General features: G+C 58.0%; 148 protein-coding genes, 2 pseudogenes, 1 riboswitch and 1 other annotated feature (1 of these 152 running past the window's edge). Of the genes and pseudogenes, 94 read left to right on the top strand and 56 right to left on the bottom strand.

What is annotated here, in order from left to right:
• Together Q7F15_RS04600 and Q7F15_RS04605 are read right to left on the bottom strand one after the other, a co-directional pair.
• Positions 1-979: the start of a U32 family peptidase gene (locus Q7F15_RS04600; protein ID WP_304415175.1), read on the bottom strand. The gene continues 1,514 nt to the left of window position 1, outside the view; only the first 979 of its 2,493 coding nucleotides appear in the window; it begins with the start codon at positions 977-979; its stop codon lies beyond the left edge, outside the window.
• A gap of 158 nt (positions 980-1,137) precedes the next feature.
• Positions 1,138-1,728: a TetR/AcrR family transcriptional regulator gene (locus Q7F15_RS04605; RefSeq protein ID WP_029098589.1), complete on the bottom strand. Its 591-nt coding sequence runs from the start codon at positions 1,726-1,728 to the stop codon at positions 1,138-1,140.
• 195 nt (positions 1,729-1,923) lie between these two features.
• Here Q7F15_RS04605 and Q7F15_RS04610 point away from each other — a divergent pair, with 195 nt between their 5' ends.
• The 5 genes from Q7F15_RS04610 (at position 1,924) to Q7F15_RS04630 (ending at position 8,542) form a co-directional block, all read left to right on the top strand.
• Positions 1,924-2,403: an N-acetyltransferase gene (locus Q7F15_RS04610; protein WP_171565994.1), complete on the top strand. Its 480-nt coding sequence runs from the start codon at positions 1,924-1,926 to the stop codon at positions 2,401-2,403.
• A 206-nt stretch (positions 2,404-2,609) separates the two neighbouring features.
• Positions 2,610-4,694 carry a methyl-accepting chemotaxis protein gene (locus Q7F15_RS04615; RefSeq protein WP_230077307.1) on the top strand — a complete coding sequence of 695 codons (2,085 nt, stop codon included), beginning with the start codon at positions 2,610-2,612 and terminating at the stop codon, positions 4,692-4,694.
• Positions 4,695-4,875: 181 nt separating this feature from the next.
• Positions 4,876-5,616 (top strand): GTP pyrophosphokinase, encoded by a 741-nt coding sequence (locus tag Q7F15_RS04620; protein ID WP_230077306.1) that lies wholly within the window; start codon positions 4,876-4,878, stop codon positions 5,614-5,616.
• Positions 5,603-7,039, top strand: coding sequence for a dipeptidase PepV (gene pepV, locus Q7F15_RS04625; RefSeq protein ID WP_304415176.1), 1,437 nt, complete (start codon positions 5,603-5,605; stop codon positions 7,037-7,039). The genes Q7F15_RS04620 and pepV overlap by 14 nt, the downstream gene beginning before the upstream one ends.
• Before the next feature lie 102 nt (positions 7,040-7,141).
• The gene (locus Q7F15_RS04630; protein ID WP_304415177.1) at positions 7,142-8,542 is read left to right on the top strand and encodes a DEAD/DEAH box helicase; all 1,401 of its coding nucleotides are present in this window, start codon (positions 7,142-7,144) and stop codon (positions 8,540-8,542) included.
• 205 nt (positions 8,543-8,747) lie between these two features.
• On the opposite strand, the gene Q7F15_RS04635 is transcribed toward Q7F15_RS04630, so the two are convergent.
• Positions 8,748-10,154: an RsmB/NOP family class I SAM-dependent RNA methyltransferase gene (locus tag Q7F15_RS04635; protein ID WP_171566002.1), complete on the bottom strand. Its 1,407-nt coding sequence runs from the start codon at positions 10,152-10,154 to the stop codon at positions 8,748-8,750.
• Positions 10,155-10,244: 90 nt separating this feature from the next.
• Between Q7F15_RS04635 and Q7F15_RS04640 the strand changes: the two genes are divergently transcribed.
• Positions 10,245-11,009, top strand: a complete 765-nt coding sequence (locus tag Q7F15_RS04640; protein WP_171566003.1) for a hypothetical protein — start codon at positions 10,245-10,247, stop codon at positions 11,007-11,009.
• Positions 11,010-11,345: 336 nt separating this feature from the next.
• Positions 11,346-12,770, top strand: a complete 1,425-nt coding sequence (locus tag Q7F15_RS04645) for a hypothetical protein (protein WP_304415178.1) — start codon at positions 11,346-11,348, stop codon at positions 12,768-12,770.
• A gap of 42 nt (positions 12,771-12,812) precedes the next feature.
• On the opposite strand, the gene Q7F15_RS04650 is transcribed toward Q7F15_RS04645, so the two are convergent.
• Complete coding sequence (locus Q7F15_RS04650; protein ID WP_171566006.1) at positions 12,813-13,502, bottom strand: class I SAM-dependent methyltransferase; 690 nt, start codon at positions 13,500-13,502, stop codon at positions 12,813-12,815.
• Between the two features lie 268 nt (positions 13,503-13,770).
• Here Q7F15_RS04650 and hppD point away from each other — a divergent pair, with 268 nt between their 5' ends.
• The 6 genes from hppD (at position 13,771) to Q7F15_RS04680 (ending at position 21,247) form a co-directional block, all read left to right on the top strand.
• On the top strand, positions 13,771-14,862 hold the full coding sequence (gene hppD, locus Q7F15_RS04655; RefSeq protein ID WP_171566007.1) for a 4-hydroxyphenylpyruvate dioxygenase: 1,092 nt from the start codon (positions 13,771-13,773) through the stop codon (positions 14,860-14,862).
• A gap of 446 nt (positions 14,863-15,308) precedes the next feature.
• Positions 15,309-17,030, top strand: a complete 1,722-nt coding sequence (locus Q7F15_RS04660) for a sensor histidine kinase (RefSeq protein WP_212132054.1) — start codon at positions 15,309-15,311, stop codon at positions 17,028-17,030.
• Positions 17,005-17,787 (top strand): LytR/AlgR family response regulator transcription factor, encoded by a 783-nt coding sequence (locus tag Q7F15_RS04665; protein ID WP_212132053.1) that lies wholly within the window; start codon positions 17,005-17,007, stop codon positions 17,785-17,787. Before Q7F15_RS04660 ends, Q7F15_RS04665 begins: the two co-directional genes overlap by 26 nt.
• A 148-nt stretch (positions 17,788-17,935) precedes the next feature.
• Positions 17,936-20,029: a carbon starvation CstA family protein gene (locus Q7F15_RS04670; protein WP_212132052.1), complete on the top strand. Its 2,094-nt coding sequence runs from the start codon at positions 17,936-17,938 to the stop codon at positions 20,027-20,029.
• The gene (locus Q7F15_RS04675) at positions 20,026-20,238 is read left to right on the top strand and encodes a CstA-like transporter-associated (seleno)protein (protein WP_171566012.1); all 213 of its coding nucleotides are present in this window, start codon (positions 20,026-20,028) and stop codon (positions 20,236-20,238) included. Before Q7F15_RS04670 ends, Q7F15_RS04675 begins: the two co-directional genes overlap by 4 nt.
• A gap of 178 nt (positions 20,239-20,416) precedes the next feature.
• A complete protein-coding gene (locus Q7F15_RS04680) occupies positions 20,417-21,247 on the top strand; it encodes an inositol monophosphatase family protein (protein WP_171566014.1) in 831 nt (276 codons plus the stop codon).
• A 46-nt stretch (positions 21,248-21,293) separates the two neighbouring features.
• Here Q7F15_RS04680 and Q7F15_RS04685 read toward each other — a convergent pair whose 3' ends face one another.
• Positions 21,294-23,249, bottom strand: coding sequence for a glycoside hydrolase family 15 protein (locus tag Q7F15_RS04685; protein WP_230077302.1), 1,956 nt, complete (start codon positions 23,247-23,249; stop codon positions 21,294-21,296).
• A 34-nt stretch (positions 23,250-23,283) separates the two neighbouring features.
• Positions 23,284-24,303, bottom strand: coding sequence for a LacI family DNA-binding transcriptional regulator (locus Q7F15_RS04690; protein ID WP_171566015.1), 1,020 nt, complete (start codon positions 24,301-24,303; stop codon positions 23,284-23,286).
• 455 nt (positions 24,304-24,758) lie between these two features.
• On the opposite strand from Q7F15_RS04690, the gene Q7F15_RS04695 reads away from it, so the two are divergent.
• The 4 genes from Q7F15_RS04695 to Q7F15_RS04710 all read left to right on the top strand — a co-directional run bounded on the left by Q7F15_RS04695 (position 24,759) and on the right by Q7F15_RS04710 (position 29,004).
• Positions 24,759-26,036, top strand: coding sequence for an extracellular solute-binding protein (locus Q7F15_RS04695; protein ID WP_171566016.1), 1,278 nt, complete (start codon positions 24,759-24,761; stop codon positions 26,034-26,036).
• 104 nt (positions 26,037-26,140) lie between these two features.
• Positions 26,141-27,061 (top strand): carbohydrate ABC transporter permease, encoded by a 921-nt coding sequence (locus Q7F15_RS04700; protein WP_230077300.1) that lies wholly within the window; start codon positions 26,141-26,143, stop codon positions 27,059-27,061.
• Position 27,062: 1 nt separating this feature from the next.
• Entirely contained in the window at positions 27,063-27,890 is an 828-nt protein-coding gene (locus Q7F15_RS04705) for a carbohydrate ABC transporter permease (RefSeq protein WP_171566018.1), read from the top strand.
• A 19-nt stretch (positions 27,891-27,909) separates the two neighbouring features.
• Positions 27,910-29,004, top strand: a complete 1,095-nt coding sequence (locus Q7F15_RS04710) for a glycoside hydrolase family 15 protein (RefSeq protein ID WP_304415179.1) — start codon at positions 27,910-27,912, stop codon at positions 29,002-29,004.
• A 54-nt stretch (positions 29,005-29,058) separates the two neighbouring features.
• On the opposite strand, the gene Q7F15_RS04715 is transcribed toward Q7F15_RS04710, so the two are convergent.
• Positions 29,059-29,424 (bottom strand): hypothetical protein, encoded by a 366-nt coding sequence (locus tag Q7F15_RS04715; RefSeq protein WP_171566021.1) that lies wholly within the window; start codon positions 29,422-29,424, stop codon positions 29,059-29,061.
• Positions 29,425-29,633: 209 nt separating this feature from the next.
• Between Q7F15_RS04715 and Q7F15_RS04720 the strand changes: the two genes are divergently transcribed.
• Positions 29,634-31,007 carry a peptide MFS transporter gene (locus tag Q7F15_RS04720; protein ID WP_304415180.1) on the top strand — a complete coding sequence of 458 codons (1,374 nt, stop codon included), beginning with the start codon at positions 29,634-29,636 and terminating at the stop codon, positions 31,005-31,007.
• A gap of 297 nt (positions 31,008-31,304) precedes the next feature.
• Here the strand turns inward: Q7F15_RS04720 and Q7F15_RS04725 are convergent, their stop codons facing one another.
• From Q7F15_RS04725 to Q7F15_RS04740, 4 genes are all read right to left on the bottom strand, one after another.
• Positions 31,305-32,045: an amino acid ABC transporter ATP-binding protein gene (locus Q7F15_RS04725; RefSeq protein WP_171566024.1), complete on the bottom strand. Its 741-nt coding sequence runs from the start codon at positions 32,043-32,045 to the stop codon at positions 31,305-31,307.
• Between the two features lie 16 nt (positions 32,046-32,061).
• Positions 32,062-32,760: an amino acid ABC transporter permease gene (locus Q7F15_RS04730; protein WP_304415181.1), complete on the bottom strand. Its 699-nt coding sequence runs from the start codon at positions 32,758-32,760 to the stop codon at positions 32,062-32,064.
• Positions 32,747-33,574 (bottom strand): amino acid ABC transporter substrate-binding protein, encoded by an 828-nt coding sequence (locus Q7F15_RS04735; protein WP_171566026.1) that lies wholly within the window; start codon positions 33,572-33,574, stop codon positions 32,747-32,749. The genes Q7F15_RS04730 and Q7F15_RS04735 overlap by 14 nt, the downstream gene beginning before the upstream one ends.
• 223 nt (positions 33,575-33,797) lie before the next feature.
• Positions 33,798-34,625 carry an amino acid ABC transporter substrate-binding protein gene (locus Q7F15_RS04740; RefSeq protein ID WP_171566027.1) on the bottom strand — a complete coding sequence of 276 codons (828 nt, stop codon included), beginning with the start codon at positions 34,623-34,625 and terminating at the stop codon, positions 33,798-33,800.
• A 350-nt stretch (positions 34,626-34,975) separates the two neighbouring features.
• On the opposite strand from Q7F15_RS04740, the gene Q7F15_RS04745 reads away from it, so the two are divergent.
• The 4 genes from Q7F15_RS04745 (at position 34,976) to abc-f (ending at position 39,620) form a co-directional block, all read left to right on the top strand.
• Positions 34,976-35,377, top strand: coding sequence for an Imm1 family immunity protein (locus tag Q7F15_RS04745; protein ID WP_171566028.1), 402 nt, complete (start codon positions 34,976-34,978; stop codon positions 35,375-35,377).
• Between the two features lie 31 nt (positions 35,378-35,408).
• Positions 35,409-36,347 (top strand): AEC family transporter, encoded by a 939-nt coding sequence (locus Q7F15_RS04750; protein WP_212133550.1) that lies wholly within the window; start codon positions 35,409-35,411, stop codon positions 36,345-36,347.
• Between the two features lie 104 nt (positions 36,348-36,451).
• Positions 36,452-37,237: a stalk domain-containing protein gene (locus tag Q7F15_RS04755; protein WP_171566030.1), complete on the top strand. Its 786-nt coding sequence runs from the start codon at positions 36,452-36,454 to the stop codon at positions 37,235-37,237.
• Positions 37,238-37,667: 430 nt separating this feature from the next.
• Positions 37,668-39,620, top strand: a complete 1,953-nt coding sequence (gene abc-f, locus Q7F15_RS04760; RefSeq protein ID WP_304415182.1) for a ribosomal protection-like ABC-F family protein — start codon at positions 37,668-37,670, stop codon at positions 39,618-39,620.
• A 115-nt stretch (positions 39,621-39,735) separates the two neighbouring features.
• Here abc-f and Q7F15_RS04765 read toward each other — a convergent pair whose 3' ends face one another.
• On the bottom strand, positions 39,736-40,905 hold the full coding sequence (locus Q7F15_RS04765) for an MFS transporter (RefSeq protein WP_171566033.1): 1,170 nt from the start codon (positions 40,903-40,905) through the stop codon (positions 39,736-39,738).
• Positions 40,906-41,079: 174 nt separating this feature from the next.
• Between Q7F15_RS04765 and Q7F15_RS04770 the strand changes: the two genes are divergently transcribed.
• From Q7F15_RS04770 to Q7F15_RS04795, 6 genes are all read left to right on the top strand, one after another.
• Positions 41,080-41,478: a hypothetical protein gene (locus tag Q7F15_RS04770; RefSeq protein WP_171566034.1), complete on the top strand. Its 399-nt coding sequence runs from the start codon at positions 41,080-41,082 to the stop codon at positions 41,476-41,478.
• The gene (locus Q7F15_RS04775; protein ID WP_171566035.1) at positions 41,475-41,669 is read left to right on the top strand and encodes a YqgQ family protein; all 195 of its coding nucleotides are present in this window, start codon (positions 41,475-41,477) and stop codon (positions 41,667-41,669) included. The genes Q7F15_RS04770 and Q7F15_RS04775 overlap by 4 nt, the downstream gene beginning before the upstream one ends.
• 152 nt (positions 41,670-41,821) lie before the next feature.
• On the top strand, positions 41,822-42,445 hold the full coding sequence (locus tag Q7F15_RS04780) for a class I SAM-dependent methyltransferase (RefSeq protein WP_368509251.1): 624 nt from the start codon (positions 41,822-41,824) through the stop codon (positions 42,443-42,445).
• Positions 42,435-43,094, top strand: a complete 660-nt coding sequence (locus Q7F15_RS04785; protein ID WP_171566037.1) for a DedA family protein — start codon at positions 42,435-42,437, stop codon at positions 43,092-43,094. The genes Q7F15_RS04780 and Q7F15_RS04785 overlap by 11 nt, the downstream gene beginning before the upstream one ends.
• Positions 43,057-43,764, top strand: coding sequence for a response regulator transcription factor (locus Q7F15_RS04790; protein ID WP_216369423.1), 708 nt, complete (start codon positions 43,057-43,059; stop codon positions 43,762-43,764). Before Q7F15_RS04785 ends, Q7F15_RS04790 begins: the two co-directional genes overlap by 38 nt.
• On the top strand, positions 43,748-45,247 hold the full coding sequence (locus Q7F15_RS04795) for a sensor histidine kinase (RefSeq protein WP_171566039.1): 1,500 nt from the start codon (positions 43,748-43,750) through the stop codon (positions 45,245-45,247). Before Q7F15_RS04790 ends, Q7F15_RS04795 begins: the two co-directional genes overlap by 17 nt.
• A 27-nt stretch (positions 45,248-45,274) precedes the next feature.
• Here Q7F15_RS04795 and Q7F15_RS04800 read toward each other — a convergent pair whose 3' ends face one another.
• Both Q7F15_RS04800 and Q7F15_RS04805 read right to left on the bottom strand, forming a co-directional pair.
• Complete coding sequence (locus tag Q7F15_RS04800; RefSeq protein ID WP_304415183.1) at positions 45,275-45,721, bottom strand: NUDIX hydrolase; 447 nt, start codon at positions 45,719-45,721, stop codon at positions 45,275-45,277.
• A 143-nt stretch (positions 45,722-45,864) separates the two neighbouring features.
• Complete coding sequence (locus tag Q7F15_RS04805) at positions 45,865-46,032, bottom strand: hypothetical protein (RefSeq protein WP_171567610.1); 168 nt, start codon at positions 46,030-46,032, stop codon at positions 45,865-45,867.
• 104 nt (positions 46,033-46,136) lie between these two features.
• On the opposite strand from Q7F15_RS04805, the gene tkt reads away from it, so the two are divergent.
• The 3 genes from tkt to Q7F15_RS04820 all read left to right on the top strand — a co-directional run bounded on the left by tkt (position 46,137) and on the right by Q7F15_RS04820 (position 51,281).
• On the top strand, positions 46,137-48,143 hold the full coding sequence (gene tkt / locus Q7F15_RS04810) for a transketolase (RefSeq protein WP_171567611.1): 2,007 nt from the start codon (positions 46,137-46,139) through the stop codon (positions 48,141-48,143).
• 179 nt (positions 48,144-48,322) lie between these two features.
• Entirely contained in the window at positions 48,323-50,833 is a 2,511-nt protein-coding gene (locus tag Q7F15_RS04815) for a transglycosylase domain-containing protein (RefSeq protein WP_212133541.1), read from the top strand.
• Positions 50,834-50,933: 100 nt separating this feature from the next.
• Positions 50,934-51,281 carry a hypothetical protein gene (locus Q7F15_RS04820; protein WP_171567613.1) on the top strand — a complete coding sequence of 116 codons (348 nt, stop codon included), beginning with the start codon at positions 50,934-50,936 and terminating at the stop codon, positions 51,279-51,281.
• 125 nt (positions 51,282-51,406) lie between these two features.
• Here the strand turns inward: Q7F15_RS04820 and Q7F15_RS04825 are convergent, their stop codons facing one another.
• Entirely contained in the window at positions 51,407-52,834 is a 1,428-nt protein-coding gene (locus tag Q7F15_RS04825) for a L,D-transpeptidase family protein (RefSeq protein ID WP_304415184.1), read from the bottom strand.
• A 66-nt stretch (positions 52,835-52,900) separates the two neighbouring features.
• On the opposite strand from Q7F15_RS04825, the gene Q7F15_RS04830 reads away from it, so the two are divergent.
• Complete coding sequence (locus tag Q7F15_RS04830) at positions 52,901-53,614, top strand: AAA family ATPase (protein WP_212133537.1); 714 nt, start codon at positions 52,901-52,903, stop codon at positions 53,612-53,614.
• An 87-nt stretch (positions 53,615-53,701) separates the two neighbouring features.
• On the opposite strand, the gene Q7F15_RS04835 is transcribed toward Q7F15_RS04830, so the two are convergent.
• Together Q7F15_RS04835 and Q7F15_RS04840 are read right to left on the bottom strand one after the other, a co-directional pair.
• Complete coding sequence (locus Q7F15_RS04835) at positions 53,702-54,577, bottom strand: YwqG family protein (RefSeq protein WP_304415185.1); 876 nt, start codon at positions 54,575-54,577, stop codon at positions 53,702-53,704.
• Positions 54,574-54,813 carry a hypothetical protein gene (locus tag Q7F15_RS04840; RefSeq protein WP_371808920.1) on the bottom strand — a complete coding sequence of 80 codons (240 nt, stop codon included), beginning with the start codon at positions 54,811-54,813 and terminating at the stop codon, positions 54,574-54,576. The genes Q7F15_RS04835 and Q7F15_RS04840 overlap by 4 nt, the downstream gene beginning before the upstream one ends.
• 268 nt (positions 54,814-55,081) lie before the next feature.
• Between Q7F15_RS04840 and Q7F15_RS04845 the strand changes: the two genes are divergently transcribed.
• Positions 55,082-56,656 carry an FAD-dependent oxidoreductase gene (locus Q7F15_RS04845; protein WP_230077290.1) on the top strand — a complete coding sequence of 525 codons (1,575 nt, stop codon included), beginning with the start codon at positions 55,082-55,084 and terminating at the stop codon, positions 56,654-56,656.
• Between the two features lie 87 nt (positions 56,657-56,743).
• Here the strand turns inward: Q7F15_RS04845 and trmB are convergent, their stop codons facing one another.
• Entirely contained in the window at positions 56,744-57,388 is a 645-nt protein-coding gene (trmB, locus tag Q7F15_RS04850; RefSeq protein ID WP_230077289.1) for a tRNA (guanosine(46)-N7)-methyltransferase TrmB, read from the bottom strand.
• A 463-nt stretch (positions 57,389-57,851) separates the two neighbouring features.
• Here trmB and Q7F15_RS04855 point away from each other — a divergent pair, with 463 nt between their 5' ends.
• Together Q7F15_RS04855 and menC are read left to right on the top strand one after the other, a co-directional pair.
• A complete protein-coding gene (locus tag Q7F15_RS04855; protein ID WP_171567495.1) occupies positions 57,852-58,355 on the top strand; it encodes a C40 family peptidase in 504 nt (167 codons plus the stop codon).
• A gap of 160 nt (positions 58,356-58,515) precedes the next feature.
• The gene (menC, locus tag Q7F15_RS04860) at positions 58,516-59,631 is read left to right on the top strand and encodes an o-succinylbenzoate synthase (protein WP_171567496.1); all 1,116 of its coding nucleotides are present in this window, start codon (positions 58,516-58,518) and stop codon (positions 59,629-59,631) included.
• A 52-nt stretch (positions 59,632-59,683) separates the two neighbouring features.
• Here the strand turns inward: menC and ilvD are convergent, their stop codons facing one another.
• Entirely contained in the window at positions 59,684-61,360 is a 1,677-nt protein-coding gene (gene ilvD / locus Q7F15_RS04865; protein WP_268255200.1) for a dihydroxy-acid dehydratase, read from the bottom strand.
• Between the two features lie 204 nt (positions 61,361-61,564).
• On the opposite strand from ilvD, the gene Q7F15_RS04870 reads away from it, so the two are divergent.
• On the top strand, positions 61,565-62,035 hold the full coding sequence (locus Q7F15_RS04870) for a PaaI family thioesterase (protein WP_212133579.1): 471 nt from the start codon (positions 61,565-61,567) through the stop codon (positions 62,033-62,035).
• A 76-nt stretch (positions 62,036-62,111) separates the two neighbouring features.
• On the opposite strand, the gene Q7F15_RS04875 is transcribed toward Q7F15_RS04870, so the two are convergent.
• Entirely contained in the window at positions 62,112-62,489 is a 378-nt protein-coding gene (locus Q7F15_RS04875) for a hypothetical protein (protein WP_171567498.1), read from the bottom strand.
• A gap of 204 nt (positions 62,490-62,693) precedes the next feature.
• Here Q7F15_RS04875 and Q7F15_RS04880 point away from each other — a divergent pair, with 204 nt between their 5' ends.
• The 8 genes from Q7F15_RS04880 to cysC all read left to right on the top strand — a co-directional run bounded on the left by Q7F15_RS04880 (position 62,694) and on the right by cysC (position 70,507).
• The gene (locus Q7F15_RS04880) at positions 62,694-63,470 is read left to right on the top strand and encodes an inositol monophosphatase family protein (RefSeq protein ID WP_171567499.1); all 777 of its coding nucleotides are present in this window, start codon (positions 62,694-62,696) and stop codon (positions 63,468-63,470) included.
• A 273-nt stretch (positions 63,471-63,743) separates the two neighbouring features.
• Positions 63,744-64,535: a sirohydrochlorin chelatase gene (locus Q7F15_RS04885; protein ID WP_230077288.1), complete on the top strand. Its 792-nt coding sequence runs from the start codon at positions 63,744-63,746 to the stop codon at positions 64,533-64,535.
• Positions 64,519-66,135 carry a nitrite/sulfite reductase gene (locus Q7F15_RS04890; RefSeq protein ID WP_171567501.1) on the top strand — a complete coding sequence of 539 codons (1,617 nt, stop codon included), beginning with the start codon at positions 64,519-64,521 and terminating at the stop codon, positions 66,133-66,135. Before Q7F15_RS04885 ends, Q7F15_RS04890 begins: the two co-directional genes overlap by 17 nt.
• Positions 66,136-66,157: 22 nt before the next feature.
• Positions 66,158-66,391, top strand: coding sequence for a DUF3906 family protein (locus Q7F15_RS04895; protein WP_171567502.1), 234 nt, complete (start codon positions 66,158-66,160; stop codon positions 66,389-66,391).
• A 107-nt stretch (positions 66,392-66,498) separates the two neighbouring features.
• Positions 66,499-67,998 (top strand): uroporphyrinogen-III C-methyltransferase, encoded by a 1,500-nt coding sequence (cobA, locus tag Q7F15_RS04900; protein WP_304415186.1) that lies wholly within the window; start codon positions 66,499-66,501, stop codon positions 67,996-67,998.
• Positions 67,982-68,725, top strand: coding sequence for a phosphoadenylyl-sulfate reductase (locus Q7F15_RS04905; protein ID WP_171567504.1), 744 nt, complete (start codon positions 67,982-67,984; stop codon positions 68,723-68,725). Before cobA ends, Q7F15_RS04905 begins: the two co-directional genes overlap by 17 nt.
• Before the next feature lie 6 nt (positions 68,726-68,731).
• On the top strand, positions 68,732-69,874 hold the full coding sequence (sat, locus tag Q7F15_RS04910; protein ID WP_171567505.1) for a sulfate adenylyltransferase: 1,143 nt from the start codon (positions 68,732-68,734) through the stop codon (positions 69,872-69,874).
• A gap of 18 nt (positions 69,875-69,892) precedes the next feature.
• Positions 69,893-70,507: an adenylyl-sulfate kinase gene (gene cysC, locus Q7F15_RS04915; RefSeq protein ID WP_304415187.1), complete on the top strand. Its 615-nt coding sequence runs from the start codon at positions 69,893-69,895 to the stop codon at positions 70,505-70,507.
• Between the two features lie 70 nt (positions 70,508-70,577).
• Here cysC and Q7F15_RS04920 read toward each other — a convergent pair whose 3' ends face one another.
• Positions 70,578-71,831, bottom strand: a complete 1,254-nt coding sequence (locus Q7F15_RS04920; protein ID WP_171567507.1) for a hypothetical protein — start codon at positions 71,829-71,831, stop codon at positions 70,578-70,580.
• 183 nt (positions 71,832-72,014) lie between these two features.
• Between Q7F15_RS04920 and Q7F15_RS04925 the strand changes: the two genes are divergently transcribed.
• From Q7F15_RS04925 to Q7F15_RS04945, 5 genes are all read left to right on the top strand, one after another.
• On the top strand, positions 72,015-74,882 hold the full coding sequence (locus Q7F15_RS04925; RefSeq protein ID WP_304415188.1) for a DNA translocase FtsK: 2,868 nt from the start codon (positions 72,015-72,017) through the stop codon (positions 74,880-74,882).
• 518 nt (positions 74,883-75,400) lie between these two features.
• Positions 75,401-75,796, top strand: coding sequence for a hypothetical protein (locus tag Q7F15_RS04930; RefSeq protein ID WP_212133567.1), 396 nt, complete (start codon positions 75,401-75,403; stop codon positions 75,794-75,796).
• Positions 75,797-75,934: 138 nt separating this feature from the next.
• Positions 75,935-76,492 carry a signal peptidase I gene (lepB, locus tag Q7F15_RS04935; RefSeq protein WP_438286233.1) on the top strand — a complete coding sequence of 186 codons (558 nt, stop codon included), beginning with the start codon at positions 75,935-75,937 and terminating at the stop codon, positions 76,490-76,492.
• Between the two features lie 247 nt (positions 76,493-76,739).
• The gene (locus tag Q7F15_RS04940; RefSeq protein ID WP_304415189.1) at positions 76,740-77,363 is read left to right on the top strand and encodes a matrixin family metalloprotease; all 624 of its coding nucleotides are present in this window, start codon (positions 76,740-76,742) and stop codon (positions 77,361-77,363) included.
• Positions 77,364-77,506: 143 nt separating this feature from the next.
• Positions 77,507-78,226: a hypothetical protein gene (locus Q7F15_RS04945; protein WP_171567510.1), complete on the top strand. Its 720-nt coding sequence runs from the start codon at positions 77,507-77,509 to the stop codon at positions 78,224-78,226.
• Between the two features lie 84 nt (positions 78,227-78,310).
• On the opposite strand, the gene Q7F15_RS04950 is transcribed toward Q7F15_RS04945, so the two are convergent.
• The gene (locus tag Q7F15_RS04950; RefSeq protein WP_171567518.1) at positions 78,311-79,264 is read right to left on the bottom strand and encodes a DMT family transporter; all 954 of its coding nucleotides are present in this window, start codon (positions 79,262-79,264) and stop codon (positions 78,311-78,313) included.
• Positions 79,265-79,416: 152 nt separating this feature from the next.
• Here Q7F15_RS04950 and Q7F15_RS04955 point away from each other — a divergent pair, with 152 nt between their 5' ends.
• The 5 genes from Q7F15_RS04955 to Q7F15_RS04975 all read left to right on the top strand — a co-directional run bounded on the left by Q7F15_RS04955 (position 79,417) and on the right by Q7F15_RS04975 (position 84,505).
• Positions 79,417-80,322 (top strand): LysR family transcriptional regulator, encoded by a 906-nt coding sequence (locus Q7F15_RS04955; protein ID WP_171567511.1) that lies wholly within the window; start codon positions 79,417-79,419, stop codon positions 80,320-80,322.
• Between the two features lie 68 nt (positions 80,323-80,390).
• Entirely contained in the window at positions 80,391-81,371 is a 981-nt protein-coding gene (locus tag Q7F15_RS04960; protein ID WP_212133565.1) for a quinone oxidoreductase family protein, read from the top strand.
• A 172-nt stretch (positions 81,372-81,543) separates the two neighbouring features.
• Positions 81,544-82,191, top strand: a complete 648-nt coding sequence (locus Q7F15_RS04965; protein ID WP_212133563.1) for a pyridoxamine 5'-phosphate oxidase family protein — start codon at positions 81,544-81,546, stop codon at positions 82,189-82,191.
• Between the two features lie 137 nt (positions 82,192-82,328).
• Positions 82,329-83,156: an aldo/keto reductase gene (locus Q7F15_RS04970; protein WP_171567513.1), complete on the top strand. Its 828-nt coding sequence runs from the start codon at positions 82,329-82,331 to the stop codon at positions 83,154-83,156.
• Between the two features lie 605 nt (positions 83,157-83,761).
• Positions 83,762-84,505: an IclR family transcriptional regulator gene (locus Q7F15_RS04975; RefSeq protein WP_212133561.1), complete on the top strand. Its 744-nt coding sequence runs from the start codon at positions 83,762-83,764 to the stop codon at positions 84,503-84,505.
• Positions 84,506-85,016: 511 nt separating this feature from the next.
• Here the strand turns inward: Q7F15_RS04975 and Q7F15_RS04980 are convergent.
• The 8 genes and pseudogenes from Q7F15_RS04980 to Q7F15_RS05015 form a co-directional block, all read right to left on the bottom strand.
• A complete protein-coding gene (locus Q7F15_RS04980; protein ID WP_304415190.1) occupies positions 85,017-85,277 on the bottom strand; it encodes a hypothetical protein in 261 nt (86 codons plus the stop codon).
• 116 nt (positions 85,278-85,393) lie between these two features.
• On the bottom strand, positions 85,394-86,161 hold the full coding sequence (gene istB, locus Q7F15_RS04985; protein WP_008409491.1) for an IS21-like element helper ATPase IstB: 768 nt from the start codon (positions 86,159-86,161) through the stop codon (positions 85,394-85,396).
• Positions 86,158-87,380: pseudogene (istA, locus tag Q7F15_RS04990) on the bottom strand (IS21 family transposase). The gene istB and the pseudogene istA overlap by 4 nt, the downstream one beginning before the upstream one ends.
• Before the next feature lie 89 nt (positions 87,381-87,469).
• The gene (locus tag Q7F15_RS04995; RefSeq protein ID WP_304415191.1) at positions 87,470-87,787 is read right to left on the bottom strand and encodes a hypothetical protein; all 318 of its coding nucleotides are present in this window, start codon (positions 87,785-87,787) and stop codon (positions 87,470-87,472) included.
• 20 nt (positions 87,788-87,807) lie between these two features.
• The gene (locus tag Q7F15_RS05000) at positions 87,808-88,383 is read right to left on the bottom strand and encodes a zinc metalloprotease (RefSeq protein WP_171567353.1); all 576 of its coding nucleotides are present in this window, start codon (positions 88,381-88,383) and stop codon (positions 87,808-87,810) included.
• Positions 88,384-88,953: 570 nt separating this feature from the next.
• The gene (gene acnA, locus Q7F15_RS05005) at positions 88,954-91,683 is read right to left on the bottom strand and encodes an aconitate hydratase AcnA (RefSeq protein WP_212133110.1); all 2,730 of its coding nucleotides are present in this window, start codon (positions 91,681-91,683) and stop codon (positions 88,954-88,956) included.
• A 441-nt stretch (positions 91,684-92,124) separates the two neighbouring features.
• On the bottom strand, positions 92,125-93,150 hold the full coding sequence (locus Q7F15_RS05010; protein ID WP_304415192.1) for a ThiF family adenylyltransferase: 1,026 nt from the start codon (positions 93,148-93,150) through the stop codon (positions 92,125-92,127).
• A 4-nt stretch (positions 93,151-93,154) separates the two neighbouring features.
• On the bottom strand, positions 93,155-93,862 hold the full coding sequence (locus Q7F15_RS05015; protein WP_171567351.1) for a molybdenum cofactor biosynthesis protein: 708 nt from the start codon (positions 93,860-93,862) through the stop codon (positions 93,155-93,157).
• Between the two features lie 307 nt (positions 93,863-94,169).
• Here Q7F15_RS05015 and moaC point away from each other — a divergent pair, with 307 nt between their 5' ends.
• From moaC to Q7F15_RS05055, 8 genes are all read left to right on the top strand, one after another.
• Positions 94,170-94,652 carry a cyclic pyranopterin monophosphate synthase MoaC gene (moaC, locus tag Q7F15_RS05020; RefSeq protein ID WP_171567350.1) on the top strand — a complete coding sequence of 161 codons (483 nt, stop codon included), beginning with the start codon at positions 94,170-94,172 and terminating at the stop codon, positions 94,650-94,652.
• Positions 94,653-94,658: 6 nt separating this feature from the next.
• Positions 94,659-95,906, top strand: a complete 1,248-nt coding sequence (locus tag Q7F15_RS05025; protein WP_304415193.1) for an MDR family MFS transporter — start codon at positions 94,659-94,661, stop codon at positions 95,904-95,906.
• A 311-nt stretch (positions 95,907-96,217) separates the two neighbouring features.
• Complete coding sequence (locus tag Q7F15_RS05030) at positions 96,218-96,679, top strand: MarR family winged helix-turn-helix transcriptional regulator (protein WP_171567348.1); 462 nt, start codon at positions 96,218-96,220, stop codon at positions 96,677-96,679.
• Positions 96,676-99,816, top strand: coding sequence for an efflux RND transporter permease subunit (locus tag Q7F15_RS05035; protein WP_304415194.1), 3,141 nt, complete (start codon positions 96,676-96,678; stop codon positions 99,814-99,816). The genes Q7F15_RS05030 and Q7F15_RS05035 overlap by 4 nt, the downstream gene beginning before the upstream one ends.
• A 13-nt stretch (positions 99,817-99,829) precedes the next feature.
• Positions 99,830-101,062, top strand: coding sequence for an efflux RND transporter periplasmic adaptor subunit (locus Q7F15_RS05040; RefSeq protein ID WP_171567346.1), 1,233 nt, complete (start codon positions 99,830-99,832; stop codon positions 101,060-101,062).
• A gap of 166 nt (positions 101,063-101,228) precedes the next feature.
• A riboswitch (SAM riboswitch) is annotated at positions 101,229-101,334 on the top strand.
• A 103-nt stretch (positions 101,335-101,437) separates the two neighbouring features.
• Positions 101,438-102,619, top strand: coding sequence for a pyridoxal phosphate-dependent aminotransferase (locus Q7F15_RS05045; protein ID WP_304415195.1), 1,182 nt, complete (start codon positions 101,438-101,440; stop codon positions 102,617-102,619).
• A gap of 334 nt (positions 102,620-102,953) precedes the next feature.
• Positions 102,954-103,424, top strand: a complete 471-nt coding sequence (locus Q7F15_RS05050) for a hypothetical protein (protein WP_171567344.1) — start codon at positions 102,954-102,956, stop codon at positions 103,422-103,424.
• Between the two features lie 200 nt (positions 103,425-103,624).
• Complete coding sequence (locus Q7F15_RS05055; RefSeq protein WP_171567343.1) at positions 103,625-104,827, top strand: aminotransferase-like domain-containing protein; 1,203 nt, start codon at positions 103,625-103,627, stop codon at positions 104,825-104,827.
• A 106-nt stretch (positions 104,828-104,933) separates the two neighbouring features.
• On the opposite strand, the gene Q7F15_RS05060 is transcribed toward Q7F15_RS05055, so the two are convergent.
• A complete protein-coding gene (locus tag Q7F15_RS05060) occupies positions 104,934-105,782 on the bottom strand; it encodes a family 1 encapsulin nanocompartment shell protein (protein WP_171567342.1) in 849 nt (282 codons plus the stop codon).
• A 48-nt stretch (positions 105,783-105,830) separates the two neighbouring features.
• Positions 105,831-106,445 carry an IMEF encapsulin system ferritin-like cargo protein gene (locus Q7F15_RS05065; RefSeq protein ID WP_171567341.1) on the bottom strand — a complete coding sequence of 205 codons (615 nt, stop codon included), beginning with the start codon at positions 106,443-106,445 and terminating at the stop codon, positions 105,831-105,833.
• Between the two features lie 252 nt (positions 106,446-106,697).
• Here Q7F15_RS05065 and Q7F15_RS05070 point away from each other — a divergent pair, with 252 nt between their 5' ends.
• The gene (locus Q7F15_RS05070; protein ID WP_171567340.1) at positions 106,698-106,979 is read left to right on the top strand and encodes a DUF2325 domain-containing protein; all 282 of its coding nucleotides are present in this window, start codon (positions 106,698-106,700) and stop codon (positions 106,977-106,979) included.
• Positions 106,980-107,042: 63 nt separating this feature from the next.
• Positions 107,043-107,189 (top strand): hypothetical protein, encoded by a 147-nt coding sequence (locus tag Q7F15_RS05075; protein WP_171567339.1) that lies wholly within the window; start codon positions 107,043-107,045, stop codon positions 107,187-107,189.
• A 72-nt stretch (positions 107,190-107,261) separates the two neighbouring features.
• Here the strand turns inward: Q7F15_RS05075 and Q7F15_RS05080 are convergent, their stop codons facing one another.
• The 4 genes from Q7F15_RS05080 to Q7F15_RS05095 form a co-directional block, all read right to left on the bottom strand.
• Positions 107,262-107,615, bottom strand: coding sequence for a S1C family serine protease (locus tag Q7F15_RS05080; RefSeq protein ID WP_304415196.1), 354 nt, complete (start codon positions 107,613-107,615; stop codon positions 107,262-107,264).
• On the bottom strand, positions 107,555-109,009 hold the full coding sequence (locus tag Q7F15_RS05085) for a recombinase family protein (RefSeq protein WP_304415197.1): 1,455 nt from the start codon (positions 109,007-109,009) through the stop codon (positions 107,555-107,557). Before Q7F15_RS05085 ends, Q7F15_RS05080 begins: the two co-directional genes overlap by 61 nt.
• A 132-nt stretch (positions 109,010-109,141) precedes the next feature.
• Positions 109,142-109,462, bottom strand: a complete 321-nt coding sequence (locus Q7F15_RS05090) for a winged helix-turn-helix transcriptional regulator (RefSeq protein ID WP_304415198.1) — start codon at positions 109,460-109,462, stop codon at positions 109,142-109,144.
• 25 nt (positions 109,463-109,487) lie between these two features.
• Positions 109,488-110,054 (bottom strand): S1C family serine protease, encoded by a 567-nt coding sequence (locus Q7F15_RS05095; RefSeq protein WP_212133101.1) that lies wholly within the window; start codon positions 110,052-110,054, stop codon positions 109,488-109,490.
• 224 nt (positions 110,055-110,278) lie between these two features.
• On the opposite strand from Q7F15_RS05095, the gene Q7F15_RS05100 reads away from it, so the two are divergent.
• The gene (locus tag Q7F15_RS05100) at positions 110,279-110,815 is read left to right on the top strand and encodes a PadR family transcriptional regulator (protein ID WP_171567336.1); all 537 of its coding nucleotides are present in this window, start codon (positions 110,279-110,281) and stop codon (positions 110,813-110,815) included.
• A 100-nt stretch (positions 110,816-110,915) separates the two neighbouring features.
• Here Q7F15_RS05100 and Q7F15_RS05105 read toward each other — a convergent pair whose 3' ends face one another.
• Positions 110,916-112,028, bottom strand: a complete 1,113-nt coding sequence (locus Q7F15_RS05105; RefSeq protein ID WP_171567335.1) for an aminopeptidase — start codon at positions 112,026-112,028, stop codon at positions 110,916-110,918.
• Between the two features lie 169 nt (positions 112,029-112,197).
• Positions 112,198-112,293 (bottom strand): YjcZ family sporulation protein, encoded by a 96-nt coding sequence (locus tag Q7F15_RS05110; protein WP_029098693.1) that lies wholly within the window; start codon positions 112,291-112,293, stop codon positions 112,198-112,200.
• A gap of 173 nt (positions 112,294-112,466) precedes the next feature.
• Here Q7F15_RS05110 and Q7F15_RS05115 point away from each other — a divergent pair, with 173 nt between their 5' ends.
• From Q7F15_RS05115 to ytxJ, 3 genes are all read left to right on the top strand, one after another.
• Entirely contained in the window at positions 112,467-112,691 is a 225-nt protein-coding gene (locus Q7F15_RS05115) for a hypothetical protein (protein WP_171567334.1), read from the top strand.
• 223 nt (positions 112,692-112,914) lie between these two features.
• Positions 112,915-113,313 (top strand): hypothetical protein, encoded by a 399-nt coding sequence (locus tag Q7F15_RS05120; RefSeq protein ID WP_171567333.1) that lies wholly within the window; start codon positions 112,915-112,917, stop codon positions 113,311-113,313.
• Between the two features lie 185 nt (positions 113,314-113,498).
• A complete protein-coding gene (ytxJ, locus tag Q7F15_RS05125; RefSeq protein WP_212133100.1) occupies positions 113,499-113,825 on the top strand; it encodes a bacillithiol system redox-active protein YtxJ in 327 nt (108 codons plus the stop codon).
• A gap of 155 nt (positions 113,826-113,980) precedes the next feature.
• On the opposite strand, the gene Q7F15_RS05130 is transcribed toward ytxJ, so the two are convergent.
• Positions 113,981-116,158 carry a cell division protein FtsA gene (locus Q7F15_RS05130; protein WP_171567331.1) on the bottom strand — a complete coding sequence of 726 codons (2,178 nt, stop codon included), beginning with the start codon at positions 116,156-116,158 and terminating at the stop codon, positions 113,981-113,983.
• A 254-nt stretch (positions 116,159-116,412) separates the two neighbouring features.
• On the opposite strand from Q7F15_RS05130, the gene Q7F15_RS05135 reads away from it, so the two are divergent.
• The 4 genes from Q7F15_RS05135 (at position 116,413) to Q7F15_RS05150 (ending at position 120,055) form a co-directional block, all read left to right on the top strand.
• Positions 116,413-117,510: a bifunctional 3-deoxy-7-phosphoheptulonate synthase/chorismate mutase gene (locus Q7F15_RS05135; RefSeq protein ID WP_171567330.1), complete on the top strand. Its 1,098-nt coding sequence runs from the start codon at positions 116,413-116,415 to the stop codon at positions 117,508-117,510.
• A gap of 130 nt (positions 117,511-117,640) precedes the next feature.
• Positions 117,641-117,949 carry a metal-sensitive transcriptional regulator gene (locus Q7F15_RS05140; RefSeq protein WP_171567329.1) on the top strand — a complete coding sequence of 103 codons (309 nt, stop codon included), beginning with the start codon at positions 117,641-117,643 and terminating at the stop codon, positions 117,947-117,949.
• A 114-nt stretch (positions 117,950-118,063) separates the two neighbouring features.
• Positions 118,064-119,074 (top strand): catabolite control protein A, encoded by a 1,011-nt coding sequence (ccpA, locus tag Q7F15_RS05145; protein ID WP_171567328.1) that lies wholly within the window; start codon positions 118,064-118,066, stop codon positions 119,072-119,074.
• Positions 119,075-119,128: 54 nt separating this feature from the next.
• Positions 119,129-120,055: a 5'-methylthioadenosine/adenosylhomocysteine nucleosidase gene (locus tag Q7F15_RS05150; protein WP_171567327.1), complete on the top strand. Its 927-nt coding sequence runs from the start codon at positions 119,129-119,131 to the stop codon at positions 120,053-120,055.
• Between the two features lie 97 nt (positions 120,056-120,152).
• Here Q7F15_RS05150 and Q7F15_RS05155 read toward each other — a convergent pair whose 3' ends face one another.
• The 4 genes and pseudogenes from Q7F15_RS05155 to Q7F15_RS05170 all read right to left on the bottom strand — a co-directional run bounded on the left by Q7F15_RS05155 (position 120,153) and on the right by Q7F15_RS05170 (position 125,774).
• On the bottom strand, positions 120,153-121,310 hold the full coding sequence (locus Q7F15_RS05155; RefSeq protein WP_212133097.1) for an acetoin utilization protein AcuC: 1,158 nt from the start codon (positions 121,308-121,310) through the stop codon (positions 120,153-120,155).
• Between the two features lie 54 nt (positions 121,311-121,364).
• Positions 121,365-121,949 (bottom strand): annotated as a pseudogene (locus Q7F15_RS05160) (CBS and ACT domain-containing protein); the annotation flags it as partial.
• A 39-nt stretch (positions 121,950-121,988) separates the two neighbouring features.
• Positions 121,989-122,621 carry an N-acetyltransferase gene (locus tag Q7F15_RS05165; protein WP_171567324.1) on the bottom strand — a complete coding sequence of 211 codons (633 nt, stop codon included), beginning with the start codon at positions 122,619-122,621 and terminating at the stop codon, positions 121,989-121,991.
• A gap of 81 nt (positions 122,622-122,702) precedes the next feature.
• Entirely contained in the window at positions 122,703-125,774 is a 3,072-nt protein-coding gene (locus Q7F15_RS05170; RefSeq protein ID WP_212133096.1) for a transglycosylase domain-containing protein, read from the bottom strand.
• Between the two features lie 120 nt (positions 125,775-125,894).
• Positions 125,895-126,112, top strand: a binding site (T-box leader).
• Positions 126,113-126,171: 59 nt separating this feature from the next.
• On the opposite strand from Q7F15_RS05170, the gene tyrS reads away from it, so the two are divergent.
• Positions 126,172-127,443, top strand: coding sequence for a tyrosine--tRNA ligase (gene tyrS / locus Q7F15_RS05175; RefSeq protein WP_171567322.1), 1,272 nt, complete (start codon positions 126,172-126,174; stop codon positions 127,441-127,443).
• A gap of 200 nt (positions 127,444-127,643) precedes the next feature.
• Positions 127,644-128,102, top strand: coding sequence for a DinB family protein (locus Q7F15_RS05180; RefSeq protein WP_212133094.1), 459 nt, complete (start codon positions 127,644-127,646; stop codon positions 128,100-128,102).
• 93 nt (positions 128,103-128,195) lie between these two features.
• Here the strand turns inward: Q7F15_RS05180 and rpsD are convergent, their stop codons facing one another.
• Both rpsD and Q7F15_RS05190 read right to left on the bottom strand, forming a co-directional pair.
• Entirely contained in the window at positions 128,196-128,792 is a 597-nt protein-coding gene (gene rpsD / locus Q7F15_RS05185; protein ID WP_171567320.1) for a 30S ribosomal protein S4, read from the bottom strand.
• Positions 128,793-129,109: 317 nt separating this feature from the next.
• Positions 129,110-131,380 carry an S-layer homology domain-containing protein gene (locus Q7F15_RS05190; RefSeq protein WP_304415199.1) on the bottom strand — a complete coding sequence of 757 codons (2,271 nt, stop codon included), beginning with the start codon at positions 131,378-131,380 and terminating at the stop codon, positions 129,110-129,112.
• Between the two features lie 207 nt (positions 131,381-131,587).
• On the opposite strand from Q7F15_RS05190, the gene Q7F15_RS05195 reads away from it, so the two are divergent.
• The 8 genes from Q7F15_RS05195 to ltrA all read left to right on the top strand — a co-directional run bounded on the left by Q7F15_RS05195 (position 131,588) and on the right by ltrA (position 142,271).
• Positions 131,588-132,169, top strand: a complete 582-nt coding sequence (locus Q7F15_RS05195; RefSeq protein ID WP_304415200.1) for a histidine phosphatase family protein — start codon at positions 131,588-131,590, stop codon at positions 132,167-132,169.
• Positions 132,170-132,195: 26 nt separating this feature from the next.
• A complete protein-coding gene (locus Q7F15_RS05200) occupies positions 132,196-134,451 on the top strand; it encodes a GGDEF domain-containing protein (protein WP_230077265.1) in 2,256 nt (751 codons plus the stop codon).
• Positions 134,452-134,560: 109 nt separating this feature from the next.
• The gene (locus tag Q7F15_RS05205; RefSeq protein ID WP_212133092.1) at positions 134,561-135,556 is read left to right on the top strand and encodes an MBL fold metallo-hydrolase; all 996 of its coding nucleotides are present in this window, start codon (positions 134,561-134,563) and stop codon (positions 135,554-135,556) included.
• 65 nt (positions 135,557-135,621) lie between these two features.
• A complete protein-coding gene (locus tag Q7F15_RS05210) occupies positions 135,622-136,497 on the top strand; it encodes a hypothetical protein (protein ID WP_304415201.1) in 876 nt (291 codons plus the stop codon).
• A 266-nt stretch (positions 136,498-136,763) separates the two neighbouring features.
• Positions 136,764-137,372 (top strand): forespore capture DNA-binding protein RefZ, encoded by a 609-nt coding sequence (gene refZ, locus Q7F15_RS05215; protein WP_171567315.1) that lies wholly within the window; start codon positions 136,764-136,766, stop codon positions 137,370-137,372.
• 43 nt (positions 137,373-137,415) lie between these two features.
• On the top strand, positions 137,416-140,001 hold the full coding sequence (locus tag Q7F15_RS05220) for a septation ring formation regulator EzrA (RefSeq protein ID WP_304415202.1): 2,586 nt from the start codon (positions 137,416-137,418) through the stop codon (positions 139,999-140,001).
• A 7-nt stretch (positions 140,002-140,008) separates the two neighbouring features.
• Entirely contained in the window at positions 140,009-140,206 is a 198-nt protein-coding gene (locus tag Q7F15_RS05225; protein WP_171567313.1) for a hypothetical protein, read from the top strand.
• An 805-nt stretch (positions 140,207-141,011) separates the two neighbouring features.
• Entirely contained in the window at positions 141,012-142,271 is a 1,260-nt protein-coding gene (gene ltrA, locus Q7F15_RS05230) for a group II intron reverse transcriptase/maturase (RefSeq protein ID WP_304415203.1), read from the top strand.
• A 70-nt stretch (positions 142,272-142,341) separates the two neighbouring features.
• Here the strand turns inward: ltrA and Q7F15_RS05235 are convergent, their stop codons facing one another.
• Together Q7F15_RS05235 and Q7F15_RS05240 are read right to left on the bottom strand one after the other, a co-directional pair.
• Complete coding sequence (locus Q7F15_RS05235; protein ID WP_212133091.1) at positions 142,342-143,622, bottom strand: BaiN/RdsA family NAD(P)/FAD-dependent oxidoreductase; 1,281 nt, start codon at positions 143,620-143,622, stop codon at positions 142,342-142,344.
• Between the two features lie 76 nt (positions 143,623-143,698).
• Positions 143,699-144,523, bottom strand: coding sequence for a GNAT family N-acetyltransferase (locus tag Q7F15_RS05240; RefSeq protein ID WP_171567520.1), 825 nt, complete (start codon positions 144,521-144,523; stop codon positions 143,699-143,701).
• Between the two features lie 149 nt (positions 144,524-144,672).
• Here Q7F15_RS05240 and Q7F15_RS05245 point away from each other — a divergent pair, with 149 nt between their 5' ends.
• On the top strand, positions 144,673-145,749 hold the full coding sequence (locus Q7F15_RS05245; protein ID WP_171567521.1) for a M42 family metallopeptidase: 1,077 nt from the start codon (positions 144,673-144,675) through the stop codon (positions 145,747-145,749).
• A 12-nt stretch (positions 145,750-145,761) separates the two neighbouring features.
• Positions 145,762-146,277 (top strand): hypothetical protein, encoded by a 516-nt coding sequence (locus tag Q7F15_RS05250; RefSeq protein ID WP_171567522.1) that lies wholly within the window; start codon positions 145,762-145,764, stop codon positions 146,275-146,277.
• A gap of 47 nt (positions 146,278-146,324) precedes the next feature.
• Here the strand turns inward: Q7F15_RS05250 and Q7F15_RS05255 are convergent, their stop codons facing one another.
• The 3 genes from Q7F15_RS05255 to Q7F15_RS05265 all read right to left on the bottom strand — a co-directional run bounded on the left by Q7F15_RS05255 (position 146,325) and on the right by Q7F15_RS05265 (position 149,254).
• Positions 146,325-147,596: an HD domain-containing phosphohydrolase gene (locus Q7F15_RS05255; RefSeq protein WP_171567523.1), complete on the bottom strand. Its 1,272-nt coding sequence runs from the start codon at positions 147,594-147,596 to the stop codon at positions 146,325-146,327.
• Between the two features lie 261 nt (positions 147,597-147,857).
• Positions 147,858-147,995, bottom strand: a complete 138-nt coding sequence (locus tag Q7F15_RS05260; protein WP_171567524.1) for a hypothetical protein — start codon at positions 147,993-147,995, stop codon at positions 147,858-147,860.
• Positions 147,992-149,254: an MFS transporter gene (locus Q7F15_RS05265; protein WP_304415204.1), complete on the bottom strand. Its 1,263-nt coding sequence runs from the start codon at positions 149,252-149,254 to the stop codon at positions 147,992-147,994. Before Q7F15_RS05265 ends, Q7F15_RS05260 begins: the two co-directional genes overlap by 4 nt.
• Before the next feature lie 318 nt (positions 149,255-149,572).
• Here Q7F15_RS05265 and Q7F15_RS05270 point away from each other — a divergent pair, with 318 nt between their 5' ends.
• From Q7F15_RS05270 to codY, 5 genes are all read left to right on the top strand, one after another.
• Positions 149,573-149,914, top strand: coding sequence for a hypothetical protein (locus Q7F15_RS05270; RefSeq protein WP_304415205.1), 342 nt, complete (start codon positions 149,573-149,575; stop codon positions 149,912-149,914).
• Between the two features lie 78 nt (positions 149,915-149,992).
• Complete coding sequence (locus Q7F15_RS05275; protein WP_029098722.1) at positions 149,993-150,307, top strand: YtrH family sporulation protein; 315 nt, start codon at positions 149,993-149,995, stop codon at positions 150,305-150,307.
• Positions 150,304-150,789, top strand: coding sequence for a sporulation membrane protein YtrI (locus Q7F15_RS05280; protein WP_171567527.1), 486 nt, complete (start codon positions 150,304-150,306; stop codon positions 150,787-150,789). Before Q7F15_RS05275 ends, Q7F15_RS05280 begins: the two co-directional genes overlap by 4 nt.
• A 137-nt stretch (positions 150,790-150,926) precedes the next feature.
• Positions 150,927-151,703 (top strand): sporulation protein, encoded by a 777-nt coding sequence (locus Q7F15_RS05285; protein ID WP_171567528.1) that lies wholly within the window; start codon positions 150,927-150,929, stop codon positions 151,701-151,703.
• A 154-nt stretch (positions 151,704-151,857) separates the two neighbouring features.
• Complete coding sequence (codY, locus tag Q7F15_RS05290; protein WP_171567529.1) at positions 151,858-152,628, top strand: GTP-sensing pleiotropic transcriptional regulator CodY; 771 nt, start codon at positions 151,858-151,860, stop codon at positions 152,626-152,628.
• Between the two features lie 84 nt (positions 152,629-152,712).
• Here the strand turns inward: codY and Q7F15_RS05295 are convergent, their stop codons facing one another.
• Together Q7F15_RS05295 and Q7F15_RS05300 are read right to left on the bottom strand one after the other, a co-directional pair.
• Positions 152,713-154,068 (bottom strand): MFS transporter, encoded by a 1,356-nt coding sequence (locus tag Q7F15_RS05295; protein ID WP_212133087.1) that lies wholly within the window; start codon positions 154,066-154,068, stop codon positions 152,713-152,715.
• On the bottom strand, positions 154,052-154,759 hold the full coding sequence (locus tag Q7F15_RS05300; protein WP_304415206.1) for an ArsR/SmtB family transcription factor: 708 nt from the start codon (positions 154,757-154,759) through the stop codon (positions 154,052-154,054). Before Q7F15_RS05300 ends, Q7F15_RS05295 begins: the two co-directional genes overlap by 17 nt.
• Positions 154,760-154,968: 209 nt before the next feature.
• Here Q7F15_RS05300 and Q7F15_RS05305 point away from each other — a divergent pair, with 209 nt between their 5' ends.
• Entirely contained in the window at positions 154,969-156,324 is a 1,356-nt protein-coding gene (locus Q7F15_RS05305; protein ID WP_304415207.1) for an MFS transporter, read from the top strand.
• Here the strand turns inward: Q7F15_RS05305 and Q7F15_RS05310 are convergent.
• On the bottom strand, positions 156,256-157,035 hold the full coding sequence (locus Q7F15_RS05310) for an SDR family NAD(P)-dependent oxidoreductase (RefSeq protein ID WP_230077261.1): 780 nt from the start codon (positions 157,033-157,035) through the stop codon (positions 156,256-156,258). The genes Q7F15_RS05305 and Q7F15_RS05310 overlap by 69 nt on opposite strands.
• 142 nt (positions 157,036-157,177) lie before the next feature.
• Here Q7F15_RS05310 and Q7F15_RS05315 point away from each other — a divergent pair, with 142 nt between their 5' ends.
• Complete coding sequence (locus tag Q7F15_RS05315; RefSeq protein WP_171567534.1) at positions 157,178-157,402, top strand: DUF1540 domain-containing protein; 225 nt, start codon at positions 157,178-157,180, stop codon at positions 157,400-157,402.
• Between the two features lie 121 nt (positions 157,403-157,523).
• Here Q7F15_RS05315 and Q7F15_RS05320 read toward each other — a convergent pair whose 3' ends face one another.
• The gene (locus Q7F15_RS05320) at positions 157,524-158,114 is read right to left on the bottom strand and encodes a 5' nucleotidase, NT5C type (RefSeq protein WP_304415208.1); all 591 of its coding nucleotides are present in this window, start codon (positions 158,112-158,114) and stop codon (positions 157,524-157,526) included.
• A 93-nt stretch (positions 158,115-158,207) separates the two neighbouring features.
• On the opposite strand from Q7F15_RS05320, the gene Q7F15_RS05325 reads away from it, so the two are divergent.
• The gene (locus Q7F15_RS05325; protein WP_212133084.1) at positions 158,208-158,807 is read left to right on the top strand and encodes a DUF456 domain-containing protein; all 600 of its coding nucleotides are present in this window, start codon (positions 158,208-158,210) and stop codon (positions 158,805-158,807) included.
• 78 nt (positions 158,808-158,885) lie between these two features.
• Here Q7F15_RS05325 and Q7F15_RS05330 read toward each other — a convergent pair whose 3' ends face one another.
• The gene (locus Q7F15_RS05330) at positions 158,886-159,416 is read right to left on the bottom strand and encodes a DUF84 family protein (protein ID WP_304415209.1); all 531 of its coding nucleotides are present in this window, start codon (positions 159,414-159,416) and stop codon (positions 158,886-158,888) included.
• Between the two features lie 118 nt (positions 159,417-159,534).
• Here Q7F15_RS05330 and dapF point away from each other — a divergent pair, with 118 nt between their 5' ends.
• A complete protein-coding gene (dapF, locus tag Q7F15_RS05335; protein ID WP_304415210.1) occupies positions 159,535-160,398 on the top strand; it encodes a diaminopimelate epimerase in 864 nt (287 codons plus the stop codon).
• 315 nt (positions 160,399-160,713) lie between these two features.
• Here dapF and Q7F15_RS05340 read toward each other — a convergent pair whose 3' ends face one another.
• Complete coding sequence (locus Q7F15_RS05340) at positions 160,714-160,860, bottom strand: hypothetical protein (RefSeq protein ID WP_171567539.1); 147 nt, start codon at positions 160,858-160,860, stop codon at positions 160,714-160,716.
• Positions 160,861-161,134: 274 nt separating this feature from the next.
• On the opposite strand from Q7F15_RS05340, the gene Q7F15_RS05345 reads away from it, so the two are divergent.
• The gene (locus Q7F15_RS05345; RefSeq protein ID WP_171567540.1) at positions 161,135-162,286 is read left to right on the top strand and encodes a cysteine desulfurase family protein; all 1,152 of its coding nucleotides are present in this window, start codon (positions 161,135-161,137) and stop codon (positions 162,284-162,286) included.
• Positions 162,287-162,296: the final 10 nt, after the last annotated feature.

Consider the following 162,296-nt stretch of genomic DNA (forward strand, 5'->3'; position numbering starts at 1 on the left):
TTTTCACCGTGCCGAGATAGACGCCGCGGCTTTTCGGGAAGGTGCCGTCCAGCAGCGTCTTGTTGTTGGTGCCTTTCAGGAACCCGTGTGTAAAGCCGCGGGAAAAGCTCTGCTGCAGCTCGCGGATGTCCTGTTCGCTCGGCGCTGCCTCCTCGCCGGCGAAGTAGCGGTCGATCGCCGCACGGTATTTGCTGACCACATTGGCCACGTACTCCGGCGATTTCAGCCGGCCTTCGATCTTGAAGGAGGTGACGCCCGCCTCGATCAGTTCCGGCACCAGGTCGATTGCCGCCAGGTCTTTGGGCGACAGCAGGTAGGCGACGTTGCCCATCTCCTTTTGCATCCCGTCCACGATCAGGTCGTAGGGGAGGCGGCAGGCTTGGGCGCATTCGCCGCGGTTGGCCGAGCGGCCGCCCCACATTTCCGAAGTAAGGCACTGGCCGGAGTAGGAGACGCACAATGCGCCGTGCACGAACACTTCCATCGGCAGCTTGGCCTTTTCGCCGATCACCTTGATTTCCTTCAGCGAGTTTTCACGCCCGAGTACCACACGCTCCAGGCCAAACGGCTTGGTAAACTCCACCGCTTCCGGAGAGGTGATCGTCATCTGGGTTGAGCCGTGGATGGGAAAGTCGGGGGAAATCTCGCGGATCAGCTTGACGAGGCCGAGGTCCTGCACGATCACTGCATCCACTCCGGCGTCGATACAGGCTTCGATCAGCTCCTGAGCTTCCTTCATCTCATCTTCAAAGACGAGGATATTAAAGGTAAGAAAACCTTTGACTCCGTACATGTGCAAAAACGACATGATCTCAGGCAGTTCGGACATGTGGAAGTTCTCGGCGCGGGCCCGGGCATTGAATTTTTCCACGCCGAAGTAGACGGCGTTTGCCCCGTTGGCGACGGCCGCGCGCAGACACTCCCAGTTGCCGGCGGGAGCCAAAAGCTCAATATCTTCACGCTTGATCCCGTTTCGCATGTGTATGTGAATACCTCCAACGTGTTGAACAGCTTTTCTTCATCATCATAGGGAAATGTCCCCGACTCCGCAAGGAAAAGATGGGCCGCAGGCGGGCAGGCATTTCTTCCAGCGGTCAGCGCATCCAACATGCCAGAAGGGCCGGGCACATGATGAGCTCATGCGTCCAGCCCTTCAAACACGATGGAGACCTTCTCTTCCATGATTTCCTCCAGAGCCCAGGCTCCTTCGCTGCGCACCCAGTCGTACAGGGCGTTGTAATAGATGTTTTCCAGCATGTTTGCCGCGACGAGCGGATTGAACTTCGCCTTCAGCCGCCCTTTTTCCTGCGCTTCTTCGATCAGGTCCGCAAACAGCTGCCGAAGTTCGTAGTAGACGTTCTTTTCGTTTTCCAGAATCTTGCGGTGTTTCATCGAGGACTCGATCAGCACCTTGATAAAATCGTAATTCTGGATGTTGACCTCGTTCATGATTTTATAAATCCGCAAGACCTTCTGCTTGCAACTGTCTCCGTAGTCCCACTCTTCCCGCCGTTCTTCGATTTCCTGCAGCCGTTCGTATCCCCAGTTGGCGAGGATCGCTTCCTTTGATGTGAAGTGAAGAAAGATGGTGCCGCGGGCGACGTCCGCTTCTTCGGAAATCATGTCAATGGTTGTGTTTTCAAAGCCGTACTGCTTGAACAGCTTGATCGCGGCGTTGAAAATCTTGTCGCGCGTTTCCCGCTTTTTTCGCTCCCTGCGTGTCGTCAAAGGGAAACACCTCCGTTCTGTTATTGTGATTATAGCACAATTGTTCCATTTAAAAGAAATGCGTTTGTCCGCCCAATAGCAAAATGACGGAAAAAAGGATAGACTTCTCTTTCGACTGGATGTATATTTATATATCATAATGAATAATTATTATGTGGATTGAGGCGTTGAGGAGATGGAGTGGGGGAGTGCAGAATGAGTGTCACAAAGACGTTGACCGTGCGTCAGGCAACCATGAGGGACGTCGACCAGATGCTTGAGATTATTAATCAATATGCACAACAGGGGCTGATGCTGCCGCGGACGAAACTCTCCGTCTGCGAACACCTGCAGTCGTTCGTCGTCGCCCACGACGGGGAAAGCGTCATCGGCGTGGCCGGCCTGCATATTCTTTGGGAGGATTTGGCGGAAATCCGTTCGCTTGCCATCGCCGAGAAAGCCAAAGGCATGGGCGTCGGCAAACAGTTGGTGCTGCATCTCGTGGAGCAGTGCCGTCTGCTGGGAATCAACCGGGTGCTGGCGCTTACCTATCAGAAGGCATTCTTTGAAAAGTGCGGATTCCGCGTGGTAGCCAAGGAGACGTTGCCGCAAAAGGTATGGAAGGACTGCATCAACTGCTCCAAGCTGCCGATGTGCGACGAGATTGCGATGATCGTGGAGACGGCGACAGCGTAGGCGTCACCGTTCCCCGCCGGCAGGACGCGTGTGTGCGGCAGGCTGTATCAGCCGTCGTGCGGGCGCGTTTTTTTTTTTTTTTGCCAATTTTTCTGACACGCACGGACAAAACTGGATATTTTTTTCTAGGTCTATGGTAATATATTTGTACCATTCATAGAATTTAGAATTTAGAAAACACAGGTCGTTTCAAGGGGGCTCATGTCATGAAATTGGGGGCGCGGGTATTGATCGCTTTGCTGCTGACCGGCGTTGTGCCGCTGACGGCAGCGGGGGTGTTTGCCTACACGGAGACCAAGCGGGGCCTGCTGGAGGGCAGTGCGGCGACGCTGGAGGCACTCCGCAACAGCAACAAGGAGCAGGTGGAAAACTACTTCCGCGAACGCTCCAAAAACCTGGAGACGCTGGCGGCGTCCGGTTCGGTGGTGCAGTCGCTGGCCGCCTTTGATGGCGTGTGGAAGCTGGGACGGGAGGCACCTGCCTACCAGGAAGCGGAGCAAATCTGGGGCAAGGAACTGAAGATGGAGGTGTCCCGCTACGGGTTTGCCAACGCGTACCTGCTCAACGCGAATGGCGACGTGGTGTACCAGACGAATCCGCAGGCCGACTTCGGCACCAACTTGTACGACGGTCCGTACAGCGGCACCCCTTTGGGGCAGACGGTAAAACAAGCGGCCAAGGGATACAGTCTGGAACTGTCGGACGTCAGCCGTTACGAACCGTCCGGCGGCGTGCCCGCCGTTTTCATGGCCGTGCCGATCTTTGATCACGGGACGGTGATCGGACAGCTCGCCGCGGAGGTTTCCCTGGACTATGTCTCCCGCCAGTTGAACCGGCGCGAGGGGTTGGGTGAAACGGGGAAAATCTACCTGATCGGGGCGGACAAGCTGATGCGGACCGAATTGGGGAACGGGCAGGAGACGATGCTTAGGCAGAAAGTGGAGACGCCGATTGCCGAACAGGCGCTGTCTTCCGGCAGCAACGCGGGCACAGCCCAAGCCGTCGACTATCGCGGGGAGGAGGTGCTGGTCGCCTACGACCGGGTACAGGTGGGCAAGCTCAACTGGGCCATCCTGGCGGAGATGAACATGACGGAGATCATGACCGGGCCTAATCAGATTCGAAATGCGATTATACTGTTTAACGGCATTGTGCTTGTGCTGGTGATGGCCATCGCCTGGGGGGCGTCTGCCGGTCTGCGCCGCTCGTTCGCTGGCCTTCTGTCCATCGCCGGGCAGATCGGCCGGGGAGATTTTACCGCGCCCTTTCCCGCGAGGTTGCTGAAACGCTCGGACGAGCTGGGCGAGCTGGCCCGTTCCCTGCTTGCCATGCGGGAACAGCTCCATGAGATTTTGCGGCAGGTGCGGCAGGCGGCTGCGTCGGTGACGGAATCGGTTCGCGAGATTCACGGCAATACCGCGGAGATTGCCTCTTCCGGCGAGCAGATCACCCGGGTCGTCGAGGACGTGTCAGCGTCGGCCGACAGGCAGGTAGACAAAATGGGGCACACGCTGCATTTGGCGGAGGAACTGACCGCCAGCGTCCACAGCGTTACCAGCCACGTGGAGCAGGTCACGCTTTCGTCGCGCGAGATGAAGGACGACGCTGAAGCGGGACGGCAGGCGGTGGAGGCGGTCATCGCCAGCATGGAGGAGATCGACCGGGCGGTGACGGCGACGACGCAGACGGTACAACAGCTGGAGCAGCGATCGCGTGACATATCACAGATCATCGCTGTCATCACGGAGATCGCCCGGCAGACCAACCTGCTCGCGCTCAACGCAGGCATCGAGGCGGCACGCGCCGGCGAGCACGGCAAAGGATTTGCAGTCGTGGCGGAGGAAGTGCGCAAACTGGCCGAGGGGACGAACGCGGCGGCGCAGCAGATCGTATCGATGATCAGCGAGATCCAGAAAAGCACGGCCGCCATCGTGGAGCAGATGGACGACGGCACGCGCACGGTGGCGGAAGGAAGGCGGACCGCCGGACAGTCGGATGAGATGTTTCGCCGGATTGAACACAATATCCGCCGCGTCTCTGCGGAAATGGAAGGTGTCAGCCAGGCGTTTGCCCGGATGGCTCCAGACGCGCAGCAGGTGGTGGCGGTCGCCCAGGAAGTATCGGCTGCTTCCCGGGAGGCGGCAGCCGGCGTGCAGGGCATTTCCGCCGCTGTCGAAGAGCAGAACGCGGCGATGGAGCTGATCGCCGCTTCCGCGGACCAACTGGCCGTGCTGGCGGAGCGGCTCACTAGCTCGCTGACGGCGTTCCGGCTGGACGACAGAAAAGAATAGCAGGAGCGGTTGGCAAAGGGACGGCCAAGGTTTTCTTGCCGCATTCCCCAAACCGGGCCGAGCCCTGCGATCCCTGTAAAAAAGACCCGGGAAGCGGGTCTTCTTTCTTTTTATGGGAGGATATCTCATTCAAAATGTTGAATCATAAGGACGATGGAGTTTCGGGCCGGAGGGGACCAGTGTGCACAAACTAGATTGGGAACTATATCTGCTACCGTTCGAACAAGCCGTGGAAGAAATCAAGGTCAAGCTGAAAAACATCCGCAACGAGCTGCGTAAGCGCAAGGAACACTCCCCCATCGAGTTCGTCACGGGACGAGTCAAGTCCATCCCGAGCATTTACAGCAAGGCGAACCGCCTGCAGTTTCCCATCGACGAGAACATCTGCTGGGAGCTCAGGGACATCGCGGGAATCCGGATCATCTGCCAGTTTATCGATGACATTCCGGCCGTCGTGGAAATGATACGACAGCGCAATGACATGCGCGTTTACCTGGAGAAAGACTACGTTTCCAAACCCAAGGAAAGCGGGTACAGAGGGTACCACCTGGCTGTGGAATACCCGTTGATGACGGCGCGCGGACAGGTCACCATCCCGGTGGAAATCCAGGTCCGCACGCTGGGCATGAACTTTTGGGCGACCATAGAACACTCTCTCAACTACAAATACGAAGGAATTATCCCGTCCGCCATCCGGCAGCGCCTGATCGAGGCGGCCAAAGCGTCCTACAAGCTGGACAGCGAAATGAACAACATCCGCGAAGAAATCAAGGAAGCGCAGGTGGAGTTCACCGCGCAGGAGGTGCCGATGGAGTCGCTTATTTCGCTGGTGGAGCTGGATTTGGATCTGGATGCGGCACAGGCGGCAAAAGACGACAGTACGACGACGGAAGGGACGAAATCAAACGATGACAAGGGTTGATTGGCAACAAGAGGCGGAAAAGCGAAAAGACGAACTGCTTGCCGCCGTGCGGGAATTTCTGCAAATCAAAAGCGTGCTCGATCCGACGACTGCCCGGGACGGCGCGCCGTTTGGAGAAGGCATCCGCCAAGCGCTTGACTACGTGCTTACGGTGTGCAAAGAGGCTGGCATGACAGTCAAGGATGTCGGGGGATACGCTGCCCATGCGGAGTTGGGCGAGGGTGAGGAGCTGATCGGCATCCTCAGTCACGTTGACGTTGTGCCGGAAGGGGACGGCTGGAGCTCGCCGCCGTATGCGGCCGAAATCGTGGACGGCAAAATCGTGGCTCGCGGCGCAATTGACGACAAGGGGCCGACCATGGCCGCCATCTTTGCCGCCAAAATTGTCAAGGAACTGGGGCTGCCGCTGTCCAAACGGGTGCGGCTCATCTTTGGCACGGACGAGGAGTCCAACTGGCGGTGTGTGAGAACCTATTTCCAAACCGAAGAAATGCCGACGATGGGCTTTTCGCCGGACGCTGACTTTCCACTGATCTACGCGGAAAAAGGACTGACCGACCTGATGCTGACGCAGACTGCGGCTGCGTATGCGGCGCAGCAGATTACGCCTGTTGACCGGCCTGACGCCAGACTGCTGACGCTGTCTGCAGGCCTGCGCATGAACATGGTGCCGGACAAGGCGGAGGCCGTGCTCGAGCCGCTCTCCATGACCGGCCAGGAACTGGCCGAGCGCTTTGGCGCGTATGTGCGGGAGATGGGGCTGAGCGGAGCGGCGGACGTGCGCGGCGGTCAGGTGCATGTGCAGATGGAGGGCGTTTCCGTTCACGCCATGAATCCGAGTTTGGGCGTAAACGCGGGTACGGAACTGCTGCACTTTTTGGCCGGGCTGACACTGGACGAACGGGGCCAGCAGTTCGCCCGCTTTGCGGATCGTTATTTCCATCGGCAGCACGACGGAAAGGCAATCGGCATCGCTTGCGACGACAAGGAAATGGGACCGCTCACCCTCAACACCGGCATCATTCGCTATGAGGCGGACGGGGATGCCGTGTTTGGCGTCAATATTCGCTATCCGCATTCCCAGCCGTTTGAGCGATGGAAGGCGATTCTGGAACAGCGGCTGGCGGAAGCGGCATTTTCGTTGGCAGTGGTGGAGCACCTGGAGCCCCATCGGGTTGACCCGCAGCACCCGCTGATCACCACGCTGCAGCGGGTGTACACGGAGCAGACCGGACAGGAGGCCGAGATCATCGCCATCGGCGGAGCCACGTACGGCCGTTCGCTGGACGTGGGGGTGGCGTTTGGACCGCTGTTTCCAGGCCGGCCGGACAGCGCTCACCAGCGGGACGAGCACATTTTGGTGGACGATCTGATCAAGGCGACAGCGATCTACGCCCAGGCCATTTACGAACTGGCGAAATGATTGTGCAGGCGGCGCGTTGCGGAATTTCTGCAGCCGGCCGCCTTTTGTTGTTTTTTTGGCAAGACTGTCATACTATTAAAGGATGTGAAAGGAAGTGACACCATGGCGAAATCGTTTGCGATGTTTGGCTTTCGACCGGAGTTGATGCAGGGCATTCACGACCTGTTTTATAAAGAGCCGACGCCGATTCAGGCGGAGGCGATCCCGCTAATTCTCGAAGGGAAGGACGTGATCGGCCAGGCGCAAACGGGGACGGGCAAGACCGCCGCGTTTGTGCTGCCGATCCTGGAGCGGCTGCAGCCGGGCAAACGGGACATTCAGGCGCTGATCCTGACGCCCACCCGTGAGCTGTCGATCCAGATCGCCGAAGAAGTGGAGAAGCTGGGCAAATACCTGAACGTCAACGTACTCTCTTTGCACGGCGGGACGGATATTGAACGGCAGTTGAGCAAGCTCAAGCATGTTGTCCACATCGTCGTCGGCACCCCGGGAAGGGTGCTGGACCACATGAGGCGGGGCTCGCTTCACTTCGGCCGCATTTCCACGCTGGTGTTGGACGAGGCTGACAAGATGATGGAGATGGGCTTTCTTGAGGAGGTCCATGAAATTATCGAGGGGACGCCGCAGCACCGGCAAACGCTGCTGTTCTCCGCCACCATGCCGGATTCGGTGAAAAAGCTGGCTCAGTACTACATGAAGCAGCCGCCCCACATCCGAATCGAGGCAAAGCAGAAGACGGTGGAGAGCATTGAACAAATCTACTACGTGGTCAATCAGAGCGACAAGATGGATGCGCTGGTGGACCTGTTGGAAAATGAGAATCCGTATCTCTGCATCATCTTTGCCAACACCCAGGCGCGCGTCCAGCAGTTGACGGCCCGCCTGCAGGAAAACGGCTTTTCGGCGGAAGCGCTGTACGGCGATCTGTCGCAAAACAAGCGGGAACAGCTGATGAAGCAGTTCCGCGACATCAAGTTTCAGTACCTGGTGGCAACCGACATCGCTGCCCGCGGTCTGGACGTCGAAGGGGTGACACACGTCGTCAACTACGATGTCCCCAATGACGTGGAAAGCTACATCCACCGCGTCGGCCGCACCGGACGGGCGGGGCAGAAGGGAATCGCCATCTCTCTTGTCTCTCCCCGCCAAAAAAGCATCATGACCCGCTTCGCCAAGGCGACCAAGGCGCCGATTGAGGAAAAACTGCTGGTGGTAGGCCGCCATCTGGACGCCGGCCGCCGCAAGCGGGCAGAGGAGCGGGAAGCGTACTTTGCCCAACTGCGCGAGCAAAAGGCCAAAGAACAGTTGAAGGAAAAGGAAAAGCAGTACGCCCCCATCCGCGAGGCGCTGAAAAAGAAGATCAAGGTGAAGCCGGGCTACAAGAAAAAGCTGGCACGGGAACTGGAATCACTCAAGACCTTGTACGAGAAAAACCGCCGTCGCCAAGAGGCAATGGCGGCCCGCAAAGCGGCAAAGGGCAAAAAACCGCGCGGCAGGGGCTAACATCGGGCGGCAAACCGCCACGCGAAAGGCAGTCCATGTGGTATGGGCTGCTTTTTTGCATGGCCGGCAAACAGACAACGACGAGGCCGTCCAGGCGTAAAAAAGCGGAAAAAACGCAGCAGCCCACCGCGTGAGTGCCTGCTCTCCTGCGGTGGGCCGTTTTCGTTTTGCGGGCCGCGTAGGCTTCCCGACGGGTACTATATGATCACAGCCAGCGCAGCCCTTTGGGATAATGGTTTTTCAACTGGCCGTCCGCCTGCTTGCCCCAGCCGAGCGGAAATCCGTCCACGGTGACCAGCGTCCAGCCGTTTTCGCCGTCACGTGCCAACGCTTCTCCCTTCAAGTAGCGCACGAGCTCGGGGTCATCTGCCGCAAATGCAGCTGTGCGTGCGGCGGCGGCTTGGGGGACGGCCAGCGCCAGGGCGTGGGCAGGTTCCAGCCGATTCTTTTTCACGGTGCCGAGGTGGAGGCCAGCCCGCACCACTTTCAGACCGTCCAGATCAAGGTCAGGCGCCGGGGTGACATACAACTGGTCGCCAAACAGCAGGAAGGCCGCGTCGTCGATAAATTGTTCCGCGATACCGGGCAGGGACTGGGCCGCAAACGTGCGCCACGCCCCGATCGCTTCCTTCCGTCCGGCTGCCGCCGTTTTCCCGCGCTTCTCCCTGCGCCGTCTGGAAGGGGCGTTCCCTTCGTCGTCCGCCTGCTTGCACAGTTTGGCCAGGTAGTGGCCTTCCCCGTCGAGGCGGTGCGGCCAGAGCCGCGCTGAATGCGTGAGTTCCGGCAGCGGCGGCTCGGCCCACTCGGGGACGCCGGGCGCGAACCACTCGGGATGGGGCAGGGGAGTCAGGGCAAACTCCGGATGGCGAGCGAGGAAGGACGCAATCGACTGTTCGTTTTCCAGCGGCGCAAAGGTGCACGTGGAGTAGACCAGTGTCCCACCCGGTTTCAACATGGCCGCCGCGGCGTCCAGTATCTCCTGCTGGATGCGGTGACACTCCGCCACCTTTTCCGGCGACCAGTCGTCAATCGCTTCCGGCAGTTTGCGGAACATTCCTTCGCCGGAGCAGGGAGCGTCCACCAGGATGCGGTCAAAGAAGCGGGGAAACCGCTCGGCCAACCGTTCCGGCGTCTCGTTGGTGACGATGGCGTTGGCGATGCCGAGCCGCTCCACGTTTTCCGAGAGCGCCTTGGCCCGTACGGGATGAATTTCATTGGCGATCAAAAGCCCCTGACCGCGCAGTGCGGCGGCAAGTTGGGTCGTTTTTCCGCCCGGTGCGGCGCACAGGTCGAGCACGGTCTCGCCCGGCTGCACCTGCAGCGCTTCGGCCGGCGACATGGCGCTGGGCTCCTGCAGATAGTACAGGCCGGCAGCGTGGTACGGGTGTTTGCCGGGGCGTTCCCCTTCGGCATAGCGAAAGCCCTCCGGACACCAGGGAACTGGTTCGAGGGCAAACGGGGAGAGCTGAACAAAGCGCTCCCTGTCGATTTTCAGCGGATTGATCCGCAGCCCCTGGCTGGGCGGCCGGTCAAAACCGGCGGCAAAAGCGGCGTACTCGTCTTTCAACAATGTTTTCATCCGCTCGACAAAAGCGGTGGGCAGTGATCTCATGGTCAGCCTCCGATGTCAGATTTCGACGGGCCCCGAGAGGAATAAGGGAGAATCGTGGCGAATCATAAACAGGATGTGAGGTGAGAACAATTGAGAGAATCCCGCGCAGAACGGCACCGCTCGCGCCGTCGCAACGACTCGGAAGTGAGCCGGTTCTGGATCATGGGCCTGCTCTTCTCACTGCTGGTGCTCGCCTTTGAGTTTCTGATCGAAATTCCCGCCAATGCAGCCTGGCTGCAGGATATGGAGATGGCGCTGTTCAGCGCCAGTTTTACGCTGCTCGCCTTTTACCTGCTGGGCCTGACGTTCGTCTTTTCCCGCCAGCAGGAAGCGGGCAAGGTGAATCATCAGGTCATCATTTACGCGTGGCTGGGAGCGATTTTGTTTCATCTGTTCCTGCTGATCAGCAACATGACCAACCAACACGTCTACAAAGCGGGGATCATTTTATTTTTGGGGCCTTTATTTTTAACTGTGTACCATTTTATCACGTACTTGTCCGCTTTGCGCGCGGCTCGTCGGGAGGAGGAACTGGCCACTGCGACTTCCCGCGAACGGGCGGCATACCAGATCATTCTGGAGGGGACCAAGGTGCACGGGGAGATCACCCGCCTAAAGTCCGCCTATCCTGAGGTGGAGCAGATGCTGAGGGCAAACGACTTCGCCGAAAAGATGGAGCGCTGCGTTCTGGAGATGCAGCAGTATCTGCAGGCCAAAACGATTACCCGCAAGGACGTGGAGCTGCTGGAAAGCCACTACTACTACCTGGAAAACCTGCTCGTCCTGGCCAAACAGCATCCCGGTGTGATGGAGTCCCGCGTGTTTGCGCACCGCGACGACGCTCATACGCTGTAGCGGCCAAAAGCAACAAATGTGAGAAACCAGCATAGAGAGCAAACGAGCACGCGCTCTTCCATACAGGAAGAGCGTTTTTTCGCATGGGTTGTCGCTTGGCAAACGGCGTCTTTGTTTTGCGCAGCACTGCTGTCTGCTTGGTTGAACCGTCCCATTTTTAAGGACAATGAAACAGGGAAGCGATGTGCTGCGTCATACAGAGGAGTGCGTGATCCCGTGGAGTGCGGCTGTTCCGGGGCGTGTATCAAAGGCCAGATGCACTTGTCTCAGCTGCCGTCCAGCGGTGATTGAAGTATGAAAACAGGTGACATGGACTGCTGGCGAAAGGAGGATTCGATGACCAGGTCCCGTATGTTGTTCGCGATCGTGTTGGCGACTTTTCTGTTCACCTTCCTGCTTCCCCCTGATGTCTCCACTCCTCAGACGGGGACTCCAGCGGTGACGGAGGCGAATCTGGTCCGGACATGGGGGACGATGCGCGAAAAAACTTACGATTTTCCCAATGGCGACCGCTACTGGGCCAAACGGTTGGAAGCGGGCGCAAACGACCAGCCGTACACGTTTTCCCTGTTCCTGCCGGGGCGGACGGGAACGTTTCGGTATGTCCGGTACGTCGACGACGACCCGCAAAAACCGGTCTGGAACGTCATCAACCTGGAGGAGACGGCCCCACTGCCCAACGCGCCCGGCTTTCTGGAAACGACCGATCGTCACGTCTGGATAGGGGCGCCAATTGTCTACAAGCCGTTGGGCAGGGGAACGATCGAAGCAAAGCAGGAGCATGTGCTGCCGATAGCCGTGCACAAACAGTGGGGCGGTTTTGCGCTGGAGATCAGGATGCCGGTCCAGGCCGGATTGGTCAGCGAGGTGTGGGCGCTGGAATCCAGTCATCCGCTGGTTCCCTGGGACAGGGAGCAGTTCGCCTCCGTTTGGCTGGCGCTTGATTTGCAGCGCAAGGCAAAGTGGCTGTACGACGGGTACTACTATCAATCTCCGAGCACCTATGTTCCCACTTCTCCAGCCGCGTACTGGCGCATCCCTGAAAACTACGTGCTGCGCTCCCTGCTGTTTACCGGGCAAAGCCGGGTGGCTGAGGATATGGCGTACGTCATGCTGGATGCGTCGGTGCAGAACCAGGAGGCGGAGGGGTACTGGAAGACACTGCCTCGTTCGGAATGGCTGTGGCAGGATTACGGCATCCCGGACGGGTATTATGACACCCGGTTTAACACGGGCGCGGCCGAACTGATGCTGAAGGGCTGCCAGCAGTACAGGGAGGAACGCTTTTGTCAGTCAGTGAAAAAGTACGCGGCATTTTTCCGCGATTATGCGGCCCGCCACCACTTTGTCGTCGACGGCGTCAATGTCGGGTGGCTGGTAGCCGACTACGCCCACCCCGGCGGTAACAAAAAGACCCACGTATCACTCAATCACCAGTTGGCGGAGATCAACTTCCTGCTGAACTTGTACCTGCAGGAAGGCAATCCGACCGACAGGGAACTGGCGGAGATCATGCTCAACGGCGTCGTCAATCTGGGCGCCAAGTGGGTGGCGCCAAACGGCGATCTCCACTATGCCCGATTCCCCGACGGATCGTTTGGCCGTACCGACTATCCCTATCTGACTTACAACGACCTCAGGGAGACGCAGAGATTGTATCGGGCCGTGTACGGCCGGGATGAGCCGGTGCTCGACCAGCTGATACGCAGCAAGCGGGCGTGGATGAACGCCAACGGAGTGGTCAATCCGTTTCCGGAGTAGGTGAGCAACACAGAGGTGCCACGAGGGCACCTCTGTTTTTTCTTAGCCAGGCACTTTCTCCAGCGCAAACAGGGTCAAGAAACTGAGAGCTTCCCGCAGTTCTGCCGAAAGACGGCCGGCCAGCTCGGCGGGTACGCCCTCCTTGTAGACCGGCTCTTCTTCCAGAAGCCGAAAACCGTTTTCCGCGGCCAACTGCTTGGCTTCCCACGGCATCATCGTGTTCTGGATCGTCTCTTCGCCGTACAGTCGCCGATAGCTGTGGGCCCGCGGGCCGGCCGTGGGGCCGAGTATGCCCAAAAGCAGCACGCCGCCGGGGATGAGCAGACGGTGCAGCTCGCGCAGGGCGGTCAGCGGCGATGGCGTAAACTCGGTTACATTGATGCAGAGAATGCCGCCAAAGCTGGCGTCGGCAAACGGTAGAGCCGAGACGTCACCGGTCTGAAACCGGACGGACAAATCCGTTCCGCGCACCCGTTCGTGTGCCAACCGAATCATTTCCTCGGCAATGTCCACGCCTTCCACCCGATAGCCGTTTGCGGCCAGTTTGCAGCTTGCGTAGCCGTCGCCGCAGCCGGCATCCAGTACCGGTCCCGCATCCGGCTGGACATGCCGCATAAACATCGGCAAAACGGTGCGTCGGCTGCCCGTTTCCCACATGGCTGTGCTGCGCGCATGCCAGTCAGCGGCAAATTGATTCCACTGTTTTGCTGCCTCCACGCTCCAGTGACTCATGACTTAACGACAACTCCTTTCACACGCAACGTTACTCCCCTTTGGAATTCGGAAAATTTCCCTACGGTCAAACGCTCTTCTTCTGGCAAATGCTCTTCTTCATTGTATCAAGAGCGGCTGCAATCGCGAACTTTATTGGATGAAAGCGTTTGCGCGTCTGCGCGTTATCCGGTGTTCTTGCGGGAGTAAACGCTTTCCATGTACGCTCAAGATAACGACAAAATCATCTCAATCGCTACAAAATTTTGAAAAATGGAGGGCGAAAGTGATGAGCAGCACCGATTTCTTTCCGATTCAAGACTGGGACTACGTGGAGTTTTACGTCGGCAACGCCAAGCAGGCCATGCACTACCTGACCAAGGCATTCGGGTTTCGGGCCGTCGCGTATGCCGGACTGGAGACGGGTTCGCGCGACAAGGTGTCCTACGTGCTGAAGCAAAACCACATCACCTTTGTCGTTACGGGAGCCCTCACCCCTGACGGACCGATCAGCGAGTTTGTGAAATTGCACGGCGACGGAGTGAAGGACGTGGCGCTGCGCGTCGATGACTGTGAGCAGGCGTTTCGCGAAGCCGTCTCCCGCGGGGCTGTGCCGGTGATGGAGCCGACGGAGTTCCGCGATGAGCACGGCACGATCAAAAAAGCGGTCATCGCCACCTACGGGGACAACGTCCATTCCTTTATCGAGCGAAAACAGTACAGCGGGCCGTTCTTGCCCGGCTACGTCGCCTACGAATCCCCGGTGGAGGCGGAAGGCACCGGCCTGATCGGTATCGACCACATCGTCGGCAACGTGGAAGTAATGGACGAGTGGGTGCAGTACTACCAGAAAGTGATGGGCTTCACCGCCGTGCAAAACTTCAGTGACGAAGACATCTCCACCGAGTACTCCGCGCTGATGTCCAAAGTGATGCAGAACGGCACCGGACGGATCAAGTTTCCCATCAACGAGCCGGCGGAAGGGCGCCGCAAGTCGCAGATTCAGGAATTCCTGGACTTTTACCGGGGCCCGGGCGTGCAGCACATCGCCCTGTTGACCAACGATATCATCGACACGGTTTCCAGGCTGCGTGCCAACGGCGTCGACTTCCTCCACGTGCCCGACACGTATTACGAAGAGCTGAAAGACCGGGTCGGGGAAATCGACGAGGATATTGATGCGCTGCGCCGGCTCCACATCCTGGTGGACCGCGACGACGAAGGCTACCTGCTGCAGCTCTTCAGCAAACCGATCGTCGACCGGCCGACGCTGTTTGTGGAAATCATCCAGCGCAAAGGAGCGCGCGGCTTCGGCAACGGCAACTTCAAGGCGCTGTTTGAGGCGCTGGAGCGCGAGCAGGCACGGCGCGGCAACCTGTAAGCCGCATGAACCTGATACCATGCCCCCGAATCTTTCGGGGGCTTCAGTTTGTAGAAAAAGACCGTGGCGACATGTATGATGGTGCCCGCTCGCTCTCTTGACGACCAGCAAAGAAGCGGATCGCGTCCGCTCCAAAACGCGACGCGGGCAGGGGGCAAACATCTGGGTATTTCGAAGAAGTGAGACTTGTGCCCCCTGATTTTCCCCGCGTCTTTCGTTTTTCCGCTGAGCAGGTCGTCAAAGGAGCTCGCCTTGGCCCCATCACTCCATGCCACATCCTTTTTCTCCAACTTCGGTAGATTAATGTGCAGGCCTCCGGCCTGGAATACAAAAAAGCAGTTTGGGGGCTTTCAATATTTTCAGTCTAGCGTGACGATTCTATTGACCGGGCGGCTGCCGCTGGCGATAATGTAAGCAACAGTTTGACCGAAAAAGGAGGGACGCCGATGAACTTGTCCCTGATGGTGACACTGGCGGAGCGGACCGCCGTGCTGGTGGTGGCAACGCTGCTGTTTACCCGCGTCAAGGCGTTTCGCAGTTTGCTGAACCAACGGGCCACTGTTAAGGATAAAGCGGTGATGGTGCTGATCTTTTCCGCCATCTCCATATTTGGAACCTACAACGGCATCTGGTACCAGGACGCGATTGCCAACTCGCGCGTGATCGGCACGGTGGTGGCGGGCCTATTGGCCGGGCCCTGGGTGGGGCTGCTGACCGGTCTGGTGGCCGGCATCCACCGCTACACGCTCGGCGGTTTTACCGATCTCGCCTGCGCGATCTCCACGATTAGCGAAGGGCTGCTGGCCGGTCTTATCTACCAGTTCCGCCGCTCCCGGGAGATTCGCTGGACGATGGCGCTGGCCGTCGGGTTCATCGCCGAATGGATGCAGATGGGCATCATTCTGCTGCTGGCCAGACCGTACGAGGCTGCGTTGGCACTGATCAAGGCGATCAGTGTGCCGATGTCGGTGGTCAATGCGCTGGGCATCGCGATCCTGATCATCATCATCGACCTGGTCAAGACGGAAGAAGACCGGATCGGCGCCCTGCAGGCCCAGCGGACGCTGCAGGTGGCGGACAAGACGCTGTCTTACCTGCGGCAGGGCCTGACCTACGAGTCGGCGAGAAAGGTGGCGGAAGAAATTTTGCGCACGACCCGGGTGGCGGCAGTGGCGATCACCGATACGAAAAAGGTGCTGGCCCACGTCGGTGCGAGTTCGTCGCATCACGTCGTCGGCGAGGAGATTTCGACCAAGGCGACCCGCGAGGTGCTGGCAACCAAAGAGGTGAAGATTGCCCGCACCAAGGAGGAAATAGGCTGCCGCGAGCCCAACTGTTCGCTGCGCTGTGCCATTCTCGTGCCGCTGATGCGGAAGCAAGGGGAAATTGCCGGCGTGCTGAAGCTTTACCAGGACCGCTCCCGCAAGCTGTCGGCGGTCGACCTGGAACTGGTCCGGGGGCTGGGAAACCTGATCTCCACCCAACTGGAGCTGGCCGATCTGGAGAAGCAGGCGCGCCTTTTGGCCGATGCGGAGATCAAGGCCCTGCACGCGCAGATCAACCCGCACTTTTTGTTTAACGCGCTCAACACGATCGTGTCGTTTATCCGCTTTCGCCCGGAGCAGGCGCGGGAGCTTTTGATCCATTTGGGCGAGTACTTCCGCCGCAACTTGCACGACTCCGGCGGCTTTGTGACGCTGGCGGAAGAGTTGGAGCACATCGAGGCCTACCTGGCGATCGAGCGGGCCCGCTTCGGGGAAAAGCTGCGGGTGGAGTACGACATCGAACCGGGTGTGGACCGCTATCTGGTGCCCGGTCTGGTGCTGCAGCCGTTGGTGGAAAACGCCGTCAAGCACGGGCTGCTGCCCAAACGGGAAGGGGGCGTCGTGCGGATCGCTGCCCGCCTCCAGGACCGGCAGACGCTGGAGCTGTCGGTGGCGGACAACGGCGTCGGGATTGAGGGCGACCCGTTCGAGCCGCCGCCGCCGTCAGACGGCAAGCGCCGCCTCTCCGGGATCGGGCTGTCCAACGTCCGCAGCCGGCTGCAGTCGATCTACGGCGAGCCGTACGGCATCGTGATTGAGAGCGAAAAGGGGAAGGGAACGACCTGCGTCATACATCTGCCGATAGGAGTGAAAGCGCATGCTGAAAGCGTTCATCGTGGATGACGAAGCACCAGCCCGCGCCGAACTGCGCTATCTGCTGGAACAATTTCCGGACGTGACGGTGATCGGGGAAGCGGCGAGCGGTGAGGAAGCGATTGAATCCATCACCGGGGCGGAACCGGACGCCGTCTTTCTGGATATCCACCTGCACGATCGTGACGGCGTGGATGTCGGCCAGGAGCTGTACGAGACGATGCAAAAGCCGCCCATCATCATCTTTGCCAGCGCGTACGAAATTCACGCCGTGCGCGCCTTCGAGACGGACGCGGTGGACTACATCGTCAAGCCATTTAGTGAACACCGCCTGGAAAAGACGATCAACCGGGTTCGCCGGCTGCGCCGACAAAACGAAGCGGTTCAAAGCCACGCTCCCCAGCTGGAGGAGCAGTTGAACACCCTGCTGAAGTCCGTTCTGGCCCACCAGCAGCCGCGCCGCATCCCTGTGGAGAAAAACGGCAAGATCATGCTGATCGATCCGAACGACATCGTCTACGCCACGCTGGACAGTCGGTACGCCACCATTTACACCGAAGCGGACCAGTACGCCACTTCGTTCTCCCTGCAAGAATTGGAGAGCAGGCTGTCCCCGCATCAGTTTTTCCGCACCCACCGGGCCTACATCGTCAATCTGGCGAAGACGGCAGAACTGGTGCCCTGGTTCAAGGGAGCCGTCCACCTGGTCATGCAGGACGCGCGCCGGACGGAAGTGCCGGTCAGCCGAAACGTGGTGAAGGAACTGAAAAAGCGGCTGGGGTTCTGATGGAAGTACGTCTCGTTCATGCGCCATAATCGCCGTTCATGTCTTTATTTGTACTGTTCAGACAATTTTCGTTCTGCGTCCTCCCTCTTCCGTGATACGGTATGGTTAGGTTTTATGTATCTACATGATAGGCAAGGGGGAAGGACTGATGAAAAAATGGCTGCTCTCCGTCCTGATCTGGGGCGGGATTGCCGTGTTGGGCGCGGTCGGGTTTGGCTTTTTGGCGCTCTCCCGGGGCGAACAAGTCAACTCGTTCTGGCTGCTGACCGCCGCGTTCTGTACGTATGCCGTCGCGTACCGGTTCTACAGCCGCTTCATCGCGAAAAAAATCATGGGCCTGGACGACAACCGGGCCACGCCGGCGGAAGTGAACAACGACGGCAAGGACTTTGTGCCGACCAACAAGTGGGTGCTGTTTGGCCACCACTTTGCGGCGATTGCCGGTGCAGGTCCGCTCGTCGGACCGACGCTGGCCGCGCAGATGGGCTACCTGCCGGGGACCATCTGGATTATCGTCGGGGTAGTGCTGGGCGGTGCCGTTCAGGACTTTGTCATCCTGTTCGGGTCGATGCGCCGCAACGGCAAGTCGCTCGGCCAGATCGCCAAAGAAGAGATCGGGCCCGTCGGCGGGGCGCTGGCACTGGTGGGCATCCTGGCGATCATGGTCATCCTGATTGCTGTTTTGGCAATGGTCGTTGTAAACGCTCTCGCGGAATCGCCGTGGGCGACGTTTACCATTTTCATGACGCTGCCGATTGCCCTGTTCATGGGCCTGTACATGCGCTACATCCGTCCGGGACGAGTGCTGGAAGGCTCGTTGATCGGTCTGGCGCTCTTGTTCCTGTCGCTGTGGTGGGGGCAGGAGGTGGCCGCTTCGCCCACCTGGGGGCCGGTCTTTACATTTAGCAAGGCGCAGCTGGCCTGGATGATCATCATCTACGGGTTCATCGCCTCCGTCCTGCCGGTCTGGCTGCTGCTGGCGCCGCGCGACTACCTGAGCTCGTTTTTGAAAATCGGCACGATCGCCGTGCTGGCGGTCGGCATCCTGCTGACACTGCCGCCGCTGCAAATGCCGGCGCTGACCAAGTTTATCGACGGTACAGGCCCCGTGTTTGCGGGCAATTTGTTCCCGTTCCTGTTTATCACCATTGCCTGCGGTGCGGTCTCCGGTTTCCACGCGCTGGTGTCATCGGGGACGACGCCGAAGATGATCGCCAAGGAATCGCACGCGCCGCTGATCGGCTACGGCGGGATGCTGATGGAATCGGCCGTCGCCATTATGGCGATGATCGCCGCCTGCGTGCTGACGCCGGGCATGTACTTTGCCATCAACTCGCCGGCTGCCGTGATCGGCGTGGACGTCGCCGCAGCAGCCCAGGTGATCAACAGTTGGGGCTTTACCATTACCCCGGAACAGATTACCGCGATGGCGAACGACATCCAAGAGAACACGATTTTGTCCCGGACGGGCGGTGCGCCGTCGTTGGCGATCGGGATGGCGACCATTTTCTCCGGCATCCTTGGCGGCAAGGCGTTGATGGCCTTCTGGTACCACTTTGCAATCCTGTTTGAAGCCGTTTTCATTCTGACCACGATTGACGCCGGCACCCGCGTCGGCCGCTTCATGGTGCAGGATCTGTTGGGCAACGTGTTTCCGAAAATGAAGCAGGTGGATTGGCTGCCCGGCAACCTGATCGGTTCCGCCCTGATTTCTGCCGGATGGGGGTACTTCCTGCTGCAGGGCGTGATGGACCCGCTGGGCGGCATCTATACGCTGTGGCCGCTGTTCGGCATCGCCAACCAGATGCTGGCCGCAATCGCCTTTGTCGTCGGGACGACGCTCATCTTCAAGATGGGCAAGGCCAAGTACTCCTGGGTCACGCTGGTGCCGATGGCCTGGCTGACAGCTGCGACGCTGACAGCCGGCTGGCAAAAGCTGTTCCACAGCGATCCGAAAATCGGCTTCCTCGCTCATGCCGAAGCGTTCCAGAAAGCGCTTGATGCCGGCACCCTGCCAAGCGGCGTCAAGTCAGTGGAAGCCGCGCAAAAAATGATTTTCAACGACCAGATTGACGCCGTTGTCTGCGCCATCTTCATGGCCATCACCATCGGCATTATTCTGGACGGCCTGCGCCTGTGGATCAACATCTTGCGCGGCAAGCAGTATCCGCTGTACGAGTCGCCGTACGTCCAGTCCAAAGGGGACAATTACTACGACGGGAAAGGAAATCACGTGGCATGAGACGCAAGTGGAGAGCGATTCGCCAATCGCTGCGCAAGGTACGTTCGACGATCAAGACCATTTTTGGCATGCCGGACTACGACCGTTATCTGCAGCATTGGTACGCGACCCACGCCAAACCGGGCTTGTTCCCGATGACGGAGCGGGAGTACTACATGTACGCGCTGCGGGAACGGTATGAAAAAGGCGGAGTATCGCGCTGCTGTTAGCTTCGCGCGGCCGCTGGCATACAAGAGAAATCGGGAGGTCCGTCTGACGGGCCTCCCGCCGCTTTCCGGCTGTCCGGCGGCAGACAGGCGCATCGACAACCGGGACAGACGAAACGGTGTATCCGCAGGCAAAGTATGGTACACTAAAGGCAAAGTCAAGATGTGGGTGGCGATACGTGTGCAAGCATCAACTCTGACGGCGTTGAAAGAGCTGGCCCTTCACTGCGCCCGAGGCGCGGGTCAGCTGAGCCTCGAGCGAATGAAGCAGCCGTTTACCGTCGAATACAAGACGTCCGCCTCCGACCTGGTCACCGCCGTGGACAAGGAAGTGGAAAAACACGTGGTCGAAACGATTTTGCGCCATTTTCCCGACCACGGCATTCTCGGGGAAGAGAGCACGTTTGCTGGCGATCCTCGCCAGTTTGATACGCTGTGGGTGATCGATCCGATTGACGGCACCACCAACTTTGTCCATCAGCAGATCAATTTTTCCGTCTCCATTGCCGTCTACCACAAGGGGGAAGGACTGGTCGGCGTGGTGTACGATCCTTCCCGCGACGAGATGTTTTACGCGGTAAAAGGAGAAGGCGCTTACCTCAACGACAGGCCGCTGCGCCTGGAGCGGCAGGTGAAGCTGGAGGAAGCGCTGCTGTGTACGAGCGTCTTCTGGAACAAGCGGGCGGAGCAGATGGGCATCGACCTGATCGTGAAAAAACTGGCCGGCAAGGTGCGGGGGATGCGCCTCTTGGGCAGCGCGGCACTGGAAATGGCCTACGTGGCCGCGGGAAGGCTGGACGGTTACGTCAGCCTGTCGCTCAACGCGTGGGATTTTGGAGCCGGCAGGATCATCGTGGAGGAAGCGGGCGGACGTGTGACGACGATGACCGGCAGCCCGCTGCCGTTCGACCGGAAAAGCAGCGTGATGGCTTGCAATCCCGCATTTTACGAAGAACTGCAGCATTACCTTACGCTCACGGAAAACGATATGGCGGACAAAGGCGCGACATGACAAAAACCACTGGAACCCCAGTGGTTTTTTTGTATGGTGAAAATATCTACAACTGTCCGTTCTCCATCAGCAGGTGCACGGTCAGCACAAACATCGCGTGAGACCAGGTGAGCGGCACGACCCAAGCGGGTTCGCCGGTCTGCCTGTCGACCTGCTCCGGCAGCAGACCGAGCGGGTTGGCATGGGCAGCGGCCCACTCCAGATGGCGTTTGGCCTCGTCAAACCGGCCCTGGGCGATCCGAAACTGGGCGAGCCACAGGGTGGTGAGAATCCACGGATTGCCGCCGATGTAGCGGTCGTCCTCGTAGCGGCGGATGCCGCCGACGCCGGGGACGGCGCAGGTGCGTTCAATTGCGTCGGCGGTGCGGGCCATGCGCGGATCGGTTGCGTCCAGCAGGCCAAATGGCACGCTGAGACCGAGCAGACTGATGTCGTAGACCGGATCGTGCTGGACGTAATAGGTGACGTATCCCTTCTCGTCCGTCTCTGTGAATGTACAGAGGCCGGACTCGACGGCGCGCTGGTAGGTGGAGCGGTCCACCTGCAGTTTGAGCGCGCGGTAGAACGTTCCCCGCTGTTCGTCATAAGCCCGCGTCAAAATGGCTTCTTTCAGGGCATTGGCGGATTGTTCCCAGCGGTCGGCCAGGTCGGCTTTCCCCAGTTCCCGAGCCATTGCCGCTGCGGCGCTTATGCCGGCGTGCACGGCGGCGGCAGAATACGTGTGCTCCGCATTGCGCTCCTCCCACAGGTCGCGGCTGGGCAGCGGCAGTCCGGTGTCGCGGTCCAGATAGGAGAGCAGAAACGACGTCCCTTTTTCCACGGCCGGCCACACCTCTTCGAGAAAAGCCCGATCCTGTGTCGCCAGATAGTGCTGGTGCATCCCCCAGAGGATGGAACCGCCCTCGTCGATCTGCAGTCCCCAGGAAGGGGCAAGCCGTCCGTCGTGATAATGGCGCTGCTGAAACGAGCCGTCCGGGTCCTGCGCTGTCAGCGTCCAGCGGTAGAACATCCGGGTTAGATTGCTCAGACCGGCCCGGTCAAAGGCGGTCGTGATGTACGCTGCGTCCCGCCCCCAGCAGTAGGCGTAGCCGCCGCAGCGGGTAAAGGTCTCGTCAAACTCCGGCGCGGCGATCACGCAGCCTGTCTGCTCGTCGGCCATCAGCCGGAAGACGAGCAGGGAACGCTCGTAGACGCGGCGAATCCGCTCGTCGCAGCCGGCAGGGAGAGTGGGCTGTGCGTTCAGGAAGTCGTGCCAGTACTGCTCGGTCTGCTCCAGATGCCGCTCAACCGAGACAGCAAATGCCCGGCACATTGCGTTTACAGCCTCGTCCACCCGACTTCCCGCTGTGAGATAGACAGGAATGGCGGCTGTCTCCCCCGGTTCCAGCGACAACGTCCAGCCGAGTGCTCCGTCCGGCGCCATGGCCACTTTGTTGCCCGGCAAATACCCTTGGGACGCGTGCTTCCAGGCGTCGGCGCAGGTGTACTGGGCGCACCCAAGCGGACTGGCCAGCGCAAACGCGTATTGATGACGAAAGTACACCAGGCCGTCGATCCGGGGGTCATAGGTTACGCAGTTGTACAGGCGGTTTTCCCCGATGGTGAGCGAAGCGGCGCAGAAAAAGCGGAGCCGGATCGGTTTGCGGCCTGTGTTGGTCCATTTGTACAAGCGAACCAACAGCGGCTCGCCAGGCACGGCGAAATCGACGGTTTCCCAGCGCAGAGGCAGACGGCGGGCCGTCCCCGCCGTGCGCAGCACGTTGGTCCGCGGCAGGTAAGCCTGCTCCCATTGCCACTCAGCCGGGTCGTCTGTCCAAACGGTCTCCTCGCTTTCCTCCTCCACAAAGACGCCGGCGCGCATCCGCTCCACGTGCTGCGGGAAGTCAACATGCGGCCACCAGAGGCGGTACAGCTCTCCGTTGTGGCCCAGAGCGGCCAGCATTGACGCGTTGCCGATGACAGCGTCGTTGAGATACGGTTTTCCAGTGACAGGATTCATCATGTGGATTCTCCTTCCCATGAAGCGTCTTCCCCGGTTACGCATCCGGCTGTCGGGCCGATGAGCCGCGGACGATCAGCCGGTGGGGCAGCACGATCTGTGGCTGTGTGATCGTCTCGCCGGCCAGCTTGCGAATCAGCAGTTGGACGGTCGTGTAGCCGAGATGGTAAATGCCGATATCCACGGTGCTGATCGGCGGATTGCTCAGTTCGGACAGCATGATGTTGTTGAAGCTGACCACCGAGACATCGTCGGGGACGCGCAGTCCCGCTTCGTACAGTTGGCGGATAAACCCGAATGCGATCACGTCGTCGATCACGACGAAAGCGGTCGGCCGTTCCGGCTGGCTCATCATCAGGGACGTGGCGTGGAAGCCTGCCTGAAGCATCTCCGCCGTCATTACCCACTCCTGGCGAAACGGGAGCCCCGCTTCGGCGAGCGCCCGCTTGTAGCCTTCCAGCCGATCCTCCGAGACGACCATGTCCGGCGGCCCGCTGACAAAACCGATATGCACGTGCCCCTGGGCGATCAGGTGGCGGGTGGCGTCAAACGCGGCCTGCACGTTGTTGTTGTTGACGCACAATAGATCGTCCCGCTCCAGCGAGCGGCCCAGCAGGACGAAGGGAAAGTCGTGCTCCAGCAACAGATCTACCAGCGGATCCGCCTTGCGGGGGGCCATCAGGATGATGCCGTCCACGCGGCGGCCGAGGATCATCCGGTTGACCGACTCCAGCTCTTCCGGACGGCTGTTGGCCGATGACATCAGCACGTCGTATCCGGCTGTTTGGGCGCAGGCCAGCATGCCGCGCAGCACCTCGGAAAAAAATGGATTGACAAACTCTTCGACGGAACGGGGCAGAACAAGCCCGATCGTTTGCGTGCTTTTGGAGACGAGGCTTTTGGCCATGATGTTGGGGTGGTAGCCAAGCGCCTCCATGGCCTCCCGGACTTTTCGCACCGTCGCGGGACTGATTTTCGGATGATGGGACAGGACCCGGGACACGGTGGAAGGAGAGACTCCCGCCGCGCGGGCCACATCCTTGATCGTAACGGACATACAATCCTCCCAGTTCTGTGCAAACGTTTGTTTTTCAACATCGTACCGGAAAAGCATCCGCTTGTAAACTGTTAATGCGCAAAAATAGGGAATGAATGAAATTTACAGAAAAAAGGCGCGTGCGAGAAAAATTGGCAGAATTATGGCGGAATTCTAGCATAAAAAGGAAAATCGGACAAATTCGGCTGTTTGCAAGCGTTTTCTCGGCTGGAATGTTTCGTGTAGGATGGTAGTACATGCAAGGCGGTTTTGCCGCGCGTTCCATTTGGGGCAGTTTCTGACACAATTTAGTGCAATCGTTTGCATTGAACTTGTGCGCTGACCGGCAACACTTGCCAAAACAGCTTCAGTTTGCCCCAAGCAGCCGCCCTCTCGACGGGGGCACCGCCAGAATGGGCCGCGGCGACACGTCCGGCAGATTAACCTGTATGTCAGGAAGAAAGAGGGGTACATGGATGAAACGCTTTTTCAGCATTTTTACCGCGATGGCGTTGGCTGGTTCGCTGTTGGCCGGCTGCGGCGGCTCCAGCGAGACAGGCGGTCAGCAGGGAGGGCCGGCGCAGCAAACGAATGGGCCGGTCACGCTTACATTCTGGACGACGATGCGCGAATCAGAGACGGTGGCGCTGAAGGAACTGATCAGCCAGTTTGAACAGGAAAACAAAGAGATCAAGGTAAACCTGGAGCTGATCCCGTTCGGCGAGGCGCAGAATAAGTTTCGCACCGCGGCGCAGGCTGGCAACGGACCGGACGTGATCCGCTCCGAAGTGGCCTGGACGCCGGAGTTTGCCAAAATGGGGCTGCTGGAGCCGCTGGACAGCTACTTTACGGATCAGGACGACTTCCTGGAGGCGCCGCTTTCCTACAGCAAGTGGAACGGACACGTCTGGAGCGTTCCGGAGGTGACCGACGCGCTGGCTCTCTTGTACAACAAGCGGATGCTGAAAGAGGCCGGGTTCAACGAGCCGCCCCGGACGATGGACGAATTTGCCGCAGCCGCCAAGGCGCTGTCCAACGGCAAAGACAGGTGGGGCTTCTACCACCGCCAGACGGAAGCGTACTTCTCGCTGCCGTTTATCTGGGCGTTTGGCGGGGGGCTGATCGACGACAACCTGCAGGTGCTGATCAACACGCCGGGCGCGGTGAAGGGCATCGAGTTTGCCTTGAAACTGCGCGATCAGGATCACGCGTACCCGAAGGATCTGGACGCGGCCAACAGCTACCAGACCATGAATGAAGCCTTTAAAAAAGGGAGCGCGGCGATGATTTTCAACGGCCCCTGGGCGACATCCGACATCCTCGCCGGGGAAGAGTTCCGCGATCCGAACAACCTGGGGATCGCTCCGATTCCGGCCGGACCGGACGGGCATACCGGCTCTCCCGTGGGCGGGCACAGCCTGGCCATCTACGCCGGTTCCAAATCAAAAGAGGCCGCCTACAAGCTGATCGCTTTCCTCACCAGCAAGGAGAGCCAGGCCAAATTGGCGAGCAAAAACGGCACACTGCCGACGCGTAAATCAGCGTATGAGATGCCGGAGATCAAGGAAAACCGGCTGATCTCCGACTTTAAGGCGGTAATGGAAAGCGCCAAGAACCGGCCGGTCATTCCGGAAGGGGGACAGATTTTCGCCTCGTTCGACCCCGAGATCCAGGCGATCTACAAGGGCGAGAAAAAGCCGCAGGAAGGACTGGACGCGGTTGCCGGCGCGTGGAAAGCGCTGCTGGGACAATAGCGAATGAAAACGAAAACCGTATGAAGGCGCGAGGGAGAATGGCCAATGGGCTTTTCTTCCCTTCGCGCTGTCGAAGGACGTTGTTGGAAAAGGGGGCGTGATGGTTGACAATACGCAGCAACAAGTGGATCGCCTGGCTGTTTCTCACGCCTGTGCTTGTGGTGATGGCGCTATTGGTGTTTTATCCGCTGGTGCAGGGAATCATCTACAGCTTTACTGACATGAACCAGTACAACATGGGCAGTAAATTTGCCCCGCCCAGTTGGACGTTTGTCGGACTGGACAACTACGTCGATTTGTTTGCCTCGTTTTTCAAGCCCGATTCGGTGTTTCGCGACGTGATTGTGCAGACGCTGGTCTGGACGTTTGTCAATGTCTTTTTCCATTTCGTCATCGGGTTGGGGCTGGCGCTTCTGCTGAACCGCAACATCAAAGGACGCGGCATCTACCGCATGCTGCTGATGGTTCCGTGGGCGGTGCCGTCGTTTGTCTCCGCCTTTTCCTGGACGTGGATGTACAACCAAACGTACGGCTTGTTCAACATCATCCTGCAAAAGCTGGGATTCTCACCGATTCCCTGGCTGGGCGACAGTTTTTGGGCGATGGTCTCGGTGATCATGGTCAACGTCTGGGTGGGCGTACCGTTCATGATGATCACGCTGCTGGGCGGTCTGCAAAGCATCCCGCCATCCCTCTACGAAGCGGCCCGCGTGGATGGTGCTTCGCCGTGGAGCCAATTCTGGAACATCACGCTGCCGCTGTTGAGGCCGGTGGCGGCAACGGCGACGGTGCTCGGCGTGATCTGGACGTTTAACATGTTTACGATTATTTTCCTGGTGACGCGCGGCGGTCCGGTCCGCTCCACGGAAATTCTCGTCACCTACGCCTACCGGGAGGCGTTCTTGAACTGGAACTTTGGCATGGCCGCCACCTACGGCGTGGTGATTCTCAGTTTTCTGCTCGCCTTTACGGTGCTGTACCGGCGGCTGATCAAAGCCAACAGCAACGAGGGGGTGTACTACTGAGATGCGCACGTCCAACTGGTGGGTGCACCTGCTCTTGATCGCTGCATCCGCAATTGCCGTCTTTCCTGTGTTGTGGATTCTTTCTACCAGTTTCAAGCCGCGTTCGGAAGTGTTTTCGACCGAGCTGGCCATCGTTCCGCAGACGTTTACCTGGGAGAATTACGTTCACGTGCTGACCCGTGCTGACGGCGTCTTTTTGCAGTGGATGGCCAACAGCTTCCTCGTCGCGTTATTGACTGCGCTCGTGGCGCTGTCATTGTCCGCCACCGCAGCCTACGCCTTGTCTCGCTTCCGTTTTTCCGGCAAACGGGTCATCTCCTTCAGCTTTTTTCTCACCCAGATGTTCCCGGGGGCGCTGTTGATCGTGCCGCTGTACCGGATTGTCAACGCGCTGGGACTGTTGAACAGCTACCTCGGCCTGGTGCTCGCATATGCTACGGTAGCGGTTCCGTTTTGCGTGATGATGCTGAAAAACTTCTTTGACACGATACCCTACGAGTTGGAGGAAGCGGCACGGGTGGACGGCTTGTCCCCATTCGGCACGTTTTATCGGATTGTGCTGCCGCTGTCGCTGCCGGGTATTGCCGTGACCGGCTTTTTCGCCTTCATCACGGCGTGGAACGAATTTTTGATCGCGCTTACCTTCATGTCCGAACAGCGCATGTACACGCTGCCGATCGGTTTGCAGCAGTTTGTCAACCAGTTCAATTCCGACTGGCACTACATGGCGGCCGGGGCGATCATCGTCACGCTGCCTGTGCTGATCGTCTTTTTGCTGGCGCAGCGTTATCTGATTGCCGGCTTGTCCGCCGGCGGGACAAAAGGGTGAGCGACGGGAGGAGAGTGCCGTGACGACGAGGTCGCTGATCGACGACAGCATCGACATCATCCTGCGCCATCAGGCCAGGACGGGCGCCTATCTGGCATCGCCGGCGTTTGTTCATTACCGGTACGCCTGGCTGCGGGACGGGGCGTTTGTCGCCTATGCGCTGGACCGCTTTGGCCGCCATGAGAGTTCCCGCCGTTTTTACACCTGGTGTGATGCCGTTGTAAACAAACACGCCGACAAGGCCAAAGAAGCTATCGCCGCCGTTCGCGCGGGGTGGGCAGGCAGCGCGGAGGAGGCCAACAGACGCTTTTTGCACGCCCGCTTCACCGTTGACGGAGACGAGGTGGAGGGCGAGTGGGGAAGCTTTCAATTGGACGGGTACGGGACGTGGCTCTGGGGGCTGTCGGAGCATGTCCGCCGCAGCGGAGAGCGGAGCCTGATCGAGCAGTTTCGTACCTCTGTCGACCTGACGCTTGATTACCTCGGGGCGTGCTGGCAGCTGACCAACTTTGACTGCTGGGAGGAGCACGGCGACCGCATCCACCCGGCGACACTGGCGGCCGTATACGGCGGTGTGCGGGCGATGGCGGATTATCTGCCGGAGCGGGCAGAGGAGCTGAACAGCTTGGCTGATGCTGTCCGCCGCTTCGTGCTGGAGCGGGGGACGGAGGATGGCGCGTTTGTGAAGTCGCTGGGCGATCCGTCCGCAGATGCCAGTCTGTTGTGGCTGTCCCTGCCGTTCGGGCTGGTGGACGCAGATGACCCGTTGATGGTCCGGACCGTGACGCGGATCGAGCGGGAGCTTCTGGCCGGCTTTGGCGTTCACCGGTACCGGGGTGATACCTATTACGGCGGCGGGCAGTGGCCGCTCTTGTCTGCCTGGCTGGGCTGGTATTACGTACGAAACGGCCGACACGACGAGGCTGCGGCAATCTGCCGCTGGATCGAGTCAACCTGGACGACGGACGGCCTGCCGGAGCAGGTGCAGGAACATCTGCTGGCGCCAGACCACTACCAGCTGTGGGTGGATCGGGCCGGGATGCCGGCGGTGCCGCTTCTCTGGTCGCACGCGATGTATCTGGTGCTGGCGGATGAACTGCAGGCGGCGAGGTAGGAAAAACAGTAAACGCGGGTACCTTAAAGGGGCCCGCGTTTACTGTTTCAGGGGCTAAGTAAACAGGATCAGAAAGACGGCAATAAACAGCGCCAGGACGATTCCGATCATGGTCACGGAGGCAAAGCCGATGAAGAGGGACTTGAGGGGTTCGATGATCCACTCGACGACACAGCGCGCCAGCGGATCTTTTTTGTCCATCTGCCTGTAGGCCATCTGCAGATACGCGACGAGGACGCAAACGGCGGTAAACATCAACGCGTAACGAAAGACCATGTAAAAATAGTCGGGGTAACTCAAAACCGTGCTGACATCGCCCAGCCAGCCGATCCGCTCCTGGCCAATGGGCACGAAAATGACCGTCAAGGCAAAGCCGATCAGAAAACTGTAAATGGCCGTCTTGAGCAGCCGTTTCTCCATGTGCGAAACCTCCACTTTTTTACAGAAAGTATAGCAGGTATATGTTTGTTTGCACATAAGAAATGTTGATGTGATGCGGATTTTGTCTGTTTTAACTAAAATATTTTCATTCATATAATACAAATTCAAATATTTTTAATTTGGGGAGATTCCCAAAAACTGTGATATGATACAAAACGTTAGACGTCAGACATCTAGGAGGGACTTATATGGAGGCAGCTGTGAACACGCGGCAAGGCAAACCAAAACATCCTCCTGGCTTGTACTTGCTGTTTTTCACGGAACTGTGGGAGCGCTTTAGTTACTACGGCATGCGGGCGCTGTTGACCCTGTATCTCACCACCGCGCTTATCAGCGGGGGGCTTGGGTTTGAAAAAGGCGTCGCCATGAGCATCTACGGATTTTTTACCGGCGCGGTTTACTTTACGCCGCTGATCGGCGGATACCTCTCCGACCGATATCTGGGCAGAAGACTGGCCATTACCATCGGCGGGATCACGATGGCGGCCGGCAACTTCGTCCTGTTTGCGGAACACAGTCTGTTGGGCTTGTATCTCGGTCTGGCACTGTTGATTATCGGGAACGGATTTTTCAAGCCGAACATTTCCACACTGGTCGGCGAACTGTATCCGGAAAACGACAACAGACGTGACTCGGCGTTCACCATTTTCTACATGGGGATCAATATCGGGGCCTTCTTCGCACCGCTCGTCTGCGGATATCTGGCGGAAGACCTCTTCAAGACCACGGTAAACGGCGTGGTTCAATACGGCTTCAAATACGGCTTCCTGGCCGCTTCGATCGGCATGATGATCGGCCAGCTCATTTTCAATCTATTGGGTAATCGCTATCTCGGCGACATCGGCAAAAAGCCTGTGGGGAAATCGGAGGATAAGGCCAAGGCTGCTGCGGCCAACGCTCCGCTGACCAAAAAGGAAAAACAGCGCACCGCAGTGATTATTATCATCACCTGTTTTGTGGTCTTCTTCTGGGCCGGCTTTGAACAGGCAGGCAGCTCGCTTACGCTGTACACGGACAAGTTTGTGGACAAGCAGGTGTTTGGCTACGAGGTGCCGACTTCCTGGTTTCAGTCGCTGAACCCGCTGTTCATCGTGCTGCTGGCGCCGATCCTGTCCGGTTTGTGGGTGAAGCTGGCGTCCAGCAAACGGGGTGATCTGAAGATCCCGACCAAAATGGGGATCGGCATGATCATGCTCGGCATGGGGTACATGGTGCTGCTCCTGGCGGTTCTGCACACCGGGAGCGACGAAAACCACATTTTGAACAAAGCCAACGTCATGTTCATCGTGATGACGTACTTCCTGCACACGCTGGGGGAACTGTTCCTCTCGCCGGTGGGACTGTCGATGGTGAGCAAGATCGCTCCCGTCAAGCTGGCGTCCCTGCTGATGGGCGTCTGGCTGGCCAGCACGGGCGTAGCCAACATTCTGGCGGGTGAACTGGCTTCTTATACGCAATCGCTCGGTTATCTGGAAGTGTTTGGCTTGATCGGTTTGCTGGCAATCGTGATGGGGCTCTTGCTCCTGCTGGTCTCCCGCAAGCTGGTGCAGATGATGGGATAGCATGGCGTGAGCATAACGCACAAAAAAAACCGCCCGGCTTCAGCGGGGGCTGCGGGCGGAAACATGGAGGACGTTATGTCCTTCGGTAGGGTCTGACATTTCCAATGGTAAGCCACAGATGTTGCGGCAAGATGGAGAAATGATGAAGAATGTGTAAACGTTCCAAAAGCCGCAAGCAAGGCTGCTTCCATGTTACAGCCTGCCGGCTTTCCGGGCCCTGCAACCAAAAAAGGCTCTGTGTTTTGCATAAAACACAGAGCCTTTTTGATTGCTGAACGAAAGCGAAGGGGTAATCGCTCAGCTCAGGAGCTGCAAGAATTGACGCGTGCGCTCTTCCTGCGGGCGGGTGAAAAGCTGCTCCGGCGTGCCGCGTTCCACAATCAGTCCCTGGTCCATGAAGATCACCTCGTCGGCCACGTCCCGGGCAAACGCCATTTCATGTGTGACGATGACCATCGTCATGCCTTCCAGGGCCAGTTCCTTCATGACCTTCAGCACTTCGCCGACGAGCTCCGGGTCAAGAGCGGAGGTCGGTTCGTCAAACAGCATCACCTGCGGGTCCATCGCCAGCGCGCGGGCGATGCCGACACGCTGCTGCTGCCCGCCGGAGAGCTGGGCGGGGTAGTGGTCCAGTTTGTCCGCCAGCCCCACCTTGGTCAGCAGGGAGACCGCCTTGGCCCTGGCCTTGTCCGGTGATTCCTTCTTTACCGTGACGGGCCCTTCCATCACGTTTTGCAGGGCGGTCATGTGCGGGAACAGGTTGTAGCCTTGAAACACCATGCCGGTCTGTCGGCGCAGCCGGGCGATCTCCGCCTTGTCCACTTTGCCGCGGGCGGAGAAGTCCAGCTTTACCTCGCCGATTTGGACGCTGCCTTCGGTCGGCAGTTCCAGCGCGTTGAGGCAGCGCAGCAGGGTGGTTTTGCCCGAGCCGGACGGTCCGATGATGACGACCACCTTGCCTTTTTCCACCGTCAGCGAGACCCCTTTCAACACATGCAGGTCTCCAAAGCGTTTGTGAAGATTTGAAATGACGATCATCCAACATTCTTCCCTTCTAGGCGACGTAACGGTCCAGCCTGCTTTCGATCCGGTCCTGGATGAAGGAGAGGATCAGGCAGATCAGCCAGTAGATGAACGCAGCCTCTGAATAGACCAGCAGCGGTTCGTAGGTGGTGGCGGTAATCTCCTGCGCCTTGCGGAACATCTCCGGCACCAAAATGGTGGCGGCCAGCGACGTGTCTTTCACCAGGCTGATGTACGAGTTGGACAGCGGCGGCACCGAGACACGGGCTGCCTGCGGCAGGATGACGCGCTGCAGCGCCTGCCGGTAGGTCATCCCCAGCGAATAGGCGGCTTCCCACTGTCCCTTGGGAATGGACAGAATCGCGGCCCGCACCACTTCCGACGCGTACGCCCCGACGTTGAGGGAAAAGCCGATCACTGCGGACGGAAACGGATCGATGGTCAGACCGACGCTGGGCAGGCCGTAAAAGAGAATGAAGAGCTGCACCAATAGCGGCGTGCCGCGAATGATGGAGACGTAGACGCGGGCGATGGCCACCAGCGGCTTGCTGCCGGAGATGCGGGCAAGCGCCGTCAGGACGGCGATCACCAGGCCGATGGCAAACGAAATGATGGACAGCGACAGCGAGTACGTCAGTGCTCCTTTCAACAGGGGAAGAAACGAGCTCTGTGCGATCTCAATCCATCGCTCCAGGCGTTCAGGGTTGTCGAACAAGCTATTTGGAAACATCTGCACCAAACCATTTCTCGGAGATTTTTAGATACGTGCCGTCTTGCATCATGTCGTCCAGCGCCTTGTTGAAGGCGTCTACCAGTTCCTTGCTGCCTTTGCGGAACATGAAGCCGTTTTTGGCGCTGTCCGGATGCTTGGCGACGACTTTGATCGGCGTGTCCGGCTTCTGCTTTTGATAGTCCAGGAAGGACAGGCCGTCGTTGATGGTGACGTCCACCCGCTTGGAGACGAGCAGGCCGATCGCCTGGTTAAATCCTTCCACGGCGACGATTTCCGCGCCGTTTTCTCTGGCGATGTCGGTCAGGTTGCTGGTCAGCGTCTGCGCCGCTTTCAATCCCTTGATGTCCGAAAAGCTGGTGACGGTGTTGTTGTCCTTGTGGGTCACCAGCACGGCGGTGGATACGGTGTACGGCTTGGAAAAGTCGTACGTTTTCAGGCGGTCCGGCCGGATGCCCACCTGGTTGGCGATCACGTCAAAGCGCTTGGCATCAAGACCGGCAAACAGCGCGTCCCACTGTGTCTCTTGAAAGACAGGCTCGACGCCGATGCGTCTGGCGATCTCCGACACCACTTCCACGTCAAAGCCGGTCAGCTTGCCCGACGAATCGTGGAACGTAAAGGGAGGATAGGTGCCTTCCGTGCCGATCACCAGTTTCCCTTCCGCTTTTACTTTTTCCAACAGGTTCTGCTCGGCCTTTTGCTCGGCAGGGGCGGAGGCAGTGTCGGCGGATGGAGATGGACTGGCGGAGCTGCAGCCGGCCGCTCCCAAAAGCAAGGTGGAGATGAGTGCGAAAACCAATCGTGTTTTCATGGAAAAATCCCCCTGAAACGATATGACTGGTTGGAATATTGAGACCATACTAAAAGGGTTGATCCGTTTTGTCAATGCGCCAGATTTCACTCCGTCACAAACGGGATGGAGGCCGGTCAAGCCTCCGTTTTTTGGCTGTAATTTCTTGGCTGTAAGAAGAAAAGTGGCCGACCTCCACTCCGACCGGAATCAGAGGCCATGCCACTTGGCAAGCCAACCTGGGTTATTGGCTGATGTCTTTGCCAAACCATTTTTGGGAAATTTGCTTCAGCGTGCCGTCCTGCTTCATGCTCTCCAGCACCTTGTCGATCTCTTGCACCAGTTCGTCGCTGCCTTTGCGGAACATGAAAGCGCACGGGACGCCTTCCTGGTTCTCCTTGACGATCTTGATCGGCGTGTTCGGCTTCTGTTTCAGGAAGTCGAGGACGGACAGGTTGTCGTTGATCACGACGTCAACGCGCTTGGTGGAAATCAGATCGATGGCGTTGTTGAAATTGTCGACGGCGACGATTTCGGCGCCCAGTTCACGTGCCATGTCAGCGTAGTTGCTGGTCATCGACTGGCCGGCTTTCAGGCCTTTGATGTCCGAGAAGTCCTTCACTGTGTTGTTGTCCTTGTGCGTCACCAAGACAGCGCGGGATACGGAGTACGGCTGGGAAAAATCGTATTTTTCCTGGCGGTCCGGCTTGATGCCTACCTGGTTGGCGATCACGTCAAAGCGTTTGGCGTCGAGACCGGCGAACATCGCGTCCCACTGTGTCTCCTGGAAGACTGGCTCCACGCCGAGCCGTTTTGCCACTTCGGTAATGACGTCCACGTCGTAGCCGGTCAGTTTTCCCGATTGATCGTGGAACGTAAACGGGGCATAGGTGCCTTCCGTGCCGATGACCAGTTTGCCTTCTGCCTTTACTTTCTCCAGCAGGTTTTGCGTGGAGGCCTCACCGTTGGAAGCACCAGATTGTTCAGGCTGGGCAGGCGTTGTAGACGTGCCGCAGCCGGTAATACCGAGTAACAAACTTGTAATTAAAGCTGCACAAACCCATTTTTTCATCGAGAAACCCCCACTAAGTTGATATGAATTTCATGGGATCATACTAAAAGGCTTTGCCGTATTTGTCAATGACCAGAAACAACCGGCCTCCCATTTTTTTAGGATACCCAAAATATGCGGAACATGATGGCTGTGGACCAGATTGGCAGATTGGCTTTGCCTGTACCGTTACGGCAGTGAAGTTCGTGGTTGAGTCTGCATACGAAGAGGCGTACAATAGGAACGAAGTGAAAGAGCCCCCCTTTCCCGGAAAGCGGGGGCTGCTGCTTCTGGCATCATCACACCAATGAATCACGGACTCCGGCGGCATTCGTAGCGATTCGGCCGGAGAGAAAAAAGGAGATTTTACGATGTTAAACGACTGGCGCATGTATACAGACGAAACCGGCACGGAGCAAAACCATACAGCCTGGCACGAGGTGCTGAAGGCGATCGCCCAACTGGACGGCACGACCAGGACACTGGTGCACGCCGCGTACGGCGACCACGTGGATTTGGTGGTGGCCGGCGGAAATCAGGGACTCGTCCTGGTGCAGTGGAAAGAACACGAGCCAGTCGAGCGCCATTACGTGCTGGCGCAGGACAAGCCGGCAGCCGTCATGACTACCCTGACGATCGAAGGCAGCGAGGTGGCTTTTCCCGCCGCTTGGTGTGTACCGCTGGAGCAGGCAATTCCCGTCTGCGGCGACATTTTGCGCACCTGCGAAAAAGGAGAACCGAACGGCCTCACCTGGCAGCCGGTAGAGATGTAGCACAGGGACGAGGCACCGGAGGTCGTCGACGATGGAAATGAACACGCTTATTCAATCGATCCTGGTGATGGCGGCGATCATCGGCATCGGTGCGGTGATCGGCATCCGCCAGCCGCTCGCGGCCGATTCCCGCCAGCTCCTGATCACGATTATTGTCAATGTGGCGATGCCCTGCATCATATTAGACGGGGTATTTCAAACGCCGATTGACGATCGTCTCATGCTGCAAATCTTCGGAATATTCGTTGTTTCTGTACTATTAAACTGCCTGGGCATTCTCATCGGCTGGCTGGGGGCGCGAACGCTGCCGCTGTCTGCCAAAAAGCGGCGCGAACTGGCTATTCTCTCCGGTTTGGGCAATACTGGATTTATCGGCCTTCCCCTGTGCGCTGCCCTGTTTGGGCCGAAAGGGGCGGTGCTCGCCGCCGTCTTTGACGCCGGACTTGATTTTGTCATGTGGACCGTGGCGGTGATGATGCTGCAGGAGAAAGCGAGGTTCTCGCTGAAGGGACTGAAAGCGATGGTCAACATTCCGATGATCGCCATCGTTGCCGGTCTCGGCTTTGCGATGTCCGGCCTGACGCCGCCGGAACCGGTGAAGCAGTTGGCTGCAGCGCTGGCCCGGCTGGCTTCTCCTCTGGCGATGCTCTACATCGGCATGCTGCTGCCGCTCCTCCTGCGCAACAAGCGGCAGGTGTCCCTGCCGTTGTTGGGCGTGCCGCTTATGTTCAAGCTGTTTGTGTTTCCGCTCTCGGCAGCGCTGCTGTTGTCCCAACTGCACGTGGACGCGGAGATTACCCGCGTCGCGATTGTTCAGGTGGCCATGCCGACGGTGGCGATGGCGTCCATCCTGTTCGCCCGGTACGCGGCCGATGAGGAGATGGGGGCGATGACGACGGTCTTTTCCACGCTGCTCGCACTCTTGACGATTCCCGCCGTGCTGATGGTGGGCAGTATGTTGATCCGCTGACTATGGTCGAAGCGGTTTTGGATGTTCATGAAACATTTCCCATCTCCAAGCAGTCATACAAGGTAAACAGCAACACATGATGTAACAGATTGGAGGAATTGCGCATGAAATGGAAGAAGGCTGTGGCCTGCGCCGTCGGGCTGCAACTGCTCCTCACCGTTCCGGCTGTGGCTGATGTAACCGCCAAGATCACAGTAAACGGTCACGCCGTGCAATGGAAGCACGAGGCGATTACAGTCAACCAGCGAACCTATGCGGCTGCGGCGGATGTGAGCGAGTTTCTGCAAGCCGCCTGGAAGGTGGAGGGCAATACAGGGGTGCTGTCGCTGCCATCAAACAGGACTCTTGCTTTCAAGCTGAACACCGGCGAGGTGGCCGTCGACGGGAAGTGGACCACGATCGAGCACGGAGCCCGGGAGTACAACGGCACTGTCTATCTGCCGCTTCGCTGGGTAATCGAACAGGCGGGGCTTTCGATTCAATGGAACCCAACCACGAAGGAGGTGGATATCGTGAAGCCAAAAGGAGACGATGATGCGTTCAAAGTGCTTGAGAACGGGCAATTGAGCGCAGAGGAGAAAGCATTTGTCCAGAAGGTGAAGGAGCAGCGGGGCGTGCACAACCTGGGTGACTTGTACGTGATCGCCCTCGGTCAGGCGCCCAATCCCGGTTACGGTTTGAAGGTGACCGGTACGGAGTGGAGCTTGGAGCAGCTCAAGGTGTACGTCAAGCAGACCAAGCCGGAACCGGGCAGGCTCTACGCCCAGGTGATCACCTATCCGTATCTGGTCGCCCGGGTGAAACTGCCGCCGAACACGACCATCCAGTTTTACGATGCCGATACGAAACAGCCGTTGTTTGAACAGCAGAAGATCCAGCCGGGCCGATGAGGGTCCGGTTTTTTGTTGCCTTTTCCAAACCGGATGCTGTAAAGTAGAATGTATAGAAACGATTGGTGCGATTATCTTGGGTAAGGAGGTGCAGGTACGTGTTTGGGGCTGTTCAAGCGTGGTTTGTGGTAGAAGTTACCAGCATGACGCATGAGGAATTCCGCCAAGGGGGTAGTCTGCCCTTTTTTAGCCATACAATTGAGCGGAATCAACCAAGGCGTACCATGCATCGATAACCCATCGTCTGTCCGATTGTGCAACGATGCCGCAGGTGTAGGCCTGCGGCTTTTTTGCGTCCAAAAACGGCCGACGGCGCCTGTGTGGCCCGGAGGAGGAGGCGATATTCACGTTTCCTGAGCGGGAGCGGGCCCGCTTGGCCGGACCTGTTTGTCGGGCAGGGCGGTGGCACAACCCAAGGAGGCGTATTTTCATGATCATCATCGCAACCCAACACGTGCAAAAGTCGTTCGGAATCGACCCCGTTCTGCGGGATGTCACGCTGGAAATCAAGGCGGGGGAGCGGATCGGCATCGTCGGACCGAACGGCGCCGGCAAAACCACGCTGTTCAAGCTGTTGGCCGGCCTGGAGCAGCCCGACGCGGGAGAGGTATTTCGGGCGAAGGGCATCCGCTGGGCCTACCTGCCGCAGTCGCCGCAGTATCCGCCGGAATGGACGGCGCGGGACGTGATCGCCAGCGCCTTTGGCGACGTCCTGGCGATACAGGAAGAGATGCGTTTTCTGGAGCAGGAGATGAGCCGCGTCAGTGAAGCGGATCGTGAGTTGGAGCGGCTGATCGGGCGCTACCAGACGCTGCAGTCCGAGTTTGAGCGGCTGGACGGCTATCAGTGGGAAGCCCGAATGGCACAGGTGACGGACGGCCTGGGTCTCTCCGAGGCATTTTTGTCCACGCCTTTTTCGCGGTTGAGCGGAGGGGAACAGACCAAGACCGGGATGGCCAAACTGCTCTGCCAACAGAGCGACGTACTGCTCCTGGATGAGCCGACCAACCATCTCGACCTGGAGGCGATGGAGTGGCTGGAGGGATTTTTGCGCGACTATCCGGGAACGGTGCTGATTATCTCGCACGACCGCAGCTTTCTGGACGCTGTGGTCAGTTCCATCTACCACCTCGACGGAGGCGTGGTGGAACACTACACCGGCAACTACAGCGCCTTCGTCAAAGAGCGGGAGGAGCGGCTGCTGCACCAGTTTGCCGAGTACCAGGAGCAGCAGAAAAAGATCAAAAAGATGCAGGAAGCGATCAAACGGCTGAAGGAGTGGGGCAACCGCTCCAATCCGCCCAACGAGGCGTTTCACCGCAGGGCGAAAAGCATGGAAAAGGCGCTGAACCGGCTGGAGCGGATCGAACGGCCCCGTCTGGAAGCGAAGCGGATGGGCCTGGAGTTTCACAAGGCGGAGCGGAGCGGCGAAGAGGTGTTGGTCGCGGAGGGTGTGAGCAAGTCGTTCGGGGGAAAGCAGCTGTTTGACGGCGCCTCTCTTCTGCTGCGGTACGGCGAACGAAAAGCGATCCTCGGGCCCAACGGCTGCGGCAAGTCGACGTGGATCAGGATGATGGTGGGCGAGCTTCCGCCCGACGCGGGTACGGTACGGATCGGAAGCAGTGTAAAGCTCGGCTATCTCTCCCAGCGGGCGCTGGAGGGGGACCAGGAGCGGCGGGTGATCGACGTGTTTCGCGAGACGGCGGCCGTCTCCGAGGCGGAAGCGCGTCACCGGCTGGCGGCGTTTATGTTTTACGGCGAACAGGTGTTCAAAAAGATCAGCCAGTTAAGCGGCGGGGAGCGGATGCGCCTGCGGCTGGCGCAGTTGATGCACCAGGACATCAACCTGCTGGTGCTGGACGAGCCGACCAACCACCTGGACATCGAGGCGCGCGAAACGCTGGAGGAGGCGCTGGCCGACTTTCAGGGATCACTGCTCATCGTCTCCCACGACCGGTACTTTTTGCAAAAGATGGTGGACGGCGTTTACTGGGTGGAAAACGGCCGGCTGGTCCACTACGAGGGCACCTTTGAAGAAGCGCGGGAAAAACGAAGACAGCGGCTCAGCGGGGCAGCCAGCCGGACAGCGGAGAACAAGCGGAAAGCGGTGGAGCCGCTGCAGCGTGAACAGAGCCCGCATTCTGAAACAATGCCGCACACGATGAAACCGGCCAGTTCCCGCAAGCGGCCCAACCTGTACAAGCTGGCGGAATTGGAACGGGCGATTGCCGAGCGGGAAGCCCGGCGGGATGAGGTGACGGCCCTGCTGTCCGGCGGCGAGACGGACTACCGGAAACTGATCGACTACCAGCAGGAACTGGAGCACTTGACGGAGGAGATCGACGCTCTGTACCGCGAGTGGATGGAGCGGCAGGAGGGCTAGACGGGAGAGCAGGCAAACGCTGCTCATTGTAAAAACAACAGCGGGGAAGGCACGGACTTGACCAGGCCTTCCCCGTTTTCACAGGGTATTCGATTACAAAAGGATGGTAGTCATCCTACGCTTGGGCGCTGGGCTCCGGCAGCCGGTGGTAGCGGGCGCGGAACAAGATCAGCATGACGACCATCAAGATGCCGCCGAGGAGAAACGGACCGCTTTGGTACCATTCGTAGACGGCACCGCCGGCCAGCGGACCGAGGATGCGTCCCAGGCTGTCGATGGAGCTGATCGTTCCACTGGTGACACCCTGGCCCTGGGTGGTCCGCTGCGTGATCATTGCCGTACCGGTAGCGCGAATCATGCCCTGCCCCGCTCCGAACAGGGAGAGCGTGAGTGTCAGCGCCCAGAAATTGGCGGCCAGCGGAATGGCAAAGAAACCGATGCCGTAGAGGATCAGGCCGATGGCCAGGACGAGCGGCTCGCCCAGCGATTTCACCATTTTGCCGATCAGTCCACCTTGCACGAAGGCGGAGATGATCCCCATGACGAGAAACATGTAGCCGAGGTCTTTCGATGAGTACCCGTACAAATCGTTTATGTAGAGGGCAAAGGTCGTCTCCAGACCGGCAAAGGCAAACGAGACGATGAACATGATGCCGTACAAAAGCGAGAGCGGTCCAAACAGTGCAGTCAGCGGATTCCCCCGCTTGACCCGGGAACTGCCCGTCCGCTTCTCCCGCGGCAGGCTTTCCGGCAGCGCAAACAGAATGATCAGAAACGTCAACAGCGCCACGCCGCCGGAGACGAAAAACGGAACGCCAAAGCCCCATCCGCTCAACAGGCCGCCGAGAACGGGACCAAACACGAAGCTGAGGCCGACTCCGGCCCCGATCACGCCCATACCTTTCGCCCGTTCATCAGGCGGAAACAGGTCGGCCACCATCGCCGTGACCGTCGGCATTGCGGCAGCTGAGACGATCCCGCCGATGATCCGGTAGGCCAGCATCTCGGCATAGCTTTCAGCCAGGCCGAACAGGATGAAGGTGACGGAAAATCCGAACAAGCCAAAGGCGATCAACGGTTTTCGCCCGATCCGGTCGGACAGCATGCCCCAGATGGGAGCGAACAACAGCTGCATGATGTTGTAGCTGGCAAACAGAATGCCGATCTGCAGTGAAGAGGCGCCGACGTCTTCGGCGAAATACGGAAGGATCGGTATGATGATGCCAAAACCCAGCATGGTGAGGAAGGCGACCAAAAACAGCAGGGAAAGGTACTTCTTTTTCACGTGAACCATACCTCTTTCCAAACAGTTTGTCATGCTGTATCCACCTTACGGGATGGTTTTGTCGAAGTCAAGCGATTCGCCGGGGACGACGATGCTCCGCCGACGTGATATACTAACAGGAAGTTACACATTAAATTGAACTGCGATCTATCTGCACATAAGGGGTTGTCTATGATGTCTACTGGACTGATCTACTACCTGGCATGGGAAGAAGACGACTGGCTTGACGAACTGCTTGACCGCTTTCCCGAGCTGAACGCGCTGGTGCCTTCAGCCAAGACGTTTCAGATGATGCAGGAGATGCGCCGAACAGGCGAAGTGGAGCGATGCGTCATCGTCCTCAACGCCGCTGTCGAACAGGAAAAGTGCCATCAGTTTTTACGGCTGCTGGCGAAAGACGAGCAATTGTCCCGCGATCCGCTGTACATCGTCGGGCTGAAACCGGAGGAGCAGGCCGCCTGGCAGGAAGCGTACCCGCACGCCAACATTATCGTTATCACCGGGTTTGCCGTCGAGTTTGACTACGATGCCGTGCTGACCCGCATGGCGGCCGATCTGGAGGGAGAGCGTTGAAGGAACGGCCGGACGACTTCGACCTGAATGCCTTTTTGCAGCGATATGGTCTGTTCATCTACACCGGCGACCCGGAGGGGGACCTCCTGTTGATCGAAGACGAAATCCGTGAACTGTATCAGCTCGGCATCATCGACAAGGAGGAGATGGTGCAGGCGCTGGCTGCCCTGCGCAAGAGGAAAACAGTCTAGAAAGACTGTTTTTTCTTATGACTGGAGAAGTATGCAGCAAGATCCGCTTCAGGCCACCGCCGGCAATCTTCAGAAATTCTTAAGCATTTCTCTCTCTTTTTGCTAAGGTTTCAGCGATAGGATAGGGACAACAAAGAGAGGGAGTGACAGGAATGATGAAAGGCACGTCTGAACGGATAGGCATGCCGACGCCGGGACGGGGGCCGATTGCGGACGGGCTGCTGTTTGCCGGCAAGTTTTTGCGCTCGCCCCGAACGGTCGGCAGCATCATGCCAAGTTCCCGCCAGCTTGCCCGGCGGATGCTGGCGCCGATTGACTGGACGACAGCGACAGCCGTGGCGGAGTTGGGGGCGGGCACGGGCGTGTTTACCCGGATGATCCGTGAGCTGAAACCACCCGGCTGTACGGCGCTGATTCTGGAGAAGGATGACGGGATGCGCCGGCAGTTGGCCGCGCGTTATCCGGACCTGCATGTCGGCGGGGATGCGCGGGAGCTGACCGGGATCATGGAAAGATGCGGCATCGAACGGCTGGACGCGGTGGTGTGCGGGCTGCCGTTTGCCAATTTTCCGCAGGAACTGCGGGACGCCATCATGGACCAGGTGGAAGCGGCGCTGAGGCCCGGGGGCGTGTTCGTCTGTTTCCAATACTCGCTGCAGATGAGAAAGCAGCTGGCGGCGCGGTTTGGCCGCGTGGAGATCCGCTTTGTGCCGCTCAATCTTCCGTTTGCGTTTGTCTACGTCTGCCGGAAGCGGGGGAATCACGATGCCGGCTGACTTCCTGACACAGATGGTGGAACAATACGGGTATTTCGCGCTGTTTTTCTCCTTGTGGCTGGGCATTGTCGGCATGCCGATTCCCGACGAGATGATCGTCATGTCGGCTGGGGCCCTTACTGCCCAAGGGTGGCTGGACCCGCTGCCGGCGTTTGCAGCCGTCTATCTGGGTGTCGTTTCCGGATTGTCACTCGGGTACGTGCTGGGGTATAACGTAGGTGCACCGATTCTGCAGTGGGTCGTCCGCAAGGGCAAAGGCAAGCGCTATCTGACCAAAGCGGAGCAGCTGATAGAGCAGTACGGCAGTTGGGCGCTCTGCCTCAGCTACTTCTTTCCGGTCGTGCGCCATCTGGTGCCGTATCTGGTGGGCATCCAGCGCATGCCGCTGCGCCGCTACGCGATCTACGCCCTGCCCACCGGATTCGTCTGGACCATCAACTATTTTTGGGCCGGCCGCCTGTTTGGCCGCCATCTGGACGTGATCGCCCAAGGCGTGCAAATGTACGGCCGGATTACCTTGGCCGCGCTGTTGTGCATCGGGGCGGCGTACTGGCTGATCAGGCAGAAGTGCTGGGCCGTGTCCGTCGAAACAGAATCAACCACGGGGGGAAATGAGAGTGGAGGAAATCACTGTGCTGGTCGTGGATGACGACGAGGAGATCCGCAACCTGATCGCCATTTACCTGCAAAACGAGGGGTATCGCGTGCTGAAGGCGGCTGACGGTATGGAAGCGCTGGAGGTCCTCAAGCAAAACGAGGTGCACCTGCTCGTCCTGGACATCATGATGCCGCGGCTGGACGGCATTCAAGCCTGTCTGAAAATCCGCGAAGAACAGCACATGCCGATCATCATGCTGTCCGCCAAATCGCAGGACATGGACAAGATCTACGGCCTTAGCACCGGAGCGGACGACTACATGACCAAGCCGTTCAACCCGTTGGAACTGGTGGCCCGCGTCAAGTCGCAGCTGCGGCGATACCTGCGGCTCAATCAGGGATACACGGCCCGGGAAGACGAAATCGAGATCGGCGATTTGACGATCAACACGGCGACGCGCGAGGTGAAAGTGAACGGCCGGGACGTGAAGCTGACGCCGACCGAATTTGCCATTCTGGAGCTCTTGGCCCGCAATCGGGGCGTCGTATTCAGCACGGAACAGATCTACGAGCGGGTGTGGAAGGAGCCGTTTTGCCAGTCGGACAACACGGTGATGGTTCACATCCGGAAAATTCGCGAAAAGATTGAGGAAGATACACGTAAGCCGCGATACATCAAAACCGTGTGGGGAGTGGGGTATAAAATTGAGAGCGTTGTTTAGAGGGCTGTCGCCGTTTAACGTGACTCGCCGCCTGTACCGCTGGACGATGAAAGCCGTTCGGCGCGCCGTGGAACACTTTCGGCGGAGCCTGCGCCTGCAGTTGATCACCACCTTTGTTTTTTGCCTGCTGGCTGCCCTCCTGGCGGCGACTCTCGCCCACGGGATGACCGAGACGCTGTATAAGCGGCCGTACGTCGACTACACCCTAAGCATGCAGCGGATGGACTGGGAGACAAGGCATCTGGCCACGATCATCCGGGATCAGAGCGAAACGGACATATCGGCCCTGCAGCCGATGCTGGACAACTTCGAGCAGGATGTCGGGCTGCGGATGCTGTTGGTCAACCTGGATGGCAAGGTGCTGCTCAAGTCCGCCAAGGCCACAGAGAGCCAGGTCGATTTGTACAGCGTCATCAGCAGGGCGATGGAGCTGCGCCTTGATCTCAACGTGTTCCACCCCCAAGAGTTTGTCGCCTTTTACCCGGTGGAGTTGGCCGGACAAAAAGGCTACCTGATCGCCCGCGGGATGCCGGAGGCGAACATCCGCTATGAGAGCACAGGGGTCAACATGATTTCTGTGCCTGTGTTTTTAGTTGTCCTCATTTATCTGTTTTATCGGTTTACCAGGCGGAAAACAGGCTATATCGAGGAATTGGCCGACAGCCTGCTCGTCATCTCGCAGGGCAAGCTGGATCACCGCGTCGAGGTGCGGGGCGAAGACGAACTGGGCTCGCTTGCCCGCAACATCAACCGGATGGCGCAGGATCTGCAGGAAAACATCGAACGGGAACGGCAGGCGGAGAAGACCAAAAACGAACTGATCACCAATGTCTCGCATGATTTGCGCACGCCGCTCACCTCGGTGCTCGGTTACCTGCGCCTGCTGAAAGACCACCCTGCAGGAGGGCTGGAGCAGCAGGAGTACACGCGGATCGCCTATGAGAAGGCGGAACATCTGAAGCGGCTGGTGGAGGATTTGTTCGAATACACCACGCTCAGCGGCCAAGGGGTCCAGCTCTATCGGCAGACCATCTGCATGAACGAACTGGTGGAGCAGTTGGTGGAGGAGTACGTGCCGCTGGCGGAGGAACAGCAGCTCAGCTTTTGCAAAGCGCTGCCCGACGAACGGCTGTACGTCAGCGTGGACCCGGAAAAGTTCGTGCGCGTGCTGGAAAACCTGTTCAGCAACGCGATCAAGTACGGCAAAAAACCGGGCAGCATCGGCGTAACGCTCGCCCGAGAGGCAGACGGCATCCGCTTGTCGGTGGCCAACAGGGCAGATGAGATGGCCCCGGAGGCGCTGAACCGACTGTTTGAACGCTTTTACCGGGTGGAGCAGTCCCGCTCGCGCAAAACAGGCGGTTCCGGGCTGGGGCTGGCCATCGTCAAGAGCATCGTCGAACTGCACGGCGGCAGCATCAAGGCAGACTACCGCGACGGCGTTCTGTCGTTTCACATCTGGCTGCCGGTCCCTGGCTCATAACGGTCAAGGCCCGGTGAGGAGCGGCGTCTAGCCTTGCTCGTCCCATCCGAAGCTGTCAAACCACTTGCCCACGCGGTAGTTGTGAATCGCCTGACGGACGTACGGGATCACGTTGGCGGGCAGGTCGTCCATGTCGCACCAGCGCAGCTCGTCGCATTTATCCGGCTCGGCGTTGACGATCTCGCCTGACCACGTGCTGGCGGTGAGAAAGAAGTCGATCCGCTCGTCCGTCGATTTGCGGTGCATCACGCCGACCACGTCCAGATCGGCCGGGTCGATGTCGATGCCGCATTCCTCTTTTGCTTCCCGAATGGCCGCTGCCTTCACTTCCTCTCCGCCGTCCAGATGTCCGGCAGGGACGCTGTAGTTGCCGTCCTCGTAGCCCGTATTGAAGCGGCGCAGCAAAAGCAGCTCGTTTCCCCGCCGGAGAAACAGGTGGACGGCGGCGGGCATGGTGAACCATTTTCTGCTCATGCAAACCTCCAACGTTTTACGACATGATTGCAAACATTTTAATTATTCCGCCAAGTTTTCCCATCTGTCAACGAAGCGGCTGAAGAAGCCGCTTTCATTTATTTTGAGTCAGCGTGCCGGCCGAGCTGTTGGGAAGAGCGCAGTCACTCCCCCTGCACTTCTTTTGCCCCCCGGTGCTGCTCCGCGCTTTTTTTCCGCAGCGCCTGATCCCGTTTTTGTTTCAGCGGGGAGTTTGACATGGCGTAAAACAGCATGCCGAAACCGGCCAGTCCCAATACGATGCCGATGATCAGATACAGGGTCGACATCAACCCGGACCACCTCCTTTTTCCACGTCGGACATGATTGTGCCGCCGAACTGTGCTATAATTGGTTCGTCGTTTACCCGTAAAAAAACGCAGGGAGGATTTGCTTGATGACTCAGCACACGTCTGTCGATCAACTGGCGATCAACACGATCCGCACGCTGGCCATTGACGCTATCGAAAAAGCCAACTCCGGCCACCCGGGGATGCCGATGGGAGCGGCACCGATGGCGCATGTCTTGTGGAGCCGTTTTATGAAGGTAAACCCGCGCAATCCGCAATGGATCAACCGGGACCGCTTCGTGCTGTCTGCGGGACATGGTTCAATGCTATTATACGCCATGCTGCACCTGATGAAATACGATGTTTCGTTGGAAGACATACATAACTTCCGCCAATGGGGCAGCAAGACTCCAGGCCATCCGGAGTACGGTCACACGCCCGGCGTGGACGCGACGACCGGTCCGCTGGGTCAGGGGATTGCCATGGCTGTCGGGATGGCGATGGCGGAGAAGCACTTGGCGGCTGTCTACAACCGCGACGGGTTTGACATCGTCGACCACTACACCTACGTCATCTGCGGCGACGGCGATTTGATGGAGGGCGTCTCCAGCGAGGCCTCTTCGCTGGCCGGCCACCTGAAGCTGGGCAAGCTGATCGTGCTCTACGATTCCAACGACATTTCGCTTGACGGCGAGCTGTCCCGTTCCTTCTCGGAAAATGTGGCGCAGCGCTACCAGGCGTACGGCTGGCAGTACCTGCGCGTCGAGGACGGCAACGATCTGGCGGCGATCGAGGCGGCCATCGCCGAAGCGAAGCAGGATCTGGATCGCCCGACCCTGATCGAGGTAAAGACGGTGATCGGTTACGGCAGCCCGAACAAAGGCGGCTCCAACGCGTCCCACGGCGCACCGCTGGGCAAGGAAGAAGTGAAGCTGACCAAGGCAAACTACCAGTGGCCGCATGACGCAGAATTCCACGTTCCTGCGGAAGTAGCCGACTACTACGCCAAACTGGCGGCAGCAGGTGAACAAGCGGAAGCGGCATGGCGCGAACGCTTTGCCGAATACGCCAAGGCGTATCCGGAGCTGGCCCGTCAGTTCCAGACGGCTGCGGACGGTCAACTGCCGGCTGGTTGGGACAGCCAACTGCCGACCTACGAAGCGGGAACCAAGCTGGCCACCCGCGCTGCATCCGGCAATGCGATCAACGCGTTGGCCAAAACGGTTCCGTACCTGTTCGGCGGTTCCGCTGACCTGGCTCACTCCAACAACACCATGATCAAAGAGGCGGGGAACTTCCTGCCGGGCAGCTACGACGGCCGCAACATCTGGTTTGGTGTGCGCGAGTTTGCGATGGGAGCTGCCCTCAACGGGATGGCGCTGCACGGCGGACTGAAGGTATACGGCGGCACGTTCTTCGTCTTCTCCGATTACCTGCGTCCGGCCATCCGCCTGTCCGCGCTGATGAAGCAGCCGGTGGTCTACGTCTTCACGCACGACTCGATCGCCGTCGGGGAAGACGGACCGACGCACGAGCCGATCGAACAGCTCGCTTCGCTGCGGGCGATGCCGGGTCTCACAGTGCTGCGTCCGGCCGACGCCGTGGAGACCAATGAAGCGTGGAAGTACGCCATCTCCCGCACGGATGAGCCAGTCATCCTGGTGCTGACGCGTCAAAACCTGCCGGTGCTCAACGAAACGATCGAGAAGGCGGCCGAAGGGGTAGGCAAAGGGGCCTACGTACTGGCCGACGCGCCGGACGGCAACCCGCAGCTCGTCCTGATCGCCACCGGTTCCGAAGTCTCCCTCTGCATGCAGGCTCGCGAAGTGCTGGCCGCCAAAGGCATTCAGGCGCGCGTTGTCTCCATGCCGAGCTGGGAGCTGTTTGAACGGCAGCCGCAGGAGTACCGCGACGCCGTGATCCCGCCGACGGTAAAAGCCCGTCTGGCTGTGGAAATGGCCTCTCCGCTGGGCTGGGAGCGCTATGTCGGCGACGGCGGCAAAGTGCTGGGCATCAACCAGTTTGGCGCATCCGCTCCGGGCGAACGGATCATGACAGAGTACGGTTTTACCGTGGACAACGTGGTGGCAGAAGCGGAAAAGCTGCTCAAGTAACGATCCCTTTTTGTAAATACTCTTATTGCGTGAAAAAGCCTGTTCTCCTTGGGAGACAGGCTTTTTCCAGTGACAAACGGGCGCAGATATGGAATCATAGACGGGGGGCGGACAGAAACTTTTTTGAAAAGGTTCCGTCTATATGATGTGGGAGAGAGAAAGTAACCAGGAGGTCATTCATGGCAACAAAGGCCAAGCAACGAGGGAAGAAGAAAAAGAAGAAATTGCTGATGTTTGCCGTATCCTTTACGGTCTTTCTAATCTTCAGCGTCATCGGCGGATACTTTGTCTTGCTGTACGCCGGTGAAAAAATGATTGAAACGCAGATACAGAAACTGGAGGCACTGAAATCGGAGCCTACGGTGATTTATGACAAAGACGGTAATGAAATCACGAAACTGCTGCGTGAAAAGAACACCAAATACGTACCGCTCACCCAGATGCCGGATCATTTGATCAACGCCTTTATCGCAACAGAAGACCGTCGCTTCTTTGAGCACAAAGGCGTGGACATGTTCCGGATCGGCGGCGCGATCATCAACGACATCCGCAAGGGGTCGCTCGCGGAAGGGGGCAGTACGATCACGCAGCAGCTCGCACGACGAGTATTCCTCTCCCTGGAACAGACGTTTTGGCGCAAGACGAAGGAAGTCTGCATCGCTATGGCCTTGGAACGCCGATATTCCAAGGATCAGATTCTGGAGATGTACCTGAACCAGATTTACTTCGGGGAAGGCGCCTACGGCGTGGGTGACGCCGCCCAGCGCTATTTTGACAAAGATGTAACCCAGCTCGATCTGCACGAGTCGGCCATGCTGGCGGCCATTCCGAAAGCGCCGACCACCTACTCGCCGTTTAACAATCCGGACAAGGCGAAATTGCGCCGCGACACCGTGCTGCGCCTGATGAGCGAGCAAGGCTTCATCACCCAGGAGCAAAAGGTGACGGCCCAAGCCAAACCGGTGCCGGAAGAGACCGATGAGACGAAGGCAGGCGGCGGGTTGAAAAAAGGCTACCGGGCGTTTTACGACTACGTGATCCGTGAGGCCGAGGCGAAGTACGACGTTACGGAAGAGGATCTGTACCGCGGCGGCTGGAAGATTTACACCACGTTCAACCCGAAAATGCAGGACGCCATGGTGGAGGCGTATGACAACCCGGCCAACTTCCCGAAACCGGGGCCGCAGCGGGCCGTGGAGTCAGCGATGATCGTCATCGACGCCAAAACCGGCGGCATCGCCGCAATGATGGGCGGCCGCGATTACAAGCCAAAAGGCTTCAACCTGGCGACCGACATGCAGCGCCAGCCTGGTTCGTCGTTCAAGCCGCTGGCCGTTTACGCGCCGGCAATCGATTCGGATTCCAAATGGGGCCCTAATTCGTCGCTCTCCAACAAGCGGCAGGATTTCAACGGCTACGAGCCGCGAAACTACAACAACAAGTACAGCGATTCCGTCAGCATGACCCGCGCTGTGATCGATTCGTTGAACGTGCCGGCGGTCTGGCTGCTGAACGAAATCGGCATCGGGACCTCGTTGAAGTATCTGGAAAAATTCGGCATTAACCTGTCGGAAAAAGACCGCAACCTGGCGATCGCGCTGGGCGGTCTGGACAAAGGGACGTCGCCGTTGAAAATGGCGCAGGCGTACACGGCTTTCCCCAACAGCGGGGTGGTGTCTGAAGCGCACGTGATCGAGCGAATGGAGAACGAACGGGGCGGCATCCAGAAAGTTTACCAGCCGAAACAGGAGCAGGTGATCAAACCGGAAACGGCATGGAAGGTACACACCATGTTGGAGCGTGCGGTCAAGGAAGGGACGGGACGCAACGCGCGGATTTCCGGCCGCCACGTTGCCGGAAAAACCGGGACGACGCAGTCCCTCATCGGCAACAGCAGCGTCAACAAGGACGCCTGGTTCGTCGGGTACACGCCGGAGTACGTAGGCGCGGTCTGGATGGGCTATGACAAGGAAGATGCCCAGCACCTGATGCGCGAGGGCAGCAGTCTGACGGCCAAAATGTTCGCCACTGTCCTGAAAAAAGGCCTGAAAGGAGAACCGGTACGGGATTTTGAACCGCCGGCAGGCATGAAGCGGTACGAAGAGGAGAAAAAAGAGGCTGCTTCCGTGCACCTCTCCGCCGACCTGACCCTGGAAGGCAACTCGCTGAAAGTGATATTGACCTGGTCCGGCGGGGATGACGACTATACGTACGACGTGTACCGCGTATCTCCGGACAATCCGGACAATCGCCAGTTGATCGCCGCTGGAGTGAAGGATAACAGGCACGTGGATACGCTGGACTCTCCGGTCATGTACAAGTATGTCGTCGTTCCCCATGATGCGGATGGCAGGGAACTGGAGCCGTCCAACATCGCTGAAATCAACACGAAGCAATTGGAGCAGCTGCTGCAGGAAGGGGAGCACCACGACGACAGCGGCACGCATGAGGACGACGGCACGGTCGAGGGAGGAAACGGCCAGTACCCGTCCACCGGAACAGAGGGACAGGACGGAACCGGTCAGCCTGCAGACGATCAGCCTTCTGGCGGCGAAACGCCGGTGATTCCGCCGGATATCGTCCAACCAAACGGCCAGCAATTGCCCCCGAACGGCATTGAGCTGCCGCCGCCGCCGCCCGAAGATGCGGGAGGCGGCAGGCACTCGCCAGGAAACGGCCGCAACCGCTGACAGTGGAAATCTGCTGAACAGTTAGCATATTTTCGACTATTTGCACTTCCTCTCCCGCGTGGTACAATACACATAAATCGGGAGACAGGAGGGACGGTCTATGACAGACTTCGCACAAGTGGATTTGCAGGCGTTTTTTGTAGAGCAGTTGCGGCGGGCCAAGGTAAATTTTGAACGTGCTCTCGACTGTAAACACACCGATTTTGACGATTTGTATCCGTATATGAACGAACAGCCCCAGTTCTTCTGGTATAAACGCTACGTGGCGTGGTCCGAACTGCTGACTGTCGTCCGTCTGGCCGAAGAGTTGGGGATCGCGTGGACGAACGAATTCAGCAGCCAGCAGGTGGAGTTTATCAAAGGCAAAGTCCTGCAGGGCAAAGTGCTGGATCAGTGGAATCCGGAAGAAGAACAGGAAGAAGAATCCCTGAGCCATATGGAAGAATAAGCAAAGCGCGTTCCCGCAGCGGGAGCGCGCTTTTTTGCCGACGGTTCGCCGGTTTCTGTCCACCGGATGCAGGAGAGCCGCTGCCCCCATTCCGGATTGGGACAGCAGCATGTTCGTCCATCCTGTTAATGAAGCCAATGATAGACGACGCGGGGCGTTTCCTCGTCGCGGCCGGCCGGCAGGACAAACGCTGCCGGGTTGGCCCACCGGGGCACGGGAGCGGCATGGGCGGAGATGATCACTTCCGTTCCTGGCGCGACAAACGTATACAGTTCCTCGACGTCCCGGTTGTGCAGACGGATGCAGCCAAGCGAGACCGACTGGCCGATGCTGGCGGGATGGTTGGTGCCGTGGATGGCGTAGCCGTTCTGCTGAAAAATCAGGCCGCGCGTTCCGTAGATATCATCGGGACCGCGGGGATTGCTGATTTTTTGCAGTACGGAAAAGTAACCTGCCGGCGTCGAGCCGTTTTTGCCGATGGCGATCGGATAGCGCCGGACGAGGTGCGGTCCGCTGATCAGCGTCATCGCGTGCGAGTCCAGGTGGACGTGGATCTGCAGCGGCGCGAGCGGCACCGACGGCTCCGGATAGCCGCGCAGCGGGACGACGTGGCGCATGCTTTCCCAGGCCGCTTCCCGGCGAAATGCAGCCGGCTGGTATGCCCAGTCCGTGGCTCCGTACCAGGCGGGCGTCGGAGGAATGTCCGGCAGGGCGTTGCCGGGATAGGAGCGAGCCAGATCGCTCAGCTTCTGGGGCAGGCTCCCTTTTCGTTGGTAGTGGCGGTACAGGGCGCTGCGCAGGATCAGCAGGTGTTCCAGCGTGCGCTGTTCTTCTGCGAGTTGGAGCTTGGCCGTCCGCACCGCCGGATGCTGATCGCAGGCGCAGGGACGGTCAAACCACTGCTGGCTCAAGACGGTGCGGCTGACGGGGTCATACCGCAACAGACCGTGCAGTTCTCCCGGCCGGTAAAACAACAGCGGCGTAAACAGCGGCGCTCCCGTCACTTCAGGGACAACCAGCACCGTGTACGGCTGTTTGAGCGCTGTACGCCGCCCGCTCACATAGTCGTACACGTGATGGCGCAGCTGCTTGCCGTCCGTGCCGGCCGGTACGGCGATCACTTCCACGTGCGGCCGCTCCTGGCCGGATGCGTTCTTTCCATTAGTAAATGCGGCGCCTGTCGAAGCAGCCTTATCCGGCTCAGACAAAAGCCCCGGTGAAAAGGCAAATTGAGCGTGGAAAAACAAAAGGGAGGCGAGCAGCAGGCGGATTCTGCCGGCCCACAACCGCCGCCGGCGTTTGCGCAGCAGGTCCTGATAGACCGCGGCCGCTTCTTCCGAGTAAGGGCCGTGTTTGGCGTGCAGCGCCTGGCGGTACGCGGCCAGCGCCTCGTCTATTTCGTTTCGCATCTCCCGTTCGCGGCCGAGATGGTACCAGCCAATGGCAAGGTCGGGATGCCGTTCGACGAACCATCGGTAAAAGGCGAGGTCACTCTTGTCCGGATAGGTCATGTGAAACGCGCTTTTTTCCTGGAGAAATTGTGCCTTGTTCACCGCACTCCCTCCTTACTGGAAGTATCGGCCAGGAAGCGGGGAAACGTGAGAGTGGAGGAGAGATATATGTATTTGCATGCCATTATCCTGCGCAGGGAGCTGTTTCCCGCAAAAGGGGGGTACCCGTTTAGCCTGCCTGCGTACCAGGGTGTGGAGGAAATCCCCTTGACCAGCAGCGTCACCTTTTTTATCGGCGAAAACGGCTCCGGCAAGTCGACGCTTTTGGAGGCGGTGGCTTACCAGTGCGGTTTTCACACCGCCGGCGGCAGCCGTAACAACCTTTACCACGTAGACCGGGCAGAGGCGGCTCTGGGCGATTATGTCCGCCTTTCCTGGCGTCCAAAGGTGACCAACGGCTTTTTTCTGCGCGCGGAGAGCTTTTACCAGTTTGCCAGCCACATCGACGAGGTGGAGAAAGACTATCCCACCGGGTATCGCAGCTATGGGGGGCGGTCGCTGCATGAGCAGTCGCACGGGGAGTCGTTTTTCTCGCTGTTTGCCCACCGCTTTCGCGGCAAAGGCATCTACCTTTTGGACGAGCCGGAGGCAGCCCTCTCGCCGATGCGGCAGATCGCGTTTTTGTACCTGATGCAGGAGTTGGTGGAGGAAGGAGCCCAGTTTCTCATCGCCACCCACTCGCCAATCCTGATGGGCTTCCCGGGCGCCCGCATCCTCAGCTTCGACACATCACCGCTGACAGAGGTCCGCTATGAAGAGACGGAGCACTACCAACTGACCCGCCGCTTTCTGGAGAACCCCCGGGCCTTTTGGGACATCTGACGCGATTGCCCCGACAGTGTCTGTTTTCGCGGGGGCCGTTCGACGGCCGGTCCCCACTGGCGGGGCAGCCTGTTACGATCGTCCAGCTTAGTGGTACTGATCGATGCAAACGACGAGGGAAAAGTCGGCCCGCTCCAGCGCCTCTTGCTCGATCCAGAAGTAGAGGCGGCCGATGTCCCCCCACATCATCCCCGTCTTTTCCTCTTCCGAATCCACCTGGAACAGCAGCCGCCAGCGCACAGCCTGCCGCAGCAGGGCCGCCTTATCGTTTCTGTCCGTGGAGGGATAGGCCATAAGCTGACATTCGTGCTGCATGTCCCCCTGTATCTGGTCGGGGCAGCCGAGCAGGCGATTTTTCATGTCGTCCGGATGAAGCAATTGTTCCCAGACACGCTTTCTGAACTGCTCCCAGTATCGGTCGAAATCGTCCCGGTTTTTGTTCCAGCTCATGCCTAGCTGTTCGATGTCGCTCGATTCGGCGGGCGGTACGGTCCACTCCACACGATAGTCGAGGGAGCAGGGAGAGAAACGGACGGGCGGATCGTAATCGTCCAGCTCGTTTGGCGGCGCGGTCCGCTTCAGGTCAGCGCTGTCCGTTTCCGCTACAAACAAGACTTTTGCTTTCTCCACGCTGTGGTAGAACTCATCGTCGTCGAACATTGCCGCCGCGGCGAAAAAGAAGAGGAGCAATCCCCGCTCCGGCAGTATCTTCTCCGGAAAAGGGGGCAGCTCGGCCAGGTTGATCTGCCCCAGAAACGACAGCGGATACGACTTCCAATACGGCCAGGGTGTTCCCGCCGGCAGATCGGGGCAGCCGCCGATTTTGGATGTGCCAAGAGACAGAGATTCCTCGTCCACAGGATGCGTGAATATTCGGAATGAAGGGCGGATGAGCGGTTCAAAGCGCTCCGCGTAGCGGGACAGTCCCGCCTCATGAAGCAGTGACAAGATTTGTTTTTTCATCGGTTCTCATCAACCTGTTCGTTTTTGAGGCGCCCGACATTCGTCTCACGCAGCAAGCTGATCAGCTCGCCCAGCTTGGCGTTGCGTTCCCGGTCGCTTTCCGTTTTTTGCTTCATGAAGCGGAGCAGGCTGACGAGAACGTACACGATGAACCCGTAAAAGGCGAGCGTCAGCAGCAGGGGGACGATCATGAAAAAAGAATGGTACTCTAACGCTACTGCTCCAAAATCCATCAAGATATTCCCTCCTTTTTTTGAAAAAAACGGCAAAAACCACGAACTATTTTATCATTACTTCGCACAGTCGGCAAACGAAAGCAGGCGCGACACTTCCCGTCTGTGTCCGTTTGTGAAGCATTCGTGAACAGACGCTCGTTTGGCGGCATGTTCCTGTATGGTTGCCTTGCCACCCGGAAGCCCATCTCATACAATAGAAAAATAACAAATTCTTTCAAAAATGGAGTTAAAAGCAATTTTGTGAACGAAGCGGAAGGAGTGCAGGCACATGATACGGGAACTTCATGCCGACCTGGTCATCATCGGCGGGGGCGTGGGCGGCTGTGCGGCTGCCTTGGCCGCTGCCAAACTGGGCAGAACCGTCGTCATGACGGAAGAAACATCCTGGATCGGCGGGCAGCTCACCAGCCAGGCCGTTCCGCCGGATGAACACCCCTGGATCGAACAGTTCGGCTGTACCCGCAGTTACCGGGCGTTTCGCGACGGCGTGCGCCGCTATTACCGCGATGTTTATCCGCTTACGGAAGCGGCGAGAGCCGTCCCGTACCTCAACCCGGGAAACGGATCGGTCAGCCGCCTCTGTCATGAACCGAAAGTGGCGCTGGCCGTTCTGCACCAGATGCTGGCTCCGTACGTCAACAGCGGCAGGGTGACCATACTCGTCCGGCACAGGCTTGCGGCGGCCCGCACCGTGGGAGACCGGATCGTCTCCGCGACCGTCACCCATCTGGAGACGGGGGATCGCGTGGAACTGGCGGCTCCTTATTTTCTCGACGCGACGGAGTGCGGCGACCTGCTGCCGCTGGCCGGTGTCGAATACGTGACCGGAGCGGAATCCGTCAGCGAAACGGGCGAACCCCATGCGCTGGAAGGGAACCCGCAGCCGATGGACATGCAGTCGTTCACGTATGTGTTTGCGATGGACTATCTGGAAGGGGAAGACCATACGATCGACAAACCGGCCAGCTATGAGTTCTGGCGGAACTACCAGCCCGATTTCTGGCCGGACAAGCTGCTGAGCTGGACAGGCGTCAAGCCGGATACCCATGAACCCGTTCGCTACGAGCTGTTTCCGGGGACGGACCGCTTCTCGCTGTTTCGCTACCGGCAGATTGCGGACAAGGACAACTTCACTGCAGGTTTGTACCCGAGCAGCGTCACGCTGGTCAACTGGCCGCAAAACGACTACTGGCTCGGCCCGATCATCGACGTCAGCGAGGACGAGCGGACGCGCCATCTGCATCAGGCGAAACAGCTCAGCCTGTCGCTCTTGTACTGGATGCAGACGGAAGCGCCCAGGCCCGACGGCAAACAGGGATATCCCGGACTGCGCCTGCGCCGGGACGTCCTTGGAACGGACGACGGATTTGCCATGTCCCCCTACATCCGCGAATCCCGACGGATCCGGGCGGAGTTTACCGTGCTCGAACAGCACGTCAGTCCGGCGTGCCGCCCAGACGGCAAGGCGGAGACGTTCGAAGATTCCGTCGGCGTGGGCTGCTACCGGATCGACCTGCATCCCAGCACGGGCGGCCGGAACTACCTGTACATTCCCTCCCTGCCGTTCCAGATTCCGCTCGGCTGCCTGATTCCCCTCCGGATGGAGAATCTGCTGCCGGCCTGCAAGAATGCGGGGGTCACGCACATTACCAACGGCTGCTTCCGGCTCCACCCCGTGGAGTGGAATATCGGCGAAGCGGCCGGCTTTCTGGCCGGCTACTGCCTCGAGCGGGGGATTTCCCCCCGTGCTGTCCGCAACATGCCGCAGGATTTGGCCGATTTTCAGCGGCTCCTGGTGCGGGAAGGCGTCGAGCTGGCCTGGCCGTCGATCGGCCCGGTCTGAGCACCAATCAAAAACAACAAGCGCGGGAAAGCCAACGCTGACCCGCGCTTGTTTCGTCTGTTTCTGATTGTCGGCTGCCGGCGCGTGCTACTCCGGCAGGTAAATGGCTTCCATCCGGTAGATGCGCTGTCCGCGCGAGGAGAAGCGCTCCTCGTACTCGGTCATCACATTGTCCTCGGCAAATGGCGAATGGTGCAGGTCAAATGTGATGTGGCGCAGCTGAAAACGCTGGTCCGAAAATTGGTTGAGCGAGAACTCAAACAACTGTTCGTTGTCCGTTTTCAGGTGAATCTCTCCGTACGGCTTCAGCACCTGTTTGTACCCCATCAGAAAGTTGGCGTGGGTGAGGCGCCGTTTGGCGTGCCGCTTCTTCGGCCAGGGATCGCTGAAGTTGAGGTAGATGCGTGACACTTCGCCCGGTGCGAACAGGTCAGACAGGTTTGCCGCATTGTACTGGACAAAGGCCAGATTGGGGATTGCCCGCTTCTCCGTCCGCTGGGCGGCGCGCAGGATTACCTCCGCCTTCAATTCCACGGCGATGAAGTTGATGTCCGGATGTTTTTCGGCCAGCGTGTTGATAAACCGCCCTTTGCCACAGCCAATTTCCACATGAATGGGACGGTCGTTGCCAAACCGCTCGCTCCATTTGCCGCGATAGGAGTCCGGGAAGTCCACAAACGTGGGATATTCGCGCAGGGCCTCTTCGGCCCCAGGGATGTTGCGCAGTCGCATGAAAACATGAACCTCCTCTTTACCCGACACGCGCGCTTTCTCAGCACGCTGCCCATGACAAGCTCCTATATACTGTACGACGAGTCGGTCCAGGTTGCAAGCATTCATCCAGGCAGACAGGTTACTTACAAATAGTTCCAGTAATTCTGCGATCAATATGGAATGTGTTGGGAATCATCCGGGACAAAAGCCGTATGGCGGTTGAACAAATGAAGATTACGCTGGACAAAATTGGCATACAGGGGTAGCAGTTTTTGGAAAACGGGAATGAAAAAAGGAAGCAGGATTCCCCGCCGCTATGGGAACGACAGTGTCAAGTAGAAATAGCTGACAGCCACGATCGGCGGAATTGCCAGGAATTTGACAATTATCAACCGGTGACGCGATGGTAGAGTAGAGGACAAGCGTGAAATCGGCGATCGATTTTTCAACAAGGATTTTGCAACAAGGGAGGAGAAACAGCATGAAACTTCGCAAAACGCTTGTCGCCATTTTGTTGGGTACAGCCCTCGGCGTCACCGGGGTGGTGGCTCCACTTCCCGGCAACCACGGTGTGGCTGAGGCAAAATGGACCCAATCCCGGGCGGATAAAGTCATTCAAGTGGGTACCAAATATCTCGGCACGCCGTATAAATTCGGCTCGAAAAGCAGCACGACGCGCACGTTTGACTGCTCGTCGTTTGTTCAGCGCGTCTACCGTGAAGCGCTGGGAATCAGCCTGCCGCGCACGTCCCGTTCGCAGGCGAAAGTCGGGGTCAAAGTATCCAAGAGCAGCTTGAAAAAGGGCGATCTGGTCTTCTTCCGCTCGTCCGGCAGCAAACCGACATCCACCTATATCACGCATGTGGCGATCTACGCCGGCGACAACAAACTGCTGCATACCTACGGCAAACCGGGCGTGACGTATACTAAATTCCGCGGCACGTCGTGGGAGAAACGCTTCGTTACGGCTCGCCGCGTCCTGTAACAACCGAATCGGGAAATAATGATGCGGTCATAACAACAAGTCGTCTGATTTTGGAAAATTTGAAATTGAATGATTCCCCGCCAGACCTCCCTGTGGTATAAAGAGAGTGCAATCACCAGCAGGCTGTCAAATACCACTGGGGGAAAGGAAGTCTGGTAGCATGAACGCCGAAAAGATCGTGCTCCGCAAGATGAGCATGCAGTTAAAAGCGCCGTTTCAAACCAGCTTTGGCACCGAGATCATCCGCGATTTTATCCTGGTGGAGGTTCACACCAAGGATTTTGTCGGCTACGGGGAGTGCGTCGTTTCCGGCAAACCGCTCTACAGCGAGGAGACGGTGGGAACGGCATGGCACATGATGGAGGATTTCCTCGTGCCGATGCTGTTTGAATACGGGGAGATCGCCCATCCCGACGAGGTGGGGCGCCTGTTTGCCCCGATTCGCCGCAACAACATGGCCAAATCCGCTCTCGAAGGCGCGTACTGGGACTTGTACGCCAAACAGCAGGGGATTCCGCTGGCCCGAGCGCTGGGCGGCACCAAGGACAGGATCGAGGTGGGCGTCAGCCTGGGGATCGAGGCGGACATCAACGATTTGTTCCGCAACGTGGAGAAATACCTGGAGCTGGGCTACCGCCGGATGAAAATCAAGATTGCGCCGGGCAGGGACGTGGAGGTGATCCGCGCGCTGCGCCAGCGATTCGGCGACATTCCGATGATGGCCGACGCCAACTCCGCCTACACCCTGAACGACGTGGACGTGCTGAAGCAGTTGGACGAGTTTGATCTGATGATGATCGAACAGCCGCTGGCCCACGACGACATCATCGACCACGCCAAGCTGCAGCGGGAGCTGAAGACGCCGATCTGTCTGGACGAAAGCATCCACTCGTACGAGGATGCGCGCAAAGCGATTGAACTGGGCAGCACGCGGATCATCAACATGAAGGTGGGCCGCGTCGGCGGACTGTCGGAGGCGAAACGGATTCACGACCTCTGCGTGGAAAAGGGGATTCCGCTCTGGTGCGGGGGTATGCTGGAATCGGGCATCGGCCGGGCGCACAACATCGCCGTAACCACCCTGCCCAATTTTACGCTGCCTGGCGACACGGCGGGCTCGTCGCGCTACTGGCAGGAAGACATCATCGACCCCTGGGTGGAAGTGGCCGCCGACGGCACGATCGCCGTTCCCGAGGCGCCGGGGATCGGATTTGCGCCGGTGCCGGAGCTGTTGGACAAGTACACGACGGCGGTCCGTGTGCTGACGAGATCTTGATCAAACGTACGGGCACCTCTTTGTGAGGTGCCCGTGTTGTTTTGGACCGAAATCAGATTTTCAGCACGCCGCCCTGGCTGGCGTTGGTCACCAGCTTGGAGTAGCGGGCCAGGTAGCCGGTTTTTACCTTTGGCTCGAAGCCGTTCCAGTTGGCTCGGCGGCGCTCCAGTTCCTCGGGAGAGACATGCAGGTGGATGGAGCGCTCCTCCAGGTCGATGCTGATGATGTCCCCGTCCTGGACGAAGGCGAGCGGTCCGCCTTCCGCCGCTTCCGGCGAGACGTGGCCGATGCTGATGCCGCGGGAGGCGCCGGAGAATCGGCCGTCGGTGATGAGGGCCACTTCTTTGCCCAGCCCCATGCCGACGATCTGGGAGGTCGGCGCCAGCATTTCAGGCATGCCGGGGCCGCCCTTGGGGCCTTCGTAGCGGATGACGACCACGTGGCCCGGCTTGATCTTGCCGCCCGCGATGCCGGCCAACGCTTCATCCTGCGAGTCGAAACAAATGGCCGGTCCCTCGTGCCGCTTGATCGACGGGTCCACGCCGCCCGTCTTGATGATTGCGCCCTGCGGCGCCAAATTGCCGAACAGGACGGAGAGGCCGCCCGACTCGCTGTACGGGTTGTCCAAACGGCGGATGACCTTGTCGTCCTTGATCTCCGCCTCGGCGATGTTTTCCCCCAGTGTCTTGCCGGTGACGGTGATGCGCTCCAGGTGCAGCGTCCCGGGCTTTTTGGCGATTTCCTTCAGGATGGCCGATACGCCGCCCGCGTTGTGGCAGTCCTCGATGTGGTAGTCGGAAGCGGGGGCCAGCTTGCACAGGTGCGGGACGCGTTTGGCCACTTCGTTGATGCGCTCGATCGGGTACTCGATGCCCGCTTCCTGCGCGATGGCGAGCGTGTGCAGCACCGTGTTGGTGGAGCCGCCCATCGCCATGTCCAGCGCGAACGCGTCGTCGATCGCTTCCAGCGTGACGATGTCGCGCGGTTTGATGTCGCGTTCGATCAGCTCCATCAGCTTTTTCGCTGACGCTTTGACCAGTTCCCGGCGCTCCGGCGAGACGGCGAGAATCGTGCCGTTTCCGGGGAGCGCGAGGCCCAGGACTTCCGCCAGACAGTTCATCGAGTTGGCCGTAAACATCCCGGAACAGGAGCCGCAGGACGGACAGCCGTACTGCTCCAGTTCTTCCAGCTGCTTGTCGTCGATCAGGCCGGCCTGGTAGGCGCCGACGCCTTCAAAGACGGACGAGAGCGAGATGGAGCGGCCATCGCTGGTTTTACCTGCTCTCATCGGGCCGCCGGTGACAAAAATGGTGGGAATGTTGACCCGCAGCGCGCCCATCATCATGCCGGGTGTGATCTTGTCGCAGTTGGGAATGCAGATCATGCCGTCAAACCAGTGAGCGGAGACGACCGTCTCCAGGCTGTCGGCGATAATTTCCCGGCTGGGCAGGGAGTACCGCATGCCAATGTGTCCCATGGCGATGCCGTCGTCCACGCCGATCGTGTTGAATTCAAACGGTACGCCGCCCGCCTCCCGCACGGCTTCCTTGACGAGCTGGCCAAACTCCTGCAGGTGCACATGGCCGGGAATGATGTCGATGTACGAGTTGCAGATGGCGATAAACGGTTTGTCAAAATCCTCTTCTTTTACTCCGGCCGCGCGCAGCAGACTGCGGTGGGGGGCGCGGTCAAAGCCTTTCTTGATCATGTCGCTTCTACGTTTGACCACTAAGAAAAACTCCTTTCCAGTCAAAAACCTGCCGTGTTTTGAACTATCTTATCACTTTTTCACAAGTACAAACAACCGTAAGAGTCTGAACATTCGCTCAGAAAGACGGCTGCTCAGCGCGGGTGAAAAAGCGGAACGTGAAATCGCGTCGGCGTTGTTTTAGAATAAGGAAGTGAATGCTATTTTTGCGTGGAGTGAACAGAGATGAACGAAGAGTGGAAAGCGATCTGGGAAGAAGGGAGTGACGAGGAGCGGCAGATACTGGAACTGGCCCTGCAGGCCATCCGGCAGCGGCGGGAGCGGAACAGCGCCTTTCTGTCCGGATTTCTCGGCTTGAAGGGCGAATTTGTCGATGCAAACACGTACCGTTTTGATGTGCCGCTGACGCCGTTCATGCACAACTCGCTGGGCGTCGTTCACGGCGGCATCCTGGCGACGCTGATTGACTCGGCGATGGGTTCCCTGATCAACCGCAGCCTGCCCCCCGACCGGTACGCGGTGACGACCGAACTGAAGACCAACTACCTGCGTCCGGGCAAAGGGCAGCGGCTGCGTGCGGAAGCCAGTTTTCTGCATCGCGGGCAGACGCTGGTCGTGATGCAGGGCAGCGTGTACGACGAACAGGACCGGCTGATCGCTCACGGCACCGGCACGTTCATCGTCCTGAAACGGTAGGGACATGCAGGCGAAAGCGGGCCGCGAAAAACGAAGCATCCCTGGGCACGCCGGGGCGGCATAGAGGTGTTTTACGTTACGTGATCGCCACGAGCCCGCTGTATTGGGCGATGTACGACAGCATTTTGGCAGAGAGCGGGACGATGAACTCCATGTTTTCCCGTTCGACGACGCCCGAGCGGGTGACGATGCGGGCCCACTTTACGGACAGCTTGTAGTAATCGGAGCCAAACGCGGATTGAATGACTTCGTTTTGGCGACGAAAGGAGATCGGTGAGCTGTCCAGCTTTACCGGCACCATGCTGACGATGTCATGCAAAAACAGGTGGTAGGTCATGTGCGGCTTTTGAAATACCAGTTCTTTGCTGGTGACGGAGCAGCCCAGGTTTTTGTTCATCTGGGTCAGCTTCAGTTCGCCTTCCAGATTTTTCAGACGAATAAAATCGTTGTTCATGTGGTTTCCCCTCCTGCGGCAGAAGGACCCGTCTTGTAAGCAGGGAACGGGATTCCGCCCGATATTGGCTTGCGCGGGCGCAAAGGCGACCGCCAAGCGGCTGTTGGGGCCTCGAAAACGGGTGTCTCTTAATCATAGGAAAAAAACCGGGAGAAGCGCAAGGGAAAACCATGGATGAGGACAGAGAAAAGGAGATGGAGCATCATGCTGGACATTGCCAAGGAAGCCGCAAGCCAGGCGGGCGCGTATTTGCAGGAGCGGTTTTTGGAGCGTCTCGTGCCCGATGAGGAACTGCACAACGACGTCAAGCTGCCGGAAGACAAGGAGAGCGAACGGCGCATCATCGAGGTGCTGCGCCGTCATCTTCCCGGACATGCGATCTATTCCGAAGAGATCGGCATGGTGGAGGGCGACGAGGAATACCTCTGGATCGTCGACCCGCTGGACGGCACCAACAATTACTTTATCGGCTTTCCCTACTTCTCCGTCTCGATCGCCCTGCAGCACAGGGGCGAAGTCGTGCTGGGAGTGGTGTACAACCCGGTGGCCGGCCAGATGTTTTGGGCGGAAAAGGGCAACGGGGCGTTTTTAAACGGCAGACGACTCGCCGTCAACGAGCGGGACGATTTGACGAGAGCGGTCGGCACGTACATTCGCGGCCGCAACACGGTGACCAAGGAGGAAGAGTGGGCGTTTACCCGTCCGTTCGCGCTGAACACCAAGCGGCTGATGCGCAACATCGCTCCCGCCCTGGACTGGTGTCTCCTGGCAAACGGATGGCTGGACTACATCGTCATGCAGCGCTCCGGCATCATGGATGTGGCCGCCGGCATCCTGATTGCCCAAGAGGCGGGGGCGATCATAACCGATTGGGAAGGGAACCCGTACCGGCACGCGTCGTTCAGCGCTGATCATTTCCCATCGCTGGTGGCCAGCAACGGCCGGATTCACGAGCGGATATGCGGTTTGATTGGCGGATAGGCGGCGCTGATCAGCTACTAGGTGCGCAAAAGAAAAAGCTGAACAGGGCGGCGGATTCATGGAGACGATCGGGAATCGGCTGCCGGCCGGTAAAGTGTTGAATGGTTGTGACAAAACGCCGTGTGTGTATAGGCTTCTGCGAACAAAGCATGCGGTGCCGTTCGCGTTGGGCCATGCATGCCCGGTCTTTTTTTGTTGACGGCCGGAACGAATGACACTATAATTCCAAGTAACTATATAGGAATTATACATCATTGAGAAAGGGGGATTTGCATGACCGATGCGGCCGTGCTGGTCATCGCCCACGGCTCGCCCGACCCTCATTGGATGGAACGGGTGGAAGAAGCGGTCCGTCCCTACTGCCGCCAGATGTTGATTCGAGTCGCCTACTTGGACGGGGTGGAGGGGCGTGGCATTGCCGATGAGGTAGAGCGTCTGGAGCGGGCAGGGGTGGAAACGATCGCCGCCGTGCCGCTGTTTGTCACCGCCGGGAGCACCCACGTCAGCGAAATCAGGGGGATGCTCGGGCTGGAGCCGGATGCCATAACGCCAAACGTCAAGCCTGTCGCCACGCGGGCTCGGTTTCTCTGGTGTCAGCCGCTGGAGGACCATCCGCTGGTGGAGCAGATCGTCTGCGAGCGGCTGCGGGCTCTGTCCGTCGATCCTCACCGCGAAGCGCTCCTGCTCGTCGGACACGGTAGCGACCTGCCAGGGTATCGGGAACGCTGGGAGCGCCTTTTGCACCGCTTGACGTTCCGCCTGCAAAACCGCTTTTACTTCTCTGCCGCGGGCTATGCCACGCTGCGGCCGGATACGGTCGCGACCCGCGCCCGGCAGCTTGCATCCTGCGGGGAGCTGGTCGTGCTGCCGCTGTTTGTCAGCCAGGGGTATTTTACCGGCCGTGCTCTGCCGGAGCGGCTGGCAGGGGTGTCCTACCGGTACGACGGCAGCGCGTATCTGCCTCACCCGCTGATTGGCGAATGGATCGTACAGTCGGCAAAGACGGCGTTTTTGTTGGACTATCAAACGCAAAGGAGCGTGATTGGCGATGGCCAAGCAACGTAAATGGAAATGGGCGGATGATCCCAATCTGAACAAAGTGGAGCTGACCAAGCTGGAAAAAGACGGGTTGGACGTGATCGAGACAATTATCAACACCTATTCCAAGCAGGGGTACGACTCCATCGAAGCATCCGATTTCGACCGGTTCAAGTGGGCGGGCGTCTACCAACAACGGCCCAAAGAAGGCTATTTCATGATGCGGGTGCGCATTCCCGGCGGGATTTTGACCAGTGAACAGGCCCGTGTGCTGGCCGGCATCGCCCGCGATTACGGCCGCGATCTCGTAGATGTGACGACGCGGCAGGCCATTCAATTTCACTGGCTGACGGTGGAGTCGCTCGCCGACATCTTCGAACGGCTGGGCGCCGTTGGTCTTTCCTCGTTTGAAGCGTGCGGCGACTGTCCGCGGACGATCATGGGCAACCCGCTCGCCGGCATCGATCCGCATGAAGTGATTGACACGCGTCCGATCGTCAAAGAATTGGAGCAATTCTTTTTGCTCAATCGGGATTTTTCCAACCTGCCGCGCAAGTACAAGATGTCGATCTCGGCCAACGTGTACAATGCGGCTCACGCGCAAATCAACGACCTGGCGTTTACCCCGGCGAAAAAGACGATCGGTGGAGAAGAGGTGATCGGCTTCCACGTCTGGGTCGGCGGCGGCCTGTCGGCCAAACCGTACCTGGCGCAGCAGTTGGATGTCTTCGTCCGCCCGGAAGAGGTGGTCAAGGTGGCGGCCGGCGTCACCACGCTGTTCCGCGACTACGGTTACCGGTACAAACGGACCCATGCCCGGCTCAAGTTCCTGGTCGCCGACTGGGGAGCGGAGCGGTTCAAGGAAGAGCTGCTGAAGCTGACCGGCGAACTGGAGACGAGAGGAGAAGACCTGCTGAAGGGCTGGAACGCCGGTTACTTTTACGGCATTCACGAGCAGCGGCAGAAAGGCTTTTACTACGCTGGGCTGTCGGTGCCCATCGGCCGCATGAACGCGGATGAACTGCTGGAACTGGCCCGGCTGGCGGACGAGTACGGCGACGGAACGATTGGCACCTGCAACACGCAAAACGTGCTGATCCGCAACATTCCGGCGGAAAAAGTGGAGGCGTTCCGGGCTGAGCCGATCGTGGTCAACCGGTTCAAGCTGGAGCCCAACACGTTTGTCGGGTATGCCGTCTCCTGCACGGGGATCGAATACTGCAACCTGGCGATCGTGGAGACCAAGGAACGGATGCGGGCGCTGGCGGAGTACCTGGATGCGACCGTGCCGCTGGATACACCGCTGCGCATCCACATGGTGGGGTGTCCCAACTCGTGCGGCCAGCGGCAGATCGCCGACATCGGTCTGCAAGGGGCATTGGTGAAAACGCCGGAGGGCATGGTTGACGCCTTTGACGTCCACGTCGGCGGCACGCTGGAGGACCCCCGTTTTAACCAAAAGCTGAAGGCGCGCATTACCGCCGACAAACTGGGACCGTTCCTGGCACAGCTCATCACCGCCTACAAGAACGAGCGGCTGGAAGGGGAGCCGTACTGGCGTTACGTGGAACGCGTCGGCATCGAGGCGATTCAGCGGCAGGTGGACGAGATTTTGCAGACAGCGTAAGCGGTGCCGAGGAGGAGACGAGATGGCGGAAGAGCAAGCGGAAACGTTTTTGTACAAATTGGAAGCGGAGCTGGCGGACCGGCTGTTGACGATCGTGGTTGTCGCACAGTCGGACGAACGGGCGTTTAGCGCAGCGGAGAACAACATTCTCCGGCACACGGTGGCGCCGCCGCAGATCAAACAGCTCAGCCTGGTGGAAAAAAAGCCGTTGGGGCGGCAGGGCGTGGGCTATGTGATTGAAACGGCGCAGTTTTGACAGGCAAAGGCGCGGCGGTTGCGGCCCGCCGCGTTTTGAGGGAGCAGTGATCAGCGGCGCGCCTTGCCGCGTCAGACAAGGAACGGGTACAGCTAGGAGGGCGGTTGATGAAAAAGACAGGCAGCGTCATGTTTGTGGGGGCTGGCCCGGGTGATCCCAAGCTGCTCACGATTAAAGGCAAGGAGGCGATCAAACGGGCGGATGTGGTCGTGTACGACCGGCTGGCCAATCCGCTGCTGCTCGCCCACGCCAAACCAGACGTCCGGCTGATCTACGTCGGCAAGGAAGCGGATCGTCACTCGCTTCCCCAGGAGGAAATAAACCGGCTGCTCGTACGGGAAGCGCAGCAGGGCAGCCTGGTCGTCAGGCTGAAAGGCGGCGATCCGAGCATTTTCGGTCGGGTTGGCGAGGAGGCGGAAGTGTGCCGGCAGGCAGGGATTCCGTTTGAGATCGTGCCTGGCATCACTTCGGGCGTGGCAGCTCCGCTGTACGCGGGGATTCCGCTGACGCACCGGGAGTACAACTCGGCAGTAGCGTTTCTCACCGGCCATCAGTGCGAGCAAAACGCGGGCAGGGAGTTGGACTGGGCGGCGCTGGCCGCGATGGAAACGCTGGTGATTTACATGGGCGTTAAAAACTTGCCGCACATCCGGGAGCGCCTGCTGGCGCACGGCAAACCGGCCGATACGCCGGTTGCAATGGTGCGTTGGGGCACGCTCAGCGTGCAGCAGACGCTGGTCGGTCCGCTCTCCACCATCGATCGGCAGGCGGCGGAGGCGAAGTTTCACGCGCCGGCGATCATCGTCATCGGCGAGGTGGTCAGACTGCGCGATACACTCGAGTGGTACGAAACAAAGCCGCTGTTCGGCTTGACGGTGGCCGCGGCCGCCGGCGATCCGGAGCAGGAAGACCGTTTGTTGGCGGAGTTGAAATCGCTGGGGGCCGACGTCCTGCCGGTGGCAGTCGAAGCGCGGGCAGCGGAGGCTGATGCAGACGCGGAACGCCTGACCGATGAGCTTCTGGCATGCCGGTGGCTGGTATTTGCCGACGAGCGGCAGGTGGACTTCTTTTTTCGCACGCTTCGCGAACGGCGGATCGATCTTCGCCGGATCAAGGCTCGGATTGCTGCACGCGGCGAGCGGACTGCCCAGGCGCTCGAAAGCCGGGGGTTGCCGGCAGAGCGGCTGTTTGCCGCAGACGAACCGCTTGCCGCCGTCTCCCAAAACCTGCCGCTCGACCAGGGAGACCGGGGGCTGTGCCTGAGCGGCGGACCGAGCGGGATCGCTGCGTCTGCCGACGGGGTGGTTTGGCGCACGGCTTCCGCAGGCCGGCTGTCATGGGTCGACACCCATCCTGCTGCCCCGCTGCTGCGGGCCCGGCGATTTGACTGGCTGGCTGCGGATGATCCGTACCATCTGGAGGCGCTGGCGCAGTTTGCCGGGGAAGAGTGGCAGAATCAGCCGCTGCTCTGTGTCGGTGAAGAGACGGCTGCCCGTGCCCGTTCCATGGGCTGGAGGCAGGCAGTGTCATGTGAGCGGGGAGCAGCGTGCGTCGTGAGAGCAGTTCGTTCAACGAACAAGGAGGAGGCATATGAACTGGAATTATGAATCGGTGACGGATGCCGAGCTCGCCAAGGTCAACCGGGAGATGGAGGGCAAAGACGCGCTGGACGTGATCAAGTGGGCGTACAGCACGTTCGGCGATGACCTCGTGTACGCCTGCAGCTTTGGCGCGGAAGGCATCGTGCTGCTTGACCTGATCAGCAAGGTGAAGCCGGATGCTTCCGTTTTTTTCCTCGACACCCATCTTCATTTTGCCGAAACGTACGACCTGATCAAACGGGTCCGGGAGCGCTTCCCAACGTTGAAGATCACGATCAAGGAACCGGCGCTTTCCTTGGCCGAACAGGCGGCCGCTTACGGGGAGGCGCTGTGGGAGCGGCAGCCCGACCAGTGCTGTCACCTGCGCAAGGTGGAGCCGTTGGCGTCAGTGCTGGAGGGGGCGGTCGCCTGGTTGTCCGGTCTGCGGCGGGAACAGTCGCCGACGCGGGCCCACGTCCAATACATCAACCGTGACGATCGCTTCCGTTCGCTCAAGGTGTGTCCGCTGATTCACTGGACGTGGGAGGAGGTATGGCTGTATATCCGCACGTTTGACCTGCCGTACAATCCGCTGCACGACCAGGGATACCCGAGCATCGGATGCGCTCCCTGTACGCGCGCGGTTCGGGAAGGCGAGGATGCGCGGGCAGGCCGCTGGGCCAATACGGGCAAGACGGAATGCGGCCTGCACGTCGCGCCCGCTTCGGCAACTCGATCGAATCCAAAGGAGTGAAGAACCATGACAACAAGCCAACCACACGGCGGCACACTGATCAACCGGTTCAATCCGGAAGCAGACCTCACGCTGGCAGTGCGCGAGGTGGAACTGGATGCGTTTGCGCTGGCCGACCTGGAGTTGATAGCCATCGGGGCGTACAGCCCGCTCACCGGCTTTATGGAGCGGGGGGATTATGAATCGGTCGTAGAGCGGATGCGGCTTGCCAACGGGCTGGTGTGGAGCATTCCCGTCACGCTGCCCGTTGCGGAAGAGGATGCGGCCGGACTGAAGGTTGGCGATTCCGTGCGGCTGTCGCACCAAGGAACCGTATACGGCCTCTTGGAAGTGCGCGATATCTACCGTCCGGACAAACAGGTGGAAGCCCGTCAGGTGTACGGCACCGACGAAATCAAACACCCGGGGGTAAAAAAGCTGCTGGAGCGTCCGAATGTGTATCTCGGCGGTCCGATTACACTGGTGAAACGGCCTGACAAAGGCGTGTTCGCCGCTCATACCCTTGACCCGGCCGAGACCAGAAAGCGGTTTGCCGAGCGGGGCTGGAAGACCGTGGTCGGCTTCCAGACGCGCAATCCCGTTCACCGTGCGCACGAGTACATCCAAAAGTCGGCATTGGAAATCGTCGACGGCCTGCTCCTCCATCCGCTGGTCGGCGAGACAAAGGCGGATGACATCCCTGCCGTCGTCCGCATGGAGAGTTACCAGGTGCTGCTGCGCCACTACTATCCGCCTGAACGCGTGCAGCTCGCCGTGTTTCCCGCCGCAATGCGGTACGCTGGACCGCGCGAGGCGATCTTTCACGCGATGGTGCGAAAAAACTATGGCTGCACCCACTTTATCGTCGGCCGGGATCATGCCGGTGTAGGGAATTACTACGGCACGTACGACGCGCAGCGCATCTTTCTGAACTTCACGCCGGAAGAACTGGGCATTACGCCGCTGTTCTTTGAAAACAGCTTCTACTGCCGTGCCTGCGGCAGCATGGCCTCCAGCAAGACCTGCCCGCACGGAGCAGAACATCATGTGGCGTTGTCCGGCACCAAGGTGCGGGAGATGCTCTCCCGCGGGGAAGCGCCGCCGCCGGAGTTCAGCCGTCCGGAAGTCGCCAAGGTCCTGATCGAAGGACTGCAGGCGCTGTCCGTCTGACAGAGGGGAGGAAATGCGATGAGCAAAGCGAACGCCCATGTGGTTTGGCATCCGACGACGGTGACGAAGGCGGACCGCCAACGGCAAAACGGCCACAAAAGCTGTATCCTCTGGTTTACGGGACTGTCCGGCGCGGGCAAATCGACGCTGGCCAACGCAGTGGATCAGCAGCTCCACGAGCGCGGTCTGAAGAGTTACGTGCTGGACGGCGACAACATTCGGCACGGCCTGAATCGCGGGCTGGGGTTCAGCACGGCTGACCGCAAGGAAAACATCCGGCGGATCGCCGAAGTGGCCAAGCTGTTCGTCGACGCCGGCGTGATCGTGCTGACGGCCTTTATCTCCCCGTTTCGCGAGGACCGCGAGTTGGCGAGGGGACTGGTGGAGCCGGACGAATTTGTGGAGATTTACGTCAAATGTCCGCTGGAGGAGTGCGAACGGCGCGATCCAAAAGGCTTGTACCGGAAGGCGAGAAGCGGAGAAATTGCCGAGTTTACCGGCATCACGTCTCCCTACGAAGAGCCGCTCTCCCCGGAGCTGATCGTGGAAAGCGGCACGCAGTCGGTAGAGGAGTCGGTCCAAATCGTCCTGCGCTATCTGGAAGAGCGGGGGATCATTCCGGCAAGACGGTAGGCTCAATATAAAATATAATGAAAAAACAGGCATGGCGTTTTCGGCGCCATGCCTGTCATACGTTATCCGCTTACTTTTTCGTCTCCTGTTCCATTGCCTTGAACTGCTCCAGGGCCTGGTGCTCTTCCAGCGCTTTTTCTGCGAACACGCGCAGGAAGCCTTTTTCACGGAATGCGTCGAGCGCTTTTTTGTCTTGTTTCAGCTGGTCGAGCGTTACAGCGGCGTCTTTGGACGGAACGTCATACTTGGTCGCTTTGTTGAAGTTGTAGCTGTACTGATCCGATTCCAGCCCGATGGTCAGCGGCTGTTTCATTTCCGGAACCTGGAAGGTAACGTTCAGCGTGCTCTTTTGACGAACCGGCAGTTTTTCTTCGGTGATGTAGAAGTCCATGTTCAACGTCACGCCATGGAAGCCATTTTGTTTAGCCTTTTCCAGAAGTTGTTCCGGTGTCTGCTTTTTGCCCTCGGTATCCAGCCATTGTTTGGCTTTTGCCAGACCGGCGGTTACCATCGCTTCGGCGACTGCGCGTTTTTCCGCTTCGCTGGTTTTCTTTTCCGGGTTGAGCAGTTCTTCATTCAGGCTGTTGGAGAGCACCATCATTTCGATGGCGAACTTTTTGACCTCCTGGTTGGTTACCGCGTCGTTGGCGGTGTAGAAGAACATGTTGATCAGTTCTTTGGCGTCAAGATTCACGGCTACGTGGGTTGCCTTTACCTTTTCGCCGTTGGGCAGCTGCACGGTTTCGGTGCCCAGGTTTTTCGCATTGGACAGCTTGTAGCCGTATGTAGCGAAGTACTTCTTCATGAAGTCAATCGCCAGTTTGTTCATCTTGTCCTGATACTCTTTGATTTTGGCGGCATCCACTTTGACGTTTTCGCCAAGAGCAGCCGCGTTGATCACGTTGGTGTCAAACAGCAGGTACTTTTGATCCAGCGGCGTTTTTGCAAACAACTTGCCGTCGTTGATCACCACTTCCAGCGCGGCTTTTTTGTCGCCGGTCCAGAACTGTTTTTCGCGAAGCAGTTTGTCGTCGTTCACTTCCACATTGAACTTCATGTTTTTCGTGTCAAGCACTGTGCCTTTCACGGTTACGCCTGCTTGTACAGCGGCCAGGATTGCAGCAGATTCCTTGTCCTGCTGCTGTTTTCCAAGGGCGGCCGGCAGCTTGTCAATGTCGCCGGTCAATTTGATTGTTCCTTCAAAGTCGTAGTTATGTTTCTCCAGTGATGCCACCATGGCGTCACGCACGAGCGATGCTTCACCGGCGCAGCCGGTCAGCAGCAGCATCAGGGCGAGAAGCAGGGCACTGCCCTTTTTCCACATGTTTCTCATCCTCCCTTAGATTGTCTTTTCATTCCCAATATCTACTACGTTTTATGAAAAAAAAGGTTGCGGAATTTTAGAAAAAAACATTGGGCGTAAAAACCAGCGGATGATTCATGCTAATATGAAAGAGAAAATCACTCGATACAAAAGGTAGGTAATGAAAGAAAGGAACGTTGCAACATGTGGTCGTGGCTGCAAAAGATGATCCGATATGTGCTGGGAGAAGAAGAGCAGGAGCGAGAGCAGGAGCTGGAGCGTGAAACCGTCCGTTATCGCCCGCCTGCCGGACCAGCCGCCGGTCAACTCCGGGCAAAGACAAAGAACATTTACCCGAAACAGCGGGGCGACGAGCAGGAACCGGAGTTTCCGAGAAGGGAGAGGCAACGCCATTTTCGCTTTCCCGTGATCTCGGACGAGGAGCTTCACCGGCCGAAGAAGAGAGAGCCGGTGGAGATGGACAAGCCCGGGCGGGGTGACAGTGTGTACTCAGGGCCTGATCTGGTCTTTCGCAGCGGCTCATCCGCCCGCAGCATCGCCGACGGTATGAAGGCCGGCGAACAAGTGAAGCCGGAAGTGATTCAAGAGAAGCGGGGGGCTGAGCATACCCCGCGCAAAATAGATCGCGTTAAAACAGAAACGGTCCGACGTGAGGAGAGAAAAGCCGAGCCGTTGCGCCCGGCGGGGGCTGCTGCGGAAAAACGTACATATAAGCCGTCGGAGTTCATCTCCCCGGTATACGGAAAAATGACGCCGTCCACGCGGGAGACGGAGCACCGGATTCACACGACGTCCGGGATCTTCTACGCCGGAGCGGACAACAAGCGGGAATTTGTAAACGCGGAGGAGGCTGCGGACCGTCCCGAGTTGACGGCTAAAGCGGAGACAGACGCTGTTTCGGCGGAACTGCAGCCGAATGAACCGGCGGCAGAGACGGCTGCAACGCTCCCGTGGACCAAACAGGAAGTGCCCGCAGCAAAGAACGGTACGGATGCGGGGGAAGCTGCTGAAGCACGGGACGTTTCGGAGGTACAAGCAGAATCGGCGGCCTCCGATGAGCTGACAACACGTGATGTGGTGTTCAATAACACGGCAGCAGCCGAGGCTGTGACGAATGCGGAGACGGTGTCCGAGACGGCGCATGAGATGGAACCGGGGCCGGAGACAAAGATGGTGCCGGAGACAGACGCGGTACTTGAGACAGAGTTGGTGGCAGAGACAGAAACGTTGCCTGAAACAGAGACGGTGCTGGAAACAGAGACGGTGCTGGAAACAGAGACGGTGCTGGAAACAGAGACGACGCCGTCGGAAAAATCAGAGGCGCCGATGGATGTCGCGTGCGAATCGCCGGCAGTGCCCGCCCAAACAGCGGACGAAGATGCAGACGAGGTGCCGACAGAACCGGGAGAAACGCAGGCGCCAGCGCTGTCGGACGAATCGGCGGCCAAGCCGCTCTCCCCTGCATGGGAGGCGTCCGCTCCCGAATCGACTGCTTGCGACCTTGCGGAACAGCCTCAAGCCGCCGAGTTGGATGCTGCCGCAGGATGGGCAGTCCGGGAACAGGAGATGAGCGCAAAAGAAATTGCCGCCTCTGCCGCCGTGCAGGAAAGGGCATCGTCGGCTGCAGGAACTGCGGAACCGTCTTACGAGCTGCCTTCGCTCGATCTGCTCGACCCCTGCCCGCCGATGAGCGAAGACGACGACGAACACACGCAGATTCAAAAAATGCTTTTGGAGGAGACGCTGGCCAACTTCAACGTCAACGCCCAGGTGGTGGGCATCGTCAAGGGGCCGTCCGTCACGCGTTTTGAACTGCAGCCGGCGCCTGGGGTCAAGGTGAACAAAATCACCAGCCTCATTGACGACATCAAGCTGAACCTGGCGGCCAAGGACATCCGCATCGAGGCGCCGATCCCCGGCCGCAACGCCGTCGGGATCGAGGTCCCCAACCTGACCAGTCAGCCGGTCCTGATCAGCCGGATCATCGGCTCGGCGAAATTCCGCGAGCATCCGTCACCGCTGGCCGTGGCGCTCGGCATGGACATTGGCGGGGAGCCGATCGTCGCCGACATCAAGAAGATGCCGCACGGACTGATCGCGGGTGCCACCGGCTCGGGGAAAAGCGTCTGCATCAACTCGATCATCGTCAGCCTCTTGTACAAGGCGACGCCGGAACAAGTGCGGCTGCTGTTGATCGACCCGAAAATGGTGGAACTGGCTCCGTACAACCATCTGCCCCATCTGGTGACGCCAGTGGTGACAGACGCCAAGCAGGCGACAGCCGCCCTGAAGTGGGCGGTGGAGGAGATGGAAAAACGCTATGCGCTCTTCGTCGACGCGGGTGCGCGTGACATCGAACGTTATAATCAGACCGTCGACCAGCCGCTGCCGTACATCGTAATCGTGATCGATGAATTGGCCGACCTGATGATGGTCTCGCCGCAGGATGTGGAGGAATGCATTATTCGCATTGCGCAAAAGGCGCGGGCTTGCGGCATTCACCTGCTGCTGGCCACGCAGCGGCCGTCCGTGGACGTGATCACGGGCAACATCAAGGCCAACGTGCCCACCCGTCTCGCCTTTGCCGTTTTTTCACAGGTGGATTCCCGCACCATCCTCGACCAGTCGGGCGCGGAGCGGCTGCTGGGACGGGGCGACATGCTCTTTTTGGAGAGCGGGGTCACTCCTGTTCGCCTGCAGGGGAACTACGTCTCGGACGACGAAATCGAGCGGATCACGCGCGCGATCAAACAGCAGCGAAAGCCGTCTTACCTGTTTAGCAAAGAGGAACTGGAGCAGCAGGTCCAGTCGTACGACATGGGCGACGATCCGCTGTACCACGAGGCGCTGCTCTTTGTCGCGGAACAGGGACAGGCTTCCGCCTCTGCCCTGCAGCGCCGCTTCCGCATCGGGTACAACCGGGCGGCCCGCCTGATCGAGATGATGGAGGCGGACGGCTACGTCGCCGGTCAGAACGGCGGCAAGCCCCGCGCCGTGCTGATCACCCGCGAGGACGCGGAGGCGCTGGCAGAAGGATCGTCACTGTTCTAGCATATCAGGAATGCTGCAAAGGTCTTGCCGATTGGGCAAGGCCTCAGCGTGTAGACAATGTTCGCGGCGCATGGGAGATCGGGCCAGCTCGCTCGCTTGACGCCCAGCACAGAAGCGGATGAAGTCCGCTCCAAAACGCGACGCAGGCAGGGGACAAACATCTGGGTGTTTCGATGAAGTGAGACTTGTGTCCCCTGTTGGTCCCCGCGTCATCGTTTTTCCGCTGAGCCGGTCGTCAAAGGAGCTCGCTTGGCCCATCTCTCCATGCGATGTACGTTGTCTACAGTTTCGGTTGATGAATGGTCAGGCCTTTCGGCCTGGAAATCATTTTCTTATGGACGCTTATACAATGAACCGTTTGTCTTCAGTCTGAGGTCTTGCCGATTGAGCAAGGCCTTTTTTACGCTTGCGGGGACAGCCAGGTCGTGAGTGTGCACAAACAGACAGACAGATCTTGCTGAAACCCCCATTGTCGTTTTATTCTGAAAAATATCACGAAAAGAAACGGAGGTACGCACATGGACCCGCTGAAAAAGAAGTACCAACCGATTGACGAACAGATTGTCCTGTTCAATGACGAGTATTACCTGAGTGTGCAAAGGCTTGACGTGTCGGAATTGGACGCGAACGCGAGAGAGTCGCTGTTCAACCATCTGTTTGCATTTGACAGCAGTGATATCGAACTGGAGATTGACATTTCCGAGGAGCAGCGGGGGGTCTGGTACCTGCAGCTGCTCGTGCCGCACGTGTTGACGCTGCCGGATGCGGCGCGTAAACGGCTGGAGAGAGGGACAAAACAGCTTGTCAGCCATCTGATGCAGCAGCCGCATCATCCGGCGTCCAGCGGGGTGGGCGGAGACGATCTGCTTTGGTATGTGCGGCGCTACAACCCCGATGTGGAGGTAATCGCTTGACGGTTGTCCGGGGAAATTCACGGGGATTTCGCGGGCTGCCGTGAAGGGGAGAGGGGGAGCGAGCTGGCCCGGTTAATTTGCAGCCGAGTTTGTGCTATCATACGTGGTAGACAAACTTGTACGAAAGGCGGGCTGCTTGTGAAGCTCAAAGAGATTTGGGATTGGATTAGTTCCATCGTCTTCGCGGCATTGCTGGCGCTGGTTCTGGGCGTCTTCGTTTTCCAACCGTTCAAGGTGGAAGGCCACTCCATGGACCCGACGCTGCATGATCAGCAGAGGATCTACGTGTCCAAACTCTCCCACACCTTTTCGTACCTGCCAGATTACGGCGACATCGTCGTGATCGACAGCCGTGTAAACCGAGAGCGCACAATCCGGGATGACCTGATGAACCATCCGTTGATTCACCTGATGCTGGGCAATCAAAAGGAAGATTTCATGTACGTCAAGCGCGTAATCGGCAAACCGGGCGACGTCCTGGAATTTAAGAATCACCAGGTGTACCGCAACGGCAAGCCGCTGGACGAACCGTACATCAAGGAGACAGCCCAGTACGACGGCTTGGAAAAAGTCGTCGTGCCCAACAACCACATCTTCGTGATGGGGGACAACCGCAACAACAGCCGGGACAGTCGGGACATCGGCTTTATTCCGCTCGACCACGTGATTGGCACCAAATTGGAATGGCCGTTCTGAAGGCGGATTTGAAGGCGGATTGACAAGCGGCCGCACTGCTGCATTCGATGGTCATGGAGAAGCGAACGACGAAAACGGAAGCGGCCCCAGATAGGGGACTTGCTTCCGTTTCGTGTTTTACAGCCGTACGTGTTCAGTCAACGTCATTATTAATTGGCAAAAAATACATATTCTTGTTGTGTTTTCTAATAATATGATTTAATATGTTTTTTGTAGAAAAATTTGGAATTTGTGGTGGTGTTGAACATTGAAGAAAACGTTGCTTCTCCTAGCGGTTTGTATGGGAATTGTTTCCTCAAGTGCTGGCATTGCCTATGCTGCGACGTTGGGAAAGATCTCCTATTGGTACTCCGACAAGGATATTATCAGTAGGTGGAGTACGAAACGGTATGTGTGGGCAGGGATGATGGACAAGAGCATAACGACTTCTGCTTTCGCATCCTATGTTAGCCACGCGATGAGTCAATGGCGCACAGCAGGGATTTCAAGTGATGGAGTTGATGAAAAATCTGATGCGAATATAAATATTTACGGGGGAACGTACAATACGTTGAAAGCAATGGAACCAAGTTTGAGCAGTTCAAATACTGGTCTTACTGTCTATGATGGAACATTAACGTATGAAGGCGATTGGCAATACGGTACGTCACTGAAGAAAAGTTACAAAATCGGCTCACCTGTGAACGTATATATCGTGCAAATAGACGGAAAAACTTCAAACGGTTACAAAAAAACAACCACTCATGAATTCGGGCACGCTCTTGGCTGGCGTGGACATTCCAGCAATTCAAATGATGTCATGTATGGGACCGCCAGCGAAGTAACCACATTGACTTCGAGGGATAAGAATCATCTTGTTCAAATATATTAATCCTGTCAAGATTGGAGGATTTTATTGTGAAACAGCTGAAGAAAGTTTTCACAATGGCCACCCTGTCCCTGCTTGTAATCACGGGTTGCACGCCGGATCATCGTGATGCTTCTTTGCACATTACCAGCAGGGAAGGAGAAACCGTGACAGCAATAACAAACGTAGACGATGCCGTAAAGGCTTCTGACCATGTCGTGATTGGCGAAGTAGTGGATGAAGCGAAATTCAGCAGCACCAACACCTACCGATACACTGTCGCTGTGAAAACGGAATTGAAAGGGAATGTAAACGCGAAGTCAATTGATGTGTATGAAGCGAAAGATGCGTTGAAAAAAGGGAAAGAGTATTTGTTGTTTCTGGAATACTGGGAACATGAGCTGTATCCCCGGCCTGTCTATACGCCGATCGGAGAGGAGACGATCATTGAAATCGACAAGAATCAATTACGTGGCAATGAAAACATTGTGATGAACAGAAAGAAAGACGACATGGTGACCTACATTCAAAATTCTCCGGAGGCAAAGCGGCTGACGAAAAAGAACGTTCACATCGTAGAGAAGGCGAGCAGTACGGAAGAATTGATAGATCAGTCCGATTTTGTGCTTCATGTCATGCCTGTGGAAGTCGTGCATGAAAACGAGTATGTAAAGACCGTTACGGCAGACATTTTGCAAGCGTACAAAGGAGAGCTCGATCAGGACAGTGCCATCATCAATTTGCCGGCTGATGTGGAGGTAGGCAAGGAATACCTGGTGTTCTTGAAGGGAGAAAAGGATTTCCGGCTGACGACTAGACAGGGAAGTGTCATCTCCAAAGACCATGAATCACAATGGAACGATGTATTGAACAGCATCAACAAATAGATATTGAAAAGACCACCTTGACGTCAGGTGGTCTTTTTTGCTGCACGGACGAGGATGGTGCTGCCCAATGCAGCGAACGATTTTTTATGAGGTTGCGCGGGCGGCCGCGGCGGACAGCTTGAGCTGTCTGCGCTGATAAAGGTTGTTGGCGATCAGCGCCGCGATGATCAGGAGCGTTCCCCCCACATCAAACAGGGTGAGGCGGTACCCCTGCATCACGGAGATGACAAAGGTGGTGACGGGCACGAAGTTGATAAACAGGATGCCGTTGATTGGCGTCAACAGCTTCACGCCCGCATTCCAACTGACCAGTGCCAGCACGCCGGCGACCAGGATCATGAAGCCAAGCTCGGGGCCGGCCGACCAGATCGACGGCAGCGCAGGGACGGACAACATGCCGAAAGCAGACAGCACGAGAACGATTGCAAGCGAAGTGGCGGTGCCCAGCACGCAGCTCAGTGTGGAGTAGCGGAGTACGGACCACTCGGCGAAAACATTGCCGCCAATCGTGTAGATGACCCAGCCCAGGACGCCGACAAAAATCACGAGAACCGGAAACAGCCGGTCGGTTCCCAGGAGAAATGCGTGCAAATCCCCTTTGGTAATCACCAGAAAGCAGCCGACCAGGGCCACCGCGATGCAGCCGACAGTAAACGGCGCCGGCTGCTTCCGGCTCCAGATCCACAGCACCAGCACCGAAATCATCGGCATCAGCGCTTCCATCACCGAAGCGAGAATCACGCCCGACGTGCCCAATTGGTTTTGGCCCCAAAAGATTAACAGGTTGTAGACGGTAAACGCCATCGTGCCGAAAAACCAGAGCGATGCGCCGCGGCCGTCAAAGCGAAGCGCCCGCCCGCCTTCCTTCAGCCACAAGAGGACCAACAGGATGACGGAGACGGCGGAGTAGCGGATGACGGAAAAGAAAAACGGATCGAGATGAGCAAACGCGCTTTCGGCCACGGGAAACATTGCTCCCCATGCGACGCTCGCGATCAGGCACAAAAATGCCCCTTTGAGAATGTGGTTGGTATTCATGTTGCTGTGATTGCCTGCCTTTCCATTGCTTTGACTCATTCACGATCTCCATCATATTCCGGAATTTTTATCATGTAAAACGATTGAAAATGATTGTACTCATCATTATGATTGATACCAGAGTGGAAGAGAGAGGAAGGGGGAGGAGCGGCGTGGAACTGAGTGATCTGCGCATTTTTCAAACCGTCGCTCAACACGGCAGCGTCAGCCGGGCGGCCCGGGCGCTTAATTACGTGCAGTCCAACGTGACGGCGCGCATTCAGCATATGGAGCGAAAGCTGGGAACGCCCTTGTTTTATCGGCATTCGCGAGGGGTGACGCTGAATCCCGAGGGCAGAAAGCTGCTTTCTTACGCGCAGAAGATTTTGGCGATGATGGACGAGATGGAAAAGGCGTTTCAGGACGAGGAGAATCCGTCCGGCCCGCTGTTGATCGGCTCTGTCGAGACGGTCTCCGGCTTGCCGGCGATCCTGTCTGTCTACTGCGGTCGGTATCCGCGCGTCGATCTGTCGCTGGTAACCGGGGTGACGGAACACCTGGTGAACGATGTGCTGGCCTATGAGTTGGACGGCGCGTTTGTCAGCGGACCGATCGAGCATCCGGAGATTGCCCAGGAGCTGTTGACGGAAGAAGAGCTGGTCCTGATCGCGAGCGGCGACGGTGCTTCCCATACACTTGACGAATGCAAATCCAGACCGCTGCTCGTGTTTCGCTCCGGCTGCGGCTATCGGGCCCGGCTGGTGCAGTGGCTCGCGGCGGAAGGGATTACACCGTCGCGGATCATGGAGTTTGGCACGCTGGAGACGATTTTGGCCATGGCCGCCTCCGGATTGGGGGTCTCGCTCGTGCCTAGGGCAGCTGTTGCTCACCTGGAGGAGGCGGGACGCATCCGCTGTCATTCCATTCCGCACGAGTTTGGCCGCGTCTCCACGGTGTTCATTCGCCGACGCGACGCGATTTTGTCCAGTTCGATGCGGAAACTGCTTGAGACCATTCGCCAGTTTCGTGACGAAGGGGGCACGGGTACGTCCCAGCCGGAAGCAGCTGCCCGCAGCTGACTGGACGAAACGAACATGGAAGCCCTGAAGAAATAAATAGAAAAACGGCCGGTGGGGGGAATGAAGGGATGAAAGCGATCGTGGTCACGCAGTTTGGCGGACCGGAAACGATGATCTACACGGACGTGGAATTGCCGGAGATCCATTCTGGACAAGTATTAATTCGTGTCGAAAAAACCAGCGTAAATTTTGCTGATATTAAATCGAGGTACGGGAAAAAGGGGACAGGCACGCTCCCGTTCATTCCCGGCCTGGATGCGGTCGGAATTGTCGAGCGGGTGGGGGCCGACGTAAAGCGCGTCAAGGTGGGCCAGCGCGTGATTGCGTTTCCGCAGCACGGATCGTACGCGGAGTATGCGGTCGCGGACGAACAGCTCACCTTTGCACTCCCCGACGAGGTGGATGTGGATACGGCAGCGGCCTGTCCGGTCGTTTCCTTCACATCCTACAAACTGCTCGCCGATGTGGCCAGACTGGAACCGGGCGAAACGGTCCTGATCCATGCCGCGGCAGGCGGCATTGGCACGACGGCGATCCAGTTGGCCAAAATTCTGGGCGCTGGCCTCGTCATCGGGACGGTCGGCAGCGAGGCAAAAGCGGCGGCCGCTCTGGAAGCCGGTGCGGATCACGTCATCTGCTACGAGCGGGAAGACTTTGCGGAAAAGGTAAACCAGCTCACAAACGGGGAAGGGGCCAATGTCATCCTGGATTCGATTTCCGGATGGGTCTCGGAAAAAAGCATGACCTGCCTCGCTCCGTACGGCAGGCTGGTTCACTTCGGAAATGCAGGCGGGGCCGTCGGGACGTTTGCGACAAAAGACTTGCACGCAAGCTGCCGCTCCGTGCTCGGATTCAGCTTCGGCACGACCCGGAAAATGCGTCCCCATCTCTTGCATGATACGGCGGAGCAGGTGTTTCGCCTTCTGGCCGACGGGCGTCTGCGCATCAGGATCGGGAGGCGGTTTCCGCTGGAAGAAGCGGCCAAAGCCCACGAGTGGGTGGAGAGCAGACAAAGCACAGGGAAAGTATTGCTGGAAGTCAGGGGATAGCCATGACAGCCTGTCCCAGACCGGCAGACTCCGATACCCGCTTCGCGTGATGAGCAGCGTGATGTGCGGGGGATTTCGCGTCCCATGTCCCACGTGTCATTGACGCAAACGTTGGACGATTTTGTGTGGTAGTCGAAAGCAGCATGGAAAAGTTGAGCTGGAGGTGTACAGGATGGATAACAAGACGATCTTTAAGGACGTGGTGACCGCCGAGGCGGAGCTGCGTGAACTGTTGGGCGAACCGAGGGAACTGGTCCGGCGCAAGGCGATTGACCGCCTGGACGGGCACTGCCGTGCGTTTATTGCCAAATCGCCGTTTCTCGTGCTGGCCACGGCAGACGCCGCCGGAAACTGCGACGCCTCGCCGCGCGGGGACGGGCCGGGCTTTGTGCACGTGCTGGATGACTTTCACCTGGTCATTCCCGAACGACCCGGCAACCGGCGGATGGACTCGATGCGCAACATCCTGTCCAATCCCCGGGTAGGGGTGATCTTTCTCATCCCCGGTCTGGAAGAGACGCTGCGCGTCAACGGCCGGGCCTGCGTCATCCGGGACGCCGACATTCTGAGCCGGATGGCGGTAAACGGCAAAGTGCCGGCCGTTGGCATCGGGGTGCGGGTGGAGGAGTGCTTCGTCCACTGTGCCAAGGCGTTCAAGCGCTCTGGCCTCTGGCAGCCGGAAGCGTGGCTGGACAGGGAGCAGCTGCCGGCCATGGCCCAGGTGCTGGCCGACCACATTAACATGAACGCCCCAGGGATTACTACCGGCAAGCAAGTGGAGGAAGCGCTGCAGGAGAGCTATACAAAGCGGTTGTACTGATGAAAGAGAAGGCATCCGGTGAGGTCGCCCATCTCCGGATAAAGCGGATTCCAAACAGTTACCGCCTTTTTTTGGAAGTATGGTTGTGTTACACTATATACGCTTATACATATTGGAAAAGACGGGAGGAGATCCAAATGGCAACGCATATCGGAGACAGCACTGTATTGAACAACGGAGTCAGCATGCCGTGGCTGGGTCTGGGCGTCTACAAGGCAAAAGAAGGGGAAGAAGTGCAGCGGGCGGTTCGCACCGCCATCGAAGTGGGCTACCGCAGCATTGACACGGCGGCCATCTACGAAAACGAGACCGGCGTCGGCACAGCGATCAAGGACAGTGGCATCGCCCGCGATCAGCTGTTCATCACGACCAAGGTGTGGAATGCTGATCAGGGGTACGAGACGACATTGAAGGCGTTTAACGAGAGCATGAAAAAGCTCCGCCTGGAATACCTCGATCTCTATCTGGTGCACTGGCCGGTCAAGGAAAAGTATTTGGAGACGTGGAAGGCGTTGGAGAAGCTCTATCGTGAAGGATACGTGCGGGCGATCGGCGTAAGCAACTTCCAGGTGCACCATCTGGAGGAGCTGCGCAAGGTGAGCGAGATCGTGCCGGCCGTAAACCAGGTGGAGTGCCATCCGCTTCTGACCCAGCGGGAACTGCGCGCATACTGCAAGGAAAACGGCATCCAGCTGGAAGCGTGGAGCCCGTTGATGAAAGGCAATCTGGACCTGCCGCTGCTGACAGAACTGAGTGAGAAGTACAGCAAGACGCCCGCACAGGTCGTCCTGCGCTGGCATTTGCAAAACGGCGTGGTTATCATCCCGAAATCGGTCACGCCGGAGCGCATCCGTCAAAACGCGGACGTATTCGATTTTACGCTGAGCAGCGAAGACATGGAGCGGATCAGCGCGCTGAACCAAAACAAGCGGTTCGGTCCCGACCCCGACAATTTCGATTTCTAACAAGCGCCAGACATTCCCGTACCGATGGACATACACAGGCAGCCGCTTTCAAGGCGGCTACCTCAGCGTGTAGACAAAGTTCGCGGCGCATGGGAGATCGGGCCCGCTCGCTCGCTTGACGTCCAGCACAGAAGCGGATGAAGTCCGCTCCAAAACGAGACGCGGGCAGGGGACAAACATCTGGGTGTTTCGATGAAGTGAGACTTGTGTCCCCTGTTGGTCCCCGCGTCTTCGTTTTTCCGCTGAGTCGGTCGTCAAAGGAGCTCGCTTGGCCCATCCCTCCATGCGATGCACATTGTCTTCCGCTTCGGTTGATGAATGGGCAGGCCTTCCGGCCTGGAAATCATTTTCTTATGGACACTTATTCAATGAACCGTTTGTCTTCAGTCTGAGGCAGCCGCTTTCAAGGCGGCTGCCTTTTGCTGTTGGGGGCAGTATGGCGGGTCCCCTGCAGGAACGATGCGGCCGTCCATCGTTTTACTACCTGGAACGGCGCTTTTTTTCGCTTTACGTGTGTCCGCCTTTTTTCTATACTGAAGAGTAGAACCATATTTCATCTAGTGAAACGATCGGTGACATTCCAACATGAAAGCGGGTGAGAACAGATGGAAGAGGCAAAAACGAACGTGCGGGCGGTGGAGCGTGCGCTGGACATCCTGCTCTGTTTCACGGATTCGACTGATCTGGGCCTCAGCGAGATCGCGAGCCGCCTTTCCCTGCATAAAAGTACGGTGCATCGGCTGCTGGCGACCCTGGAAAACAAAGGCTTCCTGATCCGCGACGCACAGACGGAGAAATACCGGCTCGGCTTTCGGATCTGGGAGCTTTCGGCCAATTTGACCCATTCGGATGACCCTGCCACCGTTCTGCTTCCGGAGATGGAGCGTTTGCGCGACCTGGTGGGCGAGACCATCAGTCTGTACGTGCGGGACGGCAACGAGCGGATTCGCATCCAGGCGGTGCAGAGCAACCAGCCGATCCGCCGGGTGGCTCCCATTGGAGCACGCATGCCGCTTTTCGTGGGCGCGTCCAGCAAGGTGCTGGTGGCGTACGCCGAGCCGGAGGTGCTCCAGGCTGTGCTGAACGATCCCAACTGGCCGGACTCGATCGATCGGGAGGCGTACCTGGAGCAGTTGGAGCAGATTCGGGCGCAGGGGTTTGCCACCAGCGTGGAGGAACGGGAATTGGGGGCCGCCGCCGTAGCTGCCCCGATATTTAACCGCAACGGCAAATTGGTGGCAGCCATTGCCGCGTCCGGGCCATCCAACCGGTTGACGCCGGAAAAAATGCGCGAATTTGCCCGTCCGATCATGGAGGCTGCGTACCGGATGGGCAAAATGATGAAATAGCACACGACGAAAGCGATTATGTTCAAAACGAAGCTGCGCGCTGTCGGGTACGTCCGGCAGCTTTTTTGTTGCCGAAAAAACAGGCGTCTGTAGGCAAACAGACGCCTGTTTTTTATATGGGATGGTTTTTTCTAAAAAAACAGGCAAGTATTCGCTTGCCTGTCAAACTGTACTTTTAATCATTGAGTTCTGCCTGGAAACCGTTTCCGGTCGGAAAGACCTGCACATTGATAAACCGAAGGTGGAGAAAACGTACATGGAGTGATGGGCCAAGCGAGCTCCTTTGACTACCTGCTCAGCAGAAAAACGAACGAAAGACGCGGGGAAAAACAGGGGGCACAAGTCTCACTTCGTCGAACTACCCAGATGTTTCCCCTTGCCCGCGTCGCGTTTTGAAGCGGACCCTGCCAGCTTCTTTGCTGGTCGTCACGAGAGCGAGCGGGTCAGATCACCCATGTACGGACTTTGACTACAAGCTGAAGGCACTTCATGAAGAAGTGCCTAGAAAGAATTACTTTAGTGAATCAATTGCATCCAATAGATCTGCCTCGTTTATTGAAGGAAGAGCATCGTCCTCTGTGATATTTTCAAATTCAGTGTTATTTGATTTCCAGGAGGCCAACCTACTGGATTTTTCCGCTTTAAATAGCTGATTTGGCGTGTTGGGTATAAGAATTAATTTATTTAGATTATCGTCGAATTGTCCGTTAAGAAATAAGAGGTATTCTCCTTCGTGGAGGGAATGATATTTAGGTGCAACAATATTCGCCATATCTTTACCATCCTTGCTTTCTACACCGACGAGGCGGTACATCTCGTTCAACGCCGACTTTATTTTGACCCACCATCGCCGGTTTAGAATTGACCCACCCGGCGATTTTTTGTTGGTTAGGTGGTAGAGGGGGAGCCGTAGGCTCCAGTCCTCATCTTCTCACGAAGTCGGTAACTATTCCCCCTAATATTGACGATGTGGGAATGGTGTAAGAGCCGATCCAGGATAGCCGTAGCAAGTATCGGATCGCCCATCAGTTCCCCCCATTCACCGAAACTCTTGTTGCTGGTCAACAGAATACTCCCTCTCTCGTATCTTGCACTTACTACCTGGAAAAAGAGGTTAGCTGCCAAACTGTCAAACGGTAAGTAACCAATTTCGTCAATAATCAGGAGCTTTGGTCGAATATAGATGCGTAGGCGTTTATCCAGCCTGTTTTCCGTGTAAGCTTTTCGCAGATCTTCGATGAGTTGCGAGAGACTGACAAAGTAAACGGATATCCCTTGCGAGATGGCTTCTACAGCCAACGCCACCGCCAGATGACTTTTTCCTACTCCGGGAGGCCCTAAGAACAAGACATTCTCGTGTCGGGTTACAAAAGTCATCGTGGCCAGCTCTCGAATCAACCGTTCGTCAATGCTGGGTTGGAAAGCAAAATCGAACTCCTCCAGCGTTTTTCGGTAAGGCAAGTGTGCGAGTTTGGTGCGTACCTCCATATTCCGTTTTTGACGTTCCGCTATCTCTGCATCTAGAAGCATGTTGAGAAAGGACAGATAGGTGGGCTGTCCATGACTTGCCGCTTCCAAATGGGCATCCAAGAGTAGAGCCGCTTGCTGAAGCCCAAGTTCCTCAAGACGTAGCCGTGCCTGTTCCAGTTCAATCATGCTCCCACCCCCGTCAGCTGCTCATAGACATCCAGCGAACGCACTTCCACTTGCTGCGATGAAATCTGTCGGGCTTGCGGACGTGGATAGGCATATCCTTGAGCAGTCGTAAGACCTGCATACTGGTTTTCACAAAAAACAGTTGCACGGGATCGATAGACCTTTTGGTGTCGAGCAATACATGTGCCGTCGGCCCAGATTTCCACCCACCCATTCACTTCTCGCACGGTACCCTCACGTCCACTGTACCTCCATGGAACCCCATATCGTACACCATCGTAGCTAACAAATCCGTCTCGGCTGACCTGTCTCGGTTCATGCAAGTATTTTTCCCATCGTTCAGCTGAAGGGATAGGCGACAGATTTTCCTCACGGAGTCGGTCGATGGGACGTTCGCCGGTTGTTCCATGAATACGGCGGTTAATCCGCTCGCACCAGTGTAGGGCTTGTTGATTGAGATCCTGTAAATCAACGAAGCGTTTGCCAGGAAGAAAGTTGTTTTTTACGTATTGAACGCCTCGTTCCACTTTTCCCTTTGTTTCGGGGCGTCGAACTTTGCATACTTTTGGAACAAGCCCAATCGCTGCAGCAAAGTCGGCAAAAAGCGGATGCCAGCGAGGTTTTCGATCATCTCCCATGCCCAGTACGACGGTTTTCATCTGGTCGGTCAGCATTACCTTTGGGATGCCCCCAAAATATTCAAAAGCATGAATCAAGCAACGAAGAAAGCTGTGAATGTCACAACGCTTAGTGAACTCTATATAGGTGGAACGAGAGTACCCCAATACCATGACAAATACCGGCACTTTTCGGACTGTACCGTCCAAATCTACGTAATCACACAGTCCCCAGTCGACCTGTGCATATTCACCAGGTTTCGTCTCGTAACGAAGAACAGCGGGAACTTGTTTGGGAGGACGGAAGTCCTTCACATAGTCTTTCAAGATGGTACGTCCCCCGGTATACCCCTTTTCTCGTAGAAGATCGAATAAAACCTCGCAGTTATAGATACCTTCTTGAAGACGTTCCTGCAGGAACGGTTTATACGGATCAAGCTTGGAACCACGAGATTTACGGGTTCCCTTTTCGGGGAGAATTCACCCCGGAGATATCGGCGAACTGTATTTCGAGAATGCCCCGTTAGACGGGCAATTTCACGAATACTCTTGCCTTCTGCCCTCATGGTATGTAACGATATCACTATCCCACTCCTTAGCATGTGTCTCCCTCCGAAGATTAACTTGGCCGTTAATTACGAAGGGGATATATTCGCTATGGGTGGGTCATTTTCTTTCCGGCGAACCTGGGTCAATTATATCCCGGCGGTGACATCTCGACAGTTTCCCCTTCTTTAATCTCTTGATCGGTGAGGTTGTTATACAACTTGATAACCTGAACATCATAAACATGAAAAACGATTTCACCTACAACTTCTTTTCGATATTCTTTGGGTACTTTACCCTTTATGATTACTTTAGCATCTTTCACAATATCGTCTATCGATGAGAATGTTTTAGCCAATGCAACACTATGATTGCTTGCACTGTTCAGTTCTTTATAGGCTAATCCCGCTCCAACACCTGCAACCATTGCGGCTACAGTCACAGTCGTTATCATTTTTTTCACTGATAACACATCCTTTCAAATTATCGACCGTAGAGTTCGCGAATATTTTTCTTGTCGTAACTTGTTGGTCCGTCTATATCCCAGTCAAATACGTCTGCATAGTCCATAATAGAATCAATTTTTCTACTATCTATATGTGCAAGCCCAAGAACATGACCAAATTCATGGGTAATCATGTTAATAGTGTCATCCTCGTCCAGTTTGTCACATAAATATCGTACAATAACAACATCGGCTGATGCATATGGAGAACGGTTCTCTCTTCCTCTGTCATCATAGGGGATTGCGTAACCATAAGTGCCACTCCAGCCAAGATAATTATCTTCTGCTCTAGGTAGATGTTTTACTGCAACATAACCAGTTTCATCCGAATCAGCAGGTGAAAGATCAAAACTACTACTAATTCCATTCCATTTATCAACAGCAGTCCAAAGAACGCGAGAGTACTTTTTCTCTAAATTAATGTTTTCATAAATAATGTTTGAGATCTCCCACTTCCCCCCTAGGAAGTTTGCAAATGCACTAGTAGTAAAGAAAGAGAGTGAAGCAACAATCGTAAATAGACCAGCTGCAACTTTAACCCTTTTGCGCGACATAGAGTTTCCTCCTTCTAAAAATTTACATCAATTCAAATACACACCTAAAAACCAATAATTGTAAACAGAGGTATTTTGTTAAATGAATGTGATTAAGAACACTAGAACCTATGTGATGACGGATTTTTCAAAAGCTGGCGAAAGAGCTGAACTCTCCGGATGTGAAAAAATTTACCGAGAATAAGAATAACGGAGGGTTGTGCCGGCTTTCTAATGCCGTCCCTCAGCTGACGTACGAATCCGCTGATTTGGTCGTTTTTTGTTTTGCCCCGTCCAGCTGTGCACAAAAAAAGGCACTCCATCATGAAGAAGTGCCTGGGGCTGAAGACAATGTGCCTTTTTATCAAGAAGGTTCCAAAGCAACCGATCTACCATCGTTTCCAGGCAGGAAGGCCTGCACATTGATAAACCGAAGGTGGAGAAAAAGTATATGGCATGGAATGATGGGCCTCAATAGAGCGAGAGAGCCCGATCACCCATTCGCCACGGACTTTGTCTACACGCTGAAAATGAAAACAGGCAAGCATTCGCTTGCCTGTTTCATGCGGGTGCTGTAAGGAATGTTATTGGTTACGCCGTTACCGGTTTGCCTTCGTCCAGCAGTTGACGCAGGACGGTTTGCAGGATGCCGCCGTTGCGGTAGTAGTCGACATCCACCATCGAGTCGAGACGGACGATGACGTCGAACTCGAACTGGCTGCCATCCTGACGGGTTGCTTTCACTTTCAGGCGTTGGCCAGGCTGTACGTTGTCGTTCAGACCGACGATGTCAAACGTTTCCGTACCGTCGATGTTGAGCGACTTCCAGCTTTGGCCGTCGGCGAATTGCAGCGGGAGCACGCCCATGCCCACCAGGTTGGAGCGGTGGATGCGCTCGAAGCTTTCTGCGATGACCGCCTTGATGCCGAGCAGGAACGTACCTTTTGCGGCCCAGTCACGGGAAGAACCGGTACCGTACTCCTTGCCGGCCAGTACCACCAGCGGCGTGCCGTCTGCCTGGTACTTCATGGATGCATCATAGATGGACATGATTTCGCCGGTCGGCAGGTACTTGGTTACGCCGCCTTCGGTGCCCGGAGCGATTTGGTTGCGGATGCGGATGTTGGCAAACGTACCGCGCATCATCACGTCGTGGCTGCCGCGGCGAGCACCGTAGGAGTTGAAATCTTTGCGTTCCACGCCTTTGGACTGCAGGAACAGACCTGCCGGGCTGGTCGGCGAGATGTTGCCCGCCGGCGAGATGTGGTCGGTGGTGACGGAATCACCCAAGAGAGCCAGTGCGCGTGCGCCGGTGATCTCTTCGATGTGACCGACATCGCCGGTAAGGTCTTTGAAGAACGGCGGCTCCTGGATGTAGGTGGAGTTTACATCCCACTCGTACAGGTCGCCCTTCGGTGCGTCGATTTCGTTCCACGCTTGGTTTTGCGTAAACACGTTCGCGTATTGGGCGCGGAACAGTTCCGGATTCATCGCCTTGTTCATCGCTTCCGCCAGCTCTTGCGGCGTCGGCCAGATGTCTTTCAGGTAAACCGGCTGGCCGTCTTTGCCAGTGCCGATCGGATCTTTTGTCAGGTCGATGTCCACGGTGCCGGCCAGGGCGTACGCGATAACCAGCGGCGGGGAAGCGAGGTAGTTCGCTTTTACCTGCGCGTGGATGCGGCCTTCGAAGTTGCGGTTACCGGACAGAACAGCTGCCACGGTCAGGTCGTTGTCGGCGATTGCCTTGCTGGTTTCTTCCGGCAGCGGACCGGAGTTACCGATGCAGGTGGTGCAGCCGTAACCGACCACGTTGAAACCGATCGCGTTGAGCGAATCCATCAGGCCGGCGTCGATCAGGTACTGGGTTACGACGCGGGAACCCGGAGCCAGCGAGCTCTTTACGAACGGCGGTTTTTTCAGTCCTTTTTCCACAGCTTTTTTCGCCAGGATACCGGCGCCCAGCATTACGCTCGGGTTGGATGTATTGGTACAGGACGTGATGGCTGCGATGACGACGGAACCGGTTTTCAGAGTTGCCGTCTCGCCGTTCGGGTAGGTGACAGTTGCTTCTGCCTTGATCTTTTCTTCGGAGAGGCCGAAACCGCCTTTCTCGATCGGCGTGCGCAGGCTGTTGTTGAAGGATTCCTTCATGTTGGTCAGTTCGACGCGGTCTTGCGGACGCTTCGGACCAGCCAGGCTGGGCACGACGGTGGACAGATCCAGTTCCAGAGTCTCGGTGAAGACCGGATCCGGCGTGTCGTCGGTGCGGAACAGGCCTTGCGCTTTGGTGTAGGCTTCCACCAGGGCGATTTGCTCTTCACTGCGGCCGGTTTGACGCAGATAGTTGAGCGTTTCGGCGTCGACAGGGAAGAAGCCCATCGTTGCACCGTACTCAGGTGCCATGTTGGCAACGGTCGCGCGGTCTGCCAGCGAAATGTTGGACAGGCCAGGGCCGTAGAACTCAACGAATTTGCCGACCACGCCTTTTTTACGCAGCATTTGTGTAACAGTCAGCGCCAGGTCGGTTGCGGTTGCCCCTTCTTTCAGGGTGCCGGTCAGCTTGAAGCCGACAACTTCCGGAGTGACGAAGTAGAGCGGTTGGCCAAGCATGCCGGCTTCCGCCTCGATACCGCCAACACCCCAGCCCAGCACGCCCAGACCGTTGATCATGGTGGTGTGGGAGTCGGTGCCGACGAGGGAGTCCGGGAAGGCCACCAGTTCGCCGTTTACTTCGCGGGTTGCCACCACTGTTGCCAGGTACTCCAGGTTTACCTGGTGCACGATACCGGTTGCCGGCGGAACAGCGCGGAAGTTGTCAAACGCAGTTTGCGCCCAGCGCAGGAAGCGGTAGCGCTCCTGGTTGCGTTCGAATTCCAGCTTCATGTTGTTTTCCAGCGCCTTGTCGTTGCCGAAGTCGTCAACCATGACGGAGTGGTCAATAACCAGGTCAACCGGAACGAGCGGATTGATCCGTTTGGGATCGCCGCCGGCACGCTTCATCGCAATGCGCATCGCTGCCAGGTCGACGACGGCCGGTACACCCGTAAAGTCTTGCAGAACGATACGGGCCGGCATGAGCGGAACTTCCTTGTTTTCGTCGCGGCCTTTTGTCCAGTTGGCCAGTTGTTGCACGTGTTCCTTGGTGATGGCGCGGCCGTCAAATTGACGCACAGCCGCTTCCAGCAGCACTTTAATGGAGAACGGCAGCTTGGAAACTTCGCCGATTCCTTGCTCTTCCAAGCCTTGCAGGCGGTAGTATGCGTACGTCTTGCCGCCCACTTGCAGGGAAGACTTCACGTTGTAAGCATCGTGTTTAGCCAAAGTGCACAACCTCCCTTTTTTACTTGGAGTTTCATCTGATGAAACGCAGTTTCGTTTCTTCGATACGCCCCTATTATACTCGATTTGCTGCTCGGCTTCTACCCCAAAATTCATGATGGCTGCACAAAATCAGTGAAAAAAACATGGTGCAGCGTTATGCATACGTTCGAAGAAAGTTCCAGACTTACTATAACCCCATCAGGTAAATGTAATGCGCCATGAACTCCCTTGGCTGGGATTATTCTCCTCGGTCAGCCTGAAAAAAATGGCCGCCATCCGTATGACAGCGGCGGGGGAAGTTATGCAATCGCTTCCTTATTATTTTATGGTTCCGTTATACGGCTGCGGGCTGCCGACCACGAAAGCCGGCGATCCCTGCCGCGCAGTCATAAGCCAGCGGTGGCAGGTGGCAGCGAAAGGATGGCTGGTTTTCGCCGCCTTTTACGCACCGATGTACCGCGCATGCAGCGTCCGGGCCAGACTGATGTCGTCTGTACCCTGCACCAGCACGCGTCCGTCGGGGAAGACGACCAGCGTGTGCGGGTCGACGTGAAAGCGGAGGAGAAATCTGTTTCGCTCGATGTGCCCCAACGGCGCCAACCGTTCCGCCAGTTGGTCCAGATCGAGCTGCGCGTCGGCCGCAGGCGAAATCTGCACCGTGTTGCGACCGCACAAGGAGACAGCCTGTCCCTCCTGAGTGTCCGGCATCAGACAGGTAAACTGACGCTGTCCGCAGGTCGGGCAGTCGGCTCGCCGCCCGTTTTGTACGCGGATCTGCTGGTGACGGTTGGCCCAGATGTCGAAGTGCTCCAGATGGGGATTGAGCGCTTCCTGATCGTCCACCAGCAGTTTCAACGCCTCCGTCGCCTGGTAAGAGGCGACGATGTGAATGATCGGACCGATTACGCCGGCCGTGTCGCAGGTTGGCATTTCCCCCGGATTGGGCGCTTCCGGAAAGAGGCAGCGCAGGCAGGGGGTAATCCCCGGCCGGATGGCCGTAAACGTGCCGGTGGCGCTGACCGCTCCGCCGTACACCCAGGGAATGCCGTGCTTGACGCAGACGTCATTGATCAGATAGCGAACCTGAAAGTTGTCTGTGGCGTCCAGCACGAGCTGGACGTCGGGCAACAGCTTTTCCGCATTGTGAGCCGTCAGGTCGGCCACCACCGGCTCGACTGTCACTTCCGAATTAATCTTCGTCAGCTTGGCGTGGGCGGCTATCGCCTTGGGCAGGTGCTGGCGGGCGTCGTCTTCGTCGTACAACATCTGCCGCTGCAGGTTGCTCGGCTCCACAAAGTCGCGGTCAATCAGGCGGACAAAACCGACCCCGGCCCGGACCATATGGTTGGCCAGCACCGTTCCCAGCGCGCCCATGCCGACGATCGCCACGCGGCTGCGGAGAAGCCGTTCCTGACCGGTCCGGCCAATCGGAGGAAACAGGATTTGCCGGGAGTATCGCGTGTTCACAACTCTATCTCCTTTCTGACTCGTCAGGAAGCGCCAGCGGGTTCCACGGTCCCTGCTGGTGCCCTTTCCACTCGCTGCCGTCTTCCCAGACTTCCTTTTTCCAGATGGGAACAATCTGTTTCAGCCGTTCGATCGCGTACCGTCCCGCTTCAAACGCTTCGCTGCGGTGCGGCGTGGCGACGGCGGCGACGACGGCAATCTCCTCGATTTGCAGGTCGCCGATGCGGTGATGCATGGCCAGTTCCGCTCCCGGCCAGCGCTCGGCCACTTCTTTGGCAATTTGCTTCATCTTTTCTACGGCCATCGGTTCGTACGCCTCGTAGGTGAGGGAGACGGTCCGCTGTCCGTTGGTAAATTCGCGAACGGTTCCGACAAAGGTAAGCACAGCCCCGGCTCGGGGATTGGAGACGAGCCGGACCAGTTTGTCCGCGCTGAGCGGCTCCGTCGTTACGGCAAAGCGCGGCTCTTCGCCGCCGCTCACCGGGGGAAGAATCGCCACTTCGTCGCCTGGTGCCAGCGCCTTGTCCGGTTCGGCATATTCCTGGTTGACGGAGACAAAGCAGCTCCCCAACAGCGGCGCCAGCGCATGATACTGCTCTCCGACTGCCTGCAGCAGGTCGCGGACGAGAGCTCCTTCCGCTACGCTCACTTGAATCTCCCGCTTACCGGCCCTCTCGGCGAGGCCGGCAAACAACAGCACGCGTATTTGCATCGATGCACTCCTCATTTCCCGGTTTTGAACAACCTGACGCCGGGTATCTTTGTACAGGGGAAGCGGCGGCAGGTTGAATGGCTTTCTACCGGAAACGATAACACACCAAAGCGGATACTGTCTAATGAGTGTAACGCTTTGCGCAGTTTCTGCATTGATTTTACAGAGCGCCAGCGGTAAGGTTAGAGGTGATGAGAGATACGACGGGCGACATTCGTCCACCTGGCCCAGGCGGCTTGGACCGGCAGGGTGGACGGCAATACGCCCATTTCCCTCCAAGGGGGGATCAATCGAGGAGGAGCGCAGCATGAGCGATACATTAACCCATTTTAATGACCAGCAGCGCGCCCGCATGGTGGACATCTCCGACAAAAAGGAGACTCGGCGGGAAGCGGTGGCGAAGAGCAGAATTACGATGAAACCGGAGACGCTCGACCGCATCCGGCAAGGGCGCGTGTCCAAGGGAGACGTGCTCGCGGTGGCCCAGGTGGCCGGCGTGATGGCCGCGAAAAAGACGTGGGAGCTGATTCCGATGTGCCATCCGCTGCCGCTGACCGGCGTCGACATCAGCTTTGCCTTTGTCGCCCCCGACACGCTGGAGGTAGAGGCGACAGTCAAAACCACCGGCAAGACGGGGGTGGAGATGGAAGCGCTGACCGCCGTCAGTGCAGCCGCTCTCACTGTCTACGACATGTGCAAGGCGATGGACAAGGGGATGGTTATCGGCCCCACCTGCCTGATGAGCAAAACGGGCGGAAAAAGCGGAGATTATCATCGGATTGAGGAGTAACCAGACATGAGCGGAATATGGAACATGTATGCGCGCAGCATACGGGTTCTCGCCGTCGTTGCCGCCATGACTTCCACGGGCATGGCGTGCATATGGCCGCTGGTCACCATTTACATCCACGATTACCTGGGCCAACCGCTCACCGTAGCCGGACTATTGCTGCTGTTGAACCAGGGAGCCAACCTCGTGGGGAGTGTGGCAGGCGGCATTCTTTTTGACCGCTGGGGACACAGGCGGACGTTTGCGGTCGGTTCTGTCGGCGCGATCGCTGTTTCTGTCGCGCTTGGCTTGACGACCGACTTCACCGCCTACACCGTGCTGCTGTTATTGAACGGATTTTTCTTTGGCACGATCTTTCCTGTACTGAATGCACTGGCTGTCCGCCTCTGGCCGGAAGGCGGGCGCAGAGGGCTGAACGTGATTTACGTCGCGCTCAACATCGGGGTGGCCGTCGGTTCGGCCTTGTGCGGCGTTTTGGCCAGCGTGTCGTTCGCCTGGACGTTTTTCGGAAACGCGATTGCGCAGGCTGTGACGCTGGCGATGTTTCTTAGGTGCCTGCCGCAGCATTTGGCGGATCAACCAAATGAACAGGTTCACGCGGCGGAATCGGCCGAGACAGAGGCGAAGCAGGCTGCGGCGGGAACAAACCATCGGCCGGTTGCCTGGGGGGCGCTCGCCGTGCTCTGCAGCGGCTTGTTGGTCTGCTGGATCGTCTACGTGCAGTGGACGACGGTGCTTTCCGCCTACATGCAGACGCTGGGCATTTCGCTTCGGCAGTACAGTCTGCTCTGGACGCTGAACGGAGCGCTCATCTTGTTTGGCCAACCGCTGATCTCCTGGATCATCAACAGCTTCGCCCGGACGTTGAAAGCGCAGCTGCTGCTCGGCGGGTACGTGTTTGCACTGTCGATGCTCATCCTCTCGCAATCGACAGCCTACGCCGGATTTGTTGCGGCCATGTTTGTGATGACGATCGGCGAAATGCTGGTGTGGCCGGCTGTCCCCACCATCGCTGCCGATCTGGCCCCGGCCGGCCGGGAAGGGATGGTCCAGGGCATTGTCAGCGGTATCGCCTCTGCTGGAAGGATGGCGGGACCGCTCGTGGGGGCGATGGCCTTCGAGGCGCTCGCTCCGCAAGGGATGCTTTACCTGATGGCGGTCTTGGCACTGGTGGCGGTAGGCTGTTTTGCCGCGTACAGCTCGTTCGTCAAGCGGACGGAGACGCAGCCGGCGGTAAGCGTGCCGGAGAAATGAGCCGGGGGAGAGGCCTTTGTCTCCGACTCCGGATGTGAAGCAAATGAAATAGATAAAATGAAATAGGTAATAGGGTCTAATAACATACGCTTTTACGGCAGCGTCCCTCTCGTGCGAGGGGCGTTTATTCATGGTAGACATGGATTACCCCAGTTCATATTGAGTTCATAAACGCGTGGCATGGTAAGGGGTGAGCCGTGTTGGAGGGTGGTCTGTTGAAAAAATGATACATTTTACCACGAAAATTTCTTGATGCGAAATATGTCCTGTGTCATAATGTTTCGTGACGCGAAATAACAGAGGTGTGGCCTATGAATCCTATGAGGCGCATGTCGAAGCAGTTGATCCAGATGAACAAGGTCTACCTGGACGTCATCGCCCAGGAATTGACCCAATGCGGATTGACCATTCCGCAGATGTTCGTCCTGGGTCCCGTAATAGAGGCGCCCAGGACTATTGGGGAAATCAGCCGGCTGATCGACCTCTCCTACAGCACAGTATCCGGCATCGTCGACCGGCTCGAACGGGACGGCTATGTCAAACGGGTGCGGGACGAAAAAGATCGGCGCATCGTCTGGGTGGAACTTGCCGACACCCCGGAAGCGATCACGCAACGGATTCCCTTTATGCAGGGCGGCTACTTTGACAAGCTGTTCGACGGCATGTCCAGTCAAGAGGTGGAAGATGTGTGCCGATCGCTGACGATCTTGACACACTATTTGGAAAAACGGCAACAATCGTTTCCGAAAAAGGGAGGTAGCTGTACACGATGAATCTTTCCCGCTTCTCCATTCAACGCCCCGTTACCATCCTGATGATGACGGTGGCCCTGCTCATCTTCGGCTTCGTCTCCCTGCCCAAGCTGGCGGTTGAGCTGTATCCGGAGCTGAATCTGCCGGTGGCGGTGGTCGTCACCACCGTCGAGGGCGGCACGCCTGCCGAAGTGGAAAAGCTGGTGACCCGTCCCATCGAGGAAGCATTGGGAACGGTGCCCAACGTAGACAAAATCATGTCCAACTCCATAGAAGGGGCCTCCCAGGTCATCCTGCAGTTCAACTGGGGAACAAACATGGACCAGGCAACGTTGGACATGCGTGACAAGGTGGACTTGATCCGCGGAATCCTGCCGGACAACGCCAAGTCCCCCCGCATTCTGAAATTGGACCCCAACAGTCAACCAATCATGACCTTTTCCCTGACCGGGGAAGAAGACATCGTCAAGCTGAAGGCGATCGCCGAAGACACGATCAAACCGCATTTGGAGCGGATTGACGGTGTTGCCTCCGTCGGCGTCTCCGGCGGCCAGGAGAAGATCGTCGAGGTCGTGCTCGACCCGAACCGGCTGGCCGCTTACGGGATCGGCATTGACCAGATCCAGCAGGCTTTGATGGCTACCAACGTGTCCGGTTCGTCCGGTGTGATTCGCCAAGGCGACACCAAGCTGAGCATCCGGGTCGATGGCGAATACGATACCGTTACCGACATTGGCGAGACGCCGATTCATGTGCAGAACGGCAGCATCGCGCTGAAAAACCTGGCGACGGTCAACGAGACGTACAAAGACGTGACGCAGAAGGCGTACATGAATGGAATGCCCAGCGTCGGCCTGACCATTACCAAAGCCTCGGGCGGTAATACGATTGAAGTGGCAGACGCGGTAAACCGGGAGTTGGAGGCGCTGAAACAGATGCTGCCTCCCAACGTCAAGCTGACCACGATTCTCGACTCGTCCACGTTTATCAAGGATTCCATCTACACGGTCGGAGAGCACGCGCTCTTGGGCGGGGTGTTCTCGATCATCATCCTGTTCCTGTTTTTGAACAGCTTCCGTTCCATGTTGATCGTCTCCATCGTGATTCCGATCTCCGTGGTGGCGACCTTCTGCCTGATGTACTTTACCGGACAGACGATCAACATGATCTCGCTTGCCGGGTTGACCCTGGGGCTGGGTTCCCTGGTAGACTTCGCGGTCGTGATTCTGGAAAACATTTTCCGCTATCGGGAGCAGGGCAAGGGCATGATGGAAGCGGCCCGACTCGGTTCCAGGGAAGTGGGCACGGCGGTGATGGCCTCCGCGCTGGCGCAAATCGCCGTATTTGCTCCGATCGTATTTGTCGAAGGGCTGGCTTCCGAGCTGTTTGGCCCGCTGGCGCTGACGGTCGTCTACTCGCACATCGCCGCGCTCTTGGCTTCGCTGACGCTGGTACCGATGCTTAGTTCCCGCTGGCTGAAACGAGTGCCGCACACCGAGGGAGAGGTGGTGGCCAACTACCGGGGCCTCAATCCGGTGATGTGGTTCAACAAAGGATTTAACAAAATCGCGCGCGGCTATGGCCGTCTGCTGAAGTGGGCGCTTGGTCACCGCAAGACCGTGTTTGCCCTGACGATCGCCTTGTTTGTCGGCGCAATTGCCCTCACCGGCGGAGTCGGCGCGGAATTTATTCCGAAGATGGACCAGGGACAGATTTCCATCTCCATTAAATTGCCGAACGGCACCATGCTGCAGGAGACGGAAAAAGTGGTCGCCGAAGTGGAACAGCGCGTAAAAGATCTGCCGGAAATGGAGCAGCTGTACACCTCGATCGGCTCCTCCGGCGGCCCGGCGCTCATCGCCAGCGCCATGTCCAACCAGGCGCAGCTGCAAATCAAGCTGGTGCCCAAGGACCAGCGCTCCGTCAGCACCGAGCAGGTGACGGAACAACTGCGCGAACGGCTGGCCGACATCTCGGGGGCGGAGATTGAGGTAACGGAATTGGACCAGTCGGGCGGCCCGATGGGGGCACCGCTGGAAGTGAGCTTGCGCGGGGATAACCTCGACGTGCTGGAAGACATCAGCTCGATCATCGCCGGCGAGATCAAACAGGTGCCGGGCACGCGCAACGTCACCACCTCGCTGGAAGAGACGCGCCAGGAAGTGCAGGTGCTGGTCGATCCGCAAAAGGCGAGCCTGTACGGGCTGACCACCAGTCAGGTCCTGTCCAACGTGCGCACGGCGTTTGACGGCATGACGGTCACCACCTACCAGACGGGGGATGACCAGATTGACGTGAAGATCATGCTGCCCAAGTCGTATCAGGACGACATCAGCTACCTGCAACAGCTCCGCATCCCGACGGCGAGCGGCGCGCAGGTCGCCCTCTCGTCTGTCGCCGAGATCGTCAAAAAGGACGTGCCGCAGCTGATCAAACGCTCCAATCAGTCGCGGGAAGTAACGATCAGCAGCGAAATCGTCGGACGCGACCTGAACTCGGTTTCCAATGACGTGATGGCCAGGCTGAACGCCCTGTCACTGCCGGACGGTTACACGCTGGAATTCGGCGGTCAGAGCAAGGAGATGGCCGAGTCGTTCGGCAGCCTGGGACTGGCGATCATTCTGTCGATCGTGCTGGTCTACATGGTGATGGCCAGCCAGTTTGAATCCCTGTTTACACCGTTTGTCATCATGTTCTCCATCCCGCCGACGTTCATCGGCGTGGTCGTGGGCCTGCTTACGACCGGCTATCCGCTGAGCGTTCCGGCGCTGATCGGGTACATCCTGCTCATCGGGATTGTCGTCAACAACGCGATCGTCTTGATCGACTACGTCAACCAATTGCGCAAACGGGGCGTGGAGCGGAACGAGGCCATCCTCCAGGCGGGTCCGATCCGTCTGCGTCCGATTCTGATGACGTCACTTGCGACGATTCTGGCGATCATGCCGCTTGCCTTTGGCGGCGGGGAAGGGAACGAATCGATGGCGCCCATGGCTGTCGTCGTCATCTTCGGTCTCAGTTTCTCCACACTGATCACGCTTGTGCTGATTCCGGTCGTCTACACCTGGTTTGACGATCTGGGGCAAAAGTGGCGCAATCGCAAAGAAAAACGCAAGCAGAAAAAAGCGGCCGGCCAGGAAATGCCGACGTTGGGATAGGAGGCTACACGGTATGAAGATGAACAAGGGAAGTCTTGGGCTGCTGCTGGCCTTGGCAGTTGCCCTGGCAGGTTGTACGGCTCCGGATGCGGCCACGCAGCAGACGCAAACGGATAACAAGCCGGTGCCGGTACAAGTCGATACAGTGAAAAAAGGAAGCGTGTCGACGCGCGCGGGGGTAACCGGGAAACTGGCCCCCAACAAGGAAGTCACCTTGGCTCCAAAAGTGGGCGGCAAGATTGTGCAGCTGAACGTAAAACTGGGGCAGTATGTCAAACAGGGACAGGTGCTTTTCAGCCTGGAGAAAACGGATCTGGAGAATGCAGTGCAGCAGGCGCAGGCGGCGTACGATCTCGCCGTAGCCAACCTGAAGCAGAGTAATGCCGCCTCCGACCAGGGGCTGCAGCAGGCGAAAAACGGTCTGGTGCAGGCCGAGCAGGCGCTGCGGGACGCGGAACGCGACTACCAGCGCATGTCTGACCTGTTCAAACAGGGAGCGGTGTCACCGCAGCAATTGGAACAGGCACAGGCGGCCCTCACCAATGCGAAGACGGCGTATGCCAACGCCAAGGAAGCGCTGGAGATGGCTGAAAAGCAGACGGGAGTGGCCGTCACTCAGGCATCCGTGGAACAGGCCCGCATCTCGCTGCAAAACGCGCGTGAACAGTTGGCCAACGCGACGGTGACCGCCCCGATCTCCGGCTTCGTCTCCGCCGTCAACGGCCAGGTAGGGGAAATGGCTTCGCCGCAAGCGCCAGTGGTCACCATCGTGGATACCGATCCGCTAATCGTCAAGGCAAACCTCTCCGAAGAGGAAGTAACGTCAGTGAAAAAAGGGGACAAGGTGAAGATTCAAATCTCTGCCATCTCCAAGGAGCTGGACGGCACGGTGAGCGCGATCAGTCCCGTGATGGATCAGACGCTGCGCGCGTATCCGGTGGAAATTGCCCTGGCCAAGCAGGACGCTTCGCTAAAGGCGGACATGGTCGTCAGCATCCAGTTTGCGCATCAGCAAACCAACAGCATGCTGGTGGTGCCGCTCAAGGCCGTCTTTGACGAGAACGGCAAGCGGTTCGTCTACAAGCTGGAGGGAGACACGGCGAAAAAAGTGGAAGTGCAGACCGGGATCGAATCCAGCGATCTGGTGGAGGTAAAGGCAGGGCTGAAAGAAGGCGAGCAAATCGTCGTGCGCGGACAGACGCTGCTGAAAGACGGCGCCAAGGTAAACGTCCAGCCGACATCTTGACACTGTTCGCTTGCTCAAGTAGTATGAAAGAGATATCCAACCAGCACAGTCGGAATGCTGCGGCGGCCCTGCAGGGACGTCGCTGCGGGGGGCGACACGGTCGCTGACCCGCCGGATGCTGCTGGGATGGAACGAGACTGCAAACGAAACTGAATAGCATGCAATCACCTTATCAAGAGAGGCGGAGGGACTGGCCCGATGAAGCCCGGCAGCGGATCTGCCTGTGCAGATGCTGTGCCAATTCCAGCAGGAGCATTCCTGACAGATAAGAACGTGGAGATGTCGATCTGCCCCTTTTTCTGTACAGGAAAAGGGGCTTTTTGCTTAGCCGCCGACGTCTGCACGATTTACCCGAGGGAAAGGAACGAGAGACTGATGCGCATCCAACCGTCCGCCATGATTGACCGTCTGCCGACGCAGTTTTTTGCCTCGCTGGTGGCGAAAGTGAACAAGGCCATCGCCGCCGGCCATGACGTAATCAACTTGGGGCAGGGCAACCCCGATCTGCCGACGCCGCCGCACATTGTCGAGGAACTGCAGGTACATGCTGCCCGTCCGGTTCACCACAAGTACCCGCCGTTCAGCGGTCGTGTGGAACTGAAACGGGCTGTCGCCCACTGGTACAAGCAGGAGTTTGACGTCGATCTGGACCCGGAAGAGGAAGTGGCCATCCTGTTCGGCAGCAAGACCGGACTGGTGGAAATCTGCCAGGTATTGCTCAATCCGGGCGATGTGGCTCTGGTGCCGGACCCCGGCTATCCCGATTACTGGTCGGGAGTGGCCATCGCCGACGGGCGGATGGTGATGATGCCGCTGCGCGCCGCGAACGGTTTCCTGCCGGACTACGGCGAGCTGGCCCGAGAGGATCTGGACAAAGCCAAGCTGATGTTCCTGAACTACCCCAACAACCCGACCGCGGTCAATGCGCCGTACGAATTTTTCGAAGAGACGGTCCGCTTCGCCCGCAAGCACGAAATCGTCGTCTGTCACGACTTCGCCTACGGAGCGATCAGCTTCGACGGCAAGAAGCCGGTCAGCTTCCTGCAGGTGCCGGGAGCCAAAGAAGTGGGCGTGGAATTTTACACGCTGTCCAAAACGTACAACATGGCCGGCTGGCGCGTCGGCGCGATGGTCGGCAACCGGGAACTGGTCCGGCTGATCAACCTGATCCAGGACCACTACTTCTGCAGCCTGTTCGGCGCCATCCAGATGGCGGCGGTCCGGGCGCTGACCGATTCCCAGCAGTGTGTCCGCGAGTTGGTGGCCGTCTACGAAAGCCGGCGCAACGCGCTGTTTTCCAACCTGCACCGCATCGGCTGGGAGGCGGCACCGTCGCAGGGCTCGTTTTTCACCTGGCTGCCGGTGCCGAAAGGGTTTACCTCTGCCGAATTTGCCGACTTGCTGTTGGAAAAAGCCCATGTCGCTGTCGCACCGGGCGTAGGTTTCGGCCCCACCGGCGAAGGGTACGTGCGCGCAGCGCTTTTGGCCAGCGAAGAGCGGCTGGCGGAAGCAGTGGCGCGGATTGAGCGTTTGGGTATTTTCTCCCCGTGCAACTAGCAATATATCGTTCATGTGATTGAGAACTGACCGCCAGTGTGTTCGCAAAACGCCCTGGCGGTTTGATTTTTGGGAAGCGAGGCGGAGGCCGGGGCAGTGCCGCGTCCGGGATGGGCCCCGCCCAAAATAGGCGAGTGCCGCATAGTCCAAAACCGGGCGGGCGAATACTATAAAAAAGCGCGGCGGGCGCGATCACGAATGACGCGCCCATGCAAAAAAATCCATTCTCAGTAAAAATCATTCTCAGCATTGACAGATAATGATTTTCATTATACGATGGGTGTGGTAATGATAATTGATCTCAATGATCACGTTTGTTCGGCAGGAGGGTATCATGCGCTACCAGATCAACGGATATACGGACATGTATACGGTCATCTCCAATGAGCGCAAGATAGGCGGCGCCGTAGAAGCGGGTCTGATTCGCCTGCGGTCCGGCGAGGAGTTTGCCAACGCCGTGCTCACACGGTTGGAGATGTCCGGCGCACAGTTTTGCTCGCTCGGTTTTGTCACGGAGGAGGGCAAGCGGCTCATTGTCCATATCAATGACATCAGCATGATCGCCGACGCGGTGCACGTAAACGTGTGTGACCTGCGCAACGAGGTGATGCGCGCGGAGAAGATGGCGGAGCGGCTTAAGCGCTTGAAGCGGCTGTGCCAGTTGAACGAAGGAAGCTGCACGCCGACGTTCCGTGAAGAAGCGCTGTTGCTTGCTGAAGACATTGGCTTCGATGTGGCGCGCGAACACGTCGATCTGTCATTCCTGCCGCAGACGGAAAATGCCCGGGTGGTTCGCATCGCATAGGGAACCCGAACCCTGAACCCTGGCGCGCGATACAAACGAACACGATCCAGAGAATGAGACGGGAAGCGGTTTACGCTTCCTTTTTTGCTTGTCCAAGAGAACAATAGCCAAAACCTATTCCGTCTATAGCAAGCATAGATTGGACTTCTCCCGGCGTGAGTGATACAACAAGGATAAACTCAATCAAGGGGGAACGGAACATGGAGTACGCTTTTTCACAATCGGTTGGCGCACTGAGCTCCTCGGCCGTGCGGGAAATTCTGAAATTGACGCAGGGGACCCCGGTGCTGTCGCTGGCTGGCGGACTGCCGGCAGAGGAGTTTTTTCCGCTCGAAGAAATGAAGGCTGCATTTGACCGCGCGCTCAGTCAAGGGCCGAAATCGCTGCAATACGGTCTGACGGACGGGTACCTGCCGCTGCGCGAGTGGGTGGCATCCCGGATGAAACAAAAGAACATGAACGTGGGCGTGGAAAACATGCTGCTTACCACCGGCTCCCAGCAGGCCGTCGACTTGCTCTGTCGCGTCTATCTGGACGAAGGCGACGTCGTGCTGGTAGAAAACCCCACCTATTTGGCTGCTCTGCAGCTGTTTCAGTTCCGCGGCATTCGCGCTATTCCGGTGGAGGGGGACGACGAGGGCATGGACATGGAGGATCTGGCCCGCAAGATCGCCCAGTACCGTCCCAAAATGGCCTATGTGATTCCCACGTTTGCCAACCCGACCGGCAAGGTATGGAGTCTGGAACGGCGTCTTGGCCTTTTGCGCCAGTGCCGCGACAACAACATCCTGATCCTGGAAGACGACCCGTACGGCGAGATTCAGTTTGACGGGGAGGCGCCGTATCCGACCATCTTCTCGCTGGATCAGCACCCCGAAGGTTCGGCGGTCGTCTACACCAGCACCTTTTCGAAAACGGTGGCGCCGGCGCTGCGGATCGGCTGGGCGATCGGAGACGCTCAGGTGATCCAGACGATGGTCAGAGCGAAACAGGCCGTCGACCTGCACTCCAGTTCCATTGACCAGATTGCGCTGCATCAACTGCTGTCCCGCTTCGATCTGGACGCCCACATCAGCAAGATCCGTGCCGCCTACCAGGAGCGGATGGAATGGATGCACCAACTGCTGGCCAGCAAGAATTGGAGCGGCATTACCTGGAACAAGCCGCGGGGAGGCATGTTCCTCTGGGTGAAGCTGCCGGAACACATCCATTCGGAAAAACTGCTCGCGCAGGCCGTGCGGGAAGGCGTCGCGTTCGTACCAGGCATCCCGTTTTACGCAGCCGAGCCGCAGGTGAACACGATGCGGCTCAACTACACCCTGTTGAACAGGGAAGATACCAAGCTGGCCATCGACCGGCTGGACAGCGCCATTGCCGCCTACACCGCCGTCGTGACGCAGTAGGCAGCAGACCGTGCAACAGCAGCTGAAAAGACGTGATTCTCATACGAAAGAAGAGTCCTCTGTGATGAGGACTCTTCTTGTTTTCGGCGGAAGTGCCTCCCCGTACTTATTCCTCCGTTTCTTCCAGCGTGCAGATGGCGCTCGGCCGCTTGATGCGGAGCACGACGCACTCGTAAACGCGGAAGAAGCTGTTCATTTGCTCGTCGCCGAGGAACGCGGTGTCGAAGTCTTCGGCGATTGCCAGGTCCAGATTGTGCCGGCCGGTGGCAACCAGCACGCCGGTGCGTCCCTTGATGGTGGGGGATTGGTACACCCCGTCGGTCACCAGATTGCGAATGTGCTCGATTTCCAGGACGTTGGTCCCCTTGTGGACGCGATGCAGCAGCGAGTACAGTTCCGGAGAGACGACCAGCGCGTACGGGCCGCTGTGTCCCATCTTCAACAGCTTGTTGCGGGCCTCGACGATGTCAGCAAATGCGTTGCCGGATTCCATCCAGTCGCTTTTCAAGTGGGTGAGGCGCCCCTTGACGTTCATCAGGCCGGGCAGATCAAACTCCTTGGAGCCGTTGAAAATCAGGTCGTCTTCCATCAGAGCGCATCCTGCGGCCGCATTGGCTGCGGCGCTCATGTCCAGCGGCATCCCCAGGGTGCGGGCCTGGGCGACGTCGCGCCAGTACAGCACGAAGTCTTTGTACAGGATCGGGATGGTCAGGCTGACCCGTCGGCTCGGCTGGGTCAGCTCCAGGGATTCGCCGCGCAGGCTTAAGCCCCCGAAGCGGGATTCCTCGTAAATGTCGTTGGTAATCGTCTGGATGCCTTCGCCAAGCGGTCCGTAGATATCGATAAAGCGGCGTCCGACCAGTTGGCGGCGGGCCATCTCGACGACGGTCTCGTCCAATTGGTGCCACTCGTCTTTCGTCAAGGGAGAGTCGGGAAACTTGCGGAGCTTGTCCATCGTTGCTACCTCCAATTCGTTCAAAAATGATGAAGAAGAAACGGCCCTTTACAACCCCTTCAAACTGCCGACGGTCAATCCTTTTTTGGCTGCCGGGGCGGAAACGGCATGTGCGGCTCCCGGTGCTTTTCCGGCGTGTGCTGAACCGATTTGGGCCGCGGAAGCCTGCAGGTGATCCACCTGGTGAATGTCGTGCCCCTCGTCATGGTCGGTCAGGTCAGGACGGCGGTCGTCGTCGGAAAAGCGTTCGCTCAGCGCGGCAATGATCTCCTTGACGCGGAGGTAATCTTCCTGGGTCGCTTCGCGCATGCTGCTCAGGACACTGCGCGTCTCCTCGTCCTGAAACTCGTACAGGGAGAGTTCCAGGTGTTCGCGGAAGTTGTGCAGGCCGAACCGTTCCAGATTTATGTCGGAAAGCAGGCGGGAAAACTCCCGATCGCTCAGTTGTTTCGCCTTGTCCCCGTCGATGAGGGAGTCGAGGTAGGGAATCAGCTCGTTCAGGCGGCCGAGGCGCTGTTCTTCTTCCTCCAAGATGTGGTGATAGTACAGGCGGGTGTGTTCATCCTGCGCCGCGTCGATAATCGGCTGGATGATGCCCATGAAGCGCTCGATAAAGCCGCTGGTGCGGGTAAATATGGCGTGCAGTTGTGACATCTCTTGCACCCAACGCTACCTCCTCACTGGTAAGTGTCTCTTCATTATATCATATCGCTGGAAAAAGGCACCGGGCAAGAACAATGCAGGATCGGTCTTAGTATTTCTGCTGACACAAAAATGTTACCTCGGAGAGTATTGTCAAAGCTAATTGGGAATGATAATATTTATCAATAATAGTGAGATTCATTATCAATTAGAAAACAAGCGAGACACAACATACAACGATTCAGCAAACCATTCAAGTAGGAGGGAATTACCATGTCGTCCATTCTCGTCATCGGCGGTGACCGCCTGGGCAATATCGTTGATTTTTTGCAAAATCAAGGATTTACCGAGATTCATCACGTGACCGGCCGGAAAAGCTCGCAAACCGGCGTGAAAATCCCGACCGGCGTCCACATGATTTTGGTGCTGACCGACTTCGTCAACCACAATCTGGCCAAGACGGTGAAAAATCAGGCAAAAGACCGGGAACTGCCGATTGTGTTCTGCAAACGTTCTTGTGCAGCCATTGCCAAGGCTCTTCTGCACGTGGCGTAAATACATAACCTCCTGAGTGGGCAGACTACATTTCGAGTCTGACAACAAACGGAGGAATGGCACGTGAAACAGAATCGGCTCGACGAACTGCCGATTGCCCGCTTGACAGAGGCCCAGCTTCAGCAGTTGAAGCAGGCGGAACAACAGATCAATGAACAGGGCAGCGGCGTGTATTTGATTGCCTTTGAAAAACAAGCCCCGTCACGGTAGACGGGGTTTTTTGTTGGGGGCGAGAGCCGGTGCGGCAAGTCAGCATCACCTGCGAGGCGGGAGGGGCTTAGCTTAGGTGAACACGAACTGTGCCAACCGCTCCTTCAGCGCGTCAATGCCGATGGCAAATCCGAGACATTGACTGGATTGAATAATGAACGCGTTTAGTCCGATCACTTCTCCGTTCAGATTGATCAGCGGACCGCCGCTGTTACCGGGGTTGATCGCCGCGTCTGTCTGAAAAATATCCTCGTACATCCGCCTGGCCACCTGCAGGCGCCGGTTTTTGGCACTGATGATGCCGGCCGTGACGGAGTTTTCCAGACCGAGCGGGGAACCGTCTGCTCCCGTAGGGGCAAACTGCCTCAGCGAAACGCGAGCAGCGTGAGGCGCACGGCCAGACCGGAGCCGGACGCTGACGGACACGTATCCGCTTCCAGACGGCGGAGCAGAATGTCGGCCAACTGCCGGCGCTCTTCCCGCGTGGCACTCTCCCAGATGGAGGACCAATCAGCCAGCATTTCCTGCCACTCGTCCGAAACGGCCGCAAGAGGGCGGCACTGCGCTGCGGCCAGCGCCTCCTGTTCCGCCTGTTTTAGCTCTCCCAGCTTGGCGCGGTACTCTCCCAGTGTGATGAGCCCTTCGGCATAGGCGTCTTCCCAGCGTTTCCGCCTTTGCCGGCATTTTTTCAGCAGCGCTTCAGCTGCCGCCATTTCCGTTTGAGCTGCCCCGGACGCGACAGCTTCGCGGCAGGCCGCACGCAGTTCCTCCCCGTAGCGGTGGAGGTGGCTGATCACTTCCCGGGCCAGCCGATCTTCGCGGATCGCGGCGGCCTGACACCCGCCCTTCTGCCTGTTTTTGCACAGGTAATAGTAGTGCGTGTAGCGTTTACCGTTGGGTTTTTTGGTCCGGGCCGTTTTGCCGCGCATCGGTGAGCCGCAGCGGGAGCAGTACAGGAGGCCGGAAAAGATGAACGGCGAAGAGAGGACCCGGGGGTGATGAGACCGCCGCTCCGCAAGCCGCTGTTGGACGGCTGCAAACGTAGAGGCATCGACGATGGCCGGATGTGCCCGTTCGACGAGCATCCACTTTTCCGGCCGGTTGAGCCGCTGGCCGCCTTCCGCGTAGTTCCACCGCAGGGCTCCGTAGTATACCGGATTTTTCAACAGGCGGGTCACCGCACCGGGGCTCCAGCGGGCACCGTGTTTACCGCGAAAGCCCTCATGGTTGGCCCATTCGGCAATCTGCCGGGGTGTCCATCCGGCCAGAAAATGCCGGAACATGCCGCGCACTGCCTCTCCCTCTGTCGGATGCACCACCAGCCGGCCGTCCTGCCATTCATAACCGTAGGGCGGGGGGCCGCCCGGCCGTTTTCGCTCCCGCACCATCTGCTCCATCCCCAGCTTCACTCGCTCCGCCAGGTTTTCCCGCTCCCATTGGGCCAGAGCCGCCACCAGCGTGATGAACAGCCGGCCGATTGCCGTCGTCGTGTCGTAGACTTCCGTGCAGCTTTTGAAGCGGACGCCGTACCGTTCAAACTGGCTCAGCAGCCGGTACAGATCCAGGACGGAGCGGGTCAGGCGGTCCAGCCGGTACACCAACACCACGTCGATCCGCCCCAGCCGCACGTCTGCCAGCATCCGCTGCAGCGCAGGCCGGCGCGTATCCTTGGCACTCTCGCCTTCGTCGGCGTAGATGTCCGCCAAGGTCCAGCCCTGGGAGCGAATGTAGGCGAGCAGCCGCTCCCGCTGGGCGGCCACGGAAAATCCCTCCTTGGCCTGTTCTTCCGTACTGACGCGAATGTAGACAGCCGTTCGCATCGAACCACCTTCCCTCATCGCGGATGGTAGAGTCTACAGCAGGGAAGCGGTGCATATGCCTGGACAGCCAAAAAAGCCCCGCCGACGTTCCTGGCGGGACTTTAGCGGGGCGCGGACAGCCGGTGCAGCCGACTATATCCACTTCTGGCCCCAAGCGTGAATCGATTCGATCACGGGGCGCAGATCTTTTCCTTTTTCCGTCAGATGGTATTCAATGCGGACGGGAGTTTCCGGAAACACCTTGCGTTCCAGAATGCCCAGTTCCTCCAGTTCTTTCAATCGTTCCGACAGCATTTTATCGCTCATGTGCGGCACCATTTCGCGGATGTCCTTGAAACGGACAGCCCCGAGCAGCAGCACATGGATGATCAGTCCGGTCCATCTCTTGCCGAGAATGTTCATGGCCCCTTCGTACTTCGGGCACATTTGCTCGCCAGCAAATTCTTGACCCACGTCGGTGTCACCTCTGCGAAACAGCTTATTGTGTTGTCCTTAATTGTAACATACATACTTGAGAAAGGTAAGTTGCATTCACTCCCAAGCGGCACTCGCCATTTAGTCCTCGGTTTGCCGCTATGGCGGCAGGCGGGGAACCAATGCTGATGACCCATTCGCCCACCTTCGTGTCGGCTGAACTGCCCAGCCGCAGCGGGGTCAGCTTGCAATCCGCGTCGATCTTGATAACAGCGTAGTCGCGAACGCGGTCGGTCAGCACCCGTTGTGCTTCAAACACCTTCCCGTTGTACAGTTTGACGTAGATGGTCCGCGATTTTCCTATCACGTGCTCACTGGTGAGAATGTATCCTTTGGGATGAAATATAAAACCGGAGCCGTAACTCCGCTCGGAGGGAAGTGGCGACTCGTCGGTGATCAGACTGCGGATCAGCGATTCCATTTTGTGCCCGTGGGGCGTATCCTCGGTCACAATGGAGACGACGCCTGCCTTGACGCGCTCCACAATCGGCACGAAAAAGTTGAGAGGATGCAAACTGCTGCTCACAGGGTACTTGACTTTGGTGTAATGGGACCATTTTTTACTTTTCACGGTATCTCCCCCCACAGCAGATAGGTATGTATCATCTTATGGCACAGCAGGGAGGAAGGGACGCCCAAATATTTACGAGATGGATATATCAATAATTTTAATTGATATAATAAAGAAATAGGATTGGTATAATCATAATAAAGGTCTTATAATACTTATATAGAATATTTCGAACATATAGCGCATTCGACAGTGCAGACAGCGTGTTGGAGGGATGTAGAGAGATGGATGTCAAAACAATTATTCTCGGGTTTTTGAGTTACACAGAGATGAGTGGGTACGATATCAAACAGGCGTTTTCCAACAGCATCGGCTTTTTCTATGACGCCAGCTTCGGTGCCATTTACCCGGCGCTCCGCAAGCTGGAGGACGAAGGATACGTAACCAAACGGGAAGTCATCCAGTCGGGCAAGCCGAACAAGATCCTCTACAGCATCACGGAGGCCGGTCGGGAGGCGTTTCGCAAGGAGATGCTGACCCCGATACTGCCGCCGGTGCTGCGGTCCGACATGCTGGTCAAAATCTTTTTCGGCAAGAGCCGCACGCCAGAGGAGCAAAGGGAACTGATGCAGGACTGTCTGGAGATGCAGCGGGACTTGCTCAAGCACACAAGACACTCGTACCAGGATCTGCAGCAGCACCTTGACGAGTACCAGCGATTCTGCTGGGAGTACACGATCCACCACCTGGAGACGACGATTGCGTTTTTGGAACAACACATGCCGGCTCTGCTGAAACAACAGACCGCCTGTCCCCTGTAGGGAACGGACGAGACTGTCCGGGCCGCAGCGAATTAAGAGAGCAGATAAAAAAGCGAAGGGATTTTGCGTCCCTTCGCTTTTTTGTGCGGCGATTGCATCGTTACTTCAGATTTTCCGGATTGAGGCATTCCAACTCCGGAACGACAAAGCGGCCGTCTTTGCGAATCAAGCGGTCGTCAAACCAGATTTCGCCGCCGCCCCACTCCGGACGCTGGATGCAGACCAGGTCCCAGTGGATGGACGACCTGTTGCCGTTGAACGCTTCATCGTAGGCTTGACCGGGTGTGAAGTGGAAGCTGCCGTCGATTTTTTCGTCAAACAGGATGTCTTTCATCGGGTTCTGGATGTACGGGTTGACCCCGATGGCAAATTCCCCGATGTAGCGCGCACCTTCGTCCGTATCGAACACTTCGTTGATCCGTTTGGTATCGTTGGCGGTCGCGTCGATGATTTTGCCGTCCTTGAAGGTCAGCTTGATGTTGTCAAACGTGAAGCCCTGGTACGGCGACGGCGTGTTGTAGCTGATGACGCCGTTGACGGAGTCGCGGACGGGAGCGGTGAACACTTCGCCATCCGGGATGTTGGACTGTCCGGAGCACTTGATCGCCGGAATGCCTTTGATGGAAAAGGTCAGATCGGTGCCCGGGCCGGTGATGCGCACTTTGTCCGTCTTTTCCATCAGCTCGACGAGGCTGTCCATTGCCTTGTCCATTTTGCCGTAATCCAGAGTGCAGACCTTGAAATAGAAGTCTTCGAAAGCATCGGTGCTCATGTTGGCCAACTGGGCCATGGACGCATTGGGGTAGCGCAGCACGACCCACTTGGTCTCCGGCACGCGCACGTCCAGTACGGGACGCAGCAGGAGCTTGTTGTAGAGCTGCATCTTGTCCCCCGGTACGTCGGACAGCTCGCTGATGTTGTCGCTGCCGCGAATGCCGATGTAGCAGTCCATTTGCTTCATGAAGGAAACTTCTGCATCGCGCATCACGCCCAACTGCGTCTCATTTGCGCCAAGCAGCAGTTCCCGTTGGATCGCTTGGTCGATCAACTGCACGTACGGGTTGCCGCCCGCCTCGTACACCTTGCGGATGACGGCGCGAACCAGTTCGCTTACCTCGCCGATCGCATAGATGAGAACGTTTTCATCGCGCTGGACGCGCGTCGAGTAGTTCACCAGCACATCGGCCAGTTTTTCGATACGGGGATCTTTCATTGCACAGACGTACCTCACTTTCCATTGCACTAGTATGTATTGTAAATATTGTACACAAATCGACGAGAAAAAAGCTACCCGTGGTCAGGGTAGCGTGCGTATGAAACGCGCTGTGCAGGATTCGGTGCTAATGTATATGCTATGATTGGCGCAGATGTGCGCTGCCGTTTTAATTGTCGCAGGAACAACCAACGATCACCAGCAGGATGAACAGGATCAACACCAGAGTGAAATCGTCCAGGTCGCCGTTAAAGATGCTGCTCATCAAACATCCTCCTTTTGTTTGTTAAGCCTCTTGTGCTTACACCCATAACATATGGGTTTTCACACAGAGCCGTAACGGGCAAATGCCCATTTTTGGGAAGTATATTATTCTGAAAACATGGAAAAGCTAGAGGATACGTAAAGACTACGCGATATGAAAGGATGGCAGTTGTCATGCGCAGAGCTTTGCTTCACGAGGCTCCGACGATTTTGATCAGCGTCGGCGAGGATTTTAAATCGATCGTATGGAAGGCACAGTACGATATGGACTTTAACACGGAATGCCTGTTTTGCTTCTCCGAGCGAATCACCGGCTATCGCGTCGAGGACGAGCTGGGCCGTTCCGGAAAAGTGGCTGTCTGCCCGCATTGCGAGAAAGTGAACGCCATATACGCTTGATCGTCGGCAGTGTTGCCGAAGCGATGCCGCTTGGTGGCTGCGCCCGGCGGTTGATCCCTGTCCGGTCTTGTTCTTTCGTCCGGCGGGAGGTCAGCCGCCGGGCGTTTTTTTCTGCTTGGGAATGTCAATCCATCCACCAAGTACCACCTCGTTTTGGGCAGGATTGCAGAAAGAAGGCTCGAATACGTAGGGGGAGTACACAGATGCGGATAGAGGTGAACCCATGTACAAGAAATGCAGCCGCTGCGGAAGTGGCATGGAGCTCGTGCTGCGCAACGTCGTGTACCGCGGCCGCGTGAAAATCATGAACGTGCCGGTACACGTCTGCGAAAACGATGCTTGCAGCCATTCCCAGGTGGTGGACGTCATCAAAGCTGATCTGAAGAAACTGATGGAGGAATGGGGCCAACATCCGCAGCGCCAATCGATTAATTTTGAAGACGTGTCAGAACTTTCCCATTTGATGGTGCTCATCGCCAAAGAGAAAGAGGATGCGACTGTGCGAGAGGCGTTGCAGGAGCGGGTGAACGAATTGTTGGACCTGTTTTTGCTGGCCCGATCGCTGGGGGACCAGAAATGGATGCACGAATTGCGACAGCGTTTGACGAAAATCATGGTCTAGGCGAACCGGGTTGTCCTCACGAAAGGACGGCTCTTTTTTCGCTGTGCCGTAAGAATTCTGCTGCATTTACGAGATATCGCCGCGCGCTGGCCTGCGGGCTGTATCGCACGGGAAACGTAGACTTCGCCGATGCGATTCCGTATACTGGTAGACGCATGCACCAGATGTGAGAGGAGCGATTCTTCGTGACGGAAGTACAACTGCACACGCTGGAGGAACTGGATCAATTCGTGTCGGGCGCGGGCAAACGGCTGCTGTTCAAGCACAGCACGATCTGCCCGATCAGCACGACCGCTTATGAAGAGTTTCAGGCGTTCCTCAGCGAACAGCAACTTCCCGCGGCGGTCATTCTCGTGCGCGAGGACCGTCCTGTCTCCAACGCGGTGGAGGAGCGCTTTGCCATCAAACACGAGTCCCCGCAGATTTTTCTGCTGGAGGACGGCCAGGTAAAATGGCACACCTCCCACTGGAAAATTACCAAGGACGCCATCCGCGAGGCTGTGCAAGGCTAGAGCGGATGCAGCGAACGGCGGGGGAGGGGCGAACGCAAGCGTCCGCCTGTCTTCGCTGTCGGCCTCGTCCCAGGGTGGCGCCGCGAATGTGAAACTGCACAAAAAAACGGGTGGGCTTGTAAGGGCCGCACCCGTTTTTTTGTGAGAGCAGACGGTTACTCCCAATACAGTTCCAGTTTGTCGCCGTTCTTTAACACCGTGTGGTACGAAGCCGGCTCCCCGTTGACGAGCGTCACCAGGCGAAAGTTGCCTTCGCCCGTCGGCTTTTCCAGCGGGACGTCGACATAGCGGAAAACGTCACTGAACAGGGGCGCGACGGGCTCGGCTGCCTTTACGGTAATCACCGCGCCGTCCCGGACGGGATCGTCCGCCTGTGCCGGTCGGCCGTCCACCGTGACGGATACGCCGCCCACAGGCAGCACGACAGGCTGACCGTTGAAGTGGACGGTGATCGTCTCCTGCCCCCACTCCTCGAGAGGAATGACGTCGCGGATGGCGGGAATCGTCAGTTCTTCCACCCGGAATGCCAGCTCATCGCCCTGCCGCACGCGATCGTCCAGTGCGGCCGGTTTGCCGTTTACCTCCACCCGGAGGTTGCGGGTTGGCAGGGTGTATGAGCGGCCGTTGACGCTGAACCGGAGGGGAGGCGGCGCTGCTTCGTCTCCGTCCGGGAGCAGCCCCGCTTCCCGCAGCACCTCTTCCACCGTGCCGGGCAGACGAATCTCCAGCTCACTGCGGTCGGCGAGAGGGGCGTCCAGCGGTTGCCGCACGCCGTTGACCAGGGCGATGGGGCCGAGTGACAGCGGCTGGCCGTTGCAGGTGAGCTCCAGCGTGTCCAGGCGGTCCAGCAGATCCAGCACCCGCGCCTCCGCTTCGCGGCCGTCCTGACCGGGCACGACGACGATCACATCGCCGTCCGCCACGGGGGCGTCCAGCCCCGACGCTTCCCCGTTTTTCTCGATGACGGGCGGGGTGCCGTGGCCGCCCGGAATGATTTTGATTCGGCCGTTTACGGTCAGCGACATCGCCATGCCGGGGCGGCCGTAGAGACGGCGGATGTCCATGCCGGCCGCAATCAGCGCGTCGCCGACCGTCATGTTGCGCAGGTCGAAGATGCGGATCGGCGCGTCGTTGACGGTGACGGTCACGTATTTGATCGGATGGCGGCGCGCCGCGACGGCGATGCCGACCGGTGTGACGAATTCCGGTCCGGTGATGTCTGGATGTTCGTCCACAAACTGCCGGATGGCATCTGCGCCCCGGACCGCGACGCGAGACGGCGGCAGCTTCAGCGCTTCCGCGACGCGTTCTGTCAGTCTAGGCGTCAGGCTGCCCCCGCCGATCAGCATCACGGCTTGCGGCGGCTTGCCGTTCAGTTCCAGGATTTTGTTTGCGATGTTGACAGCCAGGTGGCGGATGTCACTGTCGATGGCAGCTGCCACCTCGGCAGACGACAGGTTGTGCTCCATCCCGAGTATGTCGGTGAACGATACCGTTTCGCTGGAAGAGAGCGCCCGCTTCACTTCCTCTGCCATTGGGAAGTCGAGCAAAAAGGCGTTCATCAGGGCATCGGTAATCTCGTCCCCGGCTACCGGCACCATGCCGTAGGCGGTGATCGTCCCTTCCTCGGTCAGGGCCACGTCGGAAGTGCCGGCGCCAATGTCCACCAGCGCGATGTTCAACCTGCGCATGGTGACAGGGATCAGCACGTTGATCGCCGCGATCGGCTCCAGGGTCAGCGCCTGCATTTCCAGGTCACAGTGCTTCAGCGCAGCCAGCAGCGAGTCCACGACCACGCGGGGCAAAAACGTGGCGATCACCTCGACGCTGGCAGTGTCCCCGCGTTGGTGGAGCAGGTTGCCGATCAGTTCGCCGTCCAGGTAGTAGTTGACGACGCTGTATCCAACGCAGTAGTAGCGGGTGACGTCCCGTTCGTTCAGTTCATGGGCCAGTTGGGCCTGGGCTTCCTGAACGGCGGAAAACTCCAGGGCCAGCACGTCGTCGCGGGAGATGGTTGCGTGCGGGGCAATCGGCATATCCATCCGCACCCGCCGCGTCCGCAGCGAACGGCCCGCCGCCGCCACAGCCACCCGTTTCAGTGAGCCGTGCGTTTCTTCCAACTGCTCCTTGACCTGCCGAATGACTTTGGCGACGGCGTCGACGTCGTGAATCTGTCCGTCCAGCATGGAGCGTTCGTCATGTTCACGGATGGCGCAGTCGATGATGCGGAACCGATCGCCCGAAGGCTCGACGATCAGCCCGATTACGCTGCGTGTCCCAATATCCAAAGCAAAGATCAGCTCATCCGAAGCTGTTTGCACAATGTCCGACAAAATCAGGTCACTCCTCATTCCATAGGAAAATCCGGGAAATCACTTCGGGAATGTTTTCGACTCGAAGTGCGGAGAATCCTGTCGAAACAGGCAATCTTCTCGACAAGAGGAAAAATTGCAAACGTTTTAAAACAAATTTGCAATTTACTTTCATGCTTTTTGGCGCTAAACTGCTGACAAGGGCAATTTGATTGATTATAATAACCCTAATTTATTGTGGTGAGAACAAAGAAGACGAGGAGAGTGGAGCGAAGATGGCACACGACCAAATCGAAACCATGCGCAAACAGATTGACGAGATCAACCTGCAGATTCTCGCATTGATCAACAAGCGGGCCGAACTCGTTCAGGAGCTGGGCAAAGAGAAAGTAAAGCAGGGCGTCAACCCCTTTGATCCGGAACGGGAGCGCCAAATGCTCACCCAGCTGGTGGAGAACAACAACGGTCCGTTCAGCGACAATACGATCCGCCATCTGTTCAAGCAAATTTTCCAGGCGTCGCTCGATCTGATGAAAGACGACAATAAAAAGGTTCTTTTGGTCAGCCGCAAAAAACAGCCGGAAGACACTGTGATCACGATCAAGGGCGTGGAGTTTGGCGGAGGCCGTCCGATCATGATCGCCGGCCCGTGCTCCGTGGAGAGCTACGAGCAGGTGCGCGCCGTGGCGGAGAATCACGTCAAGCGCGGTCTTCGCGTGCTGCGCGGAGGAGCGTACAAGCCGCGTACCTCGCCGTACGACTTCCAGGGCCTGGGCGTGGAAGGCCTGGAGATTCTCAAGCGGATCGGGGACGAATTCAACCTGGTGACGATCAGCGAAATCGTCAATCCCGCTGACCTGGAACTGGCCACCCGCTACATCGACGTCATTCAAATCGGGGCCCGCAACATGCAAAACTTTGAGCTGCTGAAAGCGGCCGGCCGGATCAACCACCCGATCCTGCTGAAGCGCGGGTTGTCGGCGACGATCGAAGAGTTCATCTACGCTGCGGAGTACATCCTGTCCGAGGGCAACAAGCAGGTGATGCTCTGCGAGCGCGGCATCCGCACCTACGAAAAAGCGACCCGCAACACGCTGGACATCTCTGCCGTGCCGCTGTTGAAACAGGAGACCCACCTGCCGGTATTCGTCGACGTCACTCACTCCACCGGTCGCCGCGATCTGCTCCTGCCTACGGCCAAGGCCGGTCTTGCTGTCGGCGCGGACGGCATCATGATCGAGGTGCACCCGGATCCGGACGTCGCTCTGTCCGACGCCAAGCAGCAGGTCAACATCCCGCAGTTCAACCACATCCTCGACGAACTGCTCGCATCCGGTCTGTACAAGGAAGCAACGCCAACGGTGCAGCGCTGATTCGTCCGTCTTGCATAAAATAAGTGTCCAGGGCTCTTCCGATCGGCGGGAGGGCCCTCTTCATTTGACGAAACACGTCCCAACCAGTAAGCTAAGCACAAGAGGACATGGCTGAAGGGAGCGAAAGCGGATGAGTGAACAGGAGCACTGCTGTGCGCCGGAGCGGTCCACGCCGCGGCCGGACAAGATCAAGAGCAATCTCATCTCCCGGCTGAACCGGGTGGAAGGACAAATTCGCGGCATCCGCGGCATGGTGGAAAAGGACGTGTACTGCGACGACATCCTGAATCAGATCGCGGCGGCTCAGTCGGCGCTGAATGCGGTGGGCAGAATGCTGCTGGAAGGGCACATGAAAAGCTGTGTCATCGACCGCATTCAACAGGGAGACAGCGAGGTTATTGACGAACTTTTGAAAACGATGAACAAACTGATGAGATGAGGGGCCGCTCGCCTGATAAACGATTGCAACCGGGCACGGCTTGTCGTATCATAAGTGCATACATTTATGAAAATGATCATGAAAACCATATTATGGGGAAAGTGAGGGTATGTGATGCCGGTTACTATCTATGATGTGGCACGAGAAGCGGGAGTTTCGATGGCGACGGTTTCCCGGGTTGTCAACGGAAACCCGAATGTCAAACCATTGACGCGAAAAAAAGTATTGGCTGCGATCGAACGTCTCGGATATCGGCCCAACGCAGTCGCGCGCGGATTAGCCAGCAAGAAAACAACGACGGTCGGTGTCATCATCCCGGACATCTCCAGTCTGTTTTTTTCCGAATTGGCACGCGGCATTGAAGATATCGCCACCATGTACAAGTACAACATCATCCTGTGCAACTCGGACCAGCGCATGGAAAAGGAATTGCAGTTGATCAACACACTGTTGGAAAAACAAGTGGACGGCCTTTTGTTCATGGGAGCGGAAATCAAGGAAGACCACTTGCAGGCGTTCACCAGCGCACAGGTGCCGATCGTTCTGGCGGCCACGCGTGATGCGGACAACACATTGCCGTCCGTCACCATCGACCATTTCCAGGCGGCTTACGACGCCACCAAGGCGCTGATCGAACACGGGCACAAGCGGATCGCGATGATCACCGGTCCGATCAATGACCCGCTGGGCGGTCTGATGCGCTACGAGGGCTACAAAAAGGCGCTGGCCGACGCCGGGATTTCGCATGACGAAAAATTGGTGGCCCACGGCAACTACTTCTACGAATCAGGGCTGCGTACGGCTGGGGAGTTTCTCAAGCTGTCCGACCCGCCGACCGCCATTTTTGCTGCCAGTGACGAAATGGCGATCGGGGCGATTCACGCCGTCCAGGATGCCGGCTTGAACGTACCGGGCGACATCGAAGTGATCGGGCACGACAACATCCGCCTGGTGGAAATGGTGCGGCCGCGGCTCACGTCGGTCGTCCAGCCGATGTACGACATCGGAGCAGTGGCGATGCGCCTGTTGACCAAGTACATGAACAACGAGCACGTGGAGGAGCACGTTGTGCTGCTGCCCCACCGTATTGAATACCGCGAAAGCACCCGGCCGCGAGAAATCTAAAGCGCCGAGAGGAACAAGTGTTTGACAGCAAGAGGAGCAGGAGGGAACGAAGCGATGCGCATTGGAATTATCGGCGCGATGGACGAGGAAATTGCGCTGTATCTGGAAGCGATGACCGGCACGGTCAGCACGGAGAAGGCGGGCATTGTCTACCACGAGGGAGAGATGGAGGGAACATCCGTCGTTCTCTGTAAATCGGGGGTGGGCAAGGTAAACGCCGCTGTCACCACGCAAATGCTGATCGATCAGTTCAAGGTGGACCGGATCATTTTCACCGGGGTGGCGGGAGCGGTGCACCCCGATCTGAACATCGGCGATATTGTCGTCTCCACGGACTGCGTGCAGCACGACATTGACGTGACGGCACTGGGATTTGCCCCCGGCCAGATTCCGTATACCGAGCAATGGGTGTGGCAGGCCGACCCGGCGCTGCGGGAGCTGGCGATTGCGGCGGGCAAGGATCTGGAAGACGACGTGCAGGTCGCGAGCGGGCGAATTCTCTCCGGCGACCAGTTCGTCGCCAGCAGGGAAAAGGTCAAATGGCTCCGTGAGCAGTTTGACGCTCACTGCACAGAGATGGAAGGGGCAGCCGTCGGGCAGGTATGCGCCATGAACGGCGTGCCGTTTGTGATTGTTCGCTCCATGTCGGACAAGGCCGACGGTTCTGCACACGTCAACTTCGCGGAGTTTACCCGGTTGGCGTCGCAGCGTTCGTACGCGATCGTCAGCCGGATGCTGCGCGCGATGACGCCTGGCGTGATCGTGTACTCCACCAAAAACTGCATCGACTGCGACATGGTGAAACAGTGGCTGACCGCCAAAGGCGTCGCATTTGAAGTGCGGGACGTGATGACCAGCCGCGCCTACCAGGAAGAAGTGGAGCGCTTCGGATTCATGGGCGTGCCGGTGACGGTGGTCGGCGACAAAGCAGTCAAAGGCTTTCAGCCAGACGAGCTGGAAAAGCTGCTGAGCCGTTCATAGTGAAACACGCATGAAAAAACCGGTTTCTCGCGGGAGAGACCGGTTTTTCATATGGTGCGCCCTGCATGCCCTGCATACCGGCACGCCGGTTGTCCGCTCAGCTATCCGTTTCGATCGGCGCGTACATCAGCGCCCGTTCCAGCGTGATGCGGTTTTTCTCCGTGATCTCCGCCCGGCGGGGGATGGGCGGAAACGGATCGTCAAACAACCGGGTCGGCAGCTCCAGTTCGCTCAGCGGCTGCCAGCGGGAGCGCCACGCTTCCGGCAGCGGGCCGTCCGCGAGCGGCTGATCGGTCATCTCGCTCCAGAGCAATGTCCAGGCGCGGGGCACCACCCGCCAAATGTCATAGCCTCCGCCGCCCACGGCAATCCAGCGGCCTTGGCACCACTCGTGCGCCAGCCGATGAGCCAGCCGGGGAATTTCCTGATAGATGCGCATCGAACAGGAGAGGTGGGTAAGCGGATCGTAGGTGTGGGCGTCGCAGCCGTTTTGCGTCACGATCACATCCGGCTTGAAGCCGCGCGCCAATTTGGGAATCAACTCGTGGTAAATGTCCAAAAACGACTGATCTTCTGTAAACGCTTCCAGCGGGATGTTGACCGAATAGCCGTAGCCGCTGCCTTCTCCCCGTTCCGTCAGGCTGCCGGTGCCGGGAAAGAGGTATTTGCCGGTCTCGTGCAGGGAGACGGTGAGGACGTTGGGATCGTCATAAAAGGCCCACTGCACACCGTCCCCGTGATGGGCGTCGGTGTCGATATAGAGAATCCTGGCGTCCCAGTGCTGGCGCAAATAGGCAATGGCGACGGAGCAGTCGTTGTAGATGCAAAAACCGGATGCCCTCCCGCGAAAGGCGTGGTGCAGTCCGCCCGCTGGGTTGAAGGCATGCTCCGCCTGTCCGTTCATCACCGCGTCCACCGCCTGCAAGGTGCCGCCGACGATCAGCGCGGCGGCCTCGTGCATCTGCGGGAAGAAGGGGACGTCTTCGGTGCCAATCCCGTACCCGGCCGCCAGCGGCAGCTCGGTGTCACTTTCCCCCTGCTGCCGGACAAACTGGATGTAGCGCGGATCGTGGATCAGCGCCAGTTCCTCGTCGGTCGCCAGCCGCGGCGGCAGGATGTCGGCGTCGTTTATCAAACCGTAGGCGCTCATCAGATCGTAGGTCAGCAGCAACCGGCGCTGGTTGAACGGATGTTCGTCGTGAAAGTAGTAGCGGGTGTAATCGGCAGAGTAGATCAGACGAGCGTTCCGGCTCAACGCCCCTCCCCCTTCCCCGGGAGCGACGACCGCAAAGCCCTTGCTGCGCAACAGTTCCATGACGGGGCGCGGGTCGATCGTCTGGACGCGGAAGACCAGATTCTTCCTGCCCGGCTGGTCCCCGGGGAAGACGACCACGCTGCAGACATTCACCTGGGCTTCGCGCATCACCTGGCTGACTTCCGCCAGCATGCCCACGCGGTCGTCTACCTCCACCTCAATGTGGGAGCTGGGTTTGTTCACGCCAAACAGTTCGATCAGGCTGTTGAACAGGTCTGATTCGGTGATGATGCCGACCAGCCGGTTTCCTTCCACGACCGGGAGCGATCCTACCTTGTGTTCGTAAATTTGCACTGCTGCGTCTTCGATAAAATCGAGCGGATGGGCGGTGATCACCTGGCGCTGCATGATGTCCGCCACCGGTTTTTGCAGGACAGTGTGATCGTCGTCGTGCGCAAGCAGCGTGGACGGGAGGGCATCGCGCAGGTCGCGGTCGGAGATGATTCCCACGAGACGCTCCTGGTCCACGACGGGCAGATGTCGAATGCGGTTGCCCCGCAGCAGTTTCAGTGCATCGCCGATACTGGTGGTGGGATGGACAGTGACGACCCGTCGGCGCATGATCTTCTCGATTCGCATGGGCAAAACTCCCCCTTTTTCCTGGCGCTCCAAATACTCCTAATAGAAATAGCGGTGTTGAAAGCGCATGGCGTCAAAAGCAGCAATGCTCTCCGGCGGGACCCGACTGCCGATTCGGGCCATCAGGCAGTTGGCCGGATGGGAGCAGATTTCCGGATCGTCCGTCGCCATCCAGACCATGCCGACGCTGCCCATTACCTTTTCCATCACTTTTCGGTACTGCCACACATCCAGCCCTGTTCCTTTCAGGTCCCAATGCCAGTAATATTCCGTCGTGATGACAATATAGTCTTCCATCGCGTCGTCCATAAAGGCCACCTGCAGCATCGTCTTGGCGACACTGCCGCCCCGGACGGCCTGGCTTACTTCGATTGCCCCCAGCTCGAGCAGGTCGGGGAGTTGGGCCTGCGACCAGCGCTCAAGCGGGTCGGGATAGAGAAACGTGACGTAGCCCAGCACCAGGTCCGCTTCCCGGGCTACGATGATCCGTCCCTCCGGCAGGGCGGCAATTTCCACGAGGGCCTTGTGCTGCTCTTCGGGGATGCGAAACGCCTTGAGCCCTTCGTCCAAGCGGAGGGAGGCGAGACGTTCCGGTTCGACGGGCCCCTCCACCAGCAGCCGCTTTCCGCCGGCGACGAGCTGCTGTGAATGATAGCGCTTGACGTGCTTCATTGACGCACCTCCTGGTTTAGAAAACAAGAGATGGCAGCAAAACCATCTCTTGTTCACCTCTCTATCCCTATCATACGTCGTTTAGTGGGCGGCAACGCTGTTCGATTGCGGCGATTCTCCGAAACTGTTGACGGCAGTGATGTAATACGTGCCGCTGTTGTCTTCGCTCATGTGCACATAGCTGGTGCCGGTCACCGACTCCAGGAGCAGGTATCCGGTTGCCGGGTCCGGGCTGAAGTAGACGTTGTACGCGATGACCTGTTCGTTTGTGCTGTTGCGCTTCCACTGCAGTTTCCAGCCGCCCTGAACTTTTGTCAGCGTCAAAGACTTGGGCGCGCTGGGCGGCATGGCGATTGGGTCTCCGCCGTTTCCGATGCCGGGGTCGTTTGGCTCCGGGAGCGGCGATTCCGTTTGGCCGGGGGCGGTTGGGACCTCCCACGTGCCTGTGGAATTTCCGGCAGAGACTGCCGCTGACGGCGCCGACTCCTGGCCTGTGATGTCCACGGCAGTGACGTAGTATCGTCCGCCGTTTGCCGACGCATCCGTATAGCTGAGCACGGCCGGGTCTTTCACCGTGGCGACGCGGACGAAGCCGTTTGACCCGTTGGCGCGGTAAATCCGGTAGCCGATCAGGTCCGCTTCGCCGCCCGACTTCCACGAAAGTGTCACTTGCTTGCCGGACTGGACGGCGGTGACGTTGGTCGGAGCGGCGGGAGCGCCGGCCACCTCGGTCCTGGGATCTTCCTTTTCGGGGAGGCGCTGCTCCCAATCAAGCGGCTTGACGTTGGCCTTTTTGTCTTTGGCGAGCTGCTCGCTGTCGGGCAGCGGGTCCGGTGAGCGGAAGAAGATGCCCTCTGACACAAAGTCGTCCGGCGTTCCTTCCTTGGCCAGGTAGCGCTCGCCGTTGTAGAGGATGACGCGTGCTTTCTGATGCGAGTCATCCGTTTTCGTCGGCAGGTACTTCTGGTTGAACAGATCCGTGATCAGATGGCCCGCTTGTTTGGACAGTTCGCTCGGCAAAAGTCCGGACTTGCTGTCTACGGTGGCGGTGACGATGCCGGCCGGTTTGGCAAAGGTCTTGTCGGGCGGCGACAAGTCGGGGTGTTTGTCGATAATCTGCTTCATGATCTTGCCCCACACGGCCATCGGCACGTTCTTGTCCCGGTCAGGAATGGGATGTGGCTCATCGAACCCAATCCAGACGCCCATGGAAAGTTCGGGAGTGTAACCGACGAACCACAAGTCGTTGTTGTTGTTGGTCGTCCCCGTCTTGCCGGCGATGTCCACCTTGCGCGGAACGTACTGACGGATGTGGGTCCCGGTGCCGGCGTTGACCACCGATCGGAGCACGTCGGTGATCAGGTAGGCGGTCTGCTCGCTGTACACCTGTACCGGCTTTGCTTCGTGCCGATAGATGACCCTGCCCTGGCTGTCCTCGATCCGCTCGATCAGGTAGGCGTCCACAAATGACCCGCGATTGGCAAAGGTGGCGTAGGCGTTGGTGATTTCCTCCACCGTCAATCCGTACGCCAGCCCGCCGATCACCCCTGTGGCGGCGTAATTGTCGCTGTCGACCAAGGTGGTGACACCCATTTTTTTCACGTAATCCAGCGCTTTCGGGATGCCCACCTTCAGGTACGTCTTGATCGCCGGGATGTTCCAGGACATCCGCAGCGCTTCGCGGGCGCTCATGATGCCGTGAAACTTGTTGTTCCAGTTCATCGGCAGGTGGGAGCCGGTTTTCCCGTCTGCCAGCAGCACGGGCGAATCGTCGATCGGCGAACCGGGCTGCAGCAGTCCCAGTTCAAACGCGGGCGCATAGGCAGCCAGCGGCTTCATGGCCGAACCCGGCTGACGGGGAACGGTGGCGTGGTTGGTCTGTTCCACGTTGAAATCCCGTCCGCCGATCATGCCGAGGATGGCGCCGGTTTTGTTGTGAATCAGCATGGCCCCGACTTCTTCCAGGGCGTTCTCGATTTTTTCCGTCTTGCCGTTGGCGCGGCGAATCGTGTACGTCGCGTTTTTTCCGAAGTTTTTCGGGTCCTGGGCCACGGCCTGCATGATCGTGTTGACGTCCTTGTTGATCGTGGTGTACACCTTGTAGCCGTTGCGCAGGATGTCGCGGCGCTTCTCTTCGATCAGTTGGCGGTACTCGTTGCGCTCGACGCTGGACTTGTCCCGCCCTTTTTCCTTTAATTCGGCGTCGACGAGCGCGCGGGCGGCCCGCTCCTCGATTTCCATCATCAGGAACGGCACTTCCCGGTACGCCTGCTTCGCCGGTTTGGCCAGCCGCGACTTCAGATCGGACGCCAGTGCTTCATCGTACTGAGCCTGGGTGATGTACCCGTTTTCCATCATCCGGTCCAGCACCATCTTCTGGCGATCCTTTCCGCGTTTGTATCCTTCGTTGTTAAACGGCGAGTACGCCCCAGGGTTTTGAATCATCCCCGCCAGATAGGAGGCCTCCGCCAGGTCGAGGTCTTTCACGTCCTTGTTGAAAATGCCCTTGGCCGCTGCTTGGACGCCGTAGACATTGGAGCCGTTGGCATTTTTCCCGAGGTAGATCTCGTTCATGTAGGCTTCGAGAATCTGGTCCTTGGAAAACATCCGCTCGATACGCATCGCGTTGAAGATTTCCCGCGCCTTGCGCATGTGGCTCACTTCATGCGAGAGGATGGTATTTTTCACCAGTTGCTGGGTCAGCGTGCTGCCGCCGGTGACGACAGGCTGGTTGGTCAAGTCCTGCAAGGCGCCGCGCAGCGTCGACTGGATCACGATACCCTTGTGCTGAAAGAAGTATTTGTCTTCGGTGGCGATGATGGCGTTGATCAGATACGGAGAGACTTCCGATTTTCTCACCAGGCGCCGGTCCCCTTCAGACGCGCGGAGCTGTCCAATCAGCGAACCGTCGTTGTAATAGGCGAAGCCGGTGAGGTAATTGGTGAAGATTTTCTGCTGCAGTTCTTCCCGGCTGCGCACAGGCTCGTCCTTGACGAGCGCAGCAACGTAGCCTAACACAACACCTCCGGCCAGAATGACGCCCAACAGCCCCATCAATAGCAGACCCTTGACCAGCAGCAGGATCGTCCGCCTGCGGCCGCGGCGGCGCTTGCGCTTGGCTGGTTCAGAGGAAGAAGAGTGCTTGTTCGACATAGTTCTACGACCCCCTAGTGTTATCCTGATTATACCATAGGCGGGATCGGGAGGATAGAAGCGCGCCGTTGACATGAAATAGCCGCTGTGCAACAATAGCAGTATACGTGTTTACAGAAGACCGTGGCGTCGAACGGTGACAGTAGCGAGTGACAAGCGGAGTTGTCAGAGAGCTGGTGGTCGGTGCAAACCAGCCCCTTCCACATCGCGAAGTACACACCGGGAGCCTTCCGGACAATCCGGACGGAGCAGGCCGTTATCCTGTGCGATGAGCGGAAAGGATGCCGTGCGCATCTTTTCAACTAGGGTGGTACCGCGGGTGCAGACTCGTCCCTAAATTGGGGCGGGTTTTTTTATTTTATGCAAGTATGGATCAAAGAAAAGGAGCTGTACTGGGATGAGTGTCGAACAGACAAATGAGACATACGCGCTGACAGAAGCGCAGAAGCAGGAAGTGGAACGCCAGCTGTCGGTGATTCGCCGAGGTGCTGTGGAGATTATTCCAGAGGAGGAGCTGCGCCGCAAGCTGGAGCGTTTCGTCGCGACCGGCCGTCCGCTGAAAGTGAAGCTGGGACTGGACCCGTCCGCTCCCGACATTCACGTCGGCCATACGGTCGTGCTGCAAAAGCTGCGTCAGTTCCAGGAACTGGGCCACACCGTGCAGTTGGTCATCGGCGACTTCACCGGCCGCATCGGCGACCCGACGGGCAAGTCGGAGACGCGCAAGCAGTTGACCGAGGAACAGGTGAAGGAGAATGCGAAAAGCTACGTGGAGCAGTTTGGCAAGGTGCTGGACGCCAGCCGCGTGGAAGTGCACTACAACTCCAGTTGGCTGGCGCCGCTGACGTTTGCCGACGTGGTGCAGCTGGCGGCCCGGACCACGGTGGCCCGGATGATGGAACGGGACGATTTCGAGAAGCGCTTCAACAGCGGCCAGGCCATCTCGCTGCATGAATTCTTCTACCCGTTGATGCAGGGCTACGATTCGGTGGCGCTGCAAAGCGACGTGGAACTGGGCGGCACCGATCAGAAGTTCAATCTGCTGATGGGGCGCCACCTGCAGAGAGAGTACGGCCAGGAGCAGCAGGTGATCCTCACCATGCCGCTCTTGGAAGGGCTGGACGGCGTGCAGAAGATGTCCAAGAGTCTGGGCAACTACATCGGGGTCAACGAAGCGCCGAACGAAATATACGGCAAGGCGATGTCCGTGCCGGACGAGCTGATGCTCCGCTACTACGAACTGGCGACCGACATTTCCAGCGAGGAACTGGAAGCGTTGAAGAACGGCCTTGCCGACGGCAGCGTGCACCCGCGTGATGCCAAGATGCGGCTGGCGAAAACCTTTGTGCGCATGTTCCACGGCGAGGAGGCGGCTGAAGAGGCGGAGACCTACTTCAAAACCGTCTTCCAGCAGCGCGCCCTGCCGACCGATCTGCCGGAAGTGGAGCTGAATCTGGCAGCGTACGAAAACGGCGAGGCCAACATTGTCAACCTCGTGTTTGACCTGAAGCTGGTCGACTCCAAGGGGGAGGGCCGCCGCATGGTGCAGCAGGGAGCGGTCAAGGTAAACGAGGAGAAAGTGGCCGACATTAATCAAAGCGTGCCGCTTGCGGACGGCATGGTCGTCCAGGTGGGCAAGCGGAAGTTTGCAAAGGTGAAACTGGTGTAGACAAGGCAAAAAGCGGTCCGTGCGGAATTTTTCCGAGCGGACTGCTTTTTATTATGGGAGGCAAGGCATCTTGTCCTGTTGACGGGGATCGTGCTGTTGGCGTCTGCGTCGGCTGCAGGCAAGAGATCGGGTTTGTTTTGTAAATATTTCGTCCTTTCTTTACAATGAGTGTAACGCTTGTTCATGGAGGGAGTGGAAGGATGAAAGAACTGATACACGAATACGCACAGGGATACGAACTGCTGCGGGCGTCCATCGACGGCTTGAGCGAGGAGCAGATGCGCTTTCGGCCGGCACCGGGCAAATGGAGCATCCACGAAATCATCGTGCATGTGACTGACTCAGAGATTGTCGGGCTTCATCGGTTTAAAAAGGTTCTGGCTGAGGATCGGCCGCTGCTGACCGCCTTTGACCAGGACAAATGGGCTGCCCAATTACGCTACCATGAACTGGACGCCGGGCAATACCTGCTGCTGTTCAAGTTTCTGCGGGAAAGCTTTTTGCCTGTCCTGTCCAGACTGACGGAAGACGACTGGCAGCGGGTGGGCATTCACTCGGAAGCCGGCCCCATGACATTTGCCCAGCTGCTGCAAAAGTACGTCGACCACATCCGCGATCACCTCAGGCAGATCGAGCGGGTCAAAGCGGCGATGAGCTGACGGACCCGATGAGCAAGCCGGATGGGAGCAGGTACTTGCTTTTGGCAAAAAAAAGAAGTCGGGATAACCCGACTTCTTTTTCTCTATCAAAGATTAACGGCTGTAGAACTCGACGATCAGTTTTTCGTTGATTTCCGCCGGCATTTCTTCGCGGTCCGGCAGACGGTTGAACGTACCTTCCATTGCGTTGTCGTTGAACGTGATGTAGTTCGGCAGGAAGTTGCGCGCTTCCAGCGAATCTTTAATGATTTGCAGGTTGCGGGACTTCTCGCGAACGCTGATCACGTCGCCCGGTTGTACGCGGTAGGAAGGAATGTTCACTTTTTTGCCGTTTACCAGGAAGTGACCGTGGTTAACCAGTTGGCGCGCAGCCGGACGAGTCGGCGCGAAGCCCATGCGGTATACCACGTTGTCCAGACGGGACTCCAGCAGTTTCATGAAGTTTTCGCCAACAACGCCGTGCATTTTGGTAGCTTGCTCGAACGTGCGGCGGAATTGCTTTTCGCTCACGCCGAACATGTGGCGCAGTTTTTGTTTTTCTTGCAGCTGGATGCCGTACTCGCTCAGTTTGCGGCGGCTGTGGCCGTGTTGGCCAGGCGGGTAATTCCGTTTGATGTCTTTGCCAGTGCCATCCAGGGAGATGCCCAGACGACGAGCCAGTTTGTGACGTGGACCAGTGTAACGTGCCATGTTTTCATTCTCCTTTAAAATGGGATTCACAGGTGTTTACTTCCGGAAGGCTAGTTCCATCTTTACCTACACGAACTTCGGACGGTAGCGTTTCCGCATCGTGCTCCTCACAGGTAGTTCAGCCGCAGCCTGTAAAGGGATGAAACTAAGAGAGGGTGACACTTCCGTTTTTACCTGCAATCAATGCTACCCTGTACACATACATCCAATATTATAGTCTTGGAGCGCGCAAAGTCAAGGAAAATGTAACGGGGCGGCCTCATGGGGTCCGCCCCGGCTGCGTTTTTGGCTGCTGGTGCAGCTGCCAGTTAAGCCGGTTAAAACGTGCGGTTCTCTTCCAGCTCGCTGCGTTTTTCCAGGAAACGGGCAAACGCGACGGCAGCATCAGCCCGGGAGACGCTGCCCTTCGGCTGGAACTCCCCTTTGGCGGGCGTCATAATGCCCAGCGTCGACACGATCACGATGGCGCCGCGGTGGGTGGATTGGTCGATGTCGGTCAGCTTCGTCGCGAACATCTCAGCGTGTTCCGACAGTTTGCGGTATCCCAGGGCGCGGACGATCATGTCCGCCAGTTCTTCCCGTGTGATCGTCTCATCCGGCTTCAGCGACGGGGAGTTTTTGTCCAGCAGGCCGCGATCGACTGCGGCTTCGACAGCGGCGAAGTATTTGGACGTGCTGGCGACGTCGCTGAAACTCGCTTTTCGTCCGGCGGCCACGGGCAGTACCCGTCCTTGATTGAGGCTGAGCATCAGCATCTGGATCATTTCCCCGCGGGTAATGCTGCGCTCCGGCATGATGTTGCCGTCGATCAGGGAGAGCGCCTCGTACTCGTACATCAGCATCAGCGCTTTCTCGGCTGGGTGCCCCTTCAGGTCGGCAGGGGCGGGACGATGCAGCTGGATCGGCTTGCCCGTCGACAGGCTGCGCCAGTCGCCGCTGACAGCGTCATAGACGTACGGCTGATCCAGCGGCGTCACTGCGGCCCGATACACCAGCTTTGCCTTGCGTTCCGGCAGCGTAACGGCTTTTTCAGCGCGGAAAGCGACCGCGTCATCCGGCAAGGGCTCGAGCATGTAGACCGCTTCCACTTCCGTTTCCTTCTGCCAGGCTGCCAATGCTTCCGCGGCGGAGCGGTGCTTCGGCACCTGGGACGGATAGGTCTCGGACCCAAAATGCGTGTTGTAGGTGAGCACTTCGCCGGTGGCAGCATCAAATGAGACGCTGGCTGAGCCGGTGGCAGCGGGAATGCCGTTGACCAGCCGCTGGAACCGCACCTCGTACCGCTCGGCGTCCGGTTTCAGTTCTGTTGTTTCCGTCACATAGAGCCGGTCGGCCCAGGTCGGCGTCCAGGAGCGGATCACTTCCGCCGCTTTTTTCTTCAAGCTGTTTGCGTCTGCTTTTTTGGCCGCGTCCTTTTTAGGCTCCGGCAGCTGGTTGTTCTTGCTGAAGTGGTACACGTCTCCGTTGAGCGCGTCCATGGCGATATAGACATAGCTTTGGCCGTTGGCGTTCTTTGTTTGGTATTCCAGGTTCCAGACCGGCCGGCTGCCGTTGGAGTCCTTTTCGTTGTAGGAGGCAGCACGCAGTTTGTATCCGGAGAGATCAAACGTCCGTTCTGCCAACTGCACGGCAGCTTCCTGGGTGAGCGCACTGCCCGTATGGCGCGGGGACAGGCGCTTGCTGCTTGCGGGTGATGTCTCCGCCTCAGGTTTGAGCGGCTCGAGCGAGTCCGTCAAAGGCGTACCGTTTTTTGCGTCCAGGTAAAAGGTGAACGGGTTCTCATATGCCAGAATCGGCTTGTTTCGCTCCTCCCCCCGCGCATCCCAGGGAAGCACGTAGGAGAGCTTTGCCTTGGCATGCTGCTTGAACAGCGCGGCAGCTTCTTCGGGCGACAGCATCCGTTGCGGCTTTTCAAAGCGGACGCCGTCACTCCAACTCAGCGTGTAACCGGTGACTGTACCGGCAGCGTTGACGGTGATCTCCACGCTGTTGTCGGGGAACGGCACGTCATCCACCAGGCGGACAAACCGGAATGTGTAGGAGGTATTGGAATCAAGCGGCGTTTTGGGCACTGGCAGATCCCGCGTATACAGACGGGTCGCTTTCGCTTTAGCCGGGTTGTGACGGGCGAGGAACTGCTCCGCCGCCTCCTGTGCCTCGGCATACGACACGCGGTCTGCATAGGCGGGTTTGGACGGATGTTGCTGGTAGTGGGAATAGCCGGTCAGCTCCCCGCTGTCGGCGTGAATGCTGACAGTATAGGAGTACGCAATCTCGTTCTGGTCTTTTTTCACCCAGATAAACGTCCATTCCGGAAACGTACGCCAGATGTCGGCAGAACGGAACGACACGTTTTCCAGCTCCAGTCCCTGCGGAACCAGTTTTTTGGCGATATTCAGCGCTGCCTCCTTGGAGAGTTTGGCTTTGCTGGCGGCGTCGGTCAGCTGATTGCCTGCCGGGGCGCTGATCGGTGTAGCCTGGACGGGAGCTTCGGCCGGCAGCAGCTGCGCGGCGTAAGCCTGGGCGGCAGGCGCCAACAGGACAGCGCTCAGCACGACGGATCCCGATCGGATGATCCATGGTTTCATGTACAATTCCTCCTCGGTGTCAAAATCACGCGTACACCTTCTCTGACGAGAGAATTGGCGCGCTCGTTTCACGCGGGGGAGAAAATGGAGGCGGGAGGAAAAATGGGAATTTTGTCCCAAATGTGTCGTAATCTATATGGAATTGCAAACATTCATCTTATATAATGAAAAAAGACCAGCACCAGAATCACGGGAGGAGTAATCAACTTGGATACAATCGTCTACTTGATTCGCCACGGTGAAACGGATTGGAACCTTGCGCGCCGCATTCAGGGCCACAGTGACGTGGCGCTGAACGAAGCAGGATTGCGCCAGGCTCGGCAGGTGGCTGCCCGGTTTCGCGGCAAGACCATCCGTGCCGTCTACTCCAGCGATCTCAGCCGGGCGATGCAGACAGCCCGCCAGATTGCGGAGAACGCCGGTGTTTCCGTTTACGCCTTGGATGCGCTCAGGGAGCGGTGCTACGGTCAGTGGGAAGGATTGACGTACGAAGAAATCAGGGAACGATTTGCCCACCAAGATGAAGCGGCATGCGGAATTGAGACCTTCGAGGGAATGCAACAGCGAGCTGTGACGACGTTGACCGGATTGGCGGCAGACCATCCGGGCGAAGAGATTGTTGTCGTATCCCACGGAGGCTTTATTAATTGCTTTTTGCACTACGTGACCAATGGCGAGCAGGGGACGGGTGTAACGCGGATCGACAATACGGCAGTCAACGTGTTCCGCTACACCGGACAGAGTTGGGAAGTGCTGCAGGTCAATGATACTGACCATTTGGAAAAATGAGAATACGCTGAGAGAGGGAATATCTCGTGTCAAGCAAAAAGTTGGGGAAGTTGGAGACGGTCTTTTCCTACATGGCCCACTTTATTCTGCAATCCTGGCCGGAAAAGCGTCCAGGCATTCTTTACTTGACAGATTCCGTCGGCTGTTTGCTCAAAGTTATCAGGATGCAAGGCGGCCAAACCTGGAATCCCAACGGACTTGACCTGCGAAAGGGCAGCTCGCTTTGCGGTGATGCCCGTTCTCCCGTATCCCGCGCCCTGCGTACGGGAGAGATCACGGTATGTGTGGCGGACAGCGGTCCCCTGGTCTGGGGCGCGTTTCCGCTGTGCGAACGCGACGGGCGTGCCCGTGCCGTTATCGGCATGCTGGCCCCCCACAACGAGGTAGACTTCGATTTTTGTTCCTTCATGCGTGGGCTGGAACCGTTGCTCCGGATGGGATACGATGCCTACATTCAGCACGCCACCAGCGAAATCGTGATGAACCTGGCCAGACATGACAATACACAGGACCTGCTGGCCAGCTTGGTGCGGCAGATCGCGGACATCGTGGAGAAAGGGTACTGCTCTGCCGTCAAGCTGACGGAAGCCGGAACGCTGAACAGCCGGGAGCTGGCCACCAGCGAGCCGGCGGGCGAGGGAGACTGCCACATCAGACAGGTGGCGGCCCGACTGGGCGATCGGGTTATCACGCCGTCCGTGTGGGACGAGCAGCGCACCGTCGTCTTTCCCATCTCCTGCGAAAACAGGCCGCTGTACGCGCTGTTTCTGCACCTTGCGCCTGATGAGCCGGATTGCGTGTACGATGAGCGGGATGTCGCCTTCCTGCAGGAAGTGGGGGAAAAGGCGAGCTACGCCTTGTGGCGGACCATGGTCGCCGATGCGCTGCGCCGTGAGGCCACGCAAAAGGATCTCTTGTATCAGTTGATGACCAGGATTCAGGCGTCGATCGACGTGGAAGACGTGCTGAACGAGATCGTGACCAGCATCCGAAAGCTCTTTCCGACGGCCTTTGTCGAACTGTTCTTGACCGTGGAAACCAACGCCACCACACCCGTCAAACCCCTCTCCTTTCAGGACGATGACGCTTCCACCAGCACGCAGGCGTACCTGGAGGGAAGGCTGGTCGTCGATTACGAAGAGCACGACGGCATCCCGATGGCCGTGATCGCCGCCCCGCTGTTGGGCAAACAGGGCATTTACGGGGTGCTGCAGCTGACGGCCGAACGGCAGGCAGCGCCGGGACGGCAGGAGACGGAGTACATCTCCATCCTGGCGGAGACAGCGGGGAAAGCCTTTGAAAACGCCCAGCTCTACCAGCAGTCGCGCAACTTGATCCGCGAGCTGCGTCTGATCAACGAAATGGCCCGGCAGCTGAACCGCAGCCTGAATCTGAAGGAAATCCTCGACTTTGTGACAAAGAAGCTCCTGGAGACCTTCTCGGCTGAATTTGTCGCCATCCTGCGCAAACGGCCGGACGACGACCGCTTTGAAGTCATCTCGTCATCGCTGCCCGCGTGTCACGGACAGCTGGTGTCGGCCTCGGAAAAACCGTTGGCGGATGCCGTGGCCGGCAAACAGGTGCTCATGCTCGCACAGCCCGGTGCCAAACCGCTGCCCTTTTCCCTGATGCCCTGCGCATCGCTGATGGGAGTGCCGCTGGTGGTGGAAGGAGAGCTGGGAGGCGTGCTGCTCGTTGCGGATTCCCGCCATCATTTTTTTGGTTTTGACGATTATAAACTGCTGGAGATCTTCGGGCAGCACGTGAGCCTGGCCATGACCAACGCCATGCTGCACAACGAAGTGGAGCGGATGGTGATCACCGACAACTTGACCGGACTTTACACCCGGCGCCACCTGAACGACTGCGTGCGGACTTCATTGGAGAAAGACAGCCACGGTTCGCTCCTCTTGATAGATATCGATTATTTTAAAACGGTAAACGACACGTACGGGCATCAGGTGGGCGATGAAGTCCTGCTGCAGGTGTCCGACCTGATTCGACGAAACATTCGTGAATCGGATATTGCGGCCCGCTGGGGCGGCGAGGAACTGGCGATCTACCTGCCGCGTGTGGACAAGGCGACCGCCCATGGCATCGCCGAGCGCATCCGCTCCCTTGTGCAGGCGGAAACGATTCCGCAGGTCACCATCTCCTGCGGCCTGGCCGCATGGTGCCGGGATCAGCAGCCGCAGTACAGCGTGGAAGAGCTGTTCCACCAGGCAGACGTCGCCTTGTACGAGGCGAAACACAAAGGCAGAAACCAGGTGATTCTCGCGTAGGAGCCAAACGAGGCTCTTTGCTTTTTCTGCCGATAAAATTGGCTTCGCCGACAGGAACGCACCAGCTTTTCCAGGATTCACAAACACAGACAGGACGGGGGAATGGCGAATGAGCACTGACAAGCACAAGCGAATGGCTGAACAAGTAGCGAATGGGGTGTACCGGATTATGATTCCCACTCCCTTTTCCGTCGGCGCGGTCAACGTCTATCTGGTGGAGGGCGAACGGCTGACGCTGGTGGATGCCGGACCGCTGACCGAAGAGGCCTGGCAGGCGCTGACGGACGGACTGGATGAGCTCGGTTACCCGGTGGATGCGATCGAACAGGTGATTTTGACCCACCATCACGTCGACCACTGCGGGTTGTTGGAACGTGTCCGTGAGTCGTCGGGAGCGCGCATCTACGCCCATCCGCTCGCCGTCCCGTACGTGGAGTGGCACGAACCGTTTCTCGATTTTCACGATCGGTTTTTCCACGAGCTCTATCGGGAGAGCGGCGTGCCCGAGGAGAAACTCTCCCTCATCCGCAAGTTTCACCAGCTGATGATGACATTTTCCCAAAAAAGCCGCATCGACGGCTTGCTAAAGCACGAACAGACGGCGCCCCATCTGTCCGGGTGGCAGGTTCTCTACACCCCGGGCCACTCGCAGAGCCATCTTTCCCTGTACCGGGCGGCTGATCGCGTCATGATCGCCGGGGATCACATCATCAAACACATCTCTTCCAATGCCTTTGTCGAGCCGCCCCGCGATCAGTCGCGGGCCAGACCGCTGACTCTGGTGCAGTACCGGACGGCGCTTCAGATGTGCGCCGACATGGAGATCGACCTGGTGCTGCCCGGGCACGGTGAGCCGGTCACCAATCACCGCGAGCTGATTCTGGCGCGATTGCAGAAAAACTGGGAGCGGACGGACATGCTCCGCCGGTTCCTGGCTGACGGCGAAAAGACGGCCTACGAGCTGAATGCGCTCTTGTTTCCAACGCTGTATGAAAAAGAACTGCCGCTCACTCTCTCGGAGACACTGGGCCACATCGACCTGTTGGCGATTCTGCACCAGGTGGAGATCAGGGAGAAAGACGGCGTGCTCTACTATTCCCTTTGACCCGCCAGCAGAATAAGCCTTTTCTTCCTCGGATACCCTAATGGCGACGAGGAGGAGGGACGAACATGCGCAAAGCGTTGCACTTCGTTTTCTTGCCCCTGCTGTGCGCTGTGCTGGCAGGCTGCAATACGATAGGAGACAGGCCAAACGCGCAAGCCGCCTATGACCAGGTTCGCGACCGTTTTGCCGAGCAGGAGTCATTTGCGTTTTACGGACAGACCAAGCTGTTGACCGGGGACACCGCCAACGCAAACGTCGTCAGTTTCTCCGGACGGAAGCATAAGGAAGGCATCTTGATGAACGTACAGCTGTCACAGCCCGAACAAAAGCGGGTCCAAACCCTGTCGCTTTTGTCCAGGCAAGAGCGGCTGTTCGTCAAGCAGGAGAGCGACCGGGAATGGAAGAGCGCGGGACTCGACGGGTCGTTTCGCCAGGAACTGAACAACTGGGACCCGGTCTTTGCCTTTCGCCAGATGGACGAGATGAAAAAGAGTGTGCTACCGTTGACCGACCGCAATACGGCAGATGACATCGAAGCGGTGCGGGTGCTGCTGGACTCGACGAAGCTGAAAAATTGGCTGGCAGAACAAATGAAGCAGCAGGCCGGCCTGCATGTCCAGTCTGCCCATCAGCCGCGGCTCAAGCTGGCGATGACGCTGTCCGACGGTGCGTGGCGAGCACTCCGGCAGGGAGTGTCCATCCAGGCGGCGGAGACAAACGTCGACGAGATGATTGACCAGATGGAGCTGGAGGCGGAGTACACCGTGTATTACAACAAGACCACCATGCTGCCCACCAGCCTGGTGATGTCCATTCGCTCCGAGTACGACGCCAACAACCAACGGGTACTGGAACACACCCGGGTGGAGACATTTCTGCAGAACTACGGACAAGTGCAGCCGCTGCCGAACCCGACGAGCGCGGAGAAAACATCAAAGTAAAAATGAAAGCAGGCGTTCGCGTGCCGCAGGTGCGGTGTGTGAGCGCCTTTTTGCGCGGGGCGTCACAGCAGCCGCCGACCTTGCGCTGTCGAGACGTTTTCGCGTAATTGCCCAGAATTGGCAGGAGGAACTCTGGAAAACTTTGTCGAACTATCTACAGGACTGTCTATTTGTTGGCGAATGGTCTGCACAAAAGGCATGTGCCTGAGCAGCCTTGCTGCCCGGTTCGGATTTTCAATGGCCGGAACAGGAGAGGGGAATGGCGAATGGATCAGACCAAGCTGCGCATTCTGTCGGCAGCGGCCAAGCTGTTTGACATACACGGCTACCACGGCACGTCCGTGCGTCAGATCGCGGAAGAAGCGCGGGTGAACGTCGCGCTCATTTCCTACCACTTCCGGGGAAAGCAGGGCGTGCTGGAGACGCTGATCGCCTCGTATTTTGAAACGCTGTTTCGCCAGCTGGATATACGGGAAAAAGAAGACAGCGGACTTCCTGCCATGGAACGGCTGGAGCGGGTGATTCGCCTCTACCTGTCGTTTCAGCGGGAGCACGCGCCGATCACTCGGCTGATTCAGCGTGAATTGAGCGTGGAGTCGATGCTGGCGCGGGAAGTGATGACGCTGTACCTGAGCCGCTGGAAGCACGGCATCGCCAACGTGATCGAAGAAGGAATTGCTGCGGGAGAGTTTCGCGTCGTGCCGGTGGATCGCATCGCACTGGCCACGGCCAGCCAGCTCATTTACCCGTTTTTGCAGCCGCAATCGGTGCGGGAAGTCTATTATCTGGAGCCGGCTTCGGAGGAGTTTGCGGATTGGCTGCTCGTCTCCGTCATGCGCTATCTGGAAGCGTGGCTGCTACCGGCCCGCGGATAAGCCGGCTCGTGATTCTTGAGAATTTTTACATTAAGGGGTTGTCATGACCGTGAAAAGAAATTGGGTCCTGCTCTGTCTGGCAGGCATGCTCTTATATGCGAATCCGGCAATGGCTGTGCCGTTTCCGGACAAAACGGACGAAGTGATTCAAGACGCCGACGGTTATCTGAAAAAGAACGAACGGGAGAGCGCTGCCGAAGCAATCAAGCAGCTCGGCGGCAATTACAAGGTGGTGGTGGTCGAAAGCACCCAACCGGAAGCGCAAACGCCCGACGAATACGCGAAAAAGCTGTACGACAACTACAACCTGCCCGAGGACACCCTGATGGTCGTGCTTGACATCAACACCCAGGAGCTTGGGGTACATGCAGGACCGGCCCTGGCGGCAAAAGGGGCCACTCCTGAGCTGCTGCACGAAAAAGCGGAGGCCTACTATGAACCGTTCCGCGTGGACAAACAATACCTGCAGGGAATCCAGGCGTTTTTGTCGGAAGTCAAGGGAGAATTGGAAGGATTGAAGAACAAGCCGGGCGCGGCCGCAGGTTCTCCAGACGCTGCCCAGCAGCAGAAACAATCGGACTCGGGTCTGCCTTGGTGGCTGTACGGGATTGGCGCAGTCTTTGCCGCTCTCTCCGCTGCGCTGGTGTACGCGATGATCCGCCGCCGCGCCATTTTTGCCCAGGTGGATGCGGTGGAGGAGTGGAAGGACCAACTGGTGGAAAAAATCAACGTCATTGAGGTGGACAAGCAGATGCGCCGTTCCCGCGGCAAGACGGAGGAGCGGTTCATGCACCTGGCCGACCGGAAGGAAAACCTGCTGCGCATCCGCATCCCCGATGTGGAGATGATGATTCTGGACGCGGAGGAGGCGTGCGACCGCTTCCGCTTCCAAATGGCGCTCGGCCTGCTGGAGGAAGCGCGGGAGATGCTCGGTTCCATCGAGCAGGAATTGGACGCATTGAAGACGGACACCACCCAGGTGATCGCCACGAAAAAGGAAAGCAAGCTGGCCATTCCGGAAATCGGCAAGCAGATGGAGCAGGTGGAACGGCGACTGTCCGACCTGCGTCTGGAGTACGGGCTGTCCTTTCACGAATTGAAGACGGCGCTGGATGACGTGGAAATGATGCGCGCCAAGATCAAGGAAGCGCGCACGGACGGCGACGACGTGCTGGCCTATGACATCACGCTGAAGGCGCAACAGCTGCTGGGCAAGCTGACCAGCGACCTGGAGCGGATACCGGCGTTGGTCGGACGCGTGTTGAAGGAGATGCCGGAAGAGTTCAGGCAGTTGGAGGAAGGCATCATCCAGGCGACGGGTGACGGGTACGATCTGAACCGCGACCCGCTGGAAGGCTCCCTGATGCAGGCCAAGCAGCTGATCAATGCGGCGAAGTCGGCATTGGAAGAGGGAAGCCTGGACATGGTGGAGACCCATGTAAAAGCGTTTGACGTGCTGATTGACACCACGTACCAGAACATCGAGAACATGGTCCTGAGCCAACGGGAGGCAGCAGCATCCCTCTCCGCAGCAGAACCCAGGGCAGGGGAGCAGGCTGGCGGAGAGTCAAATGGAATCATCGGAGAAAACGCTGCTGACGAGATGCCGATCAAGCCGGCGGCGGCAGATCGGGCGGCTGCACCTGCAGCAGCGCTTGCCGATGCGGCAGCGGGAGCTGTTGCTGCGGCGGCTGTTTCCGCATCAGGGGCCGCTGAAACTGCATCAGAAAACGCTAAAACCGCACCAGCAGCCGCTGCAACCCCACCAGCAGCAGCGGCCTTGTCGGGAGCAGCCACAGCGGAAGCCGCCGCACAGGGGGCTGCCGGCCATGTCTTGACAGGAGAAAATGAGGAACGGACTGCTGCAGCGTCGGAGCGTTTGGAAACCGGACCGGAAGACGGCGCTGTCGCCCCCGCGGCGGCGTCACAAGAGGCGCTGACCCAGGCGGAGCGGGAATGGCTGTTTGACTCGCCGGCTGCCCGTCCCGGTAAAAAACCGCCGGTCCACGCCGAAGAACGCATGGCTGTCAGCCACGTGGAAGAGGTGCCGGACCAGGAGGACGCAGAATATGAACTGGTGATCCCCAAAGGCCACGAAGCGCAGGCAGAGGCGAAACAGGAGCAACATCCGGAACCGGAGCGGCTGGTCATCGAGACGGAGGACGACGCCCTCGACGAGTTGGAGCGAATCTCCAGCACGCTGGTGCGGCTTCGTCAGGAGATCAAGCGGAGCTACCTGCCGGGCATTCCGTCCCGGTTGAAATTCCTGTTTGAAGACGTGGTGCAGATCCTCACGCGGATCAAGGCAATGATGGAGCAGTACCGCTACGACCTGGACGAAGTGTCCATTTTGATCAATGAAGCCAACGAACTGCTGCTGGAGACGGAGCATCTGGCGGAGCTGACGATCGCCACCTGCCAAAAGGCAGAAGGAGCGATCCAGTACGCCAACCGCTACCGCCGTCAAAACCGGCAGGTGGATGACATGCTGACCAAAGCGGAACAAGCGTTTCGCCATCTGGCGTTTGACGAGGCGTACCAACTTGCAGAGTCGGCCCGCCTGATCGTGGAAGGGGCATCCGAGGAGCCGGAAAAAGGCTGGCTCTTGCGGCGCAAGAAAAAGGGGTGAAGCGCAGATGATGCTGCCCCTGTTTCTCTTCGCTGTCGGCCTGCTGCTGATGTGGCAGCCCCGCACCAAACGCTGGCGTGCCCGCCTGCTCGCCCACTTCAACGGCGACGAGCAGCGTGTCAGGCAGCGGGCCAATACCTTTTTTCTCCTGGGATTCGCCTTCATCTTGACAGCGCTGGCCTACCTGTACCGGCTGACCATGTAGGGAGTGCCGTTGGCAGACAATGGCGGACGCGGGGATATAAGACTGGAAGGCAAAAAAAGGGAGCGCCGCCTGTTTCATCGACGCCCCGTGTAGGAAGATAAAGGGAGTAGAGGTGTGAGAACCCCGAAACTAGGGGGAGTAGGGGTTCAGCTGACTCTTTTCCAACGAAAAGAGTACCTGTTTCATAGTGTTCCCATTTTTTCTCAAACCAAACCTCTTCGTACAAATACGAAGAGGTTTTTTTCGGTGCGCCCGGCATGGGCGGTAGCTATAGGGTGAAAGTCCCGAACGGGGGTTGGCTGTACCAACCGTTAGCTTAAGGCAAGGGTGTCCGCCGTGAGGCGGAATCTGAAGGAAGCCGGCGGCAAAGTCCTGACCTGAGGTACACGAACCCAATTTGAGGCTGTTGTACTCGGGCGAGCCTGCCGAACAAGGTGAAGCCCCATACAGCCAAGGAGTGCAGCAGTAAATTGGGCAGGTACATGGGACGAAAGTTACCGTCCTTACCCGGGGAGGTCTGCATGATACGCCTACTACCGTTGGCAACCGTCTCCGCGAGGGGGCGCTGAACATGCAGAAGTCAGCAGAGGCCATAGTACTCCGATAGAGGACGCTCGAAGGAGGAAGGGCCGAACATCAAGTCAACACATGTTCTAATCCCTTTCGATACGGTGCGTCGAAGCAGAATTCCGAAATGGAACTTCCTCTGAATAGTAGGGGTGAAGCCCCGAGGGTACAGAGAAGGGCTGAGCATCGTACGGCAAGCTTAGCAACATGTGTGCGAAGAGAGGAGTATCGTCAGGGCATGCTGGAGAAAGTGCTGTCACGGGACAACCTCATGTCCGCTCTCAAACGAGTGGAGGCCAACAGAGGTGCTGCGGGAATCGACGGTGTTTCAACCGAACAACTGCGCGACTACCTTCGTCAGCACTGGGCGACCATCCGGTCGCAAATCGAGAAGGGAACCTACAAGCCGTCTCCTGTCCGCAGGGTCGAAATCCCGAAACCTGACGGGGGAATACGATTGCTAGGCATCCCTACCGTGGTAGATCGCTTCATCCAGCAGGCCATCCTGCAGGTATTGACTCCCATATTCGACCCAGAGTTCTCCGACTCCAGCTTCGGGTTCCGTCCAGGCCGCCGTGCTCACAGTGCTGTGCGGAAAGCACAACAGTACATCAACGAAGGATTCCGGTATGTGGTCGACATCGACTTGGAGAAGTTCTTCGACCGGGTCAACCATGATATCCTAATGAGCCGGGTTGCCCGCAAGGTGAAGGACAAGCGCCTTCTTAAACTAATTCGCGCTTATCTGCAATCCGGAGTCATGGTCAACGGAGTGTGTGTCACGACGGAAGAGGGCACGCCGCAAGGTGGCCCCTTAAGTCCGCTGTTGGCCAACATTCTGCTAGACGACCTGGACAAGGAGTTGGAGAAAAGGGGACACCGTTTCTGCCGCTATGCGGACGACTGCAACATCTACGTCCGCTCCAAACGTGCGGGTGAACGTGTAAAGGCAAGTGTGGAGCGATACTTGACCAGGGTTCTCAAACTCAAGGTAAATCAACAGAAAAGTGCGGTGGACCGCCCGTGCAACCGGAAGTTCCTCGGCTTTAGCTTTATTCCGGGAAAGGAAGCGCGGATACGTCTGCATCCCAAATCGATCACCCGGTTAAAAGGACGAATTCGCCAATTAACCAACCCACATCGAAGCATGACCATGCAGGAGAGGATTCAAAAACTCAACCAATACCTCATGGGATGGATCGGGTATTTTGCGCTGGCCGAGGCGAAAACCCATCTTCTGCGAATAGAGGAATGGATTCGCCGAAGGCTCCGGCTCTGTCTATGGACGCAGTGGAAACGAGTTCGTACGAGGTACCGCGAACTTCGTTCGCTTGGATTTTCTCACAACAGAGCACTGGAAATCGCAAACACCCGAAAGGGGGCGTGGCGGACAACAAAATCCCCGCACATGCACAAAGCCCTTGGTATTGCCTACTGGCAACAACAAGGGCTGATGAGTTTGATACAGCGATATTTCACACTTCGTCAAGCTTGGTGAACCGCCGTATACCGGTCGGTACGTACGGTGGTGTGAGAGGACGGGGGTTAACCACCCCCTCCTACTCGATTTATGTCAGTCCCAACGCCATCCGTGCGCTGTGGGTGCCGGCCACGAAGCCGGAGGAGAAGGCGATGGTGATGTTGTATCCGCCGGTGTGGGCGTGCACGTCCATCACTTCGCCGGCAAAAAACAGTCCGGCCATTCGCTTTGACTGCATGGTACGGGGATCAATTTCCTTGACGCTGACGCCGCCTCCCGTAATGAACGCCTCTTCGAGCGACAGGGTGCCGGTCACGGTCAGAGGCACCCCCTTGATCAGCCGGGCCAAGTCCAGCGACTGCTGTTTGCTCACATGGTGTCCGGTGCGATCCTCCGGGATGGAGGCCATTGCCAGCAGCAGGGGAATCATCCGTTCAGGCAAATAGCCCTTCAGCACGTTTTTTACCGCTTTTTTCGGCTGGTTCTCCAGGAAACGCCAGATGTCCGCAGCTACCTCGTCAAGGTGCTTCGCCGGCATCAGGTCGATGGTGAGCAGCAGCGGCGTGTCGCCCTGCTTCCGTTTCGTCACCGAGACGTAGTGGCCCATGCGCAGGGCAGCCGGCCCCGATATGCCAAAGTGGGTGAAAATCATGTCGCCCACCTGGGTCGTTACCTTTTTGCCTTTGGCGTCGTAAAGGGTCAATGCCACATCGCGCAGCGACAGCCCCTGAAGCGATTTGTCCCGGATGTACGGATCACTGGCCACCAGCGGCACTTCCGTTGGGTACAGTTCGGTGACCGTATGCCCCGCTTCCCGCGCCCAGGCATATCCGTCTCCAGTGGAACCGGTTTGCGGAACAGAGCATCCCCCGACGGCGATCACCACACAAGGGGCGTGCAGCCGCTCACCGCTTCGGAGCTGTACCCCTATCGTGCGACCGTCCGCGTACAGGACCCGCTCCACCGGACTGTTCAGGCGAATCTGCACCCCCTGCCGCTTCATTCGCTCGATCAGCGCATGCGCCACGGTAATCGCCTTGTCCGTGACGGGAAACATCCGGCCATGGTCTTCTTCCTTCAGGGCGACGCCCATCTCTTCAAAGAAGCGGATGATCTCCCGATTGCCAAACTGGGCAAACGCGCTGTACATGAATCGGCCATTGCCCGGCATCTGCTTGATCAGCTCGTCCATGTCCTTGGCGTTGGTCACGTTGCAGCGTCCGCCGCCGGAGATGATCAGCTTGCGTCCCAGCTTTTCGCCTTTTTCCACCAGGCAGACCCGCGCTCCTTCGCCGGAAGCGGCGATCGCAGCCATCAGCCCGGCCGGTCCGCCGCCGATGACGATCACATCGTATTCGCTTGCCTTCATGTCTTCTCGTCCTTTTTCGTTGTAATACATGCATCCCCCATTGTACCACAGCAAGAGGACGAGCGCTTTCGTCCGTTCAGCTCCGCAGAATGTCCTCCACCGGCCGCTTCTCCAGGACGTAGCGGACGATCGACTGATCCCGCAGAAGATCGGTCACCACATAGCCCTGCTCAAAGTAATGGGTAAACAGTGCGCGGGTCGCTTCCCGCCAGGCTGCAGCCGCGCCCATGTCTGCCTGTTTGACCGCCTGAAAATGAGCGGGGACTGACAGCAGCAGCCGCTCGTCGGAACGGTTCAGCCGGATGTCCCGCGGGCGGGGCAGCTCGCTGCTCAGGTCGCAGCACAGCACCTCCGGAACGGCGGCCGTGTCGGAGCGTTCAGGCTTACCTGTGCGGTGACGCTCCACCCGATCGCTGGCGATAAACCACTCAACCAAAAAGCGGTCAGTCGGCAGTCCCCGGTTCAGGTCGTCGTTCAGTTCGCCGTAACAGTTGGGGAGATAACGGCGGACGATGCCGCCCAGCTTGGCGATGTTCAGATAGCCGTTCACCGTCTCCAGCGGGTCGTACGTCCAGGTGATCTTGGGGTATCCGGCCTGAAGGGCTTCTTCCCGCTGCATCCATTTCATCCGGACGCCCAACCCCTGCTGGCGGTACTCGGGCAAAAATCCCAGCATGTGCGAGCACAGGTGCAATTCACCGTCCGTATAACCGGGAAAGCTGTACAAAAAGCCGATCATCCGGTCACCGTCGTAGGCGCCGAGAAAGAGGCCGCCAAACTTGGCGACGGTCAGCGTCATGTGCAGCGGAATCACGGATGAACCGCTCCAGATGGTGCCTTCCAACGCTTCCAGTGCATGCAGCTCCTCTTTGTCCGTCAATTTGCGAATCGTTATTGTCATGGCGTATATCCTCCATCCGTGTGTTTGTAAATCCATTCGGGGCGGATGCTCGTATTCCTGCCCGGAGCGGCGGTTGCATCCCGCTCCCCCCTTGGCTGATAATAATAGGGACGCGGTTTTGCCGCGTACAGGAGGAGGTTTTGGCCGGAATGAATCAGTTTCAGCTTGAGCTGTGGAAGAGATTGACCGAAGCGCCGGGAGTTTCCGGTTTTGAAGCGCCCGTGCGAACCGTTATGCGGGAGTACATATCGAGGTATACGCAGGAAATCGTCTGCGATAATCTGGGGAGCTTGTTCGGCGTGATGCGCGGGGATGAAAACGGGCCCCGCATCATGGCGGCGGGTCACTTGGACGAAGTGGGCTTTATGGTGACGCGGATATCGGACAAGGGATTCCTCTCGTTTCAAACCGTTGGCGGCTGGTGGGGACAGGTCCTGCTGGCCCAGCGGGTGCAGGTCCTGACTCCTGCCGGTGCGATCGACGGGGTGATCAGCTCCATCCCGCCGCACGTGCTGAGCGATGATCAGCGCAATCGGCCGATGGACGTTCGCAACATGTACATCGACATCGGCGTGGATTCACGCCAGGAGGCGGAGCAGCTGGGCGTCCGGCCGGGGCAGCCGGTGGTGCCGGTCTGTCCGTTTACCGTAATGGCAAATCCGAAGCGGCTGATGGCCAAAGCGTGGGACAACCGCTACGGCTGCAGCCTTGCGGTAGAGCTGGCCAAGGAGCTGCACGACTGCCCCAGCCACCCCAACGTGGTCTACGTGGGGGCCACGGTACAGGAAGAATTGGCGGGCGCCCGCGGAGCCAAGACGGCGGCGGCCGTAATCGAACCGGATCTGTTCCTGGCATTGGATGCGAGTCCGGCCGGCGACATCCCCGGCGTCAGGGAAGAGGGCGGAAAATTGGGCGGCGGCGTGCTGATGCGGCTGTACGACCCGGTCTTTATCCTGCAGCCGGGGCTGCGCGACTTTTTGATTGCGATTTGCGAAGAGGAGAACATCCCCTACCAGTTCTATGTCGCCAAAGGGGGCACGGACGCCGGACCGGTTCAGTACCACGGCCAGGGCGTGCCTTCCGCTGTGATCGGCATCCCGGCCCGCTATATTCACAGCCATGCGGCCATCATCGACCGGGACGACTACGAAGCGGCCAAGCGCCTGCTGTTTGCTGCCGTGCGCAAGCTGGACCGGGCGGCGCTGGACGCAATCAAGCCGCGCTAGGGGGAATGTGGCGTGAACGCTGTGACGTTTTACACCCGGCGTCAGGGCGAAGAGACGTCGTTTGAGTACAACTTCTACGACAACGGCTTTTCGCCGAGCAATCTGGCCGTCCGCAAAGTGCTGATGGCGATGCTGGAGAGCGTCCACCATCGCTTGACCCACCTGGAAGTGGAGTACAACGACGGCATGCTGGCCGACAAGGTGGGAGCGCGCCGGGCGGGTGAACTGCTCCGGTTTTTGGGGGCGTCCAAAACGAACATGAAAGAAACCTACAGCGGGAATGTGGTGGTCAGCCGCGTGTTTCGCGCCCCGCTGACGCCTGAGCGCTATGACTACTTTCACACCCTCCAGGATGTATCCCAGTTGTCCCACTACCGGCTGCAGGAGCAGGAGAAGGATCGGATTGTCTTTTACTTCACCCGTTATCTGCAGTTGATCGCGCCGCAACAGGAAGCGGAACGCTTTGCCGAGCGTCTGGATGCGTACGGCCTGCCGTACAGATGGGTGCCCATCGACAGGGGAGAGTGAAAAACAAACAGCCATGTTGCTCCAAGTGGAAAAGCAGCATGGCTGTTTTATAGCGGAATGCCCGATTTCCGATGGTAAGACGGCTGGGCCAGGGCGATTTCACGGTCGTCAAATCGGTCGAGCAAAAGCTGGTTGGCCCGTGAGATGTGATGGGCGTGATAGAACGTCTCTTCCGTCACGCTTTGAAAAAAGGCGTCCACCACTTGGGGACAAAACTGCGTGCCCGTGTTGCGGATGATTTCGTCGCACGCTTTGGAAAAGGAGAGCCCTTTCCGATAGGCGCGAGACGAGGTCATCGCGTCGAACGCGTCGGCGACAGCGGAGATCCGGGCGACGAGCGGAATGTCATGTCCCTTCAATCCATCGGGGTACCCTTTCCCGTCAAAGCGCTCGTGATGGTGACGGGTGATGACGAGAATCGTCTCGATCTGCTCTGAATCCTGCGTCCCGGCCTGGACAAACAGTTTGCGCAGCAGCGCTTCCCCGCGCACCGGATGGGCTTTGATGATCTCGTATTCTTCGTCCGTGAGCCGCCCCGGTTTCAGCAGTATGCTGTCCTCGATACCGATTTTGCCGATGTCGTGCAGCAGTCCGCCGGTGTACACCGTATCCAGCATCGCTTCGTCCATGCCCATCTGCTTGCCGATGACGCGCATGTAATAGGCGACCCGCTGGGAGTGGCCCGAGGTGTAGGCATCCCGCTCCTCCAGGGCGACTGCCAGCGACTTCAGGATGCTCTGGTTGGCTTCGGCCAGCTGTTCGCCGCGCCGCTTGGAGTTCAGCAGCAGCTTTTCCTGCCGCTGGGTCAGGTAGATCAGGATTGCCGTGATCAGGTAGTTGCCGGCCACCAGCATAATCAGCATCGCTTTGAAGATGGAAAATTGCTGATAAAATCGCTCTTCCGACGTCACAATGCCGACGTACCAGTCCCACTGCGGAAAGTAGCGGACGACGGAAATTCTGCTCTCGGGAGAAGCGCCGTCCGGGGGCTGCCACTGAAACGAGAGGTGGTGCTTACCTTCGTTCAGCACTTCCCGGATGAGATGATGCCCTTCCGGAGTGGGAAGGGTGTTCAGGTTTTGCCCTTCCCAATCGGCATGAATCGTCAGAATTCCTTGGGAGTTGAATGCAAACAGGCTTACTCCCTCACCCATCGTCAAGCGGGCAGCGCTGCTGTCGCGCGTGCCGTCAGGACGTTTGGGGCCGGCGAAGAATTCCTTCATTCGCTCTTCAGCTTCCGTGATGGTAAGGGAGCCTTCCTCGACCCGAGCGTTCACCAAGGAAAGGATCTGGAAAACAGTATCCAACTGCCTGTCCATCGCTTGCACTCCGTTTGTGTAGTACTGCAGTCGTGCTTGTGAGTACCCGAGGTACACGACGCAGGTAAACAGAATGGGCAGGAGCATGAGGAACCAGGGGTAAAGGCGCGTTTGGGTTGCAAATTTTAGAGGCAAGGCGCGACGTCCTTTCCGCATTTTGGTATTCTTCTCCCTCATAATAGGGCAAATCGACATAACCTTCAATAAATTCCCCGAATGTTGTCGAAAAATAGTGAAGGAGTGGTCGAACCACTCCTTCCGCTATGTCGAGGGGCGATTAGGCCCTTCCAGCTTCTTGTCCCCGTAGCCGGGGTTGTCGTTTTGCGTGGATGCAGGTTGGACGTTGCGCTCGGACCGTACGTCCTGATTGTTGGAAACGCGTTTTTCCGGCAGCTTCACGTCTTGCTTCCCTCCTTTCTGCCCGTTATGTGCAGCTCTCCCTGTGCGTCTGGCACTCTGCCCCGCTTGTGGCGCGGCATGGCGTACAGGGCAAACAGGCCGAGAATGGCCGCCAGCAGCACCGTTGTCAGCGCGTAGGCGATCCAGGGGTACGGACTGGCTACTCCGCCCAGCCGTTCCACCAGGGTGCCGCCGATGCTGGTGCCGAGTGCCGTCCCGATCCCGGAGACGAAGTTGGCCACACCGAAATAGGCGTTCAGCCAGTTCTCCTTGGCAAAATAACCGACCAGGCTGTCCAGGACGGGCAAAAACATCATTTCCCCAAGAATAAACAGCACGGCAGACGCGCTGAGTGTGGCGAATTGCCGGGCAAAGCCGATCCCGAACAACCCGGCGCCCAACAGCGCAATCCCCGCCACGAGCGCCAGATATGGATTGATCCGCGCCAACACGAAGCGGGAGATAACACCTTGCAGCAGCACGACGCTGACGGAGTTGATGGTCCAGATCAAGCCGATCAGGGTCGAAGTGGAAAGCACGTGTTCGCCGCGCAGAGGGAGCACCAGGGCAAACTGGGCATAAAACGCCCAGATGAGCAGCGAGATGCCGGAGAACATCAGGAAACTGCGATGGCGCAGGATCTGCAGATATTCCGGCAGCGGCGTCCGGCGGCAGTCCGGACCGACGCATCGGTCGTTGGGCAGCGTCAGCCGCGTGATGACGGCCAGTGTGGCAAACACCAGCGAGGAGAGCAAAAAGGGCGTTCGTCCAAGGGCGGTCAACCAGGTGATGGTCAGCCCGGCGACAATAATCCCCAGATGGGCAAAAATGCCCCGCCAGGAAAAGGCGACAGTCCGCTCCTCCTCTGACACGGCGTCAGCAATCGTGGCCTTGATCGCCGGAGCGAGCAGCCCGACGCCCAGACCGTTTACGCCCGAAAACACGAGAAACTGCCAAAACGCCTGGCCAACGTGATAGCCGAGCATCGCCAGCCCCTGCAGCAGCGCGCCCGCTATCATGATGGAACGTCTGCCAAAGCGATCGGACAGAGGTCCCCCGAGAAGACTGGCCGCCTGATAGGCAATGCTTCCCGCCCCGAGAACCAGTCCGACCTGTGTAAGGGACAAGGTTCGCACGTCTTGCAGGAAGACGGGAAACACGGGGATGATCAGATAGGCGGCCACGTGCATGAAAAAAACCAGCGCCAAGAGCAGCGTGTAGGTTTTGTTTCGCCGGAGCGATTCCGTTCCCAAAATCATGGCGCCGCCTCCTTGTGACACAGTCTCTCCGATAGTATGGATGAACGCTGGCAAGAACTATGCACCTCTTTCAGCCGTTGGGCGAAAGCGGAAAATCGCAGTCAACAGGCGGCCGTCCAATCCATCCGGCTTTTTGCGACATATACCTAATACTGTATACGGCCATGGGCCGAACGTACGGCACACGGGTACAGGCTGGAGCAACGAGGAGGGACAGAATGAGAACATTATTCAAACACGAAGGATTTGAAGTCATCATCTGGATCCTGGTGATTATCTTTCTTCTCTCCATTTTCTTTGACGAAGGGATAGAGTAGGATGAGCGCATATCGCCCAATCAGCCGATTAAACCGTTACTACAAAACCAACAAGGGCTTCAGGGCTTGGGTACAGGCCAATGAACGGTGGTTCAAGGAAAATCCGGAAGTGTTCCAGCAGCTTCTGCACAATCCGAACATGGTTCACCTGTTCATGAACCTGATGGTCATGCAGGCGCCGCGCATCCAACGCAGGCTGGGCCGGATGAGACGAAAAAAAGATGAAACGCACGGCATGTCAGCGACGGCATGCCGTGTGTTTTTGGGCAGGGACGAGCCGTGCCTGTGCGTTTGTCCCGGGAAATGGCGAGCCCTCCGGCAGTTTGGCATGTCCCCGTACTAGCCCCGGTGTTTTCTTCATATTTGCCTGACAAGCGGCGTAGGGATAAGCATACGCTGCCTTGTCGGGAGGAATGAAGGCATGTCTCAGGTGATACTTACCTTTTTTATCGCGTACGGGATCGTCGTTGGCGGGTCCCTTTCCGGCGGATTGGGCTATTTTCTGGCGGCAGAAAAACCGCCGCTCTGGTCGATGAAGGAACTGGCGGACCAGTTGAAGATCTGGGGGCTGGTGGGCGCTCTGGGCGGCACGTTTGACTCCTTTTTACAGATTGAAAAAATCCTCGTGGGCCACTTTCACCCCGTGGTAAAACAGTTGGTGATGATCGTGGTGGCGTTTCTCGGCGCCCATATGGGCACGATCACCGTCCAATGGCTGTGGCAGGTGCGTTCATGAGTGCAAGTCTGTGGAAGCGGTACGTCGCCCTGCTGGTGTTGGGCGCCATGTTGGGGGGGACGGGGGTGCTGCTGGTATACGGTCGGGAAATGGAACAGATGCTGGTCCTGAACCAGAGTTTGCAAATGTTGACGGAAAAATTGCGGGAAGAGAACGAGGCGCTGAGGCAGACCCAGCGGGTGTCCCGCAAAAAGCAGGACGTGGTGATCGAGGAGATCCGCGTGGTCGTGCTGGAGCCGAAGCCGCACCCGACGATCGAGGTACAGGTGGCGCGCCATTTGGAAAAAGACCTCGCCTCCCTGAAGGGCAAAAAAGTAGAGCAGGTGGCCGGCGTGCACGAGGTGCTGCATGAAATGCTCAGGAGAAGGGAGTACGTGGTGGACGACGAGGGCACGATAGCCGAGGTGCGGGTGAAAACGGTGGCAATCAGCCGCGATCTGTTTCTGTTTGTTACAGTGGAAACGAAGCGGGAGGGGACCTGACGGCAAACAGACGAAATTGTCAAAAAAATACAGTCTCCGCATGAAACTTTCTGCTGCACGACCCGTATAACCAAACTGAAACTCCGGCGGACGCGAACCGCAGCGGAGCAAACGGAACCAAAGGAGAGAATGAAGCGATGTCGATGTTCAAAAAGCTGCTGGCCAGCGTTGGGATCGGCTCCGCGCAGGTTGACGCCCGGCTGGAGCAGGATTCCCTCATGCCTGGCGACATGGTGAGAGGGGAAATCCACATAGCGGGCGGTGACGTGGCCCAGGAGATCGACGACATCTACATGTACGTCGTCACCCACTACGAACGGGAAGTAAACGACAGCAAGGTAAAAGAGGAGTGCATCCTGGTCAAGCACAGACTGTCCGAGCGCTTTACACTGCTGCCCAAAGAGCGAAGAGTGCTGCCGTTTGCCTTCCAACTGCCGTATGAGACGCCGCTGACGATTGGACGGCAGCCGGTCTATCTGCGGACCGGGCTGGACATCAAGAACGCCATTGACCCGGCTGATTCCGACTTCATCGAGGTTCGTCCGCATCCCTTGATGGCAAAGGTGTTGGACGCCATTCAACGGATCGGGTTCCAACTGTACAAAGTGGACTGCGAGTACAATCGCTACCTGGGTCGCCGCTATCCGTTCGTGCAGGAATTTGAATTCCGTCCGATCGGCCCGTACCGCAGCCGTCTGGAAGAATTGGAAGCCGTCTTTCACCTTCGCGATGGAGAGCTGGAAGTGCTGCTGGAACTGGATAAACGGGCGCGCGGTCTGCTGGGCGCTCTTGAGGAAGCGTTCAACCTGGATGAGCGCTATGCCCGCTTCCGCCTGACTGAGGCCGATCTGAACCGGCCGACTGATATGATCGCCGATCAGATAGAGGAAATCATTCGCCGCAACATACGCTAAGCACGGAAAAAACTGTCTGGCAAATTCTGCTCAGGCAGTATTTTTTTTGCCCTGCGCCTGTTCTTTTATTGTCTATTTTTTGATTTGCACGTATGAGCCGGGATTTTTCAGACAATACTGAGACCACAGAGAACCGCAAGGAGGAAAAAAAGGAATGAATTTACTGGAGAAAACGAGAAAGATTAATGTGATGCTGCAAAAAACGATGGGAGGCAGCGGTGTCGGCTACCACGACCTGGCCCGACTTTTGTCCGACGTCATCGACGCCAACGTCTACATCATCACTGCCGACGGCTCCATCATCGGCAGCGGACTGCAGCAGGATTTTGCCGTCGGTGAGCAGACGAAAGACTTGCTTCCTGCCGGCTATCATCAGCGGCTGCTGGAGGTAAGCCAATCACTGGCCAACGAACCGGTGCAAAGCCCCTACAGCATGGTGACGCCCGACTTGGTGTCGCTTTTCCCGCAGATGATGACCACCATCGTGCCGATCAACGCCGGAGGCAGCCGCCTCGGCACACTCGTCCTGCTGCGGGCGTACGGCCAATTTGAGACGGAGGATCTGATCCTGGCGGAAATCGGCGCCACCGTCATCGGCATGAAAATTGTCCGCCAGCGCACGGAGCAGATCGAAAGCGAGGTGCGCGACAAAACCTTTGCCAAAATTGCGCTCTCGTCCCTGTCGTACAGCGAGCAGATCGCTATCGAGAAAATCATGGAACAGCTCGATGCCAAGGAAGGGCTGCTCGTCGCCAGCCAACTGGCTGATCAGGCCGGCCTGACCCGCTCCGTCATCGTCAACGCGCTCAGAAAACTGGCCAGCGCGGGCGTGCTGGAGTCCCGCTCGCTCGGCATGAAAGGCACCTATATTAAAGTGTTGAACGACAAGTTTCCGGACGAACTGGCGAAATGGAAGACGTCGTAACACGCGGCGGCGCCTGCTTTCCGCAGGGAAGGGCGCGCATGACTGACTGCTTCGCCTTCAAAAAGGAAAACACACCCGCAGGCGTTACAGCGCTGCGGGTGTTTGTTCGTTGCGGCTGCCGTCGCCAGGTTGGTGCGGCTGCGGCGAGTCGGTCGTTTCCGCCGCCGTCCGGCCGGACCAGAGCGGATGCTCCTCCATTTGGCGAAACGACCGGAACAAAAGCAGGCTGAGGCCGACCGTCCCGAGTGACAGACCGCCGATCAAAAGCAGTGTGTCCGGAGCGGCCCACCTGCGCTCCAGGAGAACAGAGCAAAGCGCGTAGCTGACCGGGCCCAGACCGACCGACATCAGTGTAAGCAGCGACATCACCCTGCCCAACTTGGCGTCGGGAACGATCGTCTGTATGTAGGTGATCAGCGGAATGTTGGTCATGCTCATCGCCATGCCGACGGCGAACAGCATCGCCAGCCCAAACGCCAATTGATGCATGAACGAGACGGCGGCGATGCCTGCCCCCATCAGACCGACTATCAGGGGCAGGAACTTGTAGCGCCCGCGGAATCCGCCGCACAAGGCAGTGATGATACCGCCGGCGATGGTGCCTACGCCGAGAGCCGAACTGAGCGAGCTGTAGGCGCTGCCGTCCCAGCCGAGCTGCTTGACCAAAAGGGGCAGGCCCATGTTGACCGGACCGGAAAACATCATGTTGAGCACCAGGGACGTCCCGAAGATGATCGTCAGGATCGGGATGGAAAAGGTGAAGCGGATGCCTTCCCAGACGTCGCGGAAGTAGGAAGGCCGAGATGCACGCTGGTGATCCGATTCTGCCGAAGGCGCCGTTTGGGCGGGCTGGAGCCGGAGCGTGAAGAGAATCAGCGTACCGGCGAAAAAGGCGGCAGCCATGATCAAAAACATCGGCGGGTACGGTACGGTGTGCAGCAGCATGGCGGCGACCAGCGGACCGCACACCATGCTGAGCTGCTGCGAGATTTCCATCAGACTGTTTGCTCCGGCCAACTGGTCGCGGCCGACCACAAACGGCAGAATGGAACTGCGCGCGGGCCAGAAAAAAGCGTCCACCGTACCGAACAGGGCGGCCATCGCGTAGGCGGAGTAGGGAAGCAGTTGGTCATCGTCGTACATGAGCAGCAGGCCGAAGCCGGAGAGCACCATCCCCCGGGCCAAAATGGAGCCGACCATGATCCGTTTGCGGCTGATCCTGTCGGCAGCCACTCCGCCCGCCAGCATAAACACAAGGCGGGGAATGGACATGCAGATCAAGGTGGTGCCGAGCACGGTCTCCGATCCGGTCACGTCCACGATAAACCAGGAGAGGGCGACGAAGAACGCACCGTCGGCCAGCGCGGAAATCAGGTTGCCGAACCAGAGCCGGACAAACTGGCTGTTTTTCCACAGTGCGCGTTTAGTTGCCTGGGTCATATTCCGTTTTCCTCCTGCCCATTTTCCTTACCGTTACATCGTCTGCATGCACGAATCCCTCGGGCAGCGATTCATCGTCGGCCACGTAGATCTGCTCGTGGGTCATGAAGCCGACGCCGACGAAGTAAAACACTTCTCCCGTATCTTCCGCCTCCCCGGCCCTGATCCGCTGCAGGTGGCGTTCCTCCATCTCGTTCAATTCCGCAAGCAAGGCGTGATACTTTTTGATCCATGCCTTGATCTCGTCCCGCGGCGCCTTAACTTCCCCGTTGAAGGCGTAGAGCGGCGGTCGTTTTTCCTCTTCGGCAAAGAGCAGAAACGATTCGTCCGGCGCGTTGTACAGCCGCGTGATGCTGGTACGCAGGTGGTTGAGCATTACTTCTTGCTGTAAAAGGGTGTCCTCGCGCAGGGACGGCAGCAGGTCTTCGCTCACCTTGAAATCGAAGGCGACGGAACGGTAGAACTTCTGCACAATTCCGTTTTTCTCCTCGGTGCGGACCACGCGGACAAAGCCTTGTTGCTCCAACTCCTTCAGATGGTAATGAACCTTGGAAGGAGAGAGAGAAAGCATCCCGGCCAACTGTTTTCCCGTGTACGCGTCTTTGGTCAGCATCGTGATCATTTCCAGGCGCAGCGCGTCACTAATGGCGCGGAGTTGTTCCAGACTTTCGATGACCATATAACGTTTCAAGAAATAATCACCCTCTTAAAATCATTTGAACATTACGGTATTATCGAAACGTTCAAATTTGTTTGAACGAATTTTATCAAATAAACCTGCAAGTTTTCAAGCATGTATTTCGAATAGTGATGGAGTTCCTATTAATAAATATAATAATTGAAAAAGTTTAGAAAAATGGCTACAATAATGCTCAAATCGGAAAGAAAAGGAAGATTGGCGTGAAGGAACTGTGGAGGCAATCGTCGTTTCGCTGGTACTGGGTGGGACTGTTTTTGTCCGGCCTGGGCAATCAGTTTGGATGGTTGGCCTTGACCTGGTTTGTGATGAACAAGACCGGTTCGTCTGCCGCCATGGGGGGTGTCGTCCTGGCATACAACATCCCCGCAGTGCTTGCCGGGCTGGTCGCCGGGGTTCTGCTGGATCGCTTTGACCGGCGGCAGCTGATCATGCTGGACAACGTGCTGCGCGGCCTGATCTTTTTCACGCTGGTGCTGCTGCTGCAGATGGAGGGGACGCCGCTGTGGCTGGTATACGTACTGATCGTCATCGCCGGGATGCTCTCACCCCTCAGCAGCGCGGGTGCCCAGACCCTGCTGCCCCGGCTGGTGACGGACAAATCCCTGCTGGTCAAGGCGAACGGTCTGATGGAAAGCCAGTGGCAGATTAACTATCTGTTCGGGCCCGCTGCGGCCGGGGTATTGATCGCCTGGATCGGGGCGGCCAACGTGCTGATTGTGGACGCCATCGGCTTTTTCCTCTGTGCCTTTTGTTTTTCCCGCCTGAAGCCGGCCGCGGGAGTGGACAGTTTCTCTGTCGGGCGGATGGACGAAAAAGAGGCAGAGGAGATCCAAGGGAAGGCGGCGGAAAGCAGCGGGAGTGTGGTCGCATTCGGTCCGTTCCTGCGTTCGCTGATCGCCGACATCCGCACCGGTTACTGTTACCTGCTGGGGCGCCGCCGCCTGTTGTGGCTTGTGCTGTTCACCTTTTTCTTCAACATGGCGTACGGCCCGGTGGAGGTGGGGCTGCCGCTGTACGCCAATAACGATCTGGAAGGCGGAGCAGTCTCGCTCGGACTGCTTTGGTCCGCCTTGGCGGCGGGGGCGCTGCTCGGGTCGATCCTGTTTTCCGCTGTTACCTGGAAACTCCCGACCGGCGTGACGCTGGCGGCCATCATCGGCCTGTGGGGGATCACGACGCTGCCGCTTGCCCTGTTTACCCGCGTCGAGGTGGCGATGCTGGCGATGGCGCTGGCCGGACTCAGTTTTTCACCCTACAACATCTTGTACCGCAGTCATCTGCAAAAACACGTGCCCGAAGAACTGCTGGGGCGGGTGCTGACCAGCGTCCGCACGATTACGGGGACGGGCATGCCAGCCGGGGCGGCTGCTGCCGGCTGGCTCATCCCCGTATGCGGAGTGCAGGGAATGTTCGGCGCTGCCTCCGTCGTCTGCGTGGTGACCGGTCTGCTCGCGTATGTGGCGCTGCGGCGGCTGGATGAGCCGGAGCTACTTCCGGTTCAGCAGGGGGGCGAGGAGGCGCTTCACGCCATGGGGCAGCATCGTGTAGAGCAGTGACAGGAGATGCAGCCGGAGGGGCATGGCCACTTCCGGCTGCTTTGCTTCCACAGCCCGGATGATTCGAGCCGCTGTCTGCTCCGGCGTCAGGAGATAGCGGCGGACTTTTTCCCGGTACGCGCCTGTCTGGTCCGCCCGCTGCAAAAACGGCGTGTCGATCGGTCCGGGCATGGCGCAGGTGACGTGGATGCCGCTGTCTGCCAACTCATGGCGCAGTCCCTCACTCAGCCGGATCACAGCTGCTTTGCTGGCAGCGTACACGGCCGCTTTTGCCGTCGCCACCTGGCCGGCGAGCGATGCGATGTTTACGATGTGGCCGGAGCGGGCCGCAAGCATCATCGGCAAAAACGCGCGGATCACATACAGCGGACCGGCGATGTTGGTAGCCAGAATGGTTTCCAGCTGGTCTTGGCGCATCTCGGCCAGCGGAACGAATACGGCAGTGCCCGCGTTGTTGTAGAGAAGGTCGCAGCGGCCAAAGCGAAGCTGTACCCAGTCGGCAAAATGCTGCACGGCTTCGTTGGCGGTGACGTCGAGCTGATGGAGAAACAGGCGGTCGGACGCACCCAGACGTTCGTGCATCGCTGCCAGACTGTCCATGGATCGGCCGGTCGCGACCACGGTATCTCCTTTTGTCAGGTGAAGTCTCGTCAGTTCCTGCCCGAGACCGCCTGCTGCGCCGGTAATGACGACGATGCGCGGGTTGCTCATGAAACAGGTCTCCTTTCGCGAAACATGCCAGGAAGGCGGCAGTCATGGTTTTGCCGAACGGCGTGATGTCAAGGAAGCCTTAATTTGCGGGGGTATAAGCTGTATGTGCGTGGTAAAGGATAGCCTCTAGGAGGTGAGACACATGCCCATCGTAAAATGCAGCGTTTCCAACTGCGAATACTGGAGCGAAGGCAACAACTGTTCCGCCGAGATGATCATGGTGGAAATTGACAGTCACGCCCACGCAAATTTTAAGGAAGAGTTTGCCGGTGAGTACGGACACGACAGCCAGCACAAGGATCAGGTGAACGACTCCTCCCAAACCTGTTGTCACACGTTCAAACCGAAGAAAGACGAGAAAAAGTAAGGAAAAAAGACGTATCCCGTGCCGGGGATGCGTCTTTTTTCCATGTGCTGCAGGCCGCACTCTGTCCCATCGCCGCGGTCTCAGCGGGAACGGCACTCTCACCGTTGAGCGGGTGGCCGCTTTACGCGTTGGCCTTTTCCAGCGCCAGCTGATCCACCAGGGCGTCCACCTGCTCCCAGGAGGTGACCCGTTGCACCAGACGGGGGAGCGTGCCCTGGTTGTACGGAGTGTCGAACAAAAAGACCGGGATGGAGAGGGCCTCAGCCAGCTGCAGCGCGTTTTCCAACCGGTCTTCCAAAAACAGGTCCACCTGCCACTTTCGGGCGGCGGCCAGCTTGTCGTGCGAACCGATCAAATCCATATGGTGGTACGGAATCTGATAGCGGGAGAACCACTTTATGGTGACCTCCAGATGACGGGCTTCGCGGGCGCTGATGTACACCAGTTTGTGCCGCTTGTACCACTGGCGCAGCACCCGGTCGGCCGCGCCGTGGACAGGGGCGACGTCGTACAGGCGCTCGCCGTGCTTGTCCAGCCAGTCTGCAAAGACTTCGTCGCTGATCCCGTAGACCGTGGCCAGATTGTAATCAATACAGTCTTCGTATCGCAATTGTTTGCCAAAGCTTTCATTCATCAGAGGGACAATGCTGCTCGGCTCCGTGACAGTGCCGTCAATGTCGATGCCAATCGTTAGGGGGTTCTCTGGTTTCATCCTCTCGCCTCCAGTTTAAATTGTACACCCTCGGCAGAGAATAAGGCTACTTCCTTCATCACAATCCTTTTGAAAAAAGGGGCTGAGCATGGCATGGCGTACGATCGAGACGAGCGTGTGAATGCCGAGCAGAAGGAAGGAGAAAACGGCCTGACGGAGATGTTCGATCAGCGGGATACCGAGTTCGCCGACTCCTGGATGGGGGCTGTGTTGGATGAAAATGCCGCCCGTTCCCGAGGGAACATCCAGTATGATCCCTACTCCCAGACGGAACGTTACCTGGGAGAACAAAACGTGGACACGGCAGGAGCCGATCTGACACAGCAGGCAGACCGGGAAGGGGAGAAACGGGGGGACAACCGCCAGGATGACTCCACCCTGAACGGGAACGACGTGGAAACGGCCGCGGAAATTGCCGAACCCGTCCGGAACACGCGCACCACTGACACGCGCACCACTGACGACGTCGACACGCAGGCTGACGGCGGAGCCAGCGGGATTGGTTGGACAGGATTGGGCTTGTCCATTCTGTCGCTGTTTCTTCTCCCGTATATCGTCGCTCCGATTGGCGTGGTGCTGGGATACCTGGCGTACCGGCGAAACGCTCGTACGCTCGGGGTCTGGGCGATGATCGTAGGGGCGATTGCCATTATTGGCGCGCTGATCATCTACCCGTATTACATCGCCCGATGACGGTGGCGCCTCGTCGAAAAAACCTCTCCGGTGACGGAGAGGTTTTTTCCTGTCTGATCGGTTCGGTCGTCCGGGGACTTATCGGTACAAAGCGGAGACGAACGGGGTGACGGCGGCGGTGACGGCGTCGCGAAACACCTCGGAGCGCCGGATTCGTCCTTCCGTCAACAATCCGTAAGCGCCGCCGCGCTGATTGGTTCCCGTGGTGCCGCTCCACTCGTCGATGATCGTCCGAAGCTCGATGCCTTCCTGTTTGATCCGTTCCACCGCCGAGTTTGGGATGGGAAAAAACAGTCCCTTGCCCAGGCAAAGCCGCCTGCCGTCCCAAGCGGCGCAGACGGAGAGCAGATACCATTGATTCGTGTACCGATCGTCAAACGTCAAGCCCCCTTCCAGCCCCAAGCCGATGTCGGCGTTCGGGACCCGGTCCAACACCGCTTTGGCCCGGTTGATCGCCCCTGTGATCGTCTCTTCCTCGGAAAGCGGCTGGGCGGAGACGCCGGACGGCACCGCCAGACAGATCGGTTCCGTTCCTGTCGCCAACACGACTGCTGTCCGTTTCGCCTGATTGACTGTGCCCAGTGCGAAGCGCAGCGCGGACATATCCATGCCGCACACCTCCTGCTGCAGATTGGCTAGGGGTAGTATACCACTTCCCCACGTCCAGGGCTTCTGTGGTAAGATAAAGCGAGAAATACAATTTCGGAGCAAAAATGAGGGGCGAACCATGAAATTTACCAAAATGCACGGACTGGGCAACGACTACGTATACGTGGACTGTTTTTCCGAACCGCTGACGGGCGTGGATCTGCCGGAACTGGCACGGCGGGTCAGCGACCGCAACTTTGGCATCGGCAGTGACGGTTTGATTCTGATCATGCCCTCGGAGCAGGCTGACTTTCGCATGCGGGTCTTCAACAACGACGGCAGCGAAGCGAAAAACTGCGGCAACGGCCTGCGCTGCGTGAGCAAATACGTGTACGACCACGGATTGACGGACAAGACGTCGTTTTCCGTAGAAACGCTGGGCGGCATCGTCACTCCGTCCGTAACGGTGGGCGCCGACGGCAAGGTGGAGCTGGTGACCATTGACATGGGGGAACCGCAATTTGTCCGGTCGGCCATTCCCATGACCGGAGAGCCGGGGGAACGAGTGATCGGCCAGCCGCTCACCATCGACGGCCGCACGTTTACGATGACTGCCGTCTCGATGGGCAATCCTCACGCCGTGCTGATTGTCGATGAGCTGAACGAAGCGGACGTGGTGAAGTACGGACCGGTCATCGAGCGGCACGAGTGGTTCCCCGAGCGCACCAATGTGGAGTTCATTCAGGTGCTGAACCGGCAGGAAGTGCTGTTCCGCGTCTGGGAACGCGGTTCGGGAGTGACGCTCGCCTGCGGCACGGGAGCGTGTGCAGCGGCGGTGGCTGCCAGCCTCAGCGGCTTGACCGACCGGACTGTAACTGTACATCTGGCGGGCGGGGATTTGGTGGTCGAATGGCGGGAGAGCGACAACCGCGTGTACATGACCGGCCCTGCAACAGAGGTATATTCCGGCGTTTATCACGGTTCGCTTCCGTATACAGGCTGACTTAAAAAGCATAAATCGTTGGCCGAGGCCGTCCCTTTATTACATAGGGGACGGCTTTTTTGGCAAAGGAACAGCCGCACATGCGCATACTACGGAAAAAAGCTAAAGCGAGGTACTCTGATGGCGGCAAAGTTTGCATATGTAATCGCGACGATCGTCGGGTTGCTGATACTGATCGGGTACGCATACTGGCGGAGCGTGAGGCGGTAAGGGGAAATCATTGACCGGGGCGAAGGCGTAAAAAAGCGTGGAAGTCGGCACAAACAGTCGTGCTTCTTCCACGCTGGCAGGTAAGGCTAAGGCAAAGGCAAAGGTTCACCCGTTGTACACCTCGTTCAGGTAGACCGTCACCGTTTCATCAGACTGCTTGCTGCCCAGCTTCGCCAATTCGGCACGCAGCCTTCTCAGTTCTGCCTCCATTTTGCGGATTTTCTCTTCCATCTCCATTGTCCGTGTTGTCATGGTGCTTCTCTCCTTCGCTTCTCGTTCTCTAAATTTATTGACTATTCTAACGAATGGACATTGCTGTGTAAAGAGCCCGCCTGCCAATGTAAGCGCTTGTGTTTGTGAACAATTTGTGAAGGTTTTTGCCGCTTTTTTCTCCCCGGCGTTGTTCCCCGCCGAAAAGTGGGAGAAAATAAGGGGAAGTATGCTCCCGGCTATATGTTGATCGGAACTGTCGTGTTATGATGAAAAGTAGACTTTGGGCGAACAGCCCTCAGGAAGGTGTGGACTGGTGATTTATTTGGACAACAGCGCCACGACTCGTCCTCATCCGCAGGTGGTTGAGGTGGTCAAACGGGCGATGGAGACCTACTATGGGAATCCGTCCTCGCTGCATCAAAAAGGGCTCGAAGCAGAGAACATCCTGAAGCAGGCACGCGCGGTAGCCGCCCGTTTCCTCGGGTGCAAACCGTCGGAAATCATCTTTACGTCCGGCGGCACCGAGAGCAACAACGCGGCGATCAAAGGTGTGGCCATGCAGTTTCAGAGCCGGGGAAGACATATCATTACGACGAGCGTGGAGCACCCCGCCGTCTATGATGTATGCAAGCAGTTGGAAGAGTTCGGTTTTTCCGTTACGTATTTGCCGGTTGACAGTGCGGGTCGTGTCTCTGTAGAGGACCTGAAACGGGCAATCCGGCCGGATACCATTCTCGTTTCTGTCATGCACGTAAACAACGAGTTGGGGACGGTGCAGCCCATCGCCGAGATCGGCGCCCTGCTGAAGCAGCACCCGAAAATCCTGTTCCACGTCGACGCCGTGCAAAGCGTCGGCAAACTGCCGATTCGCCTGAAGGAGTGGGGCATCGACCTGCTCAGCGTATCGGCCCATAAATTTTACGGACCGCGTGGCGTCGGCATCCTGTACAAACGGGAAGGATTGATTCTCCAGCCGCTGTTGATGGGCGGGGGGCAGGAGGGTGGTTTCCGCTCCGGAACGGAGAATCTGCCAGCCATCGCCGGCATGGCCAAAGCAATCCGATTGCTGGAAGAGATGGGGCCGGAAGAACCCGCCCGGCTGGCGTCCATCACCCAGGTGCTGCGGCAGGGATTGGCCGAGATTCCCGGATGCGTCGTCAACACGCCAAGCGAGGGAGCGGCCCCTCACATCGTCAACGTCTCGTTTCCCGGGATGAAGGCGGAAGTGCTGCTGCACGCGTTGGAGGAACGAGGCTACCTCGTTTCCACCAAATCAGCCTGCTCCTCCAAGGCAAACGAGCCCAGCCGGGTATTGATGGCTGCTCTGCAGGACAGGGAGCGGGCATTGTCGGCCATTCGCATCAGCGTGGGACGGGAGAACACCATTGAGGAGGCGCGGGCATTTGTTGCTGCCGCTTCTGAGTGTGTCGCCAGCATCCGTCCCCATATGAAAGCAAAAGCGTAACATGTAAAGG

It is taken from the genome of Brevibacillus aydinogluensis (genome assembly GCF_961514395.1).
GTDB classification, from domain to species: Bacteria; Bacillota; Bacilli; order Brevibacillales; family Brevibacillaceae; genus Brevibacillus; species Brevibacillus aydinogluensis.

Excerpts from the sequence above, each read along its gene's own strand:
- Q7F15_RS04610 (WP_171565994.1), top strand. The coding sequence starts at position 1,924 with ATGAGTGTCACAAAGACGTTGACCGTGCGTCAGGCAACCATGAGGGAC.
- Q7F15_RS04615 (WP_230077307.1), top strand. The coding sequence starts at position 2,610 with ATGAAATTGGGGGCGCGGGTATTGATCGCTTTGCTGCTGACCGGCGTT.
- pepV (WP_304415176.1), top strand. The coding sequence starts at position 5,603 with ATGACAAGGGTTGATTGGCAACAAGAGGCGGAAAAGCGAAAAGACGAA.
- Q7F15_RS04630 (WP_304415177.1), top strand. The coding sequence starts at position 7,142 with ATGGCGAAATCGTTTGCGATGTTTGGCTTTCGACCGGAGTTGATGCAG.
- Q7F15_RS04635 (WP_171566002.1), bottom strand. The coding sequence starts at position 10,154 with ATGAGATCACTGCCCACCGCTTTTGTCGAGCGGATGAAAACATTGTTG.
- Q7F15_RS04645 (WP_304415178.1), top strand. The coding sequence starts at position 11,346 with ATGACCAGGTCCCGTATGTTGTTCGCGATCGTGTTGGCGACTTTTCTG.
- Q7F15_RS04650 (WP_171566006.1), bottom strand. The coding sequence starts at position 13,502 with ATGAGTCACTGGAGCGTGGAGGCAGCAAAACAGTGGAATCAATTTGCC.
- hppD (WP_171566007.1), top strand. The coding sequence starts at position 13,771 with ATGAGCAGCACCGATTTCTTTCCGATTCAAGACTGGGACTACGTGGAG.
- Q7F15_RS04660 (WP_212132054.1), top strand. The coding sequence starts at position 15,309 with ATGAACTTGTCCCTGATGGTGACACTGGCGGAGCGGACCGCCGTGCTG.
- Q7F15_RS04665 (WP_212132053.1), top strand. The coding sequence starts at position 17,005 with ATGCTGAAAGCGTTCATCGTGGATGACGAAGCACCAGCCCGCGCCGAA.
- Q7F15_RS04670 (WP_212132052.1), top strand. The coding sequence starts at position 17,936 with ATGAAAAAATGGCTGCTCTCCGTCCTGATCTGGGGCGGGATTGCCGTG.
- Q7F15_RS04675 (WP_171566012.1), top strand. The coding sequence starts at position 20,026 with ATGAGACGCAAGTGGAGAGCGATTCGCCAATCGCTGCGCAAGGTACGT.
- Q7F15_RS04685 (WP_230077302.1), bottom strand. The coding sequence starts at position 23,249 with ATGATGAATCCTGTCACTGGAAAACCGTATCTCAACGACGCTGTCATC.
- Q7F15_RS04690 (WP_171566015.1), bottom strand. The coding sequence starts at position 24,303 with ATGTCCGTTACGATCAAGGATGTGGCCCGCGCGGCGGGAGTCTCTCCT.
- Q7F15_RS04695 (WP_171566016.1), top strand. The coding sequence starts at position 24,759 with ATGAAACGCTTTTTCAGCATTTTTACCGCGATGGCGTTGGCTGGTTCG.
- Q7F15_RS04705 (WP_171566018.1), top strand. The coding sequence starts at position 27,063 with ATGCGCACGTCCAACTGGTGGGTGCACCTGCTCTTGATCGCTGCATCC.
- Q7F15_RS04715 (WP_171566021.1), bottom strand. The coding sequence starts at position 29,424 with ATGGAGAAACGGCTGCTCAAGACGGCCATTTACAGTTTTCTGATCGGC.
- Q7F15_RS04720 (WP_304415180.1), top strand. The coding sequence starts at position 29,634 with ATGGAGGCAGCTGTGAACACGCGGCAAGGCAAACCAAAACATCCTCCT.
- Q7F15_RS04725 (WP_171566024.1), bottom strand. The coding sequence starts at position 32,045 with ATGATCGTCATTTCAAATCTTCACAAACGCTTTGGAGACCTGCATGTG.
- Q7F15_RS04730 (WP_304415181.1), bottom strand. The coding sequence starts at position 32,760 with ATGTTTCCAAATAGCTTGTTCGACAACCCTGAACGCCTGGAGCGATGG.
- Q7F15_RS04735 (WP_171566026.1), bottom strand. The coding sequence starts at position 33,574 with ATGAAAACACGATTGGTTTTCGCACTCATCTCCACCTTGCTTTTGGGA.
- Q7F15_RS04740 (WP_171566027.1), bottom strand. The coding sequence starts at position 34,625 with ATGAAAAAATGGGTTTGTGCAGCTTTAATTACAAGTTTGTTACTCGGT.
- Q7F15_RS04745 (WP_171566028.1), top strand. The coding sequence starts at position 34,976 with ATGTTAAACGACTGGCGCATGTATACAGACGAAACCGGCACGGAGCAA.
- Q7F15_RS04750 (WP_212133550.1), top strand. The coding sequence starts at position 35,409 with ATGGAAATGAACACGCTTATTCAATCGATCCTGGTGATGGCGGCGATC.
- Q7F15_RS04755 (WP_171566030.1), top strand. The coding sequence starts at position 36,452 with ATGAAATGGAAGAAGGCTGTGGCCTGCGCCGTCGGGCTGCAACTGCTC.
- abc-f (WP_304415182.1), top strand. The coding sequence starts at position 37,668 with ATGATCATCATCGCAACCCAACACGTGCAAAAGTCGTTCGGAATCGAC.
- Q7F15_RS04770 (WP_171566034.1), top strand. The coding sequence starts at position 41,080 with ATGTCTACTGGACTGATCTACTACCTGGCATGGGAAGAAGACGACTGG.
- Q7F15_RS04780 (WP_368509251.1), top strand. The coding sequence starts at position 41,822 with ATGATGAAAGGCACGTCTGAACGGATAGGCATGCCGACGCCGGGACGG.
- Q7F15_RS04785 (WP_171566037.1), top strand. The coding sequence starts at position 42,435 with ATGCCGGCTGACTTCCTGACACAGATGGTGGAACAATACGGGTATTTC.
- Q7F15_RS04790 (WP_216369423.1), top strand. The coding sequence starts at position 43,057 with ATGAGAGTGGAGGAAATCACTGTGCTGGTCGTGGATGACGACGAGGAG.
- Q7F15_RS04800 (WP_304415183.1), bottom strand. The coding sequence starts at position 45,721 with ATGAGCAGAAAATGGTTCACCATGCCCGCCGCCGTCCACCTGTTTCTC.
- tkt (WP_171567611.1), top strand. The coding sequence starts at position 46,137 with ATGACTCAGCACACGTCTGTCGATCAACTGGCGATCAACACGATCCGC.
- Q7F15_RS04815 (WP_212133541.1), top strand. The coding sequence starts at position 48,323 with ATGGCAACAAAGGCCAAGCAACGAGGGAAGAAGAAAAAGAAGAAATTG.
- Q7F15_RS04820 (WP_171567613.1), top strand. The coding sequence starts at position 50,934 with ATGACAGACTTCGCACAAGTGGATTTGCAGGCGTTTTTTGTAGAGCAG.
- Q7F15_RS04830 (WP_212133537.1), top strand. The coding sequence starts at position 52,901 with ATGTATTTGCATGCCATTATCCTGCGCAGGGAGCTGTTTCCCGCAAAA.
- Q7F15_RS04835 (WP_304415185.1), bottom strand. The coding sequence starts at position 54,577 with ATGAAAAAACAAATCTTGTCACTGCTTCATGAGGCGGGACTGTCCCGC.
- Q7F15_RS04845 (WP_230077290.1), top strand. The coding sequence starts at position 55,082 with ATGATACGGGAACTTCATGCCGACCTGGTCATCATCGGCGGGGGCGTG.
- trmB (WP_230077289.1), bottom strand. The coding sequence starts at position 57,388 with ATGCGACTGCGCAACATCCCTGGGGCCGAAGAGGCCCTGCGCGAATAT.
- Q7F15_RS04855 (WP_171567495.1), top strand. The coding sequence starts at position 57,852 with ATGAAACTTCGCAAAACGCTTGTCGCCATTTTGTTGGGTACAGCCCTC.
- menC (WP_171567496.1), top strand. The coding sequence starts at position 58,516 with ATGAACGCCGAAAAGATCGTGCTCCGCAAGATGAGCATGCAGTTAAAA.
- Q7F15_RS04870 (WP_212133579.1), top strand. The coding sequence starts at position 61,565 with ATGAACGAAGAGTGGAAAGCGATCTGGGAAGAAGGGAGTGACGAGGAG.
- Q7F15_RS04875 (WP_171567498.1), bottom strand. The coding sequence starts at position 62,489 with ATGAACAACGATTTTATTCGTCTGAAAAATCTGGAAGGCGAACTGAAG.
- Q7F15_RS04880 (WP_171567499.1), top strand. The coding sequence starts at position 62,694 with ATGCTGGACATTGCCAAGGAAGCCGCAAGCCAGGCGGGCGCGTATTTG.
- Q7F15_RS04885 (WP_230077288.1), top strand. The coding sequence starts at position 63,744 with ATGACCGATGCGGCCGTGCTGGTCATCGCCCACGGCTCGCCCGACCCT.
- Q7F15_RS04890 (WP_171567501.1), top strand. The coding sequence starts at position 64,519 with ATGGCCAAGCAACGTAAATGGAAATGGGCGGATGATCCCAATCTGAAC.
- Q7F15_RS04895 (WP_171567502.1), top strand. The coding sequence starts at position 66,158 with ATGGCGGAAGAGCAAGCGGAAACGTTTTTGTACAAATTGGAAGCGGAG.
- cobA (WP_304415186.1), top strand. The coding sequence starts at position 66,499 with ATGAAAAAGACAGGCAGCGTCATGTTTGTGGGGGCTGGCCCGGGTGAT.
- Q7F15_RS04905 (WP_171567504.1), top strand. The coding sequence starts at position 67,982 with ATGAACTGGAATTATGAATCGGTGACGGATGCCGAGCTCGCCAAGGTC.
- sat (WP_171567505.1), top strand. The coding sequence starts at position 68,732 with ATGACAACAAGCCAACCACACGGCGGCACACTGATCAACCGGTTCAAT.
- cysC (WP_304415187.1), top strand. The coding sequence starts at position 69,893 with ATGAGCAAAGCGAACGCCCATGTGGTTTGGCATCCGACGACGGTGACG.
- Q7F15_RS04920 (WP_171567507.1), bottom strand. The coding sequence starts at position 71,831 with ATGTGGAAAAAGGGCAGTGCCCTGCTTCTCGCCCTGATGCTGCTGCTG.
- Q7F15_RS04925 (WP_304415188.1), top strand. The coding sequence starts at position 72,015 with ATGTGGTCGTGGCTGCAAAAGATGATCCGATATGTGCTGGGAGAAGAA.
- Q7F15_RS04930 (WP_212133567.1), top strand. The coding sequence starts at position 75,401 with ATGGACCCGCTGAAAAAGAAGTACCAACCGATTGACGAACAGATTGTC.
- Q7F15_RS04950 (WP_171567518.1), bottom strand. The coding sequence starts at position 79,264 with ATGAATACCAACCACATTCTCAAAGGGGCATTTTTGTGCCTGATCGCG.
- Q7F15_RS04960 (WP_212133565.1), top strand. The coding sequence starts at position 80,391 with ATGAAAGCGATCGTGGTCACGCAGTTTGGCGGACCGGAAACGATGATC.
- Q7F15_RS04965 (WP_212133563.1), top strand. The coding sequence starts at position 81,544 with ATGGATAACAAGACGATCTTTAAGGACGTGGTGACCGCCGAGGCGGAG.
- Q7F15_RS04970 (WP_171567513.1), top strand. The coding sequence starts at position 82,329 with ATGGCAACGCATATCGGAGACAGCACTGTATTGAACAACGGAGTCAGC.
- Q7F15_RS04975 (WP_212133561.1), top strand. The coding sequence starts at position 83,762 with ATGGAAGAGGCAAAAACGAACGTGCGGGCGGTGGAGCGTGCGCTGGAC.
- Q7F15_RS04980 (WP_304415190.1), bottom strand. The coding sequence starts at position 85,277 with ATGGCGAATATTGTTGCACCTAAATATCATTCCCTCCACGAAGGAGAA.
- istB (WP_008409491.1), bottom strand. The coding sequence starts at position 86,161 with ATGATTGAACTGGAACAGGCACGGCTACGTCTTGAGGAACTTGGGCTT.
- Q7F15_RS05000 (WP_171567353.1), bottom strand. The coding sequence starts at position 88,383 with ATGTCGCGCAAAAGGGTTAAAGTTGCAGCTGGTCTATTTACGATTGTT.
- Q7F15_RS05015 (WP_171567351.1), bottom strand. The coding sequence starts at position 93,862 with ATGCAAATACGCGTGCTGTTGTTTGCCGGCCTCGCCGAGAGGGCCGGT.
- moaC (WP_171567350.1), top strand. The coding sequence starts at position 94,170 with ATGAGCGATACATTAACCCATTTTAATGACCAGCAGCGCGCCCGCATG.
- Q7F15_RS05025 (WP_304415193.1), top strand. The coding sequence starts at position 94,659 with ATGAGCGGAATATGGAACATGTATGCGCGCAGCATACGGGTTCTCGCC.
- Q7F15_RS05030 (WP_171567348.1), top strand. The coding sequence starts at position 96,218 with ATGAATCCTATGAGGCGCATGTCGAAGCAGTTGATCCAGATGAACAAG.
- Q7F15_RS05035 (WP_304415194.1), top strand. The coding sequence starts at position 96,676 with ATGAATCTTTCCCGCTTCTCCATTCAACGCCCCGTTACCATCCTGATG.
- Q7F15_RS05040 (WP_171567346.1), top strand. The coding sequence starts at position 99,830 with ATGAAGATGAACAAGGGAAGTCTTGGGCTGCTGCTGGCCTTGGCAGTT.
- Q7F15_RS05045 (WP_304415195.1), top strand. The coding sequence starts at position 101,438 with ATGCGCATCCAACCGTCCGCCATGATTGACCGTCTGCCGACGCAGTTT.
- Q7F15_RS05050 (WP_171567344.1), top strand. The coding sequence starts at position 102,954 with ATGCGCTACCAGATCAACGGATATACGGACATGTATACGGTCATCTCC.
- Q7F15_RS05055 (WP_171567343.1), top strand. The coding sequence starts at position 103,625 with ATGGAGTACGCTTTTTCACAATCGGTTGGCGCACTGAGCTCCTCGGCC.
- Q7F15_RS05060 (WP_171567342.1), bottom strand. The coding sequence starts at position 105,782 with ATGGACAAGCTCCGCAAGTTTCCCGACTCTCCCTTGACGAAAGACGAG.
- Q7F15_RS05070 (WP_171567340.1), top strand. The coding sequence starts at position 106,698 with ATGTCGTCCATTCTCGTCATCGGCGGTGACCGCCTGGGCAATATCGTT.
- Q7F15_RS05085 (WP_304415197.1), bottom strand. The coding sequence starts at position 109,009 with ATGCGAACGGCTGTCTACATTCGCGTCAGTACGGAAGAACAGGCCAAG.
- Q7F15_RS05100 (WP_171567336.1), top strand. The coding sequence starts at position 110,279 with ATGGATGTCAAAACAATTATTCTCGGGTTTTTGAGTTACACAGAGATG.
- Q7F15_RS05105 (WP_171567335.1), bottom strand. The coding sequence starts at position 112,028 with ATGAAAGATCCCCGTATCGAAAAACTGGCCGATGTGCTGGTGAACTAC.
- Q7F15_RS05110 (WP_029098693.1), bottom strand. The coding sequence starts at position 112,293 with ATGAGCAGCATCTTTAACGGCGACCTGGACGATTTCACTCTGGTGTTG.
- Q7F15_RS05115 (WP_171567334.1), top strand. The coding sequence starts at position 112,467 with ATGCGCAGAGCTTTGCTTCACGAGGCTCCGACGATTTTGATCAGCGTC.
- Q7F15_RS05120 (WP_171567333.1), top strand. The coding sequence starts at position 112,915 with ATGTACAAGAAATGCAGCCGCTGCGGAAGTGGCATGGAGCTCGTGCTG.
- Q7F15_RS05135 (WP_171567330.1), top strand. The coding sequence starts at position 116,413 with ATGGCACACGACCAAATCGAAACCATGCGCAAACAGATTGACGAGATC.
- Q7F15_RS05140 (WP_171567329.1), top strand. The coding sequence starts at position 117,641 with ATGAGTGAACAGGAGCACTGCTGTGCGCCGGAGCGGTCCACGCCGCGG.
- ccpA (WP_171567328.1), top strand. The coding sequence starts at position 118,064 with ATGCCGGTTACTATCTATGATGTGGCACGAGAAGCGGGAGTTTCGATG.
- Q7F15_RS05150 (WP_171567327.1), top strand. The coding sequence starts at position 119,129 with ATGCGCATTGGAATTATCGGCGCGATGGACGAGGAAATTGCGCTGTAT.
- Q7F15_RS05165 (WP_171567324.1), bottom strand. The coding sequence starts at position 122,621 with ATGAAGCACGTCAAGCGCTATCATTCACAGCAGCTCGTCGCCGGCGGA.
- Q7F15_RS05170 (WP_212133096.1), bottom strand. The coding sequence starts at position 125,774 with ATGTCGAACAAGCACTCTTCTTCCTCTGAACCAGCCAAGCGCAAGCGC.
- tyrS (WP_171567322.1), top strand. The coding sequence starts at position 126,172 with ATGAGTGTCGAACAGACAAATGAGACATACGCGCTGACAGAAGCGCAG.
- Q7F15_RS05180 (WP_212133094.1), top strand. The coding sequence starts at position 127,644 with ATGAAAGAACTGATACACGAATACGCACAGGGATACGAACTGCTGCGG.
- rpsD (WP_171567320.1), bottom strand. The coding sequence starts at position 128,792 with ATGGCACGTTACACTGGTCCACGTCACAAACTGGCTCGTCGTCTGGGC.
- Q7F15_RS05190 (WP_304415199.1), bottom strand. The coding sequence starts at position 131,380 with ATGAAACCATGGATCATCCGATCGGGATCCGTCGTGCTGAGCGCTGTC.
- Q7F15_RS05205 (WP_212133092.1), top strand. The coding sequence starts at position 134,561 with ATGAGCACTGACAAGCACAAGCGAATGGCTGAACAAGTAGCGAATGGG.
- Q7F15_RS05210 (WP_304415201.1), top strand. The coding sequence starts at position 135,622 with ATGCGCAAAGCGTTGCACTTCGTTTTCTTGCCCCTGCTGTGCGCTGTG.
- refZ (WP_171567315.1), top strand. The coding sequence starts at position 136,764 with ATGGATCAGACCAAGCTGCGCATTCTGTCGGCAGCGGCCAAGCTGTTT.
- Q7F15_RS05220 (WP_304415202.1), top strand. The coding sequence starts at position 137,416 with ATGACCGTGAAAAGAAATTGGGTCCTGCTCTGTCTGGCAGGCATGCTC.
- Q7F15_RS05225 (WP_171567313.1), top strand. The coding sequence starts at position 140,009 with ATGATGCTGCCCCTGTTTCTCTTCGCTGTCGGCCTGCTGCTGATGTGG.
- ltrA (WP_304415203.1), top strand. The coding sequence starts at position 141,012 with ATGCTGGAGAAAGTGCTGTCACGGGACAACCTCATGTCCGCTCTCAAA.
- Q7F15_RS05235 (WP_212133091.1), bottom strand. The coding sequence starts at position 143,622 with ATGAAGGCAAGCGAATACGATGTGATCGTCATCGGCGGCGGACCGGCC.
- Q7F15_RS05240 (WP_171567520.1), bottom strand. The coding sequence starts at position 144,523 with ATGACAATAACGATTCGCAAATTGACGGACAAAGAGGAGCTGCATGCA.
- Q7F15_RS05245 (WP_171567521.1), top strand. The coding sequence starts at position 144,673 with ATGAATCAGTTTCAGCTTGAGCTGTGGAAGAGATTGACCGAAGCGCCG.
- Q7F15_RS05255 (WP_171567523.1), bottom strand. The coding sequence starts at position 147,596 with ATGGACAGGCAGTTGGATACTGTTTTCCAGATCCTTTCCTTGGTGAAC.
- Q7F15_RS05265 (WP_304415204.1), bottom strand. The coding sequence starts at position 149,254 with ATGATTTTGGGAACGGAATCGCTCCGGCGAAACAAAACCTACACGCTG.
- Q7F15_RS05270 (WP_304415205.1), top strand. The coding sequence starts at position 149,573 with ATGAGCGCATATCGCCCAATCAGCCGATTAAACCGTTACTACAAAACC.
- Q7F15_RS05275 (WP_029098722.1), top strand. The coding sequence starts at position 149,993 with ATGTCTCAGGTGATACTTACCTTTTTTATCGCGTACGGGATCGTCGTT.
- Q7F15_RS05280 (WP_171567527.1), top strand. The coding sequence starts at position 150,304 with ATGAGTGCAAGTCTGTGGAAGCGGTACGTCGCCCTGCTGGTGTTGGGC.
- Q7F15_RS05285 (WP_171567528.1), top strand. The coding sequence starts at position 150,927 with ATGTCGATGTTCAAAAAGCTGCTGGCCAGCGTTGGGATCGGCTCCGCG.
- codY (WP_171567529.1), top strand. The coding sequence starts at position 151,858 with ATGAATTTACTGGAGAAAACGAGAAAGATTAATGTGATGCTGCAAAAA.
- Q7F15_RS05295 (WP_212133087.1), bottom strand. The coding sequence starts at position 154,068 with ATGACCCAGGCAACTAAACGCGCACTGTGGAAAAACAGCCAGTTTGTC.
- Q7F15_RS05310 (WP_230077261.1), bottom strand. The coding sequence starts at position 157,035 with ATGAGCAACCCGCGCATCGTCGTCATTACCGGCGCAGCAGGCGGTCTC.
- Q7F15_RS05315 (WP_171567534.1), top strand. The coding sequence starts at position 157,178 with ATGCCCATCGTAAAATGCAGCGTTTCCAACTGCGAATACTGGAGCGAA.
- Q7F15_RS05320 (WP_304415208.1), bottom strand. The coding sequence starts at position 158,114 with ATGAAACCAGAGAACCCCCTAACGATTGGCATCGACATTGACGGCACT.
- Q7F15_RS05325 (WP_212133084.1), top strand. The coding sequence starts at position 158,208 with ATGGCGTACGATCGAGACGAGCGTGTGAATGCCGAGCAGAAGGAAGGA.
- Q7F15_RS05330 (WP_304415209.1), bottom strand. The coding sequence starts at position 159,416 with ATGGATATGTCCGCGCTGCGCTTCGCACTGGGCACAGTCAATCAGGCG.
- dapF (WP_304415210.1), top strand. The coding sequence starts at position 159,535 with ATGAAATTTACCAAAATGCACGGACTGGGCAACGACTACGTATACGTG.
- Q7F15_RS05340 (WP_171567539.1), bottom strand. The coding sequence starts at position 160,860 with ATGACAACACGGACAATGGAGATGGAAGAGAAAATCCGCAAAATGGAG.